A 229,670-nucleotide genomic window follows, 5' to 3' on the forward strand; every position below is an offset into this window, starting at 1 on the left:
AAGCTAAGCCTTTCAGCGCCGATGGTACTGCAGGGGGGACCCTGTGGGAGAGTAGGACGCCGCCGAACAATTTTTCCGGGAGACCCCCGTGCCTTTGGGCACGGGGGTTTTCTGCGTTCCGGGGCCATTTCACTAATACCGGCTCTCGCTCTGGATCTCCGCCCTGTTCTCTGCTTTCCGCTGCCGGCACCTGCCGAGGCGGGAAGACTGAGAACAGGGCGGAGCGCGTTCAGAGCCGGCCGGCCGCCTTGAGCGACAGATAGGCGTCGGCCAGCGCCGGTGCCAGGGTTTCCGGGAGCGCGTCGACCACGACGGCTCCGTGGTGCCGTATCCGTTCCGCGACGTGCAGGCGCTGGGCCTGGGCGCGGGTGGCGGCTGCTGCCTCGTAGATCGCCTCCGCCGAGCCCCTTCTGCGGGACATCTCCTCGACGCGGGGATCGGCCACGGCCGCCACGATCACGGTGTGGCGCCTGGTGAGCTGCGGGAGGACCGTCAGCAGGCCCTCCTCGGCGGGGGCGCCGTCCAGAGTGGTCAGCAGCACGATCAACGAGCGCTGCGGAGCTGCGGCGAGAGCGGCGGTGCTCATGCCGCGGGTGTCCGTCTCGACCAGCTCGGGCTCCAGCGTCGCCATGGCGTCCACCACGCGCGCCAGCACCTCTCCGGTGGCCGTGCGGCCACGGACCTGAGCCCTCACCCGCCGGTCGTGGGCAAGCAGGTTCACCTGGTCCCCTGCCCGCCCGGCGAGAGCGGTGAGGAGGAGGGCGGCATCCATCGCGGCATCGAGCCGCGGGATGTCACCGACCCGCCCGGCCGCAGTACGGCCGGTGTCGAGGACGATCAGGATGTGCCGGTCCCGTTCGGGGCGCCAGGTGCGGACGGCCACCGACGACTGCCGCGCCGTGGCCCGCCAGTCGATGGACCGGGTGTCGTCACCCGGCACGTACGGCCGGAGGCTGTCGAACTCGGTTCCCTCGCCACGGCTCAGTGCGCTCGTGCGCCCGTCGAGCTCGCGGAGTCGCGCGAGACGGGAGGGCAGGTGCTTGCGGCTGGTGAACGGCGGGAGTACCCGGACGTTCCACGGCACCCTGTGGTAGCCCTGACGCGCCACCAGACCCAGCGGGCCCAACGACCGGACTGTCACTCGATCGGGGACACGATCCCCCCGTCGGGTCGGCCGGAGCAGCGTGGTGAGCCGTCGTGCCTCGCCGGCGGCGACGGAGAGCGTGTGGCGGGACGCGCCGGACTCCGCGGCCGAGGCTCCACTGCTCGGAGACCAGGCGTCGCGAAGCTCGGCACGCAGGCGACGGCGGGAGCTGTTGGTCACGGTGAGTTGCACCGAGGCGCCGTCACCAAGTCGAACAGATGTATCACCGGATCGGGTGAAACGTAGGCTTCGCACTGGTGCTGCCAGGGCGTAGTCGCACAGAATGGCTAGCGAGAGGGGGGCATTCACCGCGAGCATCCCGGCCCAGCTGGGGCCCAGGATACCTACAGGGAGTGACCCCGCAGCGGCAAGGAGAGCAGCTCTTCCGGTGAGGGCCATGGTCACCGCCTCATCGGGGGACAGGCACGAGGGCGAGGACCGCCGTGATGACGGCGTCCGGGGTGACGCCCTCCATCTCGGCCTCGGGCCGCAGATGGATGCGATGACGGAGTGCGGGCAGAGCGAGGGCCTTCACATCGTCGGGGATGACGTAGTCCCTGCCGGTGAGCCAGGCCCACGCACGGGCGGCGGAGAGCAGCGCGGTGGCGCCGCGGGGGGAGACACCGAGGTCGAGCGAGGGGGATTCGCGGGTGGCACGGCAGAGGTCGACGACATAACCGGCGACCTCGGGGGAGACCGAGGTCATGGCGACAGCGGCTCGGGCGGCCTCCAGGTCGGCCGGACCGGCGACGGGAGATATGCCCGCCGCCTTCAGGTCACGCGGGTTGAAGCCCTCGACGTGACGGGTGAGGACGTTGATCTCTTCCTCCCGGGAGGGGAGAGGCACCGTCAGCTTCAGGAGGAAGCGGTCCAGTTGGGCCTCGGGGAGGGGGTACGTGCCCTCGTACTCCACCGGGTTCTGGGTGGCGACGACGAGAAAGGGATCGGGGAGGGGGCGAGGGGTTCCGTCGACGCTGACCTGTCGCTCCTCCATGGCTTCAAGGAGCGAGGACTGGGTCTTGGGGGGCGTGCGGTTGATCTCGTCGGCGATCAGCAGGTTGGTGAAGACCGGACCTGCCTGGAAGGAGAACTCGGCGGTGCGTGCGTCGTAGACGAGAGACCCGGTGACGTCACTGGGCATCAGGTCGGGGGTGAACTGGACGCGCTTGGTGTCGAGTTCGAGGGAGGCGGCCAGGGCGCGGACGAGCAACGTCTTGGCCACGCCGGGGACGCCCTCCAGCAGGACGTGCCCCCGGCAGAGCAGGGCGACGACGAGTCCGGTGACGGCCGGGTCCTGACCGACGACGGCCTTGGCGATCTCGGAGCGCAGGGCTTCGAGTGATGCGCGGGCTTCGTCGGAGTTCCTGGGATCCGCGGAGGTCTCAGGAATCGCCGGGGTCGGGGCGCTCATGACGTGCGTACCTCTCTTTCGAGGGCGTCGAGTTGGTCGGCCAGGCGTATCAGTGCGGTGTCGTCGGCCGGAGTCGGGCCGAAGAGCAGGGCATCGAGGTCGCCGTCGGCGGGGAGCCGGGCGGAGAGTGCGGGGACGAGTACGTCCGGGGATTGCGCGTCGCGGGGACGGACACCCACGAGTGGGGCGAGGCGGGTACGAGCCGCTTCGCGGAGCAGGGCGGCGGCACGGTCGCGTGCGCCGGCCTTCCGGTAGAGGCGGGCGTGACCCTCCGTCGCTTCGGAGGCGTGGACGGCGACCGGCAGGTTCTCGGTCACCAGCGGACCGAACCTGCGTCCGCGCCAGAGAGCCGCGAGCACGGCGGCGACGGCGAGTTGGAGCGTGCCCCACAACCAGCCGGAGGGGATCAGGTCGAAGAAATCGGGCTGGTCGTCCCCGGAGGCGCCGTCCTCGGTCTCGTGGTCCTGGCCGGAGCCGCTGCCGGTGCGGTGGTCCTGCCCGGAGCCACCACCGGCCCGGTGGTCCTTGTCGGTATCACGGTCATCGTTCGTGCCCCGGCCGCCCTCGGTGGCGGAAGGGTCGGAGAGAGAAGGGAGGTACCAGACGAGATGAGCACGGGAGCCGAGGAGTTGCAGGGCCAGCGAGGCGTTGCCCTCGTGGGCGAGGTGCTGGTTGACCAGGAGGTCGGGGGAGCCGAGCAGGACGGTCTCACCGTTCTGCCGCGGGACGACGAGGAGAGGGGTGAGGTCGTGGGCCGGGTAGCAGCCGAGGGCTCCGGGTGCGTCCGTCGTGTAGGTGACTCCGCCCAGGTCGGCCGTGCCCGCGCGGCGGGCGGCAGGGTACGGACAAGCGGCGGCGCGGGTGGTCACCCTGACGGTGGGTCCGACGTCCACGCCGGGGGCGAGTACGCGGACGGACGGCTCTCCCGGGGCGATCAGGACGGTACGGCCGCCGGAGCCGGCGGTGGCGTCGGACAGGCGCTCCTGTTGGAACCGGGTGAGCAGGTCCGGGGCGGCGACCAGGAGCGTGGTGTCGGGTCCTGCCGCGGAGACGGCGCCGTCGAGTGTGGTGACCACGTCGACGGTGACACCGCGGTGCCCGAGGAGTTCCGCCAGGGCTCTGCTGCCCTCCGGGTCGGCCGAGCGGGGGTCGAGCGTCCCATGGTGGCTGCCGGGCTGCAGAGCCGCGATGGTGATGCCGCCGATGACCAGGACGAGCACGGCCAGCAGGAAGCCGCGGGCGCGCTTCCACAGCTGTGCGGGGGTCGCGGCCAGGGACGTGGAGCCCGGGGCCGGACGCGTACCCGCAGGAGCGGCGCCCGTGCCCGGGGCGGCACCGACGGGGCCGGGGGCGGCGGTCTGCGTGGACCCGGTCATCCGGCGGCTCCCGTCGTGATGGCGGCGGCGGGCCGCGTCGCTTCGAGGTCGCCGTCGAGGGTGCGGACGGTCAAGTACGCGGTCTCGTCCGCCGTACGGCCGCCGTACGTGAGGGCGTCGAAGGTGCGGGCCGCGGCGCGCAGCCTGGACGCGTGGTCCGACAGCCGGAGTCCGGCCTCTTCCGCCGCTTCGTCGGCCGTGCGGCCGGGGCGGGGATCGAGCAGCGCGCGTTCCTCCAGGGATCGGACGATCGCCCGGGTGCGTTCCTGGACCGCCTCGGTCCAGCGGAGAGCGGCCGCGTGCCTCTCGGCAGCGGTGCGGTGCTCGGCGGCGCCGAGCGGTCCGCTCTCCCGGAACAGGGGCTTGGCCGAGCCGGCCGCTCGTTTCGGTGTGCCCAGCCGCCACCAGAGGGCGGCGGCCAGGCCGACGCCCAGGAGGACCAGCACGAGGACGCCCAGCGGCCCCCCGGGCACGATGCCGGCGGCCGAGTCGAAGAGCCCGCCGATCCAGTCCCAGAAGGAGTTGAAGGCTCGTCGCAGCAGGCCGGGGTCGCCCTCGTGGTACATCCCCTTGGACAGTTCGGTCTCCGCCGCCTCCCGTGCGGGAACCCGTGGGGTGTCCACGGGTATGTCTCCGAATCTCGGACCGGCCCACACCTGTGGCCCCGATGTGGTGGTGCCCCCCGCACCCGTCATGCCATCAGCCTCCGGTGGTCGTGTATCCGGGGAGCCCGGCGGCACGGCCGAGTTCCAGGTCGAGAGCCTCGCGGCGGATGCGCTGGTCGACGTAGAGCAGCGAGATCACACCGGAGACGAAGGGGTACGTCAGCATCGAGACGAGCACGTTGCCGATGCTGGACACGAGGAGGAAGGGCCAGCCGGTCGGGGTCGGGTCGTTGCTGAAGAGGGAACTGGCCGCGCCTCCGTCGACGGTGATCCCGATCAGCAGGAAGGGGATGGCGATGACCGTGGACACGACGGCCACGCAGAGGGAAGTGAGGGCCAGGATGCCGAAGATCCGCCACCAGGCTCCTCGGACCAGCTTCGCGGAACGGCGGAGGGCCTGGGCCACCGACTGACGCTCCAGCACCAGGGCCGGGGCCGCGAGGCAGGAGACGATCATCAGCCAGAGGGACACCCCGAAGGCGACGAGGCACCCGAGCCCGAGGAGGGCGGCGCCCTCCGCGGAACCGACGAGCAGCCCCGGCGCCGCGCCCACGGCCATGATCGCCACGATGGCCACCGCGAGCAGCAGCGCCAGCCCCACCACCCCCAGGATCCGGGGCCGGACCTCCGCCCGGACCTCGGCCGAGGTGGCGGTGCGGCCCAGCACCGAGCGGCTGACGACCACGCCGAGCACCGAGGCGGTGAAGAGGAAGGCGGCCATGCTGAGGACCGCGCTCGGTGCGCTCGTGATGAGCAGGGACCGCATCGCGTCGAAGGACTGGCGGAGGGCCTCGGTGTCGGAGGCATCCGGATCGATCGTGACCGGCTCGGGGAGGAGGAAGCGCTCGACCAGGACGGAGACGATCTGCACGAAGACGGCGACCACCAGGCTGACTCCCAGGGCGGTACGCCAGTGGGCGCGCATGGCCGAGACCGACCCGTCGAGCATCTCACCGACGCTCAGCGGACGGAGCGGGACGACACCCGGCTTGGGTGCCACCGGAGCCTGGCCCCAGTTCTGAGCTCCGCCCCAGCCCGAGTGCGGCTGAGGCGTCGGGCGACCCCAGCCCGGGTATCCACCGGGATTCTGGTTGCCGCCCCAGCCCGGTGCCGGCGGAGGAGCCCCCGGCCCCGGTGCGGGCGAGGCCGGGGCGGACCACTGGCCGGGCGGCGGCTGGGCGGCGGACCACTGGCCCGCCGCGCCGTCACCGCCGGCCGGGCCGCCGTTCGCGCCGTCCCTGTCCGTGGAGTTCCCGTCCGTGGAGTTCCCGCTCGTCGGCCGGGAGCCGGTGGGTGGTTCGGAGTCGACGGGTCCGGAGGGGCGGGGTACGCCTGCGCCCTGCTCGTCGGAGGGGGCGGATCCGGGCGGGGCCCAGCCCGGAGAGTCGTTCATTCTGGCTCCTTCACCGTCCTGACCGCGCATCGGGGCGGCAGGTTGGCAGCCATCGTGCCACGCGGGGCAGAAGTGCGTTCGAGGTGCTTCTGGTTGGCACCTTCATATGTGGGCCTCCCAGCGGGCAGACTGGGCGGATGGCTGATCTGGACGCGCAATCGCCGGTGGGCATCGAGCCCTCCGCGCTTCCCGTACTCCGCTGGGACGACCCGCCCGAAGGCCCCGTCCTGGTCCTGCTCGACCAGACCCGGCTCCCCGCCGAGGAGGTCGAGCTGGTCTGCACCGACGCACCCGCGCTGGTGCGGGCGATCCAGACGCTGGCGGTGCGCGGGGCAGCGCTGCTGGGCATCGCCGGGGCATACGGCGTCGCCCTCGCGGCGGTCCGCGGATACGACGTGGACGAGGCCGCGGAGTTGCTGGCCACGGCGCGGCCCACCGCGGTGAACCTCGCGTACGGGGTCCGGCGCGCGGTCCGTGCCCACGCGGCGGCCCTCGCGGACGGGGCGACGCCCGAACGGGCCGCCGCCGCGGCGCTCGCCGAGGCGCGTGCCCTGCACCGCGAGGACGCCGAGGCTTCCGGCCGCATGGCCCGGTACGGCCTGTCCCTCCTGGACGAGCTGCTGCCGGCCGGAGGTCACCGCCTGCTGACCCACTGCAACACGGGGGCGCTGGTCTCCGGCGGCGAGGGGACGGCGTTCGCCGTCGCGCTCGCGGCGCACCGGCAGGGCAGGCTGCGCCGGCTGTGGGTGGACGAGACGCGTCCGCTGCTCCAGGGTTCCCGGCTCACCGCCTACGAGGCCGCCCGGCACGGGATGGCGTACCAGCTGCTCACGGACAACGCGGCGGGGTCGCTCTTCGCCGCGGGGCACGTCGACGCGGTACTGATCGGCGCGGACCGCATCGCCGCGGACGGCTCCGTCGCGAACAAGGTGGGGAGCTACCCGCTCGCGGTGCTCGCGCGGTACCACCACGTGCCGTTCGTCGTGGTGGCACCGACCACCACGGTGGATCGGTCCACCCCGGACGGTGCGTCGATCGTCGTCGAGCGGCGTTCCGGCCGCGAGGTGACGGAGCTCACATTGCCCCGGTCGGCGTCGCGTGCGGGAGAGCGGGGCGGACTGGCCGTGGCACCGCTGGGAACCCCGGTGTACAACCCGGCGTTCGACATCACGCCGCCGGAACTGATCACGGCGATCGTCACGGAGGAGGGCGTCATTTCGCCGGTCACGAGGGCCGGACTGGCCGAGCTGTGTGCCAGGTCATCGCAGATAACGATTAGCTAATGGGATGATGTCGATTATGAAGGGACGCGTCCTTGTCGTCGACGACGACACCGCACTGGCCGAGATGCTCGGCATCGTGTTGCGTGGAGAAGGTTTTGAACCGTCGTTCGTAGCGGACGGCGACAAGGCACTTGCTGCCTTTCGGGAGGCGAAGCCGGACCTGGTGCTGCTCGACCTCATGCTGCCCGGACGGGACGGCATCGAGGTCTGCAGGCTCATCAGGGCCGAGTCCGGCGTGCCGATCGTGATGCTCACCGCGAAGAGTGACACCGTCGACGTGGTGGTGGGCCTGGAGTCCGGGGCCGACGACTACATCGTGAAGCCGTTCAAGCCCAAGGAGTTGGTGGCCAGGATCAGGGCACGCCTGCGGAGGTTGGAGGAGCCGGCGCCCGAGCAGCTGACCATCGGTGACCTGGTCATCGACGTGGCCGGGCACTCGGTGAAGCGGGAGGGGCAGTCCATCGCGCTGACCCCCCTGGAGTTCGACCTGCTGGTCGCGCTCGCCCGTAAGCCGTGGCAGGTCTTCACCCGTGAGGTCCTGCTGGAGCAGGTGTGGGGTTACCGGCACGCAGCGGACACCCGACTGGTGAACGTGCACGTCCAGCGGCTCCGTTCCAAGGTCGAGAAGGACCCGGAGCGGCCCGAGATCGTCGTCACCGTGCGTGGCGTCGGCTACAAGGCCGGACCCAGCTGACATGACCCGAGGCAGCGCTGCTCCTGGCCCCGGGGAGCCCGGAGCCCCCGAGGAGCGGGCTGCCGGACCGGGGCGCTCCGGCCTTCTCCGGGGCGGCCGGTTGTTCACCGACCGGACGCCCGGAGGCCCGTTCCCGCGCCTTCTGCTGCGCTGGGTGCGGCGTCCGCTGCTGCCCGCCGTGCGGGTGTGGCGCCGCAATCTCCAGCTGCGGGTCGTCGCGGGCACCCTGCTGATGTCGCTCGGAGTCGTGCTGCTGCTCGGCTTCGTCGTCATCGGGCAGGTACGCAACGGTCTGCTCGACGCCAAGGGCAAAGCCGCCCAGACCCAGGCCGCCGGCGGGTTCGCCGCGGCCCAGGCGAAGGCGAACGAGCCCCTCACGCCGGGTCGCGAGGAGGGCTCCGACGGCATGTCGGCCAACACCTCCTGGCGGACCGACCTCGTCGACCAGCTGGCCAGCGGCGGCGCCAACGCCTTCAACGTGGTGGCGCTCAGCCCGGACTCCGTGAGCCGGGGCACCGCCAGCCGGGCGCCGCGCGGTTCGGGGAGCGTGGAGGCGTCGAGCGTCCCGGACCGCCTGCGCGAGTCGGTCGACAAGGGCCCGGGCGCGTTCCAGACGTACTCGCTGATCCGGTACTCCTACGGCAAGTCCCAGCCCGGGCTCGTCGTGGGCAAGCGGCTCTACGACATCGACCACAACCCCTACGAGCTGTACTACCTCTTCCCGCTCACGCAGGAGGAGAAGTCCCTGGCACTCGTCAAGACGACGCTCGCCACCGCCGGTCTCTTCGTCGTGGTCCTCCTCTGCGCCATCGCCTGGTTCGTGGTGCGCCAGGTCGTCACCCCGGTACGGATGGCGGCCGGTATCGCCGAGCGGCTTTCGGCGGGGCGGCTCCAGGAGCGGATGAAGGTCACCGGCGAGGACGACATCGCGCGGCTCGGTGAGGCCTTCAACAAGATGGCCCAGAACCTCCAGCTGAAGATCCAGCAGCTGGAGGAGCTGTCCCGGATGCAGCGCCGCTTCGTCTCCGACGTCTCGCACGAACTGCGCACCCCGCTCACCACCGTGCGGATGGCGGCCGACGTCATCCACGAGGCGCGGGTGGACTTCGACCCGATAACCGGCCGCGCCGCCGAACTGCTCGGCGATCAGCTCGACCGGTTCGAGTCCCTCCTCTCCGACCTGCTGGAGATCAGCCGGTTCGACGCGGGGGCGGCGGCGCTGGACGCCGAGCCGATCGACCTGCGGTCCGTCGTCCGCCGGGTGATCGGCGGCGCCGAACCCCTGGCGGAGCGGAAGGGCACCCGCATCCGGGTGGTCGGCGACGAACTGCCGGTCGTGGCGGAGGCGGACCCCCGGCGGGTCGAGCGCGTCCTGCGCAACCTTGTCGTCAACGCCGTCGAGCACGGCGAGGGCCGGGACGTCGTGGTGCGGATGGGCGCGGCCCAGGGCGCCGTCGCCGTCGCGGTGCGCGACTACGGTGTCGGGCTGAAGCCCGGCGAGGCGACGCGCGTCTTCAACCGGTTCTGGCGGGCCGACCCGGCCCGCGCCCGTACGACCGGGGGCACCGGGCTCGGGCTCTCCATCGCCGTGGAGGACGCCCGGCTGCACGGCGGCTGGCTCCAGGCGTGGGGCGAGCCCGGTGGCGGCTCGCAGTTCCGGCTCACCCTTCCCCGTACGGCGGACGAGCCGCTGCGCGGATCCCCGATACCCCTGGAGCCCGAGGACTCGCGGCGCAACGTCGCGGACCGCGAACGCTCCGGTGCCGGGGATGCGGCCGCCGACGCCAACGCCGACGGCCGGCACCGCGTGATGGCCGTGCCCCACCAGCCCAGCTCCTCCGACCGCGCCGCGCTGCCCGCCTCTGCCCGGCCGGGTGCCTCGCGGCAGGCCCCCGCCTCGGTCCACCCGGCGGCGCTGCCCGGCAGCGGTGCGCGGGTGGTGGCCCGCCCGGGTTCCGCTCCCCCCGCCCCCGCACCACAGATCCCCGAGCAGAGTCGGGAGAAGTTTCCCGGGCAGGCCCGGGAGCAGATCCAGGACAGGCTCCCGGACCAGGAGGACACCCGACGTGGGTTCTGACCGTCGTAGGGACGGCCGCCGCAGAGCCGGGCGGGCCAGGGACGGCCGCCGCCGCAGAGCCGGGCGGGCGACCGCGGTGCTCGGCCTCGGCATCCTGCTGCTGGCCGGCTGCGGGTCGATGCCCGTCGTCGGGGACGTCAAGCCCGTCGACGCCTCCCAGGCCGGTGACGCCCAGGTGCAGGTCTACGCCGTACCGCCGCGCGACGGGGCGGAGCCGGGCGAGGTGGTCGACGGGTTCCTGGAGTCGATGACGAGTGACGACCCCTCGTTCCGGACGACCCGCACCTATCTGACGCAGGACGCGGCGCGCACCTGGCGCCCCGCCGCCGGCACCACCGTGCTCGCCAAGGCCCCGAACCGCAACGCCCCCGCCCCGCAGGGCGCGGAGCACGACGCGACGGAAACCACGTACACCCTCAGCGGCCAGAAGGTGGCGGAGGTCGACGCGCAGAGCTCGTACCAGCCGATCGCGCCGGCCGACTACGTGCAGAGCCTGCACCTGGTGCGGGAGAAGGACGCCGACGGCAAGCAGGAGTGGCGGATCGGCTCGGTGCCGGACGGTCTCGTGCTGGGCCAGTCCGACTTCAAGCGGCTCTACCGTTCCGTCAACACCTACTACTTCGCGGCCGGTACGGCGGGCGGCCCCGCCGCTCTGGTCGCCGACCCCGTCTACGTACGCAACCGGACCGATCCGGTGACGCGGATGGACGCCACCACGCAGACCATCCGGACCCTCCTCGACGGGCCGACCGACTGGCTGCGGCCCGTCGTCGATTCCAGCTTCCCCGCCGGTACGAGGCTGCAGAAGGGCGTCACCTCGCTGGCGCCCGACGACCAGAACGTCCTCAAGGTGCCGCTCAACAAGGAGGCCGCCCACGCCACCCGGAGCGCCTGCCGGAGGATGGCTGCCCAGGTGCTCTTCACCCTGCGGGACCTGACGTCCGCCCGGGTCGAGCAGGTCGAGCTGGAGAACGGGCGGAAGGTGCTCTGCTCGCTGGGTGCCGAGGAGACGACCGGGTTCACCCCGGACCGGGGCTCCGGAGCCCCCGTCGGCCAGTACTTCGTCGACGAGGGGAAGGTGCAGCGGATTCCCGGTTCGACCAAGGGCAGCGGCGACCCCATACCCGTGACCGGCCCGCTCGGCGAGGGCACCCGGCCGATGAGCGCGGTCGGTGTCTCCCGCGACGAGCAGAAGGCCGCCGCGGTGACGACGGACCGGTCGCGGCTGTACGTGGCGTCCATCGTCGAAGAGGGCGAACTGCCCGCGGAGGCCCCGGTCGTCAGCCACGCGGCGTCCGCCGACGACCGTCTGTCGGCACCGAGCTGGGACGGCCGGGGCGACCTCTGGGTCGCCGACCGCGACCCGGACCAACCCCGGCTGCTCAGACTGGCCGACGGCGAGGGCGCCCCGCAGGAGGTCGCCGTACCGGGCCTCGGCGGGGAGCGGATCGAAGCGCTCCGGATGTCCGCCGACGGCGTGCGGATCGCCTTGCTCGTGGGGGATGAGGGCCACCGGACGCTGAAGATCGGCCGGGTCGAGAGGGTCGGCTCCGGGGACACGCAGCAGGTGTCCGTGCAGGACCTGCGCCAGGCCGCGCCGCAGCTCACCGACGTCACCGCGGTCTCCTGGTCCGGACGCGGCCGGCTGGTCGTGGTCGGCAAGGAGGAGGGCGGGGTCCAGCAGGTCCGGTACGTGCAGGCGGACGGGTCCACCTCGTCCTCCGAGGTGCTGCCCGGTGTCAACCAGGTCGAGTCGATCGCCGCGGCCGACGACGAACTCCTGCCGCTGATGGCGGACACCATGAGCGACGGCATCGTGAAGCTGTCGCCCGGCGACAACTGGCAGACCGTGCTGAAGAAGGGCACCTCGCTGGTCTACCCGGGCTGAGGCGACGGTGTCCGGCCGCGTTGTCCACAGCTGCGTTGCCCACAGCGGTCATGTCCGCGGCGCCGTTGTCCACAGGGGTGGCGGGGCCGTGGGGCGGCGGGCAGGGTGGTGCTGTGCGGGAATGGTGGCGGGAGTTCGCCGGACTGGTCCTGCCGGTGGCCTGCGGGGGCTGCGGCAGGCCGCGTACGGAGCTGTGCGCCGCCTGCGGCGACGCGCTGGGCGGCCGGGAGCCGTGCCGGGTGCGGCCCTCGCCCGAGCCGCCCGGGCTTCCGGTGGTGCACGCCGCCGCTCCGTACGAGAACGCCGTGCGCGCCCTTCTGCTGGCCCACAAGGAGCGCGGCGCCCTGGTGCTCGCGAGGCCGCTCGGCGACGCCCTCGCGGCCGCCGTACGGGCCGGGCCGGGGTGGTCCGGGCAGGACGGGCCCGTGCTGCTCGTGCCCGTACCGTCCGCCCGCCGTGCCACCGCCGCGCGCGGGCACGATCCGGTACGGCGCCTCGCCCGCGCGGCGACGGCCGCGCTGCGGCGCTCGGGCACCCCGGCGCGGGTCCTCCCCGTACTGCGGCAGCGGCGCCGGGTCGCCGACCAGGCGGGGCTCCGGGCGGCCGAGCGGCGGGCCAACCTCGCGGGTGCGCTGGAGGCCGTCCCCGGCTCGGAACGGCTCCTCGCGGGCGGCCGGGTGGTGCTGGTGGACGACCTGCTGACGACCGGGGCGACGCTGGCGGAGGCGGCCCGCGCGGTCGGTCCGGCACTGCTCGGGACAGGCGGGTTCCCGCATCCCTCGGCAGCTGTGGTCGCAGCTTCTCCGTCTGCTTTCGGAATAAACCGGAACTGACAGAAATGTTTCATCTCCGCAGGTCGTGGAAGGGCAAAGGGACCTGAACGGAGGTACGCGTGAGTAGCGGGTGCCGAGAAGGCGGTCGGCACGCTATGTTCGGTGGTGAGGAATGGTGAATCCCAGGCCTCGACGAATGCACCACCAGGTTTCGGGCAGGCCGACAACCGGAGTTCAGCTGTCGGAAGATCGGTGGGATGGTGAACCCGCCGGTGGGCAGGAGGAGGTGGAAGGTCACCGAGTCCGAGGCTCCGGAATACCACTGGAGCCTGGTGCAAAAGGGAGGCGCTCCGCCACCGTTGCGGAGCGATCCGGGAACGGAGTTCTGCGTGGACATCGTCGTCAAGGGCCGCAAGACCGAGGTGCCCGAGCGGTTCCGCAAGCACGTGGCCGAGAAGCTGAAGCTGGACAAGATCCAGAAGTTCGACGGCAAGGTGATCAGCCTCGACGTGGAGGTGTCCAAGGAGCCGAACCCCCGTCAGGCCGACCGTTCCGACCGGGTGGAGATCACGCTCCGCTCGCGCGGTCCGGTGATCCGGGCGGAAGCGGCTGCGGGCGACGCGTACGCGGCGCTGGACCTGGCCACGGGCAAGCTGGAGGCCCGGCTGCGCAAGCAGCACGACAAGCGCTACAGCCGCCGCGGCAACGGCCGTCTGTCGGCCGCCGAGGTCGGCGACGTGGTGCCGGGCACGGCAGCGTTCGACGAGGACGGTGAACTGGTCAACGACCAGGCGGTCCAGGAAGTACCCACCACGAAGTTCGGTTCGCTGGAGGTACAGGGCGAAGGCCCGCTGGTGATGCGCGAGAAGACGCACGTGGCGGCTCCGATGCTGCTCGACCAGGCGCTCTACGAGATGGAACTGGTCGGCCACGACTTCTACTTGTTCGTCGACGCGGAGACCAAGGAACCCAGCGTCGTCTACCGGCGGCACGCCTACGACTACGGTGTCATCCACCTGAGGACCGACCCCCTCGCGGCCGACGAAGCCGGTGGCGCGGGCGGCGCGCTCGGCGGCTGACGAACCGTTTTCGCGGTGCCCCTGGAGTGCGTGCGCGCCCCCGGGGGCACCGGCGTGCGACCACGGGACCTCCGTTCCGGCGGCCGGGCATGAAAGCATGGTCCCCCGAGCCAATCGGTATGCGGTGCAGTGCCGTTGGCGACCGTGTGTGATTGCAGGCCGTGGCCTTCAGGGGGAGGAACGATGGCGGACACCTTCGGGCCCGTGCGCGACACGAATGTTTCCGGAGAAGCTGCCCGTACCCGAGCCGGCGTGGACGAGGACGCCTCGTCCCGCAAGGAGCCCATCCGGGTCCTGGTGGTCGACGACCACGCGCTCTTCCGCAGAGGGCTGGAGATCGTTCTCCAGCAGGAGGAGGACATCCAGGTCGTCGGCGAGGCGGGGGACGGTGCGGAGGCCGTCGACAAGGCGGCGGACCTGCTGCCCGACATCGTGCTGATGGACGTACGGATGCCCAAGCGCGGTGGCATCGAGGCGTGCACCGCCATCAAGGAGGTGGCCCCCAGCGCGAAGATCATCATGCTGACGATCAGCGACGAGGAGGCGGACCTCTACGACGCGATCAAAGCCGGTGCCACGGGATATCTGCTCAAGGAGATCTCCACCGACGAGGTGTCCACGGCGATCCGGGCCGTCGCCGACGGGCAGTCCCAGATCAGCCCGTCGATGGCGTCGAAACTCCTCACCGAGTTCAAATCGATGATCCAGCGCACCGACGACCGGCGGCTTCTCCCCGCGCCCCGGCTCACCGACCGCGAACTCGAAGTCCTGAAACTCGTGGCCACCGGCAAGAACAACCGTGACATCGCGAAGCAGTTGTTCATTTCCGAGAACACCGTGAAGAACCACGTCCGCAATATCCTGGAGAAACTCCAGCTCCACTCCCGGATGGAAGCCGTGGTCTATGCCATGCGGGAGAAGATCCTGGAGATCAGGTGACTCCCCTCAGGACTGTCTCCCAAGGGTTGCGGGACAACCCTTAGTCCCCGGCGGGTGCCCTTCGCGCCGCGGACCCGTCAACGGCGCGCGGCGGAGAACGCCGCCCCGAGCGCCCCGGCCAGCGGCTCCCGCAGCCCCGGGGTGTCCACCCGCTCCAGCCGTACGTCGGTGCAGCCGACCCAGGAGGCCGCCTCCACGAGCGCCTCGGCCATCGGCGCCACCGCCTTGGGGTTCGCCAGGGACACCTGGCGGGCGACCAGCGTGCTGCCCTCGCGCGCCGGGTCGACGCGGCCCTGGAGCCGCCCGCCGGCCAGCAGGGGCATGGCGAAATAGCCGTGCACCCGCTTGGGCTTCGGGGTGTACGCCTCCAGCCGGTGGGTGAACCCGAAGATCCGCTCGGTGCGCGCGCGTTCCCAGATCAGGGAGTCGAACGGCGACAGCAGCGTCGTACGATGGCGCCCGCGCGGTTCGGTGGCCAGCGCCTCCGGATCGGCCCAGGCGGGCTTCCCCCAGCCCTCCACCGACACCGGTACGAGCCCGGAGCCGGCCACCACGGCGTCGAAGTCCTCGGCCTTCAGCCGGTGGTAGTCCGCGAGGTCGGAGCGGGTGCCGACACCCAGCGAGCGGCCGGCCAGCGCGACGAGCCGGCGCCGGCACTCCTCGTCGCTCAGGTCGTCGTGGAGGAAGCGGTCGGGGATCGCCCGCTCGGCGAGGTCGTAGACCCGCTTCCAGCCACGGCGCTCGGTGCAGACGACCTCGCCGTACATCAGGGCGCGCTCGACCGCGACCTTCGTCGCTGACCAGTCCCACCACTCGCCGCCGTTCTTCGCGCCGCCGAGCTGGGTCGCGGTGAGCGGCCCCTCGGCGCGCAGCTGCGCGATCACGGTGTCGTACGTGCCGGCGGGCAGCTCGTGGTGCCACTGCGGGCGGCCGCGGTAGGCGCGGCGGCGGAACGCGAAGTGCGGCCACTCCTCGACGGGCAGCACGCACGCGGCATGCGACCAGTACTCGAAGGCGCGGCCCCCGGACCAGTACGCCTCCTCCACCGCCTTGCGGCCGATCCCGCCGAGCCGGGCGTACGGAACCAGCTCGTGGGACCGGGCCAGCACGGAGATGGTGTCGAGCTGGACGGCCCCGAGATGGCGCAGCACCCCGGGCACCCCGGCGCGGCGGTCGGGCGCCCCCAGGAACCCCTGGGCGCGCAGCGCGATCCGGCGGGCCTGATCGGCGGAGAGTTCGACCACGGGGGGCTGCACGGGAGGCTCGGACGTCATGGAGGCACCTTAAAGGGCACCACCGACAGTCGTCGGGGGTACGGACGAGGGCCCTCGGGCCGGGGCCGGCCGGGCAGGCGGGCCGGGCCCCGCTTCAGCCCGGCGGCGGCAGATACGCGGCGGACCCCGGCGGACGCGCCCCCGTCACCGGCAGCCCGGAGCCGGTGAGCCGGAGGCCGAGGCGGGAGGGGATCCGCCCGGGGCCGGACGGATCCGGGAGCCCCAGATCGGCCGGGTAGAGCGAGGCGCTCCAGAGGCTCCGGCGCCCGTCCCCGGCGGCAGCCGCCGCGCCGCCCGCACCGGCCGCCGCACCGCCCGCACCGGCCGCACTGGCCGCTGCGGCCGTCCCACCGTCCGCCCCGCCGACCGTCGTCGCGACCGCCCCGCCGGTCGTCGCCGCGGCCCCACCGCCGGCCGCCTCGGGCCGCTGCCCGTCGTCCAGCCGGAAACCGGCGCGCAGGGCGACCGCCCGGGAGGCCACGTTGCCCGCCTCGGCCCACCACTCCAGCCGGACCGCCCCCAGCACGGAGAACGCCCAGTGCGCCGAGCGGACCACCGCCTCCGTCCCGTACCCCTGTCCGCGGTGCTCCCGGGCGAGCCAGTAGCCGACCTCGTACGTGCCGGGGCCCGGCCGCCGGACGAGGCCGAGGGCGCCCGCCAGCGTGCCGTACCGGTCGACCAGCGCGAAGTGGTAGCCGGAGTCGTCCCGCCAGCCGGCCGGGGCGAGGGTGCTCGTGAAGAGTTCCGCGTCGGAGCGCGAATACGGCGAGGGGATCTCCGTCCAGCGGAGGATCTCCGGGTCCTGGCAGGCGAGATGCACCGCGTCCGTGTCCCCGGGGGTGAAGGGACGGAGCAGCAGACGTCGGGAGGTGAGGGTGATCGGCTCCATGGGCGCATTCTGGTGACCCCGGAGCCGCGCCGGGAGCACTTTCCGGGCTTCCCGGCACCTTCCAGGCTCTTCGGCCGTTGTCCTGGAAGGCGCGGTGAGGTCCACCCAGGGGCAGCCCTCCCGGCGCGGCGGTGTCCTCGCTTACGATGGCCGTTGCGGTGGGGCCCACCTGCCGTGCCCGCGCCAGAGTCCGTCAAACGACCCAGTGCCAGGCCCGACCGGCAAGGAGACCAGCCTCAGTGTCCGTCTTCAACAAGCTCATGCGTGCAGGCGAAGGCAAGATCCTGCGCAAACTGCACCGCATCGCGGACCAGGTCAGCTCCATCGAAGAGGACTTCGTCAACCTCTCCGACGCCGAGCTGCGGGCGCTCACCGACGAGTACAAGACACGGTACGCGGACGGCGAGAGCCTGGACGACCTGCTCCCCGAGGCGTTCGCCACCGTCCGTGAGGCCGCGAAGCGCGTCCTCGGCCAGCGCCACTACGACGTCCAGATGATGGGCGGCGCCGCCCTGCACCTCGGGTACGTCGCCGAGATGAAGACCGGTGAGGGCAAGACCCTCGTCGGCACCCTGCCCGCGTACCTCAACGCGATCTCCGGCAAGGGCGTCCACCTGATCACGGTCAACGACTACCTGGCCGAGCGCGACTCCGAGCTGATGGGCCGCGTCCACAAGTTCCTCGGTCTGACCGTCGGCTGCATCGTCGCGAACATGACCCCGGCGCAGCGTCGTGAGCAGTACGCCTGCGACATCACGTACGGCACGAACAACGAGTTCGGCTTCGACTACCTCCGCGACAACATGGCGTGGTCGCAGGACGAACTCGTGCAGCGCGGCCACAACTTCGCCGTGGTCGACGAGGTCGACTCGATCCTCGTCGACGAGGCGCGTACCCCGCTGATCATCTCCGGCCCGGCCGACCAGGCCACCAAGTGGTACGGCGACTTCGCCAAGCTGGTCACCCGGCTCACCAAGGGCGAGGCGGGCAACCAGCTCAAGGGCATCGAGGAGACCGGCGACTACGAGGTCGACGAGAAGAAGCGGACCGTGGCCATCCACGAGTCCGGCGTCGCCAAGGTCGAGGACTGGCTCGGGATCGACAACCTCTACGAGTCGGTCAACACGCCTCTCGTCGGGTACCTCAACAACGCCATCAAGGCGAAGGAACTCTTCAAGAAGGACAAGGACTACGTCGTCATCGACGGCGAAGTCATGATCGTCGACGAGCACACCGGCCGTATCCTCGCCGGCCGCCGCTACAACGAGGGCATGCACCAGGCGATCGAGGCGAAGGAAGGGGTGGACATCAAGGACGAGAACCAGACCCTCGCCACGATCACCCTGCAGAACTTCTTCCGCCTCTACAGCAAGCTCTCCGGCATGACCGGTACGGCGATGACCGAGGCCGCCGAGTTCCACCAGATCTACAAGCTGGGCGTCGTGCCGATCCCGACGAACCGGCCGATGGTCCGCCTCGACCAGTCCGACCTCATCTACCGCACCGAGGTGGCCAAGTTCGCCGCCGTCGTCGACGACATCGCGGAGAAGCACGAGAAGGGGCAGCCGATCCTGGTCGGCACCACCTCGGTCGAGAAGTCCGAGTACCTCTCGCAGCAGCTCTCCAAGCGCGGTGTCCAGCACGAGGTGCTCAACGCCAAGCAGCACGACCGTGAGGCGACCATCGTCGCCCAGGCCGGCCGCAAGGGCGCCGTCACCGTTGCGACGAACATGGCCGGCCGAGGCACCGACATCAAGCTCGGCGGCAACCCCGACGACCTCGCCGAGGCGGAGCTGCGCCAGCGCGGCCTCGACCCGGTCGAGCACGTCGAGGAGTGGGCGGCCGCCCTGCCCGCCGCGCTGGAGAAGGCCGAGCTGGCCGTCAAGGCGGAGTTCGAGGAGGTCAAGGACCTCGGCGGGCTGTACGTCCTGGGCACCGAGCGCCACGAGTCGCGCCGTATCGACAACCAGCTGCGCGGCCGTTCCGGCCGACAGGGCGACCCGGGCGAGTCCCGTTTCTACCTCTCGCTGGGCGACGACCTGATGCGCCTGTTCAAGGCGCAGATGGTCGAGCGCGTCATGTCGATGGCGAACGTCCCCGACGACGTGCCGATCGAGAACAAGATGGTCACCCGCGCCATCGCCTCCGCCCAGTCCCAGGTCGAGCAGCAGAACTTCGAGACGCGTAAGAACGTCCTGAAGTACGACGAGGTGCTCAACCGCCAGCGCGAGGTCATCTACGGCGAGCGTCGTCGCGTCCTGGAGGGCGAGGACCTCCAGGACCAGATCCGTCACTTCATGGACGACACGATCGACGACTACATCCGCCAGGAGACCGCCGAGGGCTTCGCGGAGGAGTGGGACCTCGACCGGCTGTGGGGCGCCTTCCGGCAGCTCTACCCGGTGAAGGTCACCGTGGAGGAGCTGGAGGAAGCCGCCGGCGACCTCGCCGGTGTCACGGCGGACTTCATCGCCGAGTCCGTCAAGGACGACATCCACGAGCAGTACGAGGAGCGCGAGAAGTCGCTCGGCTCCGAGATCATGCGTGAGCTGGAGCGCCGCGTGGTCCTCTCGGTCCTCGACCGCAAGTGGCGCGAGCACCTCTACGAGATGGACTACCTCCAGGAGGGCATCGGCCTCCGTGCCATGGCGCAGAAGGACCCGCTGGTCGAGTACCAGCGCGAAGGGTTCGACATGTTCAACGCCATGATGGAGGGCATCAAGGAGGAGTCGGTCGGCTACCTCTTCAACCTTGAGGTCCAGGTCGAGCAGCAGGTCGAGGAAGTCCCGGTCAAGGACGACGCCGAGCAGCCCTCGCTCGCCAAGGAGGGCGCCGGTGTCGCGGCGGCCTCCCGGCCGGAGATCCGCGCCAAGGGCCTCGAAGCCCCGCAGCGCCCCGACCGCCTGCACTTCTCCGCCCCGACGGTGGACGGCGAAGGCGGCGTCGTGGAGGGCGAGTTCGCGGACAACGCCCCCGAGGGCGACGGCCTGACCCGCGCCGAGCGCCGCAAGGCGCAGAAGAGCGCGGGCGGCGGCGGGCGTCGCCGCAAGAAGTAGTACCCGCAAGAAGTAGTACCTGCGAGAAGCAGTCCGCGGCGGTCGAGGACCGCGCGGCGGGCGGTACGCAGCCGGCGGGGCCGGGATCTCCACGGAGGTTCCGGCCCCGCCGGTTTTCCGTACCCGGGCGCAACCGCGGGGACCGGGTGCCGGGTTCAGGCCGGCAGGCGTTCGCCGCCCAGCTCCACCGCGGCGCAGCGCCAGCGCAGATCGGCGCCCTGCTCCAGCCGGAACGCCATGGCGTGCACCCGGCCGCCGCCCGAGATGGACGCGAACGCCTCGACCACGCCGGTGGCCGGCTGCGCGCCGTAGCACCCGCGCAGTACGGGGCTGCTGCCCCAGTCGGCGCGCAGCGGGGCGCCCGGGGCGAGTTCGGCGAGCTGGTCGTACGCCTCGCCCACGGTGTGGCCGAGCATCCAGTGCACCGGGCGGCGCCCGCTGAGCACGGCGAGCAGCCGTTCGGCGAACCACTGGTGCGGGCGTACCGGGCCCCGCGCGGCGAGCGGGCTCCGCTGCGCCGGGACCGTCCCGGGGCGGCGCGGATCGCGGCGGCCGGCGGGCCTGCCGCCTCCCGGGCGGGTGGTCCCGCGCTGTTCCGCACGGGTGCGCCGATCCGCGCCCGACGTCCTGCTCCGGTCCGTGCTCATGGTGTCGCCCCCGTGTGAGGCCGCCCGGTCGAGCCGTGCGGCAGCGTTGCGTTGCGCATCTTCTACGGGGAGCCGCGCGAGGGCCGCAAGGGCTGTCGCGCCGTACGGGGCGTACGGCGCGGATCACCTATCCGGGTGAGCCGGCGGGCACCCGCCGGGCACCGGGCCGACGGCCGCGCCCCCGGGGCCGTACGTCCGTGGGTGCCCGCCCCGCCCCGAAGGGGGACCGCCGACGTATCCTGAGGGCGTCTGTCGACTACGAAAGCGGCCAAGCCATGCGCGTGTACGTCCCCCTGACCCTCTCCGGGCTCGCCGCGGCGCACGGGGCGGGCGAGCTGGGCCCCGGACCGCTGACCGCCTACGCCGTCACCCCCGGGCTGCGCGAATGGTACGTCTCCGACGACATCGAGGAGCTGGAGTACGCGGCGCTCAACCGGGCCGCCGCCGCCTCGCTCCGGCTGATCGCCGCCCTGCCCGGGGAGCCGCGCCGCCGGGTCGTCGTCGCGTTCGACGTACCGGACGGTGACGCCCTCGGCGACCCCGGCCAGGGGCCGGACGCCGCGTCGGTCGGCGAGGTCCGGATCGGCTCGGCGGTGCCGCTCGCCAAGGCGGCGGCCGTGCACGTGGACGCCGACGACGCCGAGAAGGACGTGACGGCCGCCGCCGCGGCCCTGGGCGCCGCCGATCTCGGCGACGACGACGCGCAGTTCACCGTGGACGGCGCCGAGGACCACGAGCTGCTCTGGTTCGGCGTGCAGGAGATCCCGCAGCTGCTCGGCTGAGAGCGGGCGGCGTTGGCCCCTCCGGTCGCCGGGTGACCTTCGACGGTTGTCGGACCCGCCGAGTACGGTCTTTCCCATGGCGAAGCACGACGAGAAGCGCACCCACCTGGTCTGGGACTGGAACGGCACCCTGCTGGACGACATCCACGCCGTCCTCGGGGCGACGAACACGGCCTTCGCCGAGGTGGGGCTCGCGCCGATCACGCTGGAGCAGTACCGCGCGACGTACTGCGTGCCCGTACCGCTCTTCTACGAGCGGCTGCTGGGCCGGATACCGGACGACGCCGAGTGGGAGCGGATGGACGTCCTCTTCCACGACGCCTACGCCGAGCTCCGCGCCGCCTGCCGCCTCACCGAAGGCGCCGCCGAGCTGCTCGCGGACTGGCAGGGGGACGGCCGCAGCCAGTCCCTGCTGAGCATGCACGGCCACGAGCAGCTGATACCCACCGTGCGTGACTACGGCATCGAGCCGCACTTCGTGCGGGTCGACGGACGCACCGGGCCCTCCGGCGGCAGCAAGACGCTCCACATGGAGCGCCACTTCGCCGCGCTCGGCACGGTCGCCCCCGAGCAGGCGGTGATCATCGGGGACGCGGTGGACGACGCCGTGGCCGCCGCGCACGTCGGTGCGCGGGCGGTGCTGTACACCGGGGGCTCGCACGACCGGGCCAGCCTGGAGGAGGCGGGGGTGCCGGTGGTGGACAGCCTCGCCGAAGCGGTGGCGCTGGCGGAGTCCATGGGGGTCTGAGACGGGCGCAACCCCGGGGCGGGCCCGCCCCGGGGTGAGCCGGGGCCTCAGGCCACCGGGGCCTTCGCGCGCAGCACCTTGAGGAACTCGCGCATCCACGCCGAGTGGTCGGGCCAGGCGCGCGAGGAGACCAGGGTGCCGTCGACCACCGCCTCGCTGTCCTGGAAGGCGGCGCCCGCCGTCCGCAGGTCCGGCTCCAGTGCCGGATAGGCGGTCACCTCGCGGCCGCCGAGGCTCCCCGTCGCGGCGGTGATCAGCGGGCCGTGGCAGATCTGCGCGACCGGCCGGGCGTCCTCGAAGAAGGCGGCGACGATCCTCCGCAGGTCGGCGTTGTTGCGGAGGTACTCCGGTGCCCGGCCGCCGGGGATCACCAGGGCGGCGTAGTCGCCGGGCACGACGTCGGCGAACGCCAGGTCGGCGGGCCAGGTGTAGCCGGGCTTCTCGGTGTAGGTGTCGAAACCGGGCTCGAAATCGTGGACCACGAAGCGGAGGGTCTTGCGTTCGGGGGCGGCGATGTCGACCTCGTACCCCTCCTCGCGCAGCCGCTGGTACGGGTAGAGGACTTCCAGCGACTCGGCCGCGTCGCCGGTGACGAGCAGGATCTTCGGTGCCATGGCGGGCCCCCAGGGTGGGTGGGTCGGCCGGGTGCGGGCATGCGGCCCGGCCTCGTACGGCGGGGACCAGCCTGCACCGGACGGACGGGTTCGCCAAGAGGGCGCGCCTTCGCCGGGGGAGAGCGGCGAGCGGTGGCCAGCAGGACGAAGTGTCCAAAACGGGGGTCTTCGTTTGTACACATACGGTTCATGACGGCCACCCGTCCGGGCGAGATAGCCTTGTGCCCGTGATCAGCGCGATACGCCGCGGGGGCATGGACGCCCCCGCCCCGGTCCCGGAGTGCACCCGCACCCGGGCGATCCGTGATCGCCATCACCCCGACCCACGGCTGAATATCGCCGATTTGGTCCCGGGTATCTCTCATCGCGGCATAGCGTCGACTACGACCGGATACCCCGCGTCGTGGCGTTGTGCCGCTTTTGTCACCTACGTCACGCAATGGCGCGCGACAGGAGCCAGAGGACATGCAGACCAAGCTGGACGAAGCCAAGGCCGAGCTGCTCGCACGGGCCGCCGAGGTAGCTGACAACAGCCCGGGCGGTGGTGCCGGCGGCCCGGGGGGTACCCCCCGGGTGCGCGTCGCCGCGGCCGGCACGGACGGGGACGAGCGGTCCGGCCGGGACATGCTCCTCTCCTACCTCCAGCGCTACTACTTGCACACCGCCCCGGAGGACCTGAACGGCCGGGACCCGGTGGACGTCTTCGGCGCCGCCTCCTCGCACTACCGGCTGGCCGAGAACCGCCCCCAGGGCACGGCCAACGTCCGGGTGCACACCCCGACCGTGGAGGAGAACGGCTGGACCTCCAGCCACTCCGTCGTCGAGGTCGTCACCGACGACATGCCGTTCCTCGTCGACTCCGTCACCAACGAGCTGTCCCGCCAGAACCGCAGCATCCACCTGGTCATCCACCCCCAGGTCCTGGTGCGCCGCGACGTCACCGGCAAGCTGCTGGAGGTCCTCACCGACGGCCCCGGCGTCCCCCGGGCCCCCCAGGGCAAGGGCCGCAAGGACTCCGGCACCACCGGGGCGGCGCTCCCGCACGACGTGCTCGTCGAGTCCTGGATCCACGTGGAGATCGACCGCGAGACGGACCGCGAGGACCTCAAGGAGATCACCGCCGACCTGCTGCGCGTCCTGTCCGACGTGCGGGAGACCGTCGAGGACTGGGACAAGATGCGCGCCGCCGCGCTGCGCATCGCGGACGGCCTCAAGAGCGAGCCCACCGACGACCTCCCGGCCGAGGAGATCGAGGAGGCCGGCGAGCTGCTGCGCTGGCTCGCGGCCGACCACTTCACCTTCCTCGGCTACCGCGAGTACGAACTGAAGAACGGCGACTCGCTCGCCGCGGTGCCCGGCACCGGCCTCGGTATCCTGCGCTCCGACCCGAAGCACCACGAGGACGAGGCGCACCCCGTCAGCCCGTCCTTCGACCGGCTTCCCGCCGACGCCCGCGCCAAGGCCCGCGAGCACAAGCTGCTCATCCTGACCAAGGCGAACAGCCGCTCCACGGTCCACCGCCCGAGCTACCTCGACTACGTCGGCGTGAAGAAGTTCGACGCCGACGGCAACGTCGTCGGCGAGCGCCGCTTCCTCGGCCTGTTCTCGTCCGCCGCCTACACCGAGTCGGTGCGCCGGGTCCCGGTCGTCCGCCGCAAGGTCGCCGAGGTGCTGGAGGGCGCCGGCTTCTCGGACAACAGCCACGACGGCCGCGACCTGCTCCAGATCCTGGAGACCTACCCGCGCGACGACATGTTCCAGACGCCGACCGATCAGCTCCGCTCGATCGTCACCTCGGTGCTCTACCTCCAGGAACGCCGTCGGCTCCGCCTCTACCTGCGCCAGGACGAGTACGGCCGCTACTACTCCGCCCTCGTCTACCTGCCGCGCGACCGCTACACCACCGGCGTGCGGCTGCGGCTGATCGACATCCTCAAGGAGGAACTCGGCGGCACCAGCGTCGACTTCACCGCCTGGAACACCGAGTCGATCCTGTCCCGGCTGCACTTCGTCGTCCGGGTCGCCCCCGGCACCGAACTGCCCCACCTCACGGACGCCGACACCGAGCACATCGAGGCCCGGCTCGTCGAGGCCGCCCGCTCCTGGGCGGACGGCTTCCAGGAGGCCCTGAACGCCGAATGCGGCGAGGAGCGCGCCGCCGAACTGCTGCGCCGCTACGCCCGCTCCTTCCCCGAGGGCTACAAGGCCGACCACTCGCCGCGCGCCGCCGTGGCCGACCTGGTCCACCTCGAACGTCTCAAGGCGGGCGAGAAGGACTTCGCGCTCAGCCTCTACGAGCCGGTCGGCGCGCTGCCCGGCGAGCGCCGCTTCAAGATCTACCGGACCGGCGAGCCCGTCTCGCTCTCCGCCGTCCTCCCGGTGCTCCAGCGCCTGGGCGTGGAGGTCGTCGACGAGCGCCCGTACGAACTGCGCTGCGCGGACCGGACCACCGGCTGGATCTACGACTTCGGGCTGCGGCTGCCCGCGGGCAACGGCGACCACCTCGCCGACGACGCCCGCGACCGCTTCCAGCACGCCTTCGCCGCGGTCTGGACCGGCGCCGCCGAGAACGACGGCTTCAACTCCCTCGTCCTGCGCGCCGGACTCGACTGGCGGCAGGCGATGGTGCTCCGCGCCTACGCGAAGTACCTGCGCCAGGCGGGCTCCACCTTCAGCCAGGACTACATGGAGGACACCCTCCGCGACAACGTCCACACCACCCGGCTGCTGGTCTCCCTCTTCGAGGCCCGGATGTCGCCCGCCCGCCAGAACGCCGGCCGGGAACTGACCGACGGACTGCTCGAAGAGCTCGACGGCGCGCTCGACCAGGTCGCCTCGCTCGACGAGGACCGCATCCTGCGCTCCTTCCTCACCGTCATCAAGGCGACCCTGCGGACCAACTTCTTCCAGCGCGCCGACGACGGCGAGCCGCACGGCTACGTCTCGATGAAGTTCGACCCGCAGGCCATCCCCGACCTGCCCGCCCCGCGCCCCGCCTTCGAGATCTGGGTGTACTCGCCCCGCGTCGAAGGCGTCCACCTGCGCTTCGGGAAGGTCGCCCGCGGCGGGCTGCGCTGGTCGGACCGGCGCGAGGACTTCCGTACCGAGGTCCTCGGCCTGGTCAAGGCGCAGATGGTGAAGAACACCGTGATCGTGCCGGTGGGAGCCAAGGGCGGCTTCGTCGCCAAGCAGCTCCCCGACCCGGCGCTCGACCGTGACGCCTGGCTCGCCGAGGGCATCGCCGCCTACCGCGTCTTCGTCTCGGCGCTGCTCGACATCACCGACAACCTGGTGGCCGGCGAGACGGTGCCCCCCGTCGGCGTGGTCCGCCACGACGAGGACGACACCTACCTCGTCGTCGCCGCCGACAAGGGCACCGCGAGCTTCTCCGACATCGCCAACGAGGTCGCCGTCGCCTACAACTTCTGGCTCGGCGACGCCTTCGCCTCCGGCGGCTCCGCAGGGTACGACCACAAGGGCATGGGCATCACCGCGCGCGGCGCCTGGGAGTCCGTCAAGCGGCACTTCCGCGCGCTGGGCCACGACACGCAGACCGAGGACTTCACCGTCGTCGGCGTCGGCGACATGTCCGGCGACGTGTTCGGCAACGGCATGCTGCTCTCCGAGCACATCCGGCTGGTCGCCGCCTTCGACCACCGGCACATCTTCCTCGACCCGACCCCGGACGCCGCCGTCTCCTACGCCGAGCGGCGCCGGATCTTCGAGCTGCCCCGCAGCTCCTGGGCCGACTACGACACCAAGCTGCTCTCGGCGGGCGGCGGAGTCCACCCCCGTACCGCGAAGTCGATCCCGGTCAACGCGCACGTCCGCGAGGCCCTCGGCATCGAGGCGGGCGTCACCAAGATGACCCCCGCCGACCTGATGAAGGCCATCCTGCGGGCCCCGGTCGACCTGCTGTGGAACGGCGGCATCGGCACCTACATCAAGTCCTCCGCCGAGACCGACGCCGACGTCGGCGACAAGGCCAACGACGCGATCCGGGTCAACGGCCAGGACCTGCGGGCCAAGGTCGTCGGCGAGGGCGGCAACCTCGGCGCCACGCAGCTCGGCCGCATCGAGTTCGCCCGGGCCGGCGGCTCGATCAACACCGACGCGATCGACAACAGCGCCGGCGTGGACACCTCCGACCACGAGGTGAACATCAAGATCCTGCTCAACGGCCTGGTCCGGGACGGCGACATGACCGTCAAGCAGCGCAACAAGCTGCTCGCCGAGATGACCGACGAGGTCGGCGCGCTCGTGCTGCGCAACAACTACGCGCAGAACGTCGCGCTCACCAACGCCTCCGCACAGGCCGCCGACCTGCTCCACGCCCACCAGCGCTCGATGCGCAGGCTGGAGTCCTCGGGCGGACTGGACCGCGCGCTGGAGTTCCTCCCCGCCGACCGGCAGATCCGCGAACTCCTCACCGCCGGCAAGGGCCTGAGCCAGCCGGAACTCGCCGTGCTGCTCGCCTACACCAAGATCACCGCCGCCGACGAGCTGATCGGCACCACCCTCCCGGACGACCCGCACCTCCAGCGCCTCGCGCACGCCTACTTCCCGAAGCAGCTGCGCGAACGCTTCCCCGAGGCGATCGACGGCCACGCGCTGCGCCGCGAGATCATCACCACGGTGCTGGTCAACGACACCGTGAACAGCGGCGGCTCGACCTTCCTGCACCGGTTCCGCGAGGAGACCGGCGCCTCGGTGGAGGAGATCGTGCGGGCGCAGGCCGCGGCCCGCGAGATCTTCGGCCTGAACCAGGTCTGGGACGCCGTGGAGGCGCTCGACAACCAGGTCGACGCCGGGGTGCAGACCCGCATCCGGCTGCACTCCCGCCGCCTGGTGGAGCGCGGCACCCGCTGGCTGCTCGGCAACCGCCCGCAGCCGGTGGACATCGAGGCCACCGTCGCCTTCTTCAAGGAGCGGGTCGCCGAGGTCTGGGCCGCGATGCCCAAGCTGCTGCGGGGCACCGACCAGGAGTGGTACCAGCAGATCCTGGACGAGCTGACCTCGGCGGACGTGCCGGAGGAGCTGGCGCAGCGCGTCGCCGGGTTCTCCTCGGCGTTCCCGGCGCTCGACATCGTGGCCATCGCGGACCGTACGGGCAAGGACCCGCTGGCCGTCGCCGAGGTCTACTACGACCTCGCGGACCGGCTGCGGATCACCGCGCTGATGGATCGGATCATCGAGCTGCCGCGCGCCGACCGCTGGCAGTCCATGGCCCGCGCCTCGATCCGCGAGGACCTGTACGCGGCCCACGCGGCGCTCACCGCCGACGTCCTGGCGGTGGGGGCCGAGGGCGCGGTGCCGGAGGACCGGTTCAAGGCGTGGGAGGAGAAGAACGCGGCGATCCTCTCCCGGTCGCGCTCCACCCTGGAGGAGATCCAGAGCTCCGACGCCTTCGACCTGGCGAACCTGTCGGTCGCGATGCGGACCATGCGGACGCTGCTGCGCACGCACGGCTGACCGCGGTGACATGAGAGAGGGGGCTCCGGGCCGTAAAGCCCGGAGCCCCCTCTCGCGTCCCGCGCGCGGGGACGTACGGCCTCGCGTCGCGAACCGCTCGTCCTACTTCTTCGTGAACCGCTCGTACGCGGCGACGACGTCCTCCGCCGGGCCGTCCATCCGCAGCACGCCCGCCTCCAGCCAGATCGCCCGGTCGCAGGTCTCCAGGATCGACCGGTTGCTGTGGCTGACCAGGAAGACCGTGCCGGCCTCCTTGCGGAGCTCCTTGATCCGGTCCTTGCTCCGGTTCTGGAACTTGGCGTCGCCGGTGGACAGCGCCTCGTCGATCAGGAGCACGTCGTGGCTCTTGGCCGCCGCGATGGAGAACCGCAGCCGGGCGCCCATGCCGGAGGAGTACGTCCGCATCGGCAGCGTGATGAAGTCGCCCTTCTCGTTGATGCCGGAGAAGGAGACGATGTCGTCGTACCGCTCGCGGATCTCCTGGCGGGACATGCCCATCGCCAGGCCGCCCAGCACGACGTTCCGCTCGCCGGTGAGGTCGCTCATCAGCGCCGCGTTCACGCCGAGCAGCGAGGGCTGGCCCTGCGTGTGGACCTTGCCCTTCGTCGCCGGGAGCAGCCCGGCGATCGCCTTGAGCAGGGTGGACTTGCCCGAGCCGTTCGAGCCGATGAGGCCGATCGCCTCGCCCTTGTACGCGGCGAAGCTGACGCCCTTCACGGCGTGCACCTCGCGCACGCCCGGGCTCTCGCGGCGGGTGACGATCCGGCTGAGCGCGGAGGTCGCGCTGCCCCGGCCGCCCTTGGCGCCGTTGACCTTGTAGGTGATGTGCACGTCGTCGACGACGACGGTGGGCTCCCGCTCCTCGGTCGTGTCAGCCACGTCCGTACCTCTCTTCGGCCTTCCAGAAGAACACGAAGCCGCCGATGCCGCAGACGAGTGCCCACGCCGCGGCGACCGCCCATACGTGCGGAGGCAGTTGGTCGGCGGTGAAGCTCTCGATCAGGGCGAACCGCATCAGGTCGATGTAGACGGCCGCCGGGTTGCAGTCGAGCGCGACGACGACCCAGTGCGGGACCCCGTCCCTGTTGAGCAGGGAGTCCAGGCTCCACATCACGCCGGACGCGTACATCCAGGTGCGCAGCAGGAACGGCATCAGCTGGGCGATGTCCGGGGTCTTCGCGGTGAGCCGCGCCACGATCATCGAGACGCCGGTGTTGAAGAGCGCCTGGAGGAAGAGCGCGGGGACCGCGAGCACCCAGCTGGGCTTCGGGAACTCGCCGAAGCCCAGCAGGATCAGGACGAGCGCGCCGAGCGAGAACAGCAGCTGCTGGAGCTGCTGGAGGGCGAGCGCGACCGGCAGCGAGGCCCGCGGGAAGTGCAGGGCGCGCACCAGCCCGATGTTGCCGCTGATCGCGCGGGTGCCCGCGGTGATCGAGCTGGAGGTGAACGTCCAGATGAAGACACCCGTGACGAGGAACGGCACGAAGTCGGGGACCCCGCGCTTGGTGCCCATCAGGATGCCGAAGATGAAGTAGTACACCGCCGCGTTGAGCAGCGGCGTCATGATCTGCCAGATCTGGCCGAGCTTCGCCTGGCTGTACTGCGCGGTCAGCTTGGCGGTGGCGAACGCCACGATGAAGTGCCTGCGCCCCCAGAGCTGGGCGACGTACGAAGCGAGGGAGGGGCGGGCGCCGCTGACGGTGAGGCCGTGGCGGGCGGCGAGCGCCGCGAGCTCGCCGGGGGCGTAGACCGGGGCGAGTGCGGCGGGATCGGTTTCGGCCGGCCCTGGGGTCGGCGGAGCTGCTGTCTGGCTCACCACGATCGCTTTCGACGGAGGCGGGGGACAGCCGGTCCGGGGCTGGAGCGGAACCGGCTGTGAAGCGGGGGAACAGGCGTTGAACTGCGGGGGAACCGCGAGCGAACGACGGGACGGGACCGTTCCGTCGTCACGCTGAGCGTAAATCGTATCGACGTCGGGACGCAACCGTTTCGTCGTTACGGATATCATTCACAGCATGAGCACCGAACCCGGACCCCGGCGCCGCACCCCGGCAGGCGCCGCCGTGCTGCGCGAGGACGTGACCGACGCGATCCGCGGGGCCGTCTTCGAGGAGCTGGCCGCGGTGGGATTCGCCCGGATGTCGATGGAAGGCATCGCGCGCCGCGCGGGCGTCGGCAAGACCGCCGTCTACCGGCGCTGGAAGTCCAAGCTGCACCTGGTGCTCGACCTGGTGGCCGCCGTCGCCCAGCAGGGCATGCCGACCCCCGACACCGGCTCGCTGTACGGGGACGTACGGGCGGTCCTCCAGCTCGCCTCGTACGCGCTCCGCCACCCCGTCGCCTCCCAGGTGATCCCGGACCTGCTCGTCGAGGCGGCCCGGAACCCGGAGATCGCCGAGACGATCAAGGCGGCCCTCCTCGACCCGCAGCAGGGCGTCGCGGCCGTCGTCGTCCGGGCGGCGGTGGCCCGGGGCGAGCTGCCGGAGGGCAGCGACCCCGACCGCGCGCTGGACCTGATCGTCGGGCCGCTGTACTGGCGCCTCGTGGTGGTCCGCGGCGGCCTGCCCAAGGGGTACCTCGACGACCTCGCCGCCTCCACGGTCGCCGCGCTCAAGCACCCGGGGGCGTAGGGGGCGCGTACGTACGAGGACCCGGGCGCGCGGAGGTGCGCCCGGGTCCTCGTCCTGTCATGCCGGAGGGCGGTCGGCGACGACCGTTACGTCGAGGTGGCCCGCTCGGCCGGACCCGAGCGGGACGGGACACCGGGCCCGGAGGTCGCTCACTTCACCGCCCCCGCCATCACCCCCGACACGAACTGCCGCTGGAAGGCGAAGAACACCGCCAGCGGGATCACCATCGAGACGAACGCCCCCGGTGCCAGCACGTCGATGTTGTTGCCGAACTGGCGTACCTGCTGCTGGAGCGCCACCGTGATCGGCGGGGAGTCCGAGTCCGCGAAGATCAGGGCGACCAGCATGTCGTTCCAGACCCAGAGGAACTGGAAGATCCCGAGCGAGGCGATGGCGGGGCCGCCGAGAGGCATCACGACCCGGGTGAAGAGCCGGATCTCGCCCGCCCCGTCGAGCCGGGCGGCCTCCAGGAGCTCGCGGGGGATCTCCGCGAAGAAGTTCCGCAGCAGGAAGATCGCGAACGGCAGGCCGAAGGCCGTGTGGAAGAGGACCACGCCGAGGGTGGTCTCGAAGATCCCGAGGGTGCCGAAGAGCTTGGAGACCGGGATCAGGGCGACCTGTACCGGTACCACCAGCAGCCCCACGACCAGCAGGAACCACCAGTCGCGGCCGGGGAAGTCCATCCAGGCGAAGGCGTAGCCGGCGAACGAGCCGATCACCACCACCAGGACCGTGGACGGCACGGTGATCATCACGGTGGAGAGCAGCGAGCCGGTGATCGCCGAGTCGGAGAGCAGGTGCTGGTAGTTGTCGAGGGTCAGCTGGGAGGGGGCGGTGAAGACCTGCCACCACCCGCTCGCCGCGATGTCCTTGCCGTCCCGCAGCGAGGAGAGCAGCAGCCCGATCGTCGGCATCAGCCAGAACAGGGCGACCAGGACGAGGACGACCCGCATCACCCCGCCGCCGGCCCGTGCCAGGATCCGCGCCGCGAGCGGGGGACGGGCCGCCCCGGCCGTGGTGGTGGACGCGGCCGTCATCGGCGCCCCTCCTTCCGTATCCGGCGGATGTTGAAGGCCATCACCGGGATCACCAGCAGCAGCAGGAGGACGGCGATGGCGCTGCCGACCCCCAGGTCCGCGTCCGTACCGAAGGAGGAGCGGTACAGCTGGAGGGCGAGGACGTTGGCGTCGTCCTGGGAGGAGCCCGGCGCGATGATGAAGATCAGGTCGAAGACCTTCAGTACGTTGATCATGAGCGTGACCAGCACCACCGCGAGGACCGGTGCCAGCATCGGCACGGTGATCCGGCGGAACACCTGCCACTCGTTCGCCCCGTCGACCCGCGCCGCCTCCAGGAGCTCGCGGGGGAGTCCGGCGAGGCCCGCAGCGATCAGCACCATCGCGAAGCCCGCCCACATCCAGACGTAGCTGCCGATGATGCCGGGGGTGACCAGGTTCGGGCCGAGCCAGGAGACCCCGTTGTACGGCTCGCGGAAGTTGTCGGCGGGCAGCCGGAGCACCGCGCCGTCGGCGGCGGAGGGCAGCGAGAAGGACCCGTCCGCTCCGGCCGTGGCGGTGGCGACGACCTCGCCGTCCTTCACCGCCTCCACCTCGATGCCCTTGAGGCCCAGCTCCTTCGGGTCGACCGTGTTGGGCTTCCCGCCGCCGCCCCTGGTGAAGTCCAGCCAGGCGGTGCCGGTGATCCGGTCGCCGTCCGGAGCGGGGGTGCGCGCGGGCACCGCGTCGTGCGGCATCTTCTCCGGTACGACCCCGACCAGCGGGAGCAGCACCGGGACGCCCGCCCGTACCGTCGTCTTCGTGACGAACGATCCGCCGCCGCCCGCCTTCAGCGGGTGCACCGGCAGCGGATGCGCCTTCGGGAATCCGGCCGACTCCGCGAAGGTGTCGTGCACGCCCACCCAGACCGCGTTGGCGACCCCGCGCTCCGGGGCCTCGTCGTAGACCAGCCGGAAGATGATCCCGGCGGCCAGCATGGAGATCGCCATCGGCATGAAGACGACCAGTTTGAACGCCGTGCCCCAGCGGATGCGTTCGGTCAGCACCGCGAAGACCAGTCCGAGCGCGGTGGAGACGGTGGGCGCGAGCACCACCCAGATCAGGTTGTTCTTGACCGCCGTACGGATCGAGTCGTCCGTGAACAGCTTCCGGTAGTTGTCGAGCCCGGCGAAGCCGGTGCCCGCCTGGTCGAGGAACGAGCGGTAGACCGAGTAGGCGATCGGATAGACCACCAGCGCGCCGAGCAGCACCAGCGCGGGCAGCAGGAACGCCACCGCGACGGCTCTGCGGGTGCCGGTGACACCTCGGCCGGACCGCCGGGAGGGGCGGCCGGTACGGGTACGGACGGGGGGACCCGGGTGGGCGGGGGGCACCGCACCGGCGCCCCCCGTCGTCGCTGTCGTCACCGCGTCAGCTCGTGTACGCCTCGGCGGCGGCGGACTCCAGCGCCCGTTGGGTCCCCGCGATGTCCTTCGGGCTCTTCAGGAAGTCCTGGAGGATCTTCCACTCGCCCTTGCCGGGAGTACCGCCGAAGGACTGCGGCGCCTGGTCCGACATGTCGAACCGGACGTCGTCCCCGGCCGCGATCAGCGCCTGCGCCATGGTGCGCTGCACCTCGTTCGGGTACACCGCCGGGTCCAGGGACTTGTTCGGCGAGAGGAACCCGCCCGCCCCGGCCGAGATCTTCGCCGCGTCCGTGGACGCCAGGAAGGTCAGCAGCGCCTGGGCCCCCTTGGAGTCCTTCAGCGCCACCGCCGCGTCCCCGCCGGTCACCACCGGGGAGTTCGCGCCGACCGCCGGGAACGGGAAGACCTTGGCGTCCGTACCGATCTTCGCGTCGGTCTCCGCGATGTTGACGGCCACGAAGTCCCCCTCGTAGACCATCGCGGCCTTCGGCTGGTCGCCGCCGGTGAAGGTCTGCGTCACCGAGGCCGGGAACTCGGTCTGGAGAGCCCCGGACGCGCCGCCCGCGATCAGCTCGGGCTTGCCGAAGAGCTGGGCGAGGGTGGTGAGCGCGTCCTTCACGGACGGGTCCGTCCACTTGATCCCGTGCTTCGCCAGCTGGTCGTACTTCTCCGGGCCCGCCTGGGAGAGGTAGACGTTCTCGAACCAGTCGGTGAGGGTCCAGCCGTCCGCCCCGCCGACCGACACCGGGGTGATCCCGGAGGCCGACACCGTCTCGGCGGTGGTGAGGAAGTCCTTCCAGGTCTTCGGCTCGGCCGCGCCCGCGTTCTCGAAGGCCTTGGCGTTGTACCAGACCAGCGACTTGTTGGCGGCCTTGTAGTAGACGCCGTACTGGGTGCCGTCCACGGCACCGAGGTCCTGCCAGACCTGCGCGTAGTTCTGGCCGAGCTGGGCCCGCGCCTCGTTGCCGACGGGCTTCGCCCACTTCTTCGCCACAGCCTGCTGGATCGCGCCGACCTGCGGGATCATCGCCACGTCCGGCGGCTGGCCGCCCGCGATCTTCGTACCGAGGAAGTTGACGATCGGGTCCTGCGCGGGGACGAAGCTGACCTTGGCTCCCGTCCGCTTCTCGAACTCGTCCAGGACCTTGATGAAGTTCTGCTGCTCCGCGCCCGTCCACACGGCGGCCACGGAGATCTGCTCACCGTCCAGACGCGGTAACGAGACGGTCGACGCGGGCGACTCGCTCGTGCCCGCCGTGGCGCCCCCGGTGTCCTTGCCGTCCTTGCCGTCGTCCGAACCGCCCGAGCAGCCGGTCAGCGTCAGCGCGCCTATCGCGGCGAACAGTGTTGCCGCCCGGCCCAGTTGTCGGGTTCTGTGCATGTCTGCCCCGTTTCCCGGCGACGCGCGTCCGCACGCCGCTGTGCGAGTACCGCGTCGTCCGTGGGCACAGTCCTACGCCGGGGCGCGAAGGACCCGCAATACCGCCGTGGGGGCCGGGCGGGCGATCGTGACCCGCTCGTGACGTCGTTTCAGGAGGAAAGGCGCACCCCGTGGACAGAGGTCAGGAGGACAGCTCCGTCCGCCGGAACACAGCGGGACATCACGAGGAGACCGGCGGCAGCGGAGGCAGCCGTTCGGCGTTCACCGAGCGCGCCGCGCGCTCCAGCGCACTGGCGAGGAGCGCCAGATCGGTCGGCCCGTTGCCCAGCTCCCGGACCGGACGGCGGGTCGGCGGATCGCCCATCCGCTCCCACTCCAGCGGCACCACCGTCGGACGCAGGGTCGCCGTGCGCGGGATGCGCCCCGTCACCCGGCCGCCCTGGAACGGGGTGACCCGCCCGTCCGGATGCCCCAGCCGGCCGCGCCCCGGCGCCGGTTCGTCCGGCGAGGGCGGCAGCACCGGCGGGTCCAGCACGATCCGCAGCCGGGCGCCCCGCGCCAGCTCGGTGTCCTCGGTGCGGTCCGGGCGCCCGGAGGACGCCACCAGGTGCACCCCGAGCCGCCCGCCGTCCCGGGCCACCGCCTCCAGCGCCCGCACCACCGACCCGGCGGCCGGCCGCCCCGGACTGCCGAGCGCCGGGGCGACCAGCGCGTCGAAGTCGTCGGCGAGCACCACGAGCCGGGGCAGCGGCGACGGACCCGGGTCCACCGCCCGCGCGGCCGCCCGCAGCCGCAGCGTGCCGGTGGTGGACGAGGAAGCGGCGTCGGGGTCCCCCCGCTGCTCCGAGGGGCTCGGCGGCCGCTGGCCGACGAGCCGCTGCGCGACCTCGTGCCTGGTGTGCCACTCGGCGAAGTCCAGCCCGCCGAGCAACTCCGCACGGCGCTTCAGCTCGCCGCCGAGCGCCCGCGCGAACTCCCGCATCCGGACCGGATCGGAGGCCGACAGGTACGAGAAGACGTGCGGCAGCTCGGTGCAGGGCCGCAGCCCCTCACCGGGCTGGCCGTTCTCCCCGCCCGCCCCGGCCCCGTCCACCAGCAGGATGCCGAGCCGGTCGGGACGGGCGGCCGAGGCGAGCGAGGCGGCGACCGCCCGCAACAGCTCGGTACGGCCGCTGCCCGCCGGGCCCTCGATCAGCAGGTGCGGCCCCTCGTCGGCGAGATCCACGCTCACCGGCCCCCGGGGCCCGGCACCCAGCACCACCACCGGCCGCCCGGCCATCCCGCCGGCCCCCTCGCCACCCGGGGCCGGTGCGGCGGACGCCGGATGCGGGGTGTGCTCGGAGCCGGTACGCGCCCCGGGGACGGTGTACGGCGTGTCGCCCGTACCCCGCGCCGTGGCACCGGGGTAGGGGGTGCGGCCGGAGTCCGTACGGGACGACGGGTACGGGGTGCGGCCGGAGTCGGTACGGGCGTCGGGGACGCCGGGGTACGGCGTGCGCCCGGAATCCGTGCGGGCGTCCGGGCGGGACGACGGGTACGGGGTGCGCCCCGAGTCCGTACGGGCGTCCGGGCGGGACGGGTACGGGGTGCGGCCGGAGTCGGGTGAGTCGGTGCGCGGGCCGCCGACCAGGGGGGCGGTGCGGAGCGGGCCGGTGCTGAGGGTACGGCCGGGGCTCGGGGTGTCCTGGGGGTCGCCGAGCCGGCCCGGCGGCGGGGTGGAGGCCGGCCGGGCCGAGGCGCCGGGCTGGCGTTCGGCCGTCGACGCCCAGCGGGCCATCAGCGACGCCGGGGTGGCCCGGGCCAGGCCCAGCTCGTCGAGGAGCCGGGAGGTGGGCGGCAGCGCGGCGGTCTTCGCGAGGTCGGCCGCCGCCCCCGGGCCCTCGTCCCGCAGCGGGGCCAGCGCCCGGCCGAAGCGTTCCGCCCAGGCCGGCGACACCGCGTCCACGGTCGCCACCGTGCCGTGCCCCGCGACCTGGCCGCCCGCCGTGCGCAGCAGCCGGAGCGCCGTCGCGACGTCCCCGCTCAGCAGGGCGACCGCCCCGCACTCGCGGAAGGCGAGGGAGGCGTGGCAGGCGGCCTCGTAGGTCGCGGCGACCGGGGAGGTCGGCGAGGCCGGCGGGGTCTCCGCCAGGCAGATCAGATGGATTCCGGCCGCCGAACCGGCGCCCGCCAGCCGCGCGGTGGTCTCCCGCAGCGCGGCCGTCCCGGGGTCGCCGTCGACGACCACCACCGTGTACGGGCCGGTCCACGCCCCGGCGGCCTCGGCCACCGCGTCGCGCCCGGCGTGCGGCCAGCCGGGACCGAGCGGGCCCTCGTCCAGTCTGCGGACCAGCTCGTCCGTACGGGCCGCCGCCTGCTCACGGTCGTACGCGAGGAGCAGCCGGCAGTCCTGGCCGCGCATCGGCCGCAGATGCGGCAGCCACCCCAGCCAGGACCAGGCGCCGCGCCGCTCGTCCGCCGTGCGGTTGCGGTCCGTGCTGATGAGCACGATCTCCAGGTCGGTCGGGGAGTGCAGGGCGGCGAGCTGGGCGACCACCGAGCGGGCCAGCCCGGTGAGGCGCTCCCACGGCCCGGCGAGCCCGAGCGAACCGGCCTCGCGGAGCCCGACCGTCACCGGCACCGAGGGCAGCTCGGCCCGGTCGGTCGTGCCGAGCCGGACGGCCAGCGCCTCCGGGTGGCCGGGGTCGCGCTCCCAGAGCCGGGGGCCCGGGCCGAGCGCGGTCAGCAGCACCGCCGCCGGGTCCGGCCAGGTGCCGGCCGGGGCGGAGGGGGCCAGGAACCCCGTGTGCCCCGGGGCGGACCGGGGGACGGGAGCGTCCGCGGCGCCCACGGCCTCGTGGTCGGCGCGGCCACCGGCCAGCCTGCGGGCCCAGGCCCCTATGCCGCCGCGGCGGGGCTGCTCCGCGCCGGGGCGGGAGTACGGACCGGGGTTCTCCTGGCGGTACGGCGAGTCGTGGCCGGAGGGCCGGGTCTCCTCGGCGTACGCGCCGTGCCCGTGGGCCGGGTCCGGGCCGGCGTTCCCGGACGCTCCGGGCTCCGGCCGGGACACCCGCAGATGGCCCTCGCCGTCCGGGGCGGTGGCCAGCGCCGGGGGGCGGGGGCCGGTGGCGAGGCGGAGGGTGGACTCGCCGAGCCGCAGCAGGGCGCCCGCCGACAGCGGGACCGGCCGGGTGCCGATCTCGGCGCCGTCCAGCGAGGTGCCGTTGGTGGAGCCGAGGTCGGCCACGGTGACCCGGCCGTCGCCGGAGACGGTGACCGAGCAGTGCAGCCGGGAGACGTCGGGGTCGTCGAGCGGCACGTCCGCGTCGGCGGAGCGGCCGATGCGGATCTGCCCGCCGTGCAGCAGGTGGACACCGCCCGCGTCGGGACCGGCGACCACGTGCAGCCGGGCCGGGACGGAGTCGTCGGTGGACGGTTCGTCCTCACCGGGGGTGTGGAGGGAGAGCACCGCGCCGTCGACCAGCGGCGGCTCGCCGAGGGAGAGGCGCTGGGAGTCCAGCCGCTCCCGCCCGGCGAAGAGGATCACCGCGCCGCCGCCCAGGGACCCCTCGGGGCCCTGGACCGCCGAGGCGAGGGCCGAGGCGACGGCGGCGAGCGCCGTGCCCGCCGGGGCCGTGAGCAGGACGTCGCACGCGCGCGCCGGTGCGTGGCCGGTGCGCGGCGCGAGGACGGTCAGCCGGATCTGCATCGCCGTCAGCGGTCCCTTCTGCGGGTTGCCCGGCAGGGGACCTCCCTGTGATGCCCCCCACCCGGCGCGGACGCGTCGTCCGGTACGGGTCGTCACGTACCGCAGGGCTCCCGCTCCCGCAGTTCCGTGCTGGAGGCATCCTCGCACCTGCCACCGGCAACACGCCCACGGGTCATGCATAAGTGATCTTGATTGGTCGGGTGTGGGCGCAAAAGCGCCTGCTTGGCCCGGGTTCTGACACTCCGCTTGCCGGAGAGGGGGAGCGGGCTTACCGGAGCTCGGGAGCGGGCAGGGGTAGGCGCACACGGAGGGCAACCGGTCCTCCCTCGTCGGCGTCCTCCCCGGTACAGGAGGTGTGACGGTTCCGGCAGCCGCCGGAGCCCACCGGGAAATGCCCGGAAACCGACGGGTCACGGCGCGAACACAGCCCGTTCGCGACCCGTCGGAGGCCGGTTCGGCACCATTACAGTGGGCCGGAACATCCGGGGCGGCCCGGCGGTCCCGGTAGCGCGGGCCCTCACCCTCCACCATCACCACGACCAGCAGGGAGCGCATGACGTGCGGCCCGTAGGCAGCAAGTACCTGCTCGAAGAGCCCCTCGGACGCGGCGCCACGGGCACCGTCTGGCGAGCCCGCCAGCGGGAGACCGCGGGGGCCGAGGCGGCCGTCGCGGGGCAGCCCGGGGAGACCGTGGCGATCAAGGTCCTCAAGGAGGAGCTCGCCAACGACGCCGATGTGGTGATGCGGTTCCTGCGGGAGCGCTCCGTGCTGCTCCGGCTCACCCACGAGAACATCGTGCGCACCCGCGACCTGGTGGTCGAAGGGGACCTCCTCGCCCTGGTCATGGACCTGGTCGACGGCCCCGACCTGCACCGCTACCTCCGCGAGAACGGCCCGCTGACCCCGGTCGCCGCCTCCCTGCTCACCGCGCAGATCGCCGACGCGCTCGCCGCCAGCCACGCCGACGGAGTCGTCCACCGCGACCTGAAGCCCGCCAACGTCCTGCTCGACGAGCGCGACGGCACCATGCGCCCGATGCTCACCGACTTCGGCATCGCCCGGCTCGCCGACTCCCCGGGGCTGACCCGCACCCACGAGTTCGTCGGCACGCCCGCGTACGTGGCCCCCGAGTCCGCCGAGGGCCGCCCGCAGACCTCCGCCGTCGACATCTACGGCGCCGGCATCCTGCTGTACGAGCTGGTCACCGGCCGCCCGCCGTTCGCCGGAGGCACCGCCCTCGAAGTGCTCCACCGCCACCTCAGCGAGGAGCCCCGCCGCCCCTCCACCGTCCCCGAACCCCTGTGGACGGTCATCGAGCGCTGCCTGAGCAAGGACCCCGACCGGCGGCCCAGCGCCGAGAACCTGGCCCGGGCGCTCCGTACCGTCGCCGCCGGCATCGGCGTGCACGCCAACTCCGCCCAGATCGCCGCCGCCGACGGGGTCGGCGCGCTGCTCGCCCCGGACCCGGCGCCCGCGCCCGTACCGGAGACGCCCGGAGCGGCCGACCCGACGCAGGTGCTGCCGAACTCCTCCGGAGGCTCCTTCGGCGCGGGCGGGTACGACCCGAACGCCGCCACCAGCGTCCTCCAGCACGGGCAGTTCCCCGGCGGCCCGGGCGGCGCGGCCGACCCCACCGCCGTGCTGCCGCCCGTGCCGCAGCGCCCGGACGGACCGCCGCAGCCGGACCCCGCGCACCCCTGGCAGTCCCAGCTCCAGGCCGCGCGCGACCGCAACGAGCAGACCCAGGTCCAGTACCTCGACCCGGCCGACGATCCGCTGCGCCGCCGCCCCCAGCGCCAGCAGCCGCCGCAGCAGCAGCCCCCGCAGCGGCAGCAGCCCCAGCAGCGCCCCCAGCACCAGCAGTACCCGCCGCAGCAGCAACAGCCGCAGGGCTACCAGCAGCAGCCCCAGCGGCAGAGCTACCCGCAGCAGCAGCCCCAGCAGGGGTACCCGCCCCAGCAGTACGCCCCGCAGCAGCAGGCCCCGCAGCAGCAGCCCCAGCGCCAGCGGTACGCGCCCCCGCAGCAGCCGCAGGCACCGGCCCCGCGCGAACCGCGCCAGCCCCGGCAGCGCAGCGCCAACCCGATGAAGATCCCCGGGCTCGGCTGCCTCAAGGGCTGCCTGTTCACCGTGGTGCTGCTCATCGTCGCGGGCTGGCTCATCTGGGAGTTGACGCCGCTTCAGGACTGGGTCGACCAGGGCAAGGGGTACTGGGAGGCGATCGGCGACGCGATCGGCTCGGTGACCGACTGGGTCTCCGGCCTCGGGGGCGGCAGCGCCTGACCCGGCGCCCCCTGGAACCGTCGTACCGGCGGGTCCGCGACGCCCGCGCGAGGCGTCCCGGACCCGCCGGTCCGGTTCCCCGTACCGTCCCCGCAGGTCTCCGCGCCGTCTCGGCCGCGTCTCCGCACCGCATCAACTCTGTACCTTTGTCGACTCCTTCGGGGTCCTAACCGCCGCATTTCGCCCCTGAAGGGGAAGGTTGGCGCCGTCCGGGGCACGCAACCCCCCGGCCGCCGCGTAACTTTGTCGACCGGGGTTCACCGCCAGCCGCTGAGGGAGCAGTCTTGGCACGGAATATCGGCAGCCGGTACACCGCCCACCAGATCCTGGGGCGCGGCAGCGCCGGAACGGTGTGGCTCGGCGAAGGGCCCGAGGGGCCTGTCGCCATCAAACTCCTCCGCGAGGACCTCGCGTCCGACCAGGAGCTCGTGGGCCGCTTCGTGCGGGAACGCACCGCGCTGCTCGGGCTCGACCATCCGCACGTGGTGGCCGTCCACGACCTCGTCGTCGACGGCAACGACCTCGCCCTGGTCATGCGCCTGGTGCGCGGCACCGACCTGCGCACCCGGCTGGACCGCGAGCGCCGCCTCGCCCCCGAGGCCGCCGTCGCGATCGTCGCGGACGTCGCCGACGGGCTCGCCGCCGCGCACGCCGCCGGAGTGGTCCACCGGGACGTCAAGCCGGAGAACATCCTGCTCGACATGGAGGGCCCGCTCGGCCCCGGCGGCTCGCACCCCGCGCTCCTCACCGACTTCGGCGTCGCCAAGCTCATCGACACCCCGCTGCGCACCCGCACGACCCGGATCATCGGCACTCCGGACTACCTGGCGCCCGAGATCGTCGAAGGGCTCCCGCCGCGCGCCGCCGTCGACATCTACGCCCTCGCGACCGTCCTCTACGAGCTGCTCGCCGGGTTCACGCCGTTCGGCGGCGGCCACCCGGGCGCGGTGCTGCGCCGGCACGTCACGGAGACCGTCGTCCCGCTCCCCGGCATCCCGGAGGAGCTCTGGCAGCTGCTCGTCCAGTGCCTGGCGAAGGCCCCCGCCTCCCGGCTGCGCGCCGGCGAGCTGGGCGGCCGGCTGCGCGAGCTGCTGCCTCTCCTCGCGGGCATCGGACCGCTGGAGGTGGACGAGCCCGGCGAAGAAGAAACGGAACTTCGTCCGGCGTACGACGAGCAGCAGTACACCCCCGCCGACGAGGAGCCCCGCCGCAGGGGCGCCGTCCCACTGGTCCCCGGCGCGTCGCCCGACTCCAACCGGGACACCCACACCAGCATGCGGGTGCCCGCCCCGGACGAGCTGGCCGGCGGCCCCCTCGGCACCGCCCGCGCCCCACGGACCCCCGGCCCGCGCCCCGGCTCGGCCCGGAACAAGTCCGCCGCCGTCCGCAAGCGCCGCCTCACCCTGGGTGCGGCCACCGTGGTGCTCGTCGCGGCGGTCGCGGTGGGCGGCTGGCTGGCCACCGGCGGCGACGACGCCGGCGCCACCCCGCAGGACAGCGGCAGCTCCGCCCCCGACACGCCCTGAGAACAGCCGCGGCACCGGGCCGCCCCCTGGACGGCAGGGCGGCCCGGAAGCCCCTCGGAGCAAGGGGCCGGAGCAGGGGATACCGCCCCGGAAGCCGGGGGAGGGCGAGCTTCACCCGTCCAGCCGTTACGCTGGACCCGTGGCAGTCGTCGATATTTCCGAAGAGCTGAAGTCCCTCTCGTCCACCATGGGGTCGATCGAGGCCGTCCTGGACCTGGACTCCCTGAGGGCGGACATCGCCGTGCTCGAGGAGCAGGCGGCGGCGCCGTCCCTCTGGGACGACCCGGAGGCGGCCCAGAAGATCACCAGCAAGCTTTCCCACCTCCAGGCCGAGGTCCGCAAGACCGAGACGCTGCGCGGTCGCATCGACGACCTCGCGGTGCTCTTCGAGCTCGCCCAGGACGAGGGCGACGCGGACACCCTCGCCGAGGCCGAGACCGAGCTGGAATCGGTCCGCAAGGCGCTCGACGAGATGGAGGTCCGCACCCTCCTGTCCGGCGAGTACGACGCCCGTGAGGCTCTGGTCACCATCCGTGCCGAGGCGGGTGGCGTCGACGCCGCCGACTTCGCCGAGAAGCTCCAGCGCATGTACCTGCGCTGGGCCGAGCGGCACAACTACAAGACCGAGATCTACGAGACGGCGTACGCCGAAGAGGCCGGCATCAAGTCGACCACCTTCGCGATCGAGGTCCCGTACGCCTACGGCACGCTCTCCGTCGAGCAGGGCACCCACCGGCTCGTCCGGATCTCGCCCTTCGACAACCAGGGCCGCCGCCAGACGTCCTTCGCGGGTGTCGAGGTGCTGCCCGTGGTCGAGCAGACCGACCACATCGAGATCGACGAGTCCGAGCTGCGCGTGGACGTGTACCGCTCCTCCGGCCCCGGCGGCCAGGGCGTCAACACCACCGACTCCGCGGTGCGACTGACCCACCTGCCCACCGGCATCGTCGTCTCCTGCCAGAACGAGCGCTCGCAGATCCAGAACAAGGCGTCCGCGATGAACGTCCTCCAGGCGAAGCTCCTCGAGCGCCGCCGCCAGGAGGAGCAGGCGCGGATGAACGCGCTCAAGGGCGACGGCGGCAACTCCTGGGGCAACCAGATGCGTTCGTACGTCCTGCACCCGTACCAGATGGTCAAGGACCTGCGTACGGAGTTCGAGATGGGCAACCCCGAAGCGGTCTTCAACGGTGAGATCGACGGCTTCATCGAGGCGGGCATCCGCTGGCGGAAGCAGGGCGAGAAGTAACCTTACGTATACGGCAGTTGGGCCCGGGCGAGGATTCTCCGCCCGGGCCCTTCCGCGTACCCGGGCGCGCGGGTCGGGTGCTTCGGGGCGTGCGGTGCGGGGCGGAACGTAGGGATTGCGTCACAGTCGGGGGAGTGAATAACCGTCAGAAGCCCCACCGGGTCACCAATCGCCCGGAACGCTCTTGACGGAATCCTTAACTCTGGTCAGGGTGCTGGAGCAGCATGCGTTGACTGGGACAGGTGGGAGTGGGGGCGGACCGGACGACCGCTACGAGCGCGGCCCGGTTCGGAGCGAACCCCGCAGAGCCGGGTCCCGCACAGTGCTGCTCCATTGACGAGATCGGCTACTGGGGGTAGCAGCAGATGACGAAGAAGACGCGCGTACGTATCGCGCGCATAGCGGCCGGCGCGATCATCGCGGCCGGCGCTTCCCTGACCGCCGCGGGTGCGGCTCAGGCCATCAGTCCCGATTCGGTGCCCTCCATCGGCGTCGGCGGCGAGGACGACGGCACCGGCGACTCCAGCGACTCCGGCGACCTTCCCGGCGTGGACTCCTCCGCCTCGGGCGACGAGTCGGCTTCCGGTGACGAGTCCGCCTCGGGCGACGAGTCGGCCAGTGGTGACCAGTCCGCCTCGGGCGACGAGTCGGCCAGCGGTGACGAGTCCGCCGCCGGTGACCAGTCGGCCAGTGGCGACCAGTCCGCCTCCGGTGACGAGTCCGCCGCGGGCGACCAGTCGGCCAGTGGTGACCAGTCGGCCTCCGGTGACGAGTCCGCCGCGGGCGACCAGTCGGCCTCGGGCGACCAGTCCGCCTCGGGCGACGAGTCCGCCAGTGGTGACCAGTCCGCCTCGGGTGACCAGGCCGCTTCCGGCGACCAGGCTGCCAGCGGCGACCAGGCGTCGTCCGCCACGGGCAGCACCGGCGCCACCGGTTCGACCGGCACCACCGGCTCGACCAGCGCCAACGGTGGTTCGTCCACCGGTGGCACCGACGAGACCTGCACCGTCACCCTCGACGGTGCCGAGTGCGTCGAGTCGAACAACACCGACACGGACAGCGTCGGCAACCAGCCGGTCGAGCAGGGCAAGGGCAAGGACGAGCTCGCCGAGACCGGTGCGGCCGAGACCACCTTCCTGCTGCTCGGTGCCGCGACGATGATCGCCGGCGGCATCGGCTTCCGCTTCCTGCCGCGTCTGGCGGCCGGTCGCACCGCCGTCTGAGCCACCGGCTCACAGGCACCGCGCGGAGCCCGGACACACCGCTGAGGGCCCGCGGAGAGCTTCACCGCTCTCCGCGGGCCCTCACGCGTGGAGAGGAGGGGTGCGACGCCCCTCGGAGCCGTACAAGCCCCTCATGGGGGCCTTCCGGCCGGGGGCCGCGACGGCGTGGGCCTCCGCGACAGCCTGGGGCGACGGTGGGGGGCTACGGCCCGGGGCGACCGCGTGGGGCGATCGGTGCTACGCCACCTGCTGGGCCAGCAGCGCCACCGCGCACACCAGCACCACGAGCAGGGCGATCAGCACCATCGGATTCATGCCGAGCGGGCCCTGGTCCTGCCGGCGCAGGCGCTCCCGGCTCGCGCGGCAGACGGGGCAGCGGCCCTCGTTCACGGGCGCCGCACAGTTCGCGCACACCAGTCTGTCGTAGGTCATGCGCACTCCTCCTCCCGCGCGGCGGAATCGTCCTCGGGCCGTTCCGTACGTCCCGGCCCGGCTGTCCGTCCGCACAACGCTCAGGGGAGCGTGACCGTTCCCCCTACCACTGTGCCAGCTCCGGCGTCTTTCGGCGCGGCCCGTCGGGGAGTGCCGTACGGGACACCGGAAGGGGCCGTCGCCCGGCCGGTCACGCACGGTTCCGACGGGGGTGCGGAGGGCGTCCGCGCGTTCCGGTGGGCGGACCCGGGCCGACGCGTTCCCGCTCATGTTCCGGCATAAATCACCCATCCGTAGACGCCGCCTGCGCGGCCGGGAAGCATTCGCGTAGGGTCACGCACACATACTCCCGGCCGACCATGGTGCCTCCGTGATCCGATTCGACAACGTCTCGAAGACCTACCCGAAGCAGAGTCGCCCCGCGCTGCGCGATATCTCCCTGGAGATCGAGAAGGGCGAGTTCGTCTTCCTGGTGGGCTCCTCGGGCTCCGGCAAGTCCACCTTCATGCGCCTGATCCTCCGTGAGGAGCGCGCGAGTCAGGGCACGGTCCATGTGCTCGGCAAGGACCTGTCGCGCCTGTCCAACTGGAAGGTGCCCCAGATGCGCCGCCAACTGGGCAACGTGTTCCAGGACTTCCGCCTCCTCCCCAACAAGACCGTCGCCGAGAACGTGGCCTTCGCGCAGGAGGTCATCGGCAAGCCGCGCGGTGAGATCCGCAAGGCCGTGCCGCAGGTGCTCGATCTCGTGGGCCTCGGCGGCAAGGAGGACCGCATGCCCGGCGAGCTCTCCGGTGGTGAGCAGCAGCGCGTCGCCATCGCGCGGGCGTTCGTCAACCGGCCGATGCTGCTGATCGCCGACGAGCCGACCGGCAACCTCGACCCGCAGACCTCCGTGGGCATCATGAAGCTGCTGGACCGGATCAACCGGACCGGCACCACCGTGATCATGGCGACCCACGACCAGAACATCGTCGACCAGATGCGCAAGCGCGTCATCGAGCTGGAACAGGGACGTCTCGTGCGCGACCAGACGCGCGGCGTCTACGGCTACCAGCACTGAGCGCCCCCCGGCACTGAGTATCTGAGCATCGAGTTCTGAGCATCGAGTACTGAAAGGACGCCATGCGCGCCCAGTTCGTCCTGTCGGAGATCGGCGTCGGTCTTCGGCGCAACCTCACGATGACCTTCGCCGTGGTGGTCTCCGTCGCCCTCTCGCTCGCCCTGTTCGGCGGCGCGCTGCTGCTCCGCGAGCAGGTCAGCACGATGAAGGACTACTGGTACGACAAGGTCAACGTCTCCATCTTCCTGTGCAACAAGGACGAGGCCCTGGACACGCCGAAGTGTTCCAACGGCGCCGTGACGGAAGCGCAGAAGAAGGAGATCGAGACGGACCTCAAGAAGATGGCGGCCGTCGACACCGTCACCTTCGAGACGGTCGACGAGGCGTACAAGCACTACCAGGACCAGTTCGGCGACACGCAGATGGCGGGCAACATCACGCCCGACCAGATGCAGGAGTCCTTCCGCGTCAAGCTCAAGGACCCGCAGAAGTACAAGGTCGTCGCCACCGCCTTCGCCGGCCGTGACGGGGTGCAGTCCGTCCAGGACCAGAGATCGATCCTGGACAACCTCTTCGAGTTGATGAACGGCATGAACGTCGCCGCCCTGTTCGTCATGGCGCTGATGCTCGTCATCGCACTGATGCTGATCGTCAACACCGTGCGGGTGTCGGCGTTCAGCCGGAGACGCGAGACCGGCATCATGCGGCTCGTCGGCGCCTCGGGCTTCTACATCCAGATGCCGTTCATCATGGAGGCGGCCTTCGCGGGGCTGATCGGCGGGCTGCTGGCCTGTGTTCTGCTGATAGCGGCCCGCTACTTCCTCATCGACGCCGGCCTCTCCCTGCAGAGCAAGCTGAACCTGATCGACTTCATCGGCTGGGACGCGGTCATCACCAAACTGCCGCTGGTCCTCGCGATCGGGCTTCTGATGCCCGCGGTTGCCGCGCTGTTCGCGCTCCGCAAGTACCTCAAGGTGTGACATGCGCCCCCTGGGCCGCGCGGGCAAGCACCCGTGCGGCCCAGGGGGTTTGTCCTAGACTCGCTGCCATGCAGGGGCCCTTGTACCGGTACGGGCCCCGCGGCCTGCGCCGCGGGGCGGCCCTGTCGTTGGTGTTCGCCGGAGTGCTCGCCACCGGCGCGGCCACCGGATCGCTGCCGCGCGACGAGCCCGCCCGGGCCGGTACGAGACCACGCCCGGCCGCTTCCTCCGCCGCGCCCGTCGACCGCCAGGAGTTGGCGGCGGCAGCGGCCGGAGCCGCCGCGGACGGGAAGTCGGCCACCCAGGCCGCCGAGGAACTCGTCAGCCGCAGCGGAGACCGCTGGGGCGCGGTCTACGACGAGCGCGAGTACGAGGAGTTCGAGCAGGCCCTCGACGGTTCGTACACCGGAGTCGGCCTCTCCGCCCGCCGCACCGCCGACGGCCGGGTGCGGGTGGCCCGGGTCGAGCCCGGTGGTCCCGCCGACCTCGCGGGTATCCGCGCCGACGACGTACTCACCTCCGTGGACGGCACCCGTACCAAGGGGCGCCCCGTCGCCGAGGTCGTGGCCGAGCTGCGCGGCGACGGTACGGGCGAGAAGGCCGGGTCCTCCGTCGTCCTCGGCGTGGAACGCGACGGCCGCGCCCGCACGGAGTTCCTGCGCCGCGCCCGGCTCACCACCGAGCCCGTCACCGTGCGCCGGCTCGGCACCGCCCCCACCTCCACCGTGCTGATCAAGGCGACGGCCTTCACCCGGGGCGCGGGCGGCGAGATCCGCGACGCGGTGCGGTCCGCCCCGGGCGACGCGGGAATCCTGCTCGACCTGCGCGCCAACAGCGGCGGCCTGGTCGGCGAGGCGGTCGCCGCGGCCTCCGCCTTCCTCGACGGCGGCCTGGTCGCCACGTACGACGTGCACGGGGAGCAGCGCGCCCTGTACGCGGACGCGGGCGGCGACACGACCCGTCCGCTCGTGGTGCTCGTCGACGGCGGCACGATGAGCGCCGCCGAGCTGCTGACCGGCGCCCTCCAGGACCGGGGCCGTGCGGTCACGGTCGGTTCGCCCACTTTCGGCAAGGGTTCGGTGCAGATGCCGAGCGAGCTGCCGGACGGCGCGGTGGCGGAGCTGACCGTCGGGCAGTACCGCACGCCGGGCGGCCGGGGGGTCGAGGGCCGGGGGATCACACCGGACCTGGTGGTGGGCTCGGGGGCCCTGGAACGGGCCGAGACGGTATTGAGTGGCCTCGGGGGTGGGTCGTAGTGCGAAAATGACCGCACTATGGCCAAGGAAAAAGACACCGGGCGCAAGATGATCGCGCAGAACAAGAAGGCGCGGCACGACTACCACATCATCGACACCTACGAGTGCGGCCTCGTGCTCATGGGGACCGAGGTGAAGTCCCTGCGGATGGGCAGGGCCTCGCTGGTGGACGGCTTCGTCCAGATCGACCGGAACGAGGCGTGGCTGCACAACATCCACGTACCCGAGTACGTGCAGGGCACGTGGACCAACCACGCGGCGAAGCGGAAGCGGAAGCTGCTGATGCACCGGGCCGAGATCGACAAGCTGGAGTCGAAGTCCAAGGAGACCGGGCACACCATCGTCCCGCTCGCCCTGTACTTCAAGGACGGCCGGGTCAAGGTCGAGATCGCGCTCGCGAAGGGCAAGAAGGAGTACGACAAGCGTCAGACGCTCCGCGAGAAGCAGGACACCCGCGAGACCAACCGCGCCATCTCGGCGGCCCGCCGGCGGCAGCGCAGCGCCTGAGCCACCGGGGGCCGGCCGGCTCCGGGCCCGCCGCGGGTCCGTGGGGCACCGTCCCGGGCAGATGGGGAGGGTGACCGGCGGGAATACGCTGGCATCGTCCGGCGTTGGTCACGTACGATGGGCCGTGCACCCCAGCGAGGGTGCGCGTATTGAAAAATCAACATGGGGATGATCGGTTTCGACAGCGGATGTCGAAGCAGGGGAAGCGAGTCGAGGAAGCGGCAATGATCTCGTAAACCATATGTCGCAAACAATAATCGCCAATTCCAAGCGCGATTCCTCCGCCTTCGCCCTCGCTGCCTAATTAGCAGCTAGCGAAGACTCTGCGGAGTGTCAGCCCGGGGGTGATCCCGACCCGGATCCTGGCATCAACTAGGGATCTAAACTTCTACGCCCGGTCACGGGGTTTGGAAGGAAATCAAACAGTGACTGAGCCTGTCGGAGGCTTGTTCGCGTGACCTCCGGGGCCGAGAAAAGCGTAGCGAACTGCACTCGGAGAAGCCCTGGTTCCGCACCGTTGGACGCGGGTTCGATTCCCGCCATCTCCACAACCCCATGTAAGCCTCTGCCCCGCGAGTTCGCTCGCGGGGCAGAGGCTTTTTCGCGTTCTTTCTCGTCTCTGCGTGATTGTTTCTCGTTCTGTGCGCCGGGCTCGCGCGCTGTACGCCGGGCTCGCGGAGTTCGGGCCGCGGAGCCCGGCACGAGGGGGCGAGCGGCGGGTCGGTCGGATCAGGTGGGCGGCCGACTCGCCCGACTTCACGTTCTCGGTGAAGGCGGCCCACTGGGCGGCGGTGAAGTGGAGCCGGGGCCCGTTCCGGTCTTTGCTGTCACGGACGGCCCGGCCGCCGGGGGAGAGCGGGGCTCCCTGCGCGGCGACTTCCCCACCATTACCGACCAGCCCCTCGTTCACCTCGGCGGGGCCTCGGCCGTCCTGGTTCGCCGTCTGGCGGAGTGGATCAGGGAGCGGGCCCACGGTATGAGGCACGATGCGGGCCGCCAGGTGGACGCGCGGGCTGGTCCGCCTTTTACGTGCGCACCCGCTTCAGCTCACCTGTCGAGCAGCCCCTTCACAGCGGACGGACCGGTGAATTCGGCGGAGAGTGAGTCCATGAGGACCTCGTCGCAGACTTTTCCCAGCCAGTATCCGGACTCCCTGAGCACCCCGGCTCTGCGGAATCCCGCGTTGAGATAGGCGTTGATGCCTGCGGCGTTCGGTGCCAGAACCTTGAGCCACACCATGCGTAGATTGCTGACATGGAAGGCATAGTCGAGCGTGAGCCGCGTCGCCTCCCGCCCCAGTCCCCGGCCGCGTGCCCCTGGCGCCAGCATCACCACGTATTCCGCTGTACGGACTCCGTGGTCCGGCAGCAAAGTGGCAACCCCGACCGGGGCGGGAGTTCCGGAGGCCAGGTCATAGATCGTGAAGCGAATGTTTTCGCCCTGCAACTGGCGGGTCATGCCCTCGGCCCGGGCCTCCAGAGACTCCGGGCCCTGACGTCCGTACCCGACGAGGAGTGCGGGGTCCTGTTCCCAGCGCCAGTACGTTTCCACCAGGTCCGGTCTGTAAGGACCGAGCGCACATGATGCGGAGCTGATCCAGAGGATCGGGTCAGAGTCGTTGATGGGGATCTCCGATCGTGAGGGCAGGCGTGTACGCCCGGGTCGAGTCAGGCTCGGCAATTGGTTCTCCGTCCCAAGTCTGTACCCATGCGTGCAGTCGCACCGGGTCCGAAGCGACGCCGTGGCACCACGTCACTCCTAGGCCCCGTGCCGCGAGCAGAAGCACAACGGCGACCGACTCTTCCAAACACGCTGTTCGGCCCGGGGAAAGCCAGCCCGCCCGACGGACTGCCGCCACGGCCGCCGTGATCTGTGCTGTGGAAGCTGGTCGGCGGCAGCGGGAAGCTGCCTTCTCGACGACCCCCGTCAGACGGTTCATCGTCGTTCCAGCCCGCCCGGCCCGCTTGACGGCGAAGACCGAAGCGAGGGCTGCAGCTGCGGCAACCCAAGGCCCACGAGGAGGGCGGGCTACCCCCGCAGTGTGTTCGATGCTGCCCCAACTCGCAGAAATGGGAGGAGCAACGGCGGTTGGCTCCCCGGGAGTCGGGTTGGAAGTGGACGTCAGCAGCCCGGCGGAGAGTAGATGGAGGACCGTTTCCTTCGGCAGGGCAGCCAGGCGGCCGTTGGCCACAAGGCTGCGCCACAGGATCGCCGTAGCGGGTAACAGGCAGTGGACACGTCCAGTTCGGTAATCGACGAGCACCACCAGGTGGCCGAAGTCGACTGCCTTGACGCGAGGATGAGGGGATGCATAGGCAGGAGCATCGGTCATGCCTGCTCCAGGTGAGGTGCGTCGATCCAGGTCGGTGCGGGCTCTCTGTGGTGGGCGTGCAGCCAGGCTTCGACCGTCAATGCCTGCTCGATGGAAGCCAAGGACATGGGGATGCCGGCAGAGGTGCGACGAAGGTTGCGGCGGAGCGCGGGCGGGTCGACCAGACCGAGGGCGGCGAGATGTCCGTCAGCCAAGGGCAGTAGGGCACCGAGATTGGCACGCATGCCCGCGAAGTGGTCGGCGTCGAAGCTTCCCTTTGTAGTGCGGGCAGTGATGGCGGGCGGCAGAAGATCGCCAACCGCTCTGATGAGGAGCGGTTTGTACGTGTGGATCGGAGCTCTGTCATCCAGTGGGTTGCGGAGGATCGAGTCCACTACAGCCGCATCCAGGAATGGATTATGGAGGTCGATTCCGCAGGCAGCGGCGAGTTCGCTGTCGGCTGCAGCAGTCCTGGCGACCTCACGGATCTCGTCCGTGAGCGTGCGAATCGACGCGTCGAGTCCGTGGAGGGGGTCAGGGCGGTTGGCTGCCTCGGCGGTTGCGTTGCTCAGATGCGCTACGGCTGCTCTGGTGGCCCAGTCCGGGACGGGCGGCAATACGAACCAGCCCACGTGCCCCCGGTTCTCCGACCCTCTGGCGGTGGCATGCTCAGCGAGTTTCACCGTGGCTGCCTCTCGGGAGATTCGAGCCATGGCGGTCGCATCGCGAAGAAGGGGGAGAACCGGCGTGCGCCGTAGCCGCGCCCATCCGTAGGTTTCCCGAATCGCTCGCCGCCAGCGTCCTCGGCGAATGAGATCGGAGAGGTGGGCGGGCGGCTGGAACAGCACGCTGTCGCCGCCGTCGCCCGTCAAGTGTGTCCGAGACAGCAGTTGGTCGTGCATCCATCGGAACTGGCCGCGCAACCGGGCCTGGGTCAGGGTCGAAGGCGCAGGTTCGTCTGTCGCCGGCACGCTGGTGATGTCCGAGTAGGGCCTGTGTTCGGCACCCATCGGGAGCAGATGATGCCGGATTCTGCTGAGAGGCGCTGCGGCCACCATTCGCGCAAATCGGAGATCGGCTCCATCGAGCACTCCGTGAGGGTGGATGGTGACAGCGTCGAGCGAAAGGGACTCGGGGAGTGCGAGAGAGGCAAGAACCGTGAGGGGAGAGGAATCAAGGCCGCCGGAGAGGTCACTGGTCAGACGCGCATCACTAGCCACGCGGAGCGCAGTACCTTGTTCCAGCGCCTGCCGTAGGCGCTGGTGTGCAGGCTGGGAGAAATCCGGGTCGGGCCGCCAGACTGTTCGGCGGCGAAGAGACGCACCACTGCGGGGAAGCATGATGCGGCTGCCAGGTGCGAGCTGTTGCACCCCCGCGAAGCACGTTCGGCTTGCTGACAACATGGGCACGGATGGTGCCAGGATCGTGCAGGCCAGACGCTGGACGTCCAGATCGGCTCCGGCGAGTGCTGCGAGCATGCGCGCCGAGGTGGCCCACGCCCATCCCCGCTGCCATTGCACGGCGTAGAGGGGGAAGGAGGCTGCCGGGTCGGTGTGCAGAAGAACTCCCTCAGGCGTTTCCTCCACGACTGCGTAGCTCCCGGACCAGCGCCAAGTTACATCCGTCGGCACCGGACGAGTGGCCAGTGCGCGCAACTGGTCGTCATCCGCCCCGCACAGACCAAGCACCCAAGTGCGGCGGGCTCCGAAGACGGCGACACGAGCAGGGGTATGCCCCAGACGCCACACGGAGGAGAGCGGTGCGATCAATGTTGCGCCCCGAGGACGGGGCCAGTGGTTTTCCGTCGAGCTGAAACCGCCAATGACCACGAATGACCTCCAGAACGTCGGCTGGATGAGGAAGTGGCCCCCGAATCTGCCGGGGACCACCATGAGACCGGCCTCAGGAGTTGTAGGCGCGGCGCTTGTCCTCGCTGCTGCCCTTCCCCTGACCTTCGGTCAGCGTGGCGGCATCGCCGATCTCGATCATGGACACCTCGTCGTCGTGCTCCCCTTCGCGGGTGGGGTAAGGCTCGTGCAGGGACATGGGCGTTCCTCTCCATATGGATTGAGTTCGAGGGGGTGGCACCGCTCTGAATGCGCTTCAGGCGACGGATACCAGTCAAGAGGCTTTTGGGTTCTACACGGGACTCCAGGGGGTGACTCCAAAACGGAGTCGGAGTGGCTACGTTGAGCCCAACACAGCCACCGCTGCAGAGAGGCCTCTCATGGGTTGGGCGTCAGGGGATGTACGCGAGGTAGTGGCAGGGCTTCTGGGGGACGAGAGAATGCTGGCGGCTTGTGCACGGCGCGACATGGGGGCGCTGTTCCAACTGCTGAACCACCGTGGCATCAGTACACGTCGCATCGCAGCAGCCGTACAGATCACCCAGGGACGGGTCTACGACTACATGAGCGGCAAGAGCCGTGTGGAGAAGCTCGCCATCTTTGAGCAGATCGCCGATGCCTTCCATATCCCCGGACACATGCTTGGCCTTGCCCAACGACCCTGGCAGGCACCCGGAGAAGGGACCGTCGCTCCATTGATCCCCGCGGCCGTCCACGACGACGACGGTGACCTCCTCGCTCTGACCGCATTTCGGGATGCAGATCGTCAGTCCGGTGGCGGAAGGCTGTACGCCGCCGTTGTCCGGCACTTATCGGGAAACTTGGGCCCACGCCTGATGGATGTGGGCACCGGTCAGCACATCTTCGCAGTCGGGGCGACGATGACTGAGATGGCCGGCTGGATGGCGCATGACTCAGGCCGCGACGATGTGGCATCTCGCCACTTCGTTCGTGCGTGGGCGCTCGCTCAGGGTTCCGGTGACAGCGCCCTCACCGCAAGCGTGGCCGCAAGCAGCAGTCATTTGGCGCTCCAGATGGGTGATCCGGTGGCTGCCACCCACTGGGCGCAGACCGGGTTGGAGGCCATCGGGAGCAGGCGCCGGATTCCTTCGCTCATAGCGCGGCTGCACGTAATGAAAGCGCGTGCCCTCGCGGTTTGCGGCCACTCCAGACTCGCCTGCCAGGCACTCGACAGCGCTCACCTCGCCTTGGACGCTTCGGTAACTCTCTCGCATCCCTGGATCAGCCCCTTCGACGCGGCCGCACTTGCCAGCGAGTCTGCGCTCACCCTGCGCGACGTAGGGCAGCACGTCCAAGCCTTGGAACATGCGGAACGCGCTGTAGCTCTGCGCGACACAGGGCGCGCTCGATCCATGGCACTTGCCCGCATCGCTCTGGCCAGTCTCCACGCCCAGCGCGCGGAGTTGGACGAGGCGGTGTTCACCGGTAACGCTCTTCTTCTCGACCTGCCCTTCGCACTAGGGTCGGTGCGGGCCATCCAGCAGATGGACGATCTTGTCGCCGCGCTGGGTCCCCATCGCACCTATCGACCCGTCCAAGAACTGAGAACTCGTATCGGCCAGGCGAGGAGTTCCAGAATGCTGCTGCTCGCCGACATCGTCCCGCCCGCCGGAGGTGGTGGTTCATGAGGCCCACGCCCGCAGACCCTGTTGCCTGGAATGCCCATCTGGCGGAGGGGAACGCCACGCAAGCACGGAAGCGGGTCTCGGCCGACGTGCTGATCAGGGACGGGGCGGGGGACTTCCTGCTGGTCCGGCCCACGTACAAGCCGGGGTGGGACCTGCCGGGTGGCATGGCCGAGGCCAATGAGCCGCCGCAGGTGGCCGCCGCGAGGGAGCTGCGGGAGGAGCTGGGGCTGACCGTGCGGCTGAGCGGCCCGCTCGTCGTCGACTGGGTTCCGCCGCACGGGCCGTGGGACGACCAGCTGGCGTTCGTCTTCGACGGCGGGACGGTCGGCCCGGCCACGGTGGCGACGCTCCGGCCGTGGGACGAGGAGCTGTCGGACGTGCGGTTCGTGGCCGCCGGGGTGGCCGTGACCATGCTCGGGGAACGCATGGCCCGGCGCTTCACCGCGGCGGTGGCCCGGCTGGGTGCCGGGCAACCGGTGTACCTCCACGACGGGCGGGCCGACTGGTCCGGGTGACGTGCTCGCCGGGTCGCCCGGACCGGGCGCGGCTCAGTTCGGGTTGTCGCCGTGGGTCAGGGTCTCCCAGGCCACGAAGAGGTTGTTGCTGCCGGCCGGGCGGTTCTGCTCGGTCAGGGCCTGGGTGTTGGTCATCGCGATGCCGAGGCGGTTGTGCAGGGCGTTGTAGCCGACCTCGGTGACGGGGCCGAGGCCGAGGTTGAGGGACCCGCCGCAGAGCCAGCTCGGGACCGCCTCGCCGCGCTGGTACTTGGACTGGAAGCCGAGGGCCTGGCGCAGCCGCTCGCCGACGTCTGTGCCGTACAGGTCCTGGCCCTGGATACGGCTGGTCTCCGCGATGTGCGAGATGGCCGAGATGCCGTAACCGGTGTGCGTGAAGTCGCGGCAGGTCTCCTGGGTGAGCCCGGTGGTGAAGGTGGACTGACCCTGCCAGTAGCTGACGATCTTCGCCGTGGTGTCGAGGTTCTGGCTCGGCACGGTCTTGGGCACCGCGCCGTCGGAGGCGAGGTAGACGTACGCCGCCGTACGGGTACGGAACTTCGCCATGGCCTTGTCGTAGGAGGTCTTGTCCTCCAGGAAGACGGAGATGCCGACGGCGGCCTCCATCATCGACAGCTCCCAGTTGCCGTTGGAGTTGGAGCCGTTGATGAGCTGCGGCAGATAGACGTTCCGCAGCATGGTCGAGAACCGCGCGGAGTTGGCCCAGGTGCCGGTGTACGTGTACTTGATGATCTCGGCGGCCTTGGGCCACGAGGAGCCCGCCCAGCCGGTCTGGAGCGGGGCGTTGCTGTTGGTGTGGCCGGTGATCGTCGCCGACCAGGCGTCCATCAGCTCGATGGACTTCTTCGCGTACCGCTCGTCGCGGGTGATGTACCAGGCCAGGGCGTCGGTGTACGCGGCGATCGCGTCCTCGCGCTCGTCCGTGCAGCCGTTGTTGGGGTTGGAGTAGGAGCCGCACTCGACGGTCGCGCGGGGCTTGGCGGTGCGGCTCAGACTCGCGTAGCTGCTCGCGATCATCTGGTCGTACGCGCCCTTCCAGGGCTGCGCACCGGCGTTGACCTGCGCACGGGCGAAGTCCAACTGCCCTCGGGAGACGGTGACTCCGGGGTGGGTGAAGGTTGTCGGCGCGGCCTCGGCGCGGGGAGCGGCGGGGCCCGAGAGGAAGCCGACGACGAGCGCCGCCGTCGCGGCGGCCACGGTGAGGAGCAGTCCGGGGCGCCGGGGGCGGCGGATCGCCGAGGTGGGGGAGGGAACGGGGGAGGGTGCGGGGGTGACTGGCATGTGGGAGTCATCCGTTCTCGTATGTGAACGAAACACTGGGGGTTGAACACGCCTGCTGGGCGGTGACCATAGGTACAGACCAGGAAGCCGTCAAGACCGTGCGCGAGAGCCCCAGCTCATCCGCTGTTCATCCATCTGAACGTCACCCCGGCGGGTCATCCAGCCGCCGTGGTGCGCCCCGCCCTCCCCGTACCCGCGGCCGAGACCACGAACGCGAGTCCGGCGGCGCAGGCGGGGGCGGCGTACCCCGGGACCGTGCCCGCGTGCTCCACCAGCCAGCCACCGGTGGCCGAACCGGCGGCGACCCCGCCGAGCAGGGCGGTCACCGCGAGGGTCATGCCCTCGTTCAACTGGGCGGCGGGGGTCAGGCGTTGTACGAGCGTCATGCCGGTCACCATGGTCGGCGCGGTCGCCGCGCCCGCCGCCAGCAGGCAGAGCGCGAGGGCGACCAGCGAGCCGGTGGTGGCCACCGCGAGCATCGGCAGACACATCAGCGCGGTCATCGCGGCGAGGCAGAGCGCCAGCCGGCGGCCGAGGTCACGGGCCGAGCGCAGCGCTCCGTAGAGCAGTCCGGCCACACAGGAGCCGGTGGCCTGGAGTGCGAGGACGGCGCCTCCGGCGTGCGCGATCGAGACGACCTCCATCGTGCCGAAGACCGCGCCCGTCGCCAGGAACACGGCGAGCAGCGCGGGCATGCCGGGGGAGCGGAACGGGGACCGCGCCCGGACGGTACGGGGAGCCACCGGCGGTTCCGTGGCGCGCTGGGCGGCGAAGACCAGGATGCCGGTCATCATCAGCACCGCGCCGGTGACCGTGCCCGCCTCCGGGAAGAGGGTGCCGCAGAGGGTGGCGGCGAGGACCGGGCCGAGCATGAAGCAGAGCTCGTCGGCGGCCTGCTCGAAGGAGTTGGCGGTGTGCAGGGTGGCCGGGTCGTTCCGCAGCAGATGCGACCAGCGGGCCCGGGACATCCCGCCGGTGTTGGGGGCGGTGGCCGTGGCCGCGTACGCGACGAAGAGGGTCCAGGTGGGGGCACCGAGGCGGACGCAGAGCGCCAGGGCGAGCGAGCCGGACGCGGCGAACGCGGTGGCGGGCACCGCGATCCGGGCCTGGCCGTACCGGTCGACCAGCCGGGCCGTCAGCGGAGCCACCACGGCCGTCGCCACCAGACCGGTCGCGGTCACCGCCCCCGCCAGGGCGTACGAGCCGCGCGACCCCGCGATCATCAGCACCGCGCTGACGCTGAACATCCCGATCGGCAGCCGGGCGAGCAGGTTCCCCGCCGTGAAGGCGCGGGCGCCCGGGGTGCGCAGCAGCCGCAGATACGCGTTGCGGGGCGCGGGCCCCGCGGGTGCGGGGGAGGTCTCCGGCTCTGCGGGGGAGGCAGAGGCGTCGGGCCCAGCGGACGCGGGGGAGGGGAAGGTGTCGGGTCCAGCGGACGCGGGGGAGGCGTCGGGTCCTGCGGATATGAGGGAAGAGGAGGTGGGAGAGGGGGAAGAGGTGGTGGGGGCGGAGTTCGGCACCCCGACAGCCTCGGCCGCGCACGGCTGTCCGGTCCAACACCGGTCCCGGCCCGATTCACGCACGTGTGTTGTAGATTCCCCCGGTGACCGTCCCCGACCTCGACCCCCGGCTGCTGCGCGCCTTCCTCGCCGTCGCCGAGGACCTGCACTTCACCCGGGCCGCCGCCCGCCTCTTCGTGGCCCAGCAGGCGCTGAGCCGGGACATCCGCAGGCTGGAGCGGCTGCTCGGTGCCGCGCTGTTCGTCCGTACCACCCGGCAGGTCGTTCTCACTCCGGACGGCGAACGGCTCGTCCCGCACGCCCGCCGGGTCCTCGACGCGCACGCCGCCCTCGGTGCCGCCTTCGCCGACGCGGCGGCCCGGCCGCTCTTCGTGGACCTGAACACGGACGGGATGACGGCCGCCCGGGTGCTCGACCGGGCGCGCGAACTCGCCCCGGAATGCGAGCTGATGGCGCGGTTCGAGTCCGGTCTCACCTGGGCCGCCGGGGAGATCCTCGCCGGACGGCTGGACGCCTCCTTCGGCCGGGCGGGCGGCCTCGACCCCGCTGTCCGCGCCGGGCTGACCGCGCTGCCGGTGCGCTACGAGCCGATGGCCGTCCTGCTGCCGTCCGCTCATCCTCTCGCTCCACGCGAGGTCGTCGCCCTCGCCGACCTGGCCGGGGAAACCGTCTACGCCGGGGCGGGCAATGCGCGCACGCTGGAGTGGACCGGCCTTGCCGCACTCCTTTTCGAAGAGTGGGGCATCCATCTGGCCCCGCCCACTCCGCTTGCGGTAGGAGTGGCCGAATTTCAACGGATCATGGCGAAGACAGGACACCCGGTGCTCGCAGTTGTCGGATTTCCTCCGCTTCCGGGTACCGTGCTCCGCCCCCTCGTGCGCCCCGTCCCGCTCTCCCCGCTCCTGCTGGTCCACCGGAAGGGGATGCGGCACCCCGGTCTGGACGCACTCCGTACCGCCGTTGTTCAACTTCAGTCGTCAGAAGGGTGGATGGTACGTCCACCTGGTTCCTGGCTGCCCGAAGCGGACGCCGCGGCGATGGCGTCCCAGGGGTGAAGAACAACCCGATCCGGGGACATTGGCGTCAGCATCGTGCGCTACATTCATCAGTCCGGGCACATGGGGAACGCGGTGCGCGGACGGGGTGGGGACCCAGTCCGACGGCATGAAACCAGTCATTCATGTGCGCCGGAATCATTGAGTGGGGGATGTGCGTACACCTGTGGAAAATTGGCGAGAAGGCACCCGGACCGGGCACAGCCATGAGCCTCATGACGTGACGATTCAGCTGGACGGGCTGGGACGTCAGCTCTCCGAGCTCAAGACCGAACCCGGTACCCCGGAGGCTTCGGACGGCCCCGTCTTCGTGGACGAGAGCGGCCGCCGCAGCAAGAACTTCCGACGGGCCGGCTGGCTGGTGGCCCTGGGCTGTGCCGCCTTCGCGACCATCCTCGTCCTCTCGCTCCTCGGCGGAAGCTCGGCGGCCCCCTGGCTGCCGCTCACCAGCCAGGAGCAGAAGAAGAGCCAGGACCAGGAGAAGGACGCGGACGCGCCCTCCGTCGACCCCTCCGCCCCGGCCGGCGTCTCCGGCGCCACCGACCCGGGCGCCACCACCGGCCCGACGCCCGGCGCCGGAGCCACGGACGCCGCCGCCCCGGCCGGCACCGACGCGTCGACCAGCACCTCCACCGCCCCGTCGTCCGCCGCGAACCCCGCCGCGAGCCCCACCGCCGGCCGGCCGGCCGGATCGGGCGCGACCAGCGGCGGAACGAGCACCAAGCCGTCCGCGTCGGCTTCGGTCTCCGCGCCGCCCACCGACGCAGCGACCCCGGATCCCGCCGATCCGCCGGTCACGCCCGTGGATCCGACGGACCCCGTCACCGACCCGACTGCACCAGCAGAAAGCAGCACCCCGTAAATGACTCAGCCCGCACCGCTGGTCAGGAATCGCCGCAAGGCGAAGGCCAAGCGTCGATTGCCGCTGCGCTATCTCCTGCCGTTCCTGCTTCTGGTGGCCCTGCTCGCGATGCTCGTGCTGCGCGGTTACGTGAACAGCGAGATCGCCGCCGACCACCGCGTCCGCAACCCCGTCGGCACCGACCAGGTCCCCGAGCACATCCTCGACGGCGGCCCCGTCATCGACGCCCGGTCGAAGACCGAGCCCGCCACCTCGGTCCGCATCCCCGACCACCACATCGTGCTGACCTTCGACGACGGCCCGGACCCCGAGTGGACGCCCCGGGTGCTGGACAAGCTGAAGGAGTACCACGCCCACGGCGTGTTCTTCGTCACCGGCACCATGGCCTCCCGCTACCCGGAGCTCGTCAGGCGGATGGTGGACGAGGGCCACGAGGTCGGGCTGCACACCTTCAACCACCCCGACCTCTCCTACCAGACCACCAGCCGCATCGACTGGGAGCTCTCCGAGAACCAGCTCGCCCTCGCGGGCGCCGCCGGTGTGCACAGTTCCCTCTTCCGACCGCCGTACTCCTCGTTCGCCGACGCGATGGACGACAAGTCCTGGCCCGTCGCCGAGTACATCGGCAGCCGCGGCTACCTCACCGTCGTCAACGACACCGACAGCGAGGACTGGAAGCGCCCCGGCGTCCGGACGATCATCAAGAACGCCACGCCCAAGCACGGCAAGGGCGCCATCGTCCTGATGCACGACTCCGGCGGCAACCGCTCCCAGACGCTCGCGGCGCTCGACCGCTTCCTGCCCTCCATGCAGGAGAAGGGGTACGAGTTCACCAACCTGACCACCGCCCTCGGCGCCCCGAGCGCGCTCACCCCGGTCAGTGGCGCCGCACTCTGGAAGGGCAAGACCTTCGTCACGGCCGTGGGCTTCTCCGAGGACGTCACCGGCGTCCTGGTGGCCGGCCTCTCCGTGGTCGGCGTCCTCGTCATCGGCCGCTTCGGCCTGATGCTGCTGCTCTCCTTCGTGCACGCCCGCCGGGTCCGCCGCCGCAACTTCCGCTGGGGCGACCGGCCCGTCACCGAGCCGGTGAGCGTGCTCGTACCCGCGTACAACGAGCGCAAGTGCATCGAGGCGACCGTCCGCTCCCTGATGGCCAGCGACCACCCGATCGAGGTCATCGTCATCGACGACGGCTCGACGGACGGCACCGCCGACATCGTCGAGGACATGCGGCTGCCCAACGTCCGCGTGGTGCGCCAGCAGAACGCGGGCAAGCCCGCCGCGCTCAACAACGGCATCGCGCACGCCCGTTACGGCATCGTCGTGATGATGGACGGCGACACCGTCTTCGAGCCGTCCACCGTCCGCGAGCTCGTGCAGCCCTTCGCCGACCCCAAGGTCGGCGCGGTGGCGGGCAACGCCAAGGTCGGCAACCGCGACTCGCTGATCGGCGCCTGGCAGCACATCGAGTACGTGATGGGCTTCAACCTGGACCGCCGGATGTATGACGTCCTGCGCTGTATGCCCACCATCCCCGGCGCGGTCGGAGCCTTCCGCCGCGACGCGCTGGACCGGGTCGGCGGCATGAGCGAGGACACCCTCGCCGAGGACACCGACATCACCATGGCCCTCCACCGCGACGGCTGGGACGTCGTCTACTCGGAGAACGCCCGCGCCTGGACCGAGGCACCGGAGTCCGTGCAGCAGTTGTGGTCCCAGCGCTACCGCTGGTCCTACGGCACCATGCAGGCCATCTGGAAGCACCGGGGCGCCGTCTTCGACCGCGGCCACTCCGGCCGCTTCGGCCGCGTCGGCCTGCCGTTCGTCTCCCTCTTCATGGTGGTCGCCCCGCTGCTCGCCCCGCTCATCGACGTCTTCCTGGTGTACGGCCTGATCTTCGGCCCCACCGGCAAGACCGTCGCCGCGTGGTTCGGCGTGCTGCTGGTCCAGGTCATCTGCGCCGCCTACGCGTTCCGGCTCGACAAGGAACGCATGACCCACCTGATCTCCCTGCCGCTCCAGCAGATCCTCTACCGGCAGCTCATGTACGTCGTGCTGCTCCAGTCCTGGATCACCGCCCTCACCGGCGGCCGGCTGCGCTGGCAGAAACTGCGCCGCACCGGCGTCCTGGACGCCCCCGGCGCGGCACCGGGAGCACGCGCCGCCGCAGGCGCCGACCACCGGAGGCCCGTCGGATGAGCTGGAACGAACCCACCCCGAGCGGCGAGGACACCGCGCGGCTGCGCGTCCCCGCGCCCGCGACGCACCGCCGCGCCCCGCAGGCGCCCGGAGCCCCCGCGCCGTCACTGCCGTACGCCACCAGCCCCGGCAGCTACCTCGGCGACGGCTCCGGCGCCGCGTACCCCGATGCCGGGAACGGCGCCGCGTACCCCGGTGAGGGCACCGGCTCCGCGTACCCCGCCCCGCACCACGGGCGGCACGCCGGAGGCCCGGCCGTGCCGGAGGCACCCTTCGGAGCCGGAGACGCCGGGGAGGCCGTACCGGCCGCCCCGAAGCGGCCGACGCGCGACCGCTACCTGGACGTGCTGCGCTCCGTCGCCCTGGTCCGCGTGGTGGTCTACCACCTCTTCGGCTGGGCCTGGCTGACCGTCCTCTTCCCGTCCATGGGCGTGATGTTCACCCTGGCCGGGTCGCTGATGGCCCGCTCGCTGGCCCGCCCCGCCTGGAGCGTCATCCGCAGCCGGGTGCGGCGCCTGCTGCCCCCGATGTGGCTGTTCTCCGCCTTCGCCCTGCCCACGATGCTCTGGCTCGGCTGGAAGCCCGTGAAGGAGGAGGGGATCTGGTGGTTCATCCGCCTGGGCAGCTACCTCCTGCCGGTCGGCTCCCCGCCCTACCCCGAGGTGAGCGGCTCCGAGAGCGGCTGGTTCGAGAGCAGCTGGGCCGACCAGGCGGCCGGACCGCTCTGGTACATCCGCGCCTACCTGTGGTTCGTGATCGCGTCCCCGCTGCTGCTCAAGGCGTTCCGCAAGCTGCCCTGGGCGACGATGCTCGCGCCGATCGGCCTCACCGCGGTCTTCGGCACCGGGCTGGTCACCATCCCGGGCGCCACCGGCGAAGGCGTCGTGGACTTCACGGTGTTCGCCTCCTGCTGGATCCTCGGCTTCGCCCACCACGACGGAGTGCTCAAGCAGGTCCCGAAGTACCTCGCCGTCTCCTCGGCCGCGATCATCATGGGCTTCGGCCTCTGGTGGGCCTCCGGGCACCTCACCGACGAGGGCTGGAACCTCGACGAGATCCCGCTCGCCCAGGCCACCTGGTCCTTCGGGTTCTGCCTGATCCTCCTGCAGTACGCCCCGTCCTGGGAGAAGCTGCCCGGCCGCCTCGCCCCGTACGACGGTCTCGTCACGCTCGCCAACAACCGGGCCGTGACGATCTACATATGGCACAACCTGCTGCTCATGGCGACCGTGCCGCTGATAGACCAGATGTGGAAGATCGGCTGGGTCGACGAGCACCTCGGCCCGTACGCGGACGGCCTCTACACCGGGCTGAGCCTGATCCTGATATGGCCGTTGATAGGGCTCGCGATCCTGGCCTTCGGCTGGATGGAGGACGTCGCGGCGAAACGCAGGCCACGGCTCTGGCCCTCCGGCAAGCCCGCCAGGCCCACCCCCGTACCGGCCGCGGCCGGCGGCGGAGGCGGCCACCGGCACTGACGGCCGCGCACCACCCCTGGGCCCCCACCGGGCCCCCGCGCACGACACCTTCCGTTCTCACCGGGCCCCGCCCGGCCCGGTGAGAGCAAGGTTGCGCACCGGTCACCTCACGGCACCGCGCGGAAACGCGCACTCCCTAGCGTCGGGAGCAACACCCCGACCCCTTGTGGAGGCGCGTGATGGCTGGCCGTTGGATCGAGCAGTGGGACCCGGAGGACGAGACCTTCTGGCGGGAGACGGGCCGCCGGGTGGCCCGCCGGAACCTCTGGTTCTCCGTCCTCTCCGAGCACATCGGCTTCTCCGTCTGGTCCCTGTGGTCGGTGATGGTCCTCTTCATGGGACCGGAGTACGGCATCGACCCGGCCGGGAAGTTCTTCCTGATCTCCACCGCCACCCTGGTCGGGGCGATCGTCCGGGTCCCGTACACCTTCGCCGTAGCCAAGTTCGGCGGACGCAACTGGACGGTGTTCAGCGCTCTTTCGCTGCTGGTGCCGACCGCTGTCGCGTTCGTGGTGATGGAGCCCGGCACCTCGTACGCCACCTTCGTGGCCGTCGCCGCGCTCGCCGGGATCGGCGGCGGCAACTTCGCCTCCTCGATGACCAACATCAACGCCTTCTTCCCGCTCCGCGAGAAGGGCTGGGCGCTCGGCCTCAACGCGGGCGGCGGCAACATCGGCGTCCCCGTCGTGCAGCTCATCGGCCTCCTGGTCATCGGCACCGCCGGAGCCACCCACCCCCGGATCGTCCTCGGCGTGTACGTCCCGCTCATCGTCCTCGCCGCGCTCTGCGCCGCCCGGTACATGGACAACCTCACGCCCGTACGGAACGACACCGGGGCCGCGAAGCAGGCGGTCCGCGAGGCGCACACCTGGATCATGGCCGTCCTCTACGTCGGCACCTTCGGCTCCTTCATCGGCTTCAGCTTCGCCTTCGGCCTGGTCCTCCAGACCCAGTTCGGCCGCACCCCGCTCCAGGCCGCCTCGCTCACCTTCATCGGCCCGCTGCTCGGCTCGCTGATCCGCCCCCTCGGCGGCCGGCTCGCCGACCGGCACGGCGGCGCCCGCATCACTCTGGGGAACTTCGCGGCGATGGCGGTGGCCACCGGGGTCGTCGTGTACGCCTCCGACACCGAGTCGCTGCCGCTCTTCCTCGTCGGGTTCATCGCCCTGTTCGTCCTCTCCGGACTCGGCAACGGCTCGACGTTCAAGATGATCCCGGGCATCTTCCACGCCAAGGCGATCGCCCGCGGCCTGCGCGGCGAGGCGGCGGCCGCCGAGGGACGGCGGCTCTCCGGGGCCGCCATGGGCCTCATCGGCGCCGTGGGCGCCGTCGGCGGCCTCGCGATCAACCTGGCGTTCCGTCAGTCCTTCCAGACCTCCGGCGCCGGTACGGCCGCCTTCTGGTCCTTCCTCGCCTTCTACGCGGTGTGCTCCGTCCTCACCTGGGCGGTATACCTTCGCCGCCCGGTGGCGGCCCCCGCCCAGGCCCAGCTCGGCCTCGCGGAGGTCTGAGAACCTGTCAGGCGTCCTCCGGGGACGACCACCAGGAGTCGTACGACGTAACGGGCGGGAAATACGGGGGAACCGAGCCTGTCACGCGGGGTTGGCAGGCTCGGCCCACCGCACAGCGGCAGCGACCGCGGGAACGAGAGCCGGGTAGATCACGCCATGCAGGAAGACGAAGCGACGCACGGCCCCCTCGCGGGCTTCACGGTCGGAGTGACCGCCGCCCGCCGCGCCGAGGAGCTCGGTACCCTCCTCCAGCGCCGGGGCGCCCAGGTCGTGCACGCCCCCGCCCTGCGGATCGTGCCGCTCGCGGACGACAGCGAACTGCTCACCGCCACCAGGGAACTCATCGACCACGCCCCCGACATCGTGGTCGCCACCACCGCCATCGGATTCCGCGGCTGGGTGGAGGCGGCGGACGGCTGGGGCATCGGCGACCGGCTGCTGGAACGGCTGCGCGGCGTCGAACTCCTGGCGCGCGGGCCCAAGGTGAAGGGCGCCATCCGGGCGGCCGGACTCACCGAAGCCTGGTCACCCGCCTCCGAGTCCATGGCCGAAGTGCTCGAACGCCTCCTCGGCGAGGGCGTCGACGGCCGCCGCGTCGCCCTCCAGCTGCACGGCGAACCCCTCCCCGGCTTCGCCGACGCCCTCCGGGCCGCGGGCGCCGAGGTCATCGACGTCCCCGTCTACCGCTGGATGCCGCCGCAGGACATCGCCCCGCTCGACCGGATGCTCGACCTCACCGCCGCCCGCGGCCTCGACGCGATCACCTTCACCAGCGCCCCCGCCGCCGCCTCCTTCCTCGACCGCGCCCGGACCCGCGGCATGGCCCCCGAGGTCCTCGGCGCCCTCCACGACGACCTGCTGGTCGCCTGCGTCGGCCCCGTCACCGCACTGCCGCTCCAGGCCCGCGGCATCGAGACCGTGCAGCCCGAACGCTTCCGGCTCGGCCCCCTCGTCCAGCTCCTCTGCGCCCAGCTCCCCGCCCGCTCCCGCACCCTGCCGATCGCCGGCCACCAGGTCACCGTCCGCGGCCACGCCGCGCTCGTCGACGGGGCGCTGCGCCCCGTACCGCCCGCCGGAATGGCCCTGCTGCACGCCCTGACCCGCCGCCCCGGCTGGGTGGTCTCCCGCGCCGACCTGCTGCGGGCCCTGCCCGGCAGCGGCACCGACGAACACGCGGTGGAGACCGCGATGGCCCGGCTGCGCTCCGCCCTCGGCTCGCCCCGCCTGATCCAGACCGTCGTCAAGCGCGGCTACCGGCTGGCCCTGGACCCGGCGGCCGACAGCAAGTACGGCGACTGAGACCGGCCCGACCTGGACCGGCCCGACCTGGACCGGCCCCGCCGGCCTCGTCGTACCAAAGGCCCCGCGGAAGGCCCCCGCCCGCCTCGTGCGGAAGTCCCCGCCGCCCTCGTACGGAAGGCCCCCGCCGCCCGGAGCCCGTCCGGCGGCGGGCGGTAGCGTGCCCGGATGACCGACGCACCGTACCCGCTCACCGCCGACAGGTTCCTGCGCCCGACCGTCGCCTCCGACGCCCCCGCGCTCGCCGAGGCGCTGCTGCGCAGCCGTACGTACATGGCCCCCTTCGAACCCGTGCGCCCCGAGGCCTTCTACACCGCCGAGGGCCAGGCCGAACGCCTCGCCGGCCACCTCGCCGCCGGGGGCCTCGCCTGGGTCGCCGTCGACGAGGAGGACCGCGCGGTCGGCTCCTTCACCCTCTCCGGGATCGTGCACGGCGCGTTCTGCAGCGCGGTCTTCGGCTACTGGGTCGACGGGGCCGAGGCCGGGCGGGGCCTCGCGACCGCGGCGGTCGGCCGGATCTGCGACATCGCCCGCGACGACCTCGGGCTGCACCGGGTCGAGGCCGGGACCCTGCTGTACAACACCGCCTCCCAGCGGGTGCTCGTCAAGAACGGCTTCGAGCCGTACGGCGAGGCCCCCGGATTCCTGTACATCGACGGGGAATGGCGCACCCACCGGCTCTTCCAGCGCCTGCTGCACGACAGCCCCGCCAAGCTCTGACACCGGGCCCGCCCGCCCCGTCGCCGGGCTTCCGCGACCCCCGCGGCGGAACGTTCCCGGGCCTTCCCTCGTCCGACCGGGTCCCGGTACGCGATCGGGGTGCCCCGGCTGATGCGCACCGGCCCCCCGTCGCGTACGGTTGACGGCTGCCCAACGCACGTCAGAAAGGGGCCTCGGTGGCCGCGCAGGATGCCGCTGTCGATTCTCTGCGGGACCGGGAAATCGGTGTCGAACAGGATCATCTGGACCGGGTCTACGACCGCCTCGAAGAGAAGATCGACGAGGCTCAATTCCTCATGCACGACGCCGTCAAGCGAGGCCAGGTCGGTACCCCCGGCGCCCTCGCCGAACGGGACGCCCAGGTCTTCCGGGCGGGCATTCACCTCAACCGGCTGCACAGCGAGTTCGAGGACTTCCTCTTCGGCCGCGTCGACCTGCTCCTCGGCAAGGACGGCGAACGCGGACCGGACGGCGCCTTCACCTCGGTCGAGCCCGCCGACGAGGCGGTACGCCCGGACGACACGGCGGACATCGCCGAGACGCTGCACATCGGGCGGATCGGCGTGCTCGCCGCCGACTACTCGCCGCTGGTGATCGACTGGCGGGCCCCGGCCGCCGCGCCGTTCTACCGCTCCACGCCCAAGGACCCCGGGCGCGTCGTGCGCCGCCGCGTCATCCGCTCCCGGGGCCGCCGCGTCCTCGGCGTCGAGGACGACCTGATGCGCCCCGAGCTGACGGCGTACCTGGACGGCGAGAAGCTGCCCGTCATCGGCGACGGCGCCCTGATGGCCGCACTGGGCCAGGCCCGCAGCCACACCATGCGCGACATCGTCTCGTCCATCCAGGCCGAGCAGGACCTCGTCATCCGCGCCCCCGCCGCCTCCGTCACCGAGGTCACCGGCGGCCCCGGCACCGGCAAGACCGCCGTGGCCCTGCACCGCGCCGCCTACCTCCTCTACCAGGACCGGCGGCGGTACGCGGGCGGCATCCTGATCGTCTCGCCGACCCCGCTGCTCGTCGCGTACACCGAGGGCGTGCTGCCCTCCCTCGGCGAGGAGGGGCAGGTCGCCATCCGCGCGGTCGGCTCGCTCTCCGACGAGGCGGCCGGCGTCGAGGGCGCCACCACCTACGACGAGCCCGCCGTGGCCCGCATCAAGGGCTCCTCCCGGATGCTCCAGGTGCTCCGCAAGGCCTCGCGCGGCGCCCTCGACCAGCCCGCCCCGCGCACCGCGCCCCGCGAGGACGGCCAGCTCGCGTTCGGCGACGGCGCCGACGGAGAGACCGCACCCGCCGCCGCACCGGGCGGCGCGCGGACCGCGACCCCCACCCGGCTGCGCGTCGTCGCCTTCGGCGCCCGCGTCGAGCTGGAGGCCGACGAACTCCAGCGCATCCGCCACAACGCGCTGGGCGGCTCCGCCCCCGTCAACCTGCTGCGCCCGCGCGCCCGCAAGCTGCTGCTCGACGCGCTCTGGAACAAGTCCTCGGGCCGGGGCCGCTACACCGACCCCGAACTCGCCGCCGAGCTCCGCTCCTCCTTCGACGACGACGTCTCCACCGAGACTCCGTTCCTCGAATTCCTGGACGCCTGGTGGCCCGAGCTCACCCCGCGCGGGGTGCTCGCCGCGATGGCCGACGAGAAGCGGCTCGCCCGCTGGTCCCGCCGGGTCCTCAACCAGGGCGAGGTGCGCCGGCTCTCGCGCTCCCTCAAGCGCCTGGGCGCCGACGGCAAGGGCCCCCTCTCCGTGCACGACGTGGCGCTCCTCGACGAGCTCCAGGCCCTGCTCGGCGCCCCGGCGCGGCCCCGCAAGAAGCGCGACATGGACCCGCTCGACCAGCTCTCCGGCCTTGAGGAGCTGATGCCGCAGCGCGAGGAGACCCGCCGTGAGCGGGCCGAACGCCTGGCGGAGGAGCGCACCGAGTACGCGCACGTCATCGTCGACGAGGCGCAGGACCTGACGCCCATGCAGTGGCGGATGGTCGGGCGCCGGGGCCGGCACGCCACGTGGACCATCGTCGGTGACCCGGCGCAGTCCTCGTGGTCGGACCCGGACGAGGCCGCCGCCGCCCGCGACGAGGCGCTCGGCAACCGCCCTCGCCGCCGTTTCACGCTCACGGTGAACTACCGCAACCCCGCGGAGATCGCCGAGCTGGCGGCGAAGGTGCTGGCCCTCGCCATGCCCGGCATGGAGTCGCCGTCCGCCGTCCGGTCCACGGGCATCGAGCCGCGCTTCGCGACCGTGGGCGACGAGGAGCTCGCCGACCGCGTCCGCGAGGAGGCCCGCCGGCTGCTCGACCAGGTCGACGGCACCGTCGGTGTGGTCGTGGCGATGAACCGCCGCGTCCAGGCCCGCGAGTGGCTGGCCGAGCTGGGGGAGCGCGTGGTGGCGCTCGGCAGCCTGGAGGCCAAGGGCCTGGAGTACGACGCCACGGTGGTGGTCTCCCCGGCGGAGATCGCCGACGAGTCCCCCGCCGGACTGCGCGTGCTGTACGTGGCCCTCACCCGGGCGACGCAGCAGTTGACGGTGATCTCGGCCGCCGCCGACCTGCCCGACGAGGACGGGGTGCCGGACCTGCTGCGGGAGTGACGTCCCGGGCGCCGCACGGGTTCCGGGGCCGTCGTACGGCGCCCCGGCGGGACCCGCGCGGCGCCCCGGACCCCCGCCGGAACACGAACCGCGAGAGTCAACCCGCTGCAGGGGAATCACTTCTCACGGGTGTTTGTTAGCCTGGTGTCGGCACCGGCTCGATCCAAGCCCCCGGGCCCAACCTTCGTCGCTACGAGCGACCTCTTGCCGCGAGGCGAGCATGGCGGGTCGGTGCCGCTCACGTAGAAGACAGGTCCGCGTCACCTCACGGTGGCGCGGGCCTGTTCTGCTTTGCGCGCGGGCCTGTTCCGCTTTCTGCGGAACGCACGGGGCCTCGCGCCTCCGGGCCCGCAGCCTCTCGCATCTCGGAAGTGATCTTTCGTACTGCGGCAATGGTTACCGGCTACCCGCCAGTAGGTGCGACGATCGTGGGCGCGTGCGGGGCTCGTCCCCGCCGCAGAAGCAATGAAGCTCAGGAAAGCGAAGGACACGGCCATGGCAACGGCGCCCAGCGTCTCGTACTCGATGACGGTCCGGCTGGAGGTGCCCGCGAGCGGCACCGCGGTCTCTCAGCTCACCACGGCCGTGGAGTCCTCCGGCGGCTCGGTGACCGGCCTCGACGTGACCGCCTCCGGCCACGAAAAGCTGCGGATCGACGTCACGATCGCGGCCTCCTCCACCGCGCACGCCGAGGAGATCGTGGAGGGCCTGCGCGCCATCGACGGCGTCCTGCTCGGCAAGGTCTCCGACCGTACGTTCCTGATGCACCTCGGCGGCAAGATCGAGATGGCGTCCAAGCACCCCATCCGCAACCGCGACGACCTCTCGATGATCTACACCCCGGGCGTGGCCCGCGTCTGCATGGCGATCGCCGAGAACCCCGAGGACGCCCGCCGCCTGACCATCAAGCGCAACTCCGTCGCCGTGGTCACCGACGGCTCCGCCGTCCTCGGCCTCGGCAACATCGGCCCGATGGCCGCGCTCCCGGTCATGGAGGGCAAGGCCGCCCTCTTCAAGCGCTTCGCCGGCATCGACGCCTGGCCGATCTGCCTGGACACCCAGGACACCGACGCCATCGTCGAGATCGTCAAGGCCATCGCCCCCGGCTTCGCGGGCATCAACCTGGAGGACATCTCCGCGCCCCGCTGCTTCGAGATCGAGGCCCGGCTGCGCGAGGCCCTCGACATTCCCGTCTTCCACGACGACCAGCACGGCACCGCCATCGTCGTGCTCGCCTCCCTCACCAACGCGCTGCGCGTGGTCGGCAAGGGGATCGGAGACGTACGGGTCGTCATGTCCGGTGCGGGAGCGGCCGGTACGGCCATCCTGAAGCTCCTCATCGCCGCGGGCGTCAAGCACGCGGTCGTCGCCGACATCCACGGCGTGGTGCACGCGGGCCGCGAGGACCTGGTCGCCGCGCAGCCCGACTCGCCGCTGCGCTGGATCGCCGACAACACCAACCCGGAGGGCGTCACCGGCACCCTCAAGGAGGCCGTCGTCGGCGCGGACGTCTTCATCGGCGTCTCCGCCCCCAACGTCCTCGACGGCGACGACGTGGCCGCCATGGCGGACGGCGCGATCGTCTTCGCGCTCGCCAACCCGGACCCCGAGGTCGACCCGACGGTCGCCCGCGAGTCGGCGGCGGTCGTGGCCACCGGCCGCTCCGACTTCCCGAACCAGATCAACAACGTGCTGGTCTTCCCGGGCGTCTTCCGCGGCCTGCTCGACGCCCAGTCGCGCACCGTCAACACCGAGATGATGCTCGCCGCCGCCGGGGCCCTCGCCGACGTCGTCGCCGAGGACGAGCTGAACGCGAACTACATCATCCCGTCCGTCTTCAACGACAAGGTCGCCGGGGCCGTCGCCGGTGCCGTGCGCGCCGCCGCCAAGGCCGCCGGAGTCGCCGAGGCCGCCTCCGCCGGACAGCTCTGAGTTTCCCGCCCGGCCCTCCCGCGCGCGGCGCCCCGGCCCGGGCTCCGCGCGCGGTGCCGCGCTTCTCCCGGTACGCGCCGTACGGCGCGTCGCGGGTCGCGGTGTCCCAAACGCGCCTTTAGGGTTGCGGGCAGCGGGTACACGGTCGATCATCGCCCGGGCCCGGCATCCGCTGCGCACCGCTCCAGGAAGTCGACGGAACGTGACCATCGACGGACCGTGACGCTTTCCGTGTGACACCGGAGGGTTCCGGATTGGCTTTCCCGCCGCAGGTGGGGGCAGGATGCGTAATCGGGCGCGAGGGTCTGACATCAGACCCGGGTCCGGGGACTGTCAGAGGGCCCTGGCAGCATCGGCTTCGATCTCACGCCTCACAGGCAAGAAGAACACGGGAGTAACAACATGAACCGCAGTGAGCTGGTGGCCGCCCTGGCCGACCGTGCCGAGGTGACCCGCAAGGACGCCGACGCCGTGCTGGCCGCGCTCGCCGAGACCGTCGGTGAGATCGTCGCCAAGGGCGACGAGAAGGTCACCATCCCCGGCTTCCTGACCTTCGAGCGCACCCACCGTGCCGCTCGCACCGCTCGTAACCCGCAGACCGGCGACCCGATCAACATCCCGGCCGGCTACAGCGTGAAGGTCTCCGCGGGCTCCAAGCTCAAGGAAGCCGCCAAGGGCAAGTAAGTCCCCAGGCGCGTCGGAGGGCGGTCACCCGGACCAGGGTGGCCGCCCTCCGGCATATGCGCCCTGCCTACTCATGTGAGTAGGCAGGAGCCGCCCACGCCCGCCCGTGCGGGCCTGCGGGCCCCTCTCCGGGCCCAGAGGGCGACCAGGGGCTCCCGCGCGCCGCAGCGGCCGCCTGGGGCGTTTCCGGGGCCGGGTGCGTGTACGAGCCACGCAGCACGAGAGCCCGCCGCCCCGGTCCCGTCGGAAACGGTGGCCGGGGCGGCGGGCTCGTGCGTGTACGTCAGACGTACGGCGGGTCAGACCAGCGAACCGCCGGGCAGCTCGACCTTGGCGCCGAGCTTCTCGAGCTTCTCCATGAAGTTCTCGTAGCCGCGGTTGATCAGGTCGATGCCGTGGACCCGCGAGGTGCCCTCGGCCGCCAGCGCCGCGATCAGGTACGAGAAGCCGCCGCGCAGGTCGGGGATGACCAGATCCGCGCCCTGGAGCTTCGTCGGGCCGGAGACGACCGCGGAGTGCAGGAAGTTGCGCTGGCCGAAGCGGCAGTCGGAACCGCCCAGGCACTCGCGGTACAGCTGGATGTGCGCACCCATCTGGTTGAGCGCCGACGTGAAGCCGAGCCGGGACTCGTACACCGTCTCGTGGACGATGGAGAGGCCGGTCGCCTGCGTGAGCGCCACCACCAGCGGCTGCTGCCAGTCGGTCTGGAAGCCCGGGTGGACGTCCGTCTCCAGCGCGATGGCCTTCAGCGGGCCGCCCGGGTGCCAGAAGCGGATGCCCTCGTCGTCGATCTCGAAGGCCCCGCCGACCCGGCGGAAGGTGTTGAGGAAGGTCATCATCGAACGCTGCTGGGCGCCGCGCACGTAGATGTTGCCCCCGGTCGCGAGCGCCGCCGACGCCCAGGAAGCCGCCTCCAGGCGGTCCGGGATCGCCCGGTGGGTGTACCCGTCGAGCTTGTCGACACCGGTGATCCGGATGGTCCGGTCGGTGTCCATGGAGATGATCGCGCCCATCTTCTGCAGTACGCAGATGAGGTCCTCGATCTCCGGCTCCACGGCCGCGTTGGACAGCTCGGTGACACCCTCGGCGAGCACGGCCGTCAGCAGCACCTGCTCGGTGGAGCCCACCGAGGGGTACGGCAGCCGGATCTTCGTGCCGCGCAGCCGCTGCGGGGCCTCCAGGTACTGCCCGTCCGCCCGCTTCTCGATCGTCGCGCCGAAGCGGCGCAGCACGTCGAAGTGGAAGTCGATGGGCCGGCCGCCGATGTCGCAGCCGCCGAGCCCGGGGATGAAGGCGTGGCCGAGGCGGTGGAGCAGCGGACCGCAGAAGAGGATCGGGATGCGGGACGAGCCCGCGTGGGCGTCGATGTCGGCGACATTGGCGCTCTCGACGTGCGTCGGGTCCAGGACCAGCTCGCCCGGTTCCTCACCCGGGCGCACCGTCACGCCGTGCAGCTGCAGCAGACCCCGGACGACCCGCACGTCACGGATGTCGGGGACGTTGCGCAGCCTGCTGGGACCGCTGCCGAGCAGAGCGGCGACCATTGCCTTGGGCACCAGGTTCTTGGCGCCTCGGACGCGGATCTCGCCCTCCAGCGGGGTGCCGCCGTGGACAAGCAGGACATCGTCTGTGCCGGTCATGAATCTCGCGTTCCGGAGTGGTCGGGCAGGGGGCCGAAGAAAAGGGTAATCGGCTCCTACCCCCCTGTCGGCAGGCGATGCGGCGTGTACCGGCGTAAGGAATCCGTCGCGACACGCTCCGCACGCCGCGCCTCGCGCAGCGTCACCGCCGTCGGGGCCGTCGGCCCGTGCGCTCCCCCGTGCCTCCGCGCGCCCGATCCGTGCCGCCCGGCCGTGGCACGGGCCGGGCCACTTGGCTCCCGCGCGGGCCCGGGATGCGCGATCATTTCCCCATGACCGAGGTGTCCTCCCTCACAGGCCGGCTGCTGGTGGCCACGCCCGCTCTCGCGGACCCGAACTTCGACCGCGCGGTGGTGCTCCTCCTCGACCACGACCAGGAGGGTTCGCTCGGCGTGATCCTCAACCGCCCCACCCCGGTGGAGGTCGGCGACATCCTCGAACCCTGGGCCGGACTCTCGGGCGCGCCGGACGTCGTCTTCCAGGGCGGACCGGTCTCGCTGGACTCCGCGCTCGGGGTGGCCGTGATCCCCGGCGACGAGGGCCCGCTCGGCTGGCGCCGGGTGCACGGCGCGATCGGCCTGGTCGACCTGGAGACCCCGCCGCAGCTCCTCGCGGCGGCCCTCGGATCGCTGCGGATCTTCGCCGGATACGCGGGCTGGGGCCCCGGCCAGCTGGAGACCGAGCTCGACGAGGGCGCCTGGTACGTGGTCGATTCGGAGCCCGGCGACGTCGCCTCCCCGCAGCCGGAGAAGCTCTGGCGCGCCGTCCTGCGGCGCCAGCGCAGCGAACTGGCCATGATCGCCACGTATCCCGACGACCCTTCGCTGAACTGACGGCCGCGCTCTTCAGTACCCTTGGCGCTCATGAGCACTCTTGAGCCCGAGCGCGGGGCAGGTACGGGGACCCTCGTAGAGCCGACACCGCAGGTGTCGAACGGCGACGGCGACCACGAGCGCTACGCCCATTACGTCCAGAAGGACAAGATCATGGCGAGCGCCCTGGAGGGCACGCCCGTGGTCGCGCTGTGCGGGAAGGTCTGGGTGCCGGGGCGCGACCCCAAGAAGTACCCGGTCTGCCCGATGTGCAAGGAGATCTACGAGTCCATGGGCGCCGGCGGCGACAAGGACAAGGGCGGCAAGGACAAGAAGTAGTCCGGCGACCGGGCCGGCGCCTCCCGCGCCGGCTGCTTCGAACGCCACCGGATCCCCGTGGTGCGCCCCGCGCGCGTCGCGGGGATCAGCTGTGCCCGGCGGCCGTCTCCGCGCCCGTGCTCCGTACCCTTCGGGCCCTCTCCCCTGGTCCGGACCAATGGTTCCGTTTCCGGCCGGTGTGCTGAAGGATGCGCCCCATGCACACGGACACGGACACGTTCTCCCCGGCAGGCGCGGACGCGCCCGCCGACCCGGTCACGGCCCTCGGCCTCGTACCGGCGCCCCGCCGCGCCCGGACGGGCGGTGACGCCCCGTTCGTCCTGGACGAGGCCACCGTCCTCGCCGCCGGACCGGGCACCGGGCCGGCCGAACGCTGGCTGCGGTCCACCCTCGGCGCGGCCTTCGGCGTCCCGCTCGCCCCGGGGACGGGCGGCGGCCCCGGCGCGATCGAGCTGGTCACCGACCCCGCGCTGGAGCCCGAGGGGTACCGGCTGACCGCCGGGGCGGCGACCGGCGTGACGATCACGGGCGGCAGCCCCGCCGGGGTCCTCCACGGCGCCCAGACGCTCCGTCAGCTCCTCGGCCCCGGCGCGTTCCGCCGCGCCCCCGTCGCCCCCGGCGCCCGGCCCGCCGTCCCGGCCGTCGAGATCGAGGACGCCCCGCGCTTCGCCTGGCGCGGCTTCATGCTCGACGTCGCCCGCCACTTCACGCCCAAGGACGACGTGCTGCGCCACCTCGACCTGCTGGCCGCGCACAAGCTGAACGTCTTCCACTTCCACCTCACCGACGACCAGGGCTGGCGCGTCGAGATCAAGCGGTACCCGCGTCTCACCGGGCGGGGCGCCTGGCGGTCCCGTACCAAGTACGGCCACCGCTCCTCCGACCTCTGGGACGAGACTCCGTACGGCGGCTTCTACACCCAGGACGACATCCGCGAGATCGTCGCGTACGCCGCCGAGCGGCACATCCGGGTCGTCCCCGAGATCGAGATCCCCGGCCACTCGCAGGCCGCCATCGCCGCCTACCCGGAGCTCGGCAACACCGACGTCACCGACACCGCCGCCCTCACGCCCTGGGACCGCTGGGGCGTCAGCACCCACGTGCTGGCCCCCACCGAGGCCGTGCTGCGGTTCTACGAGGGCGTGTTCGAGGAGATCCTGGAGCTCTTCCCCGCCGAGGTCTCGCCCTTCGTGCACGTCGGCGGCGACGAGTGCCCCAAGGACGAGTGGAAGGCGTCCCCCGCCGCGCAGGCCCGGATCGAGGAACTCGGCGTCGGCGACGAGGACGGCCTCCAGTCCTGGTTCATCCGCCACTTCGACCGCTGGCTCACCGCCCGGGGCCGCCGGCTCATCGGATGGGACGAGATCCTGGAGGGCGGACTGGCCGAGGGCGCGGCCGTCTCCTCCTGGCGCGGCTACGCGGGCGGCGTCGCCGCCGCCGAGGCCGGCCACGACGTGGTGATGTGCCCGGTGCAGCAGGTCTACCTCGACTACCGCCAGGACGGCGGCCCCGACGAACCGATCCCCATCGGCTGGGTCCGCAGCCTGGAGGACATCTACCGCTTCGACCCGGTGCCGCCGGGCCTCTCCGAGGAAGCCGCCCGGCACGTCCTCGGCACCCAGGCCAACGCCTGGACCGAGGTCATGCAGAACCGGGCCCGCGTCGACTACCAGGTCTACCCGCGCCTCGCGGCCCTCGCCGAGGTCGCCTGGGCCGAGCTGCCCGCCCCCGCCGCCCGCGACTTCGCCGGATTCACCGCCCGTATGGACACGCACTACGCCCGTCTGGACGCCCTGGGCGTCGGCTACCGCCCGCCGAGCGGCCCGCTGCCGTGGCAGCGCCGCCCCGGAATCGGCGGCCACCCCCTCGAAGGCGCACCCCCGGTCGTGTGATTCCGCCGCCCCCGATTCCGCCCCCGGCCCGGCGGATTCCGGGGGCGGCCCGGCCGCACGGGAGCGCCGGAGGACCGATTCGGAGGCGGAACGGGCCGTGCGCGAGTTGGCCGAAACTTTGCGTTCGGCCCGGAGCCGGCGGACCGGCCCGGACCGCCCCGCACCGCGTGCCGTCAGGGACGAACGGCTCTCCGCGCCCCCGCGCCCGGCCGTCCGCGACGCGCCGAGGAGTGGCCATTCACACCCCGTACCGAAGTAGTACGAACCAGGATTTTCGGTTCGTTCGGTGACGGATACAACCTTCGTGGACCCTCGCGCCGGACCTGCCGGAAGATGTGCCAGAGTTGCCACGTCCGGGCTGTGAGCACGTACCGTACGGCGGAACGGGCCGGAGGGCCTGGACACCGGGAAGGGGCAGCTGGGTTGACCACGCACGCACCGCAGGCGACGCAGTCGGTGACAATGCCTGCATCGATCGACGAGGCTGTGGCGGCTCTCGGCGCCATGCCCGCCGCGGTCCCGGTGGCCGGCGGCACGGACCTCATGGCGGCCGTCAACCAGGGGCTGCTGCGCCCCTCCGGACTCGTCGGACTCGGCCGGATCAGCGAGCTGCGTGGCTGGAACTACCAGGACGGTCACGCCCTGCTCGGCGCCGGCCTCACCCACGCCCGCATGGGCCGCCCCGACTTCGCCGCGCTGATCCCCGCGCTCGCCGCCTCCGCGCGCGCCGCGGGCCCGCCCCAGATCCGTAACGCCGGCACCCTCGGCGGCAACATCGCGAGCGCCGCCCCGAGCGGCGACACCCTGCCCGTGCTGGCCGCGCTGGAGGCCGAGCTGGTCATCGCGGGCCCCGGCGGACGCCGCCGCGAGATGCCGGTCTCCTACCTGCTCGCCGGGCGCGAACTGCTCGAACCCGCCGAACTGATCGCCTTCGTCCGGGTACCGCTGCTGCACGCCCCGCAGGTGTTCCTCAAAGCCACCGGCCGTACCGGACCCGGCCGCGCCATGGCGTCCGTCGCGATCGTGCTCGACCCGGCCCGCCGCGGGGTGCGGTGCGCGGTCGGCGCCATCGCGCCGATGCCGCTGCGCCCGCTGGAGGCCGAGCAGTGGATCGCCTCGCTGATCGACTGGGACGGCGCGCGCGGCCTGGCCCCCGACGCCCTCGCCGCCTTCGGCGAGTACGTCGCCGCGGCCTGCATCCCGGACCAGGTACCGTCGGCCGAAGGGGAGGCGCCACCACCGCTGCCACCCGCCGTTCTGCACCTGCGGCGCACCGTCGCCGCGCTGGCCCGACGCGCGCTGGGGAGGGCACTGTCGTGAGCAACGAGGAAAACCCCCAACAGCACGGACAGCAGGGGGAGTACGACCCCGAGCCGCGCTACGGGTCCTGGCAGCCGACGCGTCAGAGCGGCGAGTACGACGCCGACGCGACGGCCTTCGTCCACCTGCCGCCGGAGGACCTCGCCGACGCCCCGCTGGCCGCCCCCGGCCACGGCTACGTACCGCCGATGATCCTGCCGCTGACGCCCGCCGCCGGTCACGACCCGGCCGCCGGGGGCGGCTGGAACGCGCGGCCGCAGCCGGCCCACCCGGACGCGCCGCACCCGCAGGACGGCTCCGGCACGCCCGGCGCGGTGCACTGGCCGGACCCGAACCAGCAGAGCCCGTACGCCCCGTACGAGCAGACGCACTCCACCGGGCACCACACCGAGCAGTGGAACTTCACCGACGGCGCGGACGGGACGGCCGGGACCGGCGCCTCGGCCTACGGGGTGCCCTACGGCGGGGCGTCCTCCGGTGCGGTGTCCTCCGGATACGACGCGGCCCCGGTCCACGAGGGGTACCCGCCGTACACCCCGCCCGGGGCCTACGAGCAGCCCTACGAGGGTGAGCACGGCGGCCAGGACCCCCACGGAACCGCCGACCACTTCGGCCACACGGACCACACCGGTCATGTGGACCTCTCCGGGCACACGGATCACACCGGTCATGTGGACCTCTCCGGGCACGCGGACCACACCGGTCACGTGGATCTCTCCGGGCACACGGACCACACGGGTCACGTGGATCTCTCCGGGCACACGGACCACACGGGTCACGTGGATCTCTCCGGGCACGCCGACCCGGTCGGGCACGCCGACCCGGTCGGGCACGCCGACCCGGTCGGGCACACCGGGCAGTGGACGATCCCGGTCGCGGACGGAGAACTGCCGGACGAGTCGGGGGAGTTCGCCGCCTCCGCGGGCCTGGCGCAGTGGTACACCGGTGCCACCCCGCCGGCCACGCTGCCGGGTGGTGCGCCCGCGCCCTGGGCGACCCAGGAGTTCGCCGTACCGGAACAGTCGCCGGAGCCCGCACCGGAATCGGCGCCGGTGCCGGAGCAGCGTCAGGAGCCGCAGCCGGAACCGGAGTTCGAGCCGGAGTTCGAGCCGGAACCCGTCCCGGCGGACGTGGACCCGGACGTCGGGACGGAGCCCGGACCGGTCGCCGAGCTGCCCGACGCGCAGCCGGTGGACGCGGCGGAGGACTCCGTGCCGGACGCCCCCGAGGCGCCCGCGACGACGGCCGAGGACGAGCCCGTACCCGCGCCGGAGGCGGCAGCCGCATCCGGAGAGCCCGAGGCGCCGGACGCCCTGGACGCGCCGGGAGCCCAGGACCACTCGGGAACCCAGGACGCGCCCGAGGCCCCGGACGCGCCGGAGACCGACCCGCTTCCGGCCGACGGCGAAGACCCTTCCCCGGCGGTGGAGTTCGTGCCCGAGGGGTACGCGCCCGACGGGTTCGCCGCCGAGGGGACCCTGCCCGCGCCGGAGGTTGTACCGCAGGCGAGCGAGCACCCGAGCGCCTCGTACGTCCTGCACGTCAACGGCGTCGACCGCCCGGTCGCCGACGCCTGGATCGGCGAGTCGCTGCTCTACGTGCTCCGCGAGCGGCTCGGCCTGGCCGGTGCCAAGGACGGCTGCTCGCAGGGCGAGTGCGGTGCCTGCAACGTCCAGGTCGACGGCCGTCTCGTCGCCTCCTGCCTCGTTCCGGCGGCCACCACCGCCGGCAGCGAGGTCCGGACGGTCGAAGGGCTCGCCGTCGACGGGGAACCCTCCGACGTGCAGCGTGCGCTCGCCACGTGCGGGGCCGTCCAGTGCGGGTTCTGCATCCCCGGCATGGCCATGACCGTCCACGACCTGCTGGAGGGCAACCACGCCCCCAGCGAGCTCCAGACGCGCCAGGCGCTCTGCGGCAACCTCTGTCGCTGTTCCGGCTACCGGGGTGTGCTCGACGCCGTACGCGACGTCGTGGCCTCCCGCGCCGCGAGCGCCGAGGCGGCCGCCGCCGCGCCGCCCGCCGGTGCCCCGGAGGCCGTCGAGGCGCGCATCCCGCACCAGGCGGCACCCGGCGCCGGTGGCGTCCAGGCCCCGCCGCACCAGGGAGACGCGCGGTGAGCCCCGCCGCCCCCTCCCCTCGCCCGGCGCACCGGCGTCACCGCGACGCCGGCCCCCAGGTCATCGTTACCGGCACCCCCAGCCGCCGCCGCGGCGGAGCGAACGACAAGGAGGCGGCGTGACCAGCGACGCGGCCACCGCGGCCAACGCGACCAGCACCACCCTGCCCCGGACCGACGGCGCGTCCGGCGCCCCGGTACCGGAGGCGCCCGCGCACGGCATCGGCGCCTCGCTGCCGCACGCCGACGTCCGGGCGAAGACCGAGGGCACCTTCCCGTACGCCGCCGACCTCTGGGCGGAGGGCCTGCTCTGGGCCGCCGTGCTCAGATCTCCGCACCCGCACGCCCGGATCGTGTCCGTGGACACCACGGCCGCCGCCGGGATGCCGGGCGTGCGCGCGGTCGTCACCCACCAGGACATCCCCGGCGAGGCCCTCTACGGACGCCATGTCGTGGACCGCCCGGTCTTCGCCTCCGACCTGGTGCGCCACCACGGCGAGGCGATCGCCGCCGTCGCCGCCGACCACCCGGACACCGCACGCCTCGCCGCCGCCGCCATCGCCGTCGAGTACGAGGTCCTGGAGCCCGTCACCGACCCGGAGAAGGCGTTCGAGGCGGAACCGCTCCACCCCGACGGCAACCTCGTCCGCCACATCCCGCTCCGCTACGGCGACCCCGAGGCCACCGGCGACATCGTCGTGGACGGCCTCTACCGCATCGGCCGCCAGGACCCGGCGCCCATCGGCGCCGAGGCCGGGCTCGCCGTGCCCCGGCCGGACGGCGGCGTCGAGCTGTACACCGCCTCCACCGACCCGCACACCGACCGCGACCTCGCCGCCGCCTGCTTCGGCCTGGAACCGGACCGGGTACGGGTCGTGGTGACCGGCGTCCCCGGGGCGACCGGCGACCGCGAGGACCCCGGGTTCCAGATCCCGCTCGGCCTGCTCGCGCTGCGCACCGGCTGCCCGGTGAAGCTCGCCGCCACCCGCGAGGAGTCCTTCCTCGGCCACCCCCACCGCCACCCGACGCTGCTGCGCTACCGCCACCACGCGGACGCGGAAGGCCGGTTGGTCAAGGTGGAGGCCCAGATCCTGCTGGACGCAGGGGCGTACGCCGACGCGTCCTCCGAATCCCTCGCGGCAGCCGTCGCGTTCGCCTGCGGGCCGTACGTCGTCCCGCACGCCTTCGTCGAGGGCTGGGCCGTCCGCACGAACAACCCGCCCTCCGGACACGTCCGGGGCGAGGGCGCGATGCAGGTGTGCGCCGCGTACGAGGGCCAGATGGACAAGCTGGCCGCCAAGCTGGGCATCGAGCCCGCCGAGATCCGGGCCCGCAACACCCTCTCCACCGGCGACATCCTGCCCACCGGCCAGACGGTCACCTGCCCGGCCCCGGTCGCCGAACTCCTCGAAGCCGTACGGGAGTTCCCGCTGCCCGCGCTGCCCAAGGACACCCCCGAGGAGGAGTGGCTGCTGCCCGGCGGCCCGGAGGGCGCCGGCGAGCCCGGAGCCGTACGCCGGGGCGTCGGCTACGCGCTGGGCATGGTCCACATGCTGGGGGCGGAGGGCACCGACGAGGTCTCGACCGCCACCGTGCGCGTCCACGACGGCGTCGCCACCGTGCTCTGCGCGGCCGTCGAGACCGGGCAGGGCTTCACCACCCTCGCCCGTCAGATCGTGCAGGAGACCCTCGGCGTCGAAGAGGTGCACGTCGCCTCCGTCGACACCGACCAGCCCCCGGCCGGACCGGCCACCCACGGCCGCCACACCTGGGTCTCCGGCGGGGCCGTGGAGCGCGCCGCGAAGATGGTCCGTACCCAGCTGCTCCAGCCGCTGGCCCACAAGTTCGGCATGTCCGTGGAGCTCCTCCAGATCGCCGACGGCAAGATCACCTCGTACGACGGGGTGCTCTCCACCACGGTCACCGAGGCGATGGACGGCAAGGAGCTCTGGGCGACCGCCCAGTGCCGCCCGCACCCCACCGAGCCGCTGGACGAATCCGGCCAGGGCGACGCCTTCGTCGGGCTCGCGTTCTGCGCGGTCCGCGCGGTGGTCGACGTCGACATCGAGCTCGGCTCGGTCCGGGTGGTCGAGATGGCCGTCGCCCAGGACGTCGGCCGGATCCTCAACCCGGCCCAGCTCGCCGCGCGCATCGAGGCGGGCGTCACCCAGGGCATCGGCGCCGCGCTCACCGAGAACCTCCGCACCGCCAAGGGCCTGGTCCGCCACCCCGACCTCACCGGCTACGCGCTGCCGACGGCCCTGGACGCCCCGGACATCCGGATCGTGAAGCTGGTCGAGGAACGCGACGTGGTCGCCCCCTTCGGCGCCAAGCCCGTCTCGGCGGTGCCGGTGGTCACCTCCCCGGCCGCGGTGGCCGCCGCGGTCCGCGCCGCGACCGGCCGCCCGATCAACCGCCTCCCGGTCCGGCCGCAGGCAGCGGTGGCGGCGGCGCCGAAGGGCTGAGAGGGCGTTCTGTCAGGGTGTGGGTGGTTTGTCGGATCGTGCCGAGGTCTGGATCCTGCACGTGGGGCTGACGTTCGCCCGGATCGCGGTCCGGTACTGCCGTGGGAGACCGCGGGTCCTGTCCGGGCGGCCTGTCGGATGAAGCGTGGGAGCAGACCGTGCCGGCCCGGCGTCCGCGGCGCGTCGGCGCGGTCCCGGAGGCGGCTGCGCGGACTCAGGGCGCGGACGAGCGGGTCACTTCCGTGGCGTTTTCCCAGTGCCGGTCGAAGTAGGACTTGAAGTACGCCGCCGCCTCGCTGTCCTCGATGCGCATGCCTTGGACGCGGTCCCCCACGGTGAAGGCGAGGAACACGACGCTCGTGTCCATGATGGCCATGCTCATGAGATCGGCCTTGATGGGCCAGGTCACCTGACGGATGCTGTAGCTGCGCAGATGGCGGGTCTCGTCCCGGTGCCGTGCCGTCCAGGCGGCGTACTCCCTGGACGAGCCGAGGCAGAACAGGCGCCGCACCGATCCGCCGTCGCGCGCCCAGGCGAGTACCGCCTGGAAATAGACCGAGAAGGCCGCGGTGGACGCGCTGAAGTCGTCCGGCGTTTCGAGCCGCATGTACCAGGCGTCCATGTGGCTGGGGGAGTGGTTGGCGAGATAGTCCATTTCCGCCCGGTAGAAGGACGTCGCGTCCGGATAGTGCTCGATCCGCGATGAGTTCGTACGGTCGAAGTCCTCCCGCAGCAGGCCGACTTCGGTGCGGAGGTCGGCCAGTTCCTGTCGGGACGCGGTGAGTGGGACCAGCGAGCGCAGGATGGCGTAGACCGCCGTGAACAGGAAGGGCATCTGCCAGGCGACGGACAGGCCGAAGAGTGTGGCGGTCACCGATCCGCAGACGGCGACGAAGCAGGCGACGGCGAGCCCCCGCTGGTCCCAGCGCTCCATGAAGTCGCCCGGCCCCGACCCGGACCGCGAACGCGGACCAGTCATGTACACCTCGCAGAATCTCGGGGCTCCGTGAGTCCCATGGATAAGCCCGATTCCCCGCGAGCACCGCGCCCAATCGTGCGAGTCCAGCGAAAAGAAGACACGTCATGTCGCCAACTCATGCTCCCCGAGGGGAAGTTGCCAACCCCGCCGGAAAGCCCCCGCGCACGCGAAAGCGGCCGTCCCCGCACCATGGGGACGGCCGCCGCCGTTGTTCGTACGGCGCATGCGCCGCGTTCCTTCTTGAGGCCGTGACCGGATTCGAACCGGTGTAACTCGAGTTGCAGTCGAGCCCCTGAACCTCTCGGGCACACGGCCGAGGTGTGGTGCCTCGGTGTTGTCACGACCGTACGGGCCCGGGGCGGCGGGCTCAAGGGGTTCGACGGGCCCGCAATACGACTGCCATACGCCGTTCACAGTGGCCCCACCCGGCCCCACCCGGCCCCACCGGGCCCCCTCCGCACCAGGGGTCCCGTCCGAGGGGGCGCGCCACCGCTCCGGCGGGCGCGCGGTCCTACCACCATCGGACCATCTCACCCCCTCCCCGCGACAGGGATCAACCGGACGTTTGCCCCTTACCCTGGTGCGATGACCGCCCTGGACCCGCGCGACGCCGATGTCGCGCCCGCCGCCCCGCCCGCCGACGACCTACCCGCCGACGCCCTGGCCACTGGCGCGCGGACCAAGAAGGCCGGGGAGGCGGGCGAGGCCGGGGAGGCCGGAGACTCCACCGAGGGCGTACTGGGCCGGACCTACCGCGCCCTGAGCATCGGGATCGTCTCCGTCGTGCTGCTGATCGCCTTCGAGGCGACCGCCGTGGGCACCGCGATGCCGGTGGCCGCGCGCGAGCTGCACGGGGTCCCGCTCTACGCCTTCGCCTTCTCCGCGTACTTCACCACCAGCCTCTTCGCCATGGTGTTCTCCGGGCAGTGGGCCGACCGGAGCGGGCCGCTCGGCCCCCTCGCGGCCGGGATCAGCGCCTTCGCCGCCGGGCTGCTGCTCTCCGGCGGCGCGACCGGGATGTGGATGTTCATCGCGGGCCGGGCCGTCCAGGGGCTCGGCGGGGGACTGGTGATCGTCGCCCTGTACGTCGTCGTCGGCCGCGCCTACCCGGAGCGCCTGCGCCCCGCGATCATGGCCGCCTTCGCCGCGAGCTGGGTGATTCCCTCCGTGGTCGGGCCGCTCGCCTCCGGCACCGTCACCGAGCACCTCGGCTGGCGCTGGGTCTTCACCGGCATCCCGGTCCTCATCGTCTTCCCGCTGGCCCTCGCGCTGCCCGCGATACGGCGCAGGGCCTCCGGCCCGGCGGACGAGGCCGAAGGCGCGCGGCCCTTCGACCGCCGGCGCATCCGGCTCGCCCTCGGCGTCTCGGTGGGCGCCGGGCTGCTCCAGTACGCCGGGCAGGAGCTTGACTGGTTCGCGGCTCTGCCCGCCGTCGCGGGGATCGCGCTGCTGGTCCCCGCCGTCCGGGGGCTGCTGCCCACCGGCACCGCGCGCGCCGCACGCGGGCTGCCCGCCGTGGTGCTGCTGCGCGGGGTCTCGGCCGGGTCGTTCATCGCCGCCGAGTCCTTCGTCCCGCTGATGCTGGTGACCCAGCGCGGGCTGAGCCCGACGATGGCCGGGCTGTCGCTCGCGGCGGGCGGCGGCACCTGGGCGCTCGGCTCGTTCATCCAGTCCCGGCCCCGGATGGAGCCGCACCGGGAACGGCTGATGTTCGTCGGCATGCTCATGGTGACCGTGGCGATCCTGGCCGCGCCCTCCGTGCTGATCCACTCCGTGCCCGCCTGGACCGTGGCGGTCGCCTGGGCGGTCGGGTGTTTCGGCATGGGCATGGTGATCGCCTCGACCAGTGTGATGATGCTCAAGCTCTCCACCCCGCAGGAGGCGGGCGCCAACTCCGCCGCCCTCCAGATCTCCGACGGCCTCTCCAACGTCCTGCTCCTCGCGATCGGCGGCGCGGCCTTCGCGGCGCTCGGCGGCGGCGCGGTGGGCGCCGTCCACGACACCGTGGAAGCGGGCGCCTCGGCGGCCCACCCGGGGGCCTTCGCGGCGGTCTTCCTGCCCATGGCGGCGGTCGCCCTGGTGGGGGCCTGGGTGGCCACCCGGGTACGGGCTCCGCGCGCCGTCTGAGGCCCGGGAGAATCCCGCCGGGCCGGTTGTGAAGAGCGTCTCAACCGGCCCGAACCACGCCTCGTTCGTACGGGGTTCCGCCCGGCGCCCCGGTAAGGTGGCCCGGTTGTCGTATCGCGTACCGGGTGTCCCGGGCGGTACCGGCAGCACCCCACGTACCCGAGAGACCCGAACCGGAGACCGTGACTACTACCGCCTCCCACCACCTCTCACCCGCCTTTCCCGGCCGTGCCCCCTGGGGCACCGCGGGCAAGCTGCGAGCCTGGCAGCAGGGCGCCATGGAGAGGTACGTCCAGGAGCAGCCGCGCGACTTCCTCGCGGTCGCCACCCCCGGCGCAGGGAAGACCACCTTCGCGCTGACCCTCGCCTCATGGCTGCTCCACCACCACGTCGTGCAGCAGGTCACCGTCGTCGCGCCGACCGAGCACCTCAAGAAGCAGTGGGCGGAGGCCGCCGCACGGATAGGGATCAAGCTCGACCCGGAGTACAGCGCCGGGCCGCTGAGCCGCGAGTACGACGGCGTCGCCGTGACGTACGCCGGTGTCGGCGTACGCCCGATGCTGCACCGCAACCGGTGCGAACAGCGCAAGACCCTCGTCATCCTCGACGAGATCCACCACGCCGGTGACTCGAAGTCCTGGGGCGAGGCCTGCCAGGAGGCGTTCGACCCCGCCACCCGGCGGCTCGCGCTCACCGGCACCCCGTTCCGCTCCGACACCAACCCGATCCCCTTCGTGACGTACGAGGAGGGCAACGACGGCATCCGGCGCTCCTCCGCCGACTACACGTACGGCTACGGCAACGCCCTCGCCGACGGCGTCGTCCGGCCCGTGATCTTCCTCAGCTACAGCGGCAACATGCGCTGGCGCACCAAGGCCGGCGACGAGATCGCCGCCCGCCTCGGCGAGCCGATGACCAAGGACGCCATCGGGCAGGCCTGGCGCACCGCCCTGTCGCCCACCGGCGACTGGATCCCCAACGTGCTCACGGCCGCCGACAAGCGGCTCACCGAGGTCCGCAAGGGCATCCCGGACGCCGGCGGCCTGGTCATCGCCACCGACCAGGAGTCGGCCCGCGCCTACGCCAAGATCCTCAAGTCCGTCACCGGTGAGAAGCCGACCGTGGTCCTCTCCGACGAGAAGGCCGCCTCGAAGAACATCGACAAGTTCAGCGCGGACGACTCGCGCTGGATGGTCGCCGTCCGCATGGTGTCCGAGGGCGTCGACGTACCCCGCCTGGCGGTCGGCGTGTACGCGACGACGATCTCGACCCCGCTCTTCTTCGCCCAGGCCGTCGGCCGCTTCGTACGCTCCCGCAGGCGCGGCGAGACCGCCTCCGTCTTCGTCCCCACCATCCCGATGCTGCTCGACTTCGCCAACGAGATGGAGGTCGAACGCGACCACGTCCTCGACAAGCCGAAGAAGGGCAGCGACGAGGAGAACCCCTTCGCGGAGGAGGACAAGCTCCTCGCCGACGCCGAACGGCTGGAGGACGAGGAGACCGAGGAGCAGCTGCCCTTCGAGGCGCTGGAGTCCGACGCCGTCTTCGACCGGGTGCTCTACGACGGCGCCGAGTTCGGCATGCAGGCCCACCCGGGCAGCGAGGAGGAGCAGGACTACCTCGGCATCCCCGGCCTCCTGGAACCCGACCAGGTGCAGCTGCTGCTCCAGCGGCGGCAGACCCGGCAGATCGCGCACAGCCGCTCGAAGCCCGCCGCCGAGGCCGACCTCCTGGAGAAGCCCGCCGAGGCCCGCCCGGTCGTCACCCACAAGCAGCTGCTCTCCCTGCGCAAGCAGCTCAACACGATGGTCTCGGCCTACACCCACCAGAGCGGCAAGCCGCACGGCGTGATCCACACCGAGCTGCGCCGGGTCTGCGGCGGGCCGCCGAGCGCGGAGGCGACGGCGGGCCAGATCCAGGACCGGATCAAGAAGGTCCAGGAGTGGGCGACCCGGATGAAGTGACCGTCCGGGATCTTCCCGTGTGACGGAGGCGTGCGGCCCGGTGGCCCCGGCGGAGGATTCCGCCGGGGCCACCGGGCCGTCGTCGTGGGGCCGTTCGGGCCCGGCGCGTCCGGCGGGGACGCCCTCGGGCTCTACGGGACGTCGCCGCGCACGGCCGGGCAGGGCGCACGCGCATGGCCGGTACGGTCCGCGCGGCCGTTCCGCGTCAAGATTTTTTGTTACGTACTGTTAACGCCGGTTTACCAATGGTGTCCGTCGTCACGCTCCGCGTCGTACGACCTGGACGCGCGTAGACGTCCGGGTTCCGGACGGTCTCGCGCTGACCGGCGGTTATACGGGGGAGGAGCGGCGGCGGACCGGATTCTGGACGAGGTCTTCCGCTCAGCGGACTGCCTCGCTACTGTCCGAACATATGTGAACGCCCCGTGGCAATGTCGCCGCGGAGCGCAGCCGGTACCAGGCCGTCATCCGTACGCACCGCGCCTCCGGGCGACGGTGGAATCGCGGGGCGGCCAGGCCAGACCGGCGGCCTCTCCGTGCGTCGCCGCTGGGACCGGCGTCGCGTGTGCGTGGAGCCGGCCGCCGTCGCTCACCCTCGGAGGGGACGGGTTGTGACCGCGGAGACTTCCCAGACACTCGACCGAGGACTACGTGTCCTCAAACTGCTTGCCGACACCGACCACGGGCTTACCGTCACCGAGCTGTCCAACCGGCTCGGCGTCAACCGCACGGTCGTCTACCGTCTGCTGGCCACACTCGAACAGCACACCCTCGTACGCCGCGACCTCGGCGGCCGGGCCAGGGTCGGACTCGGCGTGCTGCGCCTGGGGCGCCAGGTGCACCCCCTCGTACGCGAGGCGGCGCTGCCCGCGCTGCGCTCGCTGGCCGAGGACATCGGGGCCACCGCCCACCTGACGCTCGTCGACGGTTCGGACGCGCTCGCCGTCGCCGTCGTGGAGCCCACCTGGACCGACTACCACGTGGCGTACCGGCCGGGCTTCCGTCACCCCCTCGACCAGGGCGCCGCGGGGCGGGCCATCCTCTCCGCGCGGCAGCGCACCGTCGTGGACCACCCCGGCTACACCCTCACCCAGGGCGAGCTGGAGGCGGGCGCCAGCGGCGCCGCCGCACCGCTGGTCGGGGTCTCCGGGGTGGAGGGCAGTGTGGGCGTGGTCATGCTCGCGGACTGCATCCCGGAACGGGTCGGCCCCCGTGTGCTGGACGCGGCCCGGGAGGTCGCCGACGCCCTGAGATGAGGGGTTCCCCGACGGCGCTTTATTACTGACAGGTTCACGATCCTTCGGTTTCGTATGATTTGGGCCGACAGCCCCGGCGGGCCGGGCCTCCGGGCCCGGCGCCCGGGACGGGGCACACCGACCGATAGATTGGCCGGGTGCCCCTTCGTCTTACGCGCCCCCGCACCCTCGCGCTCTGCGCGCTGCCGGTGCTCGCCCTGTTCGGGACCGCCGCCCTCGCCCCGCTGCCGTTCACGCTGGCCCAGCCGGGCACCACGGCGAACGTCCTCGGCGAGGCCGGCGGGAAGCCCGTGATCACCATCACCGGCGCGCCCACCCGCACCACCGAGGGCCAGCTGCGGATGACGACGATCGTCGCCACCGGACCCACCGCGGACGTGCGCATCGGCGACCTGGTCGACAGCTGGTTCCGTACGGACCGGGCGGTCATGTCCCGCGACTCGGTCTACCCGACCGGCGGCTCCGTGAAGCAGATCGAGCAGCACAACCTGAACGACATGAAGGAGTCCCAGGACGTCGCCGTCGACGCGGCCCTGAACTACCTCGACCGCGCGCAGGGGTCGATGACGTTCTCCCTCGACCTCGGCGACATCGGCGGCCCCAGCGCCGGCCTCTTCCTCGCCCTCGGCATCATCGACAAGCTCGACGGCAACGGCTCCGGCGGCGACCTCACCGGCGGCCGCACCATCGCCGGTACGGGCACCATCGCGGCGGACGGCACGGTCGGAGCGGTCGGCGGAGTCTCCCTGAAGACCCAGGCCGCCCGGCGCGACGGGGCGACCGTCTTCCTCGTCCCGAAGGCCGAGTGCGGCGCGGCGACGGCGGAGCTCCCGAAGGGCCTGAAGCTGATCCCGGTCACCACCCTCAAGGGTGCGGTGTCCGCGCTCGACGCCCTGGACCGCGGCGCGAGCGTCCCCAGCTGCTGAGCACGGGGGACGCCGGAGGCAGGGGCGGGGCACGGGCTCCCCGCCCCTCACCCCTCCTTGATGAACCCCTCCTCCACCAGCCACTCCAGCGCCACCGTGTGCGGGTCCGCGCCCTCCACGTCCACCTTGGCGTTGAGCTCCTGGGCGACCTCGGTGGTCAGCTTCGCGCTCACCGGGTCCAGCAGGTCCGCGATCACCGGGTACTTGTCGAAGGTCGCGGTGTGGATGACCGGCGCCGCGTTGTAGTTCGGGAAGAAGTGCTTGTTGTCGGCGAGCACGTCCAGATTCATGGCCTTGATCCGGCCGTCGGTCGTGAAGACCTCGCCCAGCAGGCAGGAGTTGGACTTGGAGACCTGGGTGTAGATGATCCCGGCGTCCATCTTGCGGATGTTCGCGGCGGGCAGGGACATCCCGTACGCCTTCTCCATCCCCGGCAGACCGTCGTCCCGGGAGGCGAACTCGTTCTCCACGCAGACCGTCACCGCCGACGGGTTCTTCTTCGCCAGTGCCGCCACGTCGGACAGGTCCTTCAGCTTGTACTTCGCGTTGTTCTTCCGGCTGATGGCGAGCGCGTAGGTGTTGTTGAGGGTCGACTGGGGGAGCCAGGTCACCCCGTTGCGCCGGTCGGCGTCGCGTACCGCCTTCCACTGCTCCTCGGGATCGTCGATCGGCTCCGCGTTGCCGAGGTAGGTGATCCAGCCGGTGCCCGTGTACTCGTACATCGCGTCGGCGTCACCCTGCACGATGGCCTCGCGGGCGCTGATCGAGCCCGGGAGGTTGGTGCGGTCCAGCACCTCGGCACCGGCCGCCTTGAAGACCAGGCCGATCATCTGACCGAGGATGATGTTCTCGCTGAAGTTCTTCGAGGTGACCGTGAGCGAGGCGCCCTTCAGCGGCTCGCCGGCGCCCACCGAACCCGGCTCCACCTCGTCCGCCATCGGCGACCCGCTCTTCAGCCCGCACCCGGCGAGCACCAGCGCCAGCAGCACGGCCCCCGCCGCCCCGGCACGCCGGCGCAGGGCCCCGCGCCCACCGCGCCCCGCGACCCCGGACCCGTACCGCCGCCCCGCGACCCCGGACCCGTACCGCCGCCCCGTAACCCCGGGCCCGTACCGCAGTCCCGCGATCCCGGGCCCGTACCGCCCCGCGCCTCCGGAGCCCGCCCGCGTCCTCATGGTGCCTCCAGTCCGCGCGGCGTCAGCACCAGCTCCACCAGCGAGGCCAGCCAGTCCACCAGCAGCGCCAGCACCACCGTCAGCACCGACCCCAGCACCAGCACCGGCATGCGCTGCGTCTGGATGCCCGAGGTGATCAGGTCGCCGAGCCCGCCGCCGCCGCCGAACGTGGCCAGCGTCGCCGTACCCACGTTCAGCACCAGGGCCGTCCGCACTCCCGCCAGGATCAGCGGGACGGCGAGCGGCAGCTCCACCTTCGCCAGCGTCCCCCTCCCCGACATCCCGATGCCCCGCGCGGCCTCCACCAGCGTCGGGTCGATCGACTTGAGCCCCGCCACCGTGTTGGAGAGCACCGGCAGCACCGCGTAGATCACCATGCCGGTGATCGCCGTGGACGGGCCGATGCCCAGCCAGATCACCAGCAGGGCCAGCAGGCCGATCGCCGGGGTGGCCTGGCCGATGTTGGCGATCGCGGTGAAGAGGGGGGCGGACCGCGACAGACCCCGGCGGGTCAGCGCGATGCCCAGCGGAATGGCGATGATCAGCACCCAGAACGTCGAGATCGCCGTCAGCCGCACGTGCTGCCACCAGCGCAGCTCCACCGTGTCGCCCGCGATCGAGTTCTCCGCGATGGAGTCCAGGGTGATCGTGTTGATCCAGAAGTACGTCGCCACCAGCACCGCGGCCAGCACCAGCGGCAGCACCACCAGCTTCTGCCAGGTGATCCGGCGCGGCGGGCGCGCCGGGGGAGGGGGCGGCTCGCTCTCCTCGTCCCGGAACGCCTTCCCCTTGACGTCGTGCTCGCCCGGCGGCCGGGTCGGCATCGCCTCCCGGCCGGACGAGTCGCGGCCCTGGCGGCTGCTCGGGCTCACGCGCCGCCACCCCCCTCCAGCTCCTGCTCCGTCTGATGGCTGCGCAGCTCCTCCAGCTCGTGCTGGTGCTCCATCGCCGCGAGCCGGTCCGCCTCCAGCAGCTCCTGCACGTTGTCCATCAGGATGCGCATGTCCACCACCCCGACGAACTCCCCGCGCCGCCCGGTCACCGCGGCCCGCCCGCCGCTGTCGGTGAGCACCGCCTCCAGCGCGTCGTGCAGTGTGGCGTCCCGGGTCACCGTGTCGTGCACCAGCTGCCCGGCCCGCGCGAGCGAACCGCGCGCCCGCATCAGGTCGCCGCGCCGCAGCCACTTGTACGGGCGGTTCTTGCGGTCCAGCATCAGCAGCTCGTTGTGCGGGCCGCTGCGCAGCTTGTTGAAGATGTCCTGGAGCGGGTCGTCCACGGTCACCGTGGGGAAGTCGGCGACCCCCACGTCCCGGACCCGGGTGAGGTTGAGCCGCTTCAGCGCCGCGCCCGCGCCGACGAACCCGGAGACGAAGTCGTCGGTCGGGTTGGTGAGGATCGCCTCCGGGGTGTCGAACTGCGCGATGTGCGAACGCTCCCGCAGCACCGCGATCCGGTCGCCGAGCTTGATCGCCTCGTCGAAGTCGTGGGTGACGAACACGATCGTCTTGTGCAGCTCGTGCTGGAGCCGGATCAGCTCGTCCTGGAGATGGTCGCGGGTGATCGGGTCGACGGCCCCGAACGGCTCGTCCATCAGCAGCACCGGCGGGTCCGCGGCGAGCGCCCGCGCCACGCCCACGCGCTGCTGCTGGCCCCCGGAGAGCTGGCGCGGGTAGCGGCCGTGGAACTCCCTGGGGTCGAGGCCGACCAGGTCGAGCATCTCCTCGACCCGGTCCTTCACCTTCCGCTTCGACCAGCCGACCATCTTCGGGACGAGGGCGATGTTGTCGGCGACCGTCATGTGCGGGAAGAGCCCCGAGGACTGGATCGCGTACCCGATCTTCCGGCGCAGCTTCACCGGGTCCATGTCGGTGACGTCCTCGTCACCGATCCTGATCCGGCCGGACGACGGCTCGATCAGCCGGTTGATCATCTTCAGGGTGGTCGACTTGCCGCAGCCGGACGGGCCCACGAAGATCACCGTCTCGCCCGCCTTGATGTCCATGGAGACGTTCTCCACGGCCGGGTTCGGGTTGCCCGGGTACAGCTTGGTGAGCTCCTCCAGCTGGATCGTCGCCCCGGAGGTCTCGGCCGGAGCGTCGGGCTCGGCGGTGGCGTCGGCAGCGGTCTCAGACACGGATCCCCCTGGGAATGGTCAGCCGCCCGAGCAGCACGTACGCGGCGTCGAAGAGAAGCGCGAGAATGACGATGCCGAGCGTGCCCGCGAGGACCTGGTTGATCGCGTTGGCGCTGCCCAGCGAGGCGATGCCCCGGAAGATCTCGTTGCCGAGCCCCGGCCCCGAGGCGTACGCGGCGATCGCGGCGATGCCCATCAGCATCTGGGTGGCGACCCGGATGCCGGTGAGGATCGGCGGCCAGGCGAGCGGCAGTTCCACCCGGCACAGCCGCGCGATCCGCGACATCCCGATGCCCTTCGCCGCGTCCACCAGCGACGGGTCCACCCCGCGCAGCCCCACGATGGAGTTACGGACGATGGGCAGCAGCCCGTACATCGTCAGGGTGATCACGGTCGGCGCCACACCCAGCCCGACCAGCGGGATCAGCAGACCGATCGCGGCCAGCGACGGAATGGTCAGGATCGTCGCCGTCGACGTGATGGCGAACGAACCGCCCCAGCCGCTGCGGTAGCTGACCACCCCGATCACCACCCCCAGCACCGTCGCGATGACCATGCACTGGAAGACGGCACTGACGTGCTGGAACGCGTCGGTGAGCAGTTGCTGGTGCCGGGTCGTCACGTACTCCCAGAAGCTCAAGCGACGCACTCCCTCGGATCAGTCGGTGTCCCTCGCGGCCTGCTCCACGAGCGGGATGACGCGCAGCGGGACGGGGTTCTCCATGACGATCGCCGTGGAGGCCCGGACGATGCCATCAAAACCGACAACCCGGTCGATGACGCGCTGAAGATCGGCGTTCGAACGCGCCACGAGACGGCACAGCATGTCCCCGTGACCGGTCGTCGTGTGCAGCTCCAGCACCTCCGGTACGCCCGCCAAGTGGGCCCGCACGTCGGCGCCTTGCCCCTGTTTGATCTCCAGCGTCGCGAAGGCGGTGACCGGGTACCCGAGCGCCGCAGGATCCACCTCCGGCCCGAACCCCCGGATGACTCCATTCGACTGAAGACGGTCGAGGCGCGCCTGCACCGTCCCGCGCGCCACACCGAGGCGCCGGGACGCCTCCAGTACCCCGATCCGGGGCTCCCGGGCCAGCAGCACGATCAGTTCCCCGTCCAGACGGTCGATTCCCACGGTGCGCCCCGGCCCTTCGGATGTGATGGTCATCATGTACAGACAGCCCGCCCATCCTGGCGGACCACTGGACGGATTGTGCAGCCGAATCGCGAACTGTTGCGCACCTTGCCGCACGGGGGGAGTCTCGGACCATGACAGAGACCCTGCACACCACTCCCGACACCGCCCGGCGGGCCGACCCCTTCCCGGTGAAGGGGATGGACGCGGTCGTCTTCGCCGTGGGCAACGCCAAACAGGCCGCCCACTACTACTCGACGGCCTTCGGCATGAAGCTGACCGCCTACTCCGGACCGGAGAACGGCAGCCGCGAGACCGCGAGTTACGTCCTCACCAACGGCTCCGCCCGCTTCGTCCTCACCTCCGTCGTCAAGGCGTCCACCGACCGGGGCACCTTCCTCCAGGAGCACGTCGCGGCCCACGGCGACGGCGTGATCGACCTCGCCATCGAGGTCCCCGACGCCCGCGCCGCGTACGCGTACGCCGTCGAGCACGGCGCGCGGGGCATCACCGAGCCGTACGAGCTCAAGGACGAGCACGGCACGGTCGTCCTCGCCGCCATCGCCACGTACGGCAGCACCCGCCACACCCTCGTCGAGCGCGGCGGCTACGACGGCCCCTACCTCCCGGGCTTCGCCGCCGCCGACCCGATCGTCCAGCCCCCGGCGAAGCGCACCTTCCAGGCCGTCGACCACTGCGTCGGCAACGTCGAACTCGGCCGGATGAACGAGTGGGTGGCCTTCTACAACCAGGTCATGGGCTTCACCAACATGAAGGAGTTCGTCGGCGACGACATCGCCACCGAGTACTCCGCCCTGATGTCGAAGGTCGTCGCGGACGGCACCCTGAAGGTCAAGTTCCCGATCAACGAACCCGCCGTCGCGAAGAAGAAGTCGCAGATCGACGAGTACCTGGAGTTCTACGGAAGCGCCGGCGTCCAGCACATCGCGCTCGCCACCAACGACATCGTCGCCTCCGTCCGCGCGATGCGCGCCGCCGGTGTGCAGTTCCTGGACACCCCCGACTCGTACTACGACACCCTCGGCGAATGGGCCGGCGAGACCCGCGTCCCGGTGGAGACCCTGCGCGAGCTGAAGATCCTGGTCGACCGCGACGAGGACGGCTACCTGCTCCAGATCTTCACCAAGCCGGTCCAGGACCGGCCGACCGTCTTCTTCGAGATGATCGAGCGGCACGGCTCGATGGGCTTCGGCAAGGGCAACTTCAAGGCCCTCTTCGAGGCGATCGAGCGCGAGCAGGAGCGGCGCGGGAACCTCTGAGCCGGTGCGCGCCGGCAGGCGGCCCGCGCCCCCGGCTTGGGGTGCGGGCCCCGCGTGCGTCATGGACGGCCCGTCCCGGGGAAGACGGGCACCATGAACGCCACTCCCTCCCGGGCGGTACGCCGCCTGGCCCCCCTGCTGGCGGTTCTCCCGCTCCTCGCCGCGTGCGACGGACACGACGGGGACTTCCGGACGCACCCCGAAGCGGTCACCGCCCCGGACCTCGGCGGGGACACCCGGCTGGTGATCACCACGGAGAACGGGGTGCGGCTGCGTCCGGCCGACGGAGAGCGCGCCGCCACCGACCAGCGGATACGGGCCCGTTGGTCGCACCGGGGCGACACCTGGGTGCTCGACCTGACCTGCCGCGACGCGGACGGCGACGACGGCGACGGAGATGACGGCGACCGGGACGGTGACAGCGCCAGGGACGGGGCGTGCCCCCGGATGCCCTCGGTCGACGTGCCCGCCGTCGCCTCGGTCACCGTCACCGCCCGGAACGCGGGCATCGACGTGGCGGGGGTCGCCTCGCCGCTGGACCTCACCACCGTCAACGGGGACGTGACCGTCGTACGGTCCGGGCGGGACGGCGCCACCGTCCGGCTCACCACCCGCAACGGCTCCGTACGCGCCGGAGACCTGCGCTCCGGCCGCCTGGACGCCGGAACGGTCAACGGGGACGTGACCCTCGCCAACGCCACCGCGCCGTCCCCCCTCACCGCCGCCACCACCAACGGCTCGGTCCGTGTGTCGCTGCCGCACACCGCCCCCGCCTACCGCGTCGCCGCCACCACCCGCAACGGCACCACCTCGGTGACCCTGCCCACCACCGCCGACGCGACCGGCCCCGGCCTGACGCTCCGCACCGTCAACGGCGACGCCACCGCCACCCGCGACTGAGGGGGCACGTGCCGGGCGACGCGGGCGCCGGCCCCTCAGGCGGCCGGGGCGCCCTGCTTCGGCCCGGCCGATGCGGCAGGCGCGGCGGCCGCATCGGCGGACGGCGCGGGCGCCGGAGCCGCGGGGGCCTTCGGCGCGGGCGCGGCGGAAGCGGCGGGTGCCGGGGCCGGGGGCGCGGCGGGTTCCGCGGGTGCCGCCGGTGCCTCCCGCCGCGGCTCGGGGGCCGCCTCCGCCTCCGCCTCCTCCGCCGGATCAGGGTCCGGGGCGGCCTGCAGGTCCTGCGGGCCGCCCCCGGCCGGCTCGCCCAGTCCGTCCAGCGCCCGCCGGGCCGCAGGGGCGTCCAGCGGCGAGAACGCCGGGTCGGTGCGCAGGGCCTCCTCCAGATGGCGGCGGGCCGCCCCGACGTCGCCCGACTCGGCCTCCATCATGCCCAGGTGGTACGCGTACGAGGCGCTGCGGATCCCGCTGTCGGCCGCCTTCAGGGCGAACTCCATGCCCTCCTCCGAGTTGCCCGCCCGGTGCAGCGCCCAGCCGAGCGCGTCCGCGACCTCCGAACCCCGCCGCTGCCCCTCCCACGCGGTGCGCAGCCGCGCCACGGCCGCCTCCGGGTCGCCGTGGTCGCTCTCGTAGCGGGCCAGCGGCAGCGTCTCGTCCACACCGTTCCGCTCCGCCGCCGCGGCCATCTTCAGGAACGCCGCGTACTGGCTGGCGGCGTCCCCGTCGAGGTCCAACGACTCGTACAGCTCGGCGAGTTCGAGGGCGTACTCCGGGCGCGGCAGACGCTGGAGCACCCGCTGGTACTCCGCGAGCGCCTCGTCGGTGCGGCCGAGGGCGGTCAGCGCGCGGGCCCGTCCGGCGAGCGAGGCGTTGTGGCCCCGGTCGACGCGGAGCGCCGCGTCGTACTGCGCCAGCGCCTCCCCGGCCTCGCCGCGCTCGCGGGCCAGGTCGCCGAGCCGGTGCAGGGCCTCCGCCTTCTGCGCGGGGGTGACGGAGCGGTCGGCGGCCTCCTGCGCGGTGGCGAGCGCGTCCTCGCGCCAGCCCCGGTCGCGGTACAGCTCGGCGGTACGGCCCAGGGCGGGCGCGCCCTTGCGCAGGGCGGCGAACTTCTCGGTGGCCGTGCCGGCCGCCTCGTAGTCGCCGAGCCCGTTGTACGCGTCGATCAGCGCCGGGTAGACGGTCCAGGTGGCGGGCGCGCGGTCGCGGACCGTCTCGCCCCACTTCTTCGCCGCCAGGAAGTCGTGCCGGGCGTCGGCGAGTTCGGCCAGTCCCACCCACGCGGCGCCGTTGCCGCGGTCGCCCGGCTCGGCCGCCAGCGAGCGCTTCAGGGCCTGTTCGGCGCGCGGGTAGTACCCGAAGTCCGCGGACCGCCGGGCCCATTCCACGTACGCCGAACCGAGCGCCGCCCAGGCCGGGGCGTCCGCCGGGTGACCGCGCACCCAGCTCTGCCGGTCGCCGATCAGGGCCGTCAGGTCGGAGAGCGAGGCCGGTGCCCCGGCGGTCGCCGCCGACCGGGCCCGGTCCGCCGCCCCCGGTGCCGCCGCGGGGGCCGGGGCGTCCTCCGGTACGGCCACCAGCGCGCCCGCCACCAGCACCCCGGCGGCCACCGCCCCGACCGCGGCCCGCCGCAGCGAGGTGCGCAGGGTGGGGGGCGGGGGCTGCACCTCGGGGCCGTCGGGGGGCGGGTCCCCGTCCGCCGGGTCCCGGGGCGGTCCGCCCTCGGGCGGCGCCTCCCACTCGGGCCCGTCGTGCGGGCGGGGAGGGACGGACGGCATCGTGCGGGCATCCGGGTCCTGCTGCGGCATGACATCCATACGATCACTTTGCGTCAGTACGAAGAGCACACCGCGCTCCGGAACAGCAGCCGCAGACGGGTTCACGCCATTGGCCGCCGGGTGCCAGGGTGGAAGCATGGACCACCGGGACGATCTCCTCGCACGGCTTCGGGCGGGCCTGCCCGCCGAGGCCCTCCTCACCGACCCCGACGTCACCGCCTCGTACGCGCGCGACATGGCGAGCTTCTGCGACGCCGGAGCGCCCCTGGCGGTCGTGCTCCCGCGCACCGTCGAACAGGTCCAGCACGTCATGCGCACCGCGCACGCGCTGCGCGTCCCGGTGGTGCCGCAGGGCGCCCGGACCGGCCTCTCCGGCGCCGCCAACGCCTCCGAGGGGTGCGTGGTGCTCTCCCTGGTGAAGATGGACCGGATCCTGGAGATCAGCGCCGTCGACCGGATCGCCGTCGTCGAACCGGGCGTCGTCAACGCCGCCCTCTCCCGCGCCGTGGGCGAACACGGCCTCTCCTACCCGCCGGACCCCTCCAGCTGGGAGACGTGCACCATCGGCGGGAACATCGGCACCGCCTCCGGCGGCCTGTGCTGCGTCAAGTACGGCGTCACCGCCGAGTACGTACTCGGCCTCGACGTCGTCCTCGCCGACGGGCGCCTCCTCACCACCGGCCGCCGCACCGCCAAGGGCGTGGCCGGATACGACCTCACCCGGCTCTTCGTCGGCTCCGAGGGCAGCCTCGGCATCGTCGTCAAGGCCGTCCTCGCGCTCCGCCCCAAGCCGCCGCGCCAACTCGTGCTCGCGGCGGAGTTCCCCTCGGCGGCGGCGGCCTGCGACGCCGTCTGCCGGATCATGGAGCGGGGACACGCCCCGTCACTCCTCGAACTGATGGACCGTACGACGGTCCGCGCGGTGAACGCGATGGCCCACATGGGCCTGCCCGAATCCACCGAGGCGCTCCTCCTCTGCGCCTTCGACACGCCCGACGCCCCCGCCGACCTCGCCGCCGTCGGCGCGCTCTGCACCGGGGCCGGTGCCACCGGAGTGGTCCCCGCCGACGACGTCGCCGAGTCCGAACTCCTGCTCCAGGCACGCCGGATGTCGCTCACCGCACTGGAGACCGTCAAGCCCGCCACGATGATCGACGACGTCTGCGTACCGCGCTCGCGGCTCGGCGAGATGATCGAGGGGACCGCCGCCGTCGCCGAGAAGTACGGACTCACCATCGGCGTCTGCGCCCACGCGGGCGACGGGAACACCCACCCCGTCGTCTGCTTCGACCCCGCCGACCCCGACGAGTCCCGCCGGGCCCGCGAGTCCTTCGACGAGATCATGGCGCTCGGCCTCGAACTGGGCGGCACCATCACCGGCGAACACGGCGTCGGCGTCCTCAAGAAGGAGTGGCTCGCCCGGGAACTCGGCCCGATGGGCATCGAGTTGCAGCGCGGGATCAAGGCCGCCTTCGACCCGCTCGGCATCCTCAACCCGGGCAAGCTCTTCTGAACCACCCGCCTCCGCCGCCACCCTCACGCCTCGTTGGAGTCCTGGGGCGCGTCGTCCGGACCGAACGGATCGGCGAGCCACAGGTCCTCGGCGGGCAGCGGGGAGAGCAGCTCGGCGAGCTCCTGTTCGAGCAACTCCCCCCAGGGGCCTTCGTTCTCCGTGCCCGGCGGGACCACGCAGAGGGTCCGTTCCAGCCACGCCGACACCGACGCGGACGGAACCTCCAGCAGGGCGTTGCCGTCCGGGGAGCTCAGCGCGACACAGATGACGTCCCGGTGCCCGACCTTCGTCGGCCAGATCCGCACGTCCCCGTGCCCGCACGGCCGGAACACCCCCTCGATCAGCAGCTCCCGCGCGAACGTCCAGTGCACCGGGGACTCCGAGCCGACATGGAAGACGATGTGCACGGCGTACGGGTCGTCCGCCCGGTACGTCAACCGGGCGGGTACGGGAATGGAGCGCTCGGGCGACAGGACCAGCTTCAGTTCCAGCTCACGTTCCACGACGTTGCGCATGAGATGCACGACCTTTCGATGCCCAGGGACCGGTCCCGCGACCGGCCCGCACAAGGAGAGAGCGCGCTCCCCGTCCGCGATGACGCGACTTGAAGAGAAAATCTTCGAAGCGACCTGAAAGTGGCCCAAACGCCAGGACCGGCCCGGGGGAAGGCGGTGGTCTGATAGATGTTGACTCTTGTGTTGCGGCTACGAAGAGATACGGGACCCGCTGATGAGCGCGCCAACTCCGGCACCCGGTGACGAACGCCCCCGTGAGGGGTACTACCCCGACCCCTCCATCCCCGGCTACGTCCGCTACTGGAACGGCGCTTCGTGGGTTCCCGGGACGAGCCGCCCCGCACCGGGGCAGGACGTGAACGCCTCCGACGCGGGGGTGCCCGCGGCGGCGCACCCCGGAGCCGCCGCCCCCGTGGAGGAGACCGGACCGGTCTTCTTCGACGAGGAGGAAGCGGCCCAGGAGGCCGCCGCCGCAGCCCGGTTCGACCCGTCCCAGCAGGCCCCGGTCCACCCCGGCGGCCTCCCCGTCGAGCGCGCCCACCAGCCCGAGCCCGCCTCCGCCTGGCAGGCCGACTCGGCCCGGCAGGCCGGCTTCGGCAACGACGCCGACCGGCGCGTCTCCTGGGGCGGCGGCCCGGGCGAGGCCCAGGTGCCCGGCCAGGGCGCCCGCGGCGGAGCCGGCCCGCGCGCCGTCGAGGCGGGCCCGGACCCGCGCCGCCCCGCGCTGCCGCACGGCGCCGCACCCGCCGCACTGCCCGCCGGACGTGACGGCGGCCACGACGGCCCGGTCCACGCCGCGCCCGACGCCCGCTCCGGCGCCCCGTCGCCCGCCGTGCCCCAGCCGCAGCAGGCCGCGCAGCCGCAGACCGCGCAGCCGCAGACCGCGCAACCGCAGCCCGCGCAGCAGCAGCCCGCGCAGCAGCAGTCCGCCGCTCCGGTGCGCGACGCCTTCCGCGCCCAGGGCGCCCAGGCAGGACCCGGACAGGGCGCCACCTCCTGGGCGCAGCAGGGCCCCCAGGCCCAGCAGGCGCCCCAGGCCCCCCGGATCCAGCAGGCTCCGCAGGCGTACCAGCCCCAGCAGCAGGCGCCCCAGGCCCCCCAGGCCCAGCGGGCTCCGCAGGCGTACCAGCCACCGCAAGCGGCCCAGCAGGCCGCGCAGCAGGCAGCACAGCAGGCCGCGCAGCAGGCGCCGGCCGCCGCCGGTTCCGGGCCCTACGGAGGACCCGGGGCCGCCGGGCCGCAGGCGGCGGAGCAGCCTGTCGTGCCGTGGAAGCCGCCGGTGGACGACCCGTTCCAGCAGATGGCCCGCGCCCGGACGGCGGGCCGGCCCGCCGGGCTCGGCCGTCGGCTCGTCGCCCGGGTCGTCGACTCGGTGGTGCTGGGCGCGCTCGTCGGCGCGGCCGGATTCCCGCTGGTCACGGCGGCCATCGACCACATGGACGCGAAGATCGAGGCCGCGAAGCTCTCCGGCCGCACGGTGACGGTCCATCTGCTGGACTCCACCACCACCGGGCAGCTCGGCGGGGTGCTCGCCGCGTTCCTCGTCGTCGGCTTCCTGCTGGAGGCGCTGCCGACCGCGAAGTGGGGCCGGACGCTCGGCAAGAAGCTCCTCGGCATCCAGGTCCGCGACGTCGAGTCGCAGGACGTGCCCACCCTGGGGGCGGCGGTGCGCCGTTGGCTCGTCCACGGTCTCCTCGGGCTGCTGGTGATCGGGGTGCTCGACGCCGCGTGGTGCCTGTTCGACCGGCCCTGGCGCCAGTGCTGGCACGACAAGGCGGCCCGTACCTTCGTCGCGGGCTGACCGGCTGTCACGTACGGGCGGGTGACGGGCCGGGGCCGGCCGTCACCGCCCCCAGTGGCTGACGGTCCGTCACTCGAAAGCACCTGAGCCGTTGCGGGGCGGTGCCCGGCGGGGTGCACTGCCCGCATGAGCAACGACGCGCCGACGCCCGGCCAGCCGCCCGAGGACGACGATCCGTTCCTCAAGAAGCCGCAGGACCCCCCGCCGTCGTCGGGCTCGCCGTACGACGGCGCACCGCCGCCACCCCCGCCCCCGCCTCCGCCGCCCTACGACCCGGGGCCGTACGGCGGCGGCCCGTACGGCGGCGCGGACCCGCTCGCGGGGATGCCGCCGCTCGGCGCGCAGGGGACGCGCATCCTGGCGCGGCTGATCGACTTCCTGATCATCTCGATCCCGCTCTATCTGATCTCGCTGCCCTTCGGCGGCGCGGTCGACGTCACCTCCGACAACGGCGACAGCGACGTGGGCAACGCCGTCACCAACACGTACAGCGGGCACCAGCTGATCTGGTCGCTGATCGCGCTGGTCTGCTACGTCGGGTACGACACCTACTTCACGCACAAGGACGGCCGCACCCCCGGCAAGAGGCTGCTGAAGCTGCGCGTCGCGATGCTGAGCGACGGCAGCGTGCCCCCCACCAACGCCTCGCTGATGCGCGCGGTCGTGCTCTGGCTCCCGGCGCTGCTGTGCTGCCCGTGCCTGTGGTGGCTCATCAACATCGTGCTGATGTTCACCGACAAGCCGTACCGGCAGGGCCTGCAGGACAAGGCGGCCAAGACGGTCGTGGTCAGTGTCCGCTGAGCGGTGCGCCGGGCGGGCGCCGGCGCCCGCGCACGGGAGGCCGGCGCGTGGGAGGTCAGTGCCGCGCGTGTCCGCCGACGCGTTCCCCGGCGGTGGTGTCGCTCTCCCGGGAGGCGCGGGCGGGGGTCCGGTACGGGCGGGCCGCGCCGGACGGGAGCGGTCCGCGGCCCCAGCGGGGCGCCGGCACGGCCACCGCCACCAGCACGCCCAGCACCAGTGCCGCGAGGCAGACGACGCCCACCTCGGCGGCCGACGAGGCGCCGGAGAGCAGCAGCAGGGCGAAGGTGACGAGGACGACGGTGGCGCAACCGTAGACGAGTTGTGCGGCAGTCGGACGCGGCATGGCGGTATCCGTCCTGGGGGGCGTCGGATGAGGGGCCCGCCCACACGGCGGGACGGCCCCGAGGGCCTGGACGGTGGATGCCCGTGAGGGAGGCGGATAAGCCTTGCCTCACCCCAACGCCGGTGCACGGGGGGGCGCATTGGCTCACGACATGCGCCGATGCGGCTCCAGGGCGCGCCGGTTGGCCGAGCTGTGATTGTCCGAATACCGGAAGGCGGCTCCTGCATAGTGCACTTGGCCGGTACAAGTCAAGATCTGTCTTTTCTCCAGCAACTCCGATCGAATGTCGTCACTTGTGACGCGTCCACGTGTACGCGGCCCCCAGTCACCCCCTGGCCGCGTACGCGAACGCCCGGGGAGGACATCAGGTGACCAGTAAGAGAAGCGGCCTCCGCGCTGCCGCAGTCGTCGTGGCCATGGCCGCGAGCGCGGCCACCGCGTCGACGTTCTTCGTCGCGCAGGCAGTGCAGTCGGCACCGACGGGCGCGCCCGTCGTGAAGAGCCACGACCCGGCTCCCGAGAAGGCCGAAGAGCACAACCTCGAAGGCCCGTTCAGCGAGAAGCAGAACAGCGAACGCCAGGCTGCGCTGGAACAGGTCATCTCGGGCGACAAGAAGGTGACCGACCGCGGCGGCTCCAAGGTCGTCAAGCTCGACGACAAGAAGTACGTCGAGCTCGGCCGCGAGAAGACCGACAAGATCTTCACCATCCTGGTCGAGTTCGGTGACCAGGTGGACAACTCGACCCTGTTCGACCCGGACGGCTCCGGCCCCGAGGCGCCGGTCGTCAAGTACGGCGGCACGCCCGGTCCGGCGCACAACCAGATCGCCCAGCCCGACCCGAAGAAGGACAACAGCACCGCCTGGCAGGCCGATTACAACCAGGCGCACTTCCAGGAGCTGTACTTCGGCACCAGCGCGACCTCCAACTCGCTGACCAAGTACTACGAGAAGACCTCCTCCGGCCGCTACTCGGTCAACGGCGAGGTCTCCGACTGGGTCAAGATCCCTTACAACGAGGCCCGTTACGGCTCCAACTACTGCGGCGCCAGCAGCTGCGCCAGCGTGTGGGACGCCGTCCGCGACGGTGTCAACGCGTGGGCCGCCGACCAGAAGGCCAAGGGCTCCACCACGGAGCAGATCAAGGCCGACCTGGCCCAGTACGACCAGTGGGACCGCTACGACTACGACGCCGACGGCAACTTCAACGAGCCCGACGGCTACATCGACCACTTCCAGATGGTCCACGCCGGCGAGGACGAGTCGGCCGGCGGCGGTGTCCAGGGCGAGAACGCCATCTGGGCGCACCGCTGGTACGCGTACGGCACCAACGCCGGGGCGACCGGCCCCGCCGGCAACAAGGCGGGTGGCGCGCAGATCGGCGACACCGGCATCTGGGTCGGCGACTACACCGTCCAGCCCGAGAACGGCGGACTGGGCGTCTTCGCCCACGAGTACGCCCACGACCTCGGCCTGCCGGACCTCTACGACACCTCCGGCGGCGGCGAGAACTCGGTCGGCTTCTGGTCCCTGATGTCGGCGGGCTCCTGGCTCGGCCGCGGCCAGGGCGAGATCGGCGACACCCCCGGCGACATGACCGCCTGGGACAAGCTGCAACTCGGCTGGCTGGACTACGACACGGCGAAGGCCGCCACCAAGTCCACGCACAAGCTGGGCGTTTCGGAGTACAACACGGCCAACAAGCAGGCGCTGGTCGTCAACCTGCCCGACAAGGAGGTCACGACCTCCGTCGTCACGCCCGCCCAGGGCGCCAAGCAGTGGTGGAGCGGCAGCGGCGACAACCTGTCGAACACGCTGACCCGTTCGGTCGACCTGACCGGCAAGACGTCCGCCTCGCTCGACCTCTCGGGCTGGTACGACATCGAGGCCGAGTACGACTACCTCTACACCGAGGTGTCCACCGACGGCGGCGCCAACTGGACCGCGATCGACGGCACGGCCGACGGCAAGGAGCTGCCGCGCGACGCCAGCGACAAGCCGGCCCTGACCGACGCGTCCGGCGTGTACAAGAAGCTCTCGTACCCGCTCGACGCCTACGCGGGCCAGAAGATCGACCTCCGCTTCCGCTACGCCTCGGACGGCGGGGTGGCCGGCAAGGGCTTCACCGCCGACGCCCTCACCATCAGTGCCGACGGTGCCGTGATCTTCTCGGACGACGCCGAGGGCGACGACAACGGCTGGACGTCGAAGGGCTTCTCGCGGATCGGCGCGTCGTTCACCAACGACTACCCGCAGTACTACATCGCCGAGAACCGGCAGTACACCTCGTACGACGAGACCCTCAAGGTCGGCCCGTACAACTTCGGCTTCACCACCACCCGCCCGGACTGGGTCGAGCACTACTCGTACCAGAACGGCCTGATGGTCTGGCTGTGGGACACCTCGCAGGCGGACAACAACACCTCCGCCCACCCGGGCCAGGGCCTGATCCTGCCGGTCGACTCGCACGCCAAGCCGCTCAAGTGGACCGACGGAACGATCCTGCGCAACAAGATCCAGCCGTTCGACGCCCCGTTCAGCTGGTACCCGAACCAGGGCTTCACGCTCCACAACGCGGACGTGGCGCTGAAGATCAAGCCGTCCCTCGGCGTCCCGCTCTTCGACGACCACAAGGGCACCTACTGGTACGCGGAGAACCCGACCGGAAGCGTCAAGGTTTCTGACACCAACACGCGCCTCACCATCGTCGACGAGCCGCTCAACGGCTCGACGATCACCGTGAAGGTCGGACCCTCGACCAAGTAATTCGCATCACCGCAGGTCAGAGCATGATCGGCCGTCGCCCTCTAGCGGGCGGCGGCCGATCGTGTTTAGGTGCCTCTTATCCCGATCCTTATTGACACAACGTCTCACGGGGGAGCGCGAACCATGGCAGGCGGAGGATTCAGCAGATTGCCGGACGGCTCGGTGGTGGTGGCACTCACCCTGGCCCGTCCGCCCCACGGGCCCCGTCCCGGCGCCCCCGTCCGCGTGCTCGTCCACGCGGCGAACCGGGCCCGCGCCCTCACCCGGCTGCGCAACCTCGGGCTGCGCGCCGTCTACCTCCGGGGCAACAGCCAGCCGCCCACCCCGGACGAGATCACGGCCGTGCTGCACCACCCGGACGGCCTGCTCTGGCGGGACGCCCCACAGGCCGCCCAGGAGCTCTGGCACCCCATACGGGCCCTGATGGGCCCGGCCGGACACCCGGGCCCGGCCAGACCCGCCGCGTAGGCCGTGTCCTGGTGCCCCGGCGACGCCCACGCGATCCGGCGCCTCACTCGGGCCGGGCCACCACCGGTTCGCCCGACAGCGCCACACCCGCCGCGCGGAGCTCCTCCAGGGCCCGCACGGTGGTGGCCGCCGCGACACCCGCCGTCAGGTCGAGCAGCACCTGGGTGGCGAAGCCCTCGCGCGCGGCGTCCAGCGCGGTCGCCCGCACGCAGTGGTCGGTGGCGATGCCCACCACGTCCACCTCGGTGACCTGGTGGTCGCGGAGCCACTGCGCCAGCCCCACCGCGTTCTCGTCGAGCCCCTCGAAACCGCTGTACGCCGCCGCGTACGCCCCCTTGTCGAACACCGCCTCGATCGCCCCGGAGGCCACTGCGGGCGCGAAGTTCGGGTGGAACCCCACACCCTCCGTACCGGCCACGCAGTGCACCGGCCACGAGTGCTCGAAGTCGGGCGTGGCCGAGAAGTGGTCACCCGGGTCGACGTGGTGGTCGCGGGTGGCCACCACATGGCGGTAGCCGGCCTGGGCCTCCCCGATCAGATCGGTGATCGCGGCGGCCACGTCGGCGCCGCCGGCGACGGCGAGGCTGCCGCCCTCACAGAAATCGTTCTGAACGTCCACGACGATCAACGCGCGGTTCATGGCGGGTGTCCTTCGGTGGGGGAACGGATGGCGGCGGGGGGTGGGTACCGGCGGGTACCGAGCCTAAGTCCGCCGGCGCGGACGCGGGAGGCGTACGTACCCTCCGGTACGGACCAATCGCCGGCCGGGCCCCGGGGCTCAGACGTACTCGGTCGGCAGCACCGGCTCGCCCCGCGACAGCTGCAGCGCCGACATCGGGAGCGCCGCGCGCGCCGCGATGTGCCGCTCCCGGGCCGCCTCCAGCGACTCCCGGGCCACCACCTCGCCGCCCCGCACCAGCTCCACCAGCAGCTCCTGGCCGGCCAGCTCCGCCGGTACGGGACCGGTGCCGACCACCTCGGCCTCGGCGACACCCTGCGCGTCGAGGCGGCGGGCCGCCCACTTGCGCCCGCCCATCGACGACTTGGCGCCCAGCGACTTCTTCGCCACCGGCGTCAGCGGAGCGGCCGGATCGGCGGACGCGGCACGCGCCACCAGCTTGTAGACCATCGAACAGGTCGGACTGCCGCTGCCGGTGACCAGCTGCGTCCCCACCCCGTACGCGTCCACCGGAGCGGCGGCCAGCGAGGCGATGGCGTACTCGTCCAGGTCCGAGGTGACCACGATCTTCGTCTCCGTCGCGCCCAGCTCGTCCAGCTGCTGCCGCACCCGGTGCGCGACCAGCAGCAGATCCCCGGAGTCGATCCGCACCGCGCCCAGCTCGGGTCCGGCGACCTCCACGGCCGTCCGGACCGCCTCGGCCACGTCGAAGGTGTCCACCAGCAGCGTGGTGCCCCGGCCCAGCGACTCCACCTGCGCCCGGAACGCGTCCCGCTCGGTGTCGTGCAGCAGGGTGAAGGCGTGCGCGCTGGTGCCCACGGTCGGGATGCCGTAGCGGAAGCCCGCCGCCAGGTCGGAGGTGGTGTGGAAGCCGCCCACGTACGCGGCACGGGCCGAGGCGACCGCCGCCAGCTCGTGCGTGCGGCGCGCCCCCATCTCGATCAGGCCCCGGCCGCCGGCGGCGGCCGACATCCGGGACGCGGCGGCGGCGATGGCCGAGTCGTGGTTGAGGATCGACAGCACCACCGTCTCCAGCAGTACGCACTCGGCGAACGAGCCCTCCACCCGGAGCACCGGCGAGCCGGGGAAGTAGACCTCGCCCTCCGGGTAGCCCCAGATGTCACCGCTGAAGCGGAAGCCCGCCAGCCATTCGAGGGTCGGCTCGTCCACGATCTTCTGCTGGCGCAGGAACGCGATCATCTCGTCGTCGAAGTGGAAGTTCTCCACGGCGTCCAGCACCCGTCCGGTCCCCGCCAGGACGCCGTACCGCCGCCCCTCGGGCAGCCGTCGGGTGAACGCCTCGAAGACGGAGCGCCGGTCGGCCGTGCCCGCCTTGAGGGCCGCCTGCACCATCGTGAGTTCGTACTGGTCGGTGAAGAGTGCGGTCGACGGCACTCCGACCCGTCGCCCCAGGTCCGCTGAGTTCATGACCGGGATGCTACTCCACATTTCGTCAGAGTGACGAGATGTGGGGTCCGTTTGTGCGCGGTGCCCCGTCGAGTGGCAGCATGGGAGGGGTGAGCGTCGCTTCCCCCGTAGAGATCGAACGTCCCGAGTCGGCCGAGGAGACCTTCGCCGTCCCCGAGCCCGACGTCCCCTGGGTGACGCTGGTGCACAACGACCCCGTCAACCTCATGAGCTACGTGACGTACGTCTTCCAGGCGTACTTCGGCTACTCCAAGGACAAGGCCCACAAACTCATGCTCGACGTGCACGAGAAGGGCCGCGCCGTGGTCTCCAGCGGAAGCCGCGAGGAGATGGAGCGCGACGTCCAGGCCATGCACGGCTACGGGCTCTGGGCCACACTCACCCAGGACCGCAACTGACTCCGTACGCCGCCCGCCCCACGCCCCCGCCCCAGTAACGGAGAACCCATGGCCGGCCACTTCGAGGCCACCCCCGACGGCGGCGCCGCCGTCGCGCTCGACGAGGTGGAGATCTCCATCCTGCGTTCCCTCGCCGTCCAGCTGCTCGAACTCGTCGGCCCCGGGGACCAGGCCGCCGAGGGCTCGGACCCGCTCGCCGCCCTCTTCGCCGAAGGCCCCAGCGAACCGCCCGCCGACCCCGCCCTCGCCCGCCTCTTCCCGGACGCGTACGGCAACGACGACAAGGAACTGCGCGAAGCCTCCTCCGAGTTCCGCCGCTTCACCGAGATCGACCTGCGCGCCCGTAAGCGCGAGGACGCCCTCGCCGTCGTACGCTCCCTCGACTCCGTCACCGCCGACGAGGACGGCAGCGGCGAACTCCGCCTCACCGCCGACGAGTCCCGCCAGTGGCTCGGCGCCCTCAACGACCTGCGCCTCACCATCGGCACCCGGCTGGAGGTCAGCGACGACGACCAGGGCCAGGAGGGCTCCCTCTACCGGCTCCCCGACAGCGACCCGCGCAAGCCGATGGTGCTCGCCTACCTCTGGCTCGGCGCCCTCCAGGAAACGCTGGTCGAAACCCTGCTGCCCTGACCGCGCACCGCGCGGCCGGCGGCTCACGGACGCGGCCGGTGGCCCGGGCAACGCGGCCGGCGGTTCGGAGAACGCGGCCGGCGGTTCGGAGAACGCGGCCGGCGGCTCAGAGAACGCTCAAATCCGGGTAACGATCCCGTCACCCGAACGGCCGCTTTTGCAGTGGCCCAAAACCCTTGTCCGCTTTTTCCTGTGGTCTGCGCCACAGAATGTCCGAGGGTGCCCCGAGATGGCCGTGATAGATCTTCACGACCCACCGGGGGCGCCATCCCTGTTCCCGGGGGCGCTGTCCGCCGGCCGACCGCCGGCGGCACTCCATTTCGATTCCGGGGGGAAACAGGACACGGTCCACGGCCCCACGGGGCCGCGGACCGTCGTGGAGAAAGGCGCAGCACCATGACATCCGCAGAGGTCGACAGCGGGCAGCCGGACCGGGAAGCGGCCGACGCCCACGGAAACGGTGAGGGGTACCAGCGCGGCCTGGGCGCCCGCCAGATCCAGATGATCGCGATCGGCGGAGCCATCGGCACCGGGCTCTTCCTCGGCGCGGGCAAGGCCATCGCCAAGGCCGGGCCCAGCCTGATCCTCGCCTACGCCGTCGCGGGCCTGGTCATCTTCTTCATCATGCGCGCACTCGGCGAACTCCTCATGTACCGGCCGGTGTCGGGATCCTTCTCGGAGTACGCGCGCGAATTCGTCGGCCCCTTCGCCGGATTCGTCACCGGCTGGACGTACTGGCTCTTCTGGGTCGTCACCGGAATCACCGAAGTCACCGCGGGTGCCCAGTACATGACCTACTGGTTCGACATTCCCCAGTGGATCTCCGCCCTGTTCTTCACTCTCGTCCTGTACGGGGTCAACCTCATCTCCGTAAAGGTGTTCGGCGAGCTCGAATTCTGGTTCTCGATGGTCAAGGTGACCGCCATCCTCGGCATGATCCTCATCTGTGCCGGAATTCTCACCCTCGGTTTCTCCGACGCCGGGGACACCGCCTCCGTCACCCATCTCTGGTCCGACGGCGGGTTCTTCCCGCACGGCATCGGCGGCACGCTGATGACCCTGCAGATCGTCATGTTCGCCTTCCTCGCCGTCGAGTTGGTCGGCGTCACCGCGGGCGAGTCCAAGGACCCGAAGACCGTGCTGCCCAAGGCGATCAACACCGTGCCCTGGCGCATCGCCGTCTTCTACGTCGGCGCTCTGATCATGATCCTGTCGGTGGTGCCGTGGGCCGAATTCCAGCCCGGCGTCTCCCCGTTCGTCGCCGCCTTCCAGAAGATGGGCCTCGGCGTCGGCGCCGGGATCGTCAACTTCGTCGTCCTCACCGCCGCCCTCTCGTCCTGCAACTCCGGGATGTACTCCACCGGGCGCATGCTCCGCGACCTCGCCCTCAACGGCCAGGGCCCGCGCACCTTCACCCGGCTCACCCGCAGCGGCACCCCGCTCGTCGGCACCACCTTCTCCGCCGCCCTCATGCTGGTCGGCGTCTGGATCAACTACCAATGGCCCGGGCAGGCGTTCACCTACGTCGTCTCCTTCGCCACCATCTCCGGCATGTGGGCCTGGATCATGATCCTCGTCTGCCAGCTCCGCTACCGCGCCCGCGCGGACCGGGGCGAACTCCCGCACTCCGCGTTCCGGGCCCCCGGCTCCCCGTACACCAGCGGCTTCGCCCTCGCCTTCATCGTCGTCGTCGTCGTGATGATGGCCGTCGACAAGGACACCCGGATCTCGCTCTACTGCGCCCCGTTCTGGGCGCTCCTGCTCGGCGTCTCGTACCTGGCACTCAGGTCGCGCGACCCGCAGAACGCGGCGTTCGCGAAACGCTGACCTCAGCCGACCGGGCGCACCCGCCTCCGCCGCACGGGCCCAACACCCCACCGCGCGCGGTGCGTACCGCGTCCGTCGCACCCAGGACCATCTCTCCCACGAGCCGCCCGGCCGCCCCAACGGCCCCGGCGGCCGCCCGGCCGGGTCCCGGCCCACCGCACCTCGGTGGGCCGGGACCCGCCTGCTTATCCTGGGCGCCATGCTGACCCTCACCCAGGCCCTGTACGACAGAATCGTCGCGCACGCCCGCGCCGACCACCCCGACGAGGCGTGCGGCGTGGTCGCGGGACCGGCCGGAACGGGCCGCGCCGAGCGCTTCATCCCGATGCTCAACGCCGCCCGCTCGCCCACGTTCTACGAGTTCGACTCGGGCGACCTCCTCAAGCTCTACCGCGAGATGGACGACCGCGACGAGGAGCCGGTCGTCGTCTACCACTCGCACACCGCGACCGAGGCCTACCCCTCGCGCACCGACGTGACGTACGCCAACGAGCCGGAAGCCCACTACGTCCTCGTCTCCACCGCCGACACCGACGAGGCGGGCCCGTTCCAGTTCCGCTCGTACCGCATCGTGGACGGTGTGATCACGGAGGAAGGCGTGGAGATCGTCGCGGCGTACTGAGCAGGCGCACCGGAGCCGCACACGTCAAGCGGCACACCGAAATCCACGGGCGGCGGGGTCCCACCGGACCCCGCCGCCCCGTGCGTCCGACGAGGGCCCCACGGAGCCCGAAGTCCGCATACTGAACGGTCTTGTTCCGCCATGTGAGATCACACTCGGGTTTCCCGAACGGGAATCGATACGATGACCGCATGGTTTCCCATGACGTGAGCGAAATGACGCCGGGCGCACTGCTCGTCGTGCGGCTGCACGTCGACCTGTGCAGGCTTTCCAGTGCGATCTGTCCCGGTCGCAGCCTGCCCACCGGGCCCACGGCCTGAGTCACGGCCCGAGCGCCCCACCCCACGTCCCACCACCCGCGCGGGTGCTGAAACGCGCGCCACGCCACCCCGCTTCCGACAGGAGCCCACGCCATGGCCATCGAGGTCCGCATCCCGACCATCCTTCGCACCTACACCGACGGCGCCAAGGCGGTCGAAGGAAGTGGCGAGACCCTCGCCGACCTCTTCAACGACCTGGAGACCCGGCACAACGGCATCCGTGAGCGCATCGTCGACGGCGAGCAGCTCCGCCGGTTCGTGAACGTCTACCTCAACGACGAGGACGTCCGCTTCCTCGACGGCATCGCGACCAAGCTCAGCGACGGCGACAACGTCACCATCCTCCCGGCCGTCGCCGGCGGCATGCGCTGATGCGGTACGACTCCCCGCTGGCGGCCGTGGGCAACACCCCCCTCGTCCGCCTGCCGAGGCTCTCGCCCTCCGACGACGTCCGGATCTGGGCCAAGCTGGAGGACCGCAACCCCACCGGCTCGATCAAGGACCGCCCCGCGCTCCACATGGTCGAGCAGGCGGAGAAGGACGGGCGCCTCAAGCCCGGTTGCACCATCCTGGAGCCGACCAGCGGCAACACCGGCATCTCGCTCGCCATGGCGGCCAAGCTCAAGGGCTACCGCATCGTCTGCGTCATGCCGGAGAACACCTCCCAGGAGCGGCGCGACCTGCTCGCCATGTGGGGCGCCGAGATCGTCTCCTCACCGGCGGCCGGCGGCTCCAACACGGCCGTCCGGGTCGCCAAGGAACTCTCCGCCGAACACCCCGACTGGGTGATGCTCTACCAGTACGGCAACCCCGACAACGCGGGCGCCCACTACGCCACCACCGGACCCGAGATCCTCGCCGACCTCCCGTCCGTCACCCACTTCGTCGCGGGCCTCGGCACCACCGGCACCCTCATGGGCGTCGGCCGGTACCTCCGGGAGCAGAAGCCCGACGTCACGATCGTCGCCGCCGAACCCCGCTACGACGACATCGTCTACGGGCTCCGCAACCTCGACGAGGGCTTCGTGCCCGAGCTGTACGACGCCTCGGTGCTGACCACCCGCTTCTCGGTCGGCTCCGCCGACGCCGTCACCCGCACCCGCGAACTCCTCCAGCAGGAAGGCATCTTCGCCGGTGTCTCCACCGGCGCCGCCCTCCACGCGGCCATCGGCGTCGGCCAGAAGGCCGTCAAGGCGGGGGAGAGCGCGGACATCGTCTTCGTCGTCGCGGACGGCGGCTGGAAGTACCTCTCGACCGGCGTCTACACGGCCCCCACCACGGAAGCCGCCATCGAGACCCTGCACGGCCAGCTCTGGGCCTGACCGCCCCGGCCCGACCGCCCGGAAAGCCGGCGCCCACACCCCGGGCGCCGGCTTTCCGCGTTCCGGCCGCGGACACGCCGGGCCGTACGAGGGCCACCGCCTGCCCCAGCCTCGCGCACAGTCCGGACGCGCCGGGATCGTACGAAGGCCACCGCCCACCCCAGCCCCGCGCACAGTCCGGACGCGCCGGGACCGTACGGGGGCCACCGCCTACCCCAGCCCCCGAACCCGCCCCCACACCTCCGCGTCCACCCGGCCCACCCGCCGCCGGAAGCCGTCCACCGCGACCTCCCGCAACTCGTCCGTCTCCAGGAAACTCCGCCGCCCGCGCGCGTCCCCCACCGCGCCGTCCGGCAGCGCGATCACCCCCGGCCGCTCCTCGTGGTGCTTGCTGGTGATCTTCGCGACGACCGCCCGGCCACCCCGCACCGACAGCACCAGGCACGGCCGGTCCTTCGACCCCGGCCCGTCCTCGTACGGCACCTCGGCCCACCAGATCTCACCCGGCTGAGGGACCGCGCCCGCCCCGTGCCCCGCCCCGCGTCCCCGCCCAGGCTCCGACGGACGGCCCGGCGGCCTGGTGAGGCCACCCGGACGGGCACCCGTACGGCGCCCCGCACCCCGTTCGCCACCCCGACGCCGCGCACCGCTCCGGCCCCGGCCGTCCACCACCGACGCCACCAGCGCCAGCACCACCAGGACGGCCAGAATCACCCACCAGTACGTTTCCATCCCCCGACCGTACCGGCGCCCGCCCCGCCACCGCGGTGCACCGGAACCACCCCCGTACGAACGGGCGCACGCCCGAAGCCCCCCGGCTTCCATCGAACCGGTGACAGCGCAGGTGAGTTCCCCCACAACGGCAGGCCGCGGAGGAGCGACCAGGAGATTCGCGCCTTACGCTCGACGGACCCGCACCCCCCGAACCCACCCGCCGCACCGTGGCCACGTCCCGGAGGTCCACGCTCCATGAAGCTCACCGTCGTCGGCTGCTCCGGCTCCTTCCCCTCCGCGGGATCGGCCTGCTCGAGCTACCTCGTAGAGGCCGACGGCTTCCGGCTGCTCCTCGACATGGGCAATGGCGCCCTCGGCGAGCTGCAGCGCCACGTCGGCCTCTACGACCTCGACGCCGTCTTCCTCAGCCACCTGCACGCCGACCACTGCATCGACATGTGCGCGTACTTCGTGGTGCGCTACTACCCGAACAACGGCACCCGCCCCGCCCCCCTGCCCGTCTACGGCCCCGAGGGCACCGAGCGCCGGCTGACCACCGCCCACGCCGACACCCCGTCCGAGCGCGCCATGGGCGAAGTCTTCGACTTCCGCACCCTCAAGCCCGGCTGGTTCGAGATCGGCCCCTTCACCGTCCGCACGGAGAAGCTCTGCCACCCCGTCGACACCTTCGGCATCCGGATCGAGCACGGCGGCCGCGCCCTCACCTACTCCGGCGACACGGGAGCCTGCGAGGCCCTCGACGAACTCGCCGAGGACGCCGACCTCTTCCTCTGTGAAGCATCGTTCATCCACGGCAAGGAGGACATCCCGGACCTCCACCTCAACGGGCGCGAGGCCGGGGAGTGCGCCGCCCGCGCCCGCGCCGGACGGCTGGTGCTCACCCACATCCCGCCGTGGACCGACGCCGAACGCAACATCGAGGACGCACGCGAGGTCTACGCCGGACCCGTCGAGCTCGCCGTACCGGGCGCCGTCTACGAGATCTGAGCACGCCGCCCGGACGCCCGACCCGGACGTCCGCCCCGCTCACCCCCTGCGACGGCCCCGGCCGCTCAGGGCCATCCGGTTCCAGGTGTGCCGGCGCCCGCGGACCGCCACGGAGTACGCGTACAGCAGCTCCGGATCGCCCATCCCCGGCAGGAACGCGTCCCCGATGTGATGGGCGTCGATCCCGATCTCCTTGGCGTTCAGGGCCAGCTGGGGCACCACGTCCGTGTGCGCGCCCTCCTGGCTCGTCCCGATCGCCCCCATCACCACCGCCCCCGCGTCCTGCACCGCCGCCACCGCCTCGGCCGCCAGCTCCCTCGTCACCCCCGGCATCGTCCCCGGCAGCGGCAGCACCACCCCGTCCGCCCCCGCCTCCACCAGAGCCGTCAGCCGCGCGGCCGTCAGCCGCTCCGGATGGCCCGCGTGGTGCATCTTGCCGCTCCAGAGCGCCACCTCGTCACCGAGCCCCTTCCGCAGCTCCTCGGTGACCCGCGCCAGCCCCTCGTACGAACCACCCGTCCCCGGATTCGCCGTCAGGCAGAGCATCGCCGCCCCCATCCCGACCAGCCGCTTCGCGAACTCCGGCTTCGCACGCCGGATCTCCGGTACGTCCCCCGGCTCCAGATTGATCCCGACCGGCCGCCCGATGTACGCCGCCAGCTCCGCGATCGAGGTGAACGCACCGAGCGCCGGCAGCACCAGCCGCTCCCCGTCCCACGCGCGTTCGATCAGGTTCAGCACCACGATGTCCGCACCGAAGGCCGCCATCAACTCGGCGTTGTGCACCCCGTTGTCGCCGGGATGGGCGGAGAGCACCGCCCGGTCCGCGAACACCTCCGCCACCATCGTCCGCCCCTCGGCGGCGGCCACCGAAGCGGTCAGCCTCCGCCCCCGCAGGGCGGCGAGCTGCTCACGGTCGAGATCGAGGATGCGGGGCGTCGGAGAAGTCATGGGAGGAGCCTAAGCCGCAGCGGGGCAAATGGGGCGAAATGCCCACGCGGGTATGTGAAGTGGGGCGCGGGCACGGGCGAGGACCCCCGGACCGCGTACGGCGGTCCGGGGGTCCTCGGGTGCGGGCGGCGCTACTTCGTCATGTCCCGCTCGATCTCCTTCTCCACCTCCTCGGGCTCCCGCCCGGGTGTCTGGATGTTGAACTTGGTGATCGCGAACCGGAAGATCACGTAGTAGATCACCGCGAAACAGAGCCCGATCGGGATGAGCAGCCAGGGTTTTGTATCCAGATGCCAGTTGACGACCAGGTCGATCAGACCGGCCGAGAAACTGAAGCCCGCATGGACCCCGAGCGCCCAGGTGACGCCCATCGACACACCCGTCAGGATCGCGTGCACGCCGTACAGAAGCGGCGCGACGAACATGAACGAGAACTCCAGCGGCTCCGTCACACCCGTCACGAACGAGGTCAGGGCCACCGACAGCATCAGTCCCGACACCTCCTTGCGGCGCTCCGGCCGCGCGGTGTGCGCGATGGCCAGCGCCGCCGCCGGCAGACCGAACATCATGATCGGGAAGAAGCCCGAGGTGAACTGCCCCGCCGACGGGTCCTCCGCGAAGAACCGCGAGATGTCGCCCTGCACCGTCTTGCCGTCGGCACCCGTGAACTCGCCCGCCTGGAACCAGAAGAAGGTGTTCAGGAACTGGTGCATGCCGATCGGGATCAACAGGCGGTTGGCGAAACCGAAGATGGCCGCACCCCACGCACCGAGGTCGATCAGCTGCTTGGCGAACCAGGTCAGCGCGTCACCCACCGGCTGCCACAGCAGACCGAAGACCACACCGAGGATCACGCAGAGGAACGCCATCAGGATCGGCACCAGCCGGCGCCCGTTGAAGAACCCGAGCCAGTCCACCAGCTTCGTACGGTGGAACCGCTGCCAGACCACCGCGGTCAGCAGGCCGATGATGATGCCGCCGAGCACGCCCGGATTCTGCGGGACCCCGTCCGGCACCGTGTCGGTCACCGAATCGTCCACCGGGAAGGCCGACAGCACACCCCGGTAGACCAGGAAGCCGGCCACCGCCGCCAGCGCGGTCGAACCGTCCGCCTTCTTCGCGAAACCGATCGCCACACCGATGCAGAACAGCAGCGGCAGGCCCACCGTGCCGTCCAGGATCGCCGAACCGCCGTTGAGCAGGACCTTGGAGGTCTTGTCCCAGAACCGGCCGTTCAGATACGAGTCGAACAGGTTGCCGAGGCTGACCAGCAGACCCGCCGCGGGAAGCACGGCCACCGGGAGCTGAAGACTCCGGCCGATCTTCTGCAGACCCGAAACCGGGCCGTTCCACCACTTTGGCTGCGGACCCGCAGCCGCGGTCGTACTCATCGGCATCCTCCCGGAACACGGTCACGTTCGGCGGTCGTCGCAGCCGGCTCGGGCCAGGTGCGCGGACGGTACGGAGCCCGTCCCGAGGGCGGAGCACCGGTGAGCGTCATCCTTGGCGATGGTCCGACCGAGCGCCCGCGAAGTTGGGCCAACCGTGCGTTAGCGTGACAAAACGGACCCACGGTGGGTCCGCACGCTGCGACAGGGAGAAGGACATGGCCAGCAAGGCTGAGAAGATCGTCGCCGGGCTCGGCGGTATCGAGAACATCGACGAGGTCGAAGGCTGCATCACCCGCCTCCGCACCGAAGTCCACGACCCCAGCAAGGTCGACGAAGCCGCCCTCAAGGCCGCCGGAGCCCACGGCGTCGTCAAGATGGGCACCGCGATCCAGGTCGTCATCGGCACCGACGCCGACCCCATCGCGGCCGACATCGAAGACATGATGTGACGGCGTGACCGGCTGACAGCAGCCCCCTGTCACCCCCTGCCGGGTGCCGGCCCGACCGGTCCGCACCCGGCACCCGCCCCGGACACCACCCCCGCGCGCCACCCGCCCCGGCCCGCACCGCACACCTCCGTACGCCACGCCACGCCGCGACGACACCCGAACGGCGCCCCACCGCACCCGAACGGACCCGCCCCCGCCAACGGATAAAGTCGACGCCATGTCTCGCATCGACGGCCGCACCCCCGACCAGCTCCGCCCCGTCACCATCGAACGGGGATGGAGCAAGCACGCCGAAGGCTCCGTACTCGTCTCCTTCGGCGACACCAAAGTCCTCTGCACCGCCTCCGTCACCGAAGGCGTACCGCGCTGGCGCAAGGGCAGTGGCGAAGGCTGGGTCACCGCCGAGTACTCCATGCTCCCCCGCGCCACCAACACCCGCGGCGACCGCGAATCCGTCCGCGGCAAGATCGGCGGACGCACCCACGAGATCAGCCGGCTGATCGGCCGCTCCCTGCGCGCCGTCATCGACTACAAGGCCCTCGGCGAGAACACCATCGTCCTCGACTGCGACGTCCTCCAGGCCGACGGAGGCACCCGCACCGCCGCCATCACCGGCGCCTATGTCGCCCTCGCCGACGCCATCACCTGGGCCCAGGGCAAGAAGATCGTCAAGGCCGGCCGCAAGCCCCTCACCGGCACGGTCTCCGCCATCAGCGTCGGCATCGTCGACGGCACCCCTCTCCTCGACCTCCGCTACGAGGAGGACGTCCGCGCCGAGACCGACATGAACGTCGTCTGCACCGGCGACGGCCGCTTCGTCGAGGTCCAGGGCACCGCCGAGGCCGAGCCCTTCGACCGCAAGGAACTCAACGCCCTCCTCGACCTCGCCACCGCCGGCTGCGCCGACCTCGCCGCCTTCCAGAACGAGGCACTCGCCCGCACCCTCGGCACCCCGGGCGCGTAACACCCACCCTTCCCCGGGTAAAGAAGCAACCAAGAACGCACCGCACAGCGTCGTCACAGACACGGGCGCACGGGTCGAACCGTGCGCCCGTCCATGTGACGACCGTTCCATGCGACGACCGTTCCATGTGACGACCCGTCCATGTGACGACCGTTCCATGTGACGACCCCGGGGAGGGACCGCACCATGGCTCTGCGCCGCCACCACCACCGCACCGCACTCGCCGTCACCGCCGCAGCACTGACCCTGACCGCGGCAGCCGGATGCGGCGCCGTCGACAAGGCCCTCGACTGCGTCCGTACCGCCGACGCCATCGCCACCAGCGTCAACAACCTCCAGCAGGCCGTCTCCAACGCCTCGGGCGACGTGACCCAGGCCTCCGAGTCGCTCGACCGGATCGACCAGGAACTCGGCAACCTCAAGGACACCACCGACAACGCCGACCTCGGCAAGGCCGTCGACGACCTCCGGGCCGGAGTCGACGAGGTCCGCACCTCCATCGAAGCGGGCGACACCACCCCCGACATCGGCCCGGTCACCGACGCCGCCGGCGAGATCGGCAAGGTCTGCTCACCCTGAAGCGGATGGGGCGGGGCGAGGGCCGGGAACTCCTCCGCGACGGCGAGGAGTGACAATCGATCCATGACCCGCCTGATCCTCGCCACCCGCAACGCCGGGAAAATCACCGAACTCCACGCGATCCTCGCCGACGCCGGCCTCAGCCACGAACTCGTCGGCGCGGACGCGTACCCCGAGATCCCGGACGTCAAGGAAACCGGCGTCACCTTCGCCGAGAACGCCCTCCTGAAGGCCCACGCCCTGGCCAAGGCCACCGGCCACCCGGCCATCGCCGACGACTCCGGCCTCTGCGTCGACGTCCTCGGCGGCGCCCCCGGCATCTTCTCCGCCCGCTGGGCCGGCCGGCACGGCGACGACCAGGCCAACCTCGACCTGCTCCTCGCCCAGCTCGGCGACATCGACACCCCGCACCGCGCCGCCCACTTCGCCTGCGCCGCCGCCCTCGCCCTCCCCGACGGTACGGAGCGCGTCGTCGAAGGCCGCATGCCCGGCATCCTCCGGTTCGCCCCGGCCGGTGCGCACGGCTTCGGCTACGACCCGATCCTCCAGCCCGAGGGCGAGACGCGTACCTGCGCCGAGCTCACCCCGGCGGAGAAGAACGCCATCAGCCACCGCGGCAAGGCGTTCCGCGCGCTGGCGCCGGTGGTGCGGGAGCTGGTGGGCTGAGAGACGCGGGCAGCAGAAACGGCCTGCGCGTCGATTCCTCGAAGCGCAGGCCGTCCAGGGTGCGGCGGAAGGGATTCGAACCCTCAAGCCGTTTCACGGGCCACAGATCCTAAGTCTGCTGTGTCGCCAGTTGCACCACCGCCGCAGGCTGCCCGTCATCGTACGGGCGGAGAGCGAGACCTAGTTTACTGGGCACTGACGGAGACTGGTTCCTGCCCGGGCAGGAACCAGGATTCGATCACGTGGCAGCCGAACGGGTACCTCCCCGACACCATGTGCTGGTGACCGCATGGCAGTTGGGACAGAGAATCCGCAGGTTCTCGCGGCGGTCGTCGCATGGGTCGCCGTTGATGTGATCGATCTCCAGCGTCATCGGCTTCCCGCACCAAACGGCTTCCGTGCCGCATCCGGCGCATTCATGTGGCGTTCCCAGATCGAGCAGAGCCTGGCGCAGCCGGGCCGCACGGCTTCGCGGGCCGGTGTGGCGCACGAGGATGTCCTCGGGGCGCCTTCTCGGCACGTATGACGGCCTGGAACGCTGATGGGCCTGTCCCAGGAAGTGCGACGTGTCGATGCCCTGCTCGGACACCCACGCACGGAGCTGCGCGCGTTGGGTGCCGGTGTCCGGCCGCCCGAGGCGGCGCAGCGTCTCGGCGATGCTGACGGACCGCACGACCGCCTCGACGACCCGGTCGGGGCTCGGGCGCCGATGCCTGCCCGTGGGCTGGAAATGCGAGACGTCGATGCCGAAATGGGCGAACCGCTTCATCAGGTAGCGGCCGAGCCGTTCGTACGGGGGCGTGCCGAGGTGGGCGATGACTTCGTCGATGGTGTGGCACGTGGCGGCCGCGTCGGCGAGGGCCGCCCGGTCGTACCTCCGGGGCGTGCTCACCGTGCCGCCGTCGACGTGCGGGCCGAACTGCTTCGGACGGCTCGGGAACGCTTGCTGCTCCGGCCCCGGTACGAATCAGTGGTCGAGTGGCAGTTGGGGCAGAGCATGCGGAGGTTCTCCGCCCGGTTGTTCCGCCAGTTGCCGTCGATGTGGTCGACCTCCAGCGGCAGTGGACGCCCCTGCCAGGTCCCGGCGACACCGCACCCGGTACAACGTTCCTCGATGCCGAGGAGCACCAGGGCTCGTTTCAGCCGGCCGCTCTGCTCGCGGCGTGCCGTGGCGGGGGCCTGTTCGACGAGCAGCTCCTCCGGAGTGCGATGCCGACGGCCCTTCGAAGAGCGCGGTGCCGCGAAATGAGAGGTGTCGATCCCCAGGGACCTGACTCGGCGGCTGATGTGGGAGTGGTTTCCACCCACCGCGTCCAGTCCCAGAAGACGCAGGACGCCCACCATGGTCGTCGAAGCGGCGACCGCCGGTTCGAGTACCTCCTTGGTCCACCGTGCCCCCTCCCGCTCGAAGTGCGATGTCGGGATGCCCATCTTTCTCATGCGCTCAAGGAGGTAGGACCGGGAGCCGCTCGAAGGCTCCAGTCCCAGCCTGGTCATGGCCTCGGACATCGTCCGTGACGATGCGGCTGCCTCCGACAGGACCTGGTGGGTGTACGGGCTGACCGGCATCTCTCTTCTTCCCCCGTCCGGCCGCGCGTTCGCGGCCTCGTACGGAGCAACGAACCGGTAATCGGACAGTCACGTCCGTCATGCGATGAGATGTGGAAGGGCCCGTACCGCTTCGACCGGCCGAAGCGATGCGGGCCCTTCCGTGCGGGAGCTGTCTCAGAACTTCGGGTCCGGCGACTGCGCGTGGACGAGCTCCGCCGCTTCCTCCGGGGTCTCCACCGAGGGCGGGGAGCCGTCGAGGGGCTTGTTGGCCGTCTCCTTCATGCAGGCCACGGAGACGACGCCGACCAGGGCGGCGGCCATCGCGTAGTACGCGGGCATCAGGTTCGTACCGCTCCAGCTGATCAGCGCGGTGATGACGAGGGGGGTCGTGCCACCGAAGATCGACGCGGAGAGGTTGTAGCCGACCGAGAGGGAGCCGTACCGGACGTTCGTCGGGAAGAGGGCCGGGAGGGCGGCGGACATGGTGCCGAGCATGCAGAGCAGCGAGAGGCCCAGCATCAGCATGCCGATGGTGATGGCCGGGATGCTGCCCTGCCGGATCAGCAGGAACGACGGCAGCGAGAGCACCAGGAAGCCGAGCATGCCCGCCATCAGCAGCGGCTTGCGGCCGAAGCGGTCGGAGAGCTTGCCGACCTGGCTGATGAGCAGCATGAGGACGACCATCACCACGAGCAGGATCAGCAGCCCGTGGGTCTCGCTGTAGCCGAGCTCGTCGGAGAGGTAGGTCGGCATGTACGAGAGGAGCATGTAGTCGGCGATGTTGTACGCGCCGACCAGGCAGATGCAGAGGACGAGCGTCGGCCAGTAGTCGCGGAAGATCTTGGCGAGGTCGCCCTTGGCGGTGGTCTCCACGCCGTCGGCGGCCTCGGAGGCGTGGGCGGTGCCGCCCTCCAGCTTCTGGAAGGCGGGGGTCTCGTCGAGGCGGAGCCGGAGGTACAGGCCGACGAGGCCGAGGGGGCCCGCGACGAGGAAGGGGATGCGCCAGCCCCAGCTCTCCATCTGGCCGGTGTCGAGGAGGGCGTAGAGCGCGGTGACCAGGCCGGCGGCGCCGACGTATCCGGCGAGGGTGCCGAACTCCAGGAAGCTGCCGAAGAAGCCGCGGCGCTTGTCGGGGGCGTACTCGGCGATGAAGGTGGAGGCGCCGCCGTACTCACCGCCGGTGGAGAAGCCCTGGAGCATGCGGAAGAAGATCAGCAGGGCGGGTGCCCAGATGCCGATCGTTCCGTGCGAGGGGATGAGGCCGATGGCGAAGGTGCCGATCGCCATCATGATCATCGTGAGGGCGAGGATCTTCTTGCGGCCGATCCTGTCGCCCATCGGGCCGAAGACCATGCCTCCGAGGGGCCGGACGAGGAAGGCCACGGCGAAGGTCGCGAAGGAGGAGAGTAGCTGGGTCGTGTCGTTCCCGGACGGGAAGAAGACGTGGCCCAGGGTGACGGCGAGGTAGGAGTAGATGCCGAAGTCGAACCACTCCATGGCGTTGCCGAGGGAGGCCGCCTTCACCGCGCGCTTGACGGCCTGGTCGTCGGTGACCGTGATGTCGGTGCGGCGGAGTCTGGGGTTCTGGCGTTTCCGGACGGCCCGGAAGAGCGTGGGGTGGCGCCTGACCGCGTCGGGGTCGGCCGCCTGGTGGGGTTCGGTGGCCGCCATGGCCGGGTCCTTTCCTCGGAGGGTGTTCCAAGGAGGGCTTCTTTGCGGTCATGGCGGTCGCAAACCGATTCAGGGGGTTTTTGCGAGGTCCCTCACAGCATCACGACAGGTTCCTGCCGGATCGCGACAGGTTCCTGCCGGTTTCTGCGTCTCGGGTGACGGCTTCCGACGGGCTTGCCCGAGGGGGAGGGGTTAGATCTTGAGGTCCTTGATGATCTTCGCGACGTGGCCGGTGGCCCGGACGTTGTAGAACGCGTGCTCGATGAGGCCCTGCTCGTCGACGACGAAGGTGGACCGGATGGTGCCCGTCACCGTTTTGCCGTAGTTCTGCTTCTCGCCGTACGCGCCGTAGGCCGCGAGGACCTCTTTGGACGGGTCGGCGACCAGGGTGACCTTGAGGTTCTCCTGGTCGCGGAACTTCGCGAGCAGCTCCGGCTTGTCGGGGGAGACGCCGATGACGTCGTATCCGGCGCCGGTCAGCAGGTCGAGGTTGTCGGTGAAGTCGCAGGCCTGCTTGGTGCAACCGGGGGTAAGGGCCTTGGGGTAGAAGTAGACGATCACCTTGCGGCCCTTGTGGTCCGCGAGCGACACGTCCTTGCCGTCGGCGTCCGGAAGGGTGAAGGCGGGGGCGGTGTCGCCGGGCTGGAGGCGCTCGCTCATGGTTCTCCTCGGGTGGCGCGTGGGGTGTACGCGACCGAGCGTAATAGGGGTGCCGCCGGGTGTGCGGGCGGTCGAGCTGACAGACTGTCGATGAAGGTTTACCGGACGACCACCACGGAGGCGGCGCAGTGTCGGATACGAGGACCCCTGCGCAGATCGAGGCGGACATCATCAGCAGGCGTGAGCAGCTGGCTGTGGTCCTCGACGAGATCGGGGTGCGGGTGCACCCGAAGACGATCATCGGTGACGCGAAGGCCATGGTCGCCGAGAAGGTGGACCGTACGGCGGGCCGCGCGTACGTCGCGGTGAATCGTTCGGTCTCGGACGTGAAGGCGCGGTTCGTGGCGGAGGACGGTTCGCCGCGGCTGGAGCGGGTGGTGCCGGTGGCGCTGCTCGCGGTCGGTGTGGTGGGTCTGCTGGTCGTGTCGGCGCGGCGGCCGAAGGGCCGTCGGCGCCGGTAGGTCGTGTCCGGGCGTGGCCGGTCCGGTGGATCCGGCCGCTCGGCCGTCGCCCCGCGGTGCGGGGAGGATACGCGTCGTGGCGCGGATGCGGGTGGACGTACCCCTACGGCGTACGGGCGGTGGTCCGGCGGGTAGGTTGCGGGGCGTGAGCGACAACACCCAGGACGACAAGCTGCCCATCCGCATGCTGCACGACCGTGTGCTGGTCCGGTCCGACTCGCCGGAGGGCGAGCGCCGGTCCGGCGGCGGCATTCTCATTCCCGCGACGGCCGCCGTGGGCCGCCGCCTGGCCTGGGCCAGGGTGGTGGCCGTGGGCCAGAACGTGCGGTCGGTGGAGCCCGGGGACCGGGTGCTGTACGACCCCGAGGACCGCGCCGAGGTCGAGGTGCGGAGCGTGGCGTACGTACTGATGCGGGAGCGGGATCTGCACGCGGTGGCGGCGGACCGCTTCGAGGGGTCGGTCGATTCGACGGGGCTGTATCTGTAGCCGCCTTTTCGTCCCTGTGGGGCCCGGTGACCGCGGTCACCGGGCCCCACCGCGTTTGTTGCTACGGTGGACGGACCCGACGAGACGCGCCGTACCGGGCAGGAAAAGACGACGCGGTCCGTGTTGTTCCGTGCGTTCGTCGTCGGAGGTGGCCGTCGTGGCCTGGGTTCTTTTGATCGTCGCCGGTCTGCTCGAAGTGGGCTGGTCGATCGGTATGAAGTACGCGGAGGGGTTCACCCGGCTGTGGCCGAGCGTGTTCACCGTCCTCGGGATCGTGGCCAGCATGCTGCTGCTGGCGCAGGCGGCGAAGTCGCTGCCGATCGGTACGGCGTACGGCGTGTGGGTGGGGATCGGGGCCGCTGGTGCGGCGGTGCTCGGGATGGTGGTGCTGCACGAGCCGGTGACCGCCGCGCGGATCTTCTTCGTCTGTCTGCTGCTGGTGTCCGTGGTGGGGCTGAAGGCGACTTCGGGGCACTGAGCGCCCGGGACCGGCGAACCCCTCGGCGCCGAGGGGTTCGCCGGTCCCACCGCCGGGCGTTCGCGGGTCTCAGCGCCAGGGGTACGGGAGGGCCGGCCCCCGGTCCGGGCCCCGGGCACCCCCGGCCGGGCTTCCGCCCGCGCTGCCGTCCCCGGTGGGGCCGCCGCCGTCGCCGGTCTCCCCGGTGGTGCCGCCGGTCTCCCCGCCGCCGTTCGTACCGCCCTCGCTGATGCCGCCGTTGCCGGTTCCGCCGTTCGCGGTGCTCCCGCCGGTGCCGTTCGTGCTGCCGCCGTCGGCGGTGCCGCCTCCGGTGGGGCCGCCGCCGGTGGTGCCGCCCGCGCCGGTGGCGGTCGGGCCGGGGGTGGCCGGGGTGGTGCCGGCGGGGGTGGTGGGGGTGTCGCTGCTCGGGATGTCCGACGGGGAGTCCGGGTCGGTGGGCGGCGAATCCTCCTCGGAGGGGTCGGGTTCGTCGCTGCCCTCCGCCAGGTCCAGGTCGAAGTCCCGCACCTCGGAGCCTTCGAGGGCGGCCGCGGTGTAGTCGGCCCAGGTCTCGGCCGGGGCGCCGCCGCCGTTGACGCGGGACTGGCCGAGGGCTCCGTACAGGGACTCCTGCGTTCCGGTGTCCGGGTCCTGGCCCATGACGGCGACGACCGTCGCGAGGTCGGGGGTGTAGCCGGCGAACCAGGCGGCCTTGTCCTCCTCGGCGGTGCCGGTCTTCCCGGCGGCGGGGCGGCCCGCGCCCCGCGCGGCCGTACCGGTGCCGCCTTCGACGACGCTCCGCAGGATCGCGGTGGTGGTGTCGGCGGCCTGCCTGCTGACGGCCTGCCGGGTGGTGCGGTCGGGCAGCGAGATGCTCCGGCCGTCCTTGGTGACCTTCTCCACCAGGGTGTAGGTGCCGTGCCGCCCGTGGTTGGCGAGGGTCGCGTACGCCTCGGTCATGTCGAGCACGCTCGCGGTGGCCGGGCCGAGCGCGATGGACGGGGAGGCGGTCAGGTCGGGGGTGTCCTCGGGGACGCCGAGGTCGATCGCGGTCTCCTTGACCTTCTCCGGGCCGACGTCCTCCGCCATCTGCGCGTACACCGCGTTGACGGACTTGTCGGTGGCCTCGCGGACGGTGATGGAGCCGTAGCTGACGTCGTCCTCGTTGGCGGGGGCGTACCCGGTGTCGCCCCGGCGCCCTTGGACGGGGCGCTCGTTGGTGCCGTCGTAGCGGGTGTTCGGGGTGATGCGGCGGCCGTCCTGGGTGGTCGCGTCGGTGGCGACGGCGGCGGTGAAGACGAACGGCTTGAAGGTGGAGCCGACCTGGTAGTCGCGGCGGGTCGCGTTGTTGACGTACTGCCGGGTGTAGTCGATCCCGCCGTACAGGGCGAGGACCTCGCCGGTGGCGGGGTCGATGGAGGCGCCGCCGACGCGGACGTTGCGGTCGGCCGCGCGGCTGTCGTCGGTCCGGGAGGTCACGTTCTCCTCGACGGCGTCCACGAAGGCGTCCTGCTTCTCCTTCTCCAGGGTGGTGGTGATCCGGTAGCCGCCGGTGGCGAGGGTCTCCTCGTCGACGATTCCGTGGCCGGTCAGGTAGTCCTTGACGGCGTTGACGAGGTAACCGCGCTGTCCGGAGAGGCCGGTGGAGGTCTTCGCCCCGTCCGGCGGCGGGAAGGTGAGCGCCGCGCGTGCGGAGGCGCCGAGCCACTCCTCCTTGACCATGCCGTCGAGCACGTAGTTCCAGCGGGCGAGGACGGCCGGCTTGTTCTCCGGGTGGGCGACGACGTCGTACGCGCTGGGGGCGTTGAGGAGCGAGGCGAGGTACGCGCCCTCGGCGACGCCGACGTCGGTGACGTCCTTGCCGTAGTACGCCTGGGCCGCGGCCTGGATGCCGTAGGCGTTGCGGCCGAAGTAGCTGGTGTTGAGGTACCCCTCGAAGATCTGGTCCTTGGTCTGTTCGCGGTCCAGCTTGATCGCGATGAAGAACTCCTTGGCCTTGCGGACGACCGTCTGCTCCTGGCCCAGGTAGTAGTTCTTGACGTACTGCTGGGTGATGGTCGAACCGCCCTGCGTGCCCTTGCCGGTGAGGGTGTTCCAGGCGGCGCGGACCATGGCGCCGATGTCGACGGCGCGCTCGGAGTAGAAGTTGCGGTCCTCGGCGGCGAGCACCGCGTGCTGGACGTCCCGGGGGACCTGGGCGAGCTGGACGTTCTCCCGGTTGACGTCGCCGTCGCGGGCGATGACCGCCCCGTCGCGGTAGAGGTAGACGTTGCTCTGGGCGGTGGCGCTGGAGTTCGCGGCGGGGATGTCGACGAGCTGGTACCCGGCGATGAATCCGCCGACGAGCAGGACGGCGACGAGCAGGACGGCCCCGAGCCCCATCCGCCAGGTCGGGACGAGGCGGCGCCAGCCCTTCCGCTTGGGGCGTTTCGCGCGCTTCTTCGCGGCCTTGCCGTCCGGTGTTCCGTGTGGCGTTGCGTCCCCGTGCGGCGTTCCGTGCGGCGCTCCGTGCGGGTGTTCCTCCCCGGCGGGCGCGGCGCCTTCGTCTCCGGAAGGTTCCCCCGAGGGGTCCCGGGGGGCCCAGCGCTCTGGCTCGTCGCTCATGTCGGTGAAGACTCCTCGGCCGCGGACAGTTCTCCCATACTGCCCCTTTCGCGTCGATAACCCTCGGAACGCACCTGGTTGCGCCCCGGTACGCCCCGCGGAATGCCGTGCGCGCCCCCGGAAAAGAGGTCGCCGGGTGCAGCGGGCCTGGACTAGGGTCGGGCGCTTTGGTGCCGGAAGGGTTTGGTTCCGGAAGGGGGAGAGACGTGCGGGTCTATGCCGTGGTGGCCGCGGGCGGGTTCCGCCGGCACGCCACGTACCGGATGGCGACGGTGGCGGGGACCTTCACCAACACGGTCTTCGGCTTCATCGTCGCGTACACCTACACCGCGCTCTGGGCCGAGCGGCCGGACCTCGGCGGCTACGACACCGCCCAGGCACTGACCTTCGTCTGGCTGGGCCAGGCGCTGCTGATGACGTGTTCGATGATGGGCGGCGGCTTCGAGAACGACCTGATGGCGCGGATCCGCACCGGGGACATCGCGATCGACCTCTACCGCCCGGCCGACCTCCAGCTCTGGTGGCTGGCGGGCGACCTGGGCCGGGCGGCGTTCCACTTCCTGGGGCGCGGGATCGTGCCGATGGCGATCGGCGCGCTCGCCTTCGACCTGGCCCTGCCCGCCTCGCCGTGGACGTGGCTGGCGTTCCTGGTGTCGGTGGTGCTCGGAGTGGTGGTCAGTTTCGCCATCCGCTTCCTCGTCGCGCTGGCCGCGTTCTGGCTGATGGACGGGGCGGGGGTGCTGCAGATCAGCTGGCTGACGGGGCTGTTCTTCTCGGGGCTGCTGCTGCCGCTGAACCTGTTCCCGGGACTGCTGGGCGAGGTGGCGCGGGCCCTGCCGTGGTCGGCGTTCCTCCAGGTGCCCGCCGACGTGTTCCTCGGCGAGCGCACCGGGTGGGACCTGGTGGGGGCGTTCGCCTTCCAGGCCGGCTGGGCGCTGGTGCTGTTGTTGGCGGGCCGGCTGCTCCAGTCCGTCGCGACGAGGAGGGTGGTGGTGCAGGGTGGCTGACACGGTGCTCGCCGAGGGCGTCGACGGCGTCGGTGGCAGCGGTACGGACGGGGGCGCGCGTACGGGACGGGGGGCGGGGCCCGACGCCTCCGCCCGGCCCGGCCCCGGTGAGCGGTCGCCGCTGCTGGAGGGGATCCGCGCCTACCGGCTCATCGCGGGGATGTGGATCCGCTCGACGATGGCGTACCGGGCGTCGTTCGCGATGACCACGCTCGGCAACTTCCTCGCGACCGTCTTCGACTTCGTCACCATCATGCTGATGTTTCGCCATGTCGACGCGCTGGGCGGCTACTCGCTGCCGGAGATCGCCCTGCTGTACGGGATGGCGGCGACCGCGTTCGGGCTGGCCGACCTGCTGCTGGGGTCCATGGACAAGATCGGCGAGCGGGTGCGGGACGGCACCCTCGACACGCTGCTGGTGCGCCCGGTGCCGGTGCTGGTGCAGGTGGCGGCCGACCGGTTCGCGCTGCGCCGGGTGGGTCGCATCGCCCAGGGACTGATGGTGCTGGGGTACGCCCTGGTGGTGCTGGACATCGACTGGACCCCGCTGAAGGTGCTGCTGGTGCCGGTGGCGGTGGTGAGCGGCGGAGCGGTCTTCGGGGCGGTCTACGTCGGCGGGTCGGCCCTCCAGTTCTTCGCCCTGGACGCGGCGGAGGTGCAGAGCTCCTTCACGTACGGCGGTCAGACGCTGTTGCAGTACCCGCCCTCGGTCTTCGCCCGGGAGCTGGTGCGCGGGGTGACGTTCGTGGTGCCGCTGGCCTTCGTGAGCTGGCTGCCCGCGCTGTACGTACTGGGGCGGGATTACCCGGTGGCGTTGCCCGAGTGGGTGGCGTTCCTGCCGCCGGTGGTCGCGGCCGGGTGCGGGCTGCCGGCCTGGCTGGCGTGGCGCACGGGGCTGCGGGCGTACCGGAGCACGGGAAGTTGACCGGGAGAGGGGTGGGTCGTGTCGACCGGAGGCGGGGTCGTGGGGACGGGTTCTGGCGTGGAGACGGGAGCGGGTACGGGCATGGCGCGGGACGCGGACACGGGTGCGGCGGCGACGACGGCGGTGGCCTCGGCGGGGACGGCGGTGGCGGCGGGGACTGTGGTGGCGGAGGGCGTACGGGCCTCGGTGGCCGACGGTTCGTTCATCGAGCTGGACGGGGTGGAGAAGGTCTTCGAGGTGCGCCGCAGGGCGGGCTTCCTGCGGCGCGAGCGCCGTGAGGTCCGCGCGGTGGACGGGATCAGCTTCCGGGTGGCGCGCGGCGAGATGGTCGGGTACATCGGCCCGAACGGTGCGGGCAAGTCGACGACGATCAAGATGCTGACGGGCATCCTGACCCCGAGCGGCGGCCGGCTGCGGGTCGCGGGCGTCGACCCGTCGCGGGACCGCACCCGGCTGGCGCACCGCATCGGGGTGGTGTTCGGGCAGCGCACCACGCTCTGGTGGGACCTGCCGCTGAAGGACTCGTACCGGCTGATGCACCGCATGTACCGCATCCCGGACGCGCGTTACCGCGAGAACCTCGACCGGTGCGTCGAACTCCTCGACCTGGCCGATCTGTTGGACAAGCCGGTGCGGCAACTCTCCCTCGGGCAACGGATGCGCGGCGACATCGCGGCGGCCCTGCTGCACGATCCGGAGGTGCTGTACCTGGACGAGCCGACGATCGGGCTCGACATCATCTCCAAGACCAAGGTGCGGCAGTTCCTCAAGGACCTCAACGAGGAGCGGTCCACCACCGTGCTGCTCACCACCCACGACCTCACCGACATCGAGCAGTTGTGCCGCCGGGTGATGGTGATCGACCACGGCCGGCTGATGTACGACGGTGCGCTCGCCGGGCTGCACGGTGCGGGCGGGGGCGAACGCGTCCTGATGGTGGACCTGGAGCGCGAACTCCCGCCGATCGCGGTGGAGTCGGCGGGGCCGCTGCGGGCGCGGGTGCTCAGGACGGAGGGGCCGCGCCAGTGGCTGGCGCTCCCGGCCGACGCTTCCGTGGCGCCGCTGGTGGCGCGGATCGCGGCGGAGTATCCGCTGAAGGACCTCTCGGTGCGGGAGCCCGACATCGAGGACGTGATCGCCCGGATGTACGCGGCGCGCCCGCACCCCGCCGCGTAGCGCGGGGTCCGTCCCCGCCGCGCGGCGAGGGGGCTCTGGTCCGGTGGTGCGTGCCGTGCGTAGGGTGTGCGCCATGACGAGTGAACTCCCCGACATGCGCGCCTCCGACGCCGAGCGGGAACGGATCGCGGAGATCCTGCGGGACGCCATGGCCGAAGGCCGCCTGGACATGGGGGAGTTCGAGCAGCGGCTGGAAGCGGCCTACAAGGCCCGCACGCGGGGCGAGTTGACTCCGCTCGTCCGTGATCTGCCGGTCGCGGGAAGCCCGTTGCCGGACGTGGGCGGGGCCGCGGTGCCGGGGCGTTCGGAGCGGATCGGCGGGGAGCCGACGTCGAAGGGCGGGTTCGCGTTCTGGGGCGGCTTCAGCCGCAAGGGCCGCTGGACCGTGGGCCGGACGTTCACCTCGTTCGTGATGTGGGGCGGCGGGGTCGTCGATCTGCGCGAGGCCCGCTTCGCGGAGCGCGAGGTGACGATCCGCTGCGTCGCGATCATGGGCGGGACGGTGGTCACCGTGCCGCCGGACGTCCATCTGCGGGTCAACGGGACTGGTTTCATGGGCGGGTTCGACGAGCGGTCCAGGGACGAGGGTGAACCCGCCCCGGACGCGCCGAGGGTGACCGTCACCGGCTTCGCGCTGATGGGCGGCGTCGGCGTGGAACACAAGTGGAGCAAGGCGGAGCGCCGCCGCCGCAGGGAAGCCGAAGCGGAGGCGAGGGCGAAGGCGGCGACGGACGCGGTGGGCCGGGCGGAAGTCCCCCGGGCGGTGGACGGGCCGGGTGAGGCGCACGGAGCCGGTGGCGGCAAGAAGCTGCTCTGAGGCGGGTGCCGGGCCGCTGCCGGTGCCGGAGCTGATCCGGCAGGAAGCGGTTATCCCTTCGGGCCGCCGGTCAGCAGGCCGAGGTCGATGCTGTCGGCGAGAGCCTGGTACCCCGTGTCGTTGAAGTGCAGGTGGTCGCCGCTGTCGTAGTCGGCCCGGATGCGCTGCGGTACGGCGGGGTCGCGGACCACCGCGTCGAAGTCCACGTACCCGTCGAACACGCCTCCGGCCCGGATCTGTTCGTTGACCTCCTGGCGGATGGCCTCGCGGGCGGGCGTGTAGTTCCCGATGCCCTCGAAGGGCGTCAGCGTCACCCCGATCACCCGCAGCCCCCGCGCGTGGCCCTGGGCGGTGAGCCGGCGCAGCGCATCCACGACGCGTTGCGGGTCGAGGCCGTAGGCGGCGGTCTGGGCGTCGTTGATGCCGAGCGCGACGATCACCGTGCGCACGCCGGTGACGCCCAGCGCGTCGCGCGCGAAGCGGGTGGTGCCCGCGATGCCGCCCCGGCCGTCGGAGAGCAGGCGGTTCCCCGAGATGCCCTGGTTCGCCACGCCCCAGCGGCCCTTCAGGCGGTCGGACAGGAGGTCGGGCCAGCGCCGGTTGGCGCCGGGCGTGGAGCCGCTGCCCGCCGTGAGCGAGTCGCCGAACGCCACGATCGTGCCCTGGGCGGTCGTACTGAACACGTCGACGGCCGTCAGATAACGCCAGTCGTCGACGGGCGAGGTGGTGCGCGCGCGGACCAGGTACGAGGTCTGGAACGCGCCCGGGTGCTGGGTGATGTGCCCGCCGGTCGTGAGCGTACGGAAGGACACCACCAGGTTCGAGTCGGCCGCGATCCTCGTCCGCACGGGGTCGCTCACGACCTGCCCGCCCGCCGGGACGGTGACCTTCCCCGCGCGCCCGAACGTCACCGGGCGGGAGTTCACCCGCGCCCGGTCGACCACCAGGGGGCCGGTGCCGAAGAGGTTCGAGAGGGTGATGCGCGCCGCGTCGCCGCCGGTACTGCTGTGCACGGAGTTGCGTACGGTCGTGCCCGCCAGGTCGCGCGCCGCCACCGGGTCGGCGCGCACCGGCGCCCCCGTCCAGGTGGCGACCCACCGGCCGCTCGCCGCGGAGGACTCGTGGCCGGCCGGGTGCCGGCCGGACGCCCGCAGCCCGGTGTCGCGGGGATCGGTGAGCCGTGCCGTACCGACGGCGAGGGCCGCGGCGAGTACGGCGGTGACGGTCACCAGGACCAGGAGCAGGGAGCGCCTGCGCCGCCGGGCATCCGGCCCGGGGCTCCCGCCGGGCTCGCGGGGGCCGGGGCCCGGCCCGGCCTGGTCACTGCGGACGACCCTGGACATGTGCGGTACGGCTCCTCCTGCTCGGCCCGGACTTCCCGGGACAACGGTGCGCGACGGCCGCCGGGAACTGGGCGGGCCGCCCGGGAGTAGGACAGTGGGGACAATGCGTACGGCGGGGGAAGACGTGTACGCGAGCGGATGACGCGGTCGTACGGGACCGCGCGTTCGGCGGACCGGGGCACGGCAGGAAAGCGAGGCGGGACGCGGTGGATCGTAATGAACCGGGCGCGAGCACGGGGCCGGAACACGACAGAGATCCGGATCCGGACGGTGCGGCGGGTGCGGATGTTCCGGTGGGTGCCGGTGCTCCCGGTGCTTCCGTGGGTCCGGACGCTGCGGTGAGTCCGGACACTCCGCCGGGTTCCGACCGTACGGCACGGGCTCCGCGCGGGACCGGGCGGGCCGCCGCCCCCCTGGCCTCGTTCGCGTACACCGCCGCCGACGAGGAGAAACGGCGCGGGGTGCGCCGGATGAAGACCACCGCCACCGGGCTGCTCCTGCTGGTCGCGCTCGTGTACACGCTCGCCACCTGGGCGAAGAACGCGGGAGTGGGCGGCTGGCCGGGTTACGTCGCCGCCGCGGCCGAGGCGGGCATGGTGGGTGCGCTCGCCGACTGGTTCGCCGTGACCGCCCTCTTCCGCCGGCCGCTCGGCCTGCCCATCCCGCACACCGCGATCATCCCCACGAAGAAGGACCAGCTGGGGGCCTCGCTCGGGTCGTTCGTGGGCGAGAACTTCCTCTCCGCCGACGTGGTGCGCGGCCGGATCCACGCGCTGGGCATCGGCGGGCGGGTCGGCGCCTGGCTCGCGGAGCCCCAGCACGCCGACCGGGTCACCGCCGAGCTGGCGACCGCGTTGCGCGGGGCGCTGACCGTGCTGCGGGACGCCGATGTGCAGGCCATCGTCGGTGAGGCGATCACCCGGCGGGCCGACGCGGTGGAGATCGGGCCCGGGCTCGGGAAGATGCTGGAGAAGGTGGTGGCCGACGGCGGTCACCGCAGGGTCGTGGACCTGGTCTGCGTCCGCGCGCACGACTGGCTGGTCCTGCACGGCGACGCGGTGATGGACGCGGTGCAGGGCGGGGCGCCGGGCTGGACCCCGAGGTTCGTCGACAAGCGCGTGGGGGAGCGGGTCTACAAGGAGCTGCTGCGGTTCGTCACGGAGATGCGGGACATGCCGGGCCACCCCGCGCGCGACTCCATCGACACGTTCCTGGCGGACTTCGCCGCCGACCTCCAGACCGACCGGGACACCCGGGAACGCGTGGAGCGGCTGAAGTCGGAGATCCTGGGGCGCCGCGAGGTGCAGGACGTGATCGCCTCCGCCTGGTCCTCCGTACGCACGATGATCATCGCGGCGGCCGAGGACGAGCGGAGCGAACTACGGCTGCGCGCGCGGGCCTCGCTGATGTCGCTGGGCGCCCGCCTCGCCACGGACGAGCGGCTCCAGGACAAGCTGGAGGGCTGGCTGGAGGACGCGGCGGCCTATGTCGTCACCACGTACCGCACCGAGATCACCTCGCTGATCAGCGACACCGTCGCGGGCTGGGACGCCGACCAGACCTCGAAGAAGATCGAGGCCCACATCGGCCGCGACCTCCAGTTCATCCGGATCAACGGCACGGTGGTCGGCGCGCTGGCCGGACTCGCGATCTACACGGTGTCGCGGGCGCTGGGGGGATAGGCGCGGGGCGCGGCTCGTGATGCGGGCGCCGGGCGGGTTCAGCGTTCCCGTCCGGCACCGGGCGGGTTCAGCGTTCCTGCCCGGCGCTCCCGTCCGCCGCCGGGCAGGGTTCGCGTTCCCGCCCGGCACCGGGCGTCCCTCAGGCCGTGCGGCGGGTGACGACCCAGGACGCGGCGGCGACCCCGCCGGCGACGGTGAAGACGGCGGGCCAGGCGCCGAGCTTCTTGGCGAGCACGTGCGATCCGGCGAAGGCGGCGACGTACGCCGTGGTCAGGCCGGTGGCGGCGCGGGGGCCGGCCGTCCGGTTCCACTCGTACGCGGCGACCGCCCCGGCCACGGCGAGCGCGGCGCCGCCCAGGGGGCGCTTCCGGGTCCACCGGGCCACCCCGTAACCGCCGACGAGTCCGCTCGCCGCCACTGCCGCTGCCGGGATCTTCGCCATGGCAGGCACCTTCGCTTTCGTGTTGTCGTCCGAGCCCCGTCGCGACACGTCCGGTGTCGGCGTCCGGGGATTCCGAGGCTAACGCGCCGATACGTGCCCGATCCACGGACCCCGGAGACAGAGGGGTGCACAGGCGTTTACCCTGGAGGTGGACGCCTGTGCACCCACCGGGCGTGCCGCCCTCACCGCCTTCCGGCGCCCTCACCCGCCGTCCGGCGCCCTCACCGCCTCCCGGAGAACGCATGCCCGCGGACATACCCACCCCGCCACCGACGCCCGCCCGGCCCACCGCCCACCCGGCAGGCCCGGACGCCACGACCCCGTCGTCCGCGAGCCTGGCCATGGGCATCCTCGCCTTCTGCGGCGTGGTCGTCGCGGTCATGCAGACGCTCGTCGTCCCGCTGCTGCCGCACATCCCGGAACTCACCGGCGCCACCCCGGCCGCCGCGAGCTGGCTCGTCACCATCACCCTGCTGACCGGCGCGGTCTTCACCCCGGTCCTGGGCCGCGTCGGCGACATGTACGGCAAGCGGCGCGTCCTGCTCGCCTCGCTCTGCTCGCTCCTCGCCGGCTCGGTGCTCTGTGCGATCAGCTCGCACATCGGCGTCCTCATCACCGGCCGCGCGCTCCAGGGCGCGGCGCTCGCCGTCGTACCGCTGGGCATCAGCATCCTGCGCGACGAACTCCCCCCGGAACGCGTCCTGCCCGCCGTCGCCCTGATGAGCTCCACCCTCGGCATCGGCGCCGCGGTGGGCGTACCGGTCGCCGCGTTCGTCGTCGAGCACTTCGACTGGCACACCATGTTCTGGGTCTCCGGCGCGATCGCCCTGCTCGACCTCGTACTGGTGCTGCTCTTCGTACCGGAGTCACCGGTGCGCAACCGCGGCCGCTTCGACGCCGTCGGCGGGCTCGGGCTCGCCGCCGTACTCGTCTGCCTGCTGCTCCCCGTCACCCAGGGCGGCGAATGGGGCTGGACCTCCCCGCTCACCCTCGGCCTCCTGGCGGCCGCCGTACTGATCGGGCTGCTCTGGGGCGCGTACGAACTCCGCGCGCCGAGCCCGATAGTCGACCTCCGGGTCTCCGCCCGACCCGCCGTCCTCCACGCCAACCTCGCGGCGCTCCTCATCGGCTTCGCCTTCTACGCCAACTCCCTGGTCACCGGGCAGATGGTCCAGGAGCCGAAGGCCACCGGGTACGGGCTCGGCGCGTCGATCGTCGTCAGCGGGCTCTGCCTGCTGCCCGGCGGGGTCGCGATGGTGCTGCTGTCGCCCGTGTCCGCGCGCATCTCCGCCGTGTACGGGCCGAAGGTCAGCCTCGCGGTGGCCTCGGTGATCATCGCCGTCGGGTACGGGGTCCGCTACTTCACCAGCCACAGCCTCTGGACGATCGTGGCCGGTGCGACCGTGGTCGCGTCGGGCACCGCCATCGCCTACTCCGCGCTCCCCGCCCTCGTGATGCGGGCCGTACCCGTCAGCGAGACGGGCGCCGCGAACGGCCTGAACACCCTGATGCGCTCGGTCGGCCAGGCCTTCTGCAGCGCCGCCGTCGCCGCCGTACTGAGCAACGTGACCTTCCGGGTCGGCGGCCTCACCGCGCCGACGCTCCACGCGTACCAGCTGGTCTTCGTGATCGCCGGGGCCGCGGCCCTGCTCGCGCTGCTGGTCACCCTGCTGCTGCCGGGAGCGGGCCGCGCGAAGGCGGGTACGGTCGCAGGGACGAAGGAGCGGGCGGACCGGAAGGCAGGTGCGCCGGCCAGAGCCATTCAGGAGGGCGCATGACCGGCCGGGCCGCAGCGCACGCCGTACAGCCGGGTTCACCCGGTTCACGCCGTTCACCCGGGGGGCACGACGTGTCCGGGACGCCGGGTGCATCCGCGGGGGTACCGGACGCCGGCAGCGGCAAGGCGGCGATCCTGCTGGCGGCCCGGCGGGCGTTCATGCGGAACCCGTACGCCGAGGTCACCATCCGCGGCATCGCCTCCGACGCCGGAGTGAGCCCGTCCCTGGTGGTCAAGCACTTCGGCCGCAAGGACGAGCTCTTCGGCGCCGTCGCCGACTTCGGCCCCGAGGCCGACGCGATCTTCGACGCCCCGCTGGACCGGCTGGGCCGGCACATGGTCCTCACCCTCGTCCGCCGCCGCCGCGCCTACGGCTCCGACCCCTTCCTGCGGGTGGTCTTCTCGCTCGGCAACCGCGACGAACGCGTCCTGCTGCGCCACCGCTTCCACGAGCAGGTCACCCAGCGGCTGGCCGCCCGGCTCCCCGGACCCGACGGAGCGCTCCGCGCCGAACTCGCCGCGGGCCAGCTCATCGGCCTCGGCGCCGCCCTGAGCCTGCACCCCGAGGGGGAAGGCTCCCGCACCACCCCGGAGCGCCTCGCGGACCTCTACGCGCCGGCGCTCCAGGACCTGCTCACGGGGGCGGGTGCGGACCGGGATCAGCCCGGATACGGGTCGTAGCAGTCCGGCACCGGGTCATACAGCGCCTCCCAGGTCCGGCCACCGATCACGCCGTCCTTCGGCAGCCCGTGGCACCCCTGGATCCACTTGACCTTCGCCTGGGTGGCGGCCCCGAACTTCCCGTCGACGTCCAGCTTCGGCACCAGCCCTCCCCACACGTTGCTCAGGCACTGCGCCTGCTTCACCGCGGCCCCGCTGCTGCCGGCCCGGAGCACCGGCCGGTTCGAGGTCGCGGTGTACGCGCACCCGCCCGGCACGGCGGCCACGGTGGGCTCGGCGGCCGCCTCCGGGGCGGCGGCAGCCCCGGGCGCGACCGCGAGCGCCCCCAGCGTCAGCGCGGCGGCCCCCGCGAGAGCGACGACGCGTCGCCTCACGGGCCTCGGGGAGATGGGGACGGGCGAGGAGGCGGTACGGGAGACGGTCATGCCGGAACCTCCGGTTCGGGGTACGCAGGGCTCCCACGGACCGGCCAGGAACCGGCCCGCCTCGCTGGAGCGCACACCGCGATCCGGACCGGGATCTCCGCGCGGAGCCCCGGTGGTCCGCGGTGCGTCCATCAACGTAACCACAGGTGAGCGCGGCGGGCAGGGCGTGCGGTGGAGGGCGCGGGAGGCGCGCGGGCCACGCGGGGGTCGCGCGCGCCGGGCCGGGCGCCGGGTGGGGGGCGCGGGGCGGCACGCGGTCGGTGGTGGGCGCGGGGCGGGCTCGGGCGGGGCGCTGGGCGGGGTGGGGCGGGCTCGGGCGGGGCGCTGGGCGGGGGCGGGCTGCTCGGGCCGCCGGATTCCGGCTACGGCCCCCGCGCTTTGACCGGCTTTCACCGGCCCTCACCTGCCCGTGCCCGCCCTCACCTGCCCTCACCAGACGAGGACGCCGCCGCCGATCGCCAGGGCCCGCCGGCAGGCGTCCTCGATGTTCGTCAGCCGGTCCCGGATGCCCCGTACCGCGTCGGCGAGCGGCACGTCCCCCGCCGTCTCCTCCCCCTCCCTCCGGCGTGCGACGGAGACGAGGTTCCCCCGCACCAGCGCGCACTCGTCCAGCAGCTCGGCCACCTCGTCGGGCTGCGCCACGAGCCACCCCTCCGCGAGCTCGGGGAAGAACCGCGCCCCGAGCGCCCGTACGGCCTCCGACGCCCAGACCCTCGTACGCCACACCTCCGGCCCGGCCAGGTCCGAACAGCCCTCGGGGGTGTCCAGCACACGCGACTCACCGGCGCCGTCCAGCACGAACACGCTCACCATCAGGGTCATGGCGGCAGTGCAGCACGGGGCGCCGAGCCCTGGCGACCGATTTACCCGTACGCGGGTGCCGTACGTCCGGACCCTCGCTCGTCCGAGGAAGGTCACGCCCTGCGTCGCGTTATCGCCTCAGTCCGCGGTGCCGCGAAGGTAGGCGTGAATAGCAGAGGCTATAGCCTTCCCGAGTGGAATGGGAACGGCGTTCCCGATCTGCCGGGCGATCTCGGTCTTCGAGCCGCACCAGCGGAAATCGCGAGGGAAACCCTGGATTCGCGCGGCCTCGTAATGAGTGATGGGGCGGGGTTCGGTCGGGTGGAGATAGCGTCCCTTCTCGGGCTTGAAGAACTCCGTTCTGATGGTGACGGAAGGCTCCCCCTGACGCAGGCGCCCCATGACGTCCCCGGTACCCGTGTTGTGGCTGTCCCAGCTGGCGGTCGAGAGATATTCGAACTTCGTCCTGACGGTCGAGAGATCAGATTCCTCGAGGATCCTGATTTCTCCGGCGTCGGTGAGGGTGAACCACTTGTCGCGGAGATCCTTGCGGTTTCCGCCCGTAGGGATTGCCTTGTAGCGTGCGCGGGAGATCAATTCGGGATTTCGACCGAAATGGAGATCTTCCGTCGTGAACACGCCGGGGACCATGGCGTTGATGTCGTGTACGTGCTTCTTGGAGTCCGGGAGCTCGGTTCCTGTGATCCTCCGTGACCGGGTCTCGCGGAAGACGTCGTCCACAGCGATCCAGTACGGGAGGGGTGTGTCGATTCCGACTTCCATGACACTCGCATGGGGGTTTCTGAGTGCTTTGGGTCGGCGCATGTGTGTCGGCTCGGGATAGAGCATGGTGCGGGCGCTGTGCATGTCCTTCCGGACCCCGATGACGATGGCACGACGACGGGCCTGGACCGCGCCGTAGTCACACGCGTTGAGAAGGTACTTCTTGGTCCGGGCCTCGCCCGCGTCGGTCGGTTTCAAACCGGGAGGATCGACGAGCGCGTAGTCCGAAAGGCGTCCGCCTTCGGATACTTCACTCAGAAGGTTCTGAAACTCGTCCGATTTCAGGAAGCGATCGACATTTTCGATGACGAAGATCTTCGGCCTGACCTCCGTGACGACGCGTACGTACTCCTCCCAGAGCTTGTTGCGTTCGGTTCCCGTCTTGTTCCGGTTCAACGCCGAGAATCCCTGACACGGGGGCCCGCCGATGACTACCTCCGCATCCAGCTCCTCTGTCGACGGAGACCACTGCTCGATGTCGCCGAGGTGGACACGGGCAGGTTGCACCTGGCTGTTCCTGCGCTCTTCGCCGAAGTTCATCGCGTACGTGGCGGCTGCGGCCGTGTCGTGTTCCACAGCCGCAACACTCCGAAACGCGGGAGACGAGGCCTCCGGTCCGTCGGGGCGGAACTCGTGGAAACCCTGGGTGAAGCCCCCGCATCCGGAGAAGAGGTCCAGCACGGTGATGGGCTCGTGGCCGCGGGGGTGGGGCGTACGCATGGAGCGATCCTAACTTTGCAGCGCCGCTGCCACGGCATGGCCGATCGCCTCTGCGAGAGGGGGTGGCATCGCATGTCCGATCTGGCGGTATCGCGAGGTCTTGCCTCCGACGAAGACCCACTCCGAAGGAATCGACTGAATCAGTGCAGCCTGTCCCACAGTGAGTCTGGGCAGCCCGTCGACTGCGAAATCCGGCCCGGGCGGCTCGTCGCCGAGGCTGTTGCCGTTGATGCCCAGGGTCTCCCACGCGCGCTTGCTGCCGGTGGGTCCCAGGTCCGCTCCGCCGCGACGTTCCGACCCCCCCACGAGGGCTGGCGCTGTCCGGTCGGCACCCTTGATCCATCGTTCCGCGCCGGGCCATCCGTGGGCAGACATGCTGGGCCCGAGGGTCTCGCCCACGGTCGGGGGCGCCGTTTCCGCCGGCGGCGGCCACATGAACCGCCCGGCGTACGGCTCCTGCAGAGCCACCAGGAACCCGCTGCGGCGATTCTGTGGCACTCCGAAGTCCGCGGCGTTGAGGACGTTCCACCGGCAGGTGTACCCGGCCAGGGACAAAGCCTCTGACATCCAGGCGCGGTCGGCCTCAAACGCGGGACTCTCGACCAGATCGGGTACGTTCTCCAGCAACACCGCCTTGGGTCTGACGACTCGGGCCAGATCCACGGCCGCACGCAGCACCCGGCGTTCGTCGGTGTCCTCCTCGCGTCCATTCGTCGCTGTCGACTTGACCCGGGGCAGGCCGCCGCTCAGAAGGTCGACACCGATTACCTCCTGCTTCTCGTAGACACGGAACTGCGCCAAATCCATGCAGGCGACCTCCCACTCGGGGCGGTTGGCGGTGATGGTCGCGCAGGCGTCGGGCTTGCTGTCGATCAGGAGGAGTGGAGTGAACCCGGCGCGGTGCAGTCCCAGGGCCTGCGCGCCGGAACCTGCGCAGATCTCGACCGAGCGGAGGCGAGCGGCCGCTACGGCGGAGCTACGGGCTCCTGTCTGGACGGACACCGAGCCCGAAGTGGAGGATTCGATCACCGAAGCGGCGTTCACGTCACGAGACGCCGCGCTTCGCGTCGTCGTGCCGGTGGACTTCGGTCGCCGTGCTGCGGTGGATTCCTCGGCCACTGCTCTCAGCTCATCGTCGAGGGCCGCTTCCTCGAGGGCGTCGAACGAGACGAACGGGGCCAGTCGTAGCAGTCTCTTGAGGAAGTCCCGGAGCGTTTCCCTCTCGTTCAGGCCGTGCAGGTCGAGATCGTTCCAGACTCTCAGAATCGCCCGCACGAGATAAGGGCTTCCGCCCAGGGCAGCACGACGTGCGTAGATTTGATCGAACGCCGCCTCACCCAGAACCTTGAGCGCCTCGTAGGGTTTTTCCTCCTTGGGAGAGCGCACCAGTTGTGCCCTCCACCACAGTCTTCCAAAGACATGCCGAGTGAGGTCCGTGCCGAGAATACGGTCCCGAGGAGGGTTCGGATACCGCCAGAAGGCCACGTCGGGCAGGACGATCAGAGCGAGGAAGGCCCAGGCGTCCCGCGACGCGGCCTCGGCGGGCACCATGCCGGACCCGGCGTGGAGCAGTTCCGCGAGGGACAGGTCGAACCCGGCATTGTCAGCGCGACTCGTCGCATCCGGATAACCCGCTCGGACAGCGAGCGCGAGGACTTCGTCACGTAGTTCTCGGAGCCCTTTCTCCGAGATTCTGTCGCCACCGGTGGCGACGTAGACGGCGGAATCATGACCGAAGGACACACGTTCGGCGAGCTCCGATACGGCCAAGGTGCCGTATTCGGCGAAGAGGGGCTTTGCCTGGGCGGGCAGCAGACGCGGGTAGAGGAAGCTGGTCACGACACCTCGAAGATCTTGACTGCCGCCTGCAGGTCCGAGGCGAACAACGCCGGCGACTGAAGTTTCCTCAGACGTAGGTCGGCGATCGGCTGGTCGGGGAAGAGCTGATCGAACAGGTTCAGGAGCGTGGCGCCCAAGGAGTCGTCCGGATAGTCGGACTTCTCGTCGAAGTCCTCGTGACGCAGGGCATGCTCCACCAGAGTGCGGGCGGCGTCGGCGTAGACGGCCGACAGCACGACGCGGTCGACGGGGCGGGGTCTCGCGGCGTTTTCGAATGCGGTGGCGGTGACCGTGTTCTGTTCGTTGACCAGGAGGAGAAGAGCTCCCATGGTGGCGCTCTCCATGCCTCCGCTGATCTGTAGATGCCACGCCGCGTTCTCGGGAAAGGAGGTGAGGGCGAAGTCGATCACGGCCATGGGGAACTGCGGTGCGTCTCCTTGCAGGCGCACCGCCGCCCGATCGCTCCAGAGGACGGAACCGGCACGTCGCGGCGAGGCCGGGCGAGCATTTCCTACCCGTCGCTCGGCCAGGACGAAAACGGTGTCGAGGAGAAGCAGCCCGCCGAGATCGGTGCCCTCCAGGCGCACGTCCAGGGTGACCGGGACAGTTCCCGTATCCGGCAGTCGCACATGCTGAGCGGGTCCGCTCAGCCCGGATCCTGTGGCCGTCCAGACCGCAGAAACGGCCAGGGCGGCGTCGATCGGCAGACCGGTGGCGGCACGGGCCCGGTCGACGTCGACGTGGATGTCCCTGCGTACACGCAGGTTCATGCGGTAGTCCCAGTCCGGGAGTGCCGCGGGAAGAGGAATGTCTCCATCGGCCGTCACCAGAAACCAACCGGAGGCGGCGACGACGTCCGCCGGGGGAGTGCGGTAGGGAAGGACACGCCTACTCACCCGCCCTCACCGCCTCCACCTTGATGTCGATCTCGGTCATCGTGTCCGGGGCCGGCTGAACCAGGGCACGCCAGACGGAGTCGCCGCCCTCGATCTCCAAGCTCGTTGAGGTGTGCATCACGCCGTCACCGTCTTCCCAGCCCACCAGCTCCGGCATCACGGCTCCCTCGGGCGGGTCCGTCTCCCGACCGCCTGTGCCGGGCAACGTCACGGCGAGGTCGGCGCGAACCCGCTGCTTCCCGTTCGCGGGCAGTCGGAATTCCTGGACAAGGAGAGTCGCCGTAGCACCTTCCTCGTAGTAGGGCTCGCCGACGTACTGGACACGAGGGCGACTCCTCGCGGCACCGGCCGGCGAAGCGGAACCTCCACCCATGGGGTCCTCCCCTTGAGCGGTCGCGGAAGAACCAGGTCCCGAACCGCTCGGCCCCCGGCGGTCGGCGCCCCGGGGGGTCGGCTTCCGGCGGCGTCCCCCGCTGGTACTGCCCGGTTCGGTGTAGGCGGTCGCTCCCCCGATGCCCCAGGTGCCGCCCACCAGGCCCGAGAAGAGGGAACTGGCGGCACCTAGTGCAACGCTGCTGGAACCCGCGCGGGCCGAGCCGTCCAGGGAGAGCAGATCCTCCAGAGCCTCGTGGATGCGGCGGAAGGTGGTCTGGACGAACGTGCTGCCCGGTTTCTCCAGAGTCTGAGGATTCCACGCGTCGTGGGTGGGTGGTTCGGCTCTTGCGTAGATCTCGTCCATCGACTCGTCGGCCCTGAAGACACCGGCGTACCCCTGATTCACACTGGGGGGCTTCGGGCCCGGCCGGTACGTGACGACCAACTCGGCGGGGCGCATCAGACATACGTGGTGGACGACGTCCTCGATGTCCACCATGCGCGAGGCGCGACTCGGTTCCAGCCGAGGCATGACGCGTTTCTCGAGCCCCAGCATGCCCAGGAAGCGTTTGGGACTCCGGCAGGAGAGCCGAAGCCCCTTCTCCCCTTCCAATTTCTCGTACGCGGATACGAACATGTTGAGGGGACGAGTCGATCGGGGATCGGGGACCGGGTATTCCACTCCGTCGCACGTCAGGGAGAAGCGCATGCCCGCCGGACGTGCATCGGTGGAGATCATCTTCGGCCAGAGGTGCCAGGCGACCGTCTCGGCCAGGTATTCGGTCGCCTCGACCGGTGTGAGCCCGTCCAGTCGGGGATCCACAACGACGATCGTGGTTCCGGTCTGCTCCGGCCCGAAGGGGTGCAGACCGAGACGGTGGGCGACGGTGTCCGCCTCCTGGTTCGTCAACGGTTCGACAACGTCTCCGGACGTGTCACCCCACCAGTGGCGACCTGTGTAGTGACGACTGCCGGTCTCCGTCTCGATGCCGTAGCTCTCCCAGAGGGTGCAGCCGATGAGACGCGTCTCGTAACCGCCGGACGGAGTCCGGCAGCGTGAATGGACGACGATGGTCCCGGGGCCGGAAAGCATGTAGAAGATGCCCTTGCCGAACCCGTAGGTCCCACCGCCCAGGGCCTTGTCCCGGGGCTCGCCGATGTTGCGTATGAAGGACACGAAGTCCCGCTCGGTCGCGAACGTGTCCGCTCTCGTGGGTCCTCCCAGCCCGCGGGTGCCGCGGTCCGAGACAGCGAGTACACGGATCGTCGGCTGCCTGAGGACCTCCCGGAGAGGGAAGTGGCTGCGATCGGTGGGGGCACCCGTCAGCAGCAGGTCGCGCCAGGCGACGGCATGGGCGGGCCCCACGGTCCAGAGGTCGAGGCGATAGTCGACCGGCTGGGCGGAGTCGAGTCGCGCATCCCAACTGTTCTGCGCCGACTCGCGGACCAGGATGGTCAGGGAGTCCAGTGCCGGTCGTCCCAACTGGTTGCGGATCCCCTCGGCGGCGCTCGCCCCCTCCGGGGGGTAGGGCTGCGAGTACCAACGTGGCGCTGTCACACGGACTCCTGGATCATGCGGTGGATCACCCCGGGCAGCTCGTCCGCTCGAAGAGGATGCGGCAGGTCACCGGACAGGTCGATCGTGTACTCGACGTCCAGGACCGATATCGGCACATCGGCGGATACGAGTGCTGCCCGTGTGAGGCCCGGGAATCCGGGACCGACGCGGTACCACCGCTCCTCGTCCACCACGAATCGGGCGTTGTCATAGCGCTTGTCGCTCCGATGGAAACCGGCTCTGGCGAGGAGTTCGTGGACTGCGGAAACGTCGTCGCACAGATTCAGCACGCGATCGACGAGCTCCACCAGTGACGGACCGGAGCCCTGGGCATCGCTACTACGGAGACGGAACCACGTGAGCCAGAGGGCTCCATTCTCGGGAACCTCCAACTGTTCCAGCCCATGGATGCGAGGCCTGCGCTCCTTCGCCGAAGAGCTGGATTTGACCTCTATCGCATGGGTTCCGGCGTCGAAGTCGTGACGATGACCGCGGGGTCCGGACCAGAGACGGTGTGCGCCGGCGTCGCGCCGGAGGAGACGTTCCAGTACGAGCAGTTCACCGTAGAGTCCCACGATCTGCTCCGCGCCCAGTCCGACCTTCTGTTCTCGGAACAGCGCCTTCCAGTGGTCGAGTACCGCGTGTAGCGCCTTGAGCGGGTTGGCCGGTACCTCGGCCACGGCGTCGCACACGTCGATGCACAGGCCCATGAACAGATCGACGAAGTCATCGTGCGGACAGGAGAGATCCGCGTACATCTGATACGTGGTCTCGTCCTCCAACGGGCGGGCGACAAGCCGGAGGACCGGGCCGTCCAAGCCGCTGCGCACCTTGACGTGTGCGGGTACGGGGATCAGGAGATGGCGACGGCCGTCGTGGTCGACGCCGGCTACGAGCGACCCCTGTTCCGTCTCCACCGGCAGGGGCACGACGCGCAGTCGGCGTGCGTCACTGGCCCTGGCGGCCTCCAAGGAGTTCCAGGAACCCGCCACGGCATTCCGCAGGATGCCGGCGCTCATGCGTCCTCACGCTCCAGGGCGCTGAAGTCCTCCTCCTCGATTGTCACGTTGGACAGGTCGGCAGAGATGTAGCCCCTCACCTCGCTGTCACCGTCTCCCGGCTTCGGGAACACGAGGCCGACTCCGATGACGTGGGCCTCCGCGTTCAACGGTGCACGGAGCTTCTTGGAGGGGTGCGGGGCGGAGACCTTGTCGATCGGATAGAGCACAAGAAGTCCCGTGTCGGGCAGTTGCCTCCGCCGCTCGTCGGTGATCTCCTTTTCCGTCAGCCCTTCCGTGTCGCCCGACAGGTCCACCGCGGCATCACGGCGGCTCATGAGGGTCTTGATATCGGCGAAATGCGGTGTCGCGTTCGCGGTGTCGAGGCGGGCGCGGTTGGCCCTGCCCACGGAGACTCCCGGCGCGAACTCGAAGTCCTCCCCCCGGCCCGCAGGGGTGCCGACGATCGCGATGTTCCACTTTCGCAGCGACTGTGCCGCGACACGCTTGCGCACGTAGTCGCTGATGAGAGCCGCGTCGTTCTCCGGCGACCTCTCATGGAAGCGGTAGGACGACAGGAACGATGTCACCACCGTGTGCGGGACCCCGCGAAGCACGTACCGGCCCGACGCCCGGCGGTCCTCGATGCGCTCGGCCTGGGAGACGGCCACTGCGGTGAGATCCCGTGCAGCCCGGATGTTCCCTTCCAGCCATTCGGCATCGGTGTGGAAGAAGTGGGTCTGGAGCCGCTTTCCTCCGTAGGAGGAAGCGGCGGTAACCGCATCGCTCATCTTGGCCGCGGCTGTTACGCGAAGGGCAGGGTGCGTACGCAGACGGACCGCGAAGGTGAGAGGGGTCTCAGCTTCGGTCATGTAGACGTCGATGTCTCTCCGCATTTCCGTCTCGACCGTGGCGAGATGCCTGAACCATTCGGCCAGTTCGTCCGTCATCCAGATACGGGGTAGGTCGGCGTAGCCGTTGCGGAAGCCGAACCACCGCCCCATCTGGAGGAGCGTGTCGTAGGCGGACACCGAGCGGACGAAGTAGCTGACGGACAGACCTTCCAACGTAAGGCCGCGGGAGAGCGTGTTGCCCCCGACAGCTATTGCGGTGACGGGCCCGTTCTCGTAGTCGAGGCGGTCCTGGCTGCTGGAGTTGTCCATGATGATGCGGCAATCGTGGAGCACAGCCGGCAGCTCGACGGCAAGCTGGTCGAAGCTCACCGTGCGCTCCCCGAAGTCTGCCGCGGGGACGCGTGCGGTCTCCTCGTTCCACAGGCTTCGCAGCTCGCCCCGAAGTCCAGGCTCGGCCAGGGCTTCGGCGGTCCGGCGGCGCAGGCGTTCGAGCGGCATTCGGAAGCTGTTGTGCACCGTCGTGTTGACGCTGGTGTGGATCAGCATCGTGTTGTGAGGGTTGCCTCGTCCGCGGACCCGCCGCGCTGCGGTGACCATCCAGAAGTACTCGACCGATCGACGCAGGGAGTCGGTGATCACGGGCGCGAAATCCTCGACGTCCGCGCGCGTGTCGGGACGGACGGCCGAGACGTCCGTCCTGGGAATCGAACGGATCATGTCGTGTCCGTCGTCGAGTTCCTCGGGGTCCTCGCCGTCCAGGGCGTAGCGCCCGAAGAGGATCTCTGTGCCGAAGTGCCCCTGCGGCTTGGGCAGGTTGACGATGAAGTCCTTCGGATAGAGGTTCTCGGCGCTCGGGTCGATCAGGAGATTGGCGAAGGGCGAGGCGGTGTAACCCACGTACGCGGAGCGGGGCAGGTTGGCCATGAGGCTCAGGATCAACGGGTTGATCGACGCGGTGGCCACTGTGGCCTGGTCGGCCTCGTCGTCGATGATGAGGGCCGGGCAGCCGTCCAGGTAGTCCGACGCCTCGGCGAGCCAGGTGGCGAGTTTGCGGAGGACCGTCGCGTTCTTCTTGACCACGCAGAGGACGTGCGTCCTGTTGTTCTTGCCGAAGTAGGAAGCAGGATTCTCGTGGGGAGTGAAATCCTTTTCCAGCCCGGTTAGTTGTGACCAGAGGGAGGGATTCGGCTCCACGAGTTGTTGGACCAGTCGCGCCTGGGTCTGGCGTCGCAGCCCATTGTGGACTCCGGCGAGGACGATGAACAGTTTGTACCCTCGGTCGGCTGCCTTCGCCATGACAGAGGTGAAGTTGGTGGTCTTCCCGGACTGCACGTACCCGACCACGAGCCCCCGGGTGGAGAACGCCTTCTCCTTCGGGTGGTTCAGGAGCGACACGACCCGGCTGGAGGAGTCGTCCAGGCTACGGATCGGCTCCTCGGCCCAACCGTCCTTATGGAGGAGCTCCACGATCGACGGCCAGCACTTGTCCTTGGGCTGTGGGCCGGTGTACCAGGTGATGCGATTGTCCCGAACAACCGCGAGTGGCTCCTCAAGCTCCTTGATGCGCAGGGCTTCGCTCTCATGGCGTTCACGAATCTGTTCGATGACGTCGGTGTCGATCCCGAATTGCTCGAGTCGCTTGACCGCCTCGGAAGGCGGGAAGGTGTCCAGCAGCGCTTTAAACGTTTCGTACATGTCGTCGATGCCATCGGGCATGAGAGCCGCCCCCGTTCGTCCTGTGCGGTGAGGTGTCTGCGAGCCACCGCGTCGCCCAGAGGCATATGCGGGATGCATGCAGATCGTCACTCTATTGGCTGCACCGGTTCTTCACGAGCGATTCCAGGCCTTGATTCAAGTTGAACCGAGGCGCAGGATCGACGGACTCGATCGTTCGGGGCTCGGGCGGCACGCAGCCCGCGTTCCGACTGGGAACCGTGTCGATTCGTCGTCGCGGTCAGGGGCGCATTCCGTCGGTGCGTGGACTCCTCACCGCGTCGGCGATCCGTGCGGTGACCTCTGCGGGGGGTTGGTGTTCCCAGAAACGGAGAACCGTCCAACCCAGCGCTTCGAGATGGGCGCTCGTCTCCAGGTCCCGTGCCATGTTTGTGTCGAGCTTGGTCCGCCACCACTCGGCATTGGATTTCGGGCTGGTGCCGTGCTCAGGACAGCCGTGCCAGAAGCAGCCGTCCATGAAGACGGCGACCCGGAGGCGTGTGAACCCTATGTCCATGGTCCGGCGGGGCATCCCGGGCACGGCTACGTTGACGCGGTAGCGGAAGCCGGCAGCGTGCAGCATTTTTCGCACCGCGATCTCGGGAGCGGTGTCGCGGGACCCCTGGCGGCTCATGCGTGCGGAGACTGCCTGGGAGGAGGGAATCGCGTCGGACACACCTCCATTGTGGGGCAGTCGGCGCGACCCCGTAGGGCCGGGGGCCACGCCGACGCGCACTCCGGCGCGCTCCACGCGCTCGAGTACGCCTTGCCTCACCCCGCCCCGTGGCACTCCCGGTACACGTCCCCCGACCCGCACCAGCAGGCCGCCGAGCGGGCCGGGGGCCAGGGGAGGGCTCGGCCTCGGGCGGCGAGGGTGGTGGCGTAGAGGGGGAGGAGGTTGGGGTCGGCGGGGGAGGTGGCCTCGGAGGCGGCGAAGGCCTCGTAGGAGGGGATGGTGCCGGTGACGATGCCGAGGTTCGCGGTGCCGGCCGTGTGGAGGTCGCGGAGGGCGGTCTCCACGGCGGTCAGGTGGCCGGGGTGGTCGGGGTACTCGGCTGCCAGGGGCGGGTACGCGGCGAGGAGTTCGGCCAGCTCGTTCGCGGGCCAGTGCAGGACGGCGACCGGGAAGGGGCGGGAGAGGGCCGTGCGGTAGACGCCCAGTTCGGCGCGGAGGCGGGTGATCTCCGCCTTCAGCTCGCCCGGGTCCGAGGAGCCGAGGGACCAGAGCCGCTTCGGGTCGTGCAGTTCGTCGAGCGGGACCTCGGCCGTGTGCAGGGTGTCGGCCAGCTGGTCCCAGTCGTCGTGGTCCGAGCCGCGCAGGCGGCGGACGCGGTGGCGGCCGGTGAGCAGGGACTGGGTGGCGTACGGGACTTCCTCGCCCGGCGTCAGCAGCAGTTCCAGCGCGGCCGAGAAGAGGTCGTGGGCGGCCTCCAGCTCGTCGTGCGCCTCCAGGGTCTCCGCGGCGATCGTCCACGGGGCCGCCGCGCGGGGGGCCGCGACGCGCAGGCCGTCGATGATCGCGCGGGCCTCGGCCTCGTGCCCGTACTCCCAGAGGTTGGCGGCCTTGAGGGCCTTCACCAGGTGGGGGTCCTCGGCGGGGTCGCCGTCAGCGGTGAGCAGGTCGTCGTAGAGGGTCGCGGCGCGGGCGCGCTCGCCGGCGAGTTCCAGATGGGCCGCGGCCTGGAGGAGCAGCGGTTCGCGGTCCTCCGGGTAGCGCACCGCGGTGCGCAGCAGTCGCTCGGCTTCGGTGATGTGCTCGGCAGGCGTGTCGGGGCGCATGTCCCACACGGTACTGCGCGGAGGTGGGCCCGCGGGAGCGACCGGCGAGAGGGGGCGGGGTGCGCCAGGACACAGGGGTGCGCGCGTTCACCGGTACGCCCCCGGGCCCCGGCTTTCGCCGTCCCGCGGCTCCGCCTCCCGCTCGGACGCGGCGAGGCGCGGCCCCCGGGGGCGAGGCGCGGCCCCGGGGGCGGGGGCGGGCGGCGGTAAAGTCCCCGAGTGCTGAGAAGACGTCCGCAGGTGTGGTGGTTGCTGGTCCCGTACGTGTTGTACCTGGGGGCCCTGCCGTGGGTGAACCGGGTGGAGCCCGTCGTGTTCGGGCTGCCGTTCCTCTTCCTCTGGATGCTCGGCGCGACCCTGCTGACGCCCGTGGCCGTCTGGCTGACCCGGCGGGGGGACCGCCGGTGAACGCCGTCGTCGCCACCTCCGTCTTCGCCGGCTTCATGGTGCTCACCGTCGCGCTCGGGCTTCTCGCCCTGCGTGGGCGCGGTGGCGGAGGGGGCGGGCTGGCCGAGTGGTCCGTGGGCGGACGGAGCCTCGGGGCCGTCTTCATCTGGGTGCTGATGGCGGGCGAGGGCTACACCAGCTTCAGCTACCTCGGCGCCGCCGGCTGGGGCTACAACTACGGCGCGCCCGTGCTGTACGTCGTCGCGTACATGTCCTGCGGGTACGCCCTCGGGTACCTGGTCGGCCCCACTCTCTGGGGGTACGCGCGCCGGCACGGCCTGGTCGGGATCACCGACATGGTCGCCCACCGCTTCCGGCGGCCCTGGCTCGGCGCGCTCGTCGCCGTCCTCGCGACCGTCTTCCTGCTGCCGTACATCCAGCTCCAGATCACCGGCATGGGTGTGGTCGTCTCGACGATCTCCTACGGCGCGATCAGCCTGAACTGGGCCTACTTCATCGCCTTCGCCGTCACCACCGGCTTCGTCGTCGTCAGCGGGCTGCGCGGCAGCGCCTGGGTGTCGGTGCTGAAGGACGCCATGGTCATCGGGACCCTCGGTTTCCTCGCGTTCTACGTACCGGCCCACTACTTCGACGGGTACGGACCCTTCCTGGACCGGCTCGTCTCCGAGAAGAGCGAGTGGCTGACGTTCCCGGGGCACGGGGACAGCGGGCTCGGCGAGGCGTGGTTCATCAGTACGTCGTTCCTGAACTCGCTCACCGTGGTGATCTTCCCGACCACCGTCGCCGGGTACCTCGGTGCCCGGAACGCGGACGTCCTGCGGCGGAACGCCATGTGGCTGCCCGCCTACAACGTCCTGCTCTTCGTCCCGATGCTGCTCGGCATGGCCGCGCTGTTCGTCGTACCGGGACTGGTCGGGGCGGACTCGAACCTCGCCCTCTTCAAGCTCGTCACCGACTCGCTGCCGGCCTGGGCGGTCGGCGTCATCGGGGTCGCAGCCGCGCTCTCCTCGATCGTGCCCATGGCCGTGTTCATGCTGGTCATCGGCACGATGTGGGGGCGCAGCGTGCTCTCGCTCGTTCCCCGCTGGCAGCAGCGGCAGAAGGGCGCGGCGCAGATCGTGGTCGTGGTGGCCGGCGGGCTCGCGCTGCTCCTCACCTACACCGCGCCCAACACCCTCGTGCGGCTCTCGCTCATCTCGTACGAGGGGATGGCGCAGCTGCTGCCGATGGTGCTGCTGGCGCTGGTGTGGCGGCGGCTCACCTTCACCGGGGCGTTCAGCGGGCTCGCGGTCGGCGTCGCCGTGGTCTGTGTGCTCGTCTTCAACGGGAACGACCCGGTGTGGGGCGTGAACGCCGGGCTCGTCGCGCTGGCGGCCAACCTGGCGGTCGCGCTGGCGGTGACGTACGCGGGGCCGCGGGACCGGGACGAGCGGCCGGACGACGAGGTGCTCGCCCGCGACGAGATCGAGCCGGCGGCCGAGGCGACGGCCGTCTGAGCCGCCGAGGGGCGGCCTTGGACCGCCCGGTGTGATCCAGGCCATCGTGTATAACGGCTGGAGAGGTCCACGACCGGCAAGAGCCCGGCGGCGGACCGGAAACACGAGTGACGTGAACGGCACGAGCGGCGGAACAGGAGGAGCCATGGGCGAGGCGTACGCGCGCACGAACCCGTACACCGGGCGCCTCCGCGGTTCCTTCGCGCGCCTGCTCAGGCCCGCGGGTCTGCTGCTCCTCTTCGTCACCGAGATCCTCCTCACCGAGGGCGGCAACCTCTCCGCCGCCGTCGCGCTCGCCGCCACCGCCGCGGCGGGCTCCGCGCTCCTCGCCTGCTCGGTGATCAGCGCGCGCTGCGCCGTCCCCGTGCCCCGGACGCGGGTCCGCACCGCGCTGCGGGACCGCCGGCACCGTACGGCGTTCCTGCCGCAGCGGGACCCCGACGCCAAGGGGCGTACCCGCCCCCGCGCACCCGGGCGTGCCGTTCTCCGCACGGCCGCCGCGTAAGGCTCTCGCCCCCTCGGACCCGACACCGACGCGCCCCTCCACGGGCGCCGTCCTGCCGATCCCGTACGAAGTCCACGCGCCGCGTCCGTACCCGCGCGCGCCGGCACGCCACCGTGCCCGCGCCGAACGCCCCGCGTTCCGACTCCGTACTTCACCGGCACGACGAGACCCCTCGGAGGGCTCCCCATGTCCGCGTTCATGTCCGCTTTCGCGAGCCTGGTCGGCGCGTTCGCCGACCTGCTCCACCCGCTGTTCCAGTCGGCGTCCGCCGCCGCGGCGATCATCCTGTTCACCGCGCTCGTACGGCTCGCCGTGCACCCCCTGTCGCGGGCCGCCGCGCGCGGGCAGAAGGCCCGTACGCGCCTCCAGCCGCAGATCGCCGAGCTGCGCAAGAAGCATGGCAAGAACCCCGAGCGCATGCAGAAGGCGCTCATGGAACTGCACAAGGAGGAGCAGGTCTCGCCGCTCTCCGGCTGCCTGCCGAGCCTCTTCCAGATGCCCGCGTTCTTCCTGCTGTACCACCTCTTCTCCTCCACGCGGATCGGCGGCGAGGCCAACGAACTCCTCGGCCACCAGCTCTTCGGGGCGCCGCTCGGCGAGCGCTGGCACCACGCCCTCGCCGAGGGCGGCCTCTTCGGCGGCCAGGGGCTGGTCTACCTCGGCCTCTTCGTGATCGTCGCGACCGTGGCCACCTTCAACTACCGGCGTACCAAGCGTCAGATGGCCCTCAACCCGGTGACCCCCACGACCGGCCCCGACGGCCAGCCTGTACCGGGCATGGGCGCGATGGCGAAGGTGATGCCGCTGATGTCGTTCTTCACCCTCTTCACCGTGGCCGTGGTGCCGCTCGCGGCGGCCCTGTACGTCGTCACCAGCACCACCTGGACCGCGATCGAAAGGGCCTACCTCTACCGCGACGCGCCTGCCGCCGGTGCGGCGATGGCCTCCATCGTCTGACCCGCTAAAACGCTCTCTGCCTGGGATTATGTGGGTCCTGGATGCGTCCAGGGGCTGAGCGTGCCTTGCCAAGTGATCGGATGTCTTGCAGTCTGGACAGGTGAGGACGGGCTGCGCGGGTGCGGGTTCCGGCTACCGGCCGGCCGCACCCCGTCGGGCCGGTACCCCTCTCCACCCAGGAATCTCCACCAGGAATCTCCACCCGGGCATCTCTGCCCAGGAATCTCTACCCAGGGAGTGGCACCCGTGAAGTTGCTTCGAGTCGGCACGGCGGGAGCGGAGCGTCCGGCTCTGCTCGCGGAGGACGGAACACTGCGCGACCTGTCGGGGGTCGTCCCCGACATCGACAGTGCGCTGCTCGCCGACGAGCACGGGCTCGACCGGGTGCGCGCCGCCGCGGCCGACCCCGCCTCGCTGCCCGAGCTGGACCCGGCCGGGCTGCGGACCGGGGCGCCGCTCACCCGCATCGGCAAGATCATCTGCATCGGGCTGAACTACCACGACCACGCGAAGGAGACCGGCGCGGAGATCCCCGCGGAGCCGATCCTCTTCTTCAAGGCGCCCGACACGGTCGTCGGCCCCGAGGACACCGTCCTCGTCCCGCGCAACAGCGTGAAGACCGACTGGGAGGTCGAGCTCGCGGTCGTCATCGGCCGCACCGCCCGCTACCTCGACTCGGCCGAGGAGGCGCTGGAGCACGTCGCCGGATACGCCACGGCGCACGACGTCTCCGAGCGCGAGTTCCAGATCGAGCGCGGCGGAACCTGGGACAAGGGCAAGAACTGCGAGACCTTCAACCCGCTCGGCCCCTGGTTCGTGACCGCCGACGAGATCCCGGACCCGCAGGCGCTGGAGCTGAAGCTCTGGGTCAACGGCGAGCTGAAGCAGGACGGCACCACCGCCGAGCAGATCTTCCCGGTCGGCGAGGTCGTGCGCTACCTCAGCCACTTCATGACCCTCTACCCGGGCGACGTGATCAACACGGGCACCCCGGCGGGCGTCGCGATGGGCCACCCGGACCCGAAGCCGTACCTGCGGGCGGGCGACGTCGTCGAGCTGGAGATCGAGGGCCTGGGACGCCAGCGCCAGGTGCTGAAGGACGCGTAACACGTCGTACGAACGCCCCGGGGGCCCCGCGCGGATGTCGATGCGCGGGGCCCCCGGGACGTATGTACGGGTGCGGGTCCGGGTCAGCCTTCCAGCGTGGCCAGGAACTCCTCCAGTGCCTGGACCACCAGGGCGTGGTCCTCGGCCTGGGGGAGGCCCGAGACGGTGACGGTGCCGATGACGCCCGCTCCGTCGACGGTGATCGGGAACGAGCCGCCGTGCGCGGCGTACGTGCCCAGCGGCAGGCGGGACGAGTCCTCGAAGGTGGTGCCCTTCGCACGGAAGCGGGTGCCCACCAGGTAGGAGCTCTCGCCGTACCGCTCCACGACCTTGCGCTTGCGGTCGATCCAGGCGTCGTTGTCGGCGCTGGAGCCCGGGAGCGCGACGTGGAACAGCTGCTGCGGGCCGCGCCGGATGTCGATGGCGACCGGGGCGTTGCGCTCGCGGGCCAGCCGGACCAGCAGGGTGCCGAGGGCGTACGCGTCCTCGTACCCGAAGCGGGGCAGGGTCAGCCGGCGCTCCTGGGCGAGCAGTTCGGAGACGGTCGGCGCGTCGGGGCGGCTGCTCATGCCCGCGCCTCCTTCGCGGCCGGCGTGCCGGTGGGCTGCGCGGGGTGGGCGCCCGGCTGCGGGACCAGGGTGACGGAGACGCCCTCCTGCGCGGAGCGGCGGGCCGCCTCCAGTACGTCCAGGGCGGCGGCCGCCTCCAGGGCGGTGACCGGGTTCTCGCCGGTGCCGCGCAGGGCGGCGGCGACGGCCGCGTAGTACGCCGGGTAGTCACCGGGCAGCGTACGGACCGGGACACCGCCGCCGGTCAGCGGCGACTCGCCCGAGCCGAGCCGGCCCCACAGGCCCTCGGGCTCCTCGCCCCACGGCTCCTGGCCGGCACCGGGACGGCGGCCCTCGCGCAGCGCCGCCTCCTGCGGGTCCAGGCCGTACTTCACGTAACCGGCCTGCTGGCCCAGCACCCGGAAGCGCGGGCCGAGCTGGGCGGTGGTGGCGCTGGCGTACAGGTGCGAGCGGACGCCGCTCTCGTGGGTGATCGCGATGAAGGTGTCGTCGTCGGTCGCGGCGCCGGGGCGGCGGGCGTCCGACTCGGCGTACACCTGCACGGCCGGGCCGAACAGGACCAGCGCCTGGTCGACGATGTGGCTGCCCAGGTCGTAGAGGAGCCCGCCGATCTCCTGCGGGTCGCCCGACTCGCGCCAGCCGCCCTTCAGCTGCGGGCGCCACCGCTCGAACCGGGACTCGAAGCGCTGCACCGAGCCGAGCTCGCCGTCGGCCATCAGCCGGGCGATCGTCAGGAAGTCGTTGTCCCAGCGGCGGTTCTGGAAGACCGAGAGCAGCAGCCCGCTCTCCTCGGCGAGCGCGGCCAGCTCGCGCGCCTCGGCGGCCGTACCCGCGATCGGCTTGTCGACGACGACCGGCAGCCCGGCCGCCAGGGCGGCCTTCGCGACCGGGACGTGCGTCTTGTTCGGGGTCGCGATCACGACGAGGTCCAGCTCGTCGGCGCGCGCCCACAGCTCCTCGGGCGAGTCGGCGAAGCGGACGGCGGGGAACTCGGTGCGGGCCTGCGCCCGGCGCTCCTCGTTCGACGTGACGACCGTGTCGAGCACCAGGCCCTCGGTCGCCGCGATCAGCGGGGCGTGGAAGACGGAACCCGCCAGGCCGTAGCCGACGAGAGCGACGCGGAGGGGATCGGTGGAAGTCATGCCCACCACTTAAGCAACGCTGTTGCCAAAGTGCAAGCGGTGGCCACAATGGGGTGGTGAACACCAGCGATACCAGCGATCCCCGCAGCGCCCCCGGCGTCGGCGCGCGCAACGGTGCCGGGGTCAACCTCCCGGCCCTGCGCCACCACAACGCCGCCCTCGTGCTCGACCTGCTGCGCGGCGCCGGCGGCGACGGCATCAGCCGCCTGGAACTGGCCGAGCGCACCGGGCTCACCCCGCAGGCCGTCAGCAAGATCACCGCCCGGCTGCGCGCCGAGGGCCTCGCCGCCGAGGCCGGCCGCCGCGCCTCCACCGGCGGCAAGCCGCGCACCGTGCTCCGGCTCGTTCCCGACGCCCGGTACGCCGTCGGCCTCCACCTGGACCGGGACGAGCTGACCGCCGTCCTCGTCGACCTCGCCGGTACGCCCGTCGCCGTCCGCACCGCACCCCTCGACCTCGGTGCCCCGGCGGCCGAGGTCGTCGCGGGCGCGGCGGACGCGGTCGCGGAGGTGAGCGCCCCGGTGGCGGAGGGTGCCCCCGCCGACGAGGCGTACGCCCCCGGGCGCCCCGCCGTGCTCGGCGTGGGCGTGGCCCTCCCCGGGCCGCTCGACCACCGCGACGGGGTGCTGCACCGGGTCACCGGATTCCCGCAGTGGGACGGGTTCCCGCTCCGCGAGGCCCTCGCCGCCCGCACCGGCCTGCCGGTCTCCGTGGACAAGGACACCAACGCCGCCGCCCTCGGCCTCGCCCTGCGCGACCCGGCCGCGGGCGACTTCGCCTACCTCCACCTCGGTACGGGCCTGGGCGCCGGGCTCGTCCTCGGCGGCGCCCTGCACCGGGGCGCGCGCACCGGCGCGGGCGAGTTCGGGCACCAGACCCTCCAACTGGACGGTCCGCTGTGCGGCTGCGGCGGGCGCGGCTGCGTCGAGGCGCTCTGCCTGGCGGCGGTGGACCGGGGCGACGTGGCCGAGGCCGCCCGGGTGCTGGGCGCCGGGGCCGCCAACCTCGTCGCGCTGCTCGACATCGACCGGGTGGTGCTGGGCGGGCGTACGGTCGCGGCGCACGAGGACACCTACGTACGCGGCGTGCGCGCCGTGATCGAGGAGCGCGCCCGGCGCGAAGGCGTCGGGACGCCCGTCCCGGTCGCGGTCGCGGGCGGCGGCGACCGCCCCGTCGCCGAGGGCGCCGCCCAGCTCGTCCTCGGCCCGCTCTTCGGGCGGACGGCGGAGTGACGGCCGGGGCGGCGGCGTGACGACAGAGGGCGTCGCGGCGGACGGAGTCACGGCGGTGGAGTGACGGGGTGCCGCCGGGCGGGCGGTCTCCGGCATGTCGGTGCGATGTTCGTACGTATGCGTGGCAGCGTCTCCGCCGACACGCCGGTGACTCCGCGCACCGGTCACGACGCGCCGGTGGTTCCTCCGCACCGGTCACGACGCGCCGGTGCTTCTTCCGCACCGGTCGTTCGTTCGCGAGCTGCGAAGGGTGCCTTCCATGCCCCCCAAACCTCCCGCACGACTGCGACCTCCCGCGCGACTGCGCGACGGACGCGCGCTCACCTCACTCGGCCTGGCGGCCGGAATCGCCGTACCGGGCGCGCTGCTCGGCGGCCCGCCGACCTCCGCGACGGAACACTCCGCAACCACCACCGCCACCGTCCTCGCGGACCAGCCGCCCGCCTGCGGCGACCCGGACACCAAGGACTTCCCCATCGGCACCCGTATCCACGGCGGCCCGGACACCTACGCGTCCGGCGGGGGATACGGGATCTGGTACCTGGACCTCGTCAACACCACCGCCGAGTCCTGCCGCGCCCTCCACCCCGTACTCGTCCTGACCGACCAGGACCGGCAGTTGACGCCGGACCAGATCCAGCTCGCGTACGCGGAACGCGCCGGCACCGGGACGGGCGCGGGCAACGGTACGGGCGCGGAACACCGGGTCAGCTGGGAGACCACCGACCGGAACGAGCAGATCGGGGTCTTCGGCAGCGGCGAAGGGGGCGACGACTTCGAGGGGTTCACCGTCCCCGCCGGACGCACGGTCACCGTCCGCGTCCGGATGGCCTTCACCTCCGACACCCGGCCCGGAAAGGTCGTGGCCAACGCCGCCATTGTGCAGCGCCGACCGGCCGCGCCCCCCACGGACGCGGTGGCGGACGGTTCCGTCGTGGCCCCGGACGGGGACTGGGTGGGGGAGTCGGAGGACTACCCGTTCTCCATCGTCGAGGGGGACCTCGAAGGCGGCGCCGACCTGGTGCTCCCCGACGAGTCCGACGCCGACGGGACCGCCTCCGAGGACCTCCTCGCCGGGGGGAACGCGGAGGACGGGTCCGGCACCGGGGCGGACACGGACACGGAATCGGACGCGGGCGCCGGGGACGGGACCACCGGCGCGGAGGGCGGTTCCGGCACGGACAGTGGCACGGAGAGCGGCACGGCAACCGCCCCGGAGGGCGCCACCGCCCCCGGCACGGGACCCGGCACCAGGCCCCCGGGCACCACCCCCCGCACCGGCACCACCCCCTCCACCGCTCCCGACTCCCGCACTGCTCCCGGCTCTTCCATCGCACCCCCGGGCGGCGGTTCCGGTCCGTCGCGCGACGCCGCCGGGAACCCGTTGCCCGAGCTCGCCCGGACCGGCCGCGCCGCCCGTGCGGCGGCCCTGCGTACCGGCGCGGCGGCCACCGCGCTGCTGCTCGCCGGTACGGCCGCGCTGCTGCTGGCCCGCCGGATGCGGCGGGGCCGGGGCTGACGAGCGGGCGGGGCTGCGACGCGGGCGGAGCCGAGGCGCGGCCGTACCCGACGAGCGGGCGGAGCCGAGGCGCGGCCGGAGCCGATCCACGGGTGGCGGCACGGCCGTCGCGCTCACGCGCTCCCCGCAAGCCCCCGTGGACCGACCGATCTTGATACGCCGTACACCGCCTAAACTCGGGGCGTCGGCGCTGCACACCGCGGTGCCGCCGGCGTCCAGCACCTCGTGTGCACCGTGCGTACGGCAGGAGTCCGTGTGATGGCAGAGCGCAAGCCGATCGAGTCCTGGTTGACCGACATGGACGGGGTCCTCATCCACGAGGGCACTCCCATCCCCGGCGCGGACGCGTTCATCAAGCGGCTGCGGGAGTCCGGGAAGCCCTTCCTCGTCCTCACCAACAACTCCATCTACACCGCCCGCGACCTGCACGCCCGGCTCAGCCGCATGGGCCTGGCCGTTCCGGTCGAGAACATCTGGACCTCCGCGCTGGCGACCGCCCAGTTCCTGGACGACCAGCGTCCGGGCGGCACGGCGTACGTCATCGGGGAGGCGGGGCTCACCACCGCGCTGCACGACATCGGGTACGTCCTCACCGACCACGACCCCGACTACGTGGTGCTCGGCGAGACCCGTACGTACAGCTTCGAGGCGCTGACCAAGGCGATCCGGCTGATCAACGCGGGCGCCCGCTTCATCTGCACCAACCCGGACGAGACCGGCCCGTCCGCCGAGGGACCGCTGCCGGCCACCGGGTCCGTCGCGGCCCTGATCACCAAGGCCACCGGCAAGGAGCCGTACTTCGCCGGCAAGCCCAACCCGCTGATGATGCGGACCGGGCTCAACGCCATCGGCGCCCACTCCGAGACGAGCGCCATGATCGGCGACCGGATGGACACCGACGTGCTGGCCGGTCTTGAGGCCGGGATGGAGACGTTCCTGGTGCTCACCGGGCTCACCACCACCGCCGACATCGACCGCTACCCCTTCCGCCCGTCGAACGTGGTCGACTCCATCGCGGACCTCGTCGACCTGGTCTGAGGCTGGTCGGACATCGGGCCGGACACCGGAGCCGACACCGGTCCGACGCGCCGCGCCGTCGCCGGTCCGTCGCCGCGCCTTCGCCGGTCCGAAGCGCGGCGCCGTCGCCGGTCCCACGTCGGTCCGCTGCCACGCTGTCCCCCGACCGGGCGACAGCGGATGCGGGAAGCGTGCGTACGGGTGAACCTTCCAGCAGGAGGTTCACGATGCGTTCACTGTCCCTCACCATCTGTGCTACTGCGGCGGCCGCGGCGATATCCGTCTCCGCGCCCGCCGCTTCGGCCGTTCCGTACGACGACGGCACCCTCAGGGTGACCCCGTCCACCACCGCCCCCGGCGGCAAGGTCGAGCTCTGGTCCGACGCCTGCGGCAAGGGCAAGGAGGGCCTCGGCACGTCCGAGGCCTTCGTCTCCCCGGTGCGGTTCACCCCCGCCGACGGGAAGGGCCTCCGCGCCGAGGCCCGTGTCCGCGACGACGCCGAGGCCGGCCGGTACGACGTCACCCTGCGCTGCGAGGGCAAGGGCGGCGGGGGCGGCCGGGCCTCCGGCAGCCTCACCGTGGTGCACCACGCCCGGCCGACCCCGGTCGCCCCCGTCCGGGCCGGAGGCGGCGGCACCGCCGTACTCGCCGAGCAGGGCGGGAACGCCGACGGCCCGGGCCTCCCGCACGTGGTGGCAGGGCTGGCCCTCGCCGCCGTCGCCGCGGCCGCCGTCGCCTTCCGCGGCGCACGCCGCCGCCGTCCGGTCGCGGACTGACGTGTCCGCCCCCGCCCGCCCGGCAGGTACCGGGCGGCTGTTCACCGGAGTGGTGTGGGCCGTGCTCCTGCTCGGCCTCTGGCTCTGGGGCCGCGAGGCCGCCGGAGGACCCGGCGGCAGCTCCGCGCCGACCACCGGCGACGTCGCGGCGGTCGGCCGCCCCCTCGGGGCGCAGCTGCCCCCGGCGCACGAACCGCTGGACGGTTCGCCGCCGCGGGAGGTCGAGATCGAGTCCGTCGGCATCGACGCCCCCGTCGTCGGGCGCGGCCTCGACGGCGAGGGAGCCGTCGACCCGCCCCCGTTCGAGACCCCCGGGACCGTCGGCTGGTACGACGGCGGAGCCGAACCCGGCACCGCCGGGGCGGCCCTCATGGTCGGCCACGTCGACACGGAGACCGAGCCCGCCGTCTTCTACGGACTGAGCGCGACCCGGCCCGGCGCCGAGATCAGGGTGACCCGGGCCGACGGCACGGTCGCCGAGTTCACCGTCGACGACGTACAGGTCTTCACCCGGGAACGCTTCGACGCGCAGAAGGCGTACGGGCCCCGCCAGGACGGCCGGGCCGAACTCCGGCTGATCACCTGCGGCGGTACGTACGACAAGGCGGCACACGCCTACACCGCCAACGTCGTCGTCTCCGCCTACCTCACGGGCGAGGACTCCGGGGCCTGACCCACACCCCCGCCCGCCGTGCCCGCCCGGCCCCGTCCGCCGGCCGCTCCCCTCCCGGAGCGGCCGGCGGACGGGGCCGCCGCCGTGCGCGCCGCCCCGCGTTGCGCGAAGCGGCGGGCCGCACGGGCCGTGAGGTGTTCCGGGGCTTCCGTGCGGGGAGAATCAATCAAGGCGCTCCGTGACGGTTTGTCTTCGGAGAGTCACCGATTCGGGGTGGCGCGCGCAGGCCGCGCGACCCCGGCCGGCGCGCCCTCGGCGGCACCGGGGGCGTGGCGAGATGTCGCGCGGAGGCGTGCAGAGATACGGAGAGGTGGAAGCGAGCCTCGCGATGTGTGCGAGGCAGGGGCGTGCGCCCCGGCGGTAGCCGGGCAACGAACAAGGCCCCCTCACGTGAAGTGAGAGGGCCTTGACTCTGCGTGCGCCGCCAGGGACTCGAACCCCGGACCCGCTGATTAAGAGTCAGCTGCTCTAACCAACTGAGCTAGCGGCGCCTGCTGACCTGGAGAACATTACCGGATTCCGCAGCATGCTCTTGACCATTTCCCATGACGCCACGCCCTGTCGCATGGTCGTTTTTTCTCTTTGATCCGTCAAAATGCGATTTGTCACGAGAGTTGAGACACTGGCGCCCGTCGCGGAGTGCCTCAAAAAATCTTGACGAGTCCGGAGGGGAATCGACATGACCGTCCCGGTCTTCACGGAGTACGAACCCACGGCCGACTGCGGCTGCGCCGGCTGTGCCCGCCAGCGCCGTACGGCGGCGGCCCGGACCCTGCCGCCCCGCATGGGCGGCCATCCCGCCGCGCACGGAGCGCGCCGCGCACTGGTGCTGGCGACGGCCGCCGGGGTGGTCCTCTCCGCCGGCGCCGCCGAGGCCGCCGCCCCGGCGGGCCACAGCGCCGGGCCCGTCCGCGCCGACGACGTGACCGGCCCCGGGCCCGGCACTCCGCAGGGGCAGGCCGGACCGCTCATGGGCGGTGGGGCGTCGGGGCCGCCCGCCACGGCGGAGCCCCTGGCCCTGCGGACCACCACCCGCAGCGAGATCATCGCCCGCGCCAAGACCTGGGTGGCCGCGAAGGTGCCGTACGACATGGAGAAGTTCTGGTCGGACGGGTATCGCCAGGACTGCTCCGGCTACGTCTCGATGGCCTGGGACCTGGGCGGAAACGAGTGGACCGGCAGTCTCTCCTCGTACGGCACGCGGATCGCGCGCTCGCAGCTGGAGCCGGGCGACATCCTGCTCTTCCACAACCCGGCCGACCCCAACAAGGGGTCGCACGTCACGATCTTCGGCGGCTGGACCAACAGCGCCCACACCCAGTACATGGCGTACGAGCAGACACCCCCGGCCACCCGCAAGAAGGCCACGCCCCTCGCGTACTGGAGCAACTCCGACAAGTACCTGGCCTACCGCTACAAGGGGCTGACCCGGGGCTCCGGCGGCGGCTCGTCGGCGGGCTTCCCCGGCGCCGCCACGTTCGGGCCGGGAACCCGCAACGCCCACGTCACGCGGCTCGGCGAAATGCTGGTGGCGCGGGGCGGGAAACGTTTCTACACCAGGGGCCCCGGTCCCGTCTGGAGCGAGGCGGACCGGCGCGCGACCCGGGCGTTCCAGCAGGCGCAGGGGTGGAAGGGTGCGAACGCGGACGGCCTTCCCGGCCCGGACACCTGGCGACGGCTCGTCAACGGCACCGGGAAGAACATCCCGGCCACCGGTGCGGGAGGCGCCCCGAAGACGGTTCCGGCCTTCCCCGGACGGGGCTATTTCAAGCCGGGTCAGTCGAACGCCCATGTCGAGCGGCTCGGCAAGCAGTTGGTGAAGAAGGGATTCGGCAGGCACTACGTGTCGGGACCCGGCCGCCGCTGGACCGAGGCGGACCGGCGCAACGTGGAGGCGTTCCAGCGCGCCCAGGGCTGGCGCGGCCGCGTCGCGGACGGCTACCCGGGTCCGGACACCTGGCGGCGGCTCTTCTCCTGAGCGAGCCGGGGGACCCGGGGCCTGGGTGAGCTGAGGGGCCTGTGGGGCCTATGGAGCCTGTGGGGCCTGAGGCGTCTGACGGGTCTGACGGGTCTGAGGTTCCCGACGGGCCTGAGGGGCCTGAGAGGCGCCCGGTGGATCGGCGGATGGACAGCTCCGGGACCGCCGGAGCGCGGAAGGGAACGGTGGGGCGTGTACGGAGACGAGGAAGACCGCGTGGGGGCGGGCCGGGCAGCGGGAGGGGGAGCGGGAGACGGTACGGACGCGGGAGCGGGCCGGGGACCGGACCCGGACCCGGGCCTCGCCGGGGACGGCGATCCGCGTACGGGGGGCGGCGGTCCGGGTACCGAGGGGCCCTGTGTGGACGTGGTGCTGGAGCTCGCGCACGGCGGGACGGAGCCCGACTCGATGCGCACCGTCTCGGCCACGGTCTCGGTGCCGTCGGGCGAGGCACCGTCGGGCGAGGTGCCCGGGGGTGAGGGGGGTGAGGTGCCCGGAGGTGACGAACCCGCGGACGAGGTCTCCCCCGGTGAGATGCCCGGGGGTGAGGTGCCCGCTCCGGCCGACGGCTTCCGCGAGGATCTCCGGTGGGGCGCCGGCCGCCGCCGGTCCGTCATCGCCAACGAGGCCACCGCCTCCATCCCGGTGCACCTGCTCTTCCGCGACGAACCCCGCGACCCCGACGACCGGACCGGGTTCGTCCCGCGCGCCGGGGCCGGCGACCCGCACCGCGCCGCCGGTGTCGCCTCGCTGCCCGTCGCCGTGGCCCGGCACACGCTGCCGGCCGACCGGTCCGGGGCCGGGATGCGGCGCCCTCCCGTACCCCGCCCGCCCCAGGTGCGGCCGCCGACCCGGCCCGCGCCGGTCGCCGACCCCCGGCTGCGCGAGCGCCCCGGTCCGGCACTGCCCGGCTGGGTGGCTGTGCTCACCGGGGCCGCCGGCTGCGCCGCCGTGCTGGTGGTCCTCTGGTGGGCGGGCGCGCTGCCGGGACAGGCGCAGACCCGGCTCGGCATCGGGCCCCGCCCGTACCAGGGCATCGGCATCGGCCTCTGGGCGGTGCTCGCGGTGCTGGTGACCGTGGTGCTCTTCGCGTTCGGGGGTCTCGGGCGCGGGCGGGTCGGGTACGCCCTGGTGCTGACCCTCTTCGGCGACTACCGGGGGAGCGTCCGGCGCACCGGGCTCTTCTGGGTCTCCCCGCTGCTGCTCCGCCGCCGCACCGACGTACGGCTGCGGCACTGGCGGAGCGAGCCGATGCCCGCCGTGGACGCGAACGGTACGGCACTGCGCGTCACCGTCCTCGTCGTCTGGCGGGTCGAGAACACCGTCCGGGCGGTCCTGGGGGTCGCGGACCACGAGGCGTACCTGCGGGAACAGGTCGAGGCGGCGATGGCCCGGGTCCTCTCGCAGCTGCCCGCCGACGCCTTCCACGAGGACGCCCCCACGCTGCGGAACGCCGAGGCCGTCGGGGACGCGCTGACGCGGATGCTGAAGGCGGACTGCGAGCCGGTCGGGGTGGAGGTGTACTCCGCGCAGCCGACCGGGATCGAGTACGCCCCCGAGGTCGCGGCGGCCATGCAGCGCCGCCGGGTCGCGGCGCTCGACGCGAGACACCGGGACAGCGTCCTGACCTCCGTGGTGGACGCGGTCGACGACACCGTCAACCGGCTCACCACGCGCGGACTCGTCGCGCTCGACGACTACGAACGCAAGTCCCTGGTAAGGGACTTGACGGTGGCCTTCTACACGGGGCGAGGTGGAGGTGAAGGGATCTGAGGGGCCCGAGGGGCAGGTGCGGCGGCGCAGCATAGCGAAGCGGAATGCCGTCACGCAGTGGTCTGGACATGTTCACGGCACGTCAATACTGTGGGAGTTGGTCTAGACCGCACGACCGCGCGCTTCACGAGCAGTGCTCACCGGAAAATCCCCATGTCCCTGAGGAGCGAAGCATGCGTAAGAGGGCAAGCGCGGCCGTGGTCGGCCTGGCGATCTTGGGCGCTTCGGCGCTCGCCACCAGCAGCGCCAGCAGCCACGGCTACACCGACAACCCCATCAGCCGCCAGAAGCTCTGTGCCAACGGCACCGTCACCAACTGCGGCAACATCCAGTGGGAGCCGCAGAGTGTCGAGGGCCCGAAGGGCTTCCCGACCGCGGGTCCGGCGGACGGGGCGATCTGCTCCGCCAACCACAGCGAGTTCGCGCAGCTCGACGACCCGCGCGGCGGCAACTGGCCCACCACGCAGGTCACCGGCGGCCAGTCGTTCAACTTCCGCTGGCAGTTCACCGCCCGTCACTCCACGACGGACTTCCGGTACTACATCACCAAGCAGGGCTGGGACCCCACGAAGCCGCTCACCCGGGCCTCGCTGGACTCACAGCCGTTCCTGACGGTGCCGTACAACAACCAGCAGCCGCCGGCCACGCTGACCCAGACGGGCACCATCCCCAGCGGGAAGACCGGCCACCACATCATCCTCGCGGTGTGGACGATCGCGGACACCGCGAACGCGTTCTACTCCTGCTCGGACGTGAAGTTCTGATCCCGGCGCCGGAGACGGGTGGGTGCTCGACGGCCCCCGTACGGGCACGGGCGTGAGAAGCGCCGGACCGAGAGACACCGGCGTGAGCTGGACGGGGAGCGCGGCCGGCGACGGCCGGACGTGATGCCCCGAAGATGAGGTGCGGCCGTTCGGGCGGGATGGCCGAACTCACGGAACACCCGAAAACAGCAGAACGCAGTGGGGCGGTCTCCGGTGCCGGAGACCGCCCCACTGTCGTGTCGTGCGCCGCCAGGGACTCGAACCCCGGACCCGCTGATTAAGAGTCAGCTGCTCTAACCAACTGAGCTAGCGGCGCCTGCTGACTCGAAAATAATACCTGGTCCGGAGGGGTGCTGATGACACCCCCATCCGGGGAGGGGTGTGGGTGCCCGCCTCGTGGGCCGTTCCGGGCCTCCTGTCGCGCCTCCGCCCCTCGCGTCCACCCCCGAGCGCGGCGCTCGCGGTGCCCGCCGCGCTCCCCCTGCCTCCGCCCCGCGCCCGCCGCGCCTCGTGCCCGCGAGAACGCGCCAGCCGCAGGGGCGTGCGTCAGCCAAAGTAAGTTTCTTACGTAAGTGATCTTTCTTTTTGCGTTCTTTCTTGTCACGCTGACTCCGTGATGAATCGAAGGATCTCCGAAGTCGCCGCGTACGCGGGTGTCAGTACGGCCACCGTCGGCCGCGTCCTCAACGGGCGTACGGGTGTGTCCGCCCCCACCCGCGAGGCGGTGCTGGCCGCCCTGGACGTGTGCGGCATCGAGCGGCCGGCGGGCATGCGCGGGGAGCGCGCGGCGCTGATCGGGCTCGTCGTGCCCGACCTGCAGAACCCGGTCTTCTCCGCGTTCTCCGAGGCCCTGTGCGTGCTGCTGGACAGGCGGGGGCTCATCCCCGTGCTCTGCACGCACGGCCAGGACGGGGTCTCGGAGGCGCACTACATCGAGATGCTGCTGCGGCAGAACATCGGCGGAATCGTCTTCGTGGGCGCCAGTTACGCCGACGCGGGGCCGGAGCACGGACGGGTGCTGCGGGAGCGCGGGGTGCCGATGGTGCTGGTCAACGCGGCGGACGAGAACTCCGGCGTGGCCCAGGTGCGGGTGGACGACGCGCTCGCCGCCGAGCAGGCGCTGGCCCACCTCGCCGCGCTCGGGCACGAGCGGATCGGCATGGTCCTGGGGCCCGGCGGGCACGTCCCCTCCGCCCGGAAACTCGCCGGTTTCGCGGCCTTCTGCAGCCGCCGGGGCGTCGCGCCGGAGGAGTGGCGGCGGCTGGTCGCGCACGCCCTGTTCACCATGGAGGGCGGGGCCACCGCGCTGCCCCGGCTGCTGTCCGAAGGGGTCACCGGGATCGTTTGCGCGAGCGACGCGCTGGCCCTCGGGGTCATCCGCGGGGCGCGCCGCCAGGGGCTGCGGGTGCCGGAGGACCTGTCGGTGGTCGGCTTCGACGATTCCCCGTACATGGTGGCCACCGACCCGCCGCTGACCACCGCCCGGCAGCCGGTCCAGGCCATGGCGGCGGCGGCCGTGGCTGCCCTGGCGGGCCAGATCGAAGGGCGTGCGGATGCGAACGAGCTCCTGATGTTCGACACGGAGCTGATCGTGCGCGGCTCGACTGCGGGCCGCCCTCGCTGAGGTGTCCCGCAGAGGTTCGTCGGGGTCCGTGGAGGGCCGGTGGAGGGTGTGCCGTCGGACAGCTCCGTGTTACCAGTGCAAGCCCCGCTGATTACCTTCTTGCGCAGATGCATTGACTTCTTGCGTAACGGGCTTCTACCTTCAGCGCTGTTCACGTGCATCGGGTCCCGCAGCCCGGGGGCACCCATCAGGAAGGCGATTCGCATGAATGGCATGGCCGGCGTCAGCAGGCGTCAACTTCTCGGTTCGGCGACCGCGCTCGCCCTGGGCCTGGCCCTCACGGGCTGCGGCGGTTCCTCCGGTTCCTCGTCCGGCGTCGACGAGAACGGCGTGGTCACGATCAGCGTGAACGGGATGCCGGCCAAGACGCAGCCCGAGGACCGCAAGGACTTCGAGGAGCTGGTCAAGCAGTTCGAGGCCGCCCACCCCAAGATCAAGATCGATGCCCGCGAGGGCCAGATGGACCCGAAGACCTTCGCGGCCAAGCTCGCCGGGGGCCAGCTGGAGGACGTGTACTACGTCTACTTCACCGACCCCGCCGGGCTCATCCAGCGCCGCCAGGCCGCCGACATCACGAAGTACCTCAAGGACGTCCCGTACCTGGACCAGGTGCGTCCCGCCCTGCAGGACGTCTTCAAGGGACCCGACGGCAAGATCTACGGCCTGCCCACCGGCAACTACTCCCTCGGCCTCGTCTACAACCGAGCCCTCTTCGAGAAGGCCGGACTCGACCCCGACAAGCCGCCGACCACCTGGGAGGAGGTGCGCACCGCCGCGCAGAAGATCAGCGCGCTCGGCGACGGCACCGTCGGATACGCCGACTACAGCAAGAACAACCAGGGCGGCTGGCACCTCACCTCGTGGATCTACTCCATGGGCGGGGACGTGGCCACCCAGCAGAACGGGAAGTGGAAGGCCGCGTTCGACAGCGACGCGGGCCGCAAGGCGCTCCAGGCCCTGCACGACATGCGCTGGACCGACAAGTCCATGGGCACCCGCCAGCTCCTGGAGATCGCCGACGTCCAGAAGATGATGGGCTCCGGCAAGCTCGGGATGTACATGGCAGGTCCGGACAACATCCCCACCATCGTCAAGCAGTTCGAGAGCAAGTACGACGACTACGGCCTGGCGGCGCTCCCCGGCACCGCGACCCTCGGCGGCGGCGACGGCTTCATGTTCAACCCGAAGGCCTCCCCGGAGAAGATCAAGGCCGGGCTCCAGTGGATCCAGTGGAAGTACCTCAACCCGGACCGCGAGGAGGAGAACGTCAAGAAGTTCTCCGGCCTCGACGTGCCGATCGGTCTCCCGCAGCCCAACCTCTTCGACGGCGCGGCGCAGGCGAAGAACGACGCGATCCACGCGAAGTACGCCAACGTCCCGCAGGCCAACTACCAGCCGTTCGTCGACCGCAGCGACGACGTCGCCGTCAAGGTCGAGCCGCCGAACGCGCAGCAGCTCTACACGATCCTCGACGGGGTCATGCAGTCCGTGCTGACCAAGGAGGACGCCGATCTCGACAAGCTGCTCGCCGACGCCGCGAAGCGCGCCGACTCCGTCCTCGCCACGGTGAAGTGATCATGGCCGGCCGACCGCTCCCCACCTCCCCGGCGCGCGCCGCGGCCCGCGACCGGACCCCGGTACGGGACGGAGCCCCGGCACCCGCCGGGGCGTCCGGGCCCGCCGCGAAGATCTCGACCGACGGGCCCCCCGTACCGCCCGCGGGCCCGTCCGCCCGGGGCGGGGCGGCGACCGGCCGGCTGCGGCAGAAGGTGCGCGAGAACCTCGTCGCGTACCTCTTCCTCGCCGCCGGACTGATCTGCTTCGCGCTCTTCTCCTGGTACCCGATCGTCCGCGGCATCCTGCTCGGCTTCCAGCAGGTCACCTTCGCCCAGCCCGCCGAGTGGGTCGGGCTGGACAACTTCCGCCGCCTCTTCGAGGACCCGCTCTTCCTCACCGCCTGGAAGAACACCGGCTGGTTCACCCTGCTCGCCCTGGTCTTCGGCTTCGCCGCCCCGTTCGCGACCGCCGTCGTCCTGAACGAACTCCGGCGCGGCAAGGCGTACCTCCGGATGACCGTCTACCTCCCGGTCATGCTGCCCTCGGTCGTCACCATGCTGCTCTGGCGGTGGTTCTACGATCCGGGCCCCGGCCTCTTCAACAACGTGCTGGACGTCTTCCACCTCCCCGCCCAGCAGTGGCTGGAGTCGGAGAACCTCGCGATGGTCTCCCTGGTCCTCGTCTCCACCTGGGCCAACATGGGCACCACCACCCTGATCTACCTCGCGGCACTCGGCGGCATCCCCGGCGAGCTGTACGAGGCGGCCGAGCTCGACGGGGCGTCGATCCGGCGGCGGCTGTGGCACGTCACGATCCCGCAGATGCGGTTCATCCTGATGATCACCCTGCTGCTCCAGGTCATCGGCACCATGCAGGTCTTCGTGGAACCGTTCGTGCTGACCGGCGGCGGACCCGACGACGCCACCGTCACCGTCCTGCTGCTGCTCTACCGCTACGCCTTCGTCTACAACGACTTCGGCCTGGCCAGCGCCATGAGCACGCTGCTCTTCGTGGTGCTCGGCATCTTCGCCGGCGTGTATCTGCGCCTGACCCGGAGCAAGGGCTGAGAGGAAGAGTCATGGCCGCCGAAACACCCACCCGCACCCTGATCGCGCCCACCGAGATGAACCGGCGCGTCGGCAGGTTCCTCCACCGCTTCGTGCTGACCGCCACCCTGATCGGCTTCACCCTCGCCTTCGTCTTCCCGCTCTACTGGATGGCGTCCGGCGCGCTGAAGTCGTCGAGCGAACTCGCCGCCCCCACCCCGACGCTCGTTCCGGAGAGCTTCCACCCGGAGAGCTACACCGACGCCTGGACCAACGTCGGGCTCGGCCACTTCTTCCTCAACACCTTCGTGCTCGCCCTGGGCGCCTGGCTGACCCAGCTGCTCATCGACGTGACCGCCGCGTACGCGCTCTCCAAGCTGCGCCCGCTCCTCGGCAACGTGATCCTCGGCATGATGCTGGCGACCCTGATGCTGCCGGTGTCCGCGCTGCTGGTGCCGACGTACCTCACCGTCGTCGACGTACCGATCCTGCACGTCAACCTGATCAACACCCCGTTCGCCATCTGGCTCCCGGCGGCGGCCAACGCCTTCAACATCTTTCTGCTGAAGCGCTTCTTCGACCAGATACCCGCCGAACTCCTCGACTCCGCACGGATCGACGGCGCCGGCACGCTCAGGGTCCTGGTCTCCGTGGTGCTGCCGCTCTCCCGGCCGGTCCTCGCCGTCGTCTCGATCTTCGCGGTCGTCGGCGTCTGGAAGGACTTCCTCTGGCCGATGCTCGTCCTGCCCGACGAGGCGAAGCAGCCCATCACCGTCGCGCTCAACCGGCTGGCCGAGTTCATGCCCGCCAACCAGCTGCTCGCCGGAATGGTCATGGCCAGCATCCCCCTGCTGGTCCTCTTCCTGATCTTCCAGCGGCACATCATCGCGGGCCTCACCGCGGGCAGCCTCAAGGGCTGACCCGCGCGCCGCCGGTCCCTCCCGCGAGCACCACCCCCTTACCCCCGCACGTCCAGGGACCCCACCCACAGGAAGGGCACACCGCTGTGTCTCCTGCACCACGCCGGCGCCCCCGCGCCGTACGTCTCGTCGTCCCCCTGCTCCTGTCCATGCTCGGCGCCCTGCTGCTCGGCGCCACGACCACGGCCACCGCCGAGGCCGCCACCACCGCGCTGGAGGCCGAGTCGGCCCAGCTCTCCGGGGGTGCGGCCGTCTCCACCGAGCACTCCGGTTACACCGGTACCGGGTTCGTCGGCGGGTTCACCGACGCCCACAAGGGCACGGCCTCCGTCTCCTTCGCCGTCCAGTCGTCCGCCGCCGGGGCCGGTTCCCTCTCGCTGCGGTACGCGAACGGGACCGGCGCCGCGATGACGCTGAGCCTCTACGTGAACGGGGCGAAGGTCCGCCAGATCAGCCTCGCGCCGACCGCGAGCTGGGACACCTGGTCCACCCGCGAGGAACAGGTGACCTACGCGCAGGGCGCCAACACGGTCGCCCTCACCTTCACCACCGCCGACAGCGGCAACGTCAACCTCGACAGCCTCACCGCCACCACCGGTACCGGCACCGGCGGCGGCACGGGCACCGGCTCCTCCGGCCTGGAGGCCGAGTCGGCCCAGCTCTCCGGGGGTGCGGCCGTCTCCACCGAGCACTCCGGCTACACCGGTACCGGGTTCGTCGGCGGGTTCACCGACGCCAACAAGGGCACGGCATCCGTCACCTTCTCCATCCCCTCCTCTCTCGCCGGGAACGGCTCGGCCACGCTGCGGTACGCGAACGGGACCGGCGCCGCGATGACGCTGAGCCTCTACGTGAACGGGGCGAAGGTCCGGCAGGTGAGCCTCGCCCCCACCGCGAACTGGGACACCTGGTCCACCCACGACGAGCAGGTGACCTACGCGAAGGGCACCAACACCGTCGCCTTCACGTTCACCACCGCCGACAGCGGCAACGTCAACCTCGACGGCCTCGCCGTCACCACCCCGACCGAGACCACGCCGGTCACCCTGACCCACCAGGCCGAGACCGCGTTCGTCTCCGGCGGGGCGGCCACGGCCGCCGCCGTCAGCGGCTACGAGGGCACCGGCTACCTCACCGGGTTCACCACCACCGGCGCCCGCGCGGTCCTCGCCGTGAACGCCCCGTCCGCCGCCGGCTACCCGCTGGTGCTGCGCTACCGCACCCCGGACGCCACCGCCGCGACCGTCACCCTGCTCGCCAACGGCACCAAGGTCCGCGTGCTGACCCTGCCCGCCACCAACGGCGCCTGGGCGAACGCCACCACCGACGTGCCGCTGCGCGCCTCGCTCAACCACGTCACCCTGCGGACCGCCCCCGGCGACAACGGCAACCTCCAGCTCGACGGGGTCACCGTCACCGGCTCCACCCCCAACGCCGTGCGCGGCGCGACCCTCCCGTACACGGCGTACGAGGCGGAGGCCGGAACCACCAACGCCTCCACCACAGGACCCGACCGCACCTACCTCACCGTGGCCTCCGAGGCCTCCGGCCGCCGGGCCGTGGTGCTCGACCAGACCGGCGAGTACGTGCAGTTCACGCTCACCCAGCCCGCCGACGCGCTGACCCTGCGCTACTCGGTACCGGACAACGCGGCGGGCACCGGCGCCGACTCCACGCTCAGCGTCTACGCCAACGGCACCCAGGTCCGCGATCTCGGCCTCAGCTCCACGTACAGCTGGGTCTACGGCACGTACCCGTACACCAACACGCCCTCCCAGGGCTCCGCGCACCACTTCTTCGACGAGACCCGCACCCTCACCGGCCACCTCGCCGCGGGCACCGTGCTGAAGTTCCAGAAGGACGCCGGCGACACCGCCGCCTCCTACACCCTGGACCTGGTCGAGACCGAGGCCGTCCCGGCCGCCCTCCCCATGCCGTCCACCGGATTCGTCTCCGCCACCACCCTCGGTGTCACCCCGGACGACTCCACCGACGACACCGCTGCCCTCAACGCCGCGGTCAGCACCGCCACTTCGCAGGGCAAGGGGCTCTGGCTGCCCACCGGTACGTACGACATCTCCGGCCACGTCGACCTCGCCGGGGCCGACCTGCGGGGCGCCGGGCAGTGGTACACCGTGCTGCGCGGCAAGAACGGCAAGGGCGGCCTCTTCGGACGCGGCGGCACCAGCAACGTCCAGGACCTCACGATCGCCGGGGACGTCCGCTACCGCGACGACGCCAACTTCGACGCCGCGGTCGAGGGCGACTTCGGCAACGGCTCCAGCCTGACGAACCTCTGGATCGAGCACACCAAGGTCGGCCTCTGGATCGACGCGCCCACCAACGGCCTCTACGCCGCCGGGCTCCGCATCCGCGACACCTTCGCCGACGGCGTCAACCTCCACAAGGGGACCACCGGAACCGAGGTCTCGCACAGCAGCATCCGCAACACCGGCGACGACGGGCTCGCCATGTTCTCCGAGGCGCAGGCCGTCAGCAACAGCGCCTTCCGCTTCGACACCGTCCAACTGCCCCTGCTCGCCAACGCCGTCGGCATCTACGGCGGCAACGCCAACCGGGTCGAGGACAACCTCCTCGCCGACACCGTCACCGGCTCCTCCGGCATCGCGATCAGCAGCAGGTTCGCCCCCGTCCCGTTCAGCGGCACCACCGTCGTGCTGCGCAACACCCTTAACCGGACCGGTGGTTACGAACCCAACTGGGCGAGCAAGCTCGGCGCCCTCTGGATCTACGCCGACTCCTCCGACATCACCGCGCCGATCCTGCTCCAGGACAACACCGTCCTCGACAGCACCTACAGCGGTCTTCTCGTCTCCTGGCAGAAGAACGTCCAGTCCCTCACCGTCACCAACCTGGCCATCACCACGGCCGGTTCGTACGGCATCGAGATCAACTCCGCCGGTTCCGGGACCTTCTCCGGCACCACCGTCACCGGGGCCGCCGCCGGCGGACTCTCCCTGGCGGGCGGCTTCACGGTCAACAGGGGCTCCGGCAACACCGGCTGGTGACACCCGACCGGTGCGGGCCCGTGCCTGACCACGGGCCCGCACCACCCCGTATCCCCACAGCAAGGAGTCTCAGAGTGACCACCCCCTGGTGGCGGCACGCCGCCATCTACCAGATCTACGTACGCAGCTTCGCCGACGGCAACGGCGACGGCACCGGCGACCTCGCCGGAGTCCGCGCCCGCCTGCCGTACCTGCGCGAACTCGGCGTGGACGCACTGTGGTTCAACCCCTGGTACACCTCGCCGATGGCGGACGCGGGCTACGACGTCGCCGACTACCGCGACATCGACCCCCTCTTCGGCACCCTCGCCGAAGCCGAGGCGCTGATCACCGAGGCCCACGACCACGGGCTGCGGGTCCTCGTCGACCTGGTGCCCAACCACTGCTCCGACCAGCACGTCTGGTTCCAGCAGGCGCTCGCCGCCGGACCCGGCTCACCGGAACGCGAGCGCTTCTGGTTCGTCCCCGGCAAGGGCCCCGACGGAGCGCTCCCGCCCAACGACTGGAACTCCTACTTCGGCGGACCCGCCTGGACCCGGATCACCGAGGCGGACGGCACCCCCGGACCCTGGTACCTCCACATGTTCGCCCCCGAACAGCCCGACCTGAACTGGGAACACCCCGAGGTACGGGAGGAGTTCGAGGACGTCCTCCGCTTCTGGCTCGACCGGGGCGTCGACGGCTTCCGGATCGACGTGGCGCACGGACTGGCGAAGGAGCCCGGACTGCCCGACGTCGGCCCCGACCCGGACATCACCGACCTCCCCTACCAGGACTGCGCCCCCGTCCACGACATCTACCGCTCCTGGCGGAAGCTCCTCGACACCTACGACGGTGAACGTGTCTTCGTCGGCGAGGTCTGGCTCCCCAGCCCCGAGCAGTTCGCCCGCTACCTGCGTTCCGACGAACTGCACTCCGCGTTCAACTTCGACTTCCTCTGCTGCGCCTGGGACGCGAAGGCCCTGCGCGGAGTCGTCGACTCCACCTTCGCCGCCCACGCCCCGGTCGGCGCCCCGCCCACCTGGGTGCTCTCCAACCACGACACCATCCGCCACGTCACCCGCTACGGCCGCGAGGACACCTCCTTCGACATGGGCGACAAGCGGCTCCTCGACCCCAGCGATCCGGTCCTCGGCCGCCGCCGGGGCCGCGCCGCCGCCCTCCTCACCCTGGCCCTCCCCGGCGGGGTGTACATCTACCAGGGCGACGAACTCGGCCTGCCCGAGGTGCAGGACCTGCCCGACGCCCTCCTCCAGGACCCCACCTTCGTCCGCTCCGGCGGCACCGACCGGGGCCGCGACGGCTGCCGCGTCCCGCTGCCGTGGCGGACGACCGGCACCTCGCTGGGCTTCTCGGCCGGGGACGCGGAGGCGGGCGACGCGGCGGCGGGCGATGCGGAAGCCGGTGGCGCCGCCGCCCCGTGGCTGCCCCAGCCGGCCGACTGGTCCGCGCTCAGCGTGGCGGCCCAGGAGGCCGACCCGGACTCCGTCCTCACGCTCTACCGCACGGGCCTGGCGCTCCGCCGGGAGCTGCTGGTCGGCCTGCCGGAGTCGCTGACCTGGGTGGACGCCGGGCCCGACGTGCTGGTCTTCGACCGGGGCGAGGGCTTCCGCTGTGTGGTCAACCTGGGGGAGCGCCCGTACGAGCTGCCCGCCGGTGCGACTGTCCTGCTGGCCTCCGGCGAGCTCGTGGACGGCGCCGTGCCGCAGGACACCACGGTGTGGCTCGGGCTCAGCCGCTGACCCGTACGTGGAAGGGGGCGGACCGGTCCGACCGGTCCGCCCCTCGCGCGTGTCCGGGGAGGTCAGAGTGCCAGCGACAGCAGGACCGGCGCGGCCTGCCGGTTCAGGAGCTCGGCGGCCTCGCGCAGCCGGTAGGTGTCGCCGACCGGGAGCGACAGCGCCAGGCAGCCCGCCGAGCCGCCCGCCGTCAGCGGGACCGCCGCGCAGACCGTACCCACCGCGTACTCCTGGAGGTCCAGCATCGGGACCGTCGCCGGGTGGTGGTCGAGGGTGGCCAGCAGCACCTTCTCGTCCGTGATGGTCCGGGAGGTGAGCCGCGCCGTGCGGTGGCGCGCGATGTGGTCGCGCCGGGCGTCGTGGTCGAGCTGGGCCAGCAGGCACTTGCCGACCGCGCTGGCGTGCGCCGCCGAGCGGAAGTCCACCCACTCGCTGACCGCCGGGGTCAGGGGGCCGTCGAAGACCTGGGTCACGGTGACCTCGCCGTCGACGTACCGGCTCATGTAGACCGCCGCACCGACCGTGTCGCGCAGCTGCGCCAGGATCTTCTGGAGCCGTTCCTCCAGGGCGAGGCGCCGGGAGGGGCCCGAGCCGAGGAGGAGCAGCGCTGCGCCGAGGACGTACGCACCGTCCGCGATCTGCTCGACGTACCCCTCGCGCCGCAGCGTCAGCAGCAGGGAGGTGAGGCGGGCGGACGGCAGTCCGGTCTCCCGCACGAGCTGTGTTTCGGTCACGCCGTCGCCGTGGTGGGAGACCGTTTCGAGCACGCGGAAGGCGTGCTGCACCGCGTGGAACGGCGCCGTTGGTTCCGGTCGCAATGTCACGGTGCCCCCTGCCCAAGGTCCGACCGCAAAGCCGTGCGTCCACGATAGTGGCCAAGAAGTGCCCATGGCAGGGCTGTTGACCACTTCTTGTCCCTTGTGGGCCGTCCCTGGACTGGGGTGCACCCGTGTGGCATATGCCAGAGACATGAACACTCTTGGCAAATGCCAGGTCACGGCCGGTGCGCGGGCACTCGCATGCCGGGGGAATTCCTGTGGGAAACCAAAGATTTTTTCGGCCACGCGGATTCGACCACCTGTCCCTCGTCGAACGTCAGCGCCGACTTCGGGGCGACTTCGGGGCGGTGCGGCCGGATTCCTTCCTCCGGCGCCGGGCCGCGGGACGGTCTCCGGCCCTCCCTGTGGGTGCGACGGCGGATGTCGGGAACACTGGAAGGAGACGAAGACGAAGAGAGCGAAGACACAGGGACGACCGCGCGCCGGTCGCACCGTCCGCGAGCGGCCCGCCCCGCCCCTGTCCCGGACCACCGGTCCGGGCGGAAAAGGAAGGGTGGACATGACGACCGTCGGACTTCTCTACCCGGGCGAATGCGCCGAGGACGACTTCCCGCGGATCGAGATCACGCTGGACAGCGACATCAGACTGCCCCTGTTCCGTACGGGGATCGGCGACGACGTCCGCCGTGTGGAGGCCCTGCGCGAACTGGGCTCCGCCGAGCGGCTCGACGCGGGCGTGGAGGAGCTCCGGCTGGCCGGCGCCGACTCCCTGGTGTGGGCCTGCACGGGCGGCAGCTTCGTCCTCGGCCGGGACGGCGCCCAGGCGCAGATCTCCGCGCTGGCACGCTCCGCGGGACTCCCCGCCTCCAGCACGTCCTTCGCGTTCGTGCACGCCGTGCGGGAGCTCGGGGTCCGGCGGGTCGCGGTCGCCGCTACCTACCCGGAGGACGTCGCCGCGCTGTTCAGCGACTTCCTGACGGCCGCCGGCATCGAGGTGGTCGCCACCCGGGGCAGCGGGATCATCACCGGAGCCGAGGTGGCCCGCTGGGACCTGGACCTCACCCGCGAGCTCGCCATCGCCGGCGACCACCCGGACGCGGAGGCGGTCCTGCTCCCCGACACCGCTCTGCACACCGCGGCGCACGTACCCGAGCTGGAGCAGCTCCTCGGCAAGCCGGTCCTCGCGGCCAACCCGGTCACGGTCTGGGAGGGGCTGCGCCTCACCGACCGCCACATCTGGGCCCCCGGACTCGGCGCCCTCTTCGCCACCCGGGAGCCCCCGCTCGGCACCGTCGAACCACGCGGGCTCGAAGTGCGGGAGTGACGTACGGGGCGTCCGCGCAACGGACTCCGGGCGGCCTCCGCCCGGAATAAGCGGAGCCGCCCTCCTGTTGCAGGGGTTCGATACGCATACGTATGACCAGTGGCACCGGGAGAGCGACACGTGGACGAGAACCGAGGCGACGAGATCCGGAACGACGGCGAGGGCGCCGCAGACGGAGCCGCCGACGGCCGGACCGACACCGTCAGGGGCACGGCGGGCGGCACCGCCCCCGTGCCGCTGTCCGTGCTCGACCTGGTGACCGTGGGCAAGGGCCGCACCGCGAGCGAGGCGCTCCGCACCAGCGTGGACATCGCGAAGCTGGCCGAGCGGCGCGGATTCCACCGCTTCTGGGTCGCCGAGCACCACTCCATGCCCGGCGTCGCCTCGTCCTCCCCGGCCGTCATCCTGGCCCACCTCGCCGCCCACACCGACCGCATCCGGCTCGGTTCGGGCGGCGTGATGCTGCCCAACCACGCCCCGCTCGTCATCGCCGAGCAGTTCGGCACCCTGGAGGCGCTGGCCCCCGGCCGGGTCGACCTCGGCCTCGGCCGCGCCCCCGGCACGGACGGCGCCACGGCCGCCGCGCTGCGCCGGAGCGACCGCCTCAACGAGGGTGCCGACGACTTCCCGCAGCAGCTCGCCGAGCTGACCCGCTTCCTGGACGACGACTTCCCGGACGGCCACCCCTACTCCCGCATCCACGCCGTCCCGGGGCCCGTGCAGGCCACCTCCGACGGCGGGGTGCAGTCCCCGGCCCGCCCGCCGATCTGGCTCCTCGGCTCCTCCGGCTTCTCCGCCCGGCTGGCCGGCATGCTCGGGCTGCCCTTCGCCTTCGCGCACCACTTCTCGGCCCGGAACACCATTCCGGCGCTGGACCTGTACCGGGAGTCCTTCCGGCCGTCCGCCGTGCTCGACGCCCCGTACGCCCTGATCGGTGCCGCCGCGCTCGCCGCCGAGAGCGAGGCCGAGGCGCACCGCCAGGTGCTCACCGGGGCGCTCAGCATGCTGCGGCTGCGCACCGGCCGTCCGGGCCTGGTGCCCACCCCGGAGGAGGCCGAGGCGCACACCTTCGGCCCGCTGGAGCGCGACTTCGTGGACGAGTGGCTCGGCAACATCGTGTACGGCACGTCCGAGCAGGTCCGCGCGGGCCTGGACGACCTGGCCAAGCGGACCGGCGCCGACGAGCTGATGATCACCGCCAACGCGCACGGCGGCGAGGCCCGGCTGCGCAGCTACGAGCTCATCGCCGACGCGTACGGCCTGCCCACGCTCTAGGCGGTTTCCGGGGCCCCGTGATCAAGGGGCCCCGGACGCGGCCACCCCGCCCGCGGCGATCAGCTCGGCGATCCGTTCCGGCGTGACCGCCCGCGAGTACAGCCAGCCCTGCCCGGTGTCGCAGCCGATCCGGCGCAGCCGCTCGGCCTGCTCCGCCGTCTCCACGCACTCCGCCGTCACCGTCAGCCCCAGCCGGTGCGCCAGCTCCACCAGCGCCTCCACGATGGTCTCGTCGGCCGGGCTCGGGTGCCTGCCGCCGTCGTCGTACCGGAAGCCGCGCACGAAGGAGCCGTCCAGCTTGAGCACGGAGACGGGGAGCCGGCTGAGGTAGGCGAGGTTGGAGTAGCCGGTGCCGAAGTCGTCGATGGCGATCCGTACGCCCATGTCGCTCAGCGCCTGCAGCGCCCGCAGCGGGCGGCCCGCCGAGCCCATGACGGCCGACTCCGTCAGCTCCAGTTGCAGCAGCCCGGGATCGAGACCGGTCTCGGCGAGGACGTCCCGGACCTCCGCGACCAGGTCGGTGTCCCAGACCTGCCGTACGGCGACGTTGACGCTGACGAACAGCGCCGGCCCGTCCGGATGGTCCAGCTGCCAGCGGCGGGCCTGGCGGCAGGCCGTACGCAGCACCCAGCGGCCCAGCCGCACGATCGAACCGTCCTCCTCGGCGATGGCGACGAAGCGGTTCGGTCCGAGCACCCCGAACTGCGGGTGGTTCCACCGCACCAGCGCCTCGACGCCCCGCACCACCCCGTCGGCCATGCCGACCAGCGGCTGGTACTCCAGGGCGAACTCGCCGCGGTCGACGGCCGGCCGCAGCGTCGAGGAGAGCGCCTGCCGGGTCATCCGGTGGGCGTTGCGCTCGGAGTCGAAGAGGGTCCAGCGGGCCTTGCCGTCCGCCTTCGCCCAGTAGAGCGTGGTGTCGGCGGCCTGCATCAGCCCGGTGGGGGAGGTGCCGGCCGAGGCGCGTTCCACCACCCCGATCGAGGCGGAGACCGAGAGCCGCTGCCCCGCCAGGTCGAACGGCTGCTGCACCGCCGTGAGCAGCGCGTCCGCCAGGTCCAGCAGCTGCTGGGTGCCCTGCGACTCCTCGACCAGCACGGCGAACTCGTCGCCCCCGAGCCGCGCCACGAAGTGGCTGCCGTCGCGGTGGTACGGGTCGCGCCCCGCGACGTCGCTCAGCCGTCCCGCCACGGCGGCGAGCAGCCGGTCGCCGGCCCGGTGCCCCAGGGTGTCGTTGACGGCCTTGAAGCCGTCCAGGTCCAGGTAGCAGAGCCCGATCCGGCCCGGGCGAGGCAGCAGCGAGCTGTCCTGGAACGGCGACAGCTCCAGCGCCGCCGAGAGCCGCTCGAAGAAGAGGGTGCGGTTGGGCAGCCGGGTCACCGCGTCGTGCATCTGGAGGTGGCGCAGCCGCTGCTGGAGCTCGTGCCGGTCGCTGATGTCGGCCACCGTCAGCAGCGCCCGGCCCGGGTCACCCGCCGTGGGATCGGCCATCGGTACGACGGTGATCTCGGCCCAGAGCGGCCGGCCGTCCCGGTGCTTGAGCCGGCGGGTGCAGCGGAACCGGGAGCGCCGTCCGCGCAACACCTCACGGTAGGAGCGCCAGGCGTGGTCGTCGGGGGTGAGGCCGACGAGGGCGGCGACGGGCCGTCCGGCGAGGTCGGCGGCGGTGGTTCCGGTCATCCGGGCGAGCGCCTCGTTGGCGTGCACGACCGCCCCGGCGCCGTCCACCACGGCCATGGCGAACGTGGCGCTGCGGAAGGCGGACCGGTAGGCGAGCAACGCGGTTTCCGCGTGGTGACGCTCCGTGTCCGCCACCGGGGGTGCGCCGGGGGATGTGCCTGCCGGGGGCCTGTGCCCTTCGGAGGTTCCGCTCACCGCTCGCTCCCGCTGTGCAGATTGTCGTGAACAGGTGTGGCTGGACGGGCCCACCGGGTGGGCGCACCGGGCCGGGGCGCGAACCACGCGGGAAAACGTGAGGAAGCATAGAGGGTGGGGTGTCGGCGCTTCCAGCCCGGCCCGCCCGCCGCCGCCCGCCGGTCCGGCCCCGGCTGACGCGTACGCGCCCAGTGACCGTCCTCCGCAAGGTTCCGGCATCGCTCCGCACGGCCTCCCGTTTTGCCCGCCACTGTTCCCTTCTGTGCGCCTGTGTTCCCAGGCGACTTCTCGCTGTCGGATTCCGAGGAGTGAATGACCGTATGTGACGTTACGTGATCGCGGCCCGCCGGAGAAGGGGTGCCGGGTGCGCCGCCCCGGCGGGCCGGCACGGGCTCCCGCGGCGGGCCGGGTGGCCCCTGACCCGTGTGGGGCAGCCCAGCGGGCGGGGTGCGGTGATCGGGCACAGGGTGGAGCGAGGTGTTCCGCATCCCACCCGGAGGTAGATGTGCCGCGTCAGCACGGACCCGGGGGGGTGGAGAAGCCGAGTCCGCGCGGAGTGGCGGCGGCGCTGACCGCGCTCATGGCGCTGGCCGCCATGTCACTCGTCGCCGGCCCCGCGGCCGCCGCCTACGCGGGCGTGAAACCGTGCGCGCTGCCCCGGACACCGGCCCACCACTCGCTGGGGCTGGACAGCTGGAACGGCGCCTACCCCCGCCCCGCCCGGCACCTCGACGCGGTCATGATCTTCCTGTCCTTCCCCGACGCCGACCCGGTCGTCACGCCGGACGTGCTCACCGCCGACTACTTCCCCTCCACGACCGCCTTCTTCGAGAAGGCCAGCTATGGCGCCTTCACCCTGAGCGCGCACCCGCAGAAGCGCTGGGTGCGGATGCCGCACCCGTCCACCTGGTACGGCATAGAGCGGGACTGGGACTCCGGCCGCCGGACCGCCTATCTGCGCGACGCGATCCGGGCGGCGGACCCGGAGACCGACTTCTCCGCGTACGACATCGTCTACCTGGTCGCCGACCCCGACGCGCCCGGCGTCGACTCCGACGCCACCAAGGTCGTCAACTTCGACCGGCCGATCACCGCCGACGGCAAGGACATCAAGCGGGTCGTCACCGTCTTCGAACAGCACCCGCCCGACCGCAACGTCCTCGCCCACGAGACCGGGCACGTCTTCGACCTCGCCGACCTCTACCACCGCCCCACGGACGGCAAGGGCGACTGGGACACGTACGTCGGCGACTGGGACGTCATGGGCAGCCAGTTCGGGCTGGCGCCGGACCTCTTCGGCTGGCACAAGTGGAAGCTCGGCTGGCTCGGCGACCGGCAGGTGGTCTGCGTCCAGGGCAGCGCGGACGTGACCCTGGAACCGGTCGCCGCCGCCCCCGTCCCCGGCGGCACCATGGGCACCCGGCTCGCCGTCGTCAGGACCGGCGAGGACAGCGCGCTCGCCGTCGAGGCCCGCGGCGCCACCGGGAACGACCGGGCGACCTGCACCGAGGGCGTACTGATCTACCGGGTGCGCAGCGCCACGGCCTCCGGCGGCGGCCCGGTGGAGGTATTGGACACCCATCCGGACACGGAAGCCTGCTGGGACCGCTCGGTCTACCCGCCGCTCGCGGACGCCCCGCTCTCGGTGGGGGAGACGTACAGCGTGCCGGGGGAGCGGATCCGCGTCGAGGTCGCCGACAGGACGCCGTCCGGCTCCTGGACGGTACGGATCACCACCGGCACCTGAGCCGGGGCCGGGCGCCGCGCGTCGGGCGTCGGGCCGGTCCGGACACGAAGAAGCCCCCCGCTTCCGCGAGGGGCTTCTTCCGTCGGTGCGCCGCCAGGGACTCGAACCCCGGACCCGCTGATTAAGAGTCAGCTGCTCTAACCAACTGAGCTAGCGGCGCCTGCTGACGTCGTAGACATTAGCATCCAGATCCGCCGGAGGAAAAATCGAGTAATCGGACACCGGCGGGACGGCGCTCCGGGCGGCCCGCACGCAGGCCCAGCGCAGCACGTCGGGGCCGGGCAGCCAGGGGGTGCGGGTGTCGGGGGCGACCACCCACTGCGGCCCCGGAGCGGTGGGGTCGCAGGTCAGCGGCGGTACGGTCACCGCGTCGCCGGTGCCGTGGCAGAGCACCGGGGGCAGGGTGCGCGCACCGGACGCCGGGCGGGCGGCGCCCGTACCCCACTCCTCCCAGGCCAGCAGCGAGGGGAGCCGCTGGGCGGTGCCGGGCGCCGCGAAGAGCAGGGTCCGGCCGCGGTGGGTGGCGACCGGACCGGAGCCGGGGCCCTCCGCCCAGAGCCGCTCCAGCATCCGCCGCCCGAACAGGGACGGGACGCTCACCACGTCGAACGCGGTGCCGCAGGGCAGGACCCCCGGCGACCCGGGGCTCGCCTGCCAGCGGTCGAGCGTGGTGCGCGGGTTCGCCGTGGAGCTCGCGAGCCAGACGGCCCCGGAGGAGGTGACCTCGGCAGGCTGGTGCGAGGCCTGACTCCGCAGCGGAGGGAGGGTTCCGACGCCGGAGCGCGGTTCGCGGGTCTGCAGGGACGTTTCGTCTTCCAGCCATGCGGTCATGGAGACAGGTCTACCGGGTGTGACGGTACTGCCGCCGAGAGTCGTCGAATCCAGGACAGGACGTCATCTTGCCGGGTATCTTGCCCGCGGGCATATGCCAGAAGCTGCACCCGGAGTGACCGTGCCGGGGGCGGGGGCCGGGGGACTTCTCCGGGCCGCGTGCCACGTGCGACGCATGTGCCGTCCGTGCCACGTGTGACCAGGGTGACCGGGTGTCGTGCGGCTCTCAGGGCCTGTCAGGGCCGGGGCGACTTCAGCAGTGAACGGCCGAACTCGATCATCTTCTCCGCGTAGTCCTCGGTCCACTCCGCGCGCTCCGCGACGTCGGCGGGCGTCAGCCGGTCGAAGCGGCGGGGGTCGGCGAGCTGGGCTGCGGCGACGGCCTGGAACTCGATGCTCCGGTCGGTGGCGGCCCGGAACGCGTGCGTCAGCTCGGTCGCGCGGGTCAGCAGCTCCGCCGGATCGTCCATCGACTCCAGGTTGAAGAAGTGGTCGGGGTCGGCCGCCGCCTCCGCGGGTTCGAAGAGCAGCGGGGCGGGGCGCAGCCTCGGCTGCGCGTTCCGGTCGGCTTGTGCCATGTGCGTTTTCCTCCTTCGGGAAGGCCGGACGGCCACCCTCCATTGTCCAACCCGGCGCAAGTCCGGTGTCCCGGGCCGTGCGGCCCCTGTCCTCGCCGGCCCGCCCGTGAGGGCGAACGTGCCCGGTGCACCGAACGATTCCGTGGCCGCGGGCATGCCGGTGCGCCCGGCAGGAGCCGTGACCCCGGGGTCGCTCGGCGTGGGTGTCCGCCACGGTGGCCCCGAACAAGTCTGTCCGGGCCGACCGGCCGGAAAACACTGTCCGGAAGCGTTCGGCCCGCGCGCTCCCCGGCGTACCCCATCGATGCGCCGTTGGTTCGCGGGCAGGGGGGTGTTCTCCCAGGTTCTTCCGGTGTCTCCGATGGCGGTCGGGGCGCGGTGTCCACCGCCGGATCGCCCACGAGGGGCCCGGGCAGAAGGAGTTGCGGGACGCGGACCGGGAACTCGCCGAACCGGTCGCGCCCTGACTGGTCGTGGACCACGAAGACTGGCCCGCCGTCGCCGAAGTCCTTGAACGCGTCCACGTGCAGGGGGCGTTCAGGTGCGGTCCGGTTTCCTGGACCTGTCCGTCGGGCCGGGCCGGGGTCGGCGACCGCGGTCCGCGGCGGTGACGCCCCCATGCCGGACCCGGCATGGCTGAAGGGGCGCACGGGGACACGAGGATGGGAAACGGAGCCGAAAAGTTCATCCCGGCGCGGTGGACAGGAGGAAACCGGGCTCACGAAGATGCGCTCATGGCCAGACGATTCCAGCCGGCGTACGCGCCGCTGACCTTCCTGATATGCCTCGTGGTCTTCTGCGACACGGTGCGTTCGTACCGCGCCGGAGACGATTCGGGGTGGTCCATCGCGTTCTGGTCGCTGGCGCTGGCGGTCGCCGCGTGGCAGCTCGCCTGTGCCGTGCAGCGACGCCGAGCCAGGCGGATCGCCGGGGGTGGGCCGACCGAGGCGAAATGACCCGGGCGTACGGCCACGGCGTACCGGCTCGGGCCGACTCGAATCGCCCGGCCCGGCCCGGTCCGTCAGCCGCCCCAGGACACCCGGTGGTTCGACCAGTGCTCCCAGGTGGACTGCATCGCCTCCCAGCCGTCCGGGAACTTCACCTCCACGCCGAGCTGCACCGGTTCCGTCGACGGATGCTCGTCCAGCAGGTCCGCCACCCCCGCCCGGCACACCACGACGCAGGCGTGCCGGTGGCGGGAGGCCAGCACGCAGAGCCGGCCCGTCTCCAGGTGGAAGGCGGTGGCGTCGGGCCGCCCGGAGAGCGGGTGCAGCACCACCGTGACGTCGAACTCCCGCCCCTGGAGCCGGTTCGCGGTGTCCACCGCGACGCCCGTGACCCCCAGCCCGGCGAGCGCCGCGCGCACCGCCGCCGCCTGGTCGCGGTGGGCGGTGCCGACGGCGATCCGGTCCGCCGTCACCGGCACCGGGTCCGCCGCGCGCTCGCTGGTCGCGGTGGTGCCCCGGTCCAGCAGCCTGCGGACCACCAGCGCCACCGCGCGGACCGCCTCCGGGTCGGTGCGCGGGGTGTGGCGGGCGGGCAGCTCCAGCAGCCCCCAGCCGGACTCCGCCGCCACGTCCAGCACCCGGTCGGGCCCCGAGCCGTCCGACGCCTCGGAGAACGCCAGCGTCCGGTCGCCGGGGCCCGTACCGCTGCGGAAGGGGGTGTACGGGTAGAAGGCGTCCGACACCAGGGGCGCGGCCGAGGCGGGCAGCCGCCAGGAGACCGGCAGCCGGTGCTGCGGCAGCCGCGGGTTGTGCGCCAGCAGGGTGGAGACGGCGCTCGCCGACGGGTCGTGGCTCAGCCCCGCCCACTGGTCCGCGCCCACGATCGAGAACGGGTCCAACTGCCCCGGGTCGCCCACGAAGAGCGCCCGCCGGAAGAGACCGGCCACGGCGAGCAGCGCGTCCGAGCGCATCTGGTACGCCTCGTCGACGATCGCGTGCTCCCACGGCTCCACGTTCTTCACGTGCGCCCACTTCGCGGCCGTAGAGAGGACCACGTCGAGCCCCGCCAGATCCGCTGCCTTCGCGGATTTGCGTACGTTCTCCAGACCGTCCAGCACCTTGTCGTACGGGTCGGAGTCGCTGCTGTGCAGCCGCCCCACCGGCAGGCCCGGTTCCTTCTCCGCGAGCCGCACCACCAGGTCGTCGACCTGCGCGTTGGTCTGCGCGATCACCATCAAGGGGCGCCCGGCGGCGGCGAGTTCCAGCGCGGCGCGGACCACCAGGGTGGACTTGCCCGCGCCCGGCGGGGAGTTGACCACGACACCCCGGGCGTCACCGTGCAGGGTGTCGTGGAGGATCGCGTCGGTGGCCCTGCCCGCCGCCGCGCCCGGATCGAATGCCGCGCCCGGATCGAATGCCGCGCCCGGGTCGAATGCCGCGCCCGGGTCGAACGCCCCGGTCGCGGCGGGTTCCCCGGCCATCCGTACGTCGGTCACAGCACATCCTCCGGGGTCACGGCGTCGGGCAGTTCGGCGGCCGCACCCGGCGGACCGCCGTGGGTCCACGGGGTCTCCTCCGCGTCCGGCAGCGCCGGGCCGCCGCGCTGGTCGTGCTCGAAGAGCGTCCACACCGTGCGCTCACCCGGCTCGGGCAGCGAGCCGGGGGCCGGCTCCTTGCCGCGCCCCATCCGGTCCAGGACCCGCAGCACCAGCAGCACCTCCGAGCCGTCCTCGGGGGCCTCGGTGCCGTCGGGGCCCGTGCCGGGGCCCGCGTACCGGACGAACTCCGCCGACTGCGGTTTGCCGTCCAGCGAGCGGTACACCTTCGTCCGCCCGCCCAGCTGCGGGCGTTCGGCCGTGCGGACCGTGACCAGCGGACGCGGGGACGGGCGCTTCGACTCCGTGTACGCCATCTCGACCCCCGTCACCTCGCCGACGAACGCCTCGCCGTTCAGCCGCCGGCCGGCCAGCACCAGCGGATCGTCCAGCGCCTCCTGGGCGTCGAGCCGCGCCTGCGCGGTCTCCCGGGAGGACAGCTTCCGGGCCGCCGTCACCGCGTCGTCCCGGCGCGGCTGCGGCGGCTCGCCCGCGCGCACCTTGTCCCGGTGACCGGTGAACGACCAGCGGTCACCGGTCCAGCGCTCCTCGGCCCTCGCCCCCTCCGGCAGCTCCCGCAGCCGGTCGAGCCCACGCCACACCGCGTCCCAGGTCGGCAGCAGCACCCCGGCCAGCAGCGAACGGATCTCCCGCTCGGCGGCGTGCAGCTCCCCGAGCCGCACGTCCGCCTCCAGGCCGTCCTCGACCCCGGCGAGCGCGGTGCGGGCCCGGTCGTACCGCTCGATCGCGGGCGCCAGCAGCCGGTTGTCGAACGCCGGGTCCGTGGCCGGACCCGCGGGCGGGCAGACCAACTGGCCGTCCCGGTCCCGCTCCAGCTCCGCCCGGAGCGCCGCCTCGGCGCCCGACCCGCCGTCCGGCGGGTCGATCCAGGCGAGCAGCGCCCCCAGATGCTGGTCCTCCACACTGCTCTGCCCCGTCGCCCAGTGGCGGTTCAGCAGATCCGTGGTGGCCAGCAGCAGCGAGGAACCCGGCACCCGGGCCCGCTCCGCGTAGTGCGTCAGCCAGCGGCCGAGCAGCGGCACCCGCGGCGGAGCCGGGTACGGGGTGTCCGGATCGTCCTCGGCGGTGCGCCGGAACCGCATCGACCGGCCCAGCAGCCGCACCAGGTCGATCCCGGCCCGGCTCGGCACGATCAACTGCGCCGCGTCCACGCACAGTTCGACCTCGACCTTGACCTTCTTCCCGGTCTCCGGGTCGGTCTCGCTCCGCTCGGAGGGCTCCACCACGTCCGCGTACGCCTCGATGTGCGGCAGCACCAGCTCGGCCAGCTCCGCGAGGAAGGCGAACCGCAGGTCGCGGTCGCGCGGCTGCGCCACCGCCAGCAGCCTCGGCGCCTCCCGGTCCGTCCCCACCAGCGCCCCCAGCGGGGCGCCCGCCTCGCCGGACGTGGTCAGCGGCACCAGCACGAGCGGCCGGTCGGTCAGATGGCGGTGGCGTACGGTCGCCAGCGGCTGGGCCCGCCCGCTGTCCACCGCCTCCAGCCGCGCCAGGGTGCTGATCAGTGACATGCCGCCGAGCCCTCCCGGTCCGCCGTGTCCGCCGGAGCCCGGGCGGGCAGCGCCACCGCGCCCTCCAGCGCCTCGGCGCGCAGGGCCGCAGCCCGGCGCAGTGCGGCGACGGCCGGGTCCGCCGGGTCGCCCTCCTTGCCCGCCGCCGCGTCCAGCACCGCGCGGACCGTGGTCAGTCCGCCGAGCTCACCGCTCACCCCACGCCCCAGCGTCCGCACGTCGCCCCGGGCCCGGGACTTCGCCCGGCAGTGGAACGCGAGCTCGCAGGCGGCCAGGCACTCGGGGGCGTACGCCGCCGGGACCGCCTCCACGGCGGCGGTCAGCTCCTCGGCCGAGCACCCCGGATCGAAGCTCACGCCCTCGGGGAGCAGGGCCGCGATCTCCTCGATGCGGGTGAGCCGGGTCAGCTGGCGCCGCGTCACCGCGCGCTGCTTGCGTACGTCCACGACGGAGCCGGCCGGCAGGTTGGAGAAGTCCTTGGGGCAGACGAGGAGGACGTCGTGCGCCACCTCGGCGCCCTCGGTGCGGGCGGCGACCGCCTCCAGGGCCAGCACGTAGACCGCCGACTGCCGGGCGGCGGCACCGACCTTCGCCGCGTCGGCGAAGCCGTCGATCATCGGGAACGACTTGATCTCGATGACCGTCCACCGGCCGTCGGGACGCACCACCACTGCGTCCGGTTCCAGATAGGCGGGCGAGCCCGCCACCTCCAGCGCCAGCATCGGATGGTCCAGCAGACTCCAGCCGCCGGCCGCGGTCGCCTCGCGCAGGGCCAGCGCCGTCCGGGCCGTCCGGCCCTCGGGGCCGGCCGCCGTCAGATCGGGGACCCGGGCGCCCTCGGGCGGCTCGCCGCCACCGCCGAGGCTCTCGTGCAGCAGGCGCAGCAGCTCGGTGCCGCCGTCGGCCTTGACCCGCGCCTCGAAGGCGTTGCCGCGCATGAACGCGAACTGGGACTGGCCGAAGCCGGAGGGGGAGCCGAGCGCGGTGGCCAGCCCGGTCTTGTCGACCCCGGCGCCGTCGAGCAGCGCCCGCCGCTTGCAGCCGGGGTTGGCGGCGAGGGCGGCCAGCGCGCGGGCGTCCAGCGGATGCGGGACGACCGCCGGTCCGCGCAGCTCAGCGAGCCGCTGCCGGAGCGCTGTCGCCGGCACCGGTCCGGCCGGGCTTGCCGGGGGCGCGGGGCGCGTCGCTGGAATGTGCGGAGGGGGTCCGCCGGCCGGGGATTCGCTCACCCGCCGAAGTCTCGCATCCGCCACTGACAATCGGGGACGGCGTCGCCGGAACTCCCGCTCCCGACGGGTACCGACGGGGGACGAGCGCCCGCAGCCGGGCCGATACGGGGGCGGCGGCCCGCATCACCGGGCGGGTCAGCAGCGCGCCCGCGCCCATCACCGCGGCGCCCGCCACGGCGTCGAGGAAGTAGTGGTTGGCGGTGCCCATGACCACGAAGACGATGGTCAGCGGGTAGAGGACGCCGAGTACGCGGAGCAGCGGATGCCGCCCGTACCGCCACAGCAGCACCCCGCACCACAGGGCCCACCCCACGTGCAGGCTCGGCATCGCCGCGTACTGGTTGGTCATGCCGCCGAGTCCGCGCGGGGCGCTCGCCTCGGTGCCCCACCACCCGTAGGAGCTGTACTGCGCCATGGTGTCGACGAATCCGTGCGCGGCGTCGAGGAGGCGGGGCGGACAGGTCGGCATCAGCGTGAAGCCGACCAGGCCGATCAGGGTGGAGGTCAGCAGCCAGGTGCGGACCGCGCGGTAGGCGGCGGTGCGGCGCCGGTACATCCACAGCAGCAGCGCCGGAGTGACGAGGTAGTGGAGAGAGGCGTACGCGAAGTCGGCGGGTATCCCCACCGAGGAGTGCGCGGTGAGCAGCCGGTTGAGCGGGTGCTCGATGTTCAGGTGAAGCGTTTTTTCCAGCCGGAGTATCGCGAGGCCGTGGTCGACGGCGGTCGATATGTTCCCGCGGGCGAGCAGTCGCCCGGCCGAGTAGAGCCCGTACACCACCGCTATGAGCGGCAGCTCCGTCCACCAACGGGGGCGTCCGGAGGCGCGTGCGGGTGTGGCGTGCGGCATCCGGTGGCTCTCCCCTGTTCAAGCGTCCGACGGCGGGCGTTCAACCGTACGGCGGTCGTCCGTCGCGATTTCCCCCGGGGGGTCCCTTTCGCGCCCCCCTGCTCCCGGCCCGCCCCGGCCGGGTCCTGCGGTGAGGGGGACGTGCGGACGGGCCGTGAGGTTGCCCGGTCCACCTGCCGGCCGTGGGGGACGGGTGCCCGGCAGGACGGCCCTCATGCCCGTGGGCGATGATGCGCGATGATGGAGAGGGACGGACGCACCGCCCTCGGGCACCCCTGGGGCAGCCCCGATGCCGGAGCGCGTCCCTCCTCGGACGTGTCCGTCGGACACGGACCGGGCGCCCGGACACCGAGGTCCCGGAGCCCCACCGCCGTACCCCAGTTCTCAGGGAGAGCCCGCACATGGCACCGCGCATCCTGCTCGCCCGGCACGGCCAGACCCAGTGGTCGGTCCAGGGCAATCACACCGGCAGGACCGACATCCCGCTGCTCGACTCCGGGCGGGAGGGTGCCAAGCTGCTGGGCGAGCGGCTGCACCGCGCCCCCTGGTCCGGGCTGCCGGACACGGACATCCGCACCAGCCCGCTGGTCCGGGCCGCCGAGACCTGCGAACTGGCGGGCTTCGGGGACCGGGCGGAGACCTGGGACGCGCTGATGGAGTGGGACTACGGCGACTACGAGGGCCTCACCCCGGCGCAGATCAAGGCGGACCGGCCCGACTGGCTGATCTGGCGCGACGGGGTTCCCGGCGGGGAGTCCACCGCCGACATGACGGCACGCGCGGACGGGATCGTCGAGCGGGTGCGCTCCGGCGAACGCGACGTCCTCGTCTTCGCCCACGGCCACATCCTGCGGTCGATCGCCGCCCGCTGGCTGGGCGAGGACCTGATGTTCGGCGCCCGCGTCCGGCTGGAGCCGACCTCGCTGTCGGTGCTGGGCTGGGCCTACGGAATGCCCGCCGTCGAGCGCTGGAACGACACCGGCCACCTCGAACGCTGAGCCGTGCCGCCGGGCGCGCGGGCGTCGCGGGCGCCGCGGGCGTCGTGGGTTCAGCCCCGCTGCGCGGCCCGGTGCCGCTCCAGCAGCCCCGCCACCGCCGCCGCGCCGGGGTCGGCCGCCAGGACGCGTACCGTCCCCGTCAGCATCGCGCTGATCCTGCTGGACCGGACCCGGTCCAGCAGGTCCAGCACCTGGTGCGCGGAGCGGACCGCCTCGTCCGCCGCCCCGGCCCGCGCCAGGTCGCCCGCCAGCTGCGCGCGGTAGAGCGCGAGGTTCCGGGTGAAGTGCGGGTCCTGGAGCGCCGTGGCCCGGCGGCCGTGGCGGGTCGCCCGGGGCCAGTCGCCCAGCGCCGACCAGCACTGCGCCTCCAGCAGGTGCATCTCCGCCTCGCGGAAGAAGCTCATCCACTCCGGGTCCCGGTCGGTGGGCCCCCGGTCGAAGGCGGCCCGGGCCCGTGCGATCGCCCGGTCGCATCCCGTACGGTCCCCGAGCCCGGCCCGGCCGCCCGCCTCGCGCAGGGCGAGCAGGGCCAGCAGCCGGTGCGAGCCGACCGAACGGGCCGCCCGCTGACCGGCCTCCGCCGCCCGGACCGCCTCCCTCGGCCGTCCGGCGTCCCGGGCCAGGAACGACGTGTTGCAGAAGGCGTGCGCCTCCAGCGCGTCGTCCCCCGCGACCCGGGCGGTGGCCAGCGCCTCCGCGTAGTACGAGCGCGCGTCGTCGAACCGCCCCGAGTCGTGGGCCAGCCAGCCCACCGAGAGGGCCAGCTCACCGGCCCCGGAGTGCAGCCGGTCGGCGGTGGCGCGGCGGGTGGGCGTACCGGAGTCGAGCAGGGCGTACGCGGCCCGCAGCGGCTGGGCGGCACGCCGGTAGAGCCCGTCGCCGCCGTGCTGGTCGTCGAGGATGCGGATCTCGCGCACCGCCTCCTCCACGGAACGCACCTCGGCCTCGCCGGCCCGCCGCTGGGCGGGCAGCACGATCGGGGTACCGGCGGCCCGGTGGGCGCCGAGCCCGATCGACGCGGTCGCCACACTGGTGGTGCCGCTCGTCATGAACACGCGACGCAGCACGTCGCTCTCCTCGATGTCGCTGGGTACGGAGAGGGCCGGACCAAGATCCCCGGTCAGGGATCTCCAGGCCGCCGGCCCACGGGTGCGCGCCGAACGTCCGCGCACGCTCTCCCGGTCCGAGAAGCCCAGGTCCCCCAGCGTGGTGCCGGGGAACATGTGCAGGAAGACCCGTTCGTACGCGTAGTTCGGGCACCGGATCTCGCCGGACTCCACGCGACCGATGTAGCGGGCGTCGCAGGCGACCTGCTCGCCGATCTCGCGGGCGGCCCTGCGGACGGCCGCCGCGAACTCTCCCGCCGAGCGCTGTCCGCGCAACTGGCGGAAGACGAGGTTGGGAACGGCCCGTGACGACACCATGGCGTGGCCCTCTCTGGTGCAGCCGGGCGCATGCCTCAGGTGTCCCGGCGGAGCAAGAACGTACCTGGTGTGACGGGTCGTTCACGCAGGGTTTCCCGACAAACGGGGGCAACTCGGCCGCGATCCGCCATGAACTGCCACCCTTTGCGGCGGCTCGGCACCGTAGCCCTTGACGCCGTCGGGGCGTTGGTCCATGCGGAGACGGGGCGTGGCTCCGTTCGGCGAAGACAGGAGGGGTTCCCATGCTTCACCTCGGCACGGAGACCGGCCCATGGACCACTGCGGCCACCTCGAAGGACGCGGGGGCACGGCCGGCCGTTCCGCCGCACACGACATCGGACCCGATCGAGGGGTGCGCCGCACACCTGTGTGACCTCGTCACCGTCCCCGCCCGGCAGGGGCTGGAGGCCGTCGACATCCTGCGCCGGGGCGCCGGCCCGCTCGTGGTGGGACCGGTGCTCCACGACGGGGCCGGCGACACCGTCGGATTCCTGGTGCCGCCCGGCACCGCCGAGGGCTGGGACGTCCCGGGCAGCGCGTGTACGAGCACCGAGGGCCGCGGGCTCCGCCTCCCCGACGAGCCGCCCGTCTCCGGAACCGGCTGGCTGCTCCCGCCCGCCGACGATGCCCCGGTCACCGACCCCGCCGCGCTGCGGGCCGCGCTCGACCAGGCGGCCCGCATGATCGAAGCGGCCGACAACTGCCGCTGAGCCCATAATGTCCAGGTGGGCGGGGTTGTCCCCGGCGTTCTCCTCGTCCCGGCCGGCCTCGCGCGACCAGGACGCGGAACCGGCCCGACGCGGGGGCGGTGAGGGCGGACGGACGTGGCACGTCGAGGAGGGGCAGCGGGCAACGCCAAGCCCGGCAAGCGGGCCGACCGGGCGGACCGGAACGACCGGGCGGACCCGGCGGACCGGACCGGGCGGGCGGACCGGTCGGGGCGCGGGGACCGGTCGGGGCGCGGGGGGCGGGAGGCCCGCACCGCGACCGTCGACGGCGGCCGGGCCGAACTCGCCCCCGACAAGGAGCGCCGGAACGCCTGGACCCTGCTGCTCGACGGCGCCCCGCAGTCCCACGTGGACCTCGACGACCCGACGTACCTCTCCTTCGAATACCAGCGCAGGATCGGCCACGCCATCGACCTCGCCGCACCCCCCGGCACCCCGCTGCACGTCCTGCACCTGGGCGGCGGGGCCTTCACCCTCGCCCGCTACACCGCCGCCACCCGGCCCCGCTCCACCCAGCAGATCGTCGAGATCGACGCGGCGCTCGTCGCGTTCGTACGCCAGGAGCTGCCGCTCGACCCGCAGGCCCGGGTCCGCGTCCGTGCCCTGGACGCCCGCGCGGGGCTCGGCAAGATACCCGACGGCTGGGCCGATCTCGTCGTCGCCGACGTGTTCGGCGGAGCCCGGACCCCCGCCCACCTGACGACCACCGAATTCCTCGCCGAGGTGCGGCGGACGCTGAAGCCCGGCGGCAGTTACGTCGCCAACCTCGCGGACGGCCCGCCGCTCGCCCATCTCCGCGGCCAGATCGCCACCGCCGCCGCGCACTTCCCCGAACTCGCCCTCGCCGCCGACCCCACGGTCTGGCGCGGCCGCCGCTTCGGCAACGCCGTGCTCGTCGCCTCCGACCGCCCCCTCGCCGTCGCCGAACTCACCCGGCGCGTCGCCACCGACCCGCACCCCGGCCGCGTCGAACACGGCCGCGCGCTCGCCGACTTCACCGGCGGGGCCGCGGTCGTCACCGACGCGGACGCGAAGGCGTCCCCGGCACCGCCGCCGAACGCGTTCGACTGAGGTACGGGACCGGGCTGCCCGAGTCCGGGATCCGGTCAACGCTCCGGCCGTCCGCCCGCCGGAGGACGAACGGCCTCAGTCGGAGTTCAACCAGACGAGGATCCCCGGCCCGTCGGGTGTCAGGACCGGAACCCAGGCCTCGTCCGTCTCGGCGAGGCGGGACTCGTCGAGAACCAGAGGGGCGGGCCAGACGTCGTCCCGGTTCGCCGAACCGTACACATGGAGTTCGGACACCGCGGTCCTCAGCCGGTCGAGCAGGTGCGGCGGCCAGTCGCACCCCCGTGCCCCGCTGCCCTCGAACTCGACGACGAAGAACTCGCTGATGTCCTTGGCCACATCGGTGCCGAACAGGGGCAGTAGATAGCCCTCCTGGGTGAACTGGAGGCAGGCGGTACCGCCGCACTGGTTCTGATAGACGACGCCCGTCTCGGCCGCCACCACCACGAACGCCCAGCCGTTGTCGGTCTCGGCGGGATCGAGGAAGACCTGCCTGCGTCCGCCGGGTCCGACCGCCGCCCCGCCCTCGTCCGCCCTGTCGTCCGTCGCTTTCCGCTCAGTCATGGGCGGCAGGGTCGCACGGTCCGGACACGTGCCGCACCTGAGATACGGAACGGCGTCCACCTCCCGCCCCGTAGGGGAGCCGGCCCTCGCCCGAGGCGAACTCCCCTACGGGGGGCGGTGCTCGCTCACCCCGCCCGGTTCACCGCCGAGAGCACCGCCAGCACCGAGGCGGTCAGCACCGAGGTGTCCCGGCCCGCGCCCCAGACCACCCGGCCGCCGACCCGGCATTCGGCGTACGCCATCGCCGGGCTGTCCTGCCCGCCGGTCGTCGCGTGCTGGGTGAAGTCCAGGATCTCCACCTCGTGGCCGGCGCCCGCCAGCGCGCGGACGAACGCGGACAGCGGCCCGTTGCCGGTGCCTTCGTAGTCACCGGTCACGTCCCCGCCGCGGCCCTCGGCGCGCAGGGTGCACACGAACCGGTGCTCCCCGTCGGCGGTGACGTCGGCGGTCCACGCCTCCAGCGCCACCGTCCCGTCCTGGCCCGGCGTCAGATAGGTCGCGGTGAACAGCTCCCAGAGGTCCTTCGCGGTCGCTTCCAGGCCGCTGTCGTCGGTCGAGCGCTGCACCGTACGGGAGAAGTCGGGCCGCATCCGGGCGGGCAGGTCCACGCCGTGGGAGCTCCGCAGCAGGTGGGCGATCCCGCCCTTGCCGGACTGGCTGTTGACCCGGATGACGGCCTCGTAACCGCGCCCCACGTCCGCCGGGTCGATCGGCAGGTACGGCACGTCCCAGGTCGGCGAGGCGGTCCGCCCGTGGTGCGCGAACCCCTTGCTGATGGCGTCCTGGTGGGTGCCGGAGAAGGCGGTGTACACGAGGTCGCCCGCGTACGGGTGGCGCGGCGGCACCGCCAGCCGGTTGCAGTGCTCGACCGTGCGGCGGATCTCGTCGATGTCCGAGAAGTCCACCATCGGGTCGACCCCCTGGGCGTGCAGGTTCAGCGCCAGGTTCACCAGGTCGACGTTGCCGGTGCGCTCACCGTTGCCGAAGAGGCAGCCCTCCACCCGCTGGGCGCCCGCCAGTACGGCGAGTTCGGCGCAGGCCACCCCGGTGCCCCGGTCGTGGTGCGGGTGGACGGAGAGGATCACCGCGTCGCGGCGGTCCAGGGACCGGTGCATGTACTCGATCTGGTCGGCGTAGACGTTGGGCGTCGCGATCTCCACCGTGGCGGGCAGGTTGTGGATCACCGGCCGGTCCGGGGACGCGTCCCAGAGGGCCGTCAGCCCGTTGCAGACCTCCAGAATGAAATCCGGCTCCGTCAGGACGAAGACCTCGGGGGAGAACTCGAACCTGATGTCCGTCGCCGGGTGCTGCCCGGCCAGCCGGTCCATCAGCTCCGCCGCCTCCCGCACGGTCGCCCACACCTGCGCGCGGTCCCGGCCGAGGACCACGTCGCGCCAGACGGGGGCGGTCGGGATGTAGAGGTGGACCACCGCCCGGTCCATCCCGGCCACCGACTCGAAGGTCCGCGCGATCAGGTCCGGTTTGGCCGGGGTGAAGACGACGGGGGTCACGTCGCCGGGGATCGCGTCGCTCTCCACCAGGTGCCGGACGAAGTCGAAGTCCGTCCGGCTGGCGGACGGGTAGCCGATCTCGATCTCCTTGAACCCCATGGTGACCAGCAGGTCGAACATCCGGCGCTTGCGCGGGGTGTCCATCGGCTCGGCCAGTGCCTGGTTGCCGTCGCGCAGGTCGACGGGCACCCACAGCGGCGCCCGCTCGATCCGCGCGTCCGGCCAACCGCGCTCCAGGGAAGGGATGTGCACCCGGTCGAAGGCGGAGCGGTAGCGGTGCGAGGGCATGTCGCTGGCGCGCTGCGGGTTCCAGGCGGGGGAGCCGGCGGGCACCGGGCCGCGCGGCGTGCGGAGGGTGGGGAAGCTGTGCATCGTAGGCATGAGGACGGGTGTTCCTTCTCGTGTCGCCGGATGCGACCGGCACAGCGCGGCACCCCGCGGCGGGGTGCCGGTCGCTTCAGGCCCCGCCGCGGCAGCCGAGAAGAAGGAGACCGCTGAGCGTCATGGCGGTACAGTAGGCGCATTCCAAGTCTTCAGACAACCCGACAGGTGAAGCGCGTGTCCTCCCTCGGCCCACTCCGTCCCAGCCCCCTCGTCGACCAGGCGACCGCCCATCTGCGGGAGCAGATCACCGGGGGCACCTGGCCGGTCGGTACGAAGATCCCCGGCGAGACCACCCTCGCCAAGTCCCTCGGCGTGGGCCGCTCCACCGTCCGCGAGGCGGTCCGCACCCTCGCCGCGACCGGAATGCTCCAGTCCCGCCAGGGCGCCGGCATCTTCGTCGTCGCCGACCGCCCGCACGAGGACTGGCCCGCACGGCTGCGCCGGGCGGCGGTCACCGACATCTACGAAGTCCGCATGCTGATCGAGGTGCAGGCCGCCCGGCTCGCCGCCGAACGCCGCACCGAGGACGACGTCACCGCCCTGGACGCGGCCATGACCGCCCGCCGGGCCGCGAGCGGCTGGGGCGACGCGGAGTTCGTCGACGCCGACATCGCCCTCCACCGCGCGGTGGTCGCCGCCGCCCACAACCCCGTACTCACCGATCTCTTCGGCGAGTTCGCCCCCGCGCTGCGCCAGGGGCTCATCGACCTGGTCGACCTGCTCGATCTGCGCGCCGAGCACCCCGGCCACGGCGAGGACACCCACGCCGCGCTCGTCCGCGCGGTCGTCGAGGGGGACGGGGCGGCGGCCGAACGGCTGACCAGGACCGACCTGGAGGCGACCCTCGCGCTCCTGCGCGGCGCGTGAGCGGGGCTCAGCCTCCCGTGCTCTCCTGCCACTCCCGCGCGTACTCGTCGAAGATCACCCGCAGATGGTGGCCGATCCGGAGGTAGTCCAGATCGTCCAGGTTGGCGAGCGAGACCCGTACCGACCACTCGGGGCCGTCGAAGCCGCCCCCGTTGAGCAGCACCACCCCGGTCTGCTCGGCGAGGCGGAACAGCGGGTCGACCGGCTCGTAGTTCTGCTCCAGGAAGTCGGCGAACGCCTTGCCGCGCACCCGCTCGGCCTCCGCGAGCAGGTCCAGCTCGATGTAGTAGGCCGCGCGCTTCGGGTCCTCCGAGACCTTCATGTGCACTCCCTCCAGGAGGAGTTCGAGCCGCTGCCGGACGATGGCCCGGATCCGGTGCTTGTACGCCTGCCCCTCTTCCAGCATGTCGAAGAGTGAGAACAGCACCATCATCACCTGCTGGGGCAGCGAGAGCCCGGCGGTGTGGTTCAGCGCCACCTGCCGTGAGTCCGCCACCAGCCGGTCGATGAACCGGATCTTCTCCGGTTCGAGCGAGAGCGTCCCGTACCGCCGGCCGAGCCGCGCCTTCCACTCCGGGGAGTGCGCGGCGAGCATCTCGTCGATCACGTTGTCGTCGTGCAGACCGATCACCCCGAGCCGCCAGCCCGTCGCGCCGTAGTGCTTGGAGTACGAGTACACCAGCAGGGTGTTGCGCGGGAGATCGGCGGCCAGTGAGCGGAAGCCCTCCACGAACGTCCCGTAGACGTCGTCGGTCACCACGATCAGGCCCGGGTTCGAGTCCGCCACGATCGATACGATCTGGTCGGCGACCCGCTGGGAGAGGGCCAGTGAGGGCGGGTTGCTCGGATTGACGCAGCAGACCAGTTTGACGGAGGGGTCGGCCAGCTTGGCGACCTCTTCCTCCGGATACCGCCACTGCCGCACGCCCGTCTCGGTGAAGAGGCTCGCCTCCACCCGCACCACGTCGAACTCGTACGTGTCGAGCTCCGGAATCTCCAGGTAGGGCGTGAACACCGGCACCATCAGGGCGATCCGGTCCCCCTTCGCCAGAATGCCGTTCTTCATCAGCGAGTCGAAGATGTAGCACATCGCCGCCGTACCGCCCTCGGTGGCGAACAGGCTCAGATTCTGGTTCTCGGGCGGCCGGTGGTCGAACATCTCGTCCGCCACGTACGCCCGCACGATTCTCTCGGTGTGGTGCAGGATCCGGTCCGGCACCGGGTAGTTGTCCCCGATCGACGAGTCCGTCATCTCGTGGACGAACGCGTCCGGTTCAAAGCCGAACCGCTTCACCGCCAGATCGAACGACGCCTGCAGCAGCTCCATCCCCGGCAGGTCCGGATGGGCCCGCGCGAAGGAGGCGAAGCGCTCGGCACACCCCTTCTCCTCGGGCATCCCGCCGAGATTGTCCGCCGTCCAGACGCGCTTGCACTCCGAGAGCGCGAAGTAGCCGAGCGCGTGGTACGCCTCACGGGGGCCGGTCGCCACCCAGTTCGGGTTGCCCCGGCCCGCGTTGAGCATCGCCCGCGTCGTCCGGCCCTTCTGGCCCGGCTCGTCGCTCTGGGCCCTCTGGGCGATGCTGATGAACTCGTCCTTCAGCTCGAACGGGCTGAGCTGGGCGAACGACCGGATCTCTTCCCGGCTGAAGCTGGTCCTGGGCATGGCGGTGTCCCTTTCCGGGTTCAGTGGTTGAGGAGGACGATCACGGCGCCCCAGACGGTCAGCAGGACGTTTCCGACGGCGTACGGGATCGTGTAACCGAGGGTGGGAATCTGGGACTTGGACGTCTCGTTGACCGCGCCGATCGCCGCCGTCGTGGTCTGGCCACCGGCCAGTACGCCCATCAGGACGGGGAACTTGATGCGCTGGACGTAGTGGCCGAACAGAAAGCCCACGATCAGCGGCACCACGGTGGCGACGGCACCGAGGAGCAGCAGGCCCCAGCCGGCGTCGGAGAGACCGCTGGTGAAGCTCGGCCCCGCGTTGATACCGACCACCGCGACGAACACGCACAGGCCCAGGGTGTCCATGAACCACTGGGCGCCCGGCGGGACGTTCCCGTACGTCGGGTACTTGCCGCGGATCCAGCCGAAGACCAGCCCCATGATGAGCCCGCCGCCCGAGGTCGAGAGCGAGATCGGCACCCCGCCGGCGGTCAGCGCCGGGATGCCCAGGCAGCCGCCGAGGAAGATGCCCAGGCCCACCCAGATCATGTCCGTGGCGAAGCTGGTCGGCACCGGTTTGCCGAGGGCCTTCCCGGCAGGCCCGACCAGCCGCTCCGGACCGGTCAGGACCAGGGTGTCGCCGCGCTCCACCTCGGTGGACAGCCGGTAGGGGAACTCCGAACCCGCCCGGTAGAGACGGTCGATGTACACGCCCACCATGAAGGGCTCCCGGCGCAGTTCCTCGACGGTGCGGCCGAGCTGCGCCTTCTCCGACGCGACGACGTGCAGTGTCTCGGTTCGGTAGCCGAGCAGCTCCACGTCGTCGGCCTCCGGGCCGATGTGGGTACGGGCGTCGAAGTCGACCAGGTCGTGGCGGAGCGCGCTGACGGCGACGGTGTCGCCGGCTTCCAGGGTCCGGGACTGCGAGTGCTCCAGCACGGTGCCTCCGCGCCGGACGGCGGTGAGGTAGATCCGGCGTCCGATGCCCTGCTGCTGCCGTTCGAAGTCCTCGACGCTCCGGCCGACGAGGTCGGGGCGCTCCACCCGGTACGCGCGCAGCACCACCTCGTAGTAGCCCTCGCCCTCGTCCGGATCGTCGTCGGGGGCGTCGAGCTCGGCGGCGAGGACGGCGCTCTCCTTCGCCAGGTCGCGGTGGTAGAGCCGGGGCAGCACGTTGGCCAGCAGCATCGCGCAGAGGATCGTGCCGAGCGGGTACGTCACCGCGTACCCGACGGCGACCAGGTTCTCCTCGGACTTCACCTGGGCGGAGGAGAGATCCGGCAGGGAGCCGATCGCGTCCTGCGCGACGCCGATGGCCGCCGACTGGGTGAGGGCGCCGCTCATCAGTCCGGCGCCGAGCCCGGGGCCGTACCCCAGCAGACCGGCGAACAGCCACGAGATCAGCAGCCCGGACACACAGACCACGACCGCGTTGAGCACCTGGGGCAGGCCGTCCTTGCGCAGCCCGCGGAAGAACTGCGGACCGACCCGGTAACCGAGGGCGAACAGGAACATGATGAAGAAGAGGTTCTTCACCGTGTCGTCGATCTGGACCCCGAACTGGGCGCCGAGCACCAGCCCGGCCACCAGGCATCCCGTCACCGCGCCCAGGGCGATGGTGCGGTAGCGGACTTTCCCCAGCAGGAAGCCGAGCGCGACCACCAGGAAGACCAGCAGCTCGGGATGGGGCTGGAAGACGTTCCGGTTCAGGAAGTCGATCATTCAGGCCCCCAGGACTCCGACGAGGACCGGTCCGGTCAGCGGCAGCAGGAAGTTGGAGAGGGTGTAGGTGATCGTGTAGCCCAGCAGCGGCACCGAGCTCTGCGCCACCTGGGTGACGGCGGTGATCGCGGGAGTCGAGCACTGCTGTCCGGCGATGGCGCCGATCAGCAGCGGCTTCTCGATCTTCAGCAGCCTGCGCCCGACGACCAGCGAGAGCGTCGCCGGTACCAGGACCATCGCGATCCCGGCGAACGGCAGCAGCGCTCCGTACTCCTTCAGCAGCGGCCAGGCCTGAGGGCCGGCGGCCAGCCCCGTGCAGGCGATGAAGACGGCGAGTCCCATGTCCTTCAGGGTCGAAGCCGCCTGCGGGGGAAACGCGCCGAAGGTCTGCTTGCGGGAACGGAACCAGCCGAAGAGCAGCCCCGAGATCAGGCAGCCGCCGCCGGTGCCGAGGGACAGGGGGATGTCCCCGGCGTAGACCACGATCTGGCCGAGCAGAGAACCGGCCACGATGCCGAGCCCCAGGTAGATGAAGTCGGTGGCGTCGTTCTTGACCACCGCTCCGATCTTCCCGACCAGTCTGGCCAGACCGTTGCGCGCGCCCACCAGGGTCAGCACGTCACCACGGTAGAGAGTGGTCTCCCCACTGGCCGGAAGGCGCTGGTCGTTGCGGACGACCTCGGTGATGTAGACCCCGTCCTTGAGGAACTCGGGATGCGCCCGCTCCATCGCGTCGATGGTCGAGCCGTGCGTCGCCTTCTCCGTCACGGCGACCTGGCTGGTGGCCAGGGGGGTGTCGAGGCCGGGGATGGAGGGCGTCTCGGGCCCGATCTCGCGGCCCGCCTCGATGATGGCCGCCCGGCGCCCCACCACCTGGACCAGGTCGCTCAGGGTGAGTTCGAGCCCGGGGGAGGGGGCGATGAGCTTGCTGCCCCGCTTGACGCCTTCGACCGTGATCCGGCCGCCGAGCGCCTGTTCCAGCTCTCCCACGGTGCGCCCGTCGGCAAGCGTCACCAGGTACGTCCGGCCGACCGTACCGGGCAGTGCCTCCCGTTCGTCGGACTCCAGCCCGGCCGAGCCGCCGCGCATCCGGTCCCAGAGTTCGCGGGAGGCGTCCGCCAGGTTGATGCGCAGCAGCATCGGCATGATCTGGCTGGTCAGCAGCACGATGGTGATCAGACCGAAGAGGTAGCAGACCGTGTAGGCGGTGGCGACGTGCCCTTGGTACTGGCTGATCTGGTCGGCTGTGAGGTTGTCGAGCTTGCCGATGGACTCGGTGGCCGTCCCGACGACCGCCGACTCCGTGGCGGCTCCGGCGAGGATGCCGGCGGCGGTGCCCACGTCCAAGTCGAAGGCCTGGGCGAGTCCGTAGGCGATGCCGAGGACGCAGACCAGTTCGATCAGGCAGAGGGCGAAGAAACGGAGACTGCGCCGGTTGAGGTTGGCGAAGAACTGCGGCCCCGCCATATAGCCCAGCGAGAAGATGAAGAGGGCGAAGAAGACCGTCTTGACGTCCTCGTTCACGCTGACGTGCCGGGTCCCGAGGAGGAGCGAGACGATCAGGGTGCCGCAGATGCCGCCGAGGGTGATCGGCCCGACGCGGACCTTCCCCACCAGGTAGCCGACGGCGAGGCAGAGGAACAGGGCGAGTTCGGGGTGGTCCCGGATGACACCCACGCTCTTCAGGTCTCAGAACTGATGAAAATGGCTGAAAGTGGCATAAAGGTGAAGCTAGCAGTGAGGCCGGAGCGGGGCATGCCGAAGACCCGGCGGCCGGGGGTGGGTTCGTGGCTCCCGGCGGGCCGTCGGGCGGATCGTCGGCGGCTGGGGCTCACCGGCCGAAGCCGGTGAGGGCGTCATGACCGGAAGGGTTCCGGCGCTTCGGCCGACGGCGTGCTCGCCGGGCGGCCTTCGAGGAAAGAACACGATCGAGCCACAGTCGACCGGCCGAGATCGTTTCGGGCGGGGTCCCTGTTCACTTTCCGGCGGGCCCGTTTCTCGAGGGCCGGGTAAAGAACCGGCCACGGGGTAAGACCGGATGAGGGATGGCGTGTTCTGAGCGATGACGCCTCCCCTTCCTCGCGAACAGCCTCTCACCTGCGGCGATTCGATGATGGGCCGTCAATGACCCCGAGGGTTCGCCAATTGGCAAGCCCTGTGCGGGACACGGTCTCGTGACTTGCCGGACACGCTCGCGCAACGGAAGCGTCTTCAAGTCTTGACACCCACCCCCTTGAGGCAGCAACCTTCCGTCATCGGCGCATGGGAGCGCTCCCACATCGCATACCCGTTTTTTATGTGCGATCGGCACTGCCCGTGCTTCCCCCCAGCATCACCTGGCGCGGCACTCACGGCGCCCGGGTCCCGCAGTGAGCAAACCGCCAGTCACACCCTGGAAATAGGAGTAGTGGAATGCGCATCACCCGCAACGTCGCAGGTCGACGCCGTAGAGCCGCGATCGTGGCCACCACTGGCCTGACGGCCACCGCCCTGCTGCTGGCGGGCTGCAGCGACTCGTCGGACGACGAGGGAAGCAGCACCGACGCCAATGGCAACATCACCCTGACCGTCGCCGACTACGGCCAGTTCGGGTACAAGGAAGCCGGGCTCTTCGCCGAGTACCACAAGCTCCACCCGAACATCACGGTCAAGGAAGACACCACGGCCGAGGAGAAGGTCTACTACCCGAAGCTGCTCCAGCAGCTGAACTCGGGCAGCGGCCTGGCGGACGTCCAGGGTCTGGAGGTCGGCCGCATCAAGGAGCTGACCGACACCAAGGCGGACCAGTTCGCGGACCTGAGCAAGGTCATCGACGCGACCGACTTCGTCTCGTGGAAGGCCAAGCAGGCCACGACCTCCAGCGGTGCGCTCATCGGCGCCGGCACGGACATCGGTCCGATGTCGCTCTGCTACAACACCGACCTCTTCAAGAAGGCCGGTCTGCCGACCGACCGCACCGAGGTCGCCAACCTGGTCAAGGGTGGCTGGGAGGACTACATCGCGCTGGGCGAGAAGTTCAAGGCGAAGGCGCCCGCGGGCACCTTCTTCATGGACTCCGCCAGCGCCATGTTCAACGCCGTCGTCAGCTCCAGCGCGAAGCAGTACTACGACGAGGACGGCAAGGCGATCTACAAGGACAGCCCCGCCGTCCAGCAGGGCTGGAACCTGGCCGCCGAGGCGGCCTCCAAGAAGCTGACCCAGGGCGTCCCGCAGTTCGGTGACCCGTGGGCCGCCGCGCTCCGCAAGGGCACCATCGCCACCGTCGCCTGCCCGGCGTGGATGGCCGGTCAGATCTCGGTCAACGCCGGTGACGCCAACAAGGGCAAGTGGGACATCACCAGCGCGCCGGGCGGCACCGCCGCCAACTGGGGTGGCTCCTTCCTCGGTGTTCCGAGCTCCGGCAAGCACGTCGACGAGGCCATCAAGCTCGTCGCCTGGCTGACCGCCCCCGAGCAGCAGGCCGCCGTCTTCAAGGCGATCGGTTCCTTCCCGTCCAACACGGGCGCGTACGACCTCCCGGGTGTGAAGGACGCGAAGCTGCCGTACTTCAACGACGCCCCCATCGGCGAGATCTACGCCGGTGAGGCCAAGACCATCCCCGAGGCCGTCCTCGGCCCGAAGGACGCGACCATCAAGGACACCATCTCCACCGAGATCAACAACATGGAGCAGCGCGGCACCGACCCCGACAAGGCCTGGAAGACGGCCGTCGAGTCGGTCGACAAGGTGATCGGCTGATCCCCGGCGGTGCGGGAGGCCCACAGGCCGCCCGCACCGCCTCGGCGTGCGCCCGCCACCCCGTCCGGGGCGGGCGCACGCCACCGGCCCGTTCGCCCGGGCCCCCGCACACCGGGTCCTGGCGAACGGCCGACAGCGAGGAACGGCCGGTACGCGCAACCGCCGGCAGGCATCACCGCACCGCCCGCATCACCGCACCGTCCGCACCACCGCATCACCGCACCGCCCGCACCACGGCGCCACAGCGCGCAGAACCCACCGCACCACCCGCACGGACGGCCGTCCGGCCTCCGCCCGGCCCGCCGCCGAAGCCGGTCCATCGGCCTCCCCGGCCCGCCGCGCAGGGGCTTCCTCGCAGCCGAACCACCGGCCTCCCCGGCTCGTAGGCGAAGGTGGGAACCGGTTTCGCCGGTTCGCCGCCCCCGAGGTTCCGAGAGCCCGTCCGCGCGCACGAACCACCGGCCCTCCCCGGCCCGCACCCGCACCATCCCGTTCGCCCCTCCAGCCGGCTCCGCACAGGCCGGCCCCGGGACGAACGGCTCCGCCCATCCAGCCCCACACGACCGGCACCGCTCGGCACCGCACCGGGACGCGCAGTCCCGTATCCGGGCCGGCCCGGTACCGATCGACGCGCCCGCCGGCGCACCCCAGGGAAGGACTCCCGCCCGTGGCAACCTCGACCCCCACCCGGGACGCCTACGTCCCGCCACCCCGTGGTTCCCGACAGCAACCGGCGAGCAGCCGGCAGACCTGGCGGAGCCGGCTGTGGCGGTTCGACGACAAGGCGTCCCCGTACGCGTACATAGCCCCCTTCTTCCTGGTCTTCGCGGCCTTCGGCCTCTACCCGCTCATCTACACCGGCTGGATCGCCCTCCACCGGGTCGAGATGACCGGCATGGACCAGATGGAATGGGTCGGCTTCGACAACTTCACGAAGATCTTCCAGGACTCCGAGTTCTGGACGGCCGTCAGCAACACGTTCGTGATCGGTGTCCTCTCCACCGTTCCGCAGCTGCTGGTGGCGCTGGGCCTGGCCCACCTGCTCAACTACAAGCTGCGCGCCAGCACCTTCTGGCGCACCATCATCCTCACGCCGTACGCGACCTCGGTCGCCACCGCGGCCCTCGTCTTCGCCCTGGTCTTCCGGACCGACGGCGGGCTCCTCAACTGGGTCCTTCACTTCGTCGGCTTCGGCGACACCAACTGGGGCAACGGGCACTGGACGTCGAAGATCGCCATCTCGGTCATCGTGATCTGGCGGTGGACCGGCTACAACGCGCTGATCTACCTCGCCGCGATGCAGGCCGTGCCGGGCGACCTCTACGAGGCGGCCTCACTGGACGGTGCCAACCGCTGGCAGCAGTTCATCAAGGTGACCATCCCCTCGCTGCGCCCGACGATCCTCTTCACGATCGTCATCTCCACCATCGGCTCCATGCAGCTGTTCGGTGAGCCGCTGCTGCTGGAGGGCGGCGCGATCGGCGCCATCGGTGGCACCGAGCACCAGTACGAGACGCTGAGCATCTACCTCTACAACTACGGCTGGAACCTGCAACACCTCGGCCTTTCGGCCGCCGTGGCCTGGGTCATGCTCGCCCTCCTGCTGGCCATCGCGTTGATCAACTGGATCATCAGCCGCTTCGTACGCCGTTCCGCGGCCTGACCGGGAGCGATACCTCTCATGACCATCACCAGCACCCCCGCCAAGGTCTCCGCCCCCGGACGTCCGAAGCCGGACCGCCGCGCTCCCCGCAAGGCCCGCCTCGCCATGGGCGCGGGCGACACCCACAAGGCCGGGCCGTTCACCTACATCGCGCTGATCGTCGTCGGCATCGCTTCGATCCTGCCGCTCTACTGGACGTTCGTCGCCGCCTCGCACACCCAGGACGAAGTCCTGGCCAGCACGCCGCCGTTCCTGCCGGGCGGCCGGCTCTGGCACAACCTGCAGGCCGCCTGGGAGAACGCCAGCCTCGGCAAGGCCATCGTCAACACCCTCATCGTCTCGGCGTCCATCACCGCCGCGACGCTGTTCTTCTGCACCCTCGCCGGCTACGCCTTCGCCAAGATGCGCTTCAAGGGCCGCGGTTGGCTGATGACCGCGGTCATCGCCACCCTGACGATCCCGCCGCAGCTCAGCGTCGTACCGCTGTTCATGATGATGTCGGACATCGGCTGGGGCGGAAAGCTGGAGTCGGTGATCTTCCCGACCCTGGTCAGCGCGTTCGGTGTCTTCTTCATGCGGCAGTACCTGCTGGAGGCGCTTCCGTACGAGCTGATCGAGGCCGCCAAGATCGACGGCGCGAGCAACTTCCGCATCGTGCTCAGCGTGGTGCTCCCGGTGGCGCGTCCCGCGATGATGGTGCTCGGCATGCTCACCTTCGTCCAGGCGTGGAACGACTTCTTCTGGCCGTATCTCGCGCTCAACCAGGCGAACCCCACCATCCAGGTGGCCCTCGGTCAGCTGAGCGCCTCGTACACGCCGGACCAGTCCATCGTCATGGCAGGCGCCCTGATCAGTACGCTGCCCCTGCTGGCGGTGTTCGTGATCTTCGGCAAGCAGATCGTCGGCGGCATCATGTCCGGCGCGGTCAAGGGCTGAGACACCTCGGCCCGCACCTCCGGGCGCCCGCGCGACGCCCCCACCGGTGCCCGCGCGGGCACCGGATCCCCCTTCTTCCTCTTCACCCATGGGAGCGCTCCCGCATGACTGCTGTACGCCCTGACCTCGCCCCCGAGCAGGCCGCCGACGCCCTCGTCTTCCCGCCCGGATTCGTCTGGGGCGCGGCCACTGCGGCCTACCAGGTCGAAGGCGCGGCCTCGGAGGACGGTCGCACGCCGTCGATCTGGGACACCTTCTCCCACACCCCCGGCAAGGTCCACAACGGCGACACCGGTGACATCGCCGGGGACCACTACCACCGCTACCGCGACGACGTGGCGCTGATGAAGGAGCTGGGCCTCGGTGCCTACCGCTTCTCCATCTCCTGGTCCCGCGTCCAGCCCACCGGTCGCGGCCCGGCCGTCGAGCGCGGCCTCGACTTCTACCGCAAGCTCGTCGACGAGCTGCTGGAAGCGGGCATCAAGCCCGTCGCGACCCTGTACCACTGGGACCTCCCGCAGGAGCTGGAGGACGCCGGCGGCTGGCCCGAGCGCGCCACCGCCGAGCGGTTCGCCGACTACGCGGCGATCATGGCCGGCGCCCTCGGCGACCGCGTCGGCACGTGGACCACGCTCAACGAGCCCTGGTGCTCCGCCTACCTCGGTTACGCCTCGGGCGTCCACGCCCCCGGCCGTACCGACCCCGGCGCGTCCCTCCAGGCGGCCCACCACCTCAACCTCGCCCACGGACGGGCGATCGAGGCTCTGCGCGCTTCCATCCCCGCCGGCGCGCAGACCTCGGTCACCCTCAACCTCCACCAGGTGCGCCCGCTCAGCGACGCCCCCGGTGACGTCGACGCGGCCCGCCGCATCGACGCGGTCGGCAACCGGGTCTTCACCGGCCCGATCCTGCACGGCGCGTACCCCGAGGACCTGATCGCCGACACCAAGCACCTCGTCGACTGGTCGAAGCTGGTGCACGACGGCGACCTGGCGACGATCTCCCGCCCGATCGACGTCCTCGGCATCAACTACTACGCGCCGACCCTGGTCACCGACCCGACGGGCGGCGGCGCGGAGAGCAACAGCCACGCGCACGGCGACAGCGCGCACTCGCCGTGGCCCGGCTCGGAGCACGTCGCCTTCCACAAGGCCGAGGGCAAGCCCGTCACGGCGATGGACTGGTCCGTCGACCCCGACGGCCTGCACGCCCTGCTGGTCGACACCGCCCGCGAGTTCCCCGACGTCGCCCTCATGGTCACCGAGAACGGTGCCGCCTTCGACGACTACGTCTCGCCCGAGGGCCGCGTCGAGGACCCGGAGCGCATCGCGTACCTGCACGGCCACATCGACGCGGTCCGCCGTGCCATCGCCGACGGCGCGGACGTCCGCGGCTACTTCCTCTGGTCGCTGATGGACAACTTCGAGTGGGCGTACGGCTATTCGAAGCGCTTCGGCATGGTCTACGTCGACTACGCCACGCAGACCCGCACCCCCAAGGCGAGCGCCCGCTGGTACTCCGACGTGATCCGCCGTCACGGCCTGCCGCAGGCCTGACACTTCCGCCACCCGCGGCGTCGAGCCCGGGGGTGCCGGGGAGTCGTGGCCGCCTGACCGGCCCTGACTTCTCCCGGCACCCCCTCGGCGCAGACGGCCTCCCCGCCCACCCTGCGTCACGGGGGCGCTCCACACGCCCCCGCACGAAGACCCGGTTGTGAACGCAGCCGGGTCTTCGTGCGTCCACCCGTCCCCGCGCCCGTCCCCGTCCCCCGACCCTGCCCGATCCCAACGAAAGGTCCCGGAGGCGTCCCGTACGATTGGGAGCGCTCCCAAATTTGGTGCTCTTCGGCAGCCCCCGGGTCCGGAAACGTGTCAAGGGAATCTTTCGACAGGGCTTGGTTCGACATATTCGACTGTGAGAAGTTGACGGCGAAACGGGAGGCGGACATGGTGTCAGCACGCGTACGGGGCGGCGGGCGGCCGACGCTCGAAGAGGTCGCCGTCAAAGCGGGTGTGGGCCGCGGTACGGTCTCCCGCGTCATCAACGGATCGCCGCGCGTCAGCGATCAGACCCGCGAAGTGGTCGAGGCCGCCATCGCCGAACTGGGATACGTACCCAATCGCGCGGCTCGTGCCCTGGCCGGAAACCGCACCGACGCCATCGCGCTCGTGGTACCGGAACCCGAGGCCCGCTTCTTCGCCGAGCCGTACTTCTCCGACATCGTGCGCGGGGTGGGCGCCGCCCTCGCCGACACCGACATGCAGCTGCTTCTCACCCTCGCCGGCAACGACCGCGAGCGCCGCAGACTCGCCCAGTACCTCACCGCGCACCGCGTGGACGGCGTCCTGCTCGTCTCCGTGCACGCCGACGACCCGCTGCCCGAACTCCTGGAGCAGCTCGGCATGCCGTGCGTCATCAGCGGCCAGCGCGGCGCCGACGAACCGCTCGCCTCGGTCGACTCCGACAACTTCCAGGGCGGCCGGAGCGCCGTCGCGCACCTCATCGCGCAGGGCCGCCGCACCATCGGCACCATCACCGGCCGACTGGAGGTCTACGGCGCCCAGCGCCGCCTGGACGGCTACCGCAGGGCCCTCGCCGAAGCCGGCCTCGCCCCGGACGAACGCCTCATCGCCCTCGCCGACTTCACCGAGGAGGGCGGCGCCCGCGCGATGACCGAGCTGCTCGCCCGCCACCCCGACCTGGACGCCGTCTTCGCCGCCTCCGACGTGATGGCCGCGGGCGCCCGCCACGTACTGCGCGAGGCCGGCCGCCGCATCCCGGACGACGTGGCCCTCGTCGGCTTCGACGACTCGGTGGTGGCCCGTCACATGGAGCCCGGCCTCACCAGCGTCCGCCAGCCGATAGAGGAGATGGGGCGCGCCATGACCGAGGTCCTGCTCCAGCAGATCACCGACCCCAGCGACGAGCGCCGCCACCTGGTGCTCCCGACCGAACTGGTCGTCCGCGCCTCTTCGTGAGGGGCTCGCCGCCCCGACCCGGGCCCGTCCGACCCGTCCCATGCGGGCGGATACGCCGGAGCTGGGCCGGGCTCGTCGCGCCTGGTTCGTCGGGTCGGGCTTACGGACGGCTGCGCAACGGGTGGTCCGCCGGGACCTCGATCACCGCGATGCGCAGCCCGTCCGGATCGGTGATCCACATCTCGATCAGCCCCCACGGCTCCTGGACGGGCGGCCGCAGGATGGGTACACCGCGGGCGCTGAGCTCCTCGTGGGCGGCGGCGACATCGGCGACCTGGAGCCAGAGCCGCAGGTCGGGAGAGGGCGGGGTGTCGCCCCGACCGGAGACTTCGAGGAACCCGCCGCCCAGGAAGTAGACCGTGCCGCGCTCCGGACCGGTACCGAACTCGCGGTGGACCGCCAGGCCGAGGGCCTGGCCGTAGAAGGCGCGGGTGCGCTCGGGGTCGGTGGGACGCAACAGCGTCCTGCTGCTCAGTACGTGCACCATGCCCACCGACGTTACGCCGCCCCGGGGGGCCGCCCGGGACGCGACGGGTGATCAGTTCTCCGCCCGGGCCTTGAGGTTGTGCACCCAGTGGTCCAAGGAGGCGTCGAGCGCGGCCTGGAGCGCGGGGGTCGCGGCGTCCACGGGCTCCCCGGCCCACGATTCCTCGGTGTGGACGTGCACGCCGTCCGCGCGCTGGGTGAAGGTCCACACGTGCACCGCGGTGATGCCCTGGGCGGGACCGCCCCAGACGATGCGGCGGCCGGGCTCGACCTGCCGGACCGTGGATTCGATGCCGCTCAGCCCCTCCACCGACCAGCGGAAGACGGAACCGGGCCGGAGCGGACCGCGGGTCACCTTGGTCGCCTCGCTGACGTCGGGCTGCCACTGCGGCCAGCTGCCGACGTCCGTCTGGATCCGCCAGATCCGCTCCAGCGGTGCGTGGATCACGATGTCCTCGCGGGTGATGACGGGAGCGGTGGTGTCGACTCCGACGGGAGCCCGCCCGTTGCCGGTCAGGCCGAGCAGGAAGGCGACGGGAAGAGCGGCGGCTTTGGCGAGGAAGGGGATGATCACGGCGGTTTCTCCTGGGTGCGCTGAACTGGGATGAGGCGGGGTCGGGGGGAGGACCGGGGGCTACGGCACGAGGACGACCTTCCCGGCGACCGTGCCGGATTCCGCCAGCCGCATCGCTTCGGAGGCCCGGGCGAGCGGGATCTCCGCCGCGATCCGGGCGGTGAGGTCGCCCCGCCGGAGGGCGGCGAACACCTGGGTGAGGTCGGCGCGCAGCCGGGCCCGGAAGCGGGCCTTGGCCCAGGCGCGGCCGGCCCAGACATTGAAGAAGTGGGCGCTGCGGCCGTTGGGCAGCCAGTTCCAGAGCCAGACGCGCCCCAGCAGCTTGAGTACGGGCAGTGCGCCCGAGCCCTCGTCGTCGCGGGTGGCGGCGCTGCCGTAGGAGACGAGGGTGCCGCCCCGGGCGAGCAGCCCCCAGGAGTCGACGACGCTCCGGCCGCCGACGTGGTCGAACACGGCGTCCACCCCGCCGGGAGCCAGTTCCCGGACCCGGGCCGGTACGTCTTCGTTCCGGTAGTCGACGGGGGTCACTCCGAGCGCCCGCAGCCCTTCGTGGTGGCGGGCGGAGGCCGTACCGATGACCGTGGCGCCCGCGGCGATCGCCAGCTGCACGAGGACCGAGCCGACCCCGCCGTTGGCGCCGTGGACCAGGACGATCGCGCCGCTGCGGACCCTGGCTCTGCGGTGCAGCATCTGCCAGGCGGTGATGCCGTTGACGACCGCCGTCTCCGCCTCGGCGGCCCCGACCCCGTCCGGCACCCCGACCACGTCGGCGGCATCGAGCACCACGTGGCTCGACCACCCGCCGGTCTTCGTGAGGGCGGCGACCCGTGTCCCGATCAGCCCGGGGCCGACGCCGGGGCCGGCCGCCAGGACCGTACCGACCAGGTCGTAGCCGGGGACGAAGGGGAACGCGGGCTGGTCGTAGTACCGGCCCCGGCGCATCTGCTGCTCGGCGAAGGACACCCCCGTCGCCTCCATCCGGACCAGGACCTGCCCCGCCGCCGGTGCCGGAACCGGGCCGGAGCGCAGCTCCAGCCCCTCCGGCTCGACCTTGCCCGGCAGGACCACCTGGACGCGTTCGTCGTCACGCACGACGACCTCCCGTTCACTCGTACCGCGTTGACCGAACGCGCGTTTGTGCCGCTCGCGTTTGTTAGAACCTATAACAACAATGACCCTCGGTTTCGATCGCGTCAAGCCGTTGCGGCGACCTTCGTGAAGGGTGATGGCAAGCGTGATAGGTTCTAACGAACCTGGGAGTGGTGTGGCACGCGTCCGCGCGAGCCCCCGCGGACTTCACCGAGAGCGAGGAGGTGGCGGTCGTGGCCGACAGCGGTTCAACCCCGCGAGAGCGGTACCGGCAGCAGGTCAGGGCTGAGGTGAAGAAGTGCGCCCGCGAGCAGATCGCCACGGCGGGCGCCTCCGGCCTCTCCCTCAACGCCATCGCCAAGCAGATGGGCATGAGCGGCCCGGCTCTCTACCGCTACTTCGCCGGACGCGACGAGCTCATCACCGAGCTGGTACGGGACGCGTACCGCAGCATCGCCGACGCCTTCACGGCGGCCGGCGAGGAAGCCGGCCCGGCCGGCCTCGCACAGGTGCTGCGGCGCTGGGCGCTGGAGGACCCGCAGCGGTACTTCCTCGTCTACGGCACACCCGTACCCGGCTACGAAGCGCCCGAGGACATCACCGCGATCGCCGGGGAAATGATGGCCGTCCTGCTCGGCGCATGCGCCACCACGACGGCGCCCGCCGGGGGCGGTCCGGAGGCGGACGCCTTCGAGGCGCACCTGGCGAACCACCACGACTGGGCGGGAGCCCGCCCCGACGCCCCACCGGCGGCCCTGCGCCTCGCGCTGGCCCTCTGGACCCGTCTGCACGGTGTGCTCTCACTGGAACTCGCCGGCCACTTCACCGGCATGGGCCTGGACCCGGCCCTGCTGTACGCGGCCGAGGTGGAGACCCTCACGGGGCGGTGAGCGGCTTCGAAGGGGACGGGTGGCGCGCGGGGCGCCACCCCTGGGCGGAAGGAAGAGACGCCATGGAAAACGCCGACAGCGAGGTCATCTCGTGTGCCGTGTGCGGCGCCCGGCTGTCCGTGCCGGTGCGCGAGGTGCGCCCGCCCGCGGAGGGCGAGACATGGACGCCGCTCGACTCTCCCGTGGACCCCTGCCCGCCGAGGATGGCGGCAGGAACCTTCGCCCGTGACCCGGAGCCGGGGCGTATCACGCGGCGCATGCTGAGCGAGGGCTCCGACGCTTCCCGGGCGGAACCCGGGGCGGCGGTGGATCTGCTGTTGAGCCCGGGCGACTTGGTCGGCACCACCGAGATCCAGGGCCGCTGGGGCGGCTGCTGCGGGCCCTCAGGGCACGACGGGCCCAATCTCGCCTGCGCGGGGTGCGGGGCGGAGGTCGGCGTGTGGATCGGCGACTGCTACACCTGGCTGGAGGTCGTCCTCGACGGGCACCTGGTGAGCCGTTCCCCGTCGGCCTGACCGCTCCACTCCGCTGATCAGCCGTTCCCGGTCGGCCTTGACCGCTCCGCTCCGTGCCACGCCCTCTCGCCAGGGGTGGCAGGGCCCGATGTGATCCGTGGTCATGGCCGCAGGACCGCGACCGGCAGATGTACGAGTGGGAGCCCTGCGGCCCGGGTGCTCCTGGGGACCGCGTGACGGGAACGCACGAAGAAGGCCCGGTCTGCTTCCGCAGACCGGGCCTTCTCCTTCAAGGGTGAGTAACGGGACTCGAACCCGCGACATCCTGGACCACAACCAGGTGCTCTACCATCTGAGCTATACCCACCATGTTCGTCCGGGCGTTTCCGACCGGCCGAGAAAAAGTGTACAGGGTTTTCGAGGGTGCTCGCGCCACCTTTCCGCGGCCCCCTCCGCGGCCCTGTCCACAGGCCCTCCCGGGCCCGTGAACAGGGGGTTTTCGCAGGGGTGCGAGCGGCGGGCCCTACTTCTCGCCCGACACCACGTGGCGGGCGGCGATCTCCTTGGCGCGGTCCGAGTCCGGGCCGGGCTGGGGCACGAAGACGGCCTCGCGGTAGTAGCGCAGCTCCGCGATGGATTCGCGGATGTCGGCCAGTGCCCGGTGGTTGCCGCTCTTGTCCGGGCTGTTGAAGTACGCCTTCGGGAACCAGCGCCGGGCCAGCTCCTTGATCGAGGACACGTCGACGATGCGGTAGTGGAGGTACCCCTCCAGCGCCTGCATGTCGCGCGCGAGGAAGCCCCGGTCGGTGCCGACGGAGTTGCCGCAGAGCGGCGCCTTGCCCGGCTCCTTCACGTGCTCGCGCACGTACGCCAGAACCTGGGCCTCGGCGTCGACCAGGGTGGTGCCCCCGGCCAGCTCGTCGAGGAGGCCCGAGGTGGTGTGCATGCGCCGCACCACCTCGGGCATCGTCTCCAGGGCCGCGTCCGGCGGGCGGATCACGATGTCCACCCCTTCGCCGAGCACGTTCAACTCCGAGTCGGTGACCAGAGCCGCCACCTCGATGAGTGCGTCGTCCGTCAACGAGAGCCCGGTCATCTCGCAGTCGATCCATACCATGCGGTCGTTCATGGCCCCCACCCTACGGGGCGCTCCGCTGTCCCGGCAGGGCCGGGCGCCCGCCGGGATAACCGTCCGGGCTCCGGTCCGGCCGGTCCGGGAGGGCCGGCGCTCCCGGGGAGGCGGCGAACGCGGCCAGCCCCGTGGAACCGCCCGGAATCCTCCGTACCGCGGACGCGACCTGCGCGGGCACCACCGCCTCCACCACACCGGGCTCCGGCCCCGACCCCGGACGGCGGGCCCGGTAGGCGGCCCGGTACGCGGCGGGGGAGGAGCCCAGCTGGCGGCGGAAGTGACCGCGCAGCGCCACCGGCGAACGGAAGCCGCAGCGGCCCGCGACCTCGTCCACCGAGTAGTCCGACGTCTCCAGCAGCCGCTGCGCCTGGAGCACCCGCTGGGTGATCAGCCATTGGAGCGGCGCGCTGCCGGTGAGCGAGCGGAAGCGCCGGTCGAAGGTACGGCGGCTCATGTACGCGCGAGCCGCGAGCGTCTCCACGTCGAACTGCTCGTGCAGATGCTCCAGGGCCCAGGCCACGACCTCGGCGAGCGGGTCGGAGCCGATCTCTTCGGGTAAAGACCTGTCGAGGTAGCGCTCCTGACCGCCGCTGCGGCGCGGCGGCACCACGAGCCGGCGGGCCAGCGCGCCGGCGGCCTCCGTGCCGTGGTCCGTCCGCACGATGTGCAGGCAGAGGTCGATCCCGGCGGCCGTGCCCGCCGAGGTGAGCACGTCACCGTCGTCGACGAACAGCTCGCGCGGATCGACGTGCACCGACGGGTAGCGCTTCGCCAACGTCGGCGCGTACATCCAGTGCGTCGTCGCCGGGCGGCCGTCCAGCAGGCCGGCGGCCGCGAGGACGAACGCCCCGGTGCAGAGCCCGACGATGCGGGCGCCCTCTTCGTGGGCGCGGCGCAGCGCGTCGAGCGCCTCGACCGGAGGCGGGGAAGTGATCGAACGCCAGGCGGGCACCACCACGGTGCCTGCCCTGCTGATCGCTTCCAGGCCGTACGGCGCGGTGAGTTCGAGGCCGCCGGTGGTGCGCAGCGGCCCTTCCTCCCCGCCACAGACCAGCAGGCGGTAGCGCGGCACGCCCGCGTCCTGCCGGTCGATGCCGAAGACGGAGAGCGGGATGGAGCTCTCGAAGATCGGGCCGCCGCTGAACAGCAGTACGGCTACGACTTCCCGGCGTCGCCGCCCGGCCAACTTCCGTGCGGCCTCCGTTGCGGATGCGGAGTCCTGGCTCATGACGCTAAGCCCCCCTCGGTGTTCGCGTCTCCCTGGTCCCTACAGGCCTGTCGCTCCTGCACGTGTCCCCTCGGTGCCGCACGTGTCCCAGTGCTCGATTTCAAGATCGAACCTACTGCGTCCCGCGATGCCGAAATGACACGTTCCCTCACCGGCTCAATGTCGACAAGGCAACGTGGCGTGAAGCGTTCGATCACGAAGCGTTCCACTCACGAGCGGCACTGTGAAGTGCGCGTCGCGATCATGGCCCGTCCGCGTCGGGTGAAAGCGTACCGCGCGGTCCGTTCCTGCCAGGTGACAAGTGCAAATGAGGGGCACATCGCCAAGGTTTCGGCGCAGATGTGAAGTTGGCTGAAAATCGACGGTCGTGCGCGTGGGATTCAGTCATGCTCCGGCGCGCTCCCCGCGCACTCTGGGCCCTGCCGGTCGCGCCCCCCGCGCACCTGCGAGAAAGCCCGCCGGGGGATCTTCCCCGCCCCTGCGGACCGCCGGCGGGGGCGCGAACGGAGCGGGCCGAAGAAAGCGGGCGAGCCCGGTGGATCAACGGATTCACCGGCGCACGCACGGGAATTCGCTTGCGCCGGGTGCGCCTGTCCGTGCGCCCTCCTGCGCTCGTGCCCGGCCTGGCTCGGAGAGTCCGGGCGGCGTCGGACACGGGCGGTCGCCGCGCGCACGCTCCGGGTGCGCGCTCCGGCGCTCCGGCGCCGTCACCGGCGTGCCGAGGTGGCCAACAGGGGCCGCTCCAGAGGGCCGTACGAGGCGCGCGCCGCGTTCGAAGACCCTCTCCGAGCCATACCGGCCCGTCGGAAAAACGGGGCGAAGGGCACGCTCAGGCGCCGCGACGCTCGGTGTACGGACCAACCGGCATTGCCAACCGCCCTCGCCTCGTGCATGCTCCCCCAAAGCGCGTCACGCGCTTTGCGGCGGTCTGGGCGGTGGAGGAGTGGCGCCGTACCCTTGGGGGTAAAGGGTTGGAAAGATGATTCCCGGACAACAGCCCGACAGCGGCCCGGGACAACGGCCCCGCGACCACCGTCGCCGGGCCCTCGTCCTGGACGGTCGTCGGACACAAGTCCACAGCGCCGCACGGCAACCGCTCCCCGCAGCCGCACACGTCCCCCTAGCCGTTCCCTCCTCAAGAGGACTCTCTTCGCCGAGACACCGATGGCCGGTCACGAATCCCCTGAACCCGCAGACCGCAAGCAGGTAACCGACCACGGGTCGGACCCCCTGACGGTCGAAGAAACACGTCATTCCTGCGACCCGGCCTTCCGGCACGGTGTCGTGGTCGGTTTCGACGGCTCCACGTCCAGTGAGCGAGCCCTCGCCTATGCGATCGGCATGGCCTGCAGATCCGGCTCCGGACTGATCATCGTGCACGTCGCCAACCGGCTCCCGACCACCGTCTGGGCAGGCTGCGAACCCCCCGTCTTCGTCGACGTACCCGATCACCGCACCGAGGTGCTCGGTCTTGAACTGGCCTGTGCGGAGTACCTCGCCGAGGTGCCGTGGGTGCTGGTCGAGCGCGGCGGCGACATCTGCCACGAACTGGAAGAAGTCGGCCGCGAGTATGCCGCCGACGCGATCGTCGTCGGGTCGACGCACGGGCTGGTGGGCCGGATCTTCGGCTCCGTGGCCGGCCGTCTCGCCCGCCGCGCGCAACGTCCCGTCATCGTCATCCCCTGATCCCGAACAGTCCCGATCAGTCCCGAACGGTCCTCGCCGATACCGAACGGTCCCGGCGAAAGACCCGACGGAGCGCGGGTGTTGATCCGCCGCACGGCTGATGGTCCGTCAACCCGCAGGGGCTGCACATCAGTACACCGGGTCATCCGCACGGGACATGCGTGACGCGCATGTCGTACATGACGGAAGCGGGCGTACACCACGATCGAGTGGTGTACGCCCGCTTCTCGTTGCCCTCGGTCCGGTGCGGACCTGGGGGCCCTACTCGACGGTGACGGACTTCGCCAGGTTGCGCGGCTTGTCGATGTCGCGGCCCATGGCCAGCGCCGTGTGGTACGCGAAGAGCTGGAGCGGGATGCCCATGAGGATCGGGTCGAGCTCGTTCTCGTTCTTCGGCACGACGATGGTGTGGTCCGCCTTCTCCTGGACCTGGTGCGCGACGGCGAGGATCCGGCCGCTGCGCGCCTTGATCTCCTCCATCGCGGCCCGGTTCTTCTCCAGCAGCTCGTCGTCCGGCACGATCGCGACGGTCGGCATCGCGGGCTCGATCAGGGCCAGCGGCCCGTGCTTCAGCTCGGAGGCCGGGTACGCCTCGGCGTGGATGTACGAGACCTCCTTGAGCTTCAGCGAGGCCTCGCGGGCCACCGGGTAGCCCCGCACGCGGCCGATGAACATCATCGACCTGGCGTCCGCGTACTCGGCGGCCAGCCGCTTGATCTCGTCCTCGTTCGCCAGGATCTCGCTGATCTGCTCCGGCAGACGGCGCAGACCGGCGATGATCCGCTTGCCGTCCGCGACCGACAGGTCACGGATGCGGCCCAGGTGCAGGGCGAGCAGCGCGAAGGAGACCACCGTGTTGGTGAAGCACTTGGTGGAGACCACGCAGACCTCGGGGCCGGCGTGGACGTACGTACCGCCGTCAGCCTCCCGGGCGATGGCGGAGCCCACGACGTTGACGATGCCGAGGACCCGGGCGCCCTTGCGCTTCAGCTCCTGCACGGCGGCCAGTACGTCGTAGGTCTCGCCGGACTGGGAGACGGCGACGTAGAGGGTGTCGGGGTCCACGACCGGGTTGCGGTAGCGGAACTCGGACGCCGGCTCGGCGTCCGCGGGGATGCGGGCCAGCTCCTCGATCAGCTGGGCGCCGATCTGACCGGCGTGGTACGAGGTGCCGCAGCCGAGGATCTTGATCCGGCGCACCCCGCGCGCCTCGCGGGCGTCCAGGTTGAGGCCGCCCAGGTGCACGGTGGAGAAACGGTCGTCGATACGGCCCCGCAGCACGCGGTCGACCGCCTCGGCCTGCTCCGAGATCTCCTTGTGCATGTACGTGTCGTGGCCGCCCATGTCGTACGACTCGGCCTCCCACTCCACGGTGGTCGGCGTGGCCGTCGTGGTCGAGCCCTCCGTGGTGTAGGTACGGAAGTCGTCGGCCTTGAGGGTGGCCATCTCGCCGTCGTCGAGGGTCACGACCTGGCGGGTGTGGGCGACCAGCGCGGCGACGTCGGAGGCGACGAACATCTCCTTCTCGCCGATGCCGAGGACGACCGGGGAGCCGTTGCGGGCGACGACGATGCGGTCGTTGAAGTCCGCGTGCATCACCGCGATGCCGTAGGTGCCCTCGACGGAGCGCAGCGCCTCGCGGACCTTCTCCTCCAGGGTCTCGGCCTGGGCGCGGGCGACCAGGTGGACCAGCACCTCGGTGTCGGTCTCGGAGAGGAAGACGACGCCGTCGGCGACGAGCTTCGCGCGGAGCTCGGAGGCGTTGTCGATGATCCCGTTGTGGACGACGGCGACCTTGTTCTCCGCGTCCATGTGCGGGTGGGCGTTCTCGTCGCTCGGGGCGCCGTGGGTGGCCCAGCGGGTGTGCGCGATGCCGGTCGTGCCCGCGAAGCGCTTGGGGATACGCGCCTCCAGCTCGCGGACGCGGCCCTTCGCCTTGACCATCTTCAGCGTGCCCGGCTTGCCCGCCGCGGCCTTGCTCGTCACGACGATGCCCGCCGAGTCGTACCCCCGGTACTCCAGCCGCTGCAGACCTTCCAGCAGCAGCGGAGCGACGTCACGCCTGCCGATGTATCCGACGATCCCGCACATGTTTTCTACCCCTCCTACGACGTACAGATGCCCTGCGGTGCCCGGCCCCGGCGGTGGCCCCGGCCGTTGCCCCAGCCGTTCCCTCGGCTGTTGCTCCAGCCGTTGCTCCGGTCGTTGCCTCAGCCGTAGACGATGCGGCGCAGCTGGCGGAGCGAGAGCTCCGGCGGTGCCACCGCGCGGTGCGGCAGCTCGGCCGCGATCCGCTCGAAGATCTCCGTGTTGACCAGGCCGCCGGACTGCAGTTCGCGGTGGCGGCGCCGGACGAAGGCTTCGGTCGTCTCGTCGAAGAACGCCAGCACGTCGAGTACCACCCGGGCCGCTTCACCGCGCTGGAGCGAGGTGGAGCGTACGAGGTGGTCGATGAGGTCGTCGTGGGACGAGCGGCGTTCGAGCACCCGTTGATACTGCGTGGGCAGGCAGTCTTATGCAAGAAATCTGCCCGAAATCGGGCAGGAGCTGTGGGAAACATGTGGCGCGGTGGTACAGGTGCCCGCGGTGCGGTGTTCAGTGGTGTGCGCAGGGGCGCTCCCCCGGAGATGGCCGGAAGCGGTTCGCCCCAGCCGGTGGTTACGCCCGGTAACCCCCGCCCGGGCCGGACCGTACGGCCGTTGCGGGCCACCGCGAACGGAGACGCTCCGCGACCGGGACCCCGGAACGCGGGTCGTCGGACCCAGTCCGCCCGGTCGGTTCCGGGGCCCGGGTCGGCGATCATCCGGCCACGGTGGCCGGATGGGACGCACCGGGGGCGGGTTCGGGCCGGGGCAGCCGCACGCGGAGGGCTCCGCCCGGGAGATTCCCGCTGAGGGCTTCCGTCGGGGGTCACGCCCGAAGTCCGAGGGGCTTTTGCCGGGCGTCACGCCGAAGCCCGGGGGGCTTTTGCCGGGCGTCACGTCCCAAGCCCGGGGGCTTCTGCCGGGCGTCACGCCCCGAAGTGGCTCCGGCAGGCGTCGAGCCCCTCGACCGACACCTCCACCCTGCGGTGCTCCTCCCACCCGGCCCGGTCCAGCCGGAGCCGCTGGAGGGTCACCGGGACCCCGCGCACCGCGGCGACCGCCGTGCCGTTCGGGAGGTAGCCGAGACGGCGCGAGACACCGAGGGAGGCCGGGTTGTCGGTTATCGCCGCCGACACGGCGGTCTCTGCACCCAGTCCCGCGAACGCCAGGTGCAGCGCGGCGGCCCGCATCTCCGTCCCGAACCCCTGCCGCTGGTGGGCGAGACCGATCCAGGAGCCGGTGGACACCTGGCGGGTCACCCCGAAGCCCTTGGCCATCAGATCCTGCCGCCCGACGACCTCCCCGTCGTGCAGCACGGCCAGGCTCAGGGCCCAGTCGCCCACCGACCAGTTCGCGATCGTGGACAGCACGTGCTGGAACACCGCCCGCGCCACAGCCCCGGGCTCACCGTCGGTCCACGGCACCGAGAACGGCATCCGGTCCGGCGCGTGCACACCCGCCGCGGCCACCGCCGCGAGCCGGTCGGCGAGGGCGGTGTCCGGGAGCCGGAGTTCGAGTCGCGGGGTACGGATACGGAGTCCGTACAGGGGCCAGTGCTCGTACGGGGTCGTCATGGGCGAACTCTGCCGCAGCGCCCGGAACGGCGTCGACCGTTTAACGTGCCGCCCTGCTCCGGTGGCCGCCGACGCGACCTCCCGGCGCGCCGCCCGCCTCGCATGCGCGGGCTTCCACGGTGGGGTTTTCCCCCGCCCCACCGGGGTGATGGCCCGGGGAGCAGGTCACCGGCAGGCCGGATGGGATGCGGCGTCCCCCGCCCCTAGCGTCATTGAGGTATCGGAGCGGCTGCCCGGCAGCCGCCTTTTTCATGTCGATCCTCTTGAGGGGGCACACCGTGAGTCGCGCACGCGCACACGGCAGGAAGTTGGGCGTGGCGGCTGCCATGGGTGGCTGGAGCGCCCGGCACCGTTGGGCGGCGGTGAGCGGGTGGCTGCTCTTCGTCATCGCCGCCATGGTCATCGGCCAGGTGGTCGGTCAGGTGGACGTCGACGAGGCCAAGGCGGTGCCGGGCGAGGTCCGGCAGGCCGCCACGATCCTGGACGACGCCGGGCTCAAGGACGCGGCGGGCGAGATGGTGCTCGTACGCAGTGCCCACGGCACTGTCGCCGATCCCGCCTTCCACCGCGCGGTCGCCGACGTGGTCGGCGCGGTCGAGGCGACCGGCAGGGTCACCGCGGTCACTTCGCCGTACGACACCGGTGCGATCTCCGCCGACCGGCACAGCGCGCTCGTCGGGTTCGATGTGCGCGGCGACGCGGACGACGCCCCCGACCGGGTGCAGCCGGTGCTCGACGCGGTGGAGAAGGTGCAGGGCGGCCACCCGGACCTGAAGATCGCGGAGATCGGCGACGCCAGCTCCGGCAAGGCGGAGAACGACGCCTTCGGCAACGACTTCAAGACCGCCGAGTTCTCCGCGGTGCCGGTGGCGCTGGCCATTCTGCTGATCGCCTTCGGCGCACTGGTGGCCGCGCTGCTGCCGGTGGTGCTGGCGATGACCGCCTTCCTCGGCGCGACCGGAGTCGTCGCGCTCGTCAGCCACCTGGTTCCGATGGGCGACGACGCCCAGTCGGTGATGCTGCTGGTGGGGCTCGCGGTCGGCGTCGACTACTGCCTGTTCTACCTGCGCCGCGAACGCGAGGAACGCGCGGCCGGACACGACGCCGGCACCGCGCTGCGCATCGCCGCCGCCACCTCGGGCCGGGCCGTACTGGTCTCCGGCGTCACCGTGATCGTGGCCATGGCCGGCATGCTCTTCACCGGCATCGACGACTTCAAGTCCATGGGCGTGGCCACCATGATCGTGGTCGCCATCGCCATGTTCGGCTCGGTGACCGTGCTCCCCGCGCTGCTGTCCCTGCTGGGTGAGCGGGTGGAGAAGGGCCGCGTGCCGTTCCTGAGCCGCCGCCGTACCGACCGGTCGCGCACCCGGGGCACCGCGGCGGAGGGCAGCCGGGTCTGGCGGGCCGTGCTGCGGCCGGTGCTGCGCCACCCCTGGACCGCCACGCTGCTCGCCGTCGGAGCACTGGTCGCCGTCGCCGTACCGGCCCTCGGCATGCACACCGCGAACCTGTCGATGGACCAGGAACTCGGCCATGACACGCCGATCGTGCAGACCTACGAGGCGGTGTCCACCGCGTTTCCCGGCGGACCGGACCCGGCGCACGTGGTGGTCGAGGCCCCCGACATCGGCGCGCCGTCCGTCACCCGGGCGATCGCCGCGTTCCGCGCCGAGGCGGTCTCCTCGGGGGCCAGCAAGGGCCCTGTCACGGTGACCCTGCACCGCGCGCAGAACGTGGCCGAGATATCCGTACCGCTGACCGGCGGCTCCGACCACGCGCGGGCGGAGGCCGATCTGACCGTCCTGCGCGATCACGTCCGGCCGGACACCCTCGGCAAGGTCGCGGACGTCCGGGCCCCGATCACCGGGGAGACCGCCGAGTCGATGGACTTCGCCCACCGGATGAGCGGCAGCGTGCTGCCGGTGTTCGCCTTCGTCACCGTCTTCGCCTTTGTGCTGATGCTCCTCTCCTTCCGGTCGCTGACCATCGCTCTGACCTCGATCGTGCTCAACCTGCTCTCGGTGGGCGCCGCCTACGGGGTGCTGACCATGGTCTTCCAGCACGGTTGGGGCGCCTCGCTGGTCGGCGCGGCCGGGACCGGCGCGGTGGTGGCCTGGCTGCCGCTGTTCCTGTTCGTGATCCTGTTCGGGCTGAGCATGGATTACCACGTGTTCGTGGTCTCCCGGATCCGCGAGGCCAAGGTCCGCGGGCTGGCCACCCGTGCCGCGATCGAGCACGGCGTCACCACCACGGCCGGGGTGGTGACCAGTGCGGCGGTCATCATGGTCGCGGTCTTCGCGATCTTCGGCACCCTGTCGATGCAGAGCATGAAGCAGATGGGCGTCGGCCTCGCCTTCGCGGTACTGATCGACGCCACGGTGATCCGCGGGGTGCTCCTCCCGGCCGTGATGGCGCTGCTGGGCGAGCGCAACTGGTACCTGCCGCACTGGCTGCGGCGGCTTCCCGACCTGACGCACGACGAGCCGGTGGCGCCGGGGCCGCCGCTGGTACCGGCCGGACCCGGTCCCGTACCCCCGCGGACGAAGGTGCCGGAGCGCGGATGACGGTGCCCGCGGAAGGCACCGGCGCGTGAGCCGCGGGCGCACCTCGGGGGAGGCACGCCCGCGGCTCACGCGCCGGTGCGCCCTCACGCCGCCGGCAGCCCCAACTCCCGGGCGATCAGCATCCGCTGGACCTCGCTGGTGCCCTCGCCGATCTCCAGGATCTTGGAGTCCCGCCACATGCGGGCGACCGGGTACTCGTTCATGAAGCCGTAGCCGCCGTGGATCTGGGTGGCGTCACGGGCGTTGTCGACGGCGACGGTCGAGGAGTAGAGCTTCGCGATGGCCGCCTCCTTCTTGAAGGGCTCGCCGGCCACCAGCCGGGAGGCCGCGTCGCGCCAGCCGACGCGGGCCATGTGGGCGCGGGTCTCCATGTCGGCGATCTTGAACTGGATGGCCTGGTTGGCGCCGATCGGGCGGCCGAAGGCGTGGCGCTCGGCGGCGTACTTCACCGACTCGTCCACGCAGCCCTGGGCCAGTCCGGTCGCGAGGGCGGAGATCGCGATCCGGCCCTCGTCGAGGATGCGGAGGAACTGGGCGTACCCCCGGCCCTCCTCGCCGAGCAGGTTGGCGGCCGGGACGCGGACGTCGGCGAAGGAGAGCTCGCGGGTGTCGGAGGCGTTCCAGCCGACCTTGGAGTACGGGGCGGCGACCGTGAAGCCGGGGGTGCCGGACGGCACGACGATCGCGGAGATCCGCGGGGAGCCGTCGTCCTTGCGGCCGGTCACGGCCGTCACGGTCACCAACTCGGTGATGTCCGTACCGGAGTTGGTGATGAAGCACTTGGAGCCGTTGATCACCCACTCGCCGGCCGCCTCGTCCAGCACCGCCGTGGTGCGGGTGCCGCCCGCGTCCGAGCCGCCGTCGGGTTCGGTCAGCCCGAACGCGCCCAGCGCCTCGCCCGAGCAGAGCTTCGGCAGCCACCGTCGCTTCTGCTCCTCGGTGCCGAAGCGGTACACCGGCATGGCGCCCAGCGAGACGCCCGCCTCCAGGGTGATCGCCACCGAGGAGTCGACCCGGGCAAGCTCCTCCAGGGCGATCCCGAGGGCGAGGTAGTCGCCGCCCATCCCGCCGTACTCCTCCGGGAACGGCAGCCCGAACAGGCCCATCCGCCCCATCTCCCGCACGATCTCGTACGGGAACTCATGGCGTTCGTAGAAGGCGCCGATCTTCGGGGCGACCACCCCGTGGGCGAACTCCTCGACGGTACGGCGCAGTTCCTCGTGCTCGGCGGCGAGCCGGTGGTCCAGGGACATGGTGGGGGTCACTCCTCGGGGGACGGTGCCGGAGTCGGCGAGAGCGCGCGGACGGTACGGGACGGGCTCGGGCGGCCCAACTGCCCTGCCAGCCACACGCTGGTGGCGGTGAGGGCGTCGAGATCGACCCCGGTGTCGATGCCGAGGCCCCGGAGCATCCACACCAGGTCCTCGGTGGCGAGGTTGCCGGTGGCGCTCTTCGCGTACGGGCAGCCGCCGAGGCCGCCCGCCGACGCGTCGACGGTGGTCACCCCGTGCTGGAGGGCGGCGAGCGTGTTGGAGAGGGCCTGGCCGTAGGTGTCGTGGAAGTGCACGCCGATGGTGTCGGTACGCACCCCCTCCTCGTTCAGCTCGGCGAGCAGGGTCAGCACGTGGCCGGGGGTGGCGACACCGATCGTGTCGCCGAGGGAGAGCTCGTCGCAGCCGAGGTCCATCAGCGCCTTCGCCACCCGGACGACCTGGTGCACCGGGACCGGCCCCTCCCACGGGTCGCCGAAGCACATCGAGAGGTAGCCGCGCACATGCACCCGGTGCTCCTTCGCGCGGGCCACGACCGGCTCGAACATCGCCAGCGACTGGGCGACGGACCGGTTGAGGTTGCGGGCGGCGAAGCTCTCCGTCGCCGAGCCGAAGACCGCGATCCGCCGCGCCCCGAGCGCCAGCGCCCGGTCGAGCCCACGTTCGTTCGGTACGAGGACGGGGAGCGCGACACCGTTCGCCCCGCCCGGCCCGGGCAGGTCGCCGAGCATCGGGAACAGCTCCTCGGCGTCCGCGAGTTGGGGCACCCACTCGGAGCGGACGAAGCTGGTCGCCTCGATGGTGGTGAGCCCGGCGGCGGCGAGCCGGTGGATGAACTCGGCCTTCACGGCGGTCGGTACGACCGCCTTCTCGTTCTGCAGCCCGTCGCGCGCGCCCACTTCGTGGATACGGACCCGGGCGGGCAGGTCCTGTGTGGCGACGGTCATCGGCAGGGCGGGGCGTTCGGGGGTGGTCATGACTGCCTCTCCTCGGGGGCCGGGGCCGGGGGCGCTGCCGGAGTCGCGGCCGCTGCCGGGGCCTCTGCCGGGGCGGGGGCCGGGATCGCCGCCGGGTCCGTCCCGGTGTCCGTCCCGGTGTCCGGCGCGACCACGGCCAGCACCTGGTCCATGGCGACGGTGGCCCCGGGCGAGACGTCCAGCCCGGTGACGGTCCCGGCGTGCGGGGCGGAGATGACGTGCTCCATCTTCATCGCCTCGACCACCAGCAGCGCCTGCCCCGCCGACACCGCGTCCCCGACCGCCACCTTGACCACGGTGACCGTGCCCGGCATGGGCGCCGCGAGGGTGTCCGCGCCCGCGCGGGCCGCCCCGCTCAGGGACGCCTCCACCGGGTCGTGGTCCCGCACCTGCCAGGTGTCGCCGTCGCGGCCGAGCCACTGCCCGGCGCGCCTGAAGTGGTGCACCACGCCGTCGAGTTCGACGGTCACCCGGTCCGGGCCGACCGCCGCACCCGGGGGCGCCTCCCGTACCACCGGCTCCTGCCCGGCCACCCGCAGCGGGAAGCCGAGCGGGGCGGGGGAGCCGCCGGTGCGCCAGCCGCTCGGTACGGAGAACGGGTCCGTCCAGCCGTGCGCGTCCGGCACCGGCGCGAGCGAGTCAGCCCGTACGGCGGCCGCCGCCGCGTACACCTCGTCCGGTACGCCGTCCGGGACCAGCCCCGCCGCCTCCCGCTCCACCAGCCCCGTGTCGAGCTCGCCCGCCACCACCGCCGGATGGGCCAACAGGCGGCGCAGGAAACCGGCGTTGGTCGGTACGCCCAGGATCACCGTGTCCGCGAGGGCCGCCCGCAGCCGGCGCAGGGCGGTCGCCCGGTCGGGGCCGTACGCGATGACCTTCGACAGCATCGGGTCGTACAGCGAACCGACCTCCGTGCCCTCGCTCAGCCCCGAGTCCGTCCGGACCCCGCCGCCCTGCGGTTCGTCCAGGGCGAGCACGGTGCCGCCGGAGGGCAGGAAGCCGCGCGCCGGGTCCTCGGCGCAGACCCGGGCCTCCACGGCGTGCCCGGTGAAGGCGATGTCGGCCTGCGCGTACGGGAGTCGCTCGCCGGAGGAGACACGCAGCTGCCACTCCACCAGGTCCAGTCCGGTGATCAGCTCGGTGACCGGGTGCTCGACCTGGAGCCGGGTGTTCATCTCCATGAAGCAGTACGCGGACGGGTCGCCGCCCGGCACGATGAACTCGACCGTGCCCGCGCCGACATAGCCGCAGGAGCGGGCCGCGCGCACCGCCGCCTCACCCATCGCCGCCCGGGTCGCCGCGTCGAGCAGCACCGACGGCGCCTCCTCGATCACCTTCTGGTGGCGGCGCTGGAGCGAGCACTCGCGCTCGCCGAGGTGGACCACGTTGCCGTGGGCGTCCGCGAGCACCTGGATCTCGATGTGCCGGGGGCGCTGGATCCACCGCTCCACCAGCAGCGTGTCGTCGCCGAAGGACGCCGTCGCCTCGCGGCGGGCCCCCGCGATCTCCTCGGCGAGCAGCGTCTCGTCGTGCACCAGCCGCATGCCCTTGCCGCCGCCGCCCGCCGAGGGCTTCAGCAGCACCGGCAGCCCGATCTCCCGCGCCGCGTCGGCGAGTTGGATATCGGTGAGGCCGCCGCCGGAGGAACCGGGGACCACCGGCACCCCGGCAGCCGCGACCGTCTCCTTCGCCCGGATCTTGTCGCCCATCAGGGAGATCGCCTCGGCGGGCGGCCCGATGAAGACGAGCCCGGCCTCCGCGCACGCCCGGGCGAAGGCGGCGTTCTCCGCGAGGAAGCCGTACCCCGGATGGACCGCCTCGGCCCCCGTGCGGCGGGCCGCCTCCAGCAGCGCGGGCACGCTGAGGTAGC

General features: G+C 71.8%; 186 protein-coding genes, 6 tRNA genes, 1 rRNA gene, 1 other RNA gene, 3 pseudogenes and 1 riboswitch (1 of these 198 running past the window's edge). Of the genes and pseudogenes, 109 read left to right on the top strand and 88 right to left on the bottom strand.

Annotated features, from left to right (window positions below):
* Positions 1–68 (top strand): 5S ribosomal RNA (gene rrf, locus ACWCWD_RS18290); the annotation flags it as partial.
* Between the two features lie 161 nt (positions 69–229).
* On the opposite strand, the gene ACWCWD_RS18295 is transcribed toward rrf, so the two are convergent.
* Genes ACWCWD_RS18295 through ACWCWD_RS18315 form a run of 5 tightly spaced genes read right to left on the bottom strand, consistent with a single transcriptional unit; the run spans position 230 to position 5,989 of the window.
* Entirely contained in the window at positions 230–1,543 is a 1,314-nt protein-coding gene (locus ACWCWD_RS18295) for a DUF58 domain-containing protein (RefSeq protein WP_450773837.1), read from the bottom strand.
* A 10-nt stretch (positions 1,544–1,553) separates the two neighbouring features.
* Positions 1,554–2,555: an AAA family ATPase gene (locus tag ACWCWD_RS18300; protein ID WP_450773838.1), complete on the bottom strand. Its 1,002-nt coding sequence runs from the start codon at positions 2,553–2,555 to the stop codon at positions 1,554–1,556.
* On the bottom strand, positions 2,552–3,931 hold the full coding sequence (locus tag ACWCWD_RS18305) for a DUF4350 domain-containing protein (RefSeq protein ID WP_450773839.1): 1,380 nt from the start codon (positions 3,929–3,931) through the stop codon (positions 2,552–2,554). The genes ACWCWD_RS18300 and ACWCWD_RS18305 overlap by 4 nt, the downstream gene beginning before the upstream one ends.
* Complete coding sequence (locus tag ACWCWD_RS18310; RefSeq protein WP_450773840.1) at positions 3,928–4,626, bottom strand: DUF4129 domain-containing protein; 699 nt, start codon at positions 4,624–4,626, stop codon at positions 3,928–3,930. The genes ACWCWD_RS18305 and ACWCWD_RS18310 overlap by 4 nt, the downstream gene beginning before the upstream one ends.
* A 4-nt stretch (positions 4,627–4,630) precedes the next feature.
* On the bottom strand, positions 4,631–5,989 hold the full coding sequence (locus ACWCWD_RS18315; protein WP_450773841.1) for a hypothetical protein: 1,359 nt from the start codon (positions 5,987–5,989) through the stop codon (positions 4,631–4,633).
* 137 nt (positions 5,990–6,126) lie between these two features.
* Here ACWCWD_RS18315 and mtnA point away from each other — a divergent pair, with 137 nt between their 5' ends.
* From mtnA to ACWCWD_RS18350, 7 genes are all read left to right on the top strand, one after another.
* Positions 6,127–7,272: an S-methyl-5-thioribose-1-phosphate isomerase gene (gene mtnA / locus ACWCWD_RS18320; protein ID WP_450773842.1), complete on the top strand. Its 1,146-nt coding sequence runs from the start codon at positions 6,127–6,129 to the stop codon at positions 7,270–7,272.
* A gap of 4 nt (positions 7,273–7,276) precedes the next feature.
* The gene (mtrA, locus tag ACWCWD_RS18325; RefSeq protein ID WP_450773843.1) at positions 7,277–7,966 is read left to right on the top strand and encodes a two-component system response regulator MtrA; all 690 of its coding nucleotides are present in this window, start codon (positions 7,277–7,279) and stop codon (positions 7,964–7,966) included.
* Position 7,967: 1 nt separating this feature from the next.
* The gene (gene mtrB, locus ACWCWD_RS18330) at positions 7,968–10,043 is read left to right on the top strand and encodes an MtrAB system histidine kinase MtrB (protein ID WP_450773844.1); all 2,076 of its coding nucleotides are present in this window, start codon (positions 7,968–7,970) and stop codon (positions 10,041–10,043) included.
* Between the two features lie 118 nt (positions 10,044–10,161).
* A complete protein-coding gene (locus tag ACWCWD_RS18335; RefSeq protein ID WP_450774008.1) occupies positions 10,162–11,931 on the top strand; it encodes an LpqB family beta-propeller domain-containing protein in 1,770 nt (589 codons plus the stop codon).
* 113 nt (positions 11,932–12,044) lie between these two features.
* Positions 12,045–12,764: a ComF family protein gene (locus ACWCWD_RS18340; protein ID WP_450773845.1), complete on the top strand. Its 720-nt coding sequence runs from the start codon at positions 12,045–12,047 to the stop codon at positions 12,762–12,764.
* A gap of 329 nt (positions 12,765–13,093) precedes the next feature.
* The gene (gene hpf / locus ACWCWD_RS18345) at positions 13,094–13,783 is read left to right on the top strand and encodes a ribosome hibernation-promoting factor, HPF/YfiA family (RefSeq protein WP_390962278.1); all 690 of its coding nucleotides are present in this window, start codon (positions 13,094–13,096) and stop codon (positions 13,781–13,783) included.
* Positions 13,784–13,966: 183 nt separating this feature from the next.
* Entirely contained in the window at positions 13,967–14,722 is a 756-nt protein-coding gene (locus tag ACWCWD_RS18350; protein ID WP_450773846.1) for a response regulator, read from the top strand.
* 77 nt (positions 14,723–14,799) lie between these two features.
* Here ACWCWD_RS18350 and ACWCWD_RS18355 read toward each other — a convergent pair whose 3' ends face one another.
* Positions 14,800–15,996, bottom strand: coding sequence for a winged helix-turn-helix domain-containing protein (locus tag ACWCWD_RS18355; protein WP_450773847.1), 1,197 nt, complete (start codon positions 15,994–15,996; stop codon positions 14,800–14,802).
* A 400-nt stretch (positions 15,997–16,396) separates the two neighbouring features.
* Positions 16,397–16,885: pseudogene (locus ACWCWD_RS18360) on the bottom strand (GNAT family N-acetyltransferase); the annotation flags it as partial.
* 239 nt (positions 16,886–17,124) lie between these two features.
* On the opposite strand from ACWCWD_RS18360, the gene secA reads away from it, so the two are divergent.
* A complete protein-coding gene (gene secA, locus ACWCWD_RS18365) occupies positions 17,125–19,941 on the top strand; it encodes a preprotein translocase subunit SecA (RefSeq protein ID WP_450773848.1) in 2,817 nt (938 codons plus the stop codon).
* 155 nt (positions 19,942–20,096) lie between these two features.
* On the opposite strand, the gene ACWCWD_RS18370 is transcribed toward secA, so the two are convergent.
* Positions 20,097–20,588, bottom strand: coding sequence for an Rv3235 family protein (locus ACWCWD_RS18370; RefSeq protein ID WP_450773849.1), 492 nt, complete (start codon positions 20,586–20,588; stop codon positions 20,097–20,099).
* 275 nt (positions 20,589–20,863) lie between these two features.
* On the opposite strand from ACWCWD_RS18370, the gene ACWCWD_RS18375 reads away from it, so the two are divergent.
* Together ACWCWD_RS18375 and ACWCWD_RS18380 are read left to right on the top strand one after the other, a co-directional pair.
* Positions 20,864–21,370: a DUF6912 family protein gene (locus ACWCWD_RS18375; RefSeq protein ID WP_386889722.1), complete on the top strand. Its 507-nt coding sequence runs from the start codon at positions 20,864–20,866 to the stop codon at positions 21,368–21,370.
* A gap of 76 nt (positions 21,371–21,446) precedes the next feature.
* Positions 21,447–22,118, top strand: coding sequence for an HAD family hydrolase (locus tag ACWCWD_RS18380; protein ID WP_450773850.1), 672 nt, complete (start codon positions 21,447–21,449; stop codon positions 22,116–22,118).
* 47 nt (positions 22,119–22,165) lie between these two features.
* Here ACWCWD_RS18380 and ACWCWD_RS18385 read toward each other — a convergent pair whose 3' ends face one another.
* On the bottom strand, positions 22,166–22,732 hold the full coding sequence (locus ACWCWD_RS18385) for a DJ-1/PfpI family protein (RefSeq protein WP_450773851.1): 567 nt from the start codon (positions 22,730–22,732) through the stop codon (positions 22,166–22,168).
* A 465-nt stretch (positions 22,733–23,197) separates the two neighbouring features.
* Between ACWCWD_RS18385 and ACWCWD_RS18390 the strand changes: the two genes are divergently transcribed.
* Positions 23,198–28,204 carry an NAD-glutamate dehydrogenase gene (locus ACWCWD_RS18390; RefSeq protein ID WP_450773852.1) on the top strand — a complete coding sequence of 1,669 codons (5,007 nt, stop codon included), beginning with the start codon at positions 23,198–23,200 and terminating at the stop codon, positions 28,202–28,204.
* Positions 28,205–28,306: 102 nt separating this feature from the next.
* On the opposite strand, the gene ACWCWD_RS18395 is transcribed toward ACWCWD_RS18390, so the two are convergent.
* Both ACWCWD_RS18395 and ACWCWD_RS18400 read right to left on the bottom strand, forming a co-directional pair.
* Positions 28,307–29,083 (bottom strand): ABC transporter ATP-binding protein, encoded by a 777-nt coding sequence (locus ACWCWD_RS18395; RefSeq protein ID WP_450773853.1) that lies wholly within the window; start codon positions 29,081–29,083, stop codon positions 28,307–28,309.
* Positions 29,076–30,023: an ABC transporter permease gene (locus tag ACWCWD_RS18400; protein ID WP_450773854.1), complete on the bottom strand. Its 948-nt coding sequence runs from the start codon at positions 30,021–30,023 to the stop codon at positions 29,076–29,078. The genes ACWCWD_RS18395 and ACWCWD_RS18400 overlap by 8 nt, the downstream gene beginning before the upstream one ends.
* Positions 30,024–30,219: 196 nt before the next feature.
* On the opposite strand from ACWCWD_RS18400, the gene ACWCWD_RS18405 reads away from it, so the two are divergent.
* On the top strand, positions 30,220–30,834 hold the full coding sequence (locus tag ACWCWD_RS18405; protein WP_450773855.1) for a TetR/AcrR family transcriptional regulator: 615 nt from the start codon (positions 30,220–30,222) through the stop codon (positions 30,832–30,834).
* A gap of 149 nt (positions 30,835–30,983) precedes the next feature.
* Here ACWCWD_RS18405 and ACWCWD_RS18410 read toward each other — a convergent pair whose 3' ends face one another.
* The 4 genes from ACWCWD_RS18410 to ACWCWD_RS18425 form a co-directional block, all read right to left on the bottom strand.
* On the bottom strand, positions 30,984–31,871 hold the full coding sequence (locus ACWCWD_RS18410; RefSeq protein WP_450773856.1) for a carbohydrate ABC transporter permease: 888 nt from the start codon (positions 31,869–31,871) through the stop codon (positions 30,984–30,986).
* Positions 31,868–33,256 carry a carbohydrate ABC transporter permease gene (locus tag ACWCWD_RS18415; protein WP_450773857.1) on the bottom strand — a complete coding sequence of 463 codons (1,389 nt, stop codon included), beginning with the start codon at positions 33,254–33,256 and terminating at the stop codon, positions 31,868–31,870. Before ACWCWD_RS18415 ends, ACWCWD_RS18410 begins: the two co-directional genes overlap by 4 nt.
* A gap of 4 nt (positions 33,257–33,260) precedes the next feature.
* Entirely contained in the window at positions 33,261–34,637 is a 1,377-nt protein-coding gene (locus ACWCWD_RS18420) for an ABC transporter substrate-binding protein (RefSeq protein ID WP_450773858.1), read from the bottom strand.
* Positions 34,638–34,857: 220 nt separating this feature from the next.
* Complete coding sequence (locus ACWCWD_RS18425; RefSeq protein ID WP_450774009.1) at positions 34,858–38,325, bottom strand: FHA domain-containing protein; 3,468 nt, start codon at positions 38,323–38,325, stop codon at positions 34,858–34,860.
* Positions 38,326–38,883: 558 nt separating this feature from the next.
* On the opposite strand from ACWCWD_RS18425, the gene ACWCWD_RS18430 reads away from it, so the two are divergent.
* From ACWCWD_RS18430 to ACWCWD_RS18445, 4 genes are all read left to right on the top strand, one after another.
* A complete protein-coding gene (locus ACWCWD_RS18430; RefSeq protein WP_450773859.1) occupies positions 38,884–40,608 on the top strand; it encodes a serine/threonine-protein kinase in 1,725 nt (574 codons plus the stop codon).
* Positions 40,609–40,892: 284 nt separating this feature from the next.
* Positions 40,893–42,134 (top strand): serine/threonine-protein kinase, encoded by a 1,242-nt coding sequence (locus ACWCWD_RS18435; protein WP_450773860.1) that lies wholly within the window; start codon positions 40,893–40,895, stop codon positions 42,132–42,134.
* A gap of 139 nt (positions 42,135–42,273) precedes the next feature.
* On the top strand, positions 42,274–43,380 hold the full coding sequence (gene prfB, locus ACWCWD_RS18440) for a peptide chain release factor 2 (RefSeq protein WP_266704960.1): 1,107 nt from the start codon (positions 42,274–42,276) through the stop codon (positions 43,378–43,380).
* A gap of 365 nt (positions 43,381–43,745) precedes the next feature.
* On the top strand, positions 43,746–44,603 hold the full coding sequence (locus ACWCWD_RS18445; RefSeq protein ID WP_450773861.1) for a hypothetical protein: 858 nt from the start codon (positions 43,746–43,748) through the stop codon (positions 44,601–44,603).
* Positions 44,604–44,840: 237 nt separating this feature from the next.
* Here the strand turns inward: ACWCWD_RS18445 and ACWCWD_RS18450 are convergent, their stop codons facing one another.
* Positions 44,841–45,035, bottom strand: coding sequence for a hypothetical protein (locus ACWCWD_RS18450; RefSeq protein ID WP_450773862.1), 195 nt, complete (start codon positions 45,033–45,035; stop codon positions 44,841–44,843).
* 370 nt (positions 45,036–45,405) lie between these two features.
* On the opposite strand from ACWCWD_RS18450, the gene ftsE reads away from it, so the two are divergent.
* From ftsE to ssrA, 5 genes are all read left to right on the top strand, one after another.
* Positions 45,406–46,095 carry a cell division ATP-binding protein FtsE gene (ftsE, locus tag ACWCWD_RS18455; RefSeq protein WP_328721403.1) on the top strand — a complete coding sequence of 230 codons (690 nt, stop codon included), beginning with the start codon at positions 45,406–45,408 and terminating at the stop codon, positions 46,093–46,095.
* Positions 46,096–46,157: 62 nt separating this feature from the next.
* Complete coding sequence (ftsX, locus tag ACWCWD_RS18460; protein WP_450773863.1) at positions 46,158–47,075, top strand: permease-like cell division protein FtsX; 918 nt, start codon at positions 46,158–46,160, stop codon at positions 47,073–47,075.
* A 68-nt stretch (positions 47,076–47,143) separates the two neighbouring features.
* Positions 47,144–48,331 (top strand): S41 family peptidase, encoded by a 1,188-nt coding sequence (locus ACWCWD_RS18465; RefSeq protein WP_450773864.1) that lies wholly within the window; start codon positions 47,144–47,146, stop codon positions 48,329–48,331.
* Positions 48,332–48,349: 18 nt separating this feature from the next.
* Entirely contained in the window at positions 48,350–48,838 is a 489-nt protein-coding gene (gene smpB / locus ACWCWD_RS18470) for an SsrA-binding protein SmpB (RefSeq protein WP_450773865.1), read from the top strand.
* Between the two features lie 164 nt (positions 48,839–49,002).
* Positions 49,003–49,389: a transfer-messenger RNA gene (ssrA, locus tag ACWCWD_RS18475) on the top strand.
* Between the two features lie 254 nt (positions 49,390–49,643).
* On the opposite strand, the pseudogene ACWCWD_RS18480 reads toward ssrA, so the two are convergent.
* The 5 genes and pseudogenes from ACWCWD_RS18480 to ACWCWD_RS18500 all read right to left on the bottom strand — a co-directional run.
* Positions 49,644–49,823 (bottom strand): annotated as a pseudogene (locus ACWCWD_RS18480) (hypothetical protein); the annotation flags it as partial.
* Between the two features lie 62 nt (positions 49,824–49,885).
* A complete protein-coding gene (locus tag ACWCWD_RS18485) occupies positions 49,886–50,434 on the bottom strand; it encodes a GNAT family N-acetyltransferase (protein ID WP_450774010.1) in 549 nt (182 codons plus the stop codon).
* A 13-nt stretch (positions 50,435–50,447) separates the two neighbouring features.
* Positions 50,448–51,170, bottom strand: a complete 723-nt coding sequence (locus ACWCWD_RS18490) for a lasso peptide biosynthesis B2 protein (RefSeq protein ID WP_450773866.1) — start codon at positions 51,168–51,170, stop codon at positions 50,448–50,450.
* The gene (locus tag ACWCWD_RS18495; protein WP_450773867.1) at positions 51,167–53,041 is read right to left on the bottom strand and encodes an albusnodin/ikarugamycin family macrolactam cyclase; all 1,875 of its coding nucleotides are present in this window, start codon (positions 53,039–53,041) and stop codon (positions 51,167–51,169) included. The genes ACWCWD_RS18490 and ACWCWD_RS18495 overlap by 4 nt, the downstream gene beginning before the upstream one ends.
* A gap of 10 nt (positions 53,042–53,051) precedes the next feature.
* Positions 53,052–53,195 (bottom strand): albusnodin family lasso peptide, encoded by a 144-nt coding sequence (locus tag ACWCWD_RS18500; RefSeq protein WP_450773868.1) that lies wholly within the window; start codon positions 53,193–53,195, stop codon positions 53,052–53,054.
* Positions 53,196–53,409: 214 nt separating this feature from the next.
* Here ACWCWD_RS18500 and ACWCWD_RS18505 point away from each other — a divergent pair, with 214 nt between their 5' ends.
* Both ACWCWD_RS18505 and ACWCWD_RS18510 read left to right on the top strand, forming a co-directional pair.
* Complete coding sequence (locus tag ACWCWD_RS18505) at positions 53,410–54,645, top strand: helix-turn-helix domain-containing protein (RefSeq protein ID WP_450773869.1); 1,236 nt, start codon at positions 53,410–53,412, stop codon at positions 54,643–54,645.
* On the top strand, positions 54,642–55,160 hold the full coding sequence (locus ACWCWD_RS18510) for an NUDIX domain-containing protein (protein WP_450773870.1): 519 nt from the start codon (positions 54,642–54,644) through the stop codon (positions 55,158–55,160). Before ACWCWD_RS18505 ends, ACWCWD_RS18510 begins: the two co-directional genes overlap by 4 nt.
* A gap of 33 nt (positions 55,161–55,193) precedes the next feature.
* On the opposite strand, the gene ACWCWD_RS18515 is transcribed toward ACWCWD_RS18510, so the two are convergent.
* Positions 55,194–56,441, bottom strand: coding sequence for an alginate lyase family protein (locus tag ACWCWD_RS18515; RefSeq protein ID WP_450773871.1), 1,248 nt, complete (start codon positions 56,439–56,441; stop codon positions 55,194–55,196).
* A 155-nt stretch (positions 56,442–56,596) separates the two neighbouring features.
* Positions 56,597–57,760, bottom strand: coding sequence for an MFS transporter (locus ACWCWD_RS18520; RefSeq protein ID WP_450774011.1), 1,164 nt, complete (start codon positions 57,758–57,760; stop codon positions 56,597–56,599).
* A gap of 284 nt (positions 57,761–58,044) precedes the next feature.
* Between ACWCWD_RS18520 and ACWCWD_RS18525 the strand changes: the two genes are divergently transcribed.
* The 10 genes from ACWCWD_RS18525 to ACWCWD_RS18570 all read left to right on the top strand — a co-directional run bounded on the left by ACWCWD_RS18525 (position 58,045) and on the right by ACWCWD_RS18570 (position 72,286).
* A complete protein-coding gene (locus ACWCWD_RS18525; protein WP_450773872.1) occupies positions 58,045–59,016 on the top strand; it encodes a LysR family transcriptional regulator in 972 nt (323 codons plus the stop codon).
* A 220-nt stretch (positions 59,017–59,236) separates the two neighbouring features.
* Positions 59,237–59,878, top strand: coding sequence for a hypothetical protein (locus ACWCWD_RS18530; protein ID WP_450773873.1), 642 nt, complete (start codon positions 59,237–59,239; stop codon positions 59,876–59,878).
* Positions 59,879–59,941: 63 nt separating this feature from the next.
* Positions 59,942–62,077, top strand: a complete 2,136-nt coding sequence (locus ACWCWD_RS18535) for a glycosyltransferase (protein ID WP_450774012.1) — start codon at positions 59,942–59,944, stop codon at positions 62,075–62,077.
* The gene (locus tag ACWCWD_RS18540) at positions 62,074–63,555 is read left to right on the top strand and encodes an acyltransferase family protein (protein WP_450773874.1); all 1,482 of its coding nucleotides are present in this window, start codon (positions 62,074–62,076) and stop codon (positions 63,553–63,555) included. The genes ACWCWD_RS18535 and ACWCWD_RS18540 overlap by 4 nt, the downstream gene beginning before the upstream one ends.
* 179 nt (positions 63,556–63,734) lie before the next feature.
* Entirely contained in the window at positions 63,735–65,066 is a 1,332-nt protein-coding gene (locus ACWCWD_RS18545) for a nitrate/nitrite transporter (RefSeq protein WP_450773875.1), read from the top strand.
* Between the two features lie 156 nt (positions 65,067–65,222).
* A complete protein-coding gene (locus tag ACWCWD_RS18550; RefSeq protein ID WP_450773876.1) occupies positions 65,223–66,365 on the top strand; it encodes a uroporphyrinogen-III synthase in 1,143 nt (380 codons plus the stop codon).
* A 168-nt stretch (positions 66,366–66,533) separates the two neighbouring features.
* Complete coding sequence (locus ACWCWD_RS18555; RefSeq protein WP_450773877.1) at positions 66,534–67,085, top strand: GNAT family N-acetyltransferase; 552 nt, start codon at positions 66,534–66,536, stop codon at positions 67,083–67,085.
* A gap of 176 nt (positions 67,086–67,261) precedes the next feature.
* The gene (locus ACWCWD_RS18560; protein ID WP_450773878.1) at positions 67,262–69,670 is read left to right on the top strand and encodes a HelD family protein; all 2,409 of its coding nucleotides are present in this window, start codon (positions 67,262–67,264) and stop codon (positions 69,668–69,670) included.
* A gap of 495 nt (positions 69,671–70,165) precedes the next feature.
* Positions 70,166–71,602: a malic enzyme-like NAD(P)-binding protein gene (locus ACWCWD_RS18565; RefSeq protein ID WP_450773879.1), complete on the top strand. Its 1,437-nt coding sequence runs from the start codon at positions 70,166–70,168 to the stop codon at positions 71,600–71,602.
* 402 nt (positions 71,603–72,004) lie between these two features.
* Positions 72,005–72,286 (top strand): HU family DNA-binding protein, encoded by a 282-nt coding sequence (locus tag ACWCWD_RS18570; protein ID WP_003968811.1) that lies wholly within the window; start codon positions 72,005–72,007, stop codon positions 72,284–72,286.
* Positions 72,287–72,585: 299 nt separating this feature from the next.
* On the opposite strand, the gene murA is transcribed toward ACWCWD_RS18570, so the two are convergent.
* Positions 72,586–73,926, bottom strand: coding sequence for a UDP-N-acetylglucosamine 1-carboxyvinyltransferase (murA, locus tag ACWCWD_RS18575; protein WP_450773880.1), 1,341 nt, complete (start codon positions 73,924–73,926; stop codon positions 72,586–72,588).
* A 272-nt stretch (positions 73,927–74,198) separates the two neighbouring features.
* On the opposite strand from murA, the gene ACWCWD_RS18580 reads away from it, so the two are divergent.
* From ACWCWD_RS18580 to ACWCWD_RS18605, 6 genes are all read left to right on the top strand, one after another.
* Complete coding sequence (locus ACWCWD_RS18580; RefSeq protein WP_450773881.1) at positions 74,199–74,759, top strand: YqgE/AlgH family protein; 561 nt, start codon at positions 74,199–74,201, stop codon at positions 74,757–74,759.
* A 30-nt stretch (positions 74,760–74,789) separates the two neighbouring features.
* Positions 74,790–75,077 (top strand): DUF3039 domain-containing protein, encoded by a 288-nt coding sequence (locus ACWCWD_RS18585; RefSeq protein WP_026250415.1) that lies wholly within the window; start codon positions 74,790–74,792, stop codon positions 75,075–75,077.
* Between the two features lie 197 nt (positions 75,078–75,274).
* Positions 75,275–76,969, top strand: a complete 1,695-nt coding sequence (locus ACWCWD_RS18590; protein WP_450773882.1) for a beta-N-acetylhexosaminidase — start codon at positions 75,275–75,277, stop codon at positions 76,967–76,969.
* Between the two features lie 423 nt (positions 76,970–77,392).
* Positions 77,393–78,289: an FAD binding domain-containing protein gene (locus ACWCWD_RS18595; protein WP_386889566.1), complete on the top strand. Its 897-nt coding sequence runs from the start codon at positions 77,393–77,395 to the stop codon at positions 78,287–78,289.
* Entirely contained in the window at positions 78,286–80,406 is a 2,121-nt protein-coding gene (locus ACWCWD_RS18600; protein WP_450773883.1) for a 2Fe-2S iron-sulfur cluster-binding protein, read from the top strand. Before ACWCWD_RS18595 ends, ACWCWD_RS18600 begins: the two co-directional genes overlap by 4 nt.
* Positions 80,407–80,524: 118 nt before the next feature.
* Positions 80,525–82,870: a xanthine dehydrogenase family protein molybdopterin-binding subunit gene (locus ACWCWD_RS18605; protein WP_450773884.1), complete on the top strand. Its 2,346-nt coding sequence runs from the start codon at positions 80,525–80,527 to the stop codon at positions 82,868–82,870.
* A gap of 214 nt (positions 82,871–83,084) precedes the next feature.
* Here ACWCWD_RS18605 and ACWCWD_RS18610 read toward each other — a convergent pair whose 3' ends face one another.
* Together ACWCWD_RS18610 and ACWCWD_RS18615 are read right to left on the bottom strand one after the other, a co-directional pair.
* Positions 83,085–83,849 carry a hypothetical protein gene (locus ACWCWD_RS18610; protein ID WP_450773885.1) on the bottom strand — a complete coding sequence of 255 codons (765 nt, stop codon included), beginning with the start codon at positions 83,847–83,849 and terminating at the stop codon, positions 83,085–83,087.
* A 243-nt stretch (positions 83,850–84,092) separates the two neighbouring features.
* Positions 84,093–84,164 (bottom strand) — tRNA-Cys (locus ACWCWD_RS18615).
* 270 nt (positions 84,165–84,434) lie between these two features.
* Here ACWCWD_RS18615 and ACWCWD_RS18620 point away from each other — a divergent pair.
* The 4 genes from ACWCWD_RS18620 to ACWCWD_RS18635 all read left to right on the top strand — a co-directional run bounded on the left by ACWCWD_RS18620 (position 84,435) and on the right by ACWCWD_RS18635 (position 90,122).
* The gene (locus ACWCWD_RS18620; RefSeq protein WP_450773886.1) at positions 84,435–85,976 is read left to right on the top strand and encodes an MFS transporter; all 1,542 of its coding nucleotides are present in this window, start codon (positions 84,435–84,437) and stop codon (positions 85,974–85,976) included.
* Between the two features lie 182 nt (positions 85,977–86,158).
* Entirely contained in the window at positions 86,159–87,940 is a 1,782-nt protein-coding gene (locus ACWCWD_RS18625) for a DEAD/DEAH box helicase (RefSeq protein WP_450773887.1), read from the top strand.
* 611 nt (positions 87,941–88,551) lie between these two features.
* Positions 88,552–89,196: an IclR family transcriptional regulator gene (locus tag ACWCWD_RS18630; protein WP_390962217.1), complete on the top strand. Its 645-nt coding sequence runs from the start codon at positions 88,552–88,554 to the stop codon at positions 89,194–89,196.
* Positions 89,197–89,333: 137 nt separating this feature from the next.
* Positions 89,334–90,122, top strand: coding sequence for a S16 family serine protease (locus tag ACWCWD_RS18635; protein WP_450773888.1), 789 nt, complete (start codon positions 89,334–89,336; stop codon positions 90,120–90,122).
* A 47-nt stretch (positions 90,123–90,169) separates the two neighbouring features.
* Here ACWCWD_RS18635 and ACWCWD_RS18640 read toward each other — a convergent pair whose 3' ends face one another.
* From ACWCWD_RS18640 to ACWCWD_RS18660, 5 genes are all read right to left on the bottom strand, one after another.
* Entirely contained in the window at positions 90,170–91,060 is an 891-nt protein-coding gene (locus ACWCWD_RS18640) for a glycine betaine ABC transporter substrate-binding protein (RefSeq protein WP_450774013.1), read from the bottom strand.
* 233 nt (positions 91,061–91,293) lie between these two features.
* Positions 91,294–92,121 (bottom strand): ABC transporter permease, encoded by an 828-nt coding sequence (locus tag ACWCWD_RS18645; protein ID WP_450774014.1) that lies wholly within the window; start codon positions 92,119–92,121, stop codon positions 91,294–91,296.
* Between the two features lie 44 nt (positions 92,122–92,165).
* The gene (locus ACWCWD_RS18650) at positions 92,166–93,431 is read right to left on the bottom strand and encodes a betaine/proline/choline family ABC transporter ATP-binding protein (protein WP_450773889.1); all 1,266 of its coding nucleotides are present in this window, start codon (positions 93,429–93,431) and stop codon (positions 92,166–92,168) included.
* Positions 93,424–94,071 carry an ABC transporter permease gene (locus ACWCWD_RS18655; protein WP_327176034.1) on the bottom strand — a complete coding sequence of 216 codons (648 nt, stop codon included), beginning with the start codon at positions 94,069–94,071 and terminating at the stop codon, positions 93,424–93,426. Before ACWCWD_RS18655 ends, ACWCWD_RS18650 begins: the two co-directional genes overlap by 8 nt.
* Before the next feature lie 18 nt (positions 94,072–94,089).
* Positions 94,090–94,563, bottom strand: coding sequence for an Lrp/AsnC family transcriptional regulator (locus tag ACWCWD_RS18660; protein ID WP_450773890.1), 474 nt, complete (start codon positions 94,561–94,563; stop codon positions 94,090–94,092).
* A gap of 134 nt (positions 94,564–94,697) precedes the next feature.
* Here ACWCWD_RS18660 and hppD point away from each other — a divergent pair, with 134 nt between their 5' ends.
* The gene (gene hppD, locus ACWCWD_RS18665; protein ID WP_450773891.1) at positions 94,698–95,843 is read left to right on the top strand and encodes a 4-hydroxyphenylpyruvate dioxygenase; all 1,146 of its coding nucleotides are present in this window, start codon (positions 94,698–94,700) and stop codon (positions 95,841–95,843) included.
* Between the two features lie 93 nt (positions 95,844–95,936).
* On the top strand, positions 95,937–96,743 hold the full coding sequence (locus ACWCWD_RS18670; RefSeq protein ID WP_450773892.1) for a DUF4097 family beta strand repeat-containing protein: 807 nt from the start codon (positions 95,937–95,939) through the stop codon (positions 96,741–96,743).
* A gap of 35 nt (positions 96,744–96,778) precedes the next feature.
* On the opposite strand, the gene ACWCWD_RS18675 is transcribed toward ACWCWD_RS18670, so the two are convergent.
* The gene (locus tag ACWCWD_RS18675; RefSeq protein WP_450773893.1) at positions 96,779–98,554 is read right to left on the bottom strand and encodes a tetratricopeptide repeat protein; all 1,776 of its coding nucleotides are present in this window, start codon (positions 98,552–98,554) and stop codon (positions 96,779–96,781) included.
* 97 nt (positions 98,555–98,651) lie between these two features.
* Here ACWCWD_RS18675 and ACWCWD_RS18680 point away from each other — a divergent pair, with 97 nt between their 5' ends.
* A complete protein-coding gene (locus ACWCWD_RS18680) occupies positions 98,652–100,028 on the top strand; it encodes an FAD-binding oxidoreductase (RefSeq protein ID WP_450773894.1) in 1,377 nt (458 codons plus the stop codon).
* Between the two features lie 23 nt (positions 100,029–100,051).
* Here ACWCWD_RS18680 and ACWCWD_RS18685 read toward each other — a convergent pair whose 3' ends face one another.
* On the bottom strand, positions 100,052–100,543 hold the full coding sequence (locus ACWCWD_RS18685) for an SsgA family sporulation/cell division regulator (RefSeq protein ID WP_450773895.1): 492 nt from the start codon (positions 100,541–100,543) through the stop codon (positions 100,052–100,054).
* Positions 100,544–100,757: 214 nt separating this feature from the next.
* Here ACWCWD_RS18685 and ACWCWD_RS18690 point away from each other — a divergent pair, with 214 nt between their 5' ends.
* Together ACWCWD_RS18690 and ACWCWD_RS18695 are read left to right on the top strand one after the other, a co-directional pair.
* Positions 100,758–102,344, top strand: a complete 1,587-nt coding sequence (locus ACWCWD_RS18690) for an RDD family protein (protein ID WP_450773896.1) — start codon at positions 100,758–100,760, stop codon at positions 102,342–102,344.
* 126 nt (positions 102,345–102,470) lie between these two features.
* Complete coding sequence (locus ACWCWD_RS18695; protein WP_450773897.1) at positions 102,471–103,145, top strand: RDD family protein; 675 nt, start codon at positions 102,471–102,473, stop codon at positions 103,143–103,145.
* A 55-nt stretch (positions 103,146–103,200) separates the two neighbouring features.
* Here ACWCWD_RS18695 and ACWCWD_RS18700 read toward each other — a convergent pair whose 3' ends face one another.
* Positions 103,201–103,488 carry a hypothetical protein gene (locus ACWCWD_RS18700; protein ID WP_450773898.1) on the bottom strand — a complete coding sequence of 96 codons (288 nt, stop codon included), beginning with the start codon at positions 103,486–103,488 and terminating at the stop codon, positions 103,201–103,203.
* Positions 103,489–103,904: 416 nt separating this feature from the next.
* On the opposite strand from ACWCWD_RS18700, the gene ACWCWD_RS18705 reads away from it, so the two are divergent.
* The gene (locus ACWCWD_RS18705; protein ID WP_450774015.1) at positions 103,905–106,253 is read left to right on the top strand and encodes an immune inhibitor A domain-containing protein; all 2,349 of its coding nucleotides are present in this window, start codon (positions 103,905–103,907) and stop codon (positions 106,251–106,253) included.
* A 123-nt stretch (positions 106,254–106,376) separates the two neighbouring features.
* On the top strand, positions 106,377–106,721 hold the full coding sequence (locus ACWCWD_RS18710; RefSeq protein ID WP_450773899.1) for a hypothetical protein: 345 nt from the start codon (positions 106,377–106,379) through the stop codon (positions 106,719–106,721).
* 43 nt (positions 106,722–106,764) lie between these two features.
* Here ACWCWD_RS18710 and ACWCWD_RS18715 read toward each other — a convergent pair whose 3' ends face one another.
* A complete protein-coding gene (locus tag ACWCWD_RS18715) occupies positions 106,765–107,361 on the bottom strand; it encodes an isochorismatase family protein (RefSeq protein WP_450773900.1) in 597 nt (198 codons plus the stop codon).
* A 138-nt stretch (positions 107,362–107,499) separates the two neighbouring features.
* Positions 107,500–108,828 (bottom strand): nicotinate phosphoribosyltransferase, encoded by a 1,329-nt coding sequence (locus ACWCWD_RS18720; protein WP_450773901.1) that lies wholly within the window; start codon positions 108,826–108,828, stop codon positions 107,500–107,502.
* Positions 108,829–108,908: 80 nt separating this feature from the next.
* Here ACWCWD_RS18720 and clpS point away from each other — a divergent pair, with 80 nt between their 5' ends.
* The 7 genes from clpS to ACWCWD_RS18755 all read left to right on the top strand — a co-directional run bounded on the left by clpS (position 108,909) and on the right by ACWCWD_RS18755 (position 113,950).
* The gene (gene clpS / locus ACWCWD_RS18725; protein ID WP_450773902.1) at positions 108,909–109,226 is read left to right on the top strand and encodes an ATP-dependent Clp protease adapter ClpS; all 318 of its coding nucleotides are present in this window, start codon (positions 108,909–108,911) and stop codon (positions 109,224–109,226) included.
* 48 nt (positions 109,227–109,274) lie between these two features.
* A complete protein-coding gene (locus ACWCWD_RS18730; RefSeq protein ID WP_450773903.1) occupies positions 109,275–109,859 on the top strand; it encodes a DUF2017 domain-containing protein in 585 nt (194 codons plus the stop codon).
* Between the two features lie 396 nt (positions 109,860–110,255).
* Entirely contained in the window at positions 110,256–111,686 is a 1,431-nt protein-coding gene (locus tag ACWCWD_RS18735; RefSeq protein ID WP_450773904.1) for an amino acid permease, read from the top strand.
* A 199-nt stretch (positions 111,687–111,885) separates the two neighbouring features.
* Positions 111,886–112,308, top strand: coding sequence for a Mov34/MPN/PAD-1 family protein (locus ACWCWD_RS18740; RefSeq protein WP_450773905.1), 423 nt, complete (start codon positions 111,886–111,888; stop codon positions 112,306–112,308).
* A 191-nt stretch (positions 112,309–112,499) separates the two neighbouring features.
* Complete coding sequence (locus tag ACWCWD_RS18745) at positions 112,500–112,628, top strand: putative leader peptide (RefSeq protein ID WP_450773906.1); 129 nt, start codon at positions 112,500–112,502, stop codon at positions 112,626–112,628.
* Between the two features lie 93 nt (positions 112,629–112,721).
* Entirely contained in the window at positions 112,722–113,000 is a 279-nt protein-coding gene (locus ACWCWD_RS18750) for a MoaD/ThiS family protein (protein WP_450773907.1), read from the top strand.
* The gene (locus tag ACWCWD_RS18755) at positions 113,000–113,950 is read left to right on the top strand and encodes a PLP-dependent cysteine synthase family protein (RefSeq protein WP_450773908.1); all 951 of its coding nucleotides are present in this window, start codon (positions 113,000–113,002) and stop codon (positions 113,948–113,950) included. The genes ACWCWD_RS18750 and ACWCWD_RS18755 overlap by 1 nt, the downstream gene beginning before the upstream one ends.
* Positions 113,951–114,160: 210 nt before the next feature.
* Here ACWCWD_RS18755 and ACWCWD_RS18760 read toward each other — a convergent pair whose 3' ends face one another.
* Positions 114,161–114,682: a type II toxin-antitoxin system PemK/MazF family toxin gene (locus ACWCWD_RS18760; RefSeq protein ID WP_450773909.1), complete on the bottom strand. Its 522-nt coding sequence runs from the start codon at positions 114,680–114,682 to the stop codon at positions 114,161–114,163.
* Positions 114,683–114,919: 237 nt separating this feature from the next.
* Here ACWCWD_RS18760 and ACWCWD_RS18765 point away from each other — a divergent pair, with 237 nt between their 5' ends.
* Positions 114,920–115,672, top strand: coding sequence for an MBL fold metallo-hydrolase (locus ACWCWD_RS18765; RefSeq protein WP_450773910.1), 753 nt, complete (start codon positions 114,920–114,922; stop codon positions 115,670–115,672).
* Between the two features lie 39 nt (positions 115,673–115,711).
* Here the strand turns inward: ACWCWD_RS18765 and ACWCWD_RS18770 are convergent, their stop codons facing one another.
* A complete protein-coding gene (locus ACWCWD_RS18770; RefSeq protein ID WP_450773911.1) occupies positions 115,712–116,623 on the bottom strand; it encodes a DUF7916 family protein in 912 nt (303 codons plus the stop codon).
* Positions 116,624–116,754: 131 nt separating this feature from the next.
* Positions 116,755–118,014, bottom strand: coding sequence for a PTS transporter subunit EIIC (locus tag ACWCWD_RS18775; protein ID WP_450773912.1), 1,260 nt, complete (start codon positions 118,012–118,014; stop codon positions 116,755–116,757).
* A gap of 215 nt (positions 118,015–118,229) precedes the next feature.
* Between ACWCWD_RS18775 and ACWCWD_RS18780 the strand changes: the two genes are divergently transcribed.
* The 4 genes from ACWCWD_RS18780 to rdgB all read left to right on the top strand — a co-directional run bounded on the left by ACWCWD_RS18780 (position 118,230) and on the right by rdgB (position 120,672).
* On the top strand, positions 118,230–118,463 hold the full coding sequence (locus ACWCWD_RS18780; protein WP_266704842.1) for a PTS glucose/sucrose transporter subunit IIB: 234 nt from the start codon (positions 118,230–118,232) through the stop codon (positions 118,461–118,463).
* 217 nt (positions 118,464–118,680) lie between these two features.
* A complete protein-coding gene (gene rph / locus ACWCWD_RS18785) occupies positions 118,681–119,427 on the top strand; it encodes a ribonuclease PH (protein WP_327176008.1) in 747 nt (248 codons plus the stop codon).
* Between the two features lie 186 nt (positions 119,428–119,613).
* Positions 119,614–120,006 carry a hypothetical protein gene (locus ACWCWD_RS18790; protein ID WP_450773913.1) on the top strand — a complete coding sequence of 131 codons (393 nt, stop codon included), beginning with the start codon at positions 119,614–119,616 and terminating at the stop codon, positions 120,004–120,006.
* A 63-nt stretch (positions 120,007–120,069) separates the two neighbouring features.
* Complete coding sequence (rdgB, locus tag ACWCWD_RS18795) at positions 120,070–120,672, top strand: RdgB/HAM1 family non-canonical purine NTP pyrophosphatase (protein WP_450773914.1); 603 nt, start codon at positions 120,070–120,072, stop codon at positions 120,670–120,672.
* A 60-nt stretch (positions 120,673–120,732) separates the two neighbouring features.
* Here the strand turns inward: rdgB and ACWCWD_RS18800 are convergent.
* The 5 genes from ACWCWD_RS18800 to bcp form a co-directional block, all read right to left on the bottom strand.
* Positions 120,733–120,817 (bottom strand) — tRNA-Leu (locus ACWCWD_RS18800).
* A 93-nt stretch (positions 120,818–120,910) separates the two neighbouring features.
* On the bottom strand, positions 120,911–121,564 hold the full coding sequence (locus ACWCWD_RS18805) for an HNH endonuclease (RefSeq protein ID WP_450773915.1): 654 nt from the start codon (positions 121,562–121,564) through the stop codon (positions 120,911–120,913).
* Positions 121,561–122,241: an HNH endonuclease signature motif containing protein gene (locus ACWCWD_RS18810; RefSeq protein WP_450773916.1), complete on the bottom strand. Its 681-nt coding sequence runs from the start codon at positions 122,239–122,241 to the stop codon at positions 121,561–121,563. Before ACWCWD_RS18810 ends, ACWCWD_RS18805 begins: the two co-directional genes overlap by 4 nt.
* A 156-nt stretch (positions 122,242–122,397) precedes the next feature.
* Entirely contained in the window at positions 122,398–123,894 is a 1,497-nt protein-coding gene (gene proP / locus ACWCWD_RS18815) for a glycine betaine/L-proline transporter ProP (RefSeq protein ID WP_450773917.1), read from the bottom strand.
* Between the two features lie 192 nt (positions 123,895–124,086).
* Entirely contained in the window at positions 124,087–124,554 is a 468-nt protein-coding gene (gene bcp / locus ACWCWD_RS18820) for a thioredoxin-dependent thiol peroxidase (RefSeq protein ID WP_450773918.1), read from the bottom strand.
* A gap of 128 nt (positions 124,555–124,682) precedes the next feature.
* Between bcp and ACWCWD_RS18825 the strand changes: the two genes are divergently transcribed.
* From ACWCWD_RS18825 to ACWCWD_RS18835, 3 genes are all read left to right on the top strand, one after another.
* The gene (locus ACWCWD_RS18825; RefSeq protein WP_450773919.1) at positions 124,683–125,015 is read left to right on the top strand and encodes a DUF3618 domain-containing protein; all 333 of its coding nucleotides are present in this window, start codon (positions 124,683–124,685) and stop codon (positions 125,013–125,015) included.
* Between the two features lie 145 nt (positions 125,016–125,160).
* Positions 125,161–125,502, top strand: coding sequence for a GroES family chaperonin (locus ACWCWD_RS18830; RefSeq protein WP_266704824.1), 342 nt, complete (start codon positions 125,161–125,163; stop codon positions 125,500–125,502).
* Positions 125,503–125,553: 51 nt separating this feature from the next.
* A riboswitch (guanidine-III (ykkC-III) riboswitch) is annotated at positions 125,554–125,620 on the top strand.
* Positions 125,621–125,659: 39 nt separating this feature from the next.
* Positions 125,660–125,980 carry a DMT family transporter gene (locus ACWCWD_RS18835; protein ID WP_328721466.1) on the top strand — a complete coding sequence of 107 codons (321 nt, stop codon included), beginning with the start codon at positions 125,660–125,662 and terminating at the stop codon, positions 125,978–125,980.
* Positions 125,981–126,049: 69 nt separating this feature from the next.
* Here ACWCWD_RS18835 and ACWCWD_RS18840 read toward each other — a convergent pair whose 3' ends face one another.
* Positions 126,050–128,563, bottom strand: coding sequence for a transglycosylase domain-containing protein (locus ACWCWD_RS18840; protein WP_450773920.1), 2,514 nt, complete (start codon positions 128,561–128,563; stop codon positions 126,050–126,052).
* 206 nt (positions 128,564–128,769) lie between these two features.
* On the opposite strand from ACWCWD_RS18840, the gene ACWCWD_RS18845 reads away from it, so the two are divergent.
* From ACWCWD_RS18845 to ACWCWD_RS18860, 4 genes are all read left to right on the top strand, one after another.
* Positions 128,770–129,570 (top strand): ABC transporter permease, encoded by an 801-nt coding sequence (locus tag ACWCWD_RS18845; protein WP_450773921.1) that lies wholly within the window; start codon positions 128,770–128,772, stop codon positions 129,568–129,570.
* A gap of 121 nt (positions 129,571–129,691) precedes the next feature.
* Entirely contained in the window at positions 129,692–130,495 is an 804-nt protein-coding gene (locus tag ACWCWD_RS18850; protein WP_450774016.1) for an ABC transporter permease, read from the top strand.
* Positions 130,496–130,576: 81 nt separating this feature from the next.
* On the top strand, positions 130,577–131,671 hold the full coding sequence (locus ACWCWD_RS18855; protein ID WP_450774017.1) for an ABC transporter ATP-binding protein: 1,095 nt from the start codon (positions 130,577–130,579) through the stop codon (positions 131,669–131,671).
* Positions 131,672–131,765: 94 nt separating this feature from the next.
* Positions 131,766–132,488: a DUF1707 SHOCT-like domain-containing protein gene (locus tag ACWCWD_RS18860; RefSeq protein WP_450774018.1), complete on the top strand. Its 723-nt coding sequence runs from the start codon at positions 131,766–131,768 to the stop codon at positions 132,486–132,488.
* 50 nt (positions 132,489–132,538) lie between these two features.
* Here the strand turns inward: ACWCWD_RS18860 and ACWCWD_RS18865 are convergent, their stop codons facing one another.
* Entirely contained in the window at positions 132,539–133,717 is a 1,179-nt protein-coding gene (locus tag ACWCWD_RS18865) for an SGNH/GDSL hydrolase family protein (RefSeq protein ID WP_450774019.1), read from the bottom strand.
* Between the two features lie 407 nt (positions 133,718–134,124).
* On the opposite strand from ACWCWD_RS18865, the gene ACWCWD_RS18870 reads away from it, so the two are divergent.
* A complete protein-coding gene (locus tag ACWCWD_RS18870; protein ID WP_450773922.1) occupies positions 134,125–135,513 on the top strand; it encodes a DUF445 domain-containing protein in 1,389 nt (462 codons plus the stop codon).
* A 139-nt stretch (positions 135,514–135,652) separates the two neighbouring features.
* On the opposite strand, the gene ACWCWD_RS18875 is transcribed toward ACWCWD_RS18870, so the two are convergent.
* Positions 135,653–135,955, bottom strand: a complete 303-nt coding sequence (locus tag ACWCWD_RS18875; RefSeq protein ID WP_450773923.1) for a hypothetical protein — start codon at positions 135,953–135,955, stop codon at positions 135,653–135,655.
* Between the two features lie 242 nt (positions 135,956–136,197).
* On the opposite strand from ACWCWD_RS18875, the gene ACWCWD_RS18880 reads away from it, so the two are divergent.
* Positions 136,198–137,733, top strand: coding sequence for an MFS transporter (locus tag ACWCWD_RS18880; RefSeq protein WP_450773924.1), 1,536 nt, complete (start codon positions 136,198–136,200; stop codon positions 137,731–137,733).
* A 71-nt stretch (positions 137,734–137,804) separates the two neighbouring features.
* The gene (locus ACWCWD_RS18885; RefSeq protein WP_450773925.1) at positions 137,805–138,413 is read left to right on the top strand and encodes a TetR/AcrR family transcriptional regulator; all 609 of its coding nucleotides are present in this window, start codon (positions 137,805–137,807) and stop codon (positions 138,411–138,413) included.
* Here the strand turns inward: ACWCWD_RS18885 and ACWCWD_RS18890 are convergent.
* The 10 genes from ACWCWD_RS18890 to ACWCWD_RS18935 all read right to left on the bottom strand — a co-directional run bounded on the left by ACWCWD_RS18890 (position 138,392) and on the right by ACWCWD_RS18935 (position 151,154).
* Positions 138,392–138,838: a peptidoglycan-binding domain-containing protein gene (locus ACWCWD_RS18890; RefSeq protein ID WP_450773926.1), complete on the bottom strand. Its 447-nt coding sequence runs from the start codon at positions 138,836–138,838 to the stop codon at positions 138,392–138,394. The genes ACWCWD_RS18885 and ACWCWD_RS18890 overlap by 22 nt on opposite strands.
* Before the next feature lie 429 nt (positions 138,839–139,267).
* Positions 139,268–139,660 carry a hypothetical protein gene (locus tag ACWCWD_RS18895; protein ID WP_450773927.1) on the bottom strand — a complete coding sequence of 131 codons (393 nt, stop codon included), beginning with the start codon at positions 139,658–139,660 and terminating at the stop codon, positions 139,268–139,270.
* Positions 139,661–139,777: 117 nt separating this feature from the next.
* Positions 139,778–141,142, bottom strand: a complete 1,365-nt coding sequence (locus tag ACWCWD_RS18900; RefSeq protein ID WP_450773928.1) for a DNA cytosine methyltransferase — start codon at positions 141,140–141,142, stop codon at positions 139,778–139,780.
* 9 nt (positions 141,143–141,151) lie between these two features.
* A complete protein-coding gene (locus tag ACWCWD_RS18905; protein WP_450773929.1) occupies positions 141,152–142,981 on the bottom strand; it encodes a DUF6339 family protein in 1,830 nt (609 codons plus the stop codon).
* Positions 142,978–143,751 carry a hypothetical protein gene (locus ACWCWD_RS18910; RefSeq protein ID WP_450773930.1) on the bottom strand — a complete coding sequence of 258 codons (774 nt, stop codon included), beginning with the start codon at positions 143,749–143,751 and terminating at the stop codon, positions 142,978–142,980. The genes ACWCWD_RS18905 and ACWCWD_RS18910 overlap by 4 nt, the downstream gene beginning before the upstream one ends.
* Positions 143,752–143,869: 118 nt before the next feature.
* A complete protein-coding gene (locus tag ACWCWD_RS18915) occupies positions 143,870–145,810 on the bottom strand; it encodes a hypothetical protein (protein WP_450773931.1) in 1,941 nt (646 codons plus the stop codon).
* A complete protein-coding gene (locus ACWCWD_RS18920; protein ID WP_450773932.1) occupies positions 145,807–146,829 on the bottom strand; it encodes a PD-(D/E)XK motif protein in 1,023 nt (340 codons plus the stop codon). The genes ACWCWD_RS18915 and ACWCWD_RS18920 overlap by 4 nt, the downstream gene beginning before the upstream one ends.
* Complete coding sequence (locus tag ACWCWD_RS18925; protein ID WP_450773933.1) at positions 146,826–149,378, bottom strand: Z1 domain-containing protein; 2,553 nt, start codon at positions 149,376–149,378, stop codon at positions 146,826–146,828. The genes ACWCWD_RS18920 and ACWCWD_RS18925 overlap by 4 nt, the downstream gene beginning before the upstream one ends.
* Before the next feature lie 238 nt (positions 149,379–149,616).
* The gene (locus ACWCWD_RS18930) at positions 149,617–150,009 is read right to left on the bottom strand and encodes a very short patch repair endonuclease (RefSeq protein WP_450774020.1); all 393 of its coding nucleotides are present in this window, start codon (positions 150,007–150,009) and stop codon (positions 149,617–149,619) included.
* 137 nt (positions 150,010–150,146) lie between these two features.
* Complete coding sequence (locus ACWCWD_RS18935; RefSeq protein ID WP_450773934.1) at positions 150,147–151,154, bottom strand: SEC-C metal-binding domain-containing protein; 1,008 nt, start codon at positions 151,152–151,154, stop codon at positions 150,147–150,149.
* 249 nt (positions 151,155–151,403) lie between these two features.
* Here ACWCWD_RS18935 and ACWCWD_RS18940 point away from each other — a divergent pair, with 249 nt between their 5' ends.
* The 5 genes from ACWCWD_RS18940 to ACWCWD_RS18960 all read left to right on the top strand — a co-directional run bounded on the left by ACWCWD_RS18940 (position 151,404) and on the right by ACWCWD_RS18960 (position 155,627).
* Positions 151,404–151,562, top strand: a complete 159-nt coding sequence (locus ACWCWD_RS18940) for a DUF3311 domain-containing protein (protein ID WP_327180007.1) — start codon at positions 151,404–151,406, stop codon at positions 151,560–151,562.
* Positions 151,559–153,058, top strand: coding sequence for a sodium:solute symporter family protein (locus ACWCWD_RS18945; RefSeq protein ID WP_450773935.1), 1,500 nt, complete (start codon positions 151,559–151,561; stop codon positions 153,056–153,058). Before ACWCWD_RS18940 ends, ACWCWD_RS18945 begins: the two co-directional genes overlap by 4 nt.
* Before the next feature lie 145 nt (positions 153,059–153,203).
* Positions 153,204–153,563, top strand: a complete 360-nt coding sequence (locus ACWCWD_RS18950) for a DUF6412 domain-containing protein (RefSeq protein WP_450773936.1) — start codon at positions 153,204–153,206, stop codon at positions 153,561–153,563.
* Between the two features lie 186 nt (positions 153,564–153,749).
* Positions 153,750–154,520, top strand: coding sequence for a YidC/Oxa1 family membrane protein insertase (locus ACWCWD_RS18955; RefSeq protein ID WP_450773937.1), 771 nt, complete (start codon positions 153,750–153,752; stop codon positions 154,518–154,520).
* A 246-nt stretch (positions 154,521–154,766) separates the two neighbouring features.
* A complete protein-coding gene (locus ACWCWD_RS18960) occupies positions 154,767–155,627 on the top strand; it encodes a fumarylacetoacetate hydrolase family protein (RefSeq protein ID WP_450773938.1) in 861 nt (286 codons plus the stop codon).
* A gap of 83 nt (positions 155,628–155,710) precedes the next feature.
* Here the strand turns inward: ACWCWD_RS18960 and ACWCWD_RS18965 are convergent, their stop codons facing one another.
* Positions 155,711–156,196 carry a heme-degrading domain-containing protein gene (locus ACWCWD_RS18965; RefSeq protein WP_450773939.1) on the bottom strand — a complete coding sequence of 162 codons (486 nt, stop codon included), beginning with the start codon at positions 156,194–156,196 and terminating at the stop codon, positions 155,711–155,713.
* A complete protein-coding gene (locus tag ACWCWD_RS18970; RefSeq protein ID WP_450773940.1) occupies positions 156,193–157,338 on the bottom strand; it encodes a Gfo/Idh/MocA family oxidoreductase in 1,146 nt (381 codons plus the stop codon). Before ACWCWD_RS18970 ends, ACWCWD_RS18965 begins: the two co-directional genes overlap by 4 nt.
* 56 nt (positions 157,339–157,394) lie before the next feature.
* On the opposite strand from ACWCWD_RS18970, the gene ACWCWD_RS18975 reads away from it, so the two are divergent.
* The 5 genes from ACWCWD_RS18975 (at position 157,395) to ACWCWD_RS18995 (ending at position 162,555) form a co-directional block, all read left to right on the top strand.
* Positions 157,395–158,570: an ROK family transcriptional regulator gene (locus ACWCWD_RS18975; RefSeq protein WP_450773941.1), complete on the top strand. Its 1,176-nt coding sequence runs from the start codon at positions 157,395–157,397 to the stop codon at positions 158,568–158,570.
* A gap of 259 nt (positions 158,571–158,829) precedes the next feature.
* A complete protein-coding gene (locus ACWCWD_RS18980) occupies positions 158,830–160,089 on the top strand; it encodes a peptidase (protein ID WP_450773942.1) in 1,260 nt (419 codons plus the stop codon).
* A gap of 258 nt (positions 160,090–160,347) precedes the next feature.
* On the top strand, positions 160,348–161,127 hold the full coding sequence (locus ACWCWD_RS18985) for an HAD-IIA family hydrolase (protein ID WP_386894811.1): 780 nt from the start codon (positions 160,348–160,350) through the stop codon (positions 161,125–161,127).
* A 206-nt stretch (positions 161,128–161,333) separates the two neighbouring features.
* Entirely contained in the window at positions 161,334–161,882 is a 549-nt protein-coding gene (locus tag ACWCWD_RS18990) for a hypothetical protein (RefSeq protein WP_450773943.1), read from the top strand.
* Between the two features lies 1 nt (position 161,883).
* A complete protein-coding gene (locus ACWCWD_RS18995) occupies positions 161,884–162,555 on the top strand; it encodes a class F sortase (protein WP_450773944.1) in 672 nt (223 codons plus the stop codon).
* 417 nt (positions 162,556–162,972) lie between these two features.
* Here ACWCWD_RS18995 and ACWCWD_RS19000 read toward each other — a convergent pair.
* A tRNA-Lys gene (locus tag ACWCWD_RS19000) sits at positions 162,973–163,046 on the bottom strand.
* A gap of 188 nt (positions 163,047–163,234) precedes the next feature.
* Between ACWCWD_RS19000 and ACWCWD_RS19005 the strand changes: the two genes are divergently transcribed.
* The 3 genes and pseudogenes from ACWCWD_RS19005 to ACWCWD_RS19015 all read left to right on the top strand — a co-directional run bounded on the left by ACWCWD_RS19005 (position 163,235) and on the right by ACWCWD_RS19015 (position 167,070).
* Positions 163,235–164,533: a peptidoglycan-binding protein gene (locus ACWCWD_RS19005; RefSeq protein ID WP_450773945.1), complete on the top strand. Its 1,299-nt coding sequence runs from the start codon at positions 163,235–163,237 to the stop codon at positions 164,531–164,533.
* 597 nt (positions 164,534–165,130) lie between these two features.
* A pseudogene (locus ACWCWD_RS19010) lies at positions 165,131–166,306 on the top strand (SPFH domain-containing protein); the annotation flags it as partial.
* A 173-nt stretch (positions 166,307–166,479) separates the two neighbouring features.
* Positions 166,480–167,070: a lytic polysaccharide monooxygenase auxiliary activity family 9 protein gene (locus ACWCWD_RS19015; protein ID WP_450773946.1), complete on the top strand. Its 591-nt coding sequence runs from the start codon at positions 166,480–166,482 to the stop codon at positions 167,068–167,070.
* A gap of 242 nt (positions 167,071–167,312) precedes the next feature.
* On the opposite strand, the gene ACWCWD_RS19020 is transcribed toward ACWCWD_RS19015, so the two are convergent.
* A tRNA-Lys gene (locus tag ACWCWD_RS19020) sits at positions 167,313–167,386 on the bottom strand.
* 300 nt (positions 167,387–167,686) lie between these two features.
* Here ACWCWD_RS19020 and ACWCWD_RS19025 point away from each other — a divergent pair.
* The 6 genes from ACWCWD_RS19025 to ACWCWD_RS19050 all read left to right on the top strand — a co-directional run bounded on the left by ACWCWD_RS19025 (position 167,687) and on the right by ACWCWD_RS19050 (position 176,988).
* Positions 167,687–168,694 (top strand): LacI family DNA-binding transcriptional regulator, encoded by a 1,008-nt coding sequence (locus tag ACWCWD_RS19025; protein WP_450774021.1) that lies wholly within the window; start codon positions 167,687–167,689, stop codon positions 168,692–168,694.
* Between the two features lie 204 nt (positions 168,695–168,898).
* Entirely contained in the window at positions 168,899–170,269 is a 1,371-nt protein-coding gene (locus tag ACWCWD_RS19030; protein ID WP_450773947.1) for an extracellular solute-binding protein, read from the top strand.
* Between the two features lie 2 nt (positions 170,270–170,271).
* The gene (locus ACWCWD_RS19035) at positions 170,272–171,318 is read left to right on the top strand and encodes a carbohydrate ABC transporter permease (RefSeq protein WP_450773948.1); all 1,047 of its coding nucleotides are present in this window, start codon (positions 170,272–170,274) and stop codon (positions 171,316–171,318) included.
* Positions 171,319–171,329: 11 nt separating this feature from the next.
* Positions 171,330–172,217, top strand: a complete 888-nt coding sequence (locus ACWCWD_RS19040) for a carbohydrate ABC transporter permease (protein ID WP_450773949.1) — start codon at positions 171,330–171,332, stop codon at positions 172,215–172,217.
* Between the two features lie 86 nt (positions 172,218–172,303).
* Positions 172,304–175,246: a CBM35 domain-containing protein gene (locus ACWCWD_RS19045; RefSeq protein WP_450773950.1), complete on the top strand. Its 2,943-nt coding sequence runs from the start codon at positions 172,304–172,306 to the stop codon at positions 175,244–175,246.
* 74 nt (positions 175,247–175,320) lie between these two features.
* The gene (locus ACWCWD_RS19050) at positions 175,321–176,988 is read left to right on the top strand and encodes a glycoside hydrolase family 13 protein (protein WP_450773951.1); all 1,668 of its coding nucleotides are present in this window, start codon (positions 175,321–175,323) and stop codon (positions 176,986–176,988) included.
* Positions 176,989–177,050: 62 nt separating this feature from the next.
* Here ACWCWD_RS19050 and ACWCWD_RS19055 read toward each other — a convergent pair whose 3' ends face one another.
* Positions 177,051–177,809, bottom strand: a complete 759-nt coding sequence (locus ACWCWD_RS19055) for an IclR family transcriptional regulator domain-containing protein (protein ID WP_450773952.1) — start codon at positions 177,807–177,809, stop codon at positions 177,051–177,053.
* 514 nt (positions 177,810–178,323) lie between these two features.
* Between ACWCWD_RS19055 and ACWCWD_RS19060 the strand changes: the two genes are divergently transcribed.
* Positions 178,324–179,088: a maleate cis-trans isomerase family protein gene (locus tag ACWCWD_RS19060; protein WP_450773953.1), complete on the top strand. Its 765-nt coding sequence runs from the start codon at positions 178,324–178,326 to the stop codon at positions 179,086–179,088.
* Positions 179,089–179,208: 120 nt separating this feature from the next.
* On the top strand, positions 179,209–180,363 hold the full coding sequence (locus ACWCWD_RS19065; protein WP_450773954.1) for an LLM class flavin-dependent oxidoreductase: 1,155 nt from the start codon (positions 179,209–179,211) through the stop codon (positions 180,361–180,363).
* A 21-nt stretch (positions 180,364–180,384) separates the two neighbouring features.
* On the opposite strand, the gene ACWCWD_RS19070 is transcribed toward ACWCWD_RS19065, so the two are convergent.
* Positions 180,385–182,238, bottom strand: a complete 1,854-nt coding sequence (locus ACWCWD_RS19070; protein ID WP_450773955.1) for a putative bifunctional diguanylate cyclase/phosphodiesterase — start codon at positions 182,236–182,238, stop codon at positions 180,385–180,387.
* A 505-nt stretch (positions 182,239–182,743) separates the two neighbouring features.
* Between ACWCWD_RS19070 and ACWCWD_RS19075 the strand changes: the two genes are divergently transcribed.
* A complete protein-coding gene (locus ACWCWD_RS19075; protein WP_450773956.1) occupies positions 182,744–183,985 on the top strand; it encodes a M6 family metalloprotease domain-containing protein in 1,242 nt (413 codons plus the stop codon).
* Between the two features lie 86 nt (positions 183,986–184,071).
* On the opposite strand, the gene ACWCWD_RS19080 is transcribed toward ACWCWD_RS19075, so the two are convergent.
* The 3 genes from ACWCWD_RS19080 to ACWCWD_RS19090 form a co-directional block, all read right to left on the bottom strand.
* Positions 184,072–184,145 (bottom strand) — tRNA-Lys (locus tag ACWCWD_RS19080).
* On the bottom strand, positions 184,136–184,816 hold the full coding sequence (locus tag ACWCWD_RS19085) for a hypothetical protein (RefSeq protein ID WP_450773957.1): 681 nt from the start codon (positions 184,814–184,816) through the stop codon (positions 184,136–184,138). The genes ACWCWD_RS19080 and ACWCWD_RS19085 overlap by 10 nt, the downstream gene beginning before the upstream one ends.
* A 236-nt stretch (positions 184,817–185,052) precedes the next feature.
* Positions 185,053–185,394 carry a hypothetical protein gene (locus tag ACWCWD_RS19090; RefSeq protein WP_327175960.1) on the bottom strand — a complete coding sequence of 114 codons (342 nt, stop codon included), beginning with the start codon at positions 185,392–185,394 and terminating at the stop codon, positions 185,053–185,055.
* A gap of 734 nt (positions 185,395–186,128) precedes the next feature.
* On the opposite strand from ACWCWD_RS19090, the gene ACWCWD_RS19095 reads away from it, so the two are divergent.
* Entirely contained in the window at positions 186,129–186,350 is a 222-nt protein-coding gene (locus tag ACWCWD_RS19095) for a hypothetical protein (RefSeq protein WP_450773958.1), read from the top strand.
* A gap of 65 nt (positions 186,351–186,415) precedes the next feature.
* Here the strand turns inward: ACWCWD_RS19095 and ACWCWD_RS19100 are convergent, their stop codons facing one another.
* From ACWCWD_RS19100 to ACWCWD_RS19115, 4 genes are read right to left on the bottom strand one after another with little or no spacing between them, the layout of a single operon-like run.
* Complete coding sequence (locus ACWCWD_RS19100) at positions 186,416–187,837, bottom strand: AAA domain-containing protein (protein WP_450773959.1); 1,422 nt, start codon at positions 187,835–187,837, stop codon at positions 186,416–186,418.
* A complete protein-coding gene (locus ACWCWD_RS19105) occupies positions 187,834–189,465 on the bottom strand; it encodes a hypothetical protein (RefSeq protein ID WP_450773960.1) in 1,632 nt (543 codons plus the stop codon). Before ACWCWD_RS19105 ends, ACWCWD_RS19100 begins: the two co-directional genes overlap by 4 nt.
* Complete coding sequence (locus ACWCWD_RS19110; protein WP_450773961.1) at positions 189,456–190,694, bottom strand: hypothetical protein; 1,239 nt, start codon at positions 190,692–190,694, stop codon at positions 189,456–189,458. The genes ACWCWD_RS19105 and ACWCWD_RS19110 overlap by 10 nt, the downstream gene beginning before the upstream one ends.
* The gene (locus ACWCWD_RS19115; protein WP_450773962.1) at positions 190,579–191,541 is read right to left on the bottom strand and encodes a phosphatase PAP2 family protein; all 963 of its coding nucleotides are present in this window, start codon (positions 191,539–191,541) and stop codon (positions 190,579–190,581) included. The genes ACWCWD_RS19110 and ACWCWD_RS19115 overlap by 116 nt, the downstream gene beginning before the upstream one ends.
* 401 nt (positions 191,542–191,942) lie before the next feature.
* On the opposite strand from ACWCWD_RS19115, the gene ACWCWD_RS19120 reads away from it, so the two are divergent.
* Positions 191,943–192,539 (top strand): histidine phosphatase family protein, encoded by a 597-nt coding sequence (locus ACWCWD_RS19120; protein ID WP_450773963.1) that lies wholly within the window; start codon positions 191,943–191,945, stop codon positions 192,537–192,539.
* Positions 192,540–192,589: 50 nt separating this feature from the next.
* Here ACWCWD_RS19120 and ACWCWD_RS19125 read toward each other — a convergent pair whose 3' ends face one another.
* Entirely contained in the window at positions 192,590–193,963 is a 1,374-nt protein-coding gene (locus tag ACWCWD_RS19125) for a tetratricopeptide repeat protein (RefSeq protein WP_450773964.1), read from the bottom strand.
* Positions 193,964–194,205: 242 nt separating this feature from the next.
* Here ACWCWD_RS19125 and ACWCWD_RS19130 point away from each other — a divergent pair, with 242 nt between their 5' ends.
* A complete protein-coding gene (locus tag ACWCWD_RS19130; RefSeq protein WP_450773965.1) occupies positions 194,206–194,673 on the top strand; it encodes a hypothetical protein in 468 nt (155 codons plus the stop codon).
* Between the two features lie 114 nt (positions 194,674–194,787).
* Positions 194,788–195,762 carry a spermidine synthase gene (locus tag ACWCWD_RS19135; protein ID WP_450773966.1) on the top strand — a complete coding sequence of 325 codons (975 nt, stop codon included), beginning with the start codon at positions 194,788–194,790 and terminating at the stop codon, positions 195,760–195,762.
* 75 nt (positions 195,763–195,837) lie between these two features.
* Here the strand turns inward: ACWCWD_RS19135 and ACWCWD_RS19140 are convergent, their stop codons facing one another.
* Positions 195,838–196,323, bottom strand: a complete 486-nt coding sequence (locus tag ACWCWD_RS19140) for a DUF6210 family protein (protein WP_450773967.1) — start codon at positions 196,321–196,323, stop codon at positions 195,838–195,840.
* A 125-nt stretch (positions 196,324–196,448) separates the two neighbouring features.
* Positions 196,449–198,206 (bottom strand): 2-isopropylmalate synthase, encoded by a 1,758-nt coding sequence (locus ACWCWD_RS19145; RefSeq protein ID WP_450774022.1) that lies wholly within the window; start codon positions 198,204–198,206, stop codon positions 196,449–196,451.
* A gap of 186 nt (positions 198,207–198,392) precedes the next feature.
* Here ACWCWD_RS19145 and ACWCWD_RS19150 point away from each other — a divergent pair, with 186 nt between their 5' ends.
* Positions 198,393–199,085 carry a FadR/GntR family transcriptional regulator gene (locus ACWCWD_RS19150; RefSeq protein ID WP_450773968.1) on the top strand — a complete coding sequence of 231 codons (693 nt, stop codon included), beginning with the start codon at positions 198,393–198,395 and terminating at the stop codon, positions 199,083–199,085.
* A gap of 7 nt (positions 199,086–199,092) precedes the next feature.
* Here the strand turns inward: ACWCWD_RS19150 and ACWCWD_RS19155 are convergent, their stop codons facing one another.
* Genes ACWCWD_RS19155 through aspT (ACWCWD_RS19165) form a run of 3 tightly spaced genes read right to left on the bottom strand, consistent with a single transcriptional unit; the run spans position 199,093 to position 204,149 of the window.
* Entirely contained in the window at positions 199,093–200,748 is a 1,656-nt protein-coding gene (locus tag ACWCWD_RS19155; protein WP_450773969.1) for a bifunctional aspartate transaminase/aspartate 4-decarboxylase, read from the bottom strand.
* Between the two features lie 20 nt (positions 200,749–200,768).
* The gene (gene aspT / locus ACWCWD_RS19160) at positions 200,769–202,472 is read right to left on the bottom strand and encodes an aspartate-alanine antiporter (protein WP_450773970.1); all 1,704 of its coding nucleotides are present in this window, start codon (positions 202,470–202,472) and stop codon (positions 200,769–200,771) included.
* On the bottom strand, positions 202,473–204,149 hold the full coding sequence (gene aspT, locus ACWCWD_RS19165) for an aspartate-alanine antiporter (RefSeq protein WP_450773971.1): 1,677 nt from the start codon (positions 204,147–204,149) through the stop codon (positions 202,473–202,475).
* A 735-nt stretch (positions 204,150–204,884) separates the two neighbouring features.
* Between aspT (ACWCWD_RS19165) and ACWCWD_RS19170 the strand changes: the two genes are divergently transcribed.
* From ACWCWD_RS19170 to ACWCWD_RS19190, 5 genes are all read left to right on the top strand, one after another.
* Positions 204,885–206,210: an ABC transporter substrate-binding protein gene (locus ACWCWD_RS19170; RefSeq protein ID WP_450773972.1), complete on the top strand. Its 1,326-nt coding sequence runs from the start codon at positions 204,885–204,887 to the stop codon at positions 206,208–206,210.
* 667 nt (positions 206,211–206,877) lie between these two features.
* Positions 206,878–207,873, top strand: a complete 996-nt coding sequence (locus ACWCWD_RS19175) for a carbohydrate ABC transporter permease (RefSeq protein ID WP_450773973.1) — start codon at positions 206,878–206,880, stop codon at positions 207,871–207,873.
* Between the two features lie 18 nt (positions 207,874–207,891).
* Positions 207,892–208,809: a carbohydrate ABC transporter permease gene (locus ACWCWD_RS19180; protein ID WP_450773974.1), complete on the top strand. Its 918-nt coding sequence runs from the start codon at positions 207,892–207,894 to the stop codon at positions 208,807–208,809.
* Positions 208,810–208,913: 104 nt separating this feature from the next.
* Complete coding sequence (locus ACWCWD_RS19185) at positions 208,914–210,365, top strand: GH1 family beta-glucosidase (RefSeq protein ID WP_450773975.1); 1,452 nt, start codon at positions 208,914–208,916, stop codon at positions 210,363–210,365.
* 390 nt (positions 210,366–210,755) lie between these two features.
* Positions 210,756–211,787 (top strand): LacI family DNA-binding transcriptional regulator, encoded by a 1,032-nt coding sequence (locus ACWCWD_RS19190; protein ID WP_450773976.1) that lies wholly within the window; start codon positions 210,756–210,758, stop codon positions 211,785–211,787.
* 100 nt (positions 211,788–211,887) lie between these two features.
* Here ACWCWD_RS19190 and ACWCWD_RS19195 read toward each other — a convergent pair whose 3' ends face one another.
* Genes ACWCWD_RS19195 through ACWCWD_RS19205 form a run of 3 tightly spaced genes read right to left on the bottom strand, consistent with a single transcriptional unit; the run spans position 211,888 to position 213,939 of the window.
* Positions 211,888–212,274, bottom strand: coding sequence for a VOC family protein (locus ACWCWD_RS19195; RefSeq protein ID WP_450773977.1), 387 nt, complete (start codon positions 212,272–212,274; stop codon positions 211,888–211,890).
* A 51-nt stretch (positions 212,275–212,325) separates the two neighbouring features.
* Entirely contained in the window at positions 212,326–212,847 is a 522-nt protein-coding gene (locus tag ACWCWD_RS19200; protein WP_450773978.1) for an SRPBCC family protein, read from the bottom strand.
* 60 nt (positions 212,848–212,907) lie between these two features.
* Entirely contained in the window at positions 212,908–213,939 is a 1,032-nt protein-coding gene (locus ACWCWD_RS19205) for a medium chain dehydrogenase/reductase family protein (protein WP_450773979.1), read from the bottom strand.
* A gap of 230 nt (positions 213,940–214,169) precedes the next feature.
* Here ACWCWD_RS19205 and ACWCWD_RS19210 point away from each other — a divergent pair, with 230 nt between their 5' ends.
* Positions 214,170–214,826, top strand: coding sequence for a TetR/AcrR family transcriptional regulator (locus ACWCWD_RS19210; protein WP_450774023.1), 657 nt, complete (start codon positions 214,170–214,172; stop codon positions 214,824–214,826).
* A gap of 62 nt (positions 214,827–214,888) precedes the next feature.
* Positions 214,889–215,341: a hypothetical protein gene (locus tag ACWCWD_RS19215; RefSeq protein WP_450773980.1), complete on the top strand. Its 453-nt coding sequence runs from the start codon at positions 214,889–214,891 to the stop codon at positions 215,339–215,341.
* Between the two features lie 234 nt (positions 215,342–215,575).
* Here ACWCWD_RS19215 and ACWCWD_RS19220 read toward each other — a convergent pair.
* The 3 genes from ACWCWD_RS19220 to ACWCWD_RS19230 form a co-directional block, all read right to left on the bottom strand.
* A tRNA-His gene (locus ACWCWD_RS19220) sits at positions 215,576–215,648 on the bottom strand.
* Positions 215,649–215,804: 156 nt separating this feature from the next.
* Positions 215,805–216,410: an oligoribonuclease gene (orn, locus tag ACWCWD_RS19225; protein WP_450773981.1), complete on the bottom strand. Its 606-nt coding sequence runs from the start codon at positions 216,408–216,410 to the stop codon at positions 215,805–215,807.
* Between the two features lie 10 nt (positions 216,411–216,420).
* A complete protein-coding gene (locus ACWCWD_RS19230; RefSeq protein ID WP_450773982.1) occupies positions 216,421–217,641 on the bottom strand; it encodes a helix-turn-helix domain-containing protein in 1,221 nt (406 codons plus the stop codon).
* Between the two features lie 1,164 nt (positions 217,642–218,805).
* Here ACWCWD_RS19230 and ACWCWD_RS19235 point away from each other — a divergent pair.
* Positions 218,806–219,327, top strand: a complete 522-nt coding sequence (locus ACWCWD_RS19235; RefSeq protein ID WP_450773983.1) for a universal stress protein — start codon at positions 218,806–218,808, stop codon at positions 219,325–219,327.
* A gap of 261 nt (positions 219,328–219,588) precedes the next feature.
* Here ACWCWD_RS19235 and glmS read toward each other — a convergent pair whose 3' ends face one another.
* The 3 genes from glmS to ACWCWD_RS19250 form a co-directional block, all read right to left on the bottom strand.
* On the bottom strand, positions 219,589–221,418 hold the full coding sequence (gene glmS / locus ACWCWD_RS19240) for a glutamine--fructose-6-phosphate transaminase (isomerizing) (protein WP_450773984.1): 1,830 nt from the start codon (positions 221,416–221,418) through the stop codon (positions 219,589–219,591).
* A gap of 119 nt (positions 221,419–221,537) precedes the next feature.
* Positions 221,538–221,813 (bottom strand): hypothetical protein, encoded by a 276-nt coding sequence (locus tag ACWCWD_RS19245; protein ID WP_266704610.1) that lies wholly within the window; start codon positions 221,811–221,813, stop codon positions 221,538–221,540.
* A gap of 524 nt (positions 221,814–222,337) precedes the next feature.
* On the bottom strand, positions 222,338–222,985 hold the full coding sequence (locus ACWCWD_RS19250) for a GNAT family N-acetyltransferase (protein ID WP_450773985.1): 648 nt from the start codon (positions 222,983–222,985) through the stop codon (positions 222,338–222,340).
* 251 nt (positions 222,986–223,236) lie between these two features.
* Between ACWCWD_RS19250 and ACWCWD_RS19255 the strand changes: the two genes are divergently transcribed.
* A complete protein-coding gene (locus ACWCWD_RS19255; protein ID WP_450773986.1) occupies positions 223,237–225,552 on the top strand; it encodes an MMPL family transporter in 2,316 nt (771 codons plus the stop codon).
* Between the two features lie 83 nt (positions 225,553–225,635).
* On the opposite strand, the gene ACWCWD_RS19260 is transcribed toward ACWCWD_RS19255, so the two are convergent.
* The 3 genes in view from ACWCWD_RS19260 to ACWCWD_RS19270 are tightly spaced (at most 8 nt apart) and all read right to left on the bottom strand, a layout consistent with a single transcriptional unit that may run on beyond the window.
* A complete protein-coding gene (locus ACWCWD_RS19260) occupies positions 225,636–226,805 on the bottom strand; it encodes an acyl-CoA dehydrogenase family protein (RefSeq protein ID WP_450773987.1) in 1,170 nt (389 codons plus the stop codon).
* An 8-nt stretch (positions 226,806–226,813) separates the two neighbouring features.
* Positions 226,814–227,800, bottom strand: coding sequence for a hydroxymethylglutaryl-CoA lyase (locus ACWCWD_RS19265; RefSeq protein WP_450773988.1), 987 nt, complete (start codon positions 227,798–227,800; stop codon positions 226,814–226,816).
* Positions 227,797–229,670 carry the 3' portion of an ATP-binding protein gene (locus ACWCWD_RS19270; RefSeq protein ID WP_450773989.1) on the bottom strand. It continues 175 nt past the right edge of the window, so 1,874 of the gene's 2,049 nt are visible here — the last part of the coding sequence; its start codon lies beyond the right edge, outside the window; its stop codon occupies positions 227,797–227,799. Before ACWCWD_RS19270 ends, ACWCWD_RS19265 begins: the two co-directional genes overlap by 4 nt.

The sequence above is a fragment of the Streptomyces sp. NPDC001493 genome (assembly GCF_053597235.1).

Coding starts and splice junctions, on each gene's coding strand:
- ACWCWD_RS18380 (WP_450773850.1), top strand. CDS start 21,447: ATGGCGAAGCACGACGAGAAGCGCACCCACCTGGTCTGGGACTGGAAC.
- ACWCWD_RS18755 (WP_450773908.1), top strand. CDS start 113,000: ATGCGGTACGACTCCCCGCTGGCGGCCGTGGGCAACACCCCCCTCGTC.
- ACWCWD_RS18680 (WP_450773894.1), top strand. CDS start 98,652: ATGGACCACCGGGACGATCTCCTCGCACGGCTTCGGGCGGGCCTGCCC.
- ACWCWD_RS19260 (WP_450773987.1), bottom strand. CDS start 226,805: ATGTCCCTGGACCACCGGCTCGCCGCCGAGCACGAGGAACTGCGCCGT.
- ACWCWD_RS18500 (WP_450773868.1), bottom strand. CDS start 53,195: ATGTCCCTGCACGAGCCTTACCCCACCCGCGAAGGGGAGCACGACGAC.
- ACWCWD_RS18890 (WP_450773926.1), bottom strand. CDS start 138,838: ATGACCGTCTCCCGTACCGCCTCCTCGCCCGTCCCCATCTCCCCGAGG.
- ACWCWD_RS18515 (WP_450773871.1), bottom strand. CDS start 56,441: ATGCCAGTCACCCCCGCACCCTCCCCCGTTCCCTCCCCCACCTCGGCG.
- ACWCWD_RS18740 (WP_450773905.1), top strand. CDS start 111,886: ATGCTGACCCTCACCCAGGCCCTGTACGACAGAATCGTCGCGCACGCC.
- ACWCWD_RS18375 (WP_386889722.1), top strand. CDS start 20,864: ATGCGCGTGTACGTCCCCCTGACCCTCTCCGGGCTCGCCGCGGCGCAC.
- ACWCWD_RS18540 (WP_450773874.1), top strand. CDS start 62,074: ATGAGCTGGAACGAACCCACCCCGAGCGGCGAGGACACCGCGCGGCTG.
- ACWCWD_RS18585 (WP_026250415.1), top strand. CDS start 74,790: ATGAGCACTCTTGAGCCCGAGCGCGGGGCAGGTACGGGGACCCTCGTA.
- ACWCWD_RS18810 (WP_450773916.1), bottom strand. CDS start 122,241: ATGCCGGTCAGCCCGTACACCCACCAGGTCCTGTCGGAGGCAGCCGCA.
- ACWCWD_RS19185 (WP_450773975.1), top strand. CDS start 208,914: ATGACTGCTGTACGCCCTGACCTCGCCCCCGAGCAGGCCGCCGACGCC.
- ACWCWD_RS19030 (WP_450773947.1), top strand. CDS start 168,899: ATGAATGGCATGGCCGGCGTCAGCAGGCGTCAACTTCTCGGTTCGGCG.
- aspT (WP_450773970.1), bottom strand. CDS start 202,472: ATGATCGACTTCCTGAACCGGAACGTCTTCCAGCCCCATCCCGAGCTG.
- ACWCWD_RS18695 (WP_450773897.1), top strand. CDS start 102,471: ATGAGCAACGACGCGCCGACGCCCGGCCAGCCGCCCGAGGACGACGAT.
- ACWCWD_RS19255 (WP_450773986.1), top strand. CDS start 223,237: ATGTCGATCCTCTTGAGGGGGCACACCGTGAGTCGCGCACGCGCACAC.
- ACWCWD_RS18875 (WP_450773923.1), bottom strand. CDS start 135,955: ATGGCGAAGATCCCGGCAGCGGCAGTGGCGGCGAGCGGACTCGTCGGC.
- ACWCWD_RS18645 (WP_450774014.1), bottom strand. CDS start 92,121: ATGCCGACCCGGCCGCCGGGCGAGCACGACGTCAAGGGGAAGGCGTTC.
- ACWCWD_RS18925 (WP_450773933.1), bottom strand. CDS start 149,378: ATGCCCGATGGCATCGACGACATGTACGAAACGTTTAAAGCGCTGCTG.
- ACWCWD_RS19120 (WP_450773963.1), top strand. CDS start 191,943: ATGGCACCGCGCATCCTGCTCGCCCGGCACGGCCAGACCCAGTGGTCG.
- bcp (WP_450773918.1), bottom strand. CDS start 124,554: ATGAGCGAGCGCCTCCAGCCCGGCGACACCGCCCCCGCCTTCACCCTT.
- ACWCWD_RS19085 (WP_450773957.1), bottom strand. CDS start 184,816: ATGACCGCATGGCTGGAAGACGAAACGTCCCTGCAGACCCGCGAACCG.
- ACWCWD_RS19115 (WP_450773962.1), bottom strand. CDS start 191,541: ATGCCGCACGCCACACCCGCACGCGCCTCCGGACGCCCCCGTTGGTGG.
- mtrA (WP_450773843.1), top strand. CDS start 7,277: ATGATGTCGATTATGAAGGGACGCGTCCTTGTCGTCGACGACGACACC.
- ACWCWD_RS18350 (WP_450773846.1), top strand. CDS start 13,967: ATGGCGGACACCTTCGGGCCCGTGCGCGACACGAATGTTTCCGGAGAA.
- ACWCWD_RS18720 (WP_450773901.1), bottom strand. CDS start 108,828: ATGAACTCAGCGGACCTGGGGCGACGGGTCGGAGTGCCGTCGACCGCA.
- ACWCWD_RS18620 (WP_450773886.1), top strand. CDS start 84,435: ATGACCGCCCTGGACCCGCGCGACGCCGATGTCGCGCCCGCCGCCCCG.
- ACWCWD_RS18295 (WP_450773837.1), bottom strand. CDS start 1,543: ATGGCCCTCACCGGAAGAGCTGCTCTCCTTGCCGCTGCGGGGTCACTC.
- ACWCWD_RS18510 (WP_450773870.1), top strand. CDS start 54,642: ATGAGGCCCACGCCCGCAGACCCTGTTGCCTGGAATGCCCATCTGGCG.
- ACWCWD_RS18900 (WP_450773928.1), bottom strand. CDS start 141,142: ATGCGTACGCCCCACCCCCGCGGCCACGAGCCCATCACCGTGCTGGAC.
- ACWCWD_RS19265 (WP_450773988.1), bottom strand. CDS start 227,800: ATGACCACCCCCGAACGCCCCGCCCTGCCGATGACCGTCGCCACACAG.
- ACWCWD_RS18490 (WP_450773866.1), bottom strand. CDS start 51,170: ATGACCGATGCTCCTGCCTATGCATCCCCTCATCCTCGCGTCAAGGCA.
- ACWCWD_RS18730 (WP_450773903.1), top strand. CDS start 109,275: ATGGCCGGCCACTTCGAGGCCACCCCCGACGGCGGCGCCGCCGTCGCG.
- ACWCWD_RS18745 (WP_450773906.1), top strand. CDS start 112,500: ATGGTTTCCCATGACGTGAGCGAAATGACGCCGGGCGCACTGCTCGTC.
- glmS (WP_450773984.1), bottom strand. CDS start 221,418: ATGTGCGGGATCGTCGGATACATCGGCAGGCGTGACGTCGCTCCGCTG.
- ACWCWD_RS19005 (WP_450773945.1), top strand. CDS start 163,235: ATGACCGTCCCGGTCTTCACGGAGTACGAACCCACGGCCGACTGCGGC.
- ACWCWD_RS18880 (WP_450773924.1), top strand. CDS start 136,198: ATGCCCGCGGACATACCCACCCCGCCACCGACGCCCGCCCGGCCCACC.
- ACWCWD_RS18955 (WP_450773937.1), top strand. CDS start 153,750: ATGTCCGCGTTCATGTCCGCTTTCGCGAGCCTGGTCGGCGCGTTCGCC.
- ACWCWD_RS18390 (WP_450773852.1), top strand. CDS start 23,198: ATGCAGACCAAGCTGGACGAAGCCAAGGCCGAGCTGCTCGCACGGGCC.
- ACWCWD_RS18310 (WP_450773840.1), bottom strand. CDS start 4,626: ATGACGGGTGCGGGGGGCACCACCACATCGGGGCCACAGGTGTGGGCC.
- ACWCWD_RS18565 (WP_450773879.1), top strand. CDS start 70,166: ATGGCAACGGCGCCCAGCGTCTCGTACTCGATGACGGTCCGGCTGGAG.
- ACWCWD_RS18570 (WP_003968811.1), top strand. CDS start 72,005: ATGAACCGCAGTGAGCTGGTGGCCGCCCTGGCCGACCGTGCCGAGGTG.
- ACWCWD_RS18550 (WP_450773876.1), top strand. CDS start 65,223: ATGCAGGAAGACGAAGCGACGCACGGCCCCCTCGCGGGCTTCACGGTC.
- clpS (WP_450773902.1), top strand. CDS start 108,909: ATGGGAGGGGTGAGCGTCGCTTCCCCCGTAGAGATCGAACGTCCCGAG.
- ACWCWD_RS18735 (WP_450773904.1), top strand. CDS start 110,256: ATGACATCCGCAGAGGTCGACAGCGGGCAGCCGGACCGGGAAGCGGCC.
- ACWCWD_RS19190 (WP_450773976.1), top strand. CDS start 210,756: ATGGTGTCAGCACGCGTACGGGGCGGCGGGCGGCCGACGCTCGAAGAG.
- rdgB (WP_450773914.1), top strand. CDS start 120,070: ATGACCCGCCTGATCCTCGCCACCCGCAACGCCGGGAAAATCACCGAA.
- ACWCWD_RS18610 (WP_450773885.1), bottom strand. CDS start 83,849: ATGACTGGTCCGCGTTCGCGGTCCGGGTCGGGGCCGGGCGACTTCATG.
- ACWCWD_RS18930 (WP_450774020.1), bottom strand. CDS start 150,009: ATGAGCCGCCAGGGGTCCCGCGACACCGCTCCCGAGATCGCGGTGCGA.
- ACWCWD_RS18935 (WP_450773934.1), bottom strand. CDS start 151,154: ATGCGCCCCGACACGCCTGCCGAGCACATCACCGAAGCCGAGCGACTG.
- ACWCWD_RS18580 (WP_450773881.1), top strand. CDS start 74,199: ATGACCGAGGTGTCCTCCCTCACAGGCCGGCTGCTGGTGGCCACGCCC.
- ACWCWD_RS18860 (WP_450774018.1), top strand. CDS start 131,766: ATGCGCGCCTCCGACGCCGAGCGGGAACGGATCGCGGAGATCCTGCGG.
- ACWCWD_RS18715 (WP_450773900.1), bottom strand. CDS start 107,361: ATGAACCGCGCGTTGATCGTCGTGGACGTTCAGAACGATTTCTGTGAG.
- ACWCWD_RS18670 (WP_450773892.1), top strand. CDS start 95,937: ATGAACGCCACTCCCTCCCGGGCGGTACGCCGCCTGGCCCCCCTGCTG.
- ACWCWD_RS19145 (WP_450774022.1), bottom strand. CDS start 198,206: ATGCACAGCTTCCCCACCCTCCGCACGCCGCGCGGCCCGGTGCCCGCC.
- orn (WP_450773981.1), bottom strand. CDS start 216,410: ATGAACGACCGCATGGTATGGATCGACTGCGAGATGACCGGGCTCTCG.
- ACWCWD_RS18895 (WP_450773927.1), bottom strand. CDS start 139,660: ATGACCCTGATGGTGAGCGTGTTCGTGCTGGACGGCGCCGGTGAGTCG.
- ACWCWD_RS18465 (WP_450773864.1), top strand. CDS start 47,144: ATGCAGGGGCCCTTGTACCGGTACGGGCCCCGCGGCCTGCGCCGCGGG.
- ACWCWD_RS18950 (WP_450773936.1), top strand. CDS start 153,204: ATGGGCGAGGCGTACGCGCGCACGAACCCGTACACCGGGCGCCTCCGC.
- ACWCWD_RS19015 (WP_450773946.1), top strand. CDS start 166,480: ATGCGTAAGAGGGCAAGCGCGGCCGTGGTCGGCCTGGCGATCTTGGGC.
- ACWCWD_RS19090 (WP_327175960.1), bottom strand. CDS start 185,394: ATGGCACAAGCCGACCGGAACGCGCAGCCGAGGCTGCGCCCCGCCCCG.
- ACWCWD_RS18760 (WP_450773909.1), bottom strand. CDS start 114,682: ATGGAAACGTACTGGTGGGTGATTCTGGCCGTCCTGGTGGTGCTGGCG.
- rph (WP_327176008.1), top strand. CDS start 118,681: ATGTCTCGCATCGACGGCCGCACCCCCGACCAGCTCCGCCCCGTCACC.
- ACWCWD_RS18750 (WP_450773907.1), top strand. CDS start 112,722: ATGGCCATCGAGGTCCGCATCCCGACCATCCTTCGCACCTACACCGAC.
- hppD (WP_450773891.1), top strand. CDS start 94,698: ATGACAGAGACCCTGCACACCACTCCCGACACCGCCCGGCGGGCCGAC.
- ACWCWD_RS18770 (WP_450773911.1), bottom strand. CDS start 116,623: ATGACTTCTCCGACGCCCCGCATCCTCGATCTCGACCGTGAGCAGCTC.
- mtrB (WP_450773844.1), top strand. CDS start 7,968: ATGACCCGAGGCAGCGCTGCTCCTGGCCCCGGGGAGCCCGGAGCCCCC.
- murA (WP_450773880.1), bottom strand. CDS start 73,926: ATGACCGGCACAGACGATGTCCTGCTTGTCCACGGCGGCACCCCGCTG.
- mtnA (WP_450773842.1), top strand. CDS start 6,127: ATGGCTGATCTGGACGCGCAATCGCCGGTGGGCATCGAGCCCTCCGCG.
- ACWCWD_RS19215 (WP_450773980.1), top strand. CDS start 214,889: ATGGAAAACGCCGACAGCGAGGTCATCTCGTGTGCCGTGTGCGGCGCC.
- ACWCWD_RS19170 (WP_450773972.1), top strand. CDS start 204,885: ATGCGCATCACCCGCAACGTCGCAGGTCGACGCCGTAGAGCCGCGATC.
- ACWCWD_RS18910 (WP_450773930.1), bottom strand. CDS start 143,751: ATGAACCTGCGTGTACGCAGGGACATCCACGTCGACGTCGACCGGGCC.
- ACWCWD_RS18385 (WP_450773851.1), bottom strand. CDS start 22,732: ATGGCACCGAAGATCCTGCTCGTCACCGGCGACGCGGCCGAGTCGCTG.
- ACWCWD_RS19230 (WP_450773982.1), bottom strand. CDS start 217,641: ATGAGCCAGGACTCCGCATCCGCAACGGAGGCCGCACGGAAGTTGGCC.
- ACWCWD_RS18685 (WP_450773895.1), bottom strand. CDS start 100,543: ATGCGCAACGTCGTGGAACGTGAGCTGGAACTGAAGCTGGTCCTGTCG.
- ACWCWD_RS19095 (WP_450773958.1), top strand. CDS start 186,129: ATGGCCAGACGATTCCAGCCGGCGTACGCGCCGCTGACCTTCCTGATA.
- ACWCWD_RS18690 (WP_450773896.1), top strand. CDS start 100,758: ATGAGCGCGCCAACTCCGGCACCCGGTGACGAACGCCCCCGTGAGGGG.
- ACWCWD_RS19155 (WP_450773969.1), bottom strand. CDS start 200,748: ATGCCCAGGACCAGCTTCAGCCGGGAAGAGATCCGGTCGTTCGCCCAG.
- ACWCWD_RS19130 (WP_450773965.1), top strand. CDS start 194,206: ATGCTTCACCTCGGCACGGAGACCGGCCCATGGACCACTGCGGCCACC.
- ACWCWD_RS19140 (WP_450773967.1), bottom strand. CDS start 196,323: ATGACTGAGCGGAAAGCGACGGACGACAGGGCGGACGAGGGCGGGGCG.
- ACWCWD_RS19235 (WP_450773983.1), top strand. CDS start 218,806: ATGGCCGGTCACGAATCCCCTGAACCCGCAGACCGCAAGCAGGTAACC.
- ftsX (WP_450773863.1), top strand. CDS start 46,158: ATGCGCGCCCAGTTCGTCCTGTCGGAGATCGGCGTCGGTCTTCGGCGC.
- ACWCWD_RS19035 (WP_450773948.1), top strand. CDS start 170,272: ATGGCCGGCCGACCGCTCCCCACCTCCCCGGCGCGCGCCGCGGCCCGC.
- ACWCWD_RS18675 (WP_450773893.1), bottom strand. CDS start 98,554: ATGGATGTCATGCCGCAGCAGGACCCGGATGCCCGCACGATGCCGTCC.
- ACWCWD_RS19025 (WP_450774021.1), top strand. CDS start 167,687: ATGAATCGAAGGATCTCCGAAGTCGCCGCGTACGCGGGTGTCAGTACG.
- ACWCWD_RS18980 (WP_450773942.1), top strand. CDS start 158,830: ATGCCCCCCAAACCTCCCGCACGACTGCGACCTCCCGCGCGACTGCGC.
- ACWCWD_RS18410 (WP_450773856.1), bottom strand. CDS start 31,871: ATGACGGCCGCGTCCACCACCACGGCCGGGGCGGCCCGTCCCCCGCTC.
- ACWCWD_RS18970 (WP_450773940.1), bottom strand. CDS start 157,338: ATGACTTCCACCGATCCCCTCCGCGTCGCTCTCGTCGGCTACGGCCTG.
- ACWCWD_RS19040 (WP_450773949.1), top strand. CDS start 171,330: ATGGCCGCCGAAACACCCACCCGCACCCTGATCGCGCCCACCGAGATG.
- ACWCWD_RS18555 (WP_450773877.1), top strand. CDS start 66,534: ATGACCGACGCACCGTACCCGCTCACCGCCGACAGGTTCCTGCGCCCG.
- ACWCWD_RS18920 (WP_450773932.1), bottom strand. CDS start 146,829: ATGAGCGCCGGCATCCTGCGGAATGCCGTGGCGGGTTCCTGGAACTCC.
- ACWCWD_RS18765 (WP_450773910.1), top strand. CDS start 114,920: ATGAAGCTCACCGTCGTCGGCTGCTCCGGCTCCTTCCCCTCCGCGGGA.
- ACWCWD_RS18855 (WP_450774017.1), top strand. CDS start 130,577: ATGGCGCGGGACGCGGACACGGGTGCGGCGGCGACGACGGCGGTGGCC.
- ACWCWD_RS18590 (WP_450773882.1), top strand. CDS start 75,275: ATGCACACGGACACGGACACGTTCTCCCCGGCAGGCGCGGACGCGCCC.
- ACWCWD_RS18300 (WP_450773838.1), bottom strand. CDS start 2,555: ATGAGCGCCCCGACCCCGGCGATTCCTGAGACCTCCGCGGATCCCAGG.
- smpB (WP_450773865.1), top strand. CDS start 48,350: ATGGCCAAGGAAAAAGACACCGGGCGCAAGATGATCGCGCAGAACAAG.
- ACWCWD_RS18775 (WP_450773912.1), bottom strand. CDS start 118,014: ATGAGTACGACCGCGGCTGCGGGTCCGCAGCCAAAGTGGTGGAACGGC.
- ACWCWD_RS19060 (WP_450773953.1), top strand. CDS start 178,324: ATGACGACCGTCGGACTTCTCTACCCGGGCGAATGCGCCGAGGACGAC.
- ACWCWD_RS18710 (WP_450773899.1), top strand. CDS start 106,377: ATGGCAGGCGGAGGATTCAGCAGATTGCCGGACGGCTCGGTGGTGGTG.
- ACWCWD_RS18355 (WP_450773847.1), bottom strand. CDS start 15,996: ATGACGTCCGAGCCTCCCGTGCAGCCCCCCGTGGTCGAACTCTCCGCC.
- ACWCWD_RS19125 (WP_450773964.1), bottom strand. CDS start 193,963: ATGGTGTCGTCACGGGCCGTTCCCAACCTCGTCTTCCGCCAGTTGCGC.
- ACWCWD_RS18780 (WP_266704842.1), top strand. CDS start 118,230: ATGGCCAGCAAGGCTGAGAAGATCGTCGCCGGGCTCGGCGGTATCGAG.
- ACWCWD_RS18985 (WP_386894811.1), top strand. CDS start 160,348: ATGGCAGAGCGCAAGCCGATCGAGTCCTGGTTGACCGACATGGACGGG.
- ACWCWD_RS18990 (WP_450773943.1), top strand. CDS start 161,334: ATGCGTTCACTGTCCCTCACCATCTGTGCTACTGCGGCGGCCGCGGCG.
- ACWCWD_RS18840 (WP_450773920.1), bottom strand. CDS start 128,563: ATGAGCGACGAGCCAGAGCGCTGGGCCCCCCGGGACCCCTCGGGGGAA.
- ACWCWD_RS18425 (WP_450774009.1), bottom strand. CDS start 38,325: ATGCAGATCCGGCTGACCGTCCTCGCGCCGCGCACCGGCCACGCACCG.
- ACWCWD_RS18335 (WP_450774008.1), top strand. CDS start 10,162: ATGCCCGTCGTCGGGGACGTCAAGCCCGTCGACGCCTCCCAGGCCGGT.
- ACWCWD_RS18445 (WP_450773861.1), top strand. CDS start 43,746: ATGACGAAGAAGACGCGCGTACGTATCGCGCGCATAGCGGCCGGCGCG.
- ACWCWD_RS18305 (WP_450773839.1), bottom strand. CDS start 3,931: ATGACCGGGTCCACGCAGACCGCCGCCCCCGGCCCCGTCGGTGCCGCC.
- ACWCWD_RS19195 (WP_450773977.1), bottom strand. CDS start 212,274: ATGGTGCACGTACTGAGCAGCAGGACGCTGTTGCGTCCCACCGACCCC.
- ACWCWD_RS19180 (WP_450773974.1), top strand. CDS start 207,892: ATGACCATCACCAGCACCCCCGCCAAGGTCTCCGCCCCCGGACGTCCG.
- ACWCWD_RS18370 (WP_450773849.1), bottom strand. CDS start 20,588: ATGAGCACGGACCGGAGCAGGACGTCGGGCGCGGATCGGCGCACCCGT.
- ACWCWD_RS18705 (WP_450774015.1), top strand. CDS start 103,905: ATGGCCGCGAGCGCGGCCACCGCGTCGACGTTCTTCGTCGCGCAGGCA.
- ACWCWD_RS18405 (WP_450773855.1), top strand. CDS start 30,220: ATGAGCACCGAACCCGGACCCCGGCGCCGCACCCCGGCAGGCGCCGCC.
- ACWCWD_RS18450 (WP_450773862.1), bottom strand. CDS start 45,035: ATGACCTACGACAGACTGGTGTGCGCGAACTGTGCGGCGCCCGTGAAC.
- ACWCWD_RS18315 (WP_450773841.1), bottom strand. CDS start 5,989: ATGAACGACTCTCCGGGCTGGGCCCCGCCCGGATCCGCCCCCTCCGAC.
- proP (WP_450773917.1), bottom strand. CDS start 123,894: ATGGCGGCCACCGAACCCCACCAGGCGGCCGACCCCGACGCGGTCAGG.
- ACWCWD_RS18420 (WP_450773858.1), bottom strand. CDS start 34,637: ATGCACAGAACCCGACAACTGGGCCGGGCGGCAACACTGTTCGCCGCG.
- ACWCWD_RS19105 (WP_450773960.1), bottom strand. CDS start 189,465: ATGTCACTGATCAGCACCCTGGCGCGGCTGGAGGCGGTGGACAGCGGG.
- ACWCWD_RS18700 (WP_450773898.1), bottom strand. CDS start 103,488: ATGCCGCGTCCGACTGCCGCACAACTCGTCTACGGTTGCGCCACCGTC.
- ACWCWD_RS18640 (WP_450774013.1), bottom strand. CDS start 91,060: ATGGCGGACGAGGTGGAGCCGGGTTCGGTGGGCGCCGGCGAGCCGCTG.
- ACWCWD_RS18790 (WP_450773913.1), top strand. CDS start 119,614: ATGGCTCTGCGCCGCCACCACCACCGCACCGCACTCGCCGTCACCGCC.
- ACWCWD_RS18495 (WP_450773867.1), bottom strand. CDS start 53,041: ATGGTGGTCCCCGGCAGATTCGGGGGCCACTTCCTCATCCAGCCGACG.
- ACWCWD_RS18545 (WP_450773875.1), top strand. CDS start 63,735: ATGGCTGGCCGTTGGATCGAGCAGTGGGACCCGGAGGACGAGACCTTC.
- ACWCWD_RS18965 (WP_450773939.1), bottom strand. CDS start 156,196: ATGAGCAGCCGCCCCGACGCGCCGACCGTCTCCGAACTGCTCGCCCAG.
- ACWCWD_RS19250 (WP_450773985.1), bottom strand. CDS start 222,985: ATGACGACCCCGTACGAGCACTGGCCCCTGTACGGACTCCGTATCCGT.